Annotated in this window: 166 protein-coding genes, 2 tRNA genes, 1 pseudogene and 1 riboswitch; of the genes and pseudogenes, 132 read left to right on the forward strand and 37 right to left on the reverse strand. The window is 59.7% G+C overall.

Going from position 1 to position 172693, the window contains the following annotated elements:
- The 43 genes from AC07V0_RS16210 to flhB all read left to right on the forward strand — a co-directional run.
- A partial coding sequence (locus AC07V0_RS16210) for a calcium-binding protein (protein ID WP_305887069.1) occupies positions 1-1311 on the forward strand: 1311 nt, incomplete at its 5' end.
- Between the two features lie 311 nt (positions 1312-1622).
- Complete coding sequence (gene rfbF, locus AC07V0_RS16215) at positions 1623-2396, forward strand: glucose-1-phosphate cytidylyltransferase (protein ID WP_019579550.1); 774 nt, start codon at positions 1623-1625, stop codon at positions 2394-2396.
- Positions 2378-3460: a CDP-glucose 4,6-dehydratase gene (rfbG, locus tag AC07V0_RS16220; RefSeq protein WP_026286325.1), complete on the forward strand. Its 1083-nt coding sequence runs from the start codon at positions 2378-2380 to the stop codon at positions 3458-3460. The genes rfbF and rfbG overlap by 19 nt, the downstream gene beginning before the upstream one ends.
- Complete coding sequence (locus AC07V0_RS16225) at positions 3457-4017, forward strand: dTDP-4-dehydrorhamnose 3,5-epimerase family protein (RefSeq protein ID WP_018925020.1); 561 nt, start codon at positions 3457-3459, stop codon at positions 4015-4017. Before rfbG ends, AC07V0_RS16225 begins: the two co-directional genes overlap by 4 nt.
- The gene (locus AC07V0_RS16230; RefSeq protein ID WP_086945879.1) at positions 4014-5240 is read left to right on the forward strand and encodes a class I SAM-dependent methyltransferase; all 1227 of its coding nucleotides are present in this window, start codon (positions 4014-4016) and stop codon (positions 5238-5240) included. Before AC07V0_RS16225 ends, AC07V0_RS16230 begins: the two co-directional genes overlap by 4 nt.
- The gene (locus AC07V0_RS16235; protein ID WP_086945878.1) at positions 5237-6094 is read left to right on the forward strand and encodes an NAD-dependent epimerase/dehydratase family protein; all 858 of its coding nucleotides are present in this window, start codon (positions 5237-5239) and stop codon (positions 6092-6094) included. Before AC07V0_RS16230 ends, AC07V0_RS16235 begins: the two co-directional genes overlap by 4 nt.
- Positions 6084-7154 carry a class I SAM-dependent methyltransferase gene (locus AC07V0_RS16240; protein ID WP_086945877.1) on the forward strand — a complete coding sequence of 357 codons (1071 nt, stop codon included), beginning with the start codon at positions 6084-6086 and terminating at the stop codon, positions 7152-7154. The genes AC07V0_RS16235 and AC07V0_RS16240 overlap by 11 nt, the downstream gene beginning before the upstream one ends.
- Positions 7155-7170: 16 nt before the next feature.
- Positions 7171-7908 carry a cephalosporin hydroxylase family protein gene (locus AC07V0_RS16245; RefSeq protein WP_064619523.1) on the forward strand — a complete coding sequence of 246 codons (738 nt, stop codon included), beginning with the start codon at positions 7171-7173 and terminating at the stop codon, positions 7906-7908.
- A 51-nt stretch (positions 7909-7959) separates the two neighbouring features.
- Complete coding sequence (locus AC07V0_RS16250) at positions 7960-10896, forward strand: glycosyltransferase family 2 protein (protein ID WP_086945876.1); 2937 nt, start codon at positions 7960-7962, stop codon at positions 10894-10896.
- A 30-nt stretch (positions 10897-10926) separates the two neighbouring features.
- Complete coding sequence (gene pseB, locus AC07V0_RS16255) at positions 10927-11928, forward strand: UDP-N-acetylglucosamine 4,6-dehydratase (inverting) (RefSeq protein WP_019579558.1); 1002 nt, start codon at positions 10927-10929, stop codon at positions 11926-11928.
- Complete coding sequence (pseC, locus tag AC07V0_RS16260) at positions 11925-13088, forward strand: UDP-4-amino-4,6-dideoxy-N-acetyl-beta-L-altrosamine transaminase (protein ID WP_086945875.1); 1164 nt, start codon at positions 11925-11927, stop codon at positions 13086-13088. Before pseB ends, pseC begins: the two co-directional genes overlap by 4 nt.
- Before the next feature lie 6 nt (positions 13089-13094).
- Positions 13095-13790 carry a pseudaminic acid cytidylyltransferase gene (pseF, locus tag AC07V0_RS16265; RefSeq protein WP_064619514.1) on the forward strand — a complete coding sequence of 232 codons (696 nt, stop codon included), beginning with the start codon at positions 13095-13097 and terminating at the stop codon, positions 13788-13790.
- Positions 13787-15289 carry a UDP-2,4-diacetamido-2,4,6-trideoxy-beta-L-altropyranose hydrolase gene (gene pseG / locus AC07V0_RS16270; RefSeq protein ID WP_086945874.1) on the forward strand — a complete coding sequence of 501 codons (1503 nt, stop codon included), beginning with the start codon at positions 13787-13789 and terminating at the stop codon, positions 15287-15289. The genes pseF and pseG overlap by 4 nt, the downstream gene beginning before the upstream one ends.
- Positions 15286-16338 carry a pseudaminic acid synthase gene (gene pseI, locus AC07V0_RS16275; protein WP_086945873.1) on the forward strand — a complete coding sequence of 351 codons (1053 nt, stop codon included), beginning with the start codon at positions 15286-15288 and terminating at the stop codon, positions 16336-16338. Before pseG ends, pseI begins: the two co-directional genes overlap by 4 nt.
- A gap of 229 nt (positions 16339-16567) precedes the next feature.
- Positions 16568-17494 carry a ketoacyl-ACP synthase III gene (locus AC07V0_RS16280; protein WP_018925031.1) on the forward strand — a complete coding sequence of 309 codons (927 nt, stop codon included), beginning with the start codon at positions 16568-16570 and terminating at the stop codon, positions 17492-17494.
- A gap of 82 nt (positions 17495-17576) precedes the next feature.
- Positions 17577-18869, forward strand: coding sequence for a motility associated factor glycosyltransferase family protein (locus AC07V0_RS16285; RefSeq protein ID WP_086945872.1), 1293 nt, complete (start codon positions 17577-17579; stop codon positions 18867-18869).
- Positions 18866-19132, forward strand: a complete 267-nt coding sequence (locus AC07V0_RS16290) for a hypothetical protein (RefSeq protein WP_086945871.1) — start codon at positions 18866-18868, stop codon at positions 19130-19132. Before AC07V0_RS16285 ends, AC07V0_RS16290 begins: the two co-directional genes overlap by 4 nt.
- Before the next feature lie 249 nt (positions 19133-19381).
- A complete protein-coding gene (locus AC07V0_RS16295; RefSeq protein WP_086945870.1) occupies positions 19382-20227 on the forward strand; it encodes a flagellin domain-containing protein in 846 nt (281 codons plus the stop codon).
- Positions 20228-20298: 71 nt separating this feature from the next.
- On the forward strand, positions 20299-20664 hold the full coding sequence (locus AC07V0_RS16300) for a flagellar protein FlaG (RefSeq protein ID WP_086945869.1): 366 nt from the start codon (positions 20299-20301) through the stop codon (positions 20662-20664).
- Between the two features lie 82 nt (positions 20665-20746).
- Positions 20747-22189 carry a flagellar filament capping protein FliD gene (gene fliD / locus AC07V0_RS16305; RefSeq protein ID WP_064619490.1) on the forward strand — a complete coding sequence of 481 codons (1443 nt, stop codon included), beginning with the start codon at positions 20747-20749 and terminating at the stop codon, positions 22187-22189.
- A 126-nt stretch (positions 22190-22315) separates the two neighbouring features.
- Positions 22316-22711 (forward strand): flagellar export chaperone FliS, encoded by a 396-nt coding sequence (fliS, locus tag AC07V0_RS16310; RefSeq protein ID WP_064619487.1) that lies wholly within the window; start codon positions 22316-22318, stop codon positions 22709-22711.
- A 10-nt stretch (positions 22712-22721) separates the two neighbouring features.
- The gene (fliT, locus tag AC07V0_RS16315) at positions 22722-23018 is read left to right on the forward strand and encodes a flagellar protein FliT (protein WP_086945868.1); all 297 of its coding nucleotides are present in this window, start codon (positions 22722-22724) and stop codon (positions 23016-23018) included.
- A 172-nt stretch (positions 23019-23190) separates the two neighbouring features.
- Positions 23191-24666, forward strand: a complete 1476-nt coding sequence (locus tag AC07V0_RS16320) for a sigma-54 dependent transcriptional regulator (protein ID WP_026345697.1) — start codon at positions 23191-23193, stop codon at positions 24664-24666.
- 127 nt (positions 24667-24793) lie between these two features.
- A complete protein-coding gene (locus tag AC07V0_RS16325) occupies positions 24794-25999 on the forward strand; it encodes a sensor histidine kinase (protein WP_173861127.1) in 1206 nt (401 codons plus the stop codon).
- Positions 26000-26004: 5 nt separating this feature from the next.
- Complete coding sequence (locus AC07V0_RS16330) at positions 26005-27390, forward strand: sigma-54-dependent transcriptional regulator (RefSeq protein ID WP_086945866.1); 1386 nt, start codon at positions 26005-26007, stop codon at positions 27388-27390.
- 129 nt (positions 27391-27519) lie between these two features.
- Complete coding sequence (gene fliE / locus AC07V0_RS16335; RefSeq protein ID WP_018925042.1) at positions 27520-27849, forward strand: flagellar hook-basal body complex protein FliE; 330 nt, start codon at positions 27520-27522, stop codon at positions 27847-27849.
- Between the two features lie 15 nt (positions 27850-27864).
- Positions 27865-29652, forward strand: coding sequence for a flagellar basal-body MS-ring/collar protein FliF (fliF, locus tag AC07V0_RS16340; protein ID WP_086945865.1), 1788 nt, complete (start codon positions 27865-27867; stop codon positions 29650-29652).
- The gene (fliG, locus tag AC07V0_RS16345; protein ID WP_003184041.1) at positions 29645-30664 is read left to right on the forward strand and encodes a flagellar motor switch protein FliG; all 1020 of its coding nucleotides are present in this window, start codon (positions 29645-29647) and stop codon (positions 30662-30664) included. The genes fliF and fliG overlap by 8 nt, the downstream gene beginning before the upstream one ends.
- Before the next feature lie 7 nt (positions 30665-30671).
- Entirely contained in the window at positions 30672-31481 is an 810-nt protein-coding gene (gene fliH, locus AC07V0_RS16350; RefSeq protein WP_086945864.1) for a flagellar assembly protein FliH, read from the forward strand.
- Positions 31471-32829: a flagellar protein export ATPase FliI gene (fliI, locus tag AC07V0_RS16355; RefSeq protein ID WP_086945863.1), complete on the forward strand. Its 1359-nt coding sequence runs from the start codon at positions 31471-31473 to the stop codon at positions 32827-32829. Before fliH ends, fliI begins: the two co-directional genes overlap by 11 nt.
- A gap of 6 nt (positions 32830-32835) precedes the next feature.
- Positions 32836-33285 (forward strand): flagellar export protein FliJ, encoded by a 450-nt coding sequence (gene fliJ / locus AC07V0_RS16360; RefSeq protein ID WP_026345699.1) that lies wholly within the window; start codon positions 32836-32838, stop codon positions 33283-33285.
- 165 nt (positions 33286-33450) lie between these two features.
- Entirely contained in the window at positions 33451-33756 is a 306-nt protein-coding gene (locus AC07V0_RS16365) for an STAS domain-containing protein (protein ID WP_018925047.1), read from the forward strand.
- A 5-nt stretch (positions 33757-33761) separates the two neighbouring features.
- On the forward strand, positions 33762-35465 hold the full coding sequence (locus AC07V0_RS16370; RefSeq protein WP_064619470.1) for an ATP-binding SpoIIE family protein phosphatase: 1704 nt from the start codon (positions 33762-33764) through the stop codon (positions 35463-35465).
- 32 nt (positions 35466-35497) lie between these two features.
- Positions 35498-35845, forward strand: coding sequence for an Hpt domain-containing protein (locus AC07V0_RS16375; protein WP_018925049.1), 348 nt, complete (start codon positions 35498-35500; stop codon positions 35843-35845).
- A 105-nt stretch (positions 35846-35950) separates the two neighbouring features.
- Positions 35951-37348: a flagellar hook-length control protein FliK gene (locus AC07V0_RS16380; RefSeq protein ID WP_495019693.1), complete on the forward strand. Its 1398-nt coding sequence runs from the start codon at positions 35951-35953 to the stop codon at positions 37346-37348.
- 215 nt (positions 37349-37563) lie between these two features.
- Complete coding sequence (gene fliL, locus AC07V0_RS16385) at positions 37564-38064, forward strand: flagellar basal body-associated protein FliL (RefSeq protein ID WP_064619464.1); 501 nt, start codon at positions 37564-37566, stop codon at positions 38062-38064.
- A gap of 9 nt (positions 38065-38073) precedes the next feature.
- On the forward strand, positions 38074-39042 hold the full coding sequence (gene fliM, locus AC07V0_RS16390) for a flagellar motor switch protein FliM (RefSeq protein WP_007938639.1): 969 nt from the start codon (positions 38074-38076) through the stop codon (positions 39040-39042).
- Between the two features lie 58 nt (positions 39043-39100).
- Positions 39101-39559: a flagellar motor switch protein FliN gene (fliN, locus tag AC07V0_RS16395; RefSeq protein WP_007938642.1), complete on the forward strand. Its 459-nt coding sequence runs from the start codon at positions 39101-39103 to the stop codon at positions 39557-39559.
- Positions 39560-40009 (forward strand): flagellar biosynthetic protein FliO, encoded by a 450-nt coding sequence (fliO, locus tag AC07V0_RS16400; protein ID WP_018925053.1) that lies wholly within the window; start codon positions 39560-39562, stop codon positions 40007-40009.
- Entirely contained in the window at positions 40009-40767 is a 759-nt protein-coding gene (gene fliP / locus AC07V0_RS16405) for a flagellar type III secretion system pore protein FliP (RefSeq protein WP_007938646.1), read from the forward strand. The genes fliO and fliP overlap by 1 nt, the downstream gene beginning before the upstream one ends.
- The gene (gene fliQ, locus AC07V0_RS16410) at positions 40764-41033 is read left to right on the forward strand and encodes a flagellar biosynthesis protein FliQ (RefSeq protein ID WP_007938648.1); all 270 of its coding nucleotides are present in this window, start codon (positions 40764-40766) and stop codon (positions 41031-41033) included. The genes fliP and fliQ overlap by 4 nt, the downstream gene beginning before the upstream one ends.
- A 3-nt stretch (positions 41034-41036) precedes the next feature.
- Positions 41037-41819, forward strand: coding sequence for a flagellar biosynthetic protein FliR (gene fliR / locus AC07V0_RS16415; protein ID WP_086945861.1), 783 nt, complete (start codon positions 41037-41039; stop codon positions 41817-41819).
- A 3-nt stretch (positions 41820-41822) separates the two neighbouring features.
- Positions 41823-42962, forward strand: a complete 1140-nt coding sequence (gene flhB / locus AC07V0_RS16420) for a flagellar biosynthesis protein FlhB (protein ID WP_086945860.1) — start codon at positions 41823-41825, stop codon at positions 42960-42962.
- A gap of 48 nt (positions 42963-43010) precedes the next feature.
- Here the strand turns inward: flhB and AC07V0_RS16425 are convergent, their stop codons facing one another.
- The gene (locus tag AC07V0_RS16425; protein ID WP_019648112.1) at positions 43011-43160 is read right to left on the reverse strand and encodes a hypothetical protein; all 150 of its coding nucleotides are present in this window, start codon (positions 43158-43160) and stop codon (positions 43011-43013) included.
- 393 nt (positions 43161-43553) lie between these two features.
- On the opposite strand from AC07V0_RS16425, the gene flhA reads away from it, so the two are divergent.
- The 14 genes from flhA (at position 43554) to AC07V0_RS16495 (ending at position 57869) form a co-directional block, all read left to right on the forward strand.
- The gene (gene flhA, locus AC07V0_RS16430; RefSeq protein WP_007938653.1) at positions 43554-45683 is read left to right on the forward strand and encodes a flagellar biosynthesis protein FlhA; all 2130 of its coding nucleotides are present in this window, start codon (positions 43554-43556) and stop codon (positions 45681-45683) included.
- A gap of 11 nt (positions 45684-45694) precedes the next feature.
- Positions 45695-47020, forward strand: a complete 1326-nt coding sequence (gene flhF / locus AC07V0_RS16435; protein ID WP_064619461.1) for a flagellar biosynthesis GTPase FlhF — start codon at positions 45695-45697, stop codon at positions 47018-47020.
- Positions 47021-47136: 116 nt separating this feature from the next.
- On the forward strand, positions 47137-47967 hold the full coding sequence (fleN, locus tag AC07V0_RS16440; protein ID WP_003222917.1) for a flagellar synthesis regulator FleN: 831 nt from the start codon (positions 47137-47139) through the stop codon (positions 47965-47967).
- Positions 47964-48704, forward strand: a complete 741-nt coding sequence (fliA, locus tag AC07V0_RS16445) for an RNA polymerase sigma factor FliA (RefSeq protein ID WP_018925059.1) — start codon at positions 47964-47966, stop codon at positions 48702-48704. The genes fleN and fliA overlap by 4 nt, the downstream gene beginning before the upstream one ends.
- 167 nt (positions 48705-48871) lie before the next feature.
- Entirely contained in the window at positions 48872-49243 is a 372-nt protein-coding gene (locus tag AC07V0_RS16450; protein ID WP_167331167.1) for a chemotaxis response regulator CheY, read from the forward strand.
- Between the two features lie 21 nt (positions 49244-49264).
- A complete protein-coding gene (locus AC07V0_RS16455; RefSeq protein ID WP_018925061.1) occupies positions 49265-50053 on the forward strand; it encodes a protein phosphatase CheZ in 789 nt (262 codons plus the stop codon).
- Between the two features lie 37 nt (positions 50054-50090).
- Complete coding sequence (locus tag AC07V0_RS16460) at positions 50091-52358, forward strand: chemotaxis protein CheA (RefSeq protein WP_086945859.1); 2268 nt, start codon at positions 50091-50093, stop codon at positions 52356-52358.
- Positions 52359-52407: 49 nt separating this feature from the next.
- Positions 52408-53538 carry a protein-glutamate methylesterase/protein-glutamine glutaminase gene (locus AC07V0_RS16465; protein ID WP_018925063.1) on the forward strand — a complete coding sequence of 377 codons (1131 nt, stop codon included), beginning with the start codon at positions 52408-52410 and terminating at the stop codon, positions 53536-53538.
- Positions 53538-54278: a flagellar motor protein gene (locus AC07V0_RS16470; protein ID WP_018925064.1), complete on the forward strand. Its 741-nt coding sequence runs from the start codon at positions 53538-53540 to the stop codon at positions 54276-54278. Before AC07V0_RS16465 ends, AC07V0_RS16470 begins: the two co-directional genes overlap by 1 nt.
- Before the next feature lie 15 nt (positions 54279-54293).
- On the forward strand, positions 54294-55187 hold the full coding sequence (motD, locus tag AC07V0_RS16475; protein WP_018925065.1) for a flagellar motor protein MotD: 894 nt from the start codon (positions 54294-54296) through the stop codon (positions 55185-55187).
- Positions 55188-55230: 43 nt separating this feature from the next.
- Positions 55231-56019 (forward strand): ParA family protein, encoded by a 789-nt coding sequence (locus AC07V0_RS16480; protein WP_018925066.1) that lies wholly within the window; start codon positions 55231-55233, stop codon positions 56017-56019.
- Between the two features lie 30 nt (positions 56020-56049).
- Entirely contained in the window at positions 56050-56916 is an 867-nt protein-coding gene (locus tag AC07V0_RS16485) for a CheW domain-containing protein (protein WP_064619453.1), read from the forward strand.
- Between the two features lie 74 nt (positions 56917-56990).
- Positions 56991-57476 carry a chemotaxis protein CheW gene (locus tag AC07V0_RS16490; protein WP_007938663.1) on the forward strand — a complete coding sequence of 162 codons (486 nt, stop codon included), beginning with the start codon at positions 56991-56993 and terminating at the stop codon, positions 57474-57476.
- Positions 57477-57869 carry a DUF2802 domain-containing protein gene (locus AC07V0_RS16495; protein ID WP_018925068.1) on the forward strand — a complete coding sequence of 131 codons (393 nt, stop codon included), beginning with the start codon at positions 57477-57479 and terminating at the stop codon, positions 57867-57869.
- A 117-nt stretch (positions 57870-57986) separates the two neighbouring features.
- Here AC07V0_RS16495 and AC07V0_RS16500 read toward each other — a convergent pair whose 3' ends face one another.
- Together AC07V0_RS16500 and fliK are read right to left on the reverse strand one after the other, a co-directional pair.
- Entirely contained in the window at positions 57987-58316 is a 330-nt protein-coding gene (locus tag AC07V0_RS16500; RefSeq protein ID WP_018925069.1) for an EscU/YscU/HrcU family type III secretion system export apparatus switch protein, read from the reverse strand.
- Complete coding sequence (fliK, locus tag AC07V0_RS16505; protein WP_086945858.1) at positions 58313-59887, reverse strand: flagellar hook-length control protein FliK; 1575 nt, start codon at positions 59885-59887, stop codon at positions 58313-58315. Before fliK ends, AC07V0_RS16500 begins: the two co-directional genes overlap by 4 nt.
- A gap of 197 nt (positions 59888-60084) precedes the next feature.
- On the opposite strand from fliK, the gene ccmA reads away from it, so the two are divergent.
- From ccmA to AC07V0_RS16555, 10 genes are all read left to right on the forward strand, one after another.
- Positions 60085-60720 carry a cytochrome c biogenesis heme-transporting ATPase CcmA gene (gene ccmA, locus AC07V0_RS16510; RefSeq protein ID WP_028940002.1) on the forward strand — a complete coding sequence of 212 codons (636 nt, stop codon included), beginning with the start codon at positions 60085-60087 and terminating at the stop codon, positions 60718-60720.
- A complete protein-coding gene (ccmB, locus tag AC07V0_RS16515) occupies positions 60717-61385 on the forward strand; it encodes a heme exporter protein CcmB (protein ID WP_007939195.1) in 669 nt (222 codons plus the stop codon). Before ccmA ends, ccmB begins: the two co-directional genes overlap by 4 nt.
- An 80-nt stretch (positions 61386-61465) precedes the next feature.
- On the forward strand, positions 61466-62221 hold the full coding sequence (locus tag AC07V0_RS16520; RefSeq protein WP_007939194.1) for a heme ABC transporter permease: 756 nt from the start codon (positions 61466-61468) through the stop codon (positions 62219-62221).
- Complete coding sequence (gene ccmD, locus AC07V0_RS16525) at positions 62218-62394, forward strand: heme exporter protein CcmD (RefSeq protein ID WP_007939192.1); 177 nt, start codon at positions 62218-62220, stop codon at positions 62392-62394. The genes AC07V0_RS16520 and ccmD overlap by 4 nt, the downstream gene beginning before the upstream one ends.
- The gene (ccmE, locus tag AC07V0_RS16530) at positions 62391-62846 is read left to right on the forward strand and encodes a cytochrome c maturation protein CcmE (RefSeq protein WP_086945857.1); all 456 of its coding nucleotides are present in this window, start codon (positions 62391-62393) and stop codon (positions 62844-62846) included. The genes ccmD and ccmE overlap by 4 nt, the downstream gene beginning before the upstream one ends.
- Before the next feature lie 3 nt (positions 62847-62849).
- Entirely contained in the window at positions 62850-64853 is a 2004-nt protein-coding gene (locus AC07V0_RS16535) for a heme lyase CcmF/NrfE family subunit (RefSeq protein ID WP_018925072.1), read from the forward strand.
- Complete coding sequence (locus AC07V0_RS16540; RefSeq protein ID WP_018925073.1) at positions 64850-65386, forward strand: DsbE family thiol:disulfide interchange protein; 537 nt, start codon at positions 64850-64852, stop codon at positions 65384-65386. The genes AC07V0_RS16535 and AC07V0_RS16540 overlap by 4 nt, the downstream gene beginning before the upstream one ends.
- Positions 65383-65856, forward strand: a complete 474-nt coding sequence (locus AC07V0_RS16545) for a cytochrome c-type biogenesis protein (protein WP_018925074.1) — start codon at positions 65383-65385, stop codon at positions 65854-65856. The genes AC07V0_RS16540 and AC07V0_RS16545 overlap by 4 nt, the downstream gene beginning before the upstream one ends.
- Entirely contained in the window at positions 65849-67057 is a 1209-nt protein-coding gene (gene ccmI / locus AC07V0_RS16550) for a c-type cytochrome biogenesis protein CcmI (protein ID WP_086945856.1), read from the forward strand. The genes AC07V0_RS16545 and ccmI overlap by 8 nt, the downstream gene beginning before the upstream one ends.
- 14 nt (positions 67058-67071) lie before the next feature.
- Positions 67072-67470 carry a hypothetical protein gene (locus tag AC07V0_RS16555; RefSeq protein WP_086945855.1) on the forward strand — a complete coding sequence of 133 codons (399 nt, stop codon included), beginning with the start codon at positions 67072-67074 and terminating at the stop codon, positions 67468-67470.
- 56 nt (positions 67471-67526) lie between these two features.
- Here the strand turns inward: AC07V0_RS16555 and AC07V0_RS16560 are convergent, their stop codons facing one another.
- The 3 genes from AC07V0_RS16560 to AC07V0_RS16570 all read right to left on the reverse strand — a co-directional run bounded on the left by AC07V0_RS16560 (position 67527) and on the right by AC07V0_RS16570 (position 69954).
- Entirely contained in the window at positions 67527-68102 is a 576-nt protein-coding gene (locus AC07V0_RS16560; RefSeq protein ID WP_086945854.1) for a PIN domain-containing protein, read from the reverse strand.
- A complete protein-coding gene (locus tag AC07V0_RS16565; RefSeq protein WP_018925078.1) occupies positions 68099-68566 on the reverse strand; it encodes a helix-turn-helix domain-containing protein in 468 nt (155 codons plus the stop codon). The genes AC07V0_RS16560 and AC07V0_RS16565 overlap by 4 nt, the downstream gene beginning before the upstream one ends.
- A gap of 182 nt (positions 68567-68748) precedes the next feature.
- Positions 68749-69954 carry an MFS transporter gene (locus AC07V0_RS16570; RefSeq protein ID WP_064619428.1) on the reverse strand — a complete coding sequence of 402 codons (1206 nt, stop codon included), beginning with the start codon at positions 69952-69954 and terminating at the stop codon, positions 68749-68751.
- A gap of 235 nt (positions 69955-70189) precedes the next feature.
- Here AC07V0_RS16570 and AC07V0_RS16575 point away from each other — a divergent pair, with 235 nt between their 5' ends.
- Entirely contained in the window at positions 70190-70822 is a 633-nt protein-coding gene (locus tag AC07V0_RS16575) for a hypothetical protein (RefSeq protein ID WP_086945852.1), read from the forward strand.
- 57 nt (positions 70823-70879) lie between these two features.
- Here AC07V0_RS16575 and AC07V0_RS16580 read toward each other — a convergent pair whose 3' ends face one another.
- The 8 genes from AC07V0_RS16580 to gcl all read right to left on the reverse strand — a co-directional run bounded on the left by AC07V0_RS16580 (position 70880) and on the right by gcl (position 80624).
- Complete coding sequence (locus tag AC07V0_RS16580) at positions 70880-71878, reverse strand: sulfate ABC transporter substrate-binding protein (protein ID WP_086945851.1); 999 nt, start codon at positions 71876-71878, stop codon at positions 70880-70882.
- 106 nt (positions 71879-71984) lie between these two features.
- Positions 71985-72809 carry an ion transporter gene (locus AC07V0_RS16585; protein ID WP_064619420.1) on the reverse strand — a complete coding sequence of 275 codons (825 nt, stop codon included), beginning with the start codon at positions 72807-72809 and terminating at the stop codon, positions 71985-71987.
- Between the two features lie 21 nt (positions 72810-72830).
- On the reverse strand, positions 72831-73745 hold the full coding sequence (locus tag AC07V0_RS16590; protein ID WP_086945850.1) for an urea transporter: 915 nt from the start codon (positions 73743-73745) through the stop codon (positions 72831-72833).
- 218 nt (positions 73746-73963) lie between these two features.
- The gene (pyk, locus tag AC07V0_RS16595) at positions 73964-75379 is read right to left on the reverse strand and encodes a pyruvate kinase (protein ID WP_019648133.1); all 1416 of its coding nucleotides are present in this window, start codon (positions 75377-75379) and stop codon (positions 73964-73966) included.
- Positions 75369-76649, reverse strand: a complete 1281-nt coding sequence (locus AC07V0_RS16600; protein WP_086945849.1) for a glycerate kinase type-2 family protein — start codon at positions 76647-76649, stop codon at positions 75369-75371. The genes pyk and AC07V0_RS16600 overlap by 11 nt, the downstream gene beginning before the upstream one ends.
- 223 nt (positions 76650-76872) lie before the next feature.
- The gene (locus AC07V0_RS16605) at positions 76873-77766 is read right to left on the reverse strand and encodes a 2-hydroxy-3-oxopropionate reductase (RefSeq protein WP_018925086.1); all 894 of its coding nucleotides are present in this window, start codon (positions 77764-77766) and stop codon (positions 76873-76875) included.
- A gap of 164 nt (positions 77767-77930) precedes the next feature.
- On the reverse strand, positions 77931-78713 hold the full coding sequence (gene hyi, locus AC07V0_RS16610) for a hydroxypyruvate isomerase (protein ID WP_086945848.1): 783 nt from the start codon (positions 78711-78713) through the stop codon (positions 77931-77933).
- 135 nt (positions 78714-78848) lie between these two features.
- A complete protein-coding gene (gene gcl / locus AC07V0_RS16615; protein ID WP_018925088.1) occupies positions 78849-80624 on the reverse strand; it encodes a glyoxylate carboligase in 1776 nt (591 codons plus the stop codon).
- Positions 80625-80890: 266 nt separating this feature from the next.
- Between gcl and AC07V0_RS16620 the strand changes: the two genes are divergently transcribed.
- The 5 genes from AC07V0_RS16620 to AC07V0_RS16640 all read left to right on the forward strand — a co-directional run bounded on the left by AC07V0_RS16620 (position 80891) and on the right by AC07V0_RS16640 (position 85609).
- Positions 80891-81331, forward strand: coding sequence for a GlcG/HbpS family heme-binding protein (locus tag AC07V0_RS16620; RefSeq protein WP_007939170.1), 441 nt, complete (start codon positions 80891-80893; stop codon positions 81329-81331).
- A 223-nt stretch (positions 81332-81554) separates the two neighbouring features.
- Entirely contained in the window at positions 81555-82220 is a 666-nt protein-coding gene (kynB, locus tag AC07V0_RS16625) for an arylformamidase (protein ID WP_026286331.1), read from the forward strand.
- Positions 82217-83071 (forward strand): tryptophan 2,3-dioxygenase, encoded by an 855-nt coding sequence (gene kynA / locus AC07V0_RS16630; RefSeq protein WP_086945847.1) that lies wholly within the window; start codon positions 82217-82219, stop codon positions 83069-83071. The genes kynB and kynA overlap by 4 nt, the downstream gene beginning before the upstream one ends.
- A 98-nt stretch (positions 83072-83169) precedes the next feature.
- Positions 83170-84573 carry an amino acid permease gene (locus AC07V0_RS16635; protein ID WP_086945846.1) on the forward strand — a complete coding sequence of 468 codons (1404 nt, stop codon included), beginning with the start codon at positions 83170-83172 and terminating at the stop codon, positions 84571-84573.
- Positions 84574-84595: 22 nt separating this feature from the next.
- The gene (locus AC07V0_RS16640) at positions 84596-85609 is read left to right on the forward strand and encodes an AraC family transcriptional regulator (RefSeq protein ID WP_081625693.1); all 1014 of its coding nucleotides are present in this window, start codon (positions 84596-84598) and stop codon (positions 85607-85609) included.
- Between the two features lie 228 nt (positions 85610-85837).
- Here AC07V0_RS16640 and AC07V0_RS16645 read toward each other — a convergent pair whose 3' ends face one another.
- On the reverse strand, positions 85838-86311 hold the full coding sequence (locus AC07V0_RS16645) for an Lrp/AsnC family transcriptional regulator (RefSeq protein ID WP_007939165.1): 474 nt from the start codon (positions 86309-86311) through the stop codon (positions 85838-85840).
- A 209-nt stretch (positions 86312-86520) separates the two neighbouring features.
- Between AC07V0_RS16645 and kynU the strand changes: the two genes are divergently transcribed.
- The 3 genes from kynU (at position 86521) to AC07V0_RS16660 (ending at position 90674) form a co-directional block, all read left to right on the forward strand.
- Positions 86521-87771, forward strand: a complete 1251-nt coding sequence (gene kynU, locus AC07V0_RS16650; protein WP_086945845.1) for a kynureninase — start codon at positions 86521-86523, stop codon at positions 87769-87771.
- Between the two features lie 105 nt (positions 87772-87876).
- A complete protein-coding gene (locus AC07V0_RS16655) occupies positions 87877-89190 on the forward strand; it encodes an OprD family porin (RefSeq protein ID WP_086945844.1) in 1314 nt (437 codons plus the stop codon).
- A gap of 74 nt (positions 89191-89264) precedes the next feature.
- Positions 89265-90674, forward strand: a complete 1410-nt coding sequence (locus AC07V0_RS16660) for an amino acid permease (protein WP_019579615.1) — start codon at positions 89265-89267, stop codon at positions 90672-90674.
- A 71-nt stretch (positions 90675-90745) separates the two neighbouring features.
- Here AC07V0_RS16660 and AC07V0_RS16665 read toward each other — a convergent pair whose 3' ends face one another.
- Positions 90746-91351: a TetR/AcrR family transcriptional regulator gene (locus AC07V0_RS16665; RefSeq protein ID WP_007939160.1), complete on the reverse strand. Its 606-nt coding sequence runs from the start codon at positions 91349-91351 to the stop codon at positions 90746-90748.
- 134 nt (positions 91352-91485) lie between these two features.
- Here AC07V0_RS16665 and AC07V0_RS16670 point away from each other — a divergent pair, with 134 nt between their 5' ends.
- The gene (locus tag AC07V0_RS16670) at positions 91486-92400 is read left to right on the forward strand and encodes a DUF808 domain-containing protein (protein WP_086945843.1); all 915 of its coding nucleotides are present in this window, start codon (positions 91486-91488) and stop codon (positions 92398-92400) included.
- Positions 92401-92586: 186 nt separating this feature from the next.
- Here AC07V0_RS16670 and AC07V0_RS16675 read toward each other — a convergent pair whose 3' ends face one another.
- Positions 92587-93375 carry an MlaA family lipoprotein gene (locus tag AC07V0_RS16675; RefSeq protein WP_086945842.1) on the reverse strand — a complete coding sequence of 263 codons (789 nt, stop codon included), beginning with the start codon at positions 93373-93375 and terminating at the stop codon, positions 92587-92589.
- A complete protein-coding gene (locus tag AC07V0_RS16680) occupies positions 93368-94666 on the reverse strand; it encodes a serine protein kinase PrkA (RefSeq protein WP_018925099.1) in 1299 nt (432 codons plus the stop codon). The genes AC07V0_RS16675 and AC07V0_RS16680 overlap by 8 nt, the downstream gene beginning before the upstream one ends.
- A 221-nt stretch (positions 94667-94887) precedes the next feature.
- On the opposite strand from AC07V0_RS16680, the gene AC07V0_RS16685 reads away from it, so the two are divergent.
- On the forward strand, positions 94888-95244 hold the full coding sequence (locus AC07V0_RS16685) for a hypothetical protein (protein ID WP_018925100.1): 357 nt from the start codon (positions 94888-94890) through the stop codon (positions 95242-95244).
- A gap of 94 nt (positions 95245-95338) precedes the next feature.
- Here the strand turns inward: AC07V0_RS16685 and AC07V0_RS16690 are convergent, their stop codons facing one another.
- A complete protein-coding gene (locus tag AC07V0_RS16690; protein ID WP_495019694.1) occupies positions 95339-96934 on the reverse strand; it encodes a glycoside hydrolase family 17 protein in 1596 nt (531 codons plus the stop codon).
- Between the two features lie 285 nt (positions 96935-97219).
- Between AC07V0_RS16690 and AC07V0_RS16695 the strand changes: the two genes are divergently transcribed.
- The 3 genes from AC07V0_RS16695 (at position 97220) to AC07V0_RS16705 (ending at position 100234) form a co-directional block, all read left to right on the forward strand.
- A complete protein-coding gene (locus AC07V0_RS16695) occupies positions 97220-98071 on the forward strand; it encodes a glycine betaine ABC transporter substrate-binding protein (protein WP_018925103.1) in 852 nt (283 codons plus the stop codon).
- A gap of 196 nt (positions 98072-98267) precedes the next feature.
- Positions 98268-98579, forward strand: coding sequence for a DUF485 domain-containing protein (locus AC07V0_RS16700; RefSeq protein ID WP_007939152.1), 312 nt, complete (start codon positions 98268-98270; stop codon positions 98577-98579).
- Positions 98576-100234 carry a cation acetate symporter gene (locus tag AC07V0_RS16705; protein WP_018925104.1) on the forward strand — a complete coding sequence of 553 codons (1659 nt, stop codon included), beginning with the start codon at positions 98576-98578 and terminating at the stop codon, positions 100232-100234. Before AC07V0_RS16700 ends, AC07V0_RS16705 begins: the two co-directional genes overlap by 4 nt.
- Before the next feature lie 385 nt (positions 100235-100619).
- Here AC07V0_RS16705 and gltA read toward each other — a convergent pair whose 3' ends face one another.
- A complete protein-coding gene (gene gltA / locus AC07V0_RS16710) occupies positions 100620-101909 on the reverse strand; it encodes a citrate synthase (RefSeq protein ID WP_018925105.1) in 1290 nt (429 codons plus the stop codon).
- A gap of 363 nt (positions 101910-102272) precedes the next feature.
- Between gltA and sdhC the strand changes: the two genes are divergently transcribed.
- From sdhC to AC07V0_RS16770, 12 genes are all read left to right on the forward strand, one after another.
- Positions 102273-102647, forward strand: coding sequence for a succinate dehydrogenase, cytochrome b556 subunit (gene sdhC / locus AC07V0_RS16715; RefSeq protein WP_015096190.1), 375 nt, complete (start codon positions 102273-102275; stop codon positions 102645-102647).
- Complete coding sequence (gene sdhD / locus AC07V0_RS16720; protein ID WP_003210573.1) at positions 102641-103009, forward strand: succinate dehydrogenase, hydrophobic membrane anchor protein; 369 nt, start codon at positions 102641-102643, stop codon at positions 103007-103009. The genes sdhC and sdhD overlap by 7 nt, the downstream gene beginning before the upstream one ends.
- 3 nt (positions 103010-103012) lie before the next feature.
- Entirely contained in the window at positions 103013-104785 is a 1773-nt protein-coding gene (gene sdhA, locus AC07V0_RS16725) for a succinate dehydrogenase flavoprotein subunit (protein WP_018925106.1), read from the forward strand.
- A gap of 11 nt (positions 104786-104796) precedes the next feature.
- Positions 104797-105501: a succinate dehydrogenase iron-sulfur subunit gene (locus AC07V0_RS16730; RefSeq protein WP_018925107.1), complete on the forward strand. Its 705-nt coding sequence runs from the start codon at positions 104797-104799 to the stop codon at positions 105499-105501.
- 262 nt (positions 105502-105763) lie between these two features.
- On the forward strand, positions 105764-108595 hold the full coding sequence (locus AC07V0_RS16735; protein ID WP_018925108.1) for a 2-oxoglutarate dehydrogenase E1 component: 2832 nt from the start codon (positions 105764-105766) through the stop codon (positions 108593-108595).
- 42 nt (positions 108596-108637) lie between these two features.
- On the forward strand, positions 108638-109852 hold the full coding sequence (gene odhB / locus AC07V0_RS16740; protein ID WP_018925109.1) for a 2-oxoglutarate dehydrogenase complex dihydrolipoyllysine-residue succinyltransferase: 1215 nt from the start codon (positions 108638-108640) through the stop codon (positions 109850-109852).
- Between the two features lie 110 nt (positions 109853-109962).
- Entirely contained in the window at positions 109963-111399 is a 1437-nt protein-coding gene (gene lpdA, locus AC07V0_RS16745; protein ID WP_018925110.1) for a dihydrolipoyl dehydrogenase, read from the forward strand.
- Between the two features lie 199 nt (positions 111400-111598).
- A complete protein-coding gene (gene sucC, locus AC07V0_RS16750) occupies positions 111599-112765 on the forward strand; it encodes an ADP-forming succinate--CoA ligase subunit beta (RefSeq protein WP_007919879.1) in 1167 nt (388 codons plus the stop codon).
- Positions 112765-113646: a succinate--CoA ligase subunit alpha gene (sucD, locus tag AC07V0_RS16755; RefSeq protein ID WP_007919877.1), complete on the forward strand. Its 882-nt coding sequence runs from the start codon at positions 112765-112767 to the stop codon at positions 113644-113646. The genes sucC and sucD overlap by 1 nt, the downstream gene beginning before the upstream one ends.
- Before the next feature lie 336 nt (positions 113647-113982).
- Entirely contained in the window at positions 113983-115296 is a 1314-nt protein-coding gene (gene brnQ / locus AC07V0_RS16760; protein ID WP_086945840.1) for a branched-chain amino acid transport system II carrier protein, read from the forward strand.
- Positions 115297-115463: 167 nt separating this feature from the next.
- A complete protein-coding gene (locus AC07V0_RS16765; RefSeq protein ID WP_018925112.1) occupies positions 115464-116201 on the forward strand; it encodes a DUF599 domain-containing protein in 738 nt (245 codons plus the stop codon).
- Positions 116201-116602, forward strand: a complete 402-nt coding sequence (locus tag AC07V0_RS16770) for an MAPEG family protein (protein ID WP_018925113.1) — start codon at positions 116201-116203, stop codon at positions 116600-116602. Before AC07V0_RS16765 ends, AC07V0_RS16770 begins: the two co-directional genes overlap by 1 nt.
- A gap of 76 nt (positions 116603-116678) precedes the next feature.
- On the opposite strand, the gene AC07V0_RS16775 is transcribed toward AC07V0_RS16770, so the two are convergent.
- Positions 116679-116924: a hypothetical protein gene (locus AC07V0_RS16775; RefSeq protein WP_064619386.1), complete on the reverse strand. Its 246-nt coding sequence runs from the start codon at positions 116922-116924 to the stop codon at positions 116679-116681.
- A gap of 156 nt (positions 116925-117080) precedes the next feature.
- Here AC07V0_RS16775 and AC07V0_RS16780 point away from each other — a divergent pair, with 156 nt between their 5' ends.
- The 4 genes from AC07V0_RS16780 (at position 117081) to AC07V0_RS16795 (ending at position 120788) form a co-directional block, all read left to right on the forward strand.
- On the forward strand, positions 117081-117557 hold the full coding sequence (locus tag AC07V0_RS16780) for a PaaI family thioesterase (RefSeq protein ID WP_086945839.1): 477 nt from the start codon (positions 117081-117083) through the stop codon (positions 117555-117557).
- Positions 117554-118006 carry a PaaI family thioesterase gene (locus tag AC07V0_RS16785; protein ID WP_019579626.1) on the forward strand — a complete coding sequence of 151 codons (453 nt, stop codon included), beginning with the start codon at positions 117554-117556 and terminating at the stop codon, positions 118004-118006. The genes AC07V0_RS16780 and AC07V0_RS16785 overlap by 4 nt, the downstream gene beginning before the upstream one ends.
- Positions 118007-118087: 81 nt before the next feature.
- On the forward strand, positions 118088-119992 hold the full coding sequence (htpG, locus tag AC07V0_RS16790; RefSeq protein WP_026331729.1) for a molecular chaperone HtpG: 1905 nt from the start codon (positions 118088-118090) through the stop codon (positions 119990-119992).
- 67 nt (positions 119993-120059) lie between these two features.
- Positions 120060-120788 (forward strand): dienelactone hydrolase family protein, encoded by a 729-nt coding sequence (locus AC07V0_RS16795; RefSeq protein ID WP_086945838.1) that lies wholly within the window; start codon positions 120060-120062, stop codon positions 120786-120788.
- 93 nt (positions 120789-120881) lie between these two features.
- Here the strand turns inward: AC07V0_RS16795 and AC07V0_RS16800 are convergent, their stop codons facing one another.
- The 5 genes from AC07V0_RS16800 to purM form a co-directional block, all read right to left on the reverse strand.
- Positions 120882-121769, reverse strand: a complete 888-nt coding sequence (locus AC07V0_RS16800; RefSeq protein WP_138866099.1) for a pirin family protein — start codon at positions 121767-121769, stop codon at positions 120882-120884.
- Between the two features lie 61 nt (positions 121770-121830).
- Complete coding sequence (locus AC07V0_RS16805; protein WP_007936063.1) at positions 121831-122247, reverse strand: OsmC family protein; 417 nt, start codon at positions 122245-122247, stop codon at positions 121831-121833.
- A 195-nt stretch (positions 122248-122442) separates the two neighbouring features.
- Positions 122443-123156, reverse strand: coding sequence for a DUF3108 domain-containing protein (locus AC07V0_RS16810; RefSeq protein ID WP_064619375.1), 714 nt, complete (start codon positions 123154-123156; stop codon positions 122443-122445).
- A gap of 8 nt (positions 123157-123164) precedes the next feature.
- The gene (gene purN, locus AC07V0_RS16815; protein WP_018925121.1) at positions 123165-123815 is read right to left on the reverse strand and encodes a phosphoribosylglycinamide formyltransferase; all 651 of its coding nucleotides are present in this window, start codon (positions 123813-123815) and stop codon (positions 123165-123167) included.
- A complete protein-coding gene (gene purM, locus AC07V0_RS16820) occupies positions 123815-124873 on the reverse strand; it encodes a phosphoribosylformylglycinamidine cyclo-ligase (protein ID WP_007936066.1) in 1059 nt (352 codons plus the stop codon). Before purM ends, purN begins: the two co-directional genes overlap by 1 nt.
- Before the next feature lie 384 nt (positions 124874-125257).
- Between purM and AC07V0_RS16825 the strand changes: the two genes are divergently transcribed.
- From AC07V0_RS16825 to AC07V0_RS16845, 5 genes are all read left to right on the forward strand, one after another.
- Positions 125258-126307: a DUF2066 domain-containing protein gene (locus AC07V0_RS16825; RefSeq protein WP_086945836.1), complete on the forward strand. Its 1050-nt coding sequence runs from the start codon at positions 125258-125260 to the stop codon at positions 126305-126307.
- Between the two features lie 32 nt (positions 126308-126339).
- Positions 126340-127413: an AI-2E family transporter gene (locus AC07V0_RS16830; protein ID WP_018925123.1), complete on the forward strand. Its 1074-nt coding sequence runs from the start codon at positions 126340-126342 to the stop codon at positions 127411-127413.
- Positions 127414-127643: 230 nt separating this feature from the next.
- A complete protein-coding gene (gene hda / locus AC07V0_RS16835) occupies positions 127644-128348 on the forward strand; it encodes a DnaA regulatory inactivator Hda (RefSeq protein ID WP_007936072.1) in 705 nt (234 codons plus the stop codon).
- 214 nt (positions 128349-128562) lie between these two features.
- A complete protein-coding gene (locus tag AC07V0_RS16840; protein ID WP_064619369.1) occupies positions 128563-129198 on the forward strand; it encodes a C40 family peptidase in 636 nt (211 codons plus the stop codon).
- A gap of 166 nt (positions 129199-129364) precedes the next feature.
- Positions 129365-129901, forward strand: a complete 537-nt coding sequence (locus AC07V0_RS16845; RefSeq protein ID WP_064619367.1) for a C40 family peptidase — start codon at positions 129365-129367, stop codon at positions 129899-129901.
- Between the two features lie 128 nt (positions 129902-130029).
- Here the strand turns inward: AC07V0_RS16845 and AC07V0_RS16850 are convergent, their stop codons facing one another.
- A complete protein-coding gene (locus tag AC07V0_RS16850) occupies positions 130030-131343 on the reverse strand; it encodes a PQQ-dependent sugar dehydrogenase (RefSeq protein WP_138866096.1) in 1314 nt (437 codons plus the stop codon).
- Between the two features lie 68 nt (positions 131344-131411).
- Positions 131412-131996: a hypothetical protein gene (locus tag AC07V0_RS16855; protein ID WP_086945834.1), complete on the reverse strand. Its 585-nt coding sequence runs from the start codon at positions 131994-131996 to the stop codon at positions 131412-131414.
- Between the two features lie 154 nt (positions 131997-132150).
- A riboswitch (cobalamin riboswitch) is annotated at positions 132151-132384 on the forward strand.
- A gap of 81 nt (positions 132385-132465) precedes the next feature.
- Between AC07V0_RS16855 and cobO the strand changes: the two genes are divergently transcribed.
- The 14 genes from cobO (at position 132466) to AC07V0_RS16925 (ending at position 143968) form a co-directional block, all read left to right on the forward strand.
- Positions 132466-133077, forward strand: coding sequence for a cob(I)yrinic acid a,c-diamide adenosyltransferase (gene cobO / locus AC07V0_RS16860; RefSeq protein WP_007936078.1), 612 nt, complete (start codon positions 132466-132468; stop codon positions 133075-133077).
- Positions 133074-134399, forward strand: a complete 1326-nt coding sequence (locus AC07V0_RS16865) for a cobyrinic acid a,c-diamide synthase CobB (RefSeq protein WP_086945833.1) — start codon at positions 133074-133076, stop codon at positions 134397-134399. The genes cobO and AC07V0_RS16865 overlap by 4 nt, the downstream gene beginning before the upstream one ends.
- Positions 134396-135046 (forward strand): 5,6-dimethylbenzimidazole synthase, encoded by a 651-nt coding sequence (gene bluB, locus AC07V0_RS16870; RefSeq protein ID WP_086945832.1) that lies wholly within the window; start codon positions 134396-134398, stop codon positions 135044-135046. Before AC07V0_RS16865 ends, bluB begins: the two co-directional genes overlap by 4 nt.
- Positions 135043-135951, forward strand: coding sequence for an adenosylcobinamide-phosphate synthase CbiB (gene cbiB / locus AC07V0_RS16875; RefSeq protein WP_018925130.1), 909 nt, complete (start codon positions 135043-135045; stop codon positions 135949-135951). Before bluB ends, cbiB begins: the two co-directional genes overlap by 4 nt.
- Positions 135944-136936 (forward strand): threonine-phosphate decarboxylase CobD, encoded by a 993-nt coding sequence (cobD, locus tag AC07V0_RS16880; RefSeq protein WP_019648164.1) that lies wholly within the window; start codon positions 135944-135946, stop codon positions 136934-136936. The genes cbiB and cobD overlap by 8 nt, the downstream gene beginning before the upstream one ends.
- Positions 136933-138384: a cobyric acid synthase gene (locus AC07V0_RS16885; RefSeq protein ID WP_086945831.1), complete on the forward strand. Its 1452-nt coding sequence runs from the start codon at positions 136933-136935 to the stop codon at positions 138382-138384. The genes cobD and AC07V0_RS16885 overlap by 4 nt, the downstream gene beginning before the upstream one ends.
- A 42-nt stretch (positions 138385-138426) precedes the next feature.
- On the forward strand, positions 138427-138948 hold the full coding sequence (gene cobU / locus AC07V0_RS16890) for a bifunctional adenosylcobinamide kinase/adenosylcobinamide-phosphate guanylyltransferase (RefSeq protein ID WP_064619351.1): 522 nt from the start codon (positions 138427-138429) through the stop codon (positions 138946-138948).
- The gene (gene cobT / locus AC07V0_RS16895; RefSeq protein WP_018925134.1) at positions 138945-140000 is read left to right on the forward strand and encodes a nicotinate-nucleotide--dimethylbenzimidazole phosphoribosyltransferase; all 1056 of its coding nucleotides are present in this window, start codon (positions 138945-138947) and stop codon (positions 139998-140000) included. Before cobU ends, cobT begins: the two co-directional genes overlap by 4 nt.
- Positions 139997-140572, forward strand: coding sequence for an alpha-ribazole phosphatase family protein (gene cobC / locus AC07V0_RS16900; RefSeq protein WP_086945830.1), 576 nt, complete (start codon positions 139997-139999; stop codon positions 140570-140572). The genes cobT and cobC overlap by 4 nt, the downstream gene beginning before the upstream one ends.
- A 2-nt stretch (positions 140573-140574) precedes the next feature.
- Positions 140575-141306, forward strand: a complete 732-nt coding sequence (locus AC07V0_RS16905; protein ID WP_086945829.1) for an adenosylcobinamide-GDP ribazoletransferase — start codon at positions 140575-140577, stop codon at positions 141304-141306.
- 254 nt (positions 141307-141560) lie between these two features.
- Positions 141561-141965: a MarR family winged helix-turn-helix transcriptional regulator gene (locus AC07V0_RS16910; RefSeq protein WP_007898923.1), complete on the forward strand. Its 405-nt coding sequence runs from the start codon at positions 141561-141563 to the stop codon at positions 141963-141965.
- A gap of 52 nt (positions 141966-142017) precedes the next feature.
- Positions 142018-143226, forward strand: coding sequence for an MFS transporter (locus AC07V0_RS16915; protein WP_064619342.1), 1209 nt, complete (start codon positions 142018-142020; stop codon positions 143224-143226).
- A complete protein-coding gene (locus tag AC07V0_RS16920) occupies positions 143223-143345 on the forward strand; it encodes a hypothetical protein (protein ID WP_007936107.1) in 123 nt (40 codons plus the stop codon). The genes AC07V0_RS16915 and AC07V0_RS16920 overlap by 4 nt, the downstream gene beginning before the upstream one ends.
- Positions 143346-143416: 71 nt before the next feature.
- A complete protein-coding gene (locus AC07V0_RS16925; protein ID WP_018925139.1) occupies positions 143417-143968 on the forward strand; it encodes a glutathione peroxidase in 552 nt (183 codons plus the stop codon).
- Positions 143969-144057: 89 nt separating this feature from the next.
- Here AC07V0_RS16925 and AC07V0_RS16930 read toward each other — a convergent pair whose 3' ends face one another.
- From AC07V0_RS16930 to AC07V0_RS16940, 3 genes and pseudogenes are all read right to left on the reverse strand, one after another.
- The gene (locus AC07V0_RS16930; protein ID WP_064619339.1) at positions 144058-145326 is read right to left on the reverse strand and encodes an OmpP1/FadL family transporter; all 1269 of its coding nucleotides are present in this window, start codon (positions 145324-145326) and stop codon (positions 144058-144060) included.
- A 146-nt stretch (positions 145327-145472) separates the two neighbouring features.
- On the reverse strand, positions 145473-145955 hold the full coding sequence (locus AC07V0_RS16935; RefSeq protein ID WP_007936111.1) for a hypothetical protein: 483 nt from the start codon (positions 145953-145955) through the stop codon (positions 145473-145475).
- A 407-nt stretch (positions 145956-146362) separates the two neighbouring features.
- Positions 146363-146484 (reverse strand): annotated as a pseudogene (locus tag AC07V0_RS16940) (phosphatidylcholine/phosphatidylserine synthase); the annotation flags it as partial.
- Positions 146485-146968: 484 nt separating this feature from the next.
- Here AC07V0_RS16940 and AC07V0_RS16945 point away from each other — a divergent pair.
- The 8 genes from AC07V0_RS16945 to AC07V0_RS16980 all read left to right on the forward strand — a co-directional run bounded on the left by AC07V0_RS16945 (position 146969) and on the right by AC07V0_RS16980 (position 157098).
- Entirely contained in the window at positions 146969-148018 is a 1050-nt protein-coding gene (locus tag AC07V0_RS16945) for an SGNH/GDSL hydrolase family protein (RefSeq protein ID WP_018925142.1), read from the forward strand.
- Between the two features lie 177 nt (positions 148019-148195).
- Entirely contained in the window at positions 148196-150241 is a 2046-nt protein-coding gene (locus AC07V0_RS16950) for an iron-containing redox enzyme family protein (RefSeq protein WP_086945884.1), read from the forward strand.
- Complete coding sequence (locus AC07V0_RS16955) at positions 150238-152079, forward strand: carbamoyltransferase family protein (protein ID WP_086945827.1); 1842 nt, start codon at positions 150238-150240, stop codon at positions 152077-152079. Before AC07V0_RS16950 ends, AC07V0_RS16955 begins: the two co-directional genes overlap by 4 nt.
- A gap of 141 nt (positions 152080-152220) precedes the next feature.
- Positions 152221-153177: a TauD/TfdA family dioxygenase gene (locus AC07V0_RS16960; protein WP_064619327.1), complete on the forward strand. Its 957-nt coding sequence runs from the start codon at positions 152221-152223 to the stop codon at positions 153175-153177.
- Between the two features lie 57 nt (positions 153178-153234).
- On the forward strand, positions 153235-154491 hold the full coding sequence (locus AC07V0_RS16965) for an ATP-grasp domain-containing protein (RefSeq protein ID WP_086945826.1): 1257 nt from the start codon (positions 153235-153237) through the stop codon (positions 154489-154491).
- Positions 154488-155684 (forward strand): ATP-grasp domain-containing protein, encoded by a 1197-nt coding sequence (locus AC07V0_RS16970; protein WP_086945825.1) that lies wholly within the window; start codon positions 154488-154490, stop codon positions 155682-155684. The genes AC07V0_RS16965 and AC07V0_RS16970 overlap by 4 nt, the downstream gene beginning before the upstream one ends.
- Positions 155681-156466: an SDR family oxidoreductase gene (locus AC07V0_RS16975; RefSeq protein ID WP_018925149.1), complete on the forward strand. Its 786-nt coding sequence runs from the start codon at positions 155681-155683 to the stop codon at positions 156464-156466. Before AC07V0_RS16970 ends, AC07V0_RS16975 begins: the two co-directional genes overlap by 4 nt.
- Positions 156463-157098 (forward strand): LysE family translocator, encoded by a 636-nt coding sequence (locus AC07V0_RS16980; RefSeq protein WP_018925150.1) that lies wholly within the window; start codon positions 156463-156465, stop codon positions 157096-157098. The genes AC07V0_RS16975 and AC07V0_RS16980 overlap by 4 nt, the downstream gene beginning before the upstream one ends.
- Positions 157099-157503: 405 nt before the next feature.
- Here the strand turns inward: AC07V0_RS16980 and AC07V0_RS16985 are convergent, their stop codons facing one another.
- Positions 157504-157728 carry a hypothetical protein gene (locus AC07V0_RS16985; RefSeq protein WP_007898912.1) on the reverse strand — a complete coding sequence of 75 codons (225 nt, stop codon included), beginning with the start codon at positions 157726-157728 and terminating at the stop codon, positions 157504-157506.
- 992 nt (positions 157729-158720) lie between these two features.
- Here AC07V0_RS16985 and AC07V0_RS16990 point away from each other — a divergent pair.
- Together AC07V0_RS16990 and AC07V0_RS16995 are read left to right on the forward strand one after the other, a co-directional pair.
- The gene (locus tag AC07V0_RS16990) at positions 158721-159044 is read left to right on the forward strand and encodes an SEL1-like repeat protein (RefSeq protein WP_082920890.1); all 324 of its coding nucleotides are present in this window, start codon (positions 158721-158723) and stop codon (positions 159042-159044) included.
- Positions 159045-159219: 175 nt separating this feature from the next.
- Entirely contained in the window at positions 159220-160584 is a 1365-nt protein-coding gene (locus tag AC07V0_RS16995; protein ID WP_169342498.1) for a DNA recombination protein RmuC, read from the forward strand.
- 185 nt (positions 160585-160769) lie between these two features.
- Here AC07V0_RS16995 and AC07V0_RS17000 read toward each other — a convergent pair whose 3' ends face one another.
- Together AC07V0_RS17000 and AC07V0_RS17005 are read right to left on the reverse strand one after the other, a co-directional pair.
- Positions 160770-164240, reverse strand: coding sequence for a hybrid sensor histidine kinase/response regulator (locus AC07V0_RS17000; RefSeq protein WP_495019695.1), 3471 nt, complete (start codon positions 164238-164240; stop codon positions 160770-160772).
- 159 nt (positions 164241-164399) lie between these two features.
- Positions 164400-164939: a TetR/AcrR family transcriptional regulator gene (locus AC07V0_RS17005; RefSeq protein WP_086945823.1), complete on the reverse strand. Its 540-nt coding sequence runs from the start codon at positions 164937-164939 to the stop codon at positions 164400-164402.
- A 91-nt stretch (positions 164940-165030) separates the two neighbouring features.
- Between AC07V0_RS17005 and AC07V0_RS17010 the strand changes: the two genes are divergently transcribed.
- The 4 genes from AC07V0_RS17010 (at position 165031) to AC07V0_RS17025 (ending at position 169813) form a co-directional block, all read left to right on the forward strand.
- Positions 165031-166224: an MFS transporter gene (locus AC07V0_RS17010; protein WP_086945822.1), complete on the forward strand. Its 1194-nt coding sequence runs from the start codon at positions 165031-165033 to the stop codon at positions 166222-166224.
- Positions 166225-166266: 42 nt separating this feature from the next.
- A complete protein-coding gene (locus AC07V0_RS17015; RefSeq protein WP_007936125.1) occupies positions 166267-166578 on the forward strand; it encodes a cupin domain-containing protein in 312 nt (103 codons plus the stop codon).
- Between the two features lie 106 nt (positions 166579-166684).
- A complete protein-coding gene (locus tag AC07V0_RS17020; RefSeq protein WP_086945821.1) occupies positions 166685-167836 on the forward strand; it encodes a TDT family transporter in 1152 nt (383 codons plus the stop codon).
- A 102-nt stretch (positions 167837-167938) separates the two neighbouring features.
- Positions 167939-169813 carry an MFS transporter gene (locus AC07V0_RS17025; RefSeq protein ID WP_086945820.1) on the forward strand — a complete coding sequence of 625 codons (1875 nt, stop codon included), beginning with the start codon at positions 167939-167941 and terminating at the stop codon, positions 169811-169813.
- 52 nt (positions 169814-169865) lie between these two features.
- Here the strand turns inward: AC07V0_RS17025 and sugE are convergent, their stop codons facing one another.
- The 3 genes from sugE to rdgC all read right to left on the reverse strand — a co-directional run bounded on the left by sugE (position 169866) and on the right by rdgC (position 172363).
- Positions 169866-170180, reverse strand: coding sequence for a quaternary ammonium compound efflux SMR transporter SugE (sugE, locus tag AC07V0_RS17030; protein WP_018925158.1), 315 nt, complete (start codon positions 170178-170180; stop codon positions 169866-169868).
- A 119-nt stretch (positions 170181-170299) separates the two neighbouring features.
- Positions 170300-171265 (reverse strand): bile acid:sodium symporter family protein, encoded by a 966-nt coding sequence (locus AC07V0_RS17035; RefSeq protein ID WP_495019696.1) that lies wholly within the window; start codon positions 171263-171265, stop codon positions 170300-170302.
- A gap of 177 nt (positions 171266-171442) precedes the next feature.
- Positions 171443-172363 carry a recombination-associated protein RdgC gene (gene rdgC / locus AC07V0_RS17040; RefSeq protein WP_007936132.1) on the reverse strand — a complete coding sequence of 307 codons (921 nt, stop codon included), beginning with the start codon at positions 172361-172363 and terminating at the stop codon, positions 171443-171445.
- Positions 172364-172522: 159 nt separating this feature from the next.
- Here rdgC and AC07V0_RS17045 point away from each other — a divergent pair.
- Together AC07V0_RS17045 and AC07V0_RS17050 are read left to right on the forward strand one after the other, a co-directional pair.
- Positions 172523-172598 (forward strand) — tRNA-Val (locus AC07V0_RS17045).
- A 19-nt stretch (positions 172599-172617) separates the two neighbouring features.
- Positions 172618-172691 (forward strand) — tRNA-Asp (locus AC07V0_RS17050).
- The last annotated feature ends 2 nt before the right edge of the window (positions 172692-172693 follow it).

Raw genomic sequence — 172693 nt, forward strand, 5'->3', positions numbered from 1 at the left:
GGTTACGGCAACGCCAGCGACAACATCATCAGCGGCGGTGCCGGTAATGACGTGCTGTTTGGTGGCGGCGGTGCAGACCAGTTCTTCGGCGGCGCCGGTATGGACACTGTCGGCTACACCGACAGCACCGTGGCGGTGACCCTTAACTTGATGACAGGCATCCACTCCGGTATCGCGGCTGGCGATACTTACGTCGATATCGAAACCCTCCGTGGGACCGCGCTCAACGACATCTTCATCGGTGGCACCACTGCCATGGGGTTGGACGGCGCAGCCGGTCAGGACCTGGTCAGCTATGAACAATCCACCACTGCCGTGACAATAGATTTGAAAACCAATGTCAATGCGGGCGATGCCGCTGGCGATACCTTCACCGGGATCGAGATTTTCCAGGGCAGCAGTTTTGACGACACGCTGTCGGGATCCACTGGCAGCGACATTTTCATCGGTGGCGCCGGTGCCGACCGGATCGATGGGCGTGAAGGGCTGGACAGCGCCTGGTACATCAACAGCGCAACTGCCGTGAATATCAACCTACAGACCGGGGTCACTCAGGGTGGCGATGCGCAAGGCGACGTCTTGCTCAACATCGAACGCGTAGTGGGCAGCCACTTCGACGACACGCTGACCGGTGATGCGGTCGGGAACTACCTTGAGGGTGGTCTGGGCAATGATCTGGTTTATGGCGGCGACGGTGGCGATACCATCTACGGCGGTTTGTACTCCCAGATCGGGCCATTCTCCCTTGGCGGTGTAGCAAACGGGCCTCAGGCCGACATGCTGTATGGCGGCAATGGTGGCGATGTCATCACCAGTGCTGCCGATGATCGTGGAACCATGGCTTTTGGCGAAGCTGGCAACGATAGCCTCACGGTGGTCAGCGGCACGGCCGATGGCGGTGACGGCGACGATATTTTGAGCGGCACCGGTGACAACTTCGTGTTGCTCGGCGGCGTCGGCAATGACAAGTTGACCCTGAACGTGAAGGGTGAATTCGCCTGGAACATGAAGTCTGGAGGCTTTGCCAACGGTGGAGAGGGCGATGATACCTATACCGTTAATACCAGTAAGTTGGTGACTATCCGCGATGACGGAACAAGCATCAATGACACGCTGATATTGAACAATGTCAACTCCGCAGCCGACTTGCAGCTCATGCGAGTTGACAATGATCTCTATCTCTACGATCGCTTTGATACTCAAGGCGCTGTGCCCGACCATGGTGTGAAACTGCAGGACTGGTACGCAGGCTTCACTACCATTGAGCATTTCAAGACCGCCAATGGTGACGCGTTCGATTTGTTTGGTTGAGGTTTTGGATCTTCACTCGTAATGGAGTTGAAGGTCTTCTTTGAAGTAATTGGGGAATCTGGTTGTGATTGACCCGGTTCCCCTTTTTATTGGGTCCGCATAGCTGCTAATTACCCTCTGTCGCTGATTCAAGTGCTGTCCCCCGACCTGAAAGAGCTGGCGCGTTTCCTGCAAGTCCCCCTCAAATCGCCATAAAACGAGCGCTTGCGGCCGGTACGCCAGCGCCTGACACGGCAGAGCGTTTTAGCCAGACAGCCCGCAAAAGCTTGAAATAGCTTGGCCGAGCTCTGTGAAGAACAAGAGGGGAGACGATGAAGGCAGTAATTCTGGCGGGTGGCCTGGGCACGCGCATCAGCGAAGAGTCGCACCTCAAGCCCAAGCCGATGATCGAGATCGGCGGCAAGCCAATTCTTTGGCACATCATGAAACAGTACTCCGCCCACGGGATTCATGACTTCGTGATCTGCCTTGGCTACAAGGGCTATGCGATCAAGGACTTCTTCGCCAACTACTTCCTGCACACCTCCGACGTCACCTTCGACATGCGCAACAACCGCATGGACGTGCACCAGAACTACAGCGAGCCGTGGAGCGTCACTCTCATCGACACCGGCGAGGAAACCATGACCGGTGGCCGCTTGCTGCGTGCCGGTCGTTACCTCAAGGACGAAGAGGCGTTCTGCTTCACCTATGGCGATGGCGTCTCCGATATCAATATCCGTCAACTGGTGGACTACCACAGCGCCCACGGTCGTCTGGCGACCGTCACCGCCGTACAACCGCCGGGCCGTTACGGCGCCCTGGAGCGTCACGGCGATCAGGTGCTCGGTTTCACCGAGAAACCCCGTGGCGATGGTGGCTGGATCAATGGCGGGTTCTTCGTGCTGTCGCCGAAAGTGCTGTCGTACATCGGCGGTGACGAGACCACTTGGGAAGCCGAGCCGTTGACCCGGCTGGCCCAGGACGAACAGTTGAAGGCTTTCGAACACGAAGGCTTCTGGCACCCGATGGACACCCTGCGCGACAAGAACCACCTCGAAGCGCTGTGGCAGAGCGGGGAGGCCCCATGGAAGCAATGGGCCTGAGTCCGGAGTTCTGGCGTGGCAAACGGGTGCTGCTGACCGGCCACACCGGTTTCAAGGGCAGCTGGTTGACGTTGTGGCTGCAAAGCCTCGGGGCCGAGGTCAGCGGGTTTTCGCTCGATCCGTCCACCGAGCCGAGCCTGTTCGAACTGGCGCGGGTACACGAGGGCATCAACGATCAGCGTGGTGATCTGCGTGATCTGGGCGCCTTGCTGGAACTGATCGTCGAAACCCAGCCGCAAATCGTCCTGCACCTGGCGGCCCAACCGCTGGTGCGCGAAGGCTATCGCGATCCGCTCGGCACCTATTCCAGTAACGTCATGGGCACGCTCAATCTGCTCGAAGCGATCCGCCAGGTCGGCGGCGTGCGTGCCTGTGTGTTAGTGACCACCGACAAGGTCTACGCCAACAAGGAATGGCTGTGGCCGTACCGCGAAGACGAAGCCCTGGGCGGTCACGATCCTTACAGCAGCAGCAAGGCTTGCTGCGAATTGTTGGCGCAGTCTTATGCCGCATCGTTTTTCCCGGCCGACAAGTACGCCGAGCATGGCTTGGCGTTGGCCACCGCCCGTGCTGGCAATGTGCTGGGCGGCGGTGACTTTGCGCCGGAACGCCTGATTCCCGATGTGCTCAAGGCCTGGTCGGCCGACCAGCCAGTGACCCTGCGCTACCCGCAGGCCGTGCGCCCATGGCAGCACGCTCTTGAGCCTTTGGCAGGTTACCTGCAATTGGCTGCCGGTCTCTACGAACAAGGCCCACAGTTTGCCGGCGCGTGGAACTTCGGTCCGAGCGAAGCGGACATGTGCAGCGTCGGCGAAGTGGTCGAGTTGCTTGCCAGCCGCTGGCCGCAAGCACGCGGATTGCGCATCGAGCCGAGTGATTTGCACGAAGCCGGCCTGTTGCGCCTGGACAGCAGTCGCGCCCGTCAACGGTTGGCCTGGCAACCGCGCTGGTCGTTGCAGCAGTGCCTGACCCAGACCCTCGATTGGCATCTGGCGTGGCAGAACGGTGATGACATGCGTGAAGTCACCCTGAACCAGTTGAACCTGTACCGAGGCGCGTTGTGAGCGAGTTTCTGTTGAAAGCCTTGCCGCTGGCCGGTCTGTTCAGCGTGCAGCACAAACGCTTCGAAGATGATCGTGGGCATTTCGCCCGGCTGTTTTGCGAAGGCAGCCTGAGCGCTTTCGGCCAGCCGTTTCATATCCGCCAGATCAACCACTCCTGCACCCGTGCGCGGGGCAGTGTGCGCGGTCTGCATTATCAAAATTCCAATGCGCCGGAAGCCAAGTTGATTACCTGCCTGCGCGGCGAAGTCTGGGATGTGGCGGTGGACTTGCGCCCCGATTCCGAAACCTTTCTGCACTGGCACGCCGAGCACCTGAAGGCCGGTGACGGTCGCAGCTTGCTGATCCCGTCCGGGTTCGCCCACGGCTTCCAGACGCTGACCGATGACGCCGAATTGCTCTACCTGCACAGCGCTGATTACACGCCTGCGTACGAGGGCGGGTTGTCGGTGAACGATCCACGGCTGGCGATTGCCTGGCCGTTGCCTGTCAATAATCTGTCGGCCAGGGATTCCAGCCATCCCTTGCTCGATGAACACTTCGCTGGAGTGCGTCTATGAACTGCCGTGGTTGCGGTACTCCTCTGGCCTTGCCGCTGATCGATCTCGGCACCTCGCCGCCATCCAACGCCTATGTGCACGCCGATCGCCTGGAACAAGCCGAGCAATGGGTGCCATTGAAGGTCGCGGTGTGTCAGCAGTGCTGGCTGGTGCAGACCGAGGATTACACCAGCGCCGACAGTCTGTTCGACGCCGAGTATGCGTATTTCAGTTCGTTCTCCAGCACCTGGCTGGCCCATGCCGAGCGCTATGTCGCCGAGATGGTCGAACGCTTCGGCCTGACTGCCGACAGTCGCGTGGTGGAAATCGCCGCCAACGACGGTTACCTGTTGCAGTACGTTGCCGGGCGCGGCATCCCCTGCCTGGGCGTTGAACCAACCCGCAGCACCGCGCAAGCGGCGCGGGAAAAAGGCCTGGAGATTCGCGAACTGTTCTTCGGTCGCGACACCGCCGCGCAGCTGAAAAGCGAAGGCTGGGCCGCCGACCTGATGGCCGCCAACAACGTGTTGGCGCATGTGCCGGACATTAATGATTTTCTCGGTGGGTTCTCCACCTTGCTCAAGCCGACCGGTGTGGCGACGTTCGAATTTCCGCAACTGCTGACGCTGATGGCCGGGCAGCAATTCGACACGCTGTATCACGAGCACTATTCCTACCTGTCCCTGACCGCCGTGCAGACCTTGTGCGAGCGCAATGGCCTGGAAGTGTTCGATGTCAGCCAGTTGTCGACCCATGGCGGTTCGTTGCGGGTGTTCGTCCAGCGGGCCGACGGTGTTCGCCGTGAGGTGCAGCCAGCCGTTCAACAGCAGTTGCAGGCCGAGCTGGCAGCGGGAGTGAAAACCCCCGAGTACTACGCGACCCTGGCGCCAGCGGCCGAGGGCATCAAGCACGAACTGCTGCGTTTCCTGCTGCAAGCCAAGGCCGACGGCAAGCGCGTGGTCGGTTATGGTGCGGCAGCCAAGGGCAACACCTTGCTCAACTACGCCGGGGTCAAACCGGACCTGTTGGCCTGGGTGGCCGATGCCAACCCGCACAAGCAGGGCAAGTACTTGCCGGGCAGTCGCATTCCGATCGTTTCGCCGGCGCAGATCGATCTGGAAAAGCCGGATTACGTTCTGGTATTGCCATGGAATTTGCTGCACGAAGTCAGTCAGCAGCTGGCGCAGGTGCGTCAGTGGGACGGCCGTTTCGTGATCGCCGTGCCTGAGTTGACCGTACTGTGAAGGTGCTGGTCACCGGTGCCACCGGGTTCGTCGGCCGACATCTGGTCGCGGCTTTACTCGCCCGTGGCTGCGAGGTGCGGGCCGTGGCGCGTAACGCCGAGACCGCCGCGCAATTGCCGTGGATCAACGCCGTGGAATTCGTGGCCGCGGATGTTCATGCCACCGACCTGGACTTTGCCGCGCTGACCGATGGCGTCGATGCCTTGGCACATCTCGCCTGGCCGGGGTTGCCGAATTATCAGGCGCTGTTTCACTTCGAACACAACCTGATGGCCGATTACCGGTTCATCAAAGGTGCGGTCGAGGCGGGTGTGTCGCAGGTGCTGGTCACCGGCACCTGTTTCGAATACGGCCTGCAGAGCGGGCCGCTCAGCGAGCAGACCGAGGCGCGGCCGAGTAACCCTTACGGGCTGGCCAAGAACACCTTGCGTCTGTTCCTCGAAAACCTGCAGCGCCAACAGCCCTTCACCCTGCAATGGGCGCGGCTGTTCTACCTGCACGGGGAAGGGCAGAACCCCAACAGTTTGCTGGCGGCACTGGACCGGGCAATCGAGGCCGGGGACGACAGCTTCAACATGTCGGCCGGCGAGCAGTTGCGCGATTACCTGGCGATCGACACGGCTGCCGATTACCTCGCCGCGATCCTGCAACAGCGTGAGTTCGATGGCGTGATCAATTGCTCCAGCGGCCAGCCGGTATCGGTCAGGGCGCTGGTCGAGCAGCGGTTGTGTGAGCGTGGCGCGTCGATCCGTTTGAACCTGGGCCATTACCCATACCCGACCCATGAACCGATGGCGTTCTGGGGCGTGGCGGACCGTTTGCAACAGCTACTGGGAGCAGAGCATGAGGCATGAGTTGTATCGGGTCGCCGACCTGCCGGTGTTGCAGAACCGTACCTTTGCCGACCCGGAGTCGGCCAGGGCATCGGCCAGCGCCGACATGCTGTTGGTGCAGGACGAGACGAGCGGGTTGATCTTCAATCAGGCCTTCGACGCCGACAAGCTCAGCTACGACGCCGACTATCAGAACGAGCAGGCGCATTCCGGCCAGTTCCAGAAGCACCTGAGCGATGTCGAAGGGATCATTGCCCGCCACTTCAAGGGGCAGGAACTGATCGAAGTCGGCTGCGGCAAAGGCTACTTTCTTGAACTGCTCAAAGGCCTGGGCTACGCCATCACCGGTATCGACCCGGCCTACGAAGGCGACAACGCCGACGTGATCAAGGCGCCGTTCACTCGCGGCCTGGGGCTGTCGGCGGACGCTATCGTGCTGCGGCATGTGCTGGAACATATCCAGGACCCGGTGAGTTTTCTCGCCGAGATGGCCGAGGCCAATCAGGGCGGGCAGATCTACATCGAAGTGCCGTGCTTCGACTGGATTCTTGAGCACCGCGCCTGGTTCGACCTGTTCTACGAGCACGTCAATTATTTCCGCCTCGATGACCTGCGCCGGATGTTCGGCACCGTGCACGAGGCCGGTCACCTGTTCGGTGGCCAATACCTGTACATCGTCGCCGACCTGGCCACGCTGCGCCTGACACCGGACCAACCGGTGCCGCGCCTGGCATTGCCGGACGGTTTCACCAGCAGCCTCGAGCGCGCGGTGCAGATCATTCAAGCGGCGCCCGAGCAAGGTTCGGCGATCTGGGGTGCCTCGTCCAAAGGCGTGATTTATTCGTTGTTCCTGCAACGCGCGGGTGTGGCGGTGGATCGCGTGGTGGATATCAACCCGGCCAAACAGGGGCGTTATCTGCCCCTGAGTGGCGTGCGGGTGTCTTCGCCGCAAGAGGCCATGGATGCCTTGCCCGAAGGCGCCAACCTGTTTGTGATGAACTCCAACTACCTCGAAGAAATCAAGCGGATGACCGGTGGACGCTACGTCTATCACGCCGTCGACAGCGCTTCGTTCCAGTGACTATTGAGATTCTAAAATGACCGACAACACCATCAATAAAGCCTTCGAAGCCGAATGCCGGGAACAGATCGCCCAGCAGGGTGACGACCAGAAACTCACCGGCCTGGCCCGGGATTTCTTCAACGAATCGGCCAAGCACAAGTACAGCTACCACTTCTCGTGGATGGGCCGTCCGATCATCCAGCTGCCACAAGACATGATGGCGATGCAGGAAATCATCTGGCAGGTCAAACCGGACCTGGTGATCGAATGCGGCATCGCCCACGGCGGCTCGATCATTTACTACGCCTCCTTGCTGGAGCTGCAAGGCCACGGCGAAGTGCTGGGCATCGACCTCGATATCCGTGCACACAACCGTGAAGCCATCGAGAGTCACCCGATGAGCAAGCGCATCTCGATGATCGAAGGTTCGAGCATCGACCCGGCCATCGCCGCCCAAGTGCGTGCTGCCGCTGAAGGCAAGAAAGTCATTCTGGTGCTCGATTCCAACCACACCCACGATCACGTGCTGGAAGAACTGCGCCTGTACGCACCACTGGTGTCGGTGGACAGCTACTGCGTGGTCATGGACACCGTGGTCGAAGACATGCCAGCCGATTTCTTCCCGGATCGTCCATGGGGCCCGGGCGATAACCCGAAAACTGCGGTGTGGAAGTACCTGGAAGAGAACAAGGACTTCGAGATCGACCAGCAGATGCAAAACAAACTGCTGATCACCGTGGCGCCGGACGGCTATCTGCGTCGCGTTCGTTAATCAAAAACAGCTTCAGGTACTTGGCGATCGGCCGGTTGTGGGGATAGGAAAATGCAGGTTCAAAGCAGCACTCAAACCAACGTGACACCGCTGAACGAGCTGTTCACGGTGGTGGTTATCACCCACAACCGCAGGGCGTTCCTGCGACGCGCCTTGCAGTACTACAGCCGTTACTCCGCCAAGGTGCTGGTGCTGGATTCGTCCGTGCAGGGCGATGAGCGCATCGCAACCGACTTTCCGTCGGTCGACTATCGTCATTTGCCGCAGTTCACCTACACGGGGTTTCAGCAAAAGCTCGGGTATGGCGTCAGCCAGGTCACCACGCCGTACATGGTGTTGGCTTCCGACGATGACTTCCTGCTGCACGATGCACTGACCGAATCGGTGAACTTCCTCGAGGCCAACCCTGATTACGGCATGTGCCACGGCTACTGCCTGATGTACCTGACGCACTCCAACTATGTGCAGTACTACCGTCGCGACAAGAAGGTAAAAGAGGATTACAACGCCGAGCGCGCGCAGGATCGTGTGCTCGACTACATGGGCCAGTACATTCCGCCGTTCTATGCGGTGCACCGCACCTCGCTGTTGCAGGACTGGTATGCGGCCATGCCGGAGGGCACGATTTTCGAGTGGCAGGAAATCGGCCATGTGTATTACATGCTCGCGCGGGCCAAGGCGCGGATTCTGCCAATGCCTTATGTGGTGCGGGAGGTCAACTACGGCCGTTCGGATCACAATACCGAAATCATTCACGTCCTGAGTTTCAAAGACGCCCGTTCGGTCGCCGAGCGTGAGCGCTTTGCCGGTTTCCTCGCCACGCTGCCGACCGACATCAGTGACCTGAACCAGAAGCAGACCGCAGAGTTCGCCCTGCAAAGTTTCCAGGCGCTGGCCGACAGCCTGGCCACGCGCAATGCATTGACTATCGAGCCGATCTTCGAGTCCTACTGGAAAGATCCCACCATTGGCCCGAAACGCGCATTCGGCACCCAGCAATATGTCGAGATGCCGTTTTACAACCAGGCGTTTTTTGATCAACTGACCGAGTGCGAATTCCTGCTCCATGCGATGCCGGCCGGCCGCTTGCAGCTGGAAGAAATGGAGGGTGCATTACTTCAGCAGCATACGTTGCAGCGCACTTATTCCAACGACACGCCCGAGACCATCCAGACTCGTTTGCTGCATGCCGTGCAGTTGGGCGCCTTCAACCGTCAGGTCGTGCAAAAACTGGTGCAGCAACTGCTGGACATGGGCGAGAGCGCCGATGCGAAAATATTGACGGACTGGATTGCCCGCCTCGGCAGCCTACCGACCTACGACAGCCGTGAGTTGCTGGGCAGCATGCCCTCCGGCCGGCTGTTGAACTGGTTGCAGGCACGCCAGCCGAACGACACCGCGGTACGGAAAATCAATCAACACCTGGCGGCCAATGAGGGCGGGCCTCAGTTTGGCATTCTGTTGCTGGATCTTGAAGCCGACATGGACAAGTTGCAGGTCACCTTTGACAGTCTGATGGAAAGCGCTTTCCGCGCCTTCAAGGTGGTGGTCTTCACCACCGGTGATTTGCCTGACGTCACCACCGAACAAAATACCGTGCATTTTGTAAAGGTCAGCGCAAGCAACTACGTCGATAAACTGAACCAGATTGCCCAGCGCTCAACCTCGGACTGGCTGCTGTTGGCCGAGGCCGGCGATGAGTTCACCGCTGCCGGCTTCCTGCGCGCCAGCCTTGAGTTGCAGGACGCGGAAGGTTGCCGTGCGGTGGCGATGGATGAGATTCATCGCCGTAGTAACGGCACATTGACCGAGGTTTTCCGCCCGGCCTTCAACCTCGACCTGCTGCAAAGTCTGCCGACGTTGACCGCCCGGCATTGGCTGATCCGACGCGAAGTGCTGGTGGATGTCGGTGGTTATGCCCGCGAGTTCAGCGATGCACTGGAATTCGACCTGCTGCTGCGCCTGATCGAAGCTGGCGGGTTGGCAGGGCTGGCGCATTTGGCCGAGCCATTGCTGATCACCCCGGCGGTGGAGTTGGCGCCGAATGAGCACCAACGTCAGACCCTGGTACGCCACCTGGCAACCCGTGGTTATCAGGCGCAGGTCAGTGCCGAGGCATTTGGTGGCTTGCGGATCGACTACCGGCATGCCCAGCGTCCGAAGGTGTCGATCATCGTCCGCAGCGAAGGCGATCAGGAGCCATTGCAGCGCTGCCTGGTGAGCGTATTGCAGCGTACGCGCTATCAGAACAACGAAATTATCATCGCCGACAACCACAGCCAGTCAGCCGATCTGCTGACGTGGCTCGACAGTCTGGAGCAAAACGGTCGCGGGCGGATTCGCCTGATCAAGAACGAGCAGCGCGTGAGCCCGTCGGCACTGCTCAACCAGGCCGCCGCGCAGGCACAGGGTGAGTACTTGATACTGCTCGCGGCAGACGCCGAGGTGGTCAATGCCAATTGGATCGAAGCTTTGCTCAACCAGGCTCAGCGGCCGGAAGTGGGGGTGGTGGGGGCCAAGCTGGTTGATCGCGAGGGCAGCGTGACCGGCGCCGGTTTGATTCTGGGGCTGGGGGACGGCGTGGCCTCTGCGTTCGTCGGCGCGAAAAAAGACGCACCGGGTCCTATGCATCGACTGTTGGTCGAGCAGAATTATTCGGCAGTTTCCGACGCTTGCCTGATGGTGCGCAAAGAGGTGTTCGATGCACTGGGCGGGCTGGATGAAGAGCATTTCGAGCAAGCGTATGCCGATGTCGACTTGTGCCTGAAAGTCGCCGATGCCGGGTTGCTGACCGTATGGACGCCGCAAGTGCAAATCGCCCACCCCGGCTCATTGCCGGATCACCCGCAGGCGGTAGCCGCCCTGCGCGACAAGTGGCAATCGCGTTTCGAACAGGATCCAGCCTACAACCAGAACCTGGCCTTGACCGGCAAGGGCTTTACTCTCGGCGAACCGACCAGTGTGAACTGGGCGCAGTTGCTCGCATAAGCCTGGCTGACAGGTAAAAGGACTCAAGGCATGTTCAACGGTAAATCGATTTTCATCTCTGGCGGCACCGGTTCGTTCGGACGCAACTTCATCCGCCGCTTGCTGGAGCAATACCAGCCCAAGCGTGTGGTGGTGTTTTCCCGCGATGAGCTTAAGCAGTACGAGATGCAGCAGACGTTCAACGCGCCGTGCATGCGTTACTTCATCGGTGATGTGCGCGACGCCGACCGTTTGCGTCAGGCCATGCGCGGTATCGATTATGTGGTGCACGCCGCGGCGCTGAAGCAAGTGCCAGCGGCGGAATACAACCCCACCGAATGCATCCGCACCAACGTCAACGGCGCGGAAAACATCATTGCCGCGGCCATCGACAACGGCGTGAAAAAAGTTGTCGCGCTGTCCACCGACAAGGCTGCCAGCCCGATCAACTTGTACGGCGCGACCAAGCTGCTGTCGGATAAATTGTTCGTGGCTGCCAACAACATTGCCGGCGAGCAACAAACCCGGTTTGCCGTGGTGCGCTATGGCAACGTCGCCGGCTCGCGGGGTTCGGTGGTGCCGTTCTTCAGCAAGCTGATTGCCGAGGGCGCCAAAGAGCTGCCGATCACCGATGAGCGCATGACGCGGTTCTGGATCACCCTCGATCACGGCGTGAAGTTTGTGCTCGACAGCTTCGCCCGCATGCACGGTGGTGAAGTATTTGTGCCGAAGATCCCGTCGATTCGCATCGTCGACCTGGCGCAGGGCATGGCTGAACATTTGCCGCACAAACACGTCGGCATTCGTCCGGGGGAAAAACTCCATGAGCTGATGGTGCCGTTGGACGACGCGCGCATGACCCTGGAGTTCGACGATCACTACACCATTCAGCCGTCGATCCGTTTCACCAGCGTCGACGTGGATTTTGCCGTGGACAAACTGGGCGAGCAGGGCCGGCCGGTGGGCGAAGATTTCGAGTACCGTTCCGATACCAACCCGCACTTCCTGTCGGTCGGCCAGATCGCCGACCTGCACGCGGAACTGTCGGCATGATTCCCTACGGTCGGCAAAGCCTCGATCAGGCCGACATCGATGCGGTGGTCGCCGTGTTGCAGTCTGACTGGCTGACCCAAGGGCCGACCATCGAGCGTTTCGAACAGGCGATGGCCGAGCGGTGCCAGGCCGATTTCGCGGTGGCGGTGTGCAATGCCACGGCGGCGTTGCACATTGCCTGTCTCGCCGCGGGCCTGGGGCCGGGCGATCGGTTATGGACCACGCCGAATACCTTTCTGGCCTCGGCCAACTGCGGTCGCTACTGCGGCGCCGACGTCGATTTTGTCGACATTGACCCGCTGACCTGGAACCTCGATGCCTACGCCTTGGCGTCGAAGTTGGAAATCGCCGAGCGCGACGGCAAGCTGCCGAAAGTGCTGGTGGCGGTAGCGTTCTCCGGGCAGAGCTGCGATATGCGCATGATCGCCGAACTGGCCGAGCGTTACGGTTTCACGGTGATCGAGGATGCCTCCCACGCGGTCGGCGCGTCCTATGCCGGGCGCCCGGTGGGTTGCGGTGAATTCGCGGCAATGACCGTGTTCAGTTTCCACCCGGTGAAGATCATCACCAGTGCCGAAGGCGGCATGGTGCTGACCAATCGCCCGGAACTGGCCGAACGCTTGCAACGTCTGCGCAGCCACGGCATGACCCGTGACCCCGAGCAGATGACCGAACCCAGCCACGGCCCCTGGTACTACCAGCAAGTGGAGCTGGGCTTCAATTACCGGATCACCGATCTGCAAGCGGCACTCGGTCTGTCACAGCTGAACAAGCTCGATGGCTTTATCGAGCGTCGACGCGAACTGGCGGCGCGTTATGACCGGTTGCTGGCGTACTTGCCGCTGACCTTGCCCAGCGCGCAGCCTGAAGCCGAATCGGCGTGGCATCTGTACGTGGTGCGCTTGCAGACGGAGCGGATCAACCTCAGTCATCGACAGGTGTTCGAAGGCTTGCGAGCGGCCGGTGTCGGGGTGAATCTGCACTATATTCCCGTGCACTTGCAGCCGTACTATCGCGACCTGGGTTTTGCCGAGGGTGATTTCCCCCAGGCCGAACGTTATTACGCCGAGGCCATCAGCCTGCCGCTGTTTCCTCTGCTGAGCGATGAACAACAGGACTATGTGGTCGAGCAATTGCGACGGCTGATCCTTGAGGAGTAGTGACTCTTGAGCTGTGTTGCGATCATTCCGGCCCGTGGTGGCAGCAAGCGAATCCCGCGCAAGAACCTCAAGCCGTTCGACGGCGTGCCGATGATCGTCCGTTCGATTCGCACGGCGTTGGAGTCGCGCCTGTTCGACCAGGTGATCGTCAGTACCGACGATGAGGAAATCGCCGACGTCGCACGAGCCAATGGCGCTCAGGTGCCGTTCATGCGGCCTTCGGCACTGGCTGACGATTTCACCGGGACTGCGGCAGTGATTGTGCATGCCTTGAATCAATTGCCACCGTTCGACCATGCCTGCTGCATCTATGCGACGGCGCCGTTGTTGCAAGCGCGTTATCTGCGTCAGGGGCATGAGTTGCTGGTGCAGCACCCGGACAAGTCTTTCGCGTTTTCAGTCACCGGTTTTGGTTTTCCGGTGCAGCGGGCCTTGACCCTCGACGCGCAGGGCGCCCTGACCTCGCTCTATCCGGAGTTTCGTGACACCCGCTCCCAGGACTTGCCCGAAGCCTTTCAAGACGCCGGCCAGTTCTACTGGGGACGCAGCGAGGCCTGGTTGCGTGGTGATGCACTGTTCTCGCCAGCGAGCCTGCCGGTGATTCTGCCGCGCTACCTGGTACAGGACATCGACACCCTTGAAGACTGGAAACGCGCCGAATACCTTTACGCCGCATTGAAGGCTGGTGGTGAGTTGCAATGAGGATACTGATCCGCGCTGACGCGTCGCCAACCATTGGCAGCGGCCATATCGCCCGCTGTCTGACCCTGGCCAGGGTGTTGCGCAAGCAGGGCACGCACGTTGCCTTCGCCTGTCGCCTGCTGCCGGGGCATCGACTGGACAGCCTGGCAAGCGAGGGCTTCGAGACCTTCGCGCTGCCGGCACGCTACCCCGATGAAGATCCGCAGCAGGCCATCGAATCGATGCTGCCCTGGCAGGCGGACATCGCCGCGCTGGCGCAAGCCCTGGAACGCCATCCGGCTTTCGACTGGATCATCGTCGACCACTATGGCCTCGATCATCACTGGCAGACTGCGGCCCGTCGCTGGGCATCACGGATCGCCGCGGTGGATGACCTGGCCACTCGGCAGTACCGCGTCGATCTGCTGCTCAATCAAAATCTGTCGGGCACCCCAGAGGCTTATGCCTCGCTGCTGACGCCCGACTGCCAGACCTTGCTCGGTCCACGTTTTGCGATGTTGCGCGATGAGTTCTGCTGCCCGGCGGTCGAGATCAAGCCTCGGGCCAGGCGAGTATTGGTGAACTTCGGCGGCTTCGATGCGGCCATGCAGACCCACCACGCGATGTTGGCGCTGGCGGACCTTCATGAGCTGGAGGTCGATTTCGTGGCGGGGGCCAACAACCCGGCCTGGGAGCAGATGCAGGCGCTGGCGGCGTATCGTCCGAACTGGCGCCTGCACAGTTTTGTCAGCGATTTCTATCGGCTGATGACCGAGGCTGACCTGTTTATCGGTGCCGGTGGCGGCACCAGTTGGGAGCGGGCGGCCATGGGGCTGCCGACGATTTGCATTGCGGTCTCGAATAATCAGCAGGCCAACGGCGAGGTGATGGCGACCTCGGGCGCTCATGTGTTCCTGGGCAACCGCGAGCATGTCAGCGTCGAGCAGTTGCGCCAAGCCATCGGTTTTGTCGTAGGCAATCAAGGTTTTCGTCAAAGTATGGCCGAACGCTCACGGCAGTTGGTCGATGGCCGTGGCGCGCAGCGGGTGGCGGCAGCACTGGCGGGAGCGGTACTGCAGGTGCGTCGAGCCGATCCGGACGATGCGCAATTGTTGTTCGAGGGACGTAATGCCGAGGCAGTACGGCGCTGGTCGCTGGACACCCACGCCATCGATTGGCAGCGGCATCAGGTCTGGTTGGCCGCGAGCCTGAACAACCCTCAGCGACTGCTGTTGATTGCCGAGGCGGATGACGGCCCGGTCGGTATGCTGCGCTATGACCTTGACGGTACTCGGGCCGAGGTCTCGATCTATCTGTTCGAAGGCCGATTCGGCCTGGGCTGGGGCAGGGCGCTGCTGGCGCGGGGCGAAGCGTTCGTCACGGCGCATTGGCCACAACTTGAGGCCATCACCGCTCAGGTGCTGCCGGCCAATCAGCCATCGCTGAAGGTTTTCCGCGAGGGTGGTTTTACTCAGAGTGCTTGCGCGTTCACGCGCGTGTTGAAGGATCCAGAACAATGACCAGTTTCAAGATCGGTAATCGCTCGATCGGTGCCGATGCGCCGCCGTTCATCATTGCCGAGATGAGCGGCAACCATAACCAGTCGCTGGACATGGCGATAAAAATCGTCGAAGCCGCGGCCAAGGCCGGCGCCCATGCCTTGAAGCTGCAAACCTACACCGCCGAGACCATGACCCTGGACTTGTCCGAAGGCGAGTTCTTCATCAAGGACCCCAACAGCTTGTGGGCCGGTTCTTCGCTGTATGCGCTGTACGAAAAGGCCCACACGCCGTGGGAATGGCACGCGCCGATTTTCGCCCGGGCCAAAGAGCTGGGCATGCTGGCGTTTTCCACACCGTTCGATGACACCGCGGTGGACTTCCTCGAAAGACTCGATGTGCCGGCCTACAAGATCGCCAGCTTCGAGAACACTGATCTGCCGTTGATTCGTCGGGTTGCGGCCACCGGCAAGCCGCTGATCATTTCCACCGGCATGGCCAGCATCGCCGAGCTCGATGAAACCGTGCGTGCCGCCCGTGAGGCCGGTTGCAAGGATCTGGTGTTGCTCAAGTGCACCAGCACTTACCCGGCGACGCCCGCCAACAGCAACGTGCGCACGATTCCTCATCTGCGTGAGTTGTTTGGTTGTGAAGTCGGTTTGTCCGACCATTCGATGGGTGTCGGGGTGTCTGTCGCCGCCGTAGCGCTGGGGGCGACGGTGGTGGAAAAACACTTCACCCTCGACCGTGCCGCCGGAGGCGTGGATGCCAGTTTCTCGCTGGAACCGGCCGAACTCGCCAGCCTGGTGGTCGAAACCGAGCGCGCCTGGCAGGCCATGGGCCAGGTGCATTACGGCGTGACTGACGCCGAGCGCAAGTCCCTGGTGTACCGCCGGTCGCTGTATGTCACCCAGGACATGATCGCCGGAGAGCCATTTACCGCCGCCAATCTGCGGGCCATCCGTCCGGGCCTGGGGCTGGCCCCGAAACACGCTGAAACCCTTCTGGGCCGCCGTGCCCGCCAGGCCATCAAGCGCGGAACGCCGCTGGACTGGTCGCTGGTCGAATAACCGCTTGTGGGGCTGATTCGGCAAAATAGCGTGACCTGCGAGTCATTACGCGCATCTTCACTGTATTGTATAAATAGGGAAGAGGGCGCCTGGCCTGCTTTTGGCTCAGTGATGGCCTTTTACTCTTCCCGCTGTCACCTCGTTGAGGGCGACGTTATTCGTTGTTTGTCGGCGCCCCTCGATTCCTTGCGAGCGGTGGTATTGGGCTGTTTATTATTGGGAAGCCGTAATGATTGGCATAAAGAGCATTGCGAGCTACGTTCCTGTAGCCGGCGTGGACAATTACGCACAAGGTGCAAAATTCGAGAAGGATGAAGAGTTCATCCTGGGCAAGATCGGTTCGGCTTTCCTGCCGCGCAAAGACGCCGGGCAAGAAACCTCGGACCTGTGTGTCGAAGCAGTCAACGCGCTGTTCGCCAACAACCCTGAATTGAAGCGTGAAGCCATCGACGTGCTGATCGTCGTGACCCAGAACGGCGACGAAGAAGGCCTGCCGCACACCGCCGCCATCGTTCAGGACAAGCTGGGCCTGCCGACGACCGTGGCCGCGTTCGATATCTCCCTGGGCTGCTCCGGTTACGTCTACGGCATCTACGCCATCAAGGGCTTTATGGAAGCCGCAGGCCTGAAGAATGGCTTGCTGGTGACCGCCGATCCGTATTCGAAGATCGTCGACCCGGAAGACCGCAACACCACCATGTTGTTCGGCGATGCCGCCACCGCCACCTGGATGGGCGAAGACGCTCCATGGCAGTTGGGCAAGGCCAAGTTCGGCACCGACGGTTCCGGTGCGCCGCACCTGAAGGTCACCGACGGGGTGTTCTTCATGAATGGCCGTCAGGTCTTCAACTTCGCGCTGCTCAAAGTCCCTGCGCATTTGCACGAGCTGCTGGGCGACTCGGGTCTGACGGCCGACGATATCGATGCCTTCTGCATTCACCAGGGCAGTGCGGCGATTGTCGATGCCGTGGCGCGACGCTTCGAAGGCGAGCCCGAGAAGTTCCTCAAGGACATGGTCGAGACCGGTAACACCGTGTCGTCGAGCATTCCATTGCTGCTGGAAAAACACGTGCTCGATTCCAAGTGGAAGCGTGTGGCACTCAGCGGTTTTGGTGTTGGTTTGTCCTGGGGTTCGGCGATCATCTATCGCCCTTGATCTTCTAAAAGCCGGACACAAAAAAAGCGCTCAAGGTGTAACCTTGAGCGCTATTTTTTTGCCCGAATCACAGCGAGGCGCCATGAGCGAGTTTTTTCAACCCAACGCCGAACTCATTCAGCGTCGCTGGCCGGCCGTGGCTGAGCGTCTGCTGTCTGAAGATCCGGGCCCGTTGCAGGCCGATCTGGTGGAAGGGCTCGGCTCGACCCTGAGCATCAACGGCATTCAGTTGACCAGTCGCCATGACCGTACCCGCGAAGCGCAGCTTCAAGCCGCAAGCCTGCCGGTCGACAGTCCGGTGTTGCACGTTTACGGCACGGGGCTGGGTGATCTGCAACTGGAGCTGCTGCAGCGTTCGGGGCTGATTCGGCTGCATGTTCATATCCTTAGCGGCGCAGTGTTTGCGCTGGTGCTGCAATTGCTCGATCAGCAGCCATGGCTCAGCGATTCGCGGGTCGAGCTGCACTACGCCGGTGATTTGGCTGAGATTTGTCTGCCGTTCTTTGCCCTGCCTTCGGAGCTGGTGCTGGCCGATGACTTCAACGCGAAGATCCGCGACCGCTTGATCAGCGAAACCCATCTGACGTTCAACAACCGTGAGTTCGATCCGGACAATCCGGAAATAGCGACGCGCCTGCTGGAAAGTGTCGAACAGATCCGCGTCGATAGTGACGCCGCACAATTGTTCGCAGCACACGCTGGCCAGCCGATGTTTGTCATCGCCACCGGGCCGAGCCTGGAACAGCACTTCGTGACCTTGCGATCAATTCGCGGCCAGACCCCGCGACCACTGTTCGTTTGTGTCGATACCGCTTATAGGCCGCTGATCGAGAGCGGTATCAAGCCGGATGTGGTCGTCACGATCGATCAGCGTATCTCGCAGCGCCATCTGCCGCCCGAGGACAGCGCAAACATCACGCTGGTCTACATGCCGCTGGTGGCTCCTGCGGTCTTGCAGGCCTGGCAAGGCAAACGCTATGTCGCTTACTCGGCAAGTCCGATTTTTCGGGTTCTGCGCGAGCTGCTCCCACGGGCAGGGCTGTTTGCAGGCGGCAGCGTGATTCATCCGGCGGTGGACCTGGCGGTGAAAATGGGCGCCAGTCAGATCACGCTGTTCGGGGCTGACTTCGCGTTCCCCAACAACAAGACCCATGCCGGCTGGAATGACGGTGACCTTGGTCCGCAATTGGGCGCGGCTCGTCATTGGGTGTTGGATGGGCATGGGCAGCGGGTCAAGACCCAGCTCAATTTCCGCAGCTACCTGTGTGAGCTGGAGCGCTATATCGCTGCGAATCCACATGTCGTCTTCTACAACAGCAGTCGAGCCGGGGCCATGATTGCCGGCACGACATTTCATCCGGAGTTCAGTCGATGAGCGAAGTGCTACTCGTTGATCAGGCCCGGCAATGTTCAGCGTTGTTTCGCCTGGGAAGGGATGTCGAGGCGGCGCTGGTCATGGTCGAGGTGGCGGAGCAGGTGCAGTCGCGGGTCGGCGGGGCCGAGAGCCAGATCGCGGCCCGGTGGACGGCATTACTGACAGGTATGCTGGATAGTCAGGAACGACAGGACTGGCTGGCGCTGGCGGATTACCTTGAATACGAACTGGTCGATTTGCTGGTGGCTGTCAATTCTGCGTAATGCCGTGGCAGATCAGCGGGAGCGGGGCTGTAAGAAAGGGTTGTGGCAGTTCTCTGGCGTCATTTTTTGGTGGTTGGATCGTCGCTAAGCCTCGGTTTTACAGGGGGTGGCAGGGTGATGGCAAAAAATTTCAAAAATCCCCTCAAGCAACCTGCATTGGCGACGATAACTATTACGAAGGTTCTCTAGGCCATACCGGGCGGTTGCCAGGGCCGGAAGCCGCAGTACCCAACCAACGAGGAATTCGTCATGGCTTTAACAGTAAACACTAACACTACTTCCCTGAGTGTTCAGAAGAACCTGAACCGTGCGTCCGACGCACTGTCGACTTCGATGACCCGCCTGTCCTCCGGCCTGAAAATCAACAGCGCCAAAGACGACGCCGCCGGCCTGCAGATCGCTACCCGTATGACTTCGCAGATCCGTGGTCAGACCATGGCTATCAAAAACGCCAACGACGGTGTTTCGATCGCTCAGACCGCTGAAGGCGCTCTGCAAGAATCGACCAACATTCTGCAGCGTATGCGTGAAATCGCCGTGCAATCGCGCAACGACTCCAACGGTACTGCTGACCGTACCGCTCTGGACAAAGAATACCAACAGTCGATCGCTGAACTGACCCGTATCGCTCAGTCGACCAACCTGAACGGTAAGGCGCTGATCGACGGTACTGCTGGTGCAATGCAGTTCCAGGTAGGTTCGAACACTACTTCCGACAACCAGATCACTCTGACCCTGTCGACCAGCTTCGACGCCAGCGCCCTGGGCATGACCGGTACCACCATTTCCGGCGTTTCCAACACTGCTAACCACAGCTCTGTTGATGCTTCTATCTCGGCTATCGACGCTGCTCTGGCAAACATCAACGCCACTCGCGCTGACCTGGGTGCTGCTCAAAACCGTTTCTCGACCACCATTTCCAACCTGCAAAACATCAACGAAAACGCCAGTGCTGCACTGAGCCGCGTACAAGATACCGACTTCGCTGCTGAAACTGCACAGCTGACCAAGCAACAAACTCTGCAACAAGCTTCCACCGCAGTTCTGGCTCAAGCCAACCAACTGCCATCCGCTGTACTGAAACTGCTTCAGTAATAGCCGATGAGTTTTGGCGGGGGAGTGCGCTTGTCGCGCTCTCTCGCTTTTTAATTTAAGAGGTGGTGGACATGGATATGAGCGTCAAGCTGAACTTGTCTTATCCTGCGGCCCAGCAGGCGACGACTGTTGCCGACAAGCCTGCGGAAAAGCCTCGAGCGGAAACTGCGCCAGCGGTTGCCGTCAAGGAAGAAGGTAAAAAAGACCAGACCGAGCAGGAAAAACTGAAGATGGCCGTCCAGGAAATCGAAAAGTTCGTTCAGTCGGTCAAGCGCAACCTGGAGTTCTCGATTGATGAGCCTTCAGGCAAAGTTGTGGTCAAAGTGATTGCCAGTGACTCCGGTGAGGTGGTTCGTCAAATCCCCAACGAAGAAGTCCTTAAGCTGGCGAACAGTTTGAATGATGCAAGCAGCCTGTTGTTCAGCGCCAAAGTCTGACAACTGGCACGAATTTTGTTGCTATGTTCTTTTGGGCGTTGTAGTGGTCAAAAGGCCGGCGACACACTGAAGGGAGTTCCACATGGCAAGTCCAATTCTACCGGGCACGGGCTTAGGTTCCGGTATTAATACCGGTGATATCGTCAAGGCTCTGGTCAACGCCGACAAGGCGGCCAAGCAGAATCAGATCGATCGTCAGACGACCACCAACACTGCGCAGATTTCCGGTATTGGTACTCTCAAAAGTGTCCTGGCGAACTTCCAGGCTGCGATCAAGAAGCTGCAAGATACGCAGGCTCCGCAATTCCTCGGCTACAACGCCACTTCCGCCGACGCGAAAGTATTGACCGCTGTGGCCAGCAACACCGCCGTCAACGGCTCTTACGTGGTCAAGGTCTCTAACCTTGCGACCTCGTCCAAAGTGGCCACCGCAGCCTTTGCCGGCGGCGCCAGCAGTGCCATTGCGAGCGGCACGCTCAATATCACGCAAAACGGCGTATCCAGTTCTGTCACCATTCCGGCGGGCGCGACGTTGCAATCGGTTCGCGATGCGATCAACACCCAGCAGGGCGCGAATGGCTTCAGTGCCAACATCGTGACTGACTCGTTTGGCTCGCGTCTGGTGATGGGTTCCACGGCGACCGGTGCCGGTTCCGATATCACCCTCAGCGGTATTGCGGGTCTGGAAATCAATGCCGGCCAGCAAATGGGCGCAACACCGACAGCGACTTCGGCTGGTGCTATCGGCGATTTCGCGAAGGACGCCAATTTCACCGTGGACGGGCTCGCGCTGACCAGCAAAAGCAACAAGGTTGACTCGGCTGTTTCTGGCTTGACCCTCAATCTGGTCGCCGGTGGTGATGTAACCACGACGGTGACGGTCGGTCCGAACAGTGATGGTCTGAAAAAGTCCATTCAAGCTTTCGTCGACGCTTATAACCAGGTTGTGACCAGTGTAAATACGTTGACCAAGCCATCCCTGGATGCAGACGGCAAGCTGACCGTTGCTGCTGCACTGACCGGTGACCCATTGGCGCGCGGTATCATGGCATCGATTCGTTCACCGTTGGTGACTACCGGTGCTGGCGACAAGCTCACTGTTCTGTCGCAATTGGGTATCACCACCAATCAGAAAACCGGTGCGCTGGATTTCGATAGCGCCAAGTTCACCAATGCGATGGACACCCAGAAGCTCGGTGGTGAGGTTCAGAAGCTGTTCCTGGGCGATCCGACGGCGACTGGCGATGCCGCCAAGGGGCTGCTCACGCGCATGAACGATGCCATCACCCCTTACACGATCACTGGCAGTGAGGGGATCCTCGACACCCGTTCGAGCAACCTGTCCAAGGCCAAGAGCAATCTGGCCAACCAGCAGGCAGCCCTGGATCGTCGGGTCGAGACGCTGACGGCGGTGCTGACCAAAAAGTACAACGACATGGATACCCTTGTCGGCAAGCTGAAGGCAACGGCGAGCAATATCACTTCGATGTTCGACGCGATGAATGCGCAGAAAAACGCTTCATAGCGCATAAACGCCAAAAGCCCGGCAGCGGATTCCGCTTGTCGGGCTTTTTTAGTTTCGGGCTAAAGATTTTTGACGCTATGTCGATAGCCTGATTATACGAATCACAGAGTTTAGATGAGGTACAGCATGAACCCGATGTTAGCCCTTCGGCAGTACCAGAAGATTGGCGCGCAAGCCCAGACTTCCGAGGCCAGCCCTCATCGTCTGGTGCAAATGCTTATGGAAGGCGGTCTGGATCGCATCGCTCAGGCTAAAGGCGCCATGGAGCGCAAGGATGTCGCCAGCAAGGGTGTTCTAATCGGCAAGGCCATCGGCATTATCGGTGGTTTGCGAGAGGGATTGGACCTGGAGAAGCAGGCGGAGTCCGTTGGTGAGTTGGACAATCTCTATGCTTACATGATGAAACGCCTGGCAGAAGCCAACCTCAAGACCGATCCGAAAATCCTCGACGAAGTTGCCGATTTGCTTCGCACGGTGAAAGACGGTTGGGATGCTATTGGCGCACCTGCTCCCCAGTTTTAAGGAGATCACCATGAGTCTTGTATTGCAGCGAATCGAACAAACCCGGGACGCCCTGGTCGAGGCATTGGCCGAGCGTAACTGGGAAGCCATCGGTGAATTGGACCTGGCTTGCCGTTCCTGCATGGAAGACGTCTTGAGTGAAGCTTCGGTGGACGAGGCCGCGTTGCGCGAAAACCTGGAGGAGTTGCTGGGGGTGTATAAACAGCTCCTGGAAGCGGCGACGGGGGAGCGACAAGCGATAGTCGACGAGATGTCGCAGATCCACCAAGCACAGAACGCGGCAAAGGTTTACCATCTGTTTGGTTAATTAACCCTCAGTTAATCCAAACATAGTGCGCCATAAATTTGACTGTGCACGGTTTTTTGACTTAACTAGTGGCTGGTTCCAGATTTCAGGCGTCTACAGGCACAACGTGTCTGCAAGCGTCTAGCTTGCCCCTCATTTTGGGCATTGAGTTGACTAGGGAAGTTGCTATTGCATGTGGCGTGAAACCAAAATTCTGCTGATTGATGACGATAGCGTCCGCCGCCGCGATTTGGCGGTGATTTTAAATTTTCTCGGCGAAGAAAATTTACCCTGTGGCAGCCATGACTGGCAGCAGGCGGTCGGCTCTCTGTCATCAAGTCGTGAAGTAATCTGTGTCCTCATCGGGACGGTAAATGCTCCTGGTGCACTTTTGGGCCTGTTAAAGACACTCTCAACCTGGGATGAGTTCCTTCCAGTTTTGTTAATGGGCGATAATTCTTCCATTGACTTGCCGGAAGACCAGCGTCGCCGAGTGCTTTCGACGCTCGAAATGCCGCCCAGCTACAGCAAACTGCTCGATTCGTTGCACCGTGCCCAGGTCTATCGCGAGATGTATGACCAGGCCCGTGAGCGCGGTCGTCACCGTGAACCGAATCTTTTCCGCAGCCTTGTCGGCACCAGCCGGGCGATTCAACACGTCCGTCAGATGATGCAGCAAGTCGCCGACACCGACGCCAGCGTGCTGATCCTCGGTGAGTCCGGCACTGGCAAGGAAGTGGTCGCGCGCAATCTGCACTACCACTCCAAGCGTCGTGAAGCGCCGTTCGTTCCGGTCAACTGCGGGGCGATTCCGGCCGAGTTGCTGGAAAGCGAATTGTTCGGTCACGAGAAGGGTGCCTTCACCGGGGCGATCACCAGCCGTGCCGGGCGTTTCGAGCTGGCCAACGGCGGTACGCTGTTCCTCGACGAAATTGGCGACATGCCGTTGCCGATGCAGGTCAAGCTGTTGCGCGTCTTGCAGGAGCGCACGTTCGAGCGCGTGGGCAGCAACAAGACCCAAAGCGTCGATGTGCGGATCATCGCGGCAACCCACAAGAATCTCGAAAGCATGATCGAGATCGGCACGTTCCGCGAAGACCTCTACTATCGCCTGAACGTGTTCCCGATCGAGATGGCGCCGTTGCGTGAGCGCGTCGAAGACATCCCGTTGCTGATGAACGAGTTGATCTCGCGCATGGAGCACGAGAAGCGCGGGTCGATCCGGTTCAACTCGGCGGCGATCATGTCGCTGTGCCGTCACGGCTGGCCGGGCAACGTTCGCGAGCTGGCCAACCTGGTGGAGCGCATGGCGATCATGCACCCGTACGGGGTGATCGGCGTGGTCGAGTTGCCGAAGAAATTCCGCTACGTCGATGACGAAGACGAGCAGTTGGTCGACAGCCTGCGCAGTGATCTCGAAGAGCGGGTGGCCATCAACGGTCATACCCCGGACTTCACCGCCAATGCGCTGCTGCCGCCGGAAGGCCTGGACCTGAAAGACTACCTCGGCGGTCTGGAGCAAGGGTTGATTCAGCAGGCGCTGGATGACGCCAACGGCATTGTGGCGCGGGCGGCCGAACGGCTGCGTATTCGTCGCACGACCCTGGTGGAGAAGATGCGCAAGTACGGCATGAGTCGTCGAGATGGTGATGAACAGGCGGATGATTGACGCCTGTTTTTCAACCCCTTCATTTATAGGCAGTTTTTTTTAGGCACGGGTATTGCTACGTCCCTCGCAACGTTCCGTTTAACTGACGGTCACCACGCGAGAGAGCACAATGCCCCAAGCCGCCCAGATGTCTCCTGTCCCTGATGTTTCGGGGCAACCGTCGTCCGTAGAGCAGGCAAGCCGGCTTGGCCTTGAGCAGGCGTTTGCGCTGTTCAACCAGATGTCGAGCCAATTGACCGATTCCTACAGCATGCTCGAAGCCCGGGTCACCGAGCTCAAAGGTGAGCTGGCGGTGGTCAGCGCCCAGCGCATGCAGGAGTTGGCGGAAAAAGAGCGTCTGGCCAACCGGCTGCAAAACCTCCTCGATCTATTGCCCGGCGGCGTCATCGTCATCGACGCCCAAGGCATCGTGCGTGAAGCCAATCCCGCTGCGTGTGAGCTGCTCGGCTTACCCCTCGAAGGCGAGTTGTGGCGCCAGGTCATTGCGCGATGCTTTGCGCCGCGCGAAGACGACGGTCACGAAATCTCCCTCAAGGACGGTCGGCGCCTGTCGATCGCTACCCGCTCGCTGGATGCCGAACCCGGTCAGTTGGTGTTGCTCAACGATCTGACTGAAACCCGTCATCTGCAAGATCAACTGGCCCGCCATGAGCGCCTGTCGTCGCTCGGTCGCATGGTCGCCTCGTTGGCCCATCAGATTCGTACGCCGTTGTCCGCCGCGTTGCTCTATGCCAGTCATTTGACTGAGCAGGAACTACCGGTCGCCACGCAGCAGCGTTTTGCCGGCCGCCTGAAAGAGCGACTGCATGAGCTGGAACACCAAGTGCGCGACATGCTGGTGTTCGCTCGCGGTGAGCTGCCGTTGACCGATCGTGTTACTCCAAAAATGCTGATGCAGTCGCTGCAAGCGGCGGCGCTGACTCTTGTTCAGGATCTGCCGGTGCGCTGGCAATGCGACAGTCATGCCGGTGAGTTGCTGTGCAATCGCGATACGCTGGTCGGAGCGATCCTCAATCTGATCGAAAACGCCATTCAGGCCAGCGCCGGCGACGTCCGTTTGAAAGTTCATCTGTATACCCGCGACAACAACCTGCGCGTATCGGTCAGCGACAGCGGCAGTGGTATCGACACGAAGGTATTGGCACGTTTGGGCGAGCCGTTTTTCACCACCAAAACCACCGGCACCGGTCTGGGGCTGACCGTGGTCAAGGCAGTGGCCCGTGCTCATCAGGGAGAATTGCAGTTGCGTTCGCGGCCGGGTCGCGGCACTTGCGCGCAGGTGATCCTGCCGCTTTTCGCGGGTGAGCAGTCCAGCGCTCAGGGAGTGAAGTGAAGGATATGACCATCAAGGTTTTACTGGTCGAGGACGATCGCGCGCTACGGGAAGCACTGGCCGATACGCTGGTGCTTGCCGGACACGCTTACAAGGCGGTCGGTTCGGCGGAAGAGGCGCTGGCTGCGGTTGGCGCCGAGGCATTTAGCCTGGTGGTCAGTGACGTCAACATGCCGGGCATGGACGGTCATCAGCTGCTTGGATTGCTGCGGGCTCGTCAGCCGCAACTGCCGGTGTTGTTGATGACCGCTCACGGTGCGGTCGAACGTGCGGTCGACGCCATGCGTCAAGGCGCGGCGGATTACCTGGTCAAGCCGTTCGAGCCCAAAGCCTTGCTCGACCTGGTGGCGCGTCACGCCTTGGGCAATCTCGGGGCGACCGAGAGCGAGGGGCCTGTGGCGTTCGAGCCGGCCAGTGCGCAATTGCTGGAATTGGCCGCGCGCGTGGCGCGCAGTGATTCCACGGTGTTGATCTCCGGTGAGTCCGGGACCGGCAAGGAAGTGCTGGCGCGTTACATCCATCAGCACTCCCATCGCGCCAGTCAGCCATTCATTGCGATCAACTGCGCAGCTATCCCGGACAACATGCTTGAAGCCACTTTGTTCGGTCACGAAAAAGGTTCGTTCACCGGCGCCATCGCGGCGCAGGCCGGCAAGTTCGAGCAGGCCGATGGCGGGACGATCCTGCTCGATGAAATTTCTGAAATGCCCCTCGGCCTGCAGGCCAAGTTACTGCGCGTATTGCAGGAGCGCGAAGTCGAACGAGTCGGCGCACGCAAGCCGATCACGCTGGATATTCGAGTGGTCGCTACCACTAACCGTGACCTGGCCGGTGAAGTGGCGGCGGGGCGTTTCCGCGAAGATCTTTACTATCGCCTGTCGGTGTTCCCGTTGGCCTGGCGTCCGCTACGTGAACGCACCGCCGACATCCTGCCGCTGGCCGAGCGCCTGCTGGCCAAACACGTCAATAAAATGAAGCATGCCGCGGCAAAGCTTTCGCCCGAGGCGCAGGCCTGCCTGATCGGCTATCCGTGGCCGGGCAACGTGCGTGAACTGGATAACGCGATCCAGCGGGCCTTGATTCTGCAGCAGGGCGGTTTGATCCAGCCGCAGGATTTTTGTCTGGCCGGGCCCGTGGCGTGTGCGCCATTGCCAGCATTGGCGCCGGCGCCTGCACGAGCAGTGGAAGTCGAAGTCGAATCGGCGGGCGCCCTCGGCGATGACCTGCGGCGCCGTGAGTTCCAAATGATCATCGACACCTTGCGCGCCGAGCGCGGCCGCCGCAAAGAAGCCGCCGAGCGACTGGGCATCAGCCCGCGCACCTTGCGCTACAAGCTGGCGCAGATGCGCGATGCCGGAATGGATGTGGAAGCGTATTTGTTCGCCACGTAACGGTCGGCAAACAAAAGCACAGGAGAGCTTTTGTTTAGAGCGGCCACGGAGCTGGCACCCTTGTTGCTAACACCTCACTACTCGCCGAGTGAGTGTCAAAAAATTGCGAGTAGCCAAAGAGAGCAGACCATGAGCCAAGGTATTGAATTCAACCGGTTGATGCTGGATATGCGCGCCATGCAAATGGATGCCATGTCTGCGCCGAAATCGACTGCCGCAGTCCCTGAAGTGGGTGGCAGCAGCTTTGCCGACATGCTCGGTCAGGCCGTCAATAAAGTGAACGACACCCAGCAGGCGTCCAATCAGTTGGCCAGTGCCTTCGAGATCGGTAAAAGCGGCGTCGACCTGACGGACGTGATGATTTCCTCACAGAAGGCCAGCGTGTCTTTTCAGGCACTGACCCAAGTGCGTAACAAGCTGGTTCAGGCTTACCAAGACATCATGCAGATGCCGGTTTAAGGACGAGATTGAGTCATGGCAGAAGCAATCGCCGATAATGTTCCGGCCAAGGCCACTCCAATAGACGGCAAACCGCCGCTGTTCGGGTTGTCTTTCCTGGAAAACCTCTCCGAGATGACCATGTTGCGTCAGGTGGGCCTGTTGGTCGGCCTGGCTGCGAGCGTGGCGATTGGTTTTGCCGTGGTGTTGTGGTCCCAGCAGCCGGACTACCGGCCTCTATACGGCAGCCTTGCCGGCATGGACGCCAAACAGGTCATGGAAACCCTGGCCGCCGCCGACATTCCCTATACCGTCGAACCGAATTCCGGTGCCTTGCTGGTCAAGGCCGATGACCTGTCCCGTGCGCGGCTCAAGCTCGCGGCCGCTGGTGTCACTCCCAGCGACGGCAATATCGGTTTCGAGATTCTCGACAAGGAGCAGGGGCTGGGTACCAGTCAGTTCATGGAGGCGACCCGCTATCGTCGCGGCCTCGAAGGCGAACTGGCCCGGACCATTTCCAGCCTGAACAACGTCAAGGGTGCCCGCGTGCACCTGGCGATTCCGAAAAGTTCGGTGTTCGTGCGTGACGAGCGCAAGCCAAGCGCTTCGGTTCTGGTTGAACTGTATTCCGGTCGCTCGCTGGAGCCAGGCCAGGTCGTCGCCATCATCAATCTGGTGGCGACCAGCGTTCCCGAACTGAGCAAATCGCAGATCACCGTTGTCGACCAGAAGGGCAACCTGCTGTCGGATCAGGCGGAAAACTCTGAGCTGACCATGGCCGGCAAGCAGTTCGATTACAGCCGTCGCATGGAAAGCATGCTGACTCAGCGCGTGCATAACATCCTGCAACCGGTGCTGGGCAACGACCGCTATAAAGCCGAAGTCTCGGCCGATGTGGATTTCAGCGCCGTCGAATCGACTTCCGAGCAGTTCAACCCGGATCAACCGGCGTTGCGCAGCGAGCAGTCGGTCAACGAACAACGTACCGCCAGCAATGGCCCGCAAGGTGTGCCGGGTGCCTTGAGCAACCAGCCGCCGTCGCCTGCCTCGGCGCCGCAAACCACTGGTGGCGCCACTGCGTCGGCCGGCATGGTGCAGCCAGGCCAGCCACTGCTTGATGCCAACGGTCAGCAGATCATGGACCCGGCCACTGGTCAGCCGATGCTGGCGCCGTACCCGGCCGACAAGCGTCAACAATCCACCAAGAACTTCGAGCTCGACCGTTCCATCAGCCACACCAAACAACAGCAGGGCCGTTTGAATCGCCTGTCGGTGTCGGTGGTGGTGGACGATCAGGTCAAGGTCAACGCAGCCAATGGCGAAACCACCCGTGCGCCGTGGAGCGCCGATGAATTGGCGCGCTTCACTCGCCTGGTGCAGGACGCGGTCGGTTTCGACGCCAGCCGTGGCGACAGCGTCAGCGTGATCAACATGCCGTTCTCTGCTGAGCGCGGTGAAGTGATCGCCGAGATTCCGTTCTACTCCCAGCCGTGGTTCTGGGACATCGTCAAGCAAGTGCTGGGGGTGTTGTTCATCCTGGTGCTGGTGTTCGGTGTGTTGCGTCCGGTGCTCAAGAACATCACCGGCGGGGGCAAAGACAAGCAACTCGCGGCCTTTGGCAGCGACGTGGAACTCGGTGGCATGGGCGGCCTGGACGGCGAACTGGCCAACGACCGCGTCAGCCTCGGTGGCCCGACCAGCATCCTGCTGCCGAGCCCGAGCGAAGGCTATGACGCACAGTTGAATGCAATCAAGAGTCTGGTGGCAGAAGATCCGGGTCGCGTGGCCCAGGTCGTGAAAGAGTGGATTAACGCAGATGAGTGATAACCGAGCCGCTGTCGCCAAACTGTCCCGGGTTGATAAAGCCGCGATCCTGCTGCTGTCCCTGGGTTCTACGGATGCCGCACAAGTGCTGCGCCACATGGGGCCCAAAGAGGTCCAGCGTGTGGGCGTGGCCATGGCCCAGATGGGTAACGTGCACCGCGAGCAGGTCGAACAGGTCATGAGCGAGTTCGTCGACATCGTCGGCGACCAGACCAGCCTGGGCGTCGGCTCCGATGACTACGTGCGCAAAATGCTCACCCAGGCCTTGGGCGAAGACAAGGCCAACGGCCTGATCGACCGGATCCTGCTGGGCGGCAACACCAGTGGCCTCGACAGTCTGAAGTGGATGGAACCGCGCGCCGTCGCCGACGTGATCCGCTACGAGCACCCGCAGATCCAGGCGATCGTAGTGGCGTACCTTGATCCGGACCAGGCCGGTGAAGTGCTGGGCAACTTCGACCATAAGGTGCGGCTGGACATCATCCTGCGGGTGTCTTCGCTGAACACCGTGCAGCCGGCGGCCCTGAAAGAGCTCAACCAGATTCTCGAGAAGCAGTTCTCCGGCAACTCGAATGCCTCGCGCACCACCCTGGGTGGCATCAAGCGCGCGGCAGACATCATGAACTTCCTCGACAGCTCGATCGAAGGTCAGTTGATGGACTCGATCCGCGAAGTCGACGAAGACCTGTCCGGTCAGATCGAAGACCTCATGTTCGTGTTCAACAACCTGTCCGATGTCGACGACCGCGGTATTCAGGCGCTGTTGCGCGAGGTGTCCTCGGACGTCCTGGTGCTGGCCCTCAAAGGCTCGGACGAAGGCGTCAAGGAAAAGATCTTCAAGAACATGTCCAAACGAGCGGCCGAACTGTTGCGCGACGACCTCGAGGCCAAAGGCCCGGTGCGTGTCAGCGACGTGGAAACGGCGCAGAAAGAAATCCTCACCATTGCCCGCCGTATGGCCGAAGCCGGAGAAATCGTTCTCGGCGGGAAGGGCGGCGAAGAGATGATCTAAGGTCACTATGTCGTCCAAACATGATGAGTCCCAGACCGACCTGATCCGTGGCAAGAACGTCGCAGGTTTCGATGTCTGGGCGCTGCCCAGCTTCGACCCGTTTGTGCCGGAACCCGAGCCGGAACCGGAACCCGAACCGCCGGAAATGGAAGAAGTGCCGCTGGAGGAAGTCCAGCCACTGACCCTCGAAGAGCTCGAAAGCATTCGCCAGGAGGCCTACAACGAAGGCTTCGCGGTTGGCGAGAAAGAAGGTTTCCATAGCACCACGCTCAAGGTCCGTCAGGAAGCCGAAGTGGCCCTGACGGCCAAGATCGCGCACCTGGAACAGTTGATGGCCAACCTGTTCGAGCCCATTGCCGAGCAGGACACCCAGATCGAAAAGTCGCTGGTCGACCTTGTACAGCACATCACCAAACAGGTTATTCAGCGCGAGCTGGCCATCGACTCGACGCAGATCGAACACGTCATGCGTGAAGCGCTCAAGCTCTTGCCACTGGGCGTGGGCAATGTGCGGTTGTACGTCAACCCGCAGGATTTCGAACAGGTCAAAGCCCTGCGCGAGCGCCATGAGGAAACCTGGCGCATCGTCGAGGACGAGTCCTTGTTGCCGGGCGGTTGCCGGGTCGAGACCGAACACAGCCGTATCGATGCGACCATCGAAACCCGTGTGACCCAGGTCATGGCCAAGCTGTTCGACCAATTGCACGATCAGGCGTTGCACCCGGCCGCGCCGGACCTCAGCCTGGAATTGCCGATCGACAAGAAGCCTGCCGTCACCCCGGTCGAACCGGAACTGGACCATCCCGATGCGACTTGATCGCACCAGCTTCGCCAAGCGCCTCGGCAGCTACGCCGAGGCCACGGAGCTGGCTGGCGCGCCGATCCTCGAAGGTCGCCTGTTGCGTATGGTCGGCCTGACCCTCGAAGCCGAAGGCTTGCGCGCCGCCATGGGCAGCCGCTGCATGGTCATCAACGATGACAGCTATCACCCGGTGCAGGTCGAAGCCGAAGTCATGGGCTTCTCCGGCAGCAAAGTGTTTCTGATGCCGGTCGGCAGCGTCGCCGGCATTGCGCCAGGCGCACGGGTGGTTCCTCTGGCGGACAACGGTCGCTTGCCGATGGGCATGAGCATGCTCGGGCGGGTACTCGATGGCGCCGGTCGTGCGCTGGATGGCAAGGGCGGGATGAAGGCTGAAGACTGGGTGCCAATGGACGGCCCGACCATCAACCCGCTCAAGCGTGACCCGATCAGCCAGCCGCTTGACGTGGGCATTCGCTGCATCAACGGTTTGTTGACGGTCGGTCGCGGTCAGCGCCTCGGGCTGTTCGCCGGTACCGGCGTCGGCAAGAGTGTGTTGTTGGGCATGATGACCCGTTTCACCGAGGCCGACATTATCGTGGTCGGGCTGATCGGTGAGCGGGGTCGAGAAGTTAAAGAGTTCATCGAGCACATCCTCGGTGAAGAAGGGCTCAAGCGTTCGGTGGTGGTGGCTTCGCCGGCGGACGATGCGCCGCTGATGCGTTTGCGCGCGGCCATGTACTGCACGCGGATCGCCGAGTATTTCCGCGACAAGGGCAAGAATGTCCTGTTGCTGATGGATTCCCTGACCCGTTTCGCTCAGGCCCAGCGGGAAATCGCCCTGGCCATCGGCGAACCGCCGGCGACCAAGGGCTATCCGCCGTCGGTGTTTGCCAAGTTGCCGAAACTGGTGGAGCGGGCCGGTAACGCCGAAAAGGGCGGTGGCTCGATCACCGCGTTCTACACGGTATTGTCTGAAGGCGATGACCAACAGGACCCGATCGCCGACTCGGCGCGGGGTGTGCTCGACGGGCACATCGTGCTGTCCCGGCGTCTGGCGGAGGAAGGGCATTACCCGGCTATCGACATCGAAGCGTCTATCAGTCGGGTCATGCCATCGGTGGTCGGCATCAAGCACTTGAACCACGCACAGATGTTCAAGCAATACTGGTCGCGCTATCAGCAGAGCCGCGACCTGATCAGCGTTGGCGCGTATGTGCCCGGTGGGGACCGGGAAACCGACACCGCGATCAATCTGCAACCGGCCATGACCCTGTACCTGCGTCAGGGCTTGAACGATAACATCAGCATGGGCGCCAGCGAAAACCATCTCGCGTCGGTCTTTGCGCCAGCGCCGGGCGGTTAACCGGTCATGGCCCCGAGTCGCGCAACACGTTTGGCGCCCGTGGTGGAAATGGCTGAAAAGGCGGAGAAAACCGCCGTCCAGCGCCTGGGGCACTTCCAGGGCCAGGTTCGTTTGGCGGAAAGCAAACTCGCCGACCTCGAAGCCTTCCGTCTCGACTACCAGGAGCAATGGATCGTGCGCGGCAGCGGCGGCGTTTCGGGTCAGTGGCTGCTGGGCTATCAGGGTTTTCTCGCGCAATTGGGCACGGCCATCGACCAGCAGCGCCAGAGCCTGAACTGGCATCAAAACAACCTGAACAAGGCCCGAGAAGCCTGGCAACAGGCATTTGCCCGGGTCGAAGGCTTGCGCAAACTGGTTCAGCGCTACATGGATGAGGCACGGCAACTGGAAGACAAGCGCGAGCAGAAGTTGCTGGATGAATTGTCCCAGCGGTTGCCGCGTCAGGATTCGTATTGAGTGTTGGTTTCAAAGGATTGCAGCCTGCGGCAGCACCTGCACGGGTGCATGCAAACCTGATTCCGGAGACGCTGTCGAAGGCTGCGATCTTTTGACCTTGCCCCAGCCCCCGGCAAGTGCTAAACCTTGTACACGTACGTTCGCCAATGACAAGGAAGCCGTGAAATGTCAGTCGTTACAGAAGTATCCCCGGATGGGCAAAAGTTGACGATTTCGGTTAAGGGGCGATTCGATTTCGGTCGTCATCAGGAGTTTCGTGAGTCCTACGAGCGACTCAACCAGAAACCCGAGTCCATCGTCGTAGATCTGAAGGACGCCACGTATCTCGACAGTTCGGCGCTGGGCATGTTGCTTTTGCTGCGCGATCACGCCGGTGGCGACAACTCCGATATTCGTGTCGTCAACAGCAGTAGCGATGTGAAGAAAATCCTCGCCATCTCCAACTTCGACAAGCTGTTCGACATCAGTTGACTGTCATGCAGCCGCTCGAGCCGCTGACGATTCTGATCGCCGAAGACAGTGCGGCCGATCGTATGCTGCTGTCGACTATCGTCCGTCGTCAGGGTCATGAAGTGCTGACAGCCAGTAATGGCGCCGAGGCGGTCGAGGCGTTTCGCTCGCAGCGGCCGCACCTGGTGCTGATGGACGCCATGATGCCGGTGATGGATGGCTTCGAGGCTGCGCAGCAGATCAAGGCGCTGGCCGGCGAAACCCTGGTGCCGATCATCTTTCTGACGTCGCTGACCGAAAGCGAAGCCCTGGCTCGTTGTCTGGAGGCCGGGGGCGACGACTTTCTGGCAAAGCCTTACAACCAGGTGATCCTCGCGGCCAAGATCAAGGCAATGGACCGCCTGCGGCGTTTGCAGGCCACGGTGCTGGAGCAGCGCGACCTGATCGCCAGGCACCATGATTACCTGCTCAACGAGCAGCGAGTGGCCAAAGCCGTGTTCGACAAGGTGGCCCACTCCGGTTGCCTGAATGCGCCGAACATCCGTTATCTGCAATCGCCCTATGCGCTGTTCAACGGCGATCTGTTGCTGGCCGCGTTTACCCCGGTCGGCGACATGCATGTGTTACTCGGTGATTTCACCGGCCATGGTTTGCCGGCCGCTGTCGGTGCCATGCCGTTGGCCGAAGTTTTCTATGGCATGACCGCCAAGGGTTATGGCTTGTCCGAAACCCTGCGCGAGATGAACGCCAAACTCAAACGTATCCTGCCGGTCGACATGTTCTGCTGCGCGACCCTGCTGCGCCTGAGCTTTCAGCGAGGGTCGGTGGAGGTCTGGAACGGCGGGATGCCGGACGGCTATTTGCACAACGCCACCAGCGGCGAGCGTACAGCGCTCACGGCACGGCACTTGCCGCTGGGTGTGCTGAGCCCGCAAACCTTCGATGACCGCACCGAGGTGTTCCCGATGGCTGTCGGGGATCGGGTGTTCCTGTTGTCTGATGGAGTGATCGATACTTGCGATGCCAATGAGCAGTTATTTGGCGTAGAGCGATTGGAGCAGGTGTTTGCAGCCAATCGTCAGCCCGATGCGCTGTTCGAAGAAATCGAGCAGGCTCTGCGGGACTTTCGCGGCGAGGCTCGCGATGACGTGAGCATGGTTGAGGTCAGCCTGTTGGATGCGGCGCAACTGAGCCCGCCAGCACCGGTATATTCCGACAGCGGTCAGTCCTGCCCGCTGGACTGGTCGGTGAGTTTCGAATTTCGCGCCGCCACCCTCAAACGCTTCAACCCGCTGCCGTACCTGTTGCAATTGCTGTTTGAGGTGCACGGCCTGCGCGCTCAAAGTGGTGCGCTCTACAGTGTGCTGGCAGAGCTTTACTCCAACGCCCTGGAGCATGGCGTGCTAGGTCTGGATTCGAGTCTCAAGCGCGATGCTTCGGGTTTTGCGCGTTATTATCAGCAGCGCAGTGCGCGCCTGGACGAATTGCAGGACGGCTATGTGCGGGTACATTTGCAGGTGACGCCCAAAGGCGAAGGTGGTTGCCTGACTGTTCGAGTCGAAGACAGTGGCAAGGGCTTCGATGTGGTGCGGGTGATGGAGCGTCCCGTCGATGATGTCCGTTTGTCGGGACGTGGAGTCAGTTTGATCCGACAGTTGAGTCATCATGCGAGCTGGTCCGATAATGGGCGCAGTGCTCGCGTGGAGTTTTTCTGGGAGGCTCAGGCATAATCCCGGGCATTCTTGATCAAAGGAGTGAACAAGTGGACAACACACATCTGGATCGTGACGTGCTGAGCGCGTTGCAAGAAGTTATGGAGGATGGGTATCCAGAATTGCTCGATACCTTTCTCAGCGATTCCGAAGAGCGATTGAGCTTGCTGCGCAAGGCTGACGATGCCGATCGGTTAGGTGCCACGGCGCACAGTTTCAAGGGCAGCAGCAGCAACATGGGCGCGACTCGGTTGGCTGAGCTGTGCCATGAGCTGGAGCAGCGAGCCAAAGAGAAAAAACTCGAAGGCATAGAAGCGCTGGTTGGAGAGATCGACGGCGAATTCGCGATTGTTCGACCGCTTTTTGAGGCAGAGCGCCAACGTTCCCTGGCTGAATAAGACAACCATCCAGCGCTTTTGGCGGCCAGCGAACAAAGCTGGCTCGACCCTTGCAGTCAACTCACTCAACTGTACCTACGATCCCAGTGCAGCGGAGACCGTTCCATGCCCGTTACCCCCAACATTCTTATTCAGGCCGCTGCTGCGGCCAAGACTCAAGCCGCGTCCGCCAATACACCGGCGTCGACGGTTGAGCCCGGGGACAAGGCGTCCAGCTTCGCTGAGGTCTACGCCAATCAAGCCCAGAACAAGCCTTCGGCTACGGCGGACGGATCGGCTAAACCTGTACGTGACAAAGCCTCGGACAACACTGGCAAAAAGGACGTGGGCAACGACTCGTCTGCCGCCCAGGAACCGACGGTTGCCGATAGCGGCAAATCCTTGCCCGCCGATAAACCGGCGCAGGCCGATGACAAGACCGCCAGCGATGACGCGCCGGATACCGCTGAGCCGACGACGCCGGTAGTCGATACCGCGCCTGTCGATCCAGCCCTCGATCCAGCCCTCGATCCGGCGTTGATGCAAGTGGTGCAGCCGGTGCTGCCAGCCCCTGTACCGGAAACCCCACCGGTTGTCGCCGCTGTGCAGTCAACCGTACAAGCACCCGTCGCGGCCGCCGTTACCGCAACAGCGACGCCGGCCGCTGCGACCACCGATCCTGATTTCGATCCCGAAGCCGATCCTCTTGATGCGCTGCCGGCCGTGCGTATGGCGTTGGAGCAGAGCGGGCACGTTTCGGCCGCCAGCCAGGCTCAGCCAAAAGCGGCGCCGACTCAGGCTCACGTCGACGGCGAGCTGACCTCGGCACAGAACTTTGCTGCAGGCATGGCGAGCATGCTCGACGTGCAGGCTGATCAGGACAGCACCAGCCAGGGCGGCGAGAAGGCGTTCAGTGGCCTGATCGATGACGGCCTCAAGGATCTCAAGTCCGCCAGCAGCGACACCCGTGTCGATGACTTCGCCAATCGTCTGGCGGCTCTGACCCAAGCGGCAACACCCAAGACTGCCAATGCATTGCCGGTGAACCAACCGATCGCCATGCATCAGAGCGGTTGGACCGAAGAGGTGGTCAACCGGGTCATGTACCTGTCCAGCGCCAATCTCAAGGCGGCGGATATCCAGTTGCAACCGGCCGAACTGGGACGCCTCGATATTCGGGTGAACATGGTTCCGGATCAGCAGACCCAAGTGACCTTCATGAGCGCTCACCCAAGCGTTCGCGAAGCACTCGACGGGCAAATGCATCGCCTGCGAGACATGTTCGCGCAGCAGGGCATGGGCCAGGTCGACGTCAACGTTTCCGATCAGTCCCGTGGCTGGCAGGGCCAGGGCCAGGGGCAGGAACAGGAACAGGAACAGGCTCAACAGGGGCAGGGCGGGCGCACCAATGCCAGTGGCGGTCGCCTCGATTCGATGGATGAAGAGCTTCCTGCGACGGTCGCTGATGTGGCCGCCAACACCACCAGCGTGATCGGCACCAGCGCGGTCGATTATTACGCCTGATAAATCAGGACGCCCCCTCAAAAGATCGCAGCCTTCGGCAGCTCCTTGTATCTACGGGTGTACACCATCCAAATGCAGGAGCTGCCGAAGGCTGCGATCTTTTGATTTTCGTTGCCTGCCTGCCGCCTCCACATAGCCCCAGACACTTCTGGCATAACACTTGCTCTTGCCTTGCCGTGCGACTGTGAAAACCCGAATAGTGACGGATTATTGGCATGGCGAAGAGTGAAGCAGTAGTAAAAGACCCCGCAACCAAAGGCAAAATCAAGCTGATCATTGTGATCGTCGTGGCCCTGCTGCTCGCGATCGGCTTGTCCGTGGGGGCGACCTGGTTCTTCATGCACGGCGCCCAGAGCAAGCCTGCCGCCGCGACTGAAACCGCTGTGGTCGGCAAGCAGCCGGCGATCTTCGAGCCAATGGCTCCAGCCTTCGTGGCCAACTACACCCAGAACGGCCGTCAGCGCTACATGCAGGTGAGCATCACCATGCAGGGGCGTAATCAGGCTGATCTGGAGGCGCTCAAAGTCCACATGCCAGTGATCCGCAATAACCTGGTCATGCTGTTTTCCGGTCAGGATTTCGCCACGCTGGCGACCCCGGTCGGCCAGGAGATGTTGCGTCAGAAAGCCACGGCCAGCGTTCAGGAAGTGGCGCAGAAAGAGCTGGGCAAAGTGGTGATCGAACAGTTGCTTTTCACTAATTTCGTACTGCAGTAGGAACACGACATGGCCGTGCAGGACCTGCTGTCCCAGGATGAGATCGATGCGCTGTTGCATGGCGTCGACGATGGTCTGGTACAGACCGATAACGCTGCCGAACCCGGCAGTGTCAAAAGCTACGACCTGACCAGCCAGGATCGCATCGTCCGTGGACGCATGCCGACGCTGGAAATGATCAACGAGCGTTTCGCCCGCTACACCCGCATCAGCATGTTCAACATGCTGCGCCGCTCGGCGGACGTTGCCGTGGGTGGCGTGCAGGTGATGAAGTTCGGTGAATACGTGCACTCGCTGTACGTGCCGACCAGCCTCAACCTGGTCAAGATTAAACCGCTGCGCGGCACCGCGCTGTTCATCCTCGACGCCAAACTGGTGTTCAAGCTGGTGGACAACTTCTTCGGCGGCGACGGCCGTCACGCGAAGATCGAAGGGCGTGAATTCACTCCCACCGAACTGCGTGTGGTGCGCATGGTGCTGGAACAGGCTTTCGTCGATTTGAAGGAAGCCTGGCAGGCGATCATGGAAGTGAACTTCGAGTACATCAACTCGGAAGTGAACCCGGCCATGGCCAACATCGTCGGGCCGAGCGAAGCCATTGTGGTGTCGACGTTCCACATCGAACTCGATGGCGGTGGCGGCGACCTGCACGTGACCATGCCGTACTCGATGATCGAGCCGGTGCGCGAGATGCTCGATGCCGGCTTCCAGTCGGACCTCGACGATCAGGACGAGCGCTGGATCAACGCCTTGCGCCAGGACGTGCTGGACGTCGACGTACCGATCGGTGCCACCGTTGCCCGCCGCCAGCTGCGCCTTCGCGACATCCTGCACATGCAGCCCGGCGACGTGATCCCGGTCGAGATGCCGGAAGAAATGATCATGCGCGCCAACGGCGTGCCGGCCTTCAAGGTCAAGATGGGCTCGCACAAAGGCAACCTCGCGTTGCAAGTGATCGAGCCGATCGAGCGCCGCTGACCGGCGCTCGTACCCCCCCTACGCATTTAACTGAATTGTTGCCCGCCGAGGACAAATGATGAACGACGATATGAACGCCCAGGACGACCAGGCACTGGCCGACGAATGGGCTGCGGCCCTGGAAGAGACCGGTGACGCCGGGCAGGCTGACATTGATGCGCTGCTGGCGGCCGATGCCGGTACGTCGGGCTCCAACCGTCTGCCGATGGAAGAGTTCGGCAGCGTGCCGAAGAACAACGATCCAGTGACGCTGGACGGTCCGAACCTGGACGTGATCCTTGATATCCCGGTGTCGATTTCCATGGAAGTCGGCAGCACCGACATCAACATCCGCAACCTGCTGCAACTCAACCAGGGTTCGGTGATCGAGCTCGATCGCCTGGCCGGCGAGCCGCTGGACGTGCTGGTCAACGGCACGCTCATCGCCCACGGCGAAGTGGTAGTGGTCAACGAAAAGTTCGGCATCCGCCTGACCGACGTGATCAGCCCAAGCGAACGCATCAAGAAGCTGCGCTGAGTGAACAAGGTTCTTGCGGTTCTGTTGGCCTTGCCATCCAGCGTGCTGGCGGCCGAGTCGGTGACGACTGCTGCGACAGCGGCCGCCGCGCCAGCTGTCAGCAGTGGTGTGGCCGGGCAATTGACGCAATTGGTGTTCGGCTTGCTGCTGGTGTTGGGGTTGATCTTCTTCCTCGCCTGGCTGCTGCGCCGGGTTCAGCAGGCCGGCCCGGCGGGCAAGGGGCAAGTGATCGAGTTGATCGGTTCCCGAGCCCTCGGCCCCCGTGACCGCTTGATGCTGGTACAGGTCGGCAACGAACAGATTCTGCTCGGCCTGAGCCCCGGCACCATCACCGCGTTGCATGTGCTCAAGGAGCCGGTACAAGTGCCGGGCGCAACCGAGAAAGCGACTCCGGAGTTTGCCCAGCGTCTGTTGGAGATGCTTGGCAAGGATCAGAAGGATAAGAAGTAATGGGTGCGTTACGCATCGTCTTGACGCTGGCCCTGATGCTGGCTGCGCCACTGGCGTTCGCCGCCGATCCGTTGTCGATCCCGGCGATCACCCTGGGCACCAATGCCAATGGCGCCCAGGAATACTCGGTCAGCCTGCAAATCCTGCTGATCATGACGGCGCTGAGTTTCATCCCGGCGTTCGTCATGCTGATGACCAGTTTTACCCGGATCATCATCGTGTTCTCGATCCTGCGTCAGGCCCTGGGCTTGCAGCAGACACCGTCGAACCAGATCCTCACCGGCATGGCGCTGTTCCTCACCATGTTTATCATGGCGCCGGTGTTCGATCGGGTGAATCAGGATGCCTTGCAGCCGTATCTGGCGGAGAAACTCACCGCTCAGGATGCTGTCGCCAAGGCTCAGGTGCCGATCAAGGACTTCATGCTGGCCCAGACTCGCAGCAGCGATCTGGAGCTGTTCATGCGCCTGTCCAAGCGCACTGATATTGCTACGCCGGATCAGGCGCCGCTGACGATTCTGGTGCCGGCGTTCGTGACCTCGGAACTGAAAACCGCGTTCCAGATTGGCTTCATGATCTTCATTCCGTTCCTGATCATCGACCTGGTGGTGGCCAGTGTGCTGATGGCGATGGGTATGATGATGCTCTCGCCACTGATCATTTCCCTGCCGTTCAAAATCATGCTGTTCGTGCTGGTGGATGGCTGGGCGTTGATCATCGGCACGTTGGCCAGCAGCTTCGGCGGTGTTTCACCATGACGCCCGAAGTTGCCGTGGACATCTTTCGCGAAGCGCTGTGGCTGACCACCATGATGGTCGCCGTGCTGGTGATTCCGAGCTTGCTGGTGGGGCTGTTGGTGGCGATGTTCCAGGCGGCCACGCAGATCAACGAACAGACCCTGAGCTTCCTGCCGCGTCTGTTGGTGATGCTGGTGACGCTGATCGTTGCCGGCCCGTGGCTGGTGCAGACTTTCATGGAATACATTCTTCAGCTGTACCACAGCATTCCTCAGGTCATCGGTTAAGCCATGTCGCTGCTGCAACTGACCGATACCCAGATCAGCACCTGGGTGGCGACGTTCATGTTGCCGCTGTTTCGCATCGGCTCGTTGCTGATGGTCATGCCGATTTTCGGCACGACGCTGGTGCCCAAACGCGTGCGTTTGTACTTCGCGCTGGCGATCACTGTGGTCATCGCACCGGGTCTGCCGCCCATGCCCGCGGTCAACGCGCTGGACTTGAGTGCGATGCTGCTGATTGCCGAGCAGATCATCATCGGTGCGGTTCTCGGTTTCTCCTTGCAACTGTTCTTCCAGGCGTTCGTGGTCGCCGGGCAAATTGTCGCGATCCAGATGGGCATGGGCTTCGCTTCGATGGTCGACCCTACGAACGGCGTGTCAGTGGCGGTGATCGGGCAGTTTTTCACCATGCTGGTGACGCTGTTGTTCATGTCGATGAACGGCCACTTGGTGGTGTTCGAAGTCCTCACTGAAAGCTTCACCACGCTGCCGGTCGGTGGCGGGTTGATGGTCAATCATTTCTGGGAGCTGGCCGGCAAGCTTGGTTGGGTGCTTGGTGCGGCGCTGTTGCTGGTGCTGCCGGCGATCACCGCGTTGCTGGTGGTCAACATTGCGTTTGGCGTGATGACCCGGGCGGCGCCGCAGCTGAACATCTTCTCGATCGGTTTCCCGCTGACCCTGGTACTTGGACTGTTCATCGTCTGGGTCGGCCTGGCGGACATTCTCAATCAGTATCAACCGCTGGCCGCCGAGGCCTTGCAGTTGTTACGCGAACTGGCACAGGCGCGCTGAGTCATGGCTGAGAGCGAAAGCGGTCAGGACAAAACAGAAGACCCCACGGAGAAACGCAAAAAGGACTCCCGTGAGAAGGGTGAGATTGCGCGCTCCAAGGAGCTCAACACCCTGGCGGTCATGCTCGCCGGCGCCGGTGGGCTGCTGATTTTTGGTGGCGCCCTGGCCCAGGATTTGATGGAGCTGATGCGCATGAACTTCTCGCTCTCGCGAGAGGTGATTCTGGATCAGCGCTCCATGGCGACTTATCTGCTGCATTCGGGACAGATCGCCTTGTTCGCGATTCAGCCGGTGATGATCACCTTGCTGCTGGCCGCGCTGATCGGCCCGATTTCCCTGGGGGGCTGGCTGTTTGCGGCTGGCTCCATGGCGCCCAAGTTCAGTCGCATGAATCCCGCCGCAGGGCTGAAACGAATGTTCTCGGTCAAGGCGCTGGTGGAGCTGCTCAAGGCTCTGGCGAAGTTTTTCATCGTGTTGTTCGTGGCGTTGGCGGTCTTGTCGTCGGACATCGACGATCTGCTGCGCATCGCTCATGAGCCGTTGGACATGGCGATCATTCACAGCCTGCAAGTGGTCGGCTGGAGCACGTTGTGGATGGCTTGCGGGCTGATCATCATCGCGGCGGTCGACGTGCCGGTGCAGCTCTGGGAAAGCCACAATAAGCTGCTGATGACCAAGCAGGAAGTGCGTGACGAGCACAAGGATCAGGAGGGGCGGCCGGAGGTCAAACAGCGCATTCGCCAGTTGCAGCGCGAGATGTCGCAGCGGCGAATGATGGCCGCGATCCCCGACGCCGATGTGGTCATCACCAACCCGACCCACTACGCCGTGGCGCTCAAGTACGATCCGGAGAAGGGTGGTGCGCCGATGCTGATCGCCAAGGGTAGCGACTTCCTGGCCTTGAAGATCCGCGAAATCGCCGTGGCCAACCAAGTGCAGTTACTCGAATCGCCCGCCCTGGCGCGTTCGATTTACTACTCCACGGAACTGGATCAGGAAATTCCAGGCGGGCTGTATCTGGCGGTGGCTCAGGTATTGGCGTACGTCTATCAGATCCGCCAGTACCGCGCGGGCAAGGGCAAACGTCCGGATCCGTTGAAGGATGATTTGCCGATTCCGCCGGATCTGCGGCGCGATTCCTGACTGGGTCTACGGTTCTGAAATCAAAAAGATCGCCGCCTTCGACAGCGCCTACGGGCGCTGATGCCGCCTATTGGCTTTTTCATTGCCGGGCTCTTTCGCGATACTGTTTTCCTGTTTCTTCCTGTCGTCCTGTTGCTTGGGCGCAACCAGATCGAAGCCTTTGGCGTCGTTGAATGACTTGACCGCTTTCTTGGGCATGATCGCTGCTCCGGCGCTTGGTATTACCAACGCTGATGATCACCATCCAATACCCATAAGGCCGTTTTGGCTACTATCAAAACTTACGGCTGTGCAGGTCTTTGGACGAATGGTGGGGCAGTGAACTTGAGCGATGTCATGTCCCGCCTCTGATCCACCTTGTTCGTAGCAGCTGCCGAGCTTGCGAGGCTGCGTTCGAGGACGCAGTCCTCGCACAGGATTTGCGACTGCTGCGCAGCCGAACGCAGCCTCGCGCAGCTCGGCAGCTGCTACCCCGGGCTCAACAAATCTATCTATTTCCCTCCTTGGCAAAAGTTGGAAGGCTTCTTGCAATAGCCGCCCTGCGCCTGCTTCAGGCGTCAAAAGTTTGCTTTAAAGGAACGGGGAAAACCGGTGGATCGCTCTCAGTTAATCAACAGTGCCCGCACAAACGTCGCCGACCTCAGTCGGGGCAATCTGGGCGTGCCGCTGTTGCTGCTGGTCATGCTGGCCATGATGATGTTGCCGGTGCCGCCGTTCCTGCTGGACGTGTTTTTCACCTTCAACATTGCCTTGTCCATCGTCGTGTTGCTGGTCTGCGTGTACGCCTTGCGGCCGCTGGATTTTGCGGTGTTCCCGACCATTCTGCTGGTGGCGACATTGCTGCGACTGGCGCTGAACGTGGCCTCCACGCGGGTGGTGATGCTCCACGGTCAGGACGGCCATGCCGCCGCCGGTAAGGTGATCCAGGCCTTCGGTGAAGTGGTGATCGGCGGTAACTACGTGGTCGGTATCGTGGTCTTCGCGATTTTGATGATCATCAACTTCGTCGTGGTAACCAAGGGCGCCGGGCGGATTTCCGAGGTGAGCGCGCGTTTCACCCTCGACGCGATGCCCGGTAAACAGATGGCGATCGACGCCGACTTGAACGCCGGCCTGATCGATCAGAACCAGGCGAAACTGCGCCGGATGGAAGTCGCCCAGGAGGCCGAGTTCTACGGTTCCATGGACGGTGCCAGCAAATTCGTGCGCGGTGATGCCATCGCCGGTCTGCTGATTCTGTTCATCAACCTGATCGGCGGCATGGCGGTGGGTATCTTCCAGCACGGCATGAGCTTTGGTGATGCCGGCAAGGTTTATGCGCTGTTGACCATCGGTGACGGTTTGGTGGCGCAATTGCCATCACTGCTGTTGTCGACCGCCGCCGCGATCATGGTGACCCGTGCTTCCGGCTCGGAAGACATGGGTAAACAAATCAATCGTCAGATGTTCGCCTCGCCGAAAGCCTTGGCGGTGGCCGCAGGCTTGATGGCGGTGATGGGCCTGGTGCCCGGCATGCCACACGTCTCCTTTCTGTCCATGGCAGCCCTGGCGGCCGGTGGCGCTTACCTGTTCTGGAAGAAGCAGAACGCGGTCAAGGTTCAGGCCCTGCAAGAGGTCAAGCGTCAGCAGGAGTTGCTGCCGTCACCGGCCCGGGCTCAGGAAACCAAGGAGCTTGGCTGGGATGACGTGACGCCGATCGACATGATTGGCCTGGAAGTGGGCTACCGCCTGATTCCGCTGGTGGATCGCAACCAGGGTGGGCAGTTGCTGGCGCGGATCAAGGGTGTGCGTAAAAAGCTCTCCCAGGACCTGGGCTTCCTGATGCCGACTGTGCATATCCGTGACAACCTCGACCTGGCGCCTAGCGCCTATCGCCTGACCCTGATGGGCGTGATCCTGGCTGAAGCGGAGATTTACCCGGAGCGCGAACTGGCGATCAACCCGGGTCAGGTCTACGGCACGCTCAATGGCATCACCGCCAAAGATCCGGCTTTTGGCCTGGAAGCGGTGTGGATCGAAATCAGCCAGCGTGCCCAGGCGCAATCCCTCGGTTACACCGTGGTCGATGCCAGTACGGTGGTGGCGACCCACTTGAACCAGATTCTGTACAAGCACTCCAGCGAACTGATCGGCCACGAAGAAGTCCAGCAACTCATGCAATTGCTGGCCAAAAGCTCACCGAAACTGGCCGAAGAGTTGGTGCCGGGGGTGGTTTCGCTGTCGCAACTGCTCAAAGTCTTGCAGGCGTTGCTGGCCGAACAGGTGCCGGTGCGGGACATCCGCAGCATCGCCGAAGCCATCGCGAACAACGCCGCCAAGAGTCAAGATACCGCCGCTTTGGTGGCCGCAGTGCGCGTCGGCGTATCCCGTGCAATCGTGCAAAGCATTGTAGGCACTGAGTCGGAGCTGCCTGTGATCACCTTGGAACCAAGGTTGGAACAAATATTGCTCAATAGTCTTCAGAAGGCAGGACAAGGCTCGGAAGAGGGCGTTCTGCTGGAGCCAAGCATGGCGGAAAAACTGCAACGCTCGTTGATCGATGCGGCGCAGCGTCAGGAAATGCAAGGTCAGCCGGTGATTCTGCTGGTGGCCGGTCCGGTTCGCGCGATGCTCTCGCGATTCGGTCGGCTGGCAGTGCCGGGTTTGCACGTGTTGGCTTACCAGGAAATTCCTGACAACAAGCAAGTGACCATCGTTGCGACAGTAGGGCCCAACGGCTGAGGTAGTGGTTTATGCAAGTTAAGCGTTTTTTCGCCGCCGATATGCGTCAGGCCATGAAACTGGTTCGTGATGAGCTGGGCGCTGATGCCGCCATCATTGGCAATCGCCGGATCGCCGGCGGTGTCGAGCTGACGGCTGCCCTGGATTACAAATTGTCGGCGCTGGCCCCGCGTGTTCCGAACATGGAACTCGAGGATGAGCTGCGCAAGACCCAGTCGCGGATCGTCACCGCCCAGGCCGAACTGAGCCTGCGCGGCGATGGCGAGAGCGACAAGACCACCAATCGCCAGTTGTTCGCCGGCCTGCCGTTGACCGCTGCCGAACCGCTGATCGAACCGGCGCTCGCCGAACCTCGGCGTCCGGCCCCCGCGCCTGCTGCGGCGACCGGTGTCGATCCGCGCGCATTCGATTCGATGCGTTTCGAGCTCAACAGCCTGCGTGAACTGATGGAAGTGCAGCTTGGCTCGCTGGCCTGGAATCAGCTGCAAGGCAGCCGTCCGGCCCAGGCCAACCTCTGGCGTCGCCTGCAACGCATCGGCCTGTCCGGCCCGTTGTCGCGCGATCTGCTGGCACTGATTACCGACATTGAAGAGCCTCGTCAGGCCTGGCGCATGCTGCTCGCGCACCTGGCGCGGATGATCGCTACCCCGGAAATCGAGCCGCTGGAAGAGGGTGGGGTGATTGCCATGGTCGGACCCGCCGGCATGGGCAAGACCACCACACTGGCCAAGCTCGCGGCCCGTTACGTGCTCAAGTACGGCGCGCAGAACATCGCGCTGGTGAGCATGGACAGCTATCGCATTGGTGCCCAGGAACAGCTCAAGACGCTGGGCCGGATCCTTAACGTGTCGGTGACCCACGTCGATCCAGGTCAATCCCTGGTGCAGGCGCTGGAGCCCTTGCTGCGCAAACGCGTGGTGCTGATCGATACCGCCGGCCTTCAGGCCAGCGATCCGGCACTGCGGATGCAGCTCGAAAGCCTGGCCGGGCGCGGCATCAAATCAAAAAATTATCTGGTCCTGGCAACCACCAGCCAGAAACAGGTTCTAACTGCCGCTTATCACAGTTACAAACGCTGCGGCCTCGCCGGCTGCATCCTGACTAAACTGGATGAAACGGCAAGTCTGGGCGAGGTGTTGAGCCTGGCGATCAGTCATGAGTTGCCGGTGGCTTACCTGACCGATGGTCCACGGATTCCGGATGATTTGCATCTGCCACGTCGTCATCAGTTGGTCAGCCGCGCCGTTAGCGTACAAATGCAGGAAGAACCCAGCGAAGAAGCCATGGCTGACATGTTCGCTGATATTTACCACAGCCCGACCAAGCAGGTTGGCTGAGGTGTTAATGAACATTTTTTGTACCTACATCGATGGTCTGCCATGCATTGTTCCGATGGTGAACGCGCAGCCAGTAATGTGGCCTCCGTCTAAGTAAGACAAGGTAAAGAAATAACATGGGCAGCATGCATCCCGTACAGGTGATCGCGGTGACCGGCGGCAAAGGTGGCGTCGGGAAGACTAACGTGTCAGTGAACTTGTCCCTGGCTCTAGCTGAGCTCGGCCGGCGCGTCATGCTGCTGGATGCCGATCTGGGGCTGGCGAACGTCGACGTTCTGTTGGGACTGACACCCAAACGCACGCTGGCCGACGTGATCGAAGGCCGCTGTGAGCTGCGCGACGTGCTGTTGCAAGGGCCTGGCGGTATCCGCATCGTCCCGGCCGCCTCCGGCACCCAGAGCATGGTTCATCTGAGCCCGGCCCAGCATGCCGGCCTGATCCAGGCGTTCAGTGATATCGGCGACAACCTCGACGTATTGGTGATCGACACCGCTGCGGGCATTGGTGACTCGGTAGTCAGCTTCGTGCGCGCCGCGCAGGAAGTCTTGCTGGTGGTGTGCGACGAACCGACCTCGATCACCGACGCCTACGCGCTGATCAAACTGCTTAACCGCGACTACGGCATGAACCGCTTCCGCGTCCTGGCCAACATGGCGCAGAGCCCGCAGGAAGGCCGCAACCTGTTCGCCAAGTTGACCAAGGTCACGGATCGCTTCCTCGACGTCGCCTTACAATACGTCGGCGCAGTGCCTTACGACGAAAGCGTACGCAAGGCCGTGCAGAAGCAACGCGCGGTGTATGAAGCCTTTCCGCGTTCCAAGTGCGCCCTGGCGTTCAAGGCCATTGCGCAGAAAGTCGATACCTGGCCACTGCCGGCCAACCCTCGTGGACATCTGGAGTTTTTCGTCGAGCGCCTCGTGCAACAAACTGCAGGACCCGTGCTATGACAGCCAGCGGTTACAACCTCTACAAGCAGTCGGCACGTGACGCGCAGTACGAGCTGATCGAGCGTTACGCGCCACTGGTCAAACGCATTGCCTACCACTTGCTGGCGCGTCTGCCGGCCAGTGTCCAGGTCGAAGACCTGATCCAGGCCGGGATGATCGGCCTGCTTGAAGTATCAACCAAATACGACGCCAGCAAAGGCGCGAGTTTCGAGACGTACGCGGGCATTCGAATCCGCGGCGCGATGCTCGATGAAGTGCGCAAGGGGGACTGGGCGCCACGTTCGGTCCACCGCAATACCCGCATGGTCAGCGACGCGATTCGCTCGATTGAAGCTAAAACCGGCCGTGACGCTAAAGATCACGAAGTTGCGGCCGAACTCCAATTGAGTCTCGACGATTATTACGGGATTTTGAACGACACCCTGGGCAGCCGGTTATTCAGTTTCGACGATCTGTTGCAGGACGGCGAACACGAAGGGCTGCATGAGGATGGCGCGAGTGCTCATCTCGAGCCGTCACGCGATCTGGAAGATGAACGCTTCCAGGCGGCGCTGGCGGACGCGATTGCCAATTTGCCGGAGCGTGAGCGACTGGTGTTGGCGCTGTACTACGACGAAGAGTTGAATCTCAAGGAAATCGGTGAGGTCCTGGGGGTCAGCGAGTCGCGGGTCAGCCAGTTACACAGCCAGTGCGCGGCCCGTTTGCGGGGGCGTTTGGGGGAGTGGCGAGCGCGCTGAAGGCAGTGTGGGGACACTGCGAATGGAGCTGGTGTGGTGTTGAACCGTACCGGTCTCGATCTGTTGTGCTCCAGACAGTCATTGAGTGCTTTGCCGGATTGATTGAAATGGCGCGTCCAGGTGCTGGGCGCGTTTAAGACTGCTTGGAGGTCGAATTGGACAAGAACATGAAAATCCTCATCGTTGATGACTTCTCAACGATGCGGCGGATCATAAAAAACCTGTTGCGTGACCTTGGGTTCACCAACACCGCCGAAGCCGATGACGGGCTGACCGGGTTGCCGATGCTGCAAAGCGGTAACTTCGATTTTCTGGTTACCGACTGGAACATGCCCGGTATGACCGGCATCGACCTGCTTCGTGCGGTGCGCGCCGATGAAAGGCTCAAGCACCTGCCGGTGCTGATGGTGACCGCCGAAGCCAAGCGCGAGCAAATCATCGAAGCGGCCCAGGCCGGTGTTAACGGCTATGTGGTCAAACCCTTCACAGCCCAGGCGTTGAAAGAAAAAATCGAGAAGATTTTCGAACGCATCGGCTGATGTACTGCGCACGGGGGAGCTATGGAGCATAACGAATCTTCACAGGGCGATTTTGAGTCGACCCTGAAAAAACACGCGGTCGAACTGGTCGACAGCCTTGAAAAAGGCAAGTTTGGCGACGCTGTGCAACTGATCCATGAGCTCAACCAGACCCGTGACCGCGGCCTGTATCAGGAAGTGGGCAAGCTCACCCGCGAGCTGCATAGCGCGATCGTCAATTTCCAGATTGACCCGCACATGCCGCAAGCCGAGGAAGTGTCTCAGATCACGGATGCCACCGAGCGCCTGTCCTATGTGGTCAAGCTGACCGAGGCCGCGGCCAACCGCACCATGGACCTGGTGGAAAACGCCACGCCGCTGATCAACAGCCTGAGCGATGAAGCCCAGGCGCTGAGCACGGATTGGGGACGGTTCATGCGTCGCGAAGTCGGGGCTGAAGAGTTCCGCGAACTGGCCCGGCGGGTCGATGGTTTCCTGACACGCAGCAGTGAAGACAACCGCGTCGTGTCGAGCAACCTCAACGACATTCTGCTGGCCCAGGATTACCAGGACCTCACCGGTCAGGTGATCAAGCGTGTGACCCAATTGGTCACCGAAGTTGAAAGCAATCTGCTCAAGCTCGTGCTCATGGCCAGTCACGTAGACCGCTTTGCGGGTATCGAACACGACCGTGAGGCGATGCTTGCTGAAAAAGATCCACAAAAACATCTCTCTCAGGGTGAAGGTCCGCAGATTCATGCCGATAAAAGAGAAGACGTTGTGTCCGGTCAGGACGATGTGGACGATTTGTTATCCAGTCTTGGATTTTAGTTTTCTGGGTTTTTAGACCTGTAGGAGCACCCCCTTAATGAGCTTCGGCGCCGATGAAGAGATCCTTCAGGATTTCCTGGTTGAGGCCGGCGAGATTCTAGAGCAACTGTCCGAGCAGCTGGTCGAGCTGGAAAGCCGACCTGATGATGCGGACTTGCTCAATGCAATTTTTCGCGGTTTTCACACTGTAAAAGGGGGCGCCGGCTTCCTCCAGCTCAACGAGCTGGTGGAGTGCTGTCACATCGCCGAGAACGTGTTCGACATCCTGCGCAAGGGTGAGCGTCGCGTCGACTCGGAACTGATGGACGTGGTTCTCGAAGCGCTGGACGCGGTGAACAGCATGTTCAGCGAAGTCCGCGAACGCAGCCCGATCACGGCTGCCACGCCTGAATTACTCGCGGCGCTGGCCCGTCTGGCCGAGCCGCAAATGGAAGCTGCACCGGCGCCGGTCGCTGAAGTGGTTGAAGCACCGGTCGCCGAAAGCGAATCGGGCGACATTACCGATAACGAATTCGAACAACTGCTGGACTCGCTGAACGCCGTCAAGGCCCAGGCCGAGGCGCCCGTAGCGGCTGCGCAGCCTGTTTCGCAGCCTGCCGCCGATGCAGCCGCCAGTGACGAAATCACCGATGCCGAGTTCGAGTCGTTGCTCGATCAATTGCACGGCAAAGGCCAGTTCGCCGCCGATGCAGTAGCCGCTGCGCCTGCTGCTCCGGCTGCTCCGAAAGCCGCCGGCGACAGCTCCGACATCACCGACGACGAGTTCGAAGCACTGCTCGACCAGTTGCACGGCAAAGGCAACTTTGCGGTCGATGCGCTGGAATCGGCAATCGCTTCGGCGCCAGCCCCGGCTGCGCCAACCGCCGCTGCGGCCGGTAGCGATCTGATCTCCGATCATGAATTCGAATCGCTGCTCGACGAATTGCATGGCAAGGGCAAGTTCACTGAAGTGGGCACTGCGTCTGCTGTTGCTTCGGTAGCGACTCCGGTTGCCAAGGCACCAGCACCTGTGGCCAAGGCACCCGAGCCAAAAGCCCCCGAGCCCAAAGCAGAAGCACCGAAGCCTGCTGCCGCCGCAGCGCCGGCTCCTGCTCGTGCCCCGGCCGCGCCGCCCGCGGAAAAGCCAACCAGCGAAGCCGAGACCACCGTGCGGGTCGACACCGCGCGTCTCGACGAAATCATGAACATGGTCGGCGAGCTGGTACTGGTTCGTAACCGCCTGGTTCGTCTGGGCCTCAACAGCGGCGACGAAGCCATGTCCAAGGCCGTGTCGAACCTCGACGTGGTCACGGCCGACCTGCAAACCGCGGTCATGAAGACCCGGATGCAACCAATCAAGAAAGTCTTCGGGCGCTTCCCGCGTCTGGTTCGCGACCTGGCTCGCCAGCTCAAGAAAGAGATCAACCTGGAACTGGTCGGCGAAGAAACCGACCTCGACAAGAACCTCGTCGAGGCCCTGGCCGACCCGTTGGTCCACTTGGTGCGCAACTCGGTCGACCACGGTATCGAAGAGCCGGCTGATCGCGAAGCGATGGGCAAGCCTCGCAGCGGCAAAGTGATTCTGTCCGCTGAACAGGAAGGCGACCACATCCTGCTGTCCATCTCCGATGACGGCAAGGGCATGGACGCTGACGTTTTGCGCGGTATCGCCGTGAAAAAAGGTTTGATGGACAAGGATGCGGCGGACCGTCTCAGCGAGTCCGATTGCTTCAACCTGATCTTCGCGCCGGGCTTCTCGACCAAGACCGAGATCTCCGACGTGTCCGGTCGTGGCGTGGGCATGGACGTGGTGAAAACCAAGATCGCCCAGCTCAACGGCACCATCAATATCTACTCGACCAAGGGCAAAGGCTCGAAGATCGTCATCAAGGTCCCGTTGACCCTGGCGATCATGCCGACGCTGATGGTCATGCTCGGCAACCAGGCGTTCGCGTTCCCGCTGGTGAACGTCAACGAGATCTTCCACCTCGACCTGTCGCGCACCAACGTGGTGGACGGCCAGGAAGTGGTGATCGTGCGGGACAAGGCGCTGCCCTTGTTCTACCTCAAGCGCTGGCTGGTCAGCTCCGCCGCTCACGAAGAGCAGCGCGAGGGCCATGTGGTGATCCTTTCGGTGGGCACTCAACGGATCGGCTTCGTCGTCGATCAGTTGGTGGGCCAGGAAGAAGTGGTCATCAAGCCATTGGGCAAAATGCTCCAGGGAACCCCGGGCATGTCCGGTGCCACCATCACCGGTGACGGCCGCATTGCTCTGATTCTCGATGTTCCGAGCATGCTCAAGCGTTACGCCGCACGGCGTATTTGATTCTGGGGGAGCGGGGCGCCAGAGCCTCGCCCCGTCTAACGGAGTGTTTATGGTAGTCAAAGTCCTGGTGGTGGACGATTCGGGGTTTTTCCGCCGCCGCGTCTCGGAAATTCTTGCAGCGGATTCAAACATCCAGGTCGTCGGTACGGCGACCAACGGAAAAGAGGCGATCGATCAGGCCCTGGCCCTCAAGCCAGACGTGATCACCATGGACTACGAGATGCCAATGATGGATGGCATCACGGCGGTGCGGCACATCATGCAGCGCTGCCCAACCCCGGTGTTGATGTTCTCCTCGCTGACCCACGAAGGCGCCCGGGTCACCCTCGATGCGCTGGACGCCGGCGCGGTGGACTTCCTGCCGAAGAATTTCGAAGACATCTCCCGTAACCCGGAGAAGGTCAAGCAACTGCTGTGCGAGAAGATTCTCAGCATCTCGCGCAGTAACCGTCGTGTCAGCGCCTACACCCCTCCGGCACCGGTCGCTGCGCCAGCCCCGACGCCTGCGCCTTCGAGCGTCGGCAGCTACGGCAGCAGCGCGCCTGCGCGTCCGGCACCGGCACCGATTGCGGCGCGCCCCCATGCAGCGGCTCCGTCATCTCCCGCGCCGAAACGCAAAGCCTACAAATTGGTCGCCATCGGTACCTCCACCGGTGGCCCGGTTGCGCTGCAACGGGTTCTGACACAGTTGCCGGCCAACTTCCCGGCACCCATCGTGTTGATCCAGCACATGCCGGCAGCCTTCACCAAGGCCTTCGCCGAGCGCCTGGACAAGCTGTGCCGCATCAGTGTCAAGGAAGCCGAGGATGGCGACATCCTGCGTCCGGGCCTGGCGCTGCTCGCACCCGGTGGCAAGCAGATGATGATCGATGGCCGTGGCGCGGTGAAAATCCTGCCGGGCGACGAGCGTCTGAACTACAAGCCGTGCGTGGACATTACCTTCGGTTCCGCGGCCAAGTCCTACGGCGACAAAGTTCTGGCGGTGGTACTGACCGGCATGGGCGCCGACGGTCGCGAAGGCGCGCGTCTGCTCAAGCAGGGTGGCAGTGCGATCTGGGCCCAGGATGAAGCCAGTTGTGTGATCTACGGCATGCCAATGGCCATCGTCAAAGCCGAACTCGCGGACGCGGTGTACAGCCTCGACGACATCGGTCGGCACCTGGTTGAGGCTTGCATCTGATGGATGTGCTCAGCCTTATCGGGATCATCATGGCGTTCGTCGCCATCATCGGCGGCAACTACCTTGAAGGCGGTCACCTCGGCGCACTGGCCAACGGCCCGGCGGCGTTGATCGTACTCGGTGGCACCATCGGTGCCGCGCTGCTGCAATCGCCGATGAGTGCCTTCAAGCGTGCCATCCAGATTCTCGCCTGGATTCTGTTTCCGCCTCGCGTGGACCTGGCCGGCGGCATTGATCGCGTGGTGAACTGGAGTCTGACCGCTCGCAAGGAAGGTTTGCTCGGGCTGGAAGGGGTGGCCGACGCCGAACCTGACAGCTACTCGCGTAAAGGCCTGCAATTGCTGGTCGACGGTGCCGAGCCGGAAGCGATCCGCAGCATTCTGGAAGTGGATTTCTACACCCAGGAAAGCCGCGACATCGAAGCCGCCAAAGTCTTTGAAAGCATGGGCGGCTACGCGCCGACCATCGGTATCATCGGTGCGGTGATGGGCCTGATTCACGTCATGGGCAACCTGGGCGACCCATCGCAACTGGGCAGTGGCATCGCCGTCGCCTTCGTCGCTACCATCTACGGCGTGGCCAGTGCCAACCTGGTGCTGTTGCCGATTGCCGCCAAGCTCAAGTCCATCGCGTTACGGCAGTCGCGCTATCGCGAAATGTTGCTGGAAGGGATCCTGTCGATCGCCGAAGGTGAAAACCCTCGCTCTATTGAGTTGAAGCTTCAGGGCTTCATGGATTGATGGGGGAAATGGATCATGGCTCGTCGCAGGCAACATGAAGAACATGTGAACCATGAACGTTGGCTGGTTTCCTACGCCGACTTCATCACCTTGCTGTTCGCGTTCTTCGTGGTGATGTACTCGATCTCGTCGATCAACGAAGGCAAGTACAAGATCATTTCCGAGGCGTTGATCGGGGTGTTTACCGACTCTGACCGCGCCCTCAAGCCGATACCCATCGGCGAAGAGCGACCGAAGACCGTGACCCCGGCCAAGCCATTGGTCAAGGACAGCGAGCAGATCGACGCCGGCATCGCCCAGGCCGCCAACGATCCACTCAAAAGCATCGCCGATGACATCAGCGCGGCGTTCGGCGACTTGATCAGTTCCAACCAGATGACCGTGCGCGGCAACGAGTTGTGGGTCGAGATCGAACTCAATTCCAGCCTGTTGTTCGGCAGCGGCGACGCCATGCCCAGCGACATTGCGTTCAACATCATCGACAAGGTCGCTGCGATCCTCCGGCCGTTCGACAACCCGATCCACGTCGAAGGTTTCACCGACGATCAACCGATCCGCACCGCGCAATACCCAACCAACTGGGAACTGTCCTCGGCCCGTTCGGCGAGCATCGTGCGGATGCTGGCGATGCAGGGCGTGAACCCTGGTCGCCTGGCATCGGTGGGTTATGGCGAATTCCAGCCAGTGGCCAACAACGCCACCGCCGAAGGCCGTGCGCGCAACCGTCGGGTGGTGCTGGTGGTGTCACGCAATCTTGATGTACGCCGTAGCCTCACCGGTACCGGAACGGCTCATGCACAACCGGATGCCGCATTGAAGCGGGCTGGCACACAAACTGCACCGACCCCGGTCAAGTCGCCGGGACGCGAGAGTGCCGTCAATTCTCCGTCACCCGCATTAATACGTTGAGCTATTTCTCGGTCGACGTTTTCGACCGGGAGGAACAATCCGAATGAGAGTCTGGGCAGTTGCCAATCAAAAGGGTGGTGTCGGTAAAACCACTTCCTCCATTGCTTTAGCCGGTTTACTGGCGGAGGCGGGCAAGCGCGTGGTTGTGGTCGATCTCGACCCCCACGGCTCCATGACCAGCTACTTCGGTTACGACCCCGACAGCCTGGAGCACAGCAGCTACGACCTGTTTCTGCACAAGGGCAACGTGCCGCAAGGCTTGCCCGGTCAGTTGTTGATGCCCACCAGCGACGAACGCATTTCCCTGTTGCCATCGAGCACCGCGCTGGCCACCCTTGAGCGCCAGTCGCCGGGCCAGAGCGGTTTGGGCCTGGTGATCGCCAAGAGTCTGGCGCAGTTGTGGCAAGACTTCGATTACGCCGTGATCGACAGCCCGCCGTTGCTCGGCGTGCTGATGGTCAATGCCTTGGCGGCCAGCCAGCAGTTGGTGATTCCGGTGCAGACCGAGCACCTGGCGGTCAAAGGCCTGGAACGCATGGTCAACACGCTGGCGATGATCAACCGCTCGCGCAAACTGGCGTTGCCGTTCAACATCGTGCCGACCCTGTTCGACCGCCGCACCCAGGCTTCGCTTGGCACTCTGCGCGTGCTGCGCGACAAGTACCCGGAAGAAATCTGGCAAGGCTACATCCCGATCGACACCCGCTTGCGTGACGCGAGCCGGGCAGGACTGACGCCGTCGCAATTCGATGGCAAGAGTCGCGGCGTTCTCGCCTACCGCGCACTGCTCAAGCATCTGTTGGCCCAGCAACTTGTTCCGCAGGTGGCTTGAGATGAGCCTGATTCCTACGATGGTATTCGCATGACCCGGCCGGTGAAGATCACCTCGCGCCCGCAATTGGCCCTTCAGTCTTATCTGGATGGCTTGCTGCAGGACGCGACCGAAGAGCTGTTGCCTGAAGTCGAGGCGCTGCCCGAGGTTGTCGAGGCTGAAGCTGCGCTGGACGAGTTCCAGGCGGCGGTGCTCGAAGAGCAGGCGCGCGATGCGCAGAAGCCGGCAGTGGTCGCGGCCCCCGTTGTTGCGCCAGTGGCGAAGGCACCGGTGGCCGTGATCGAAGCGCCGGCACCGATTCTGGCGTCCGTGTCGACGATTGCGCCGTTGCTGCAAGCGTTGGTGCCGCCGGTGGTGGAAGTTCATCTGCCGCCGAGCAACACGCCGCCTCCGGTGGAAAATGACGATCGTCCGGCCTGGGCGGCCGAGCCGTTCGAATGCCTGTTGTTCGATGTCGCCGGGTTGACCCTCGCGGTGCCGCTGGTGTGCCTGGGTTCGATTTATTCCCTGGCCGGCCACGAGCTGACGCCGTTGTTCGGTCAGCCGGAATGGTTCCTCGGGATCCTGCCAAGCCAGGCCGGCAACCTGAAGGTGCTGGATACCGCACGCTGGGTCATGCCGGACCGCTACCGCGACGATTTCCGCCAGGGCCTGCAATACGTTATTTCAGTTCAGGGCTATGAGTGGGGGCTGGCGGTGCATCAGGTCAGCCGCTCGTTGCGCCTGGACCCGAATGAAATCAAATGGAGAAGTCACCGGGGGCAGCGGCCATGGCTCGCCGGCACGGTGATTGAACACATGTGCGCTTTGCTCGATGTCGCCGCACTGGCCGAATTGATCGCCAGCGGCGGGGCGAAGCACATGGGCGGCAGTAAGCCGAACCACAAACCGACATAAAAAACACGCATCGGCATTCAAGTGCCGGTGCACTGAATACACACCGCTAGGGCGGTTTTTCGAGGGGTCAGGGTATGAATGACAAGGCGACGGCGGCAAAAGGTTCCGAAGATCCGATCCTGCAATGGGTCACCTTCAAGCTGGACAATGAAACCTACGGCATTAACGTGATGCGCGTTCAGGAAGTCCTGCGCTACACCGAAATCGCTCCGGTACCGGGTGCCCCGAGCTACGTGCTGGGTATCATCAACCTGCGCGGCAACGTGGTCACCGTGATCGACACCCGTCAGCGTTTCGGCCTGGGCACGGTCGACGTCAGTGACAACACCCGCATCGTCATCATCGAAGCCGACAAGCAAGTGGTCGGGATCATGGTCGACAGCGTGGCTGAAGTGGTTTATCTGCGTCAGTCGGAAATCGAGACCGCACCGAACGTCGGTAACGAAGAGTCCGCCAAGTTCATTCAAGGCGTGTGCAACAAGAACAATGAACTGCTGATCCTGGTCGAGCTGGACAAGATGATGAGCGAAGAAGAATGGTCGGAACTGGAGAGTATCTGATTGATTCTTGAGGTGGCTGTGATTGTCCTGTTCCTTTTGTGGGCGGGCACGCTGGCGATGTTCCTGGCGTACATCCGCGCTCAAAGGCAGGTCGCCGCACAACAGGCTCAGGGCGATGCGCTGCGCGATCAGCGCATCAAGGACCTGGCCAAGCGCGTCGACGACTACCAGAACGGCAACGTGCGCATGGGTGAAGACCTGCACGAACTGCGCGCGGTGGTCGGGCCGTTGCCGGACAAGCTGGCGCAGTTGGAGCAGCGTGATCCGTCGAGCCTTTCATTCGCCCAGGCCGCGCGCCTGGTGGGGATGGGGGCCAGCGTCGATGAGCTGACTCAGTCTTGCGGCTTGACCCAGGCTGAGGCGGAGTTGATGAGCAAGTTGCATAGAAACTGAGAAGAGCAAAAGATCGCAGCCTCGTTTCACTCGACAGCTCCTACATTGGGATGGTGTACGCCCTGTAGGAGCTGTCGAGTGAAACGGGGCTGCGATCTTTTTACATTCAACAAAGATTCAATAATCATCCCCGCGCTCGGTGACGTCCTTCTCCACCGTCACCGCATGCGGATCATGCCCCGCCGGAAACTTGCCTTTCAGATTCCAGGCAAACGCAATGATCTCGGCAATCGTGCGGTACAACTCCTCGGGAATACTCTCGCCCAATTCCATCCGCGCCAGCAGTTTCACCAGTTCGGCGTTCTCGTAAATCGGCACTTCGTAGTCACGGGCAATCCGTAGAATTTCTTCAGCCAGTTCTTCGTCACCTTTGGCCGTAAGGGTAGGGGCGTGGCTGCCGTCGTATTTGAGGGCGATGGCCTGGCGCGGTGCGGTGGATTCGTTCATGCGGTTTCGTCGACCCAGCGTTGTTCGAGACGGGTTTGAGGGCCTTGTGGCGGTGTGCCGAGGTGGCAATCCAGATCGCCGACGTTCAGCCCCGAATCCAGCAGGCGCTGGCGCAGCGCGGCCAGATTGCTTTCGATCAGGCTCGCAGTGTACGGCCGTTCGGCCCACAGCTGACTGGAGAGGCTGCCTTTGATCAGTTGGGCCTGAATCTGCAACGGCCCCAACGGTTCCATGTCGAATGCCAGCTCGACGCGCCATAGCGGTTGCTTGGGTTCGCGTTCGTCGCGGCGTTCGCGCGGTTGTTCTTTTTCGGGGGCTTCTTCGCGCTGGAATTTGACCTGCAACGGCACGATGTCCTGCAGGTTGCGCATGGGGATTTCCAGTTGCCAGGTGCTCATCAACCGCCCGTCACTGGTGACGCCAGTCTGCTCAAGGCTCGACAGCTGATGACTTTGCAAACGTGAAACCGCCGCCGCAGCCAGGCGCAGCAGGTGCTCGAGATCATCTTCGCCTTCCGCGCTTTGCAACAGGCGCTCGGGCAGTGGGAAGCTGGTCGGCGACGGTTTGGCACTGACTTGCCCGAGCATGCCGAGGGCATTGCGCACAAAACTCGGCATGGCCTGGGCCAGGGTGTTGGCGGCGATGATTGCGTTGAGATTGGTGTTGGCCGGCAGGCCCGGCGTCAGTTGGGCGATCAGCTTGAGCAGGTCGCCTTTCATGTCTGGCACCAGCGTCGGGTTTTGTCCGGTCAGCAATTTGGCTTCGAGGAACAGGCCACTGTTGGCCAGCGCCTGGGCCAGGCCTTTGGGCGTACTCAATTGTTGGACGTCCGGCAGGCCGGCGAGCAATTTGTCCACGGCAGCGCGCAGGTCGCTGGAGGTTTGATCCGACGGCGGCAGGTTTTGCAGGACCTTGATCAAGCCATCCAGAGAACCCTGGCGACTTTGCTGGCTGACCAATTGTTGCGTCACCGCCAACTGTTCCTGACGGCTGCTCAGCGGCACGAATTTGAGTGTCTGGGTGTCCTGCACCAAGGCGCTCAGCAAGCTGCCGATGCGCAGCGGCGTCGGGCTGTCGATGCTCAGCGTGCTGCCGCTCAGCGCGGTGTTGAGCAGGCTCACCATCGAGCGAAACACCGTCGGCTGGCCCGGCACCTGCGGCATCACCTGAGAGGTCAGCACTTTGCCTTGCAGCAGGGTGCCGACCGGCAGTTGCGCCGTGTCGATACGGGTAAGGGTGGCGACGCTGGAGGCGATGGCCTGTTGCACCGTGACTGCCAGATTGCCCGCCGACGGTTGGGTAACCGTCAGGCTGGCGCCCTGGGGCAAAGGCTGAGTGCTGGTGGCCTGGACAGTGGTCTGGCGGCCGCTGTCGAGAGTGACCTTGAGCAACAGTTGAAAGGTCTGATCCGCCTGCTTGAGTGACAGCACTTCAGCCTTGGCGGTCTGACCGGCCGTGATCAGGCCCTCCATCGGCGTCAGCAGATTGAGCAACTCGCTGCTGATCACCAATGGACGCGAAGTCGCCGGGTTGGTTGGCGGGAGCGGGAGGATGTTCATTTCGCCTGTCATACGCGGACACAACCTGAGGAAATTGCACTCTTGAGAGTAGGGAACGCCATGTATAATGCCGCCCGTCTTTCGCTGAGTGGCGAAAACTTTGCAATTGATTGACGCAGCTCTCTAGAACAAGCCGTCATAGCATCTATGCTGCATCTCTTTAACGGCCGCGCCAGAGCCGACTTGAACCGCATAAGGCCCGTGAACCCTTGACCAGTCCTGTCCTGCAAACCGTTGCCCTTGCCTGTGAGCGAGACCTTCGGCTGCTTTTCGAAAATCTCGAATTGCGACTGGCCAGTGGCGAAATGTTACAGATCAGCGGCCCCAACGGCAGTGGCAAGACCAGCCTGTTACGTCTGCTTTGTGGCTTGATGCACCCGACCGCCGGTCAAGTGTTGCTCAACGGCCAGCCACTGAGCGAACAACGCAGCGAACTGGCGCGCAACCTGCTGTGGATCGGCCATGCCGCTGGCATCAAGGACCTGCTGACCCCCGAAGAAAACCTCAGCTGGCTCTGCGCCTTGCATCAACCGGCCTCCCATGAGGCGATCTGGCAAGCACTGGCGGCGGTGGGGCTGCGCGGTTTCGAGGATGTTCCCTGTCACACCCTGTCTGCCGGCCAGCAACGTCGTGTGGCGTTGGCGCGGTTGTACCTGGACAGCCCGCCGCTGTGGATCCTCGACGAGCCATTCACCGCGCTCGACAAACAAGGCGTGGCGCAACTCGAAGAACACCTGGCCGCGCACTGCGAGCGCGGCGGCATGGTGGTGCTGACCACTCACCACACGCTGAGCCGGATGCCGGCCGGTTATCGCGACATTGATTTGGGGAATTGGGCCGTATGAGTGTTTTCGGCCTGTTGGTCGCCCGTGAGGCTCGTTTGCTGTTCCGCCGTCCCGCCGAATTGGCGAACCCGTTGGTATTTTTCGCCATCGTCGTCTCCTTGTTCCCGCTGGCGGTTGGTCCCGAGACTCAATTGTTGCAAACCTTGTCTCCGGGGCTGGTCTGGGTGGCGGCGCTTTTATCGGTTTTACTCTCGCTGGACGGGCTCTTCCGCAGTGATTTCGAAGATGGATCCCTTGAACAGTGGGTCCTTTCGTCGCACCCCCTGCCTCTTCTGGTGCTGGCCAAGGTGCTGGCACACTGGGCCTTTTCCGGCCTGGCACTGGTTTTGCTCGCGCCATTGCTGGCGCTGATGCTCGGTTTGCCTGCCGCTTGTCTGCCGGTGTTGCTGCTTTCTTTATTGCTCGGTACACCGGTGTTGAGCCTGCTCGGTGCGGTGGGCGCGGCGCTGACGGTAGGATTGAAGCGTGGTGGCCTGTTGCTGGCGCTGCTGATTCTGCCGCTGTATATCCCGGTGTTGATTCTCGGCAGTGGCGCCTTGCAGGCGGCATTGCAGGGCATGCCGGCGACCGGTTATCTCTTGTGGCTTGGTAGCCTGACCGCCCTGGCGATAACCCTGGCACCTTTTGCAATAGCTGCTGGCCTGAAGATCAGTGTCGGCGAATAATGAGGTCTGGTTAAAATTTAACCAGTAAAGACCCTTTGGCTGTTTCGTGATAACGAACAGCAACCGTGATGGAAACAGCAATGAACTGGACCTGGTTTCATAAGCTCGGCTCGCCCAAATGGTTTTACGGCATCAGTGGCAAATTGCTGCCCTGGCTGAGCGTCGCGGCGTTGCTGCTGATTAGCGTCGGCGTGGTCTGGGGCCTGGCCTTCGCACCGCCGGACTACCAGCAAGGCAACAGCTTTCGAATCATCTATATCCACGTTCCCGCCGCCATGCTGGCGCAGTCGATCTACGTGATGCTGGCCGTGTGCGGCGTTGTCGGGCTGGTGTGGAAAATGAAACTGGCCGATGTCGCCCTGCAATGCGCCGCCCCGATCGGTGCCTGGATGACCGCCGTGGCGCTGGTTACCGGAGCGATCTGGGGCAAACCGACCTGGGGTTCGTGGTGGGTCTGGGATGCGCGACTTACGTCCATGTTGATTCTGCTGTTTCTGTACTTCGGTCTTATTGCGCTGGGCAACGCCATCAGCAATCGTGACAGCGCGGCCAAGGCCTGCGCGGTGCTGGCGATTGTCGGCGTGATCAACATCCCGATCATCAAATACTCGGTGGAGTGGTGGAACACCCTGCACCAGGGCGCGACGTTCACCCTCACCGAAAAACCGGCGATGCCTGCCGAGATGTGGCTGCCACTGCTGCTGACGGTGCTGGGTTTCTACTGTTTCTTCGGCGCGGTGCTGTTGCTGCGCATGCGCCTTGAAGTGCTCAAGCGCGAAGCCCGGGCGAGCTGGGTGAAATCCGAAGTGCAGAACAGTCTGGAGGCCGCTCGATGAGTTTCGCTTCATTCGGCGACTTTCTCGCCATGGGCCATCACGGCCTGTATGTCTGGTCAGCCTATGGCATTTGCCTGGCGGTGCTGGCCCTCAACGTGGCGGCGCCGATCCTGGCCCGCAAGCGGTATCTGCAACAAGAGGCGCGTCGTTTGCGCCGGGAGAACGGCCAGTGAATCCGCTGCGTAAAAAGCGTCTTGTCATCATTCTCGCGATCCTGGTCGGTGTCGGCGCTGCCGTCGGCTTGGCCCTGAGCGCCCTGCGGCAGAACATCAATCTGTTTTACACCCCGACCCAGATCGCCAATGGCGAAGCGCCGCAAGACACGCGCATCCGTGCGGGCGGCATGGTCGAAAAAGGCTCGCTGCAACGTTCCGGCGATTCCCTGGACGTGAAATTCATCGTCACCGACTTCAACAAATCCGTGACCATCAGCTATCGCGGCATCCTCCCGGACCTGTTCCGCGAAGGGCAGGGCATCGTTGCCCTCGGCAAGCTCAACGCTGATGGCGTGGTGGTGGCCGACGAAGTGCTGGCCAAGCACGACGAGAAGTACATGCCGCCGGAAGTGACCAAGGCGTTGAAAGACAGTGGTCAGTCGGCACCTACGCCAGCCAAGGAGGGCTAACGGATGACTTCCGCACTTTACAGCTCGGGGCTGTTCATCCCCGAACTCGGCCATCTGGCCATGATCCTGGCGTTGTGTTTTGCGTTGGTGCAGGCCGTGGTGCCGTTGCTCGGTGCCTGGCGCGGCGACCGTTTGTGGATGAGCCTGGCCCAGCCGGCCGCGTGGGGGCAGTTCGCGTTTTTGCTGTTCGCCTTCGGTTGCCTGACCTATGCGTTCATGACGGACGACTTCTCCGTCGCCTACGTGGCCAGCAACTCCAACAGCGCGCTGCCGTGGTACTACAAGTTCAGCGCCGTGTGGGGCGCTCACGAAGGGTCGTTGCTGCTGTGGGCGTTGATTCTCGGCGGCTGGACCTTCGCGGTGTCGGTGTTCTCCCGACAGTTGCCGCAAGTGATGCTGGCCCGGGTGCTGGCGGTGATGGGCATGATCAGCACGGGTTTCCTGCTGTTCCTGATCCTGACGTCCAACCCGTTCGCCCGGATCCTGCCGCAGATGCCGGCGGACGGGCGCGATCTTAATCCTCTGCTGCAAGACATCGGCCTGATCGTTCATCCGCCGATGCTGTACATGGGTTACGTCGGCTTCTCCGTGGCCTTCGCCTTCGCCATCGCCGCGCTGTTGGGCGGTCGTCTCGATGCGGCGTGGGCGCGCTGGTCCCGTCCGTGGACCATCGTCGCCTGGGCCTTCCTTGGCATCGGTATCACGTTGGGTTCCTGGTGGGCCTACTACGAACTCGGCTGGGGCGGCTGGTGGTTCTGGGACCCGGTGGAAAACGCGTCCTTCATGCCTTGGCTGGTGGGCACGGCGCTGATTCACTCGTTGGCGGTCACGGAAAAACGTGGCGTGTTCAAGAGCTGGACCGTGCTGTTGGCCATCGCCGCATTCTCGTTGAGCCTGCTCGGGACCTTCCTGGTGCGTTCCGGCGTGCTGACCTCGGTTCACGCCTTTGCCTCCGACCCTGAGCGTGGTGTGTTCATTCTGGTCTTCCTGCTGTTTGTGGTCGGTGGTTCATTGACGCTGTTCGCCCTGCGCGCGCCGGTGGTCAAGAGCCATGTCGGCTTCAACCTCTGGTCCCGGGAAACCCTGCTTCTGGGCAACAACCTGGTGCTGGTGGTGGCTGCTTCGATGATTCTGCTGGGCACCCTGTATCCGCTGATCCTTGACGCGATGACTGGTGCCAAGCTGTCGGTCGGCCCGCCGTACTTCAACGCGCTGTTCATTCCGTTGATGGCGATCCTGATGATAGTGATGGCGGTCGGTGTGGTGGTGCGCTGGAAAGACACCCCGGTCAAATGGCTGGTGAGCATGCTGACCCCGGTATTACTCGGCAGCGCCGCGCTGGCCGTCGTGGCGGGTGTTGCTTACGGCGATTTCAACTGGGCGGTGCTGGCAACCTTCATGTTGGCTGCCTGGGTGTTGCTGGCCGGTGTGCGGGACATTTTCGACAAGACTCGCCACAAAGGCTTGATCAAAGGACTGCCGACCCTGACCCGCAGTTATTGGGGCATGCAACTCGCGCATTTGGGCATTGCCGTGTGCGCGCTGGGTGTCGTGTTGTCGAGCCAGAACAGTGCCGAGCGTGATCTGCGCCTGGCACCGGGTGAGTCCATGAGCCTGGCCGGTTACCAGTTTGTGTTCGAAGGCGCCAAGCACTTCGAAGGCCCGAACTTCACGTCCGACAAGGGCACCGTACGGGTGATCCGCGACGGTAAGGAAGTCAGCGTGCTGCACCCGGAAAAACGCCTGTACACGGTGCAGAACTCGATGATGACCGAGGCCGGGATCGACGCCGGTTTCACCCGTGACCTGTACGTCGCACTGGGCGAGCCGTTGGGCGAGGGCGCCTGGGCGGTTCGCGTGCACGTCAAACCGTTCGTGCGCTGGATCTGGTTCGGTGGGCTGCTCACAGGTGTAGGCGGGTTGCTGGCGGCGCTGGATCGCCGTTATCGGGTCAAGGTAAAAAGTCGTGTGCGTGAAGCGCTCGGCATGACGGGAGCCACCGCATGAGACGTTGGTTGATGCTGTTGCCGCTGGCGATTTTTCTGGTGGTTGCTGTTTTTCTGTATCGGGGGCTGTACCTGAACCCGGCCGAGTTGCCCTCGGCGATGATCGGCAAGCCGTTCCCGGAGTTTTCCCTGCTCTCGGTGCAGGGCGACAAAACCCTGACCAAAGCGGACATTCTGGGTAAACCGGCGCTGGTCAACGTCTGGGGCACCTGGTGCATTTCCTGCCGGGTCGAGCACCCGGTGTTGAACAAACTGGCCGAGAAGGGCGTGGTGATCTACGGCATCAACTACAAGGACACCAATGCAGACGCCTTGAAGTGGCTGGCCGAGTTCCACAACCCGTATCAACTGGACGTCCGTGACGATGAAGGCACCCTGGGCCTGAACCTCGGCGTGTATGGCGCACCGGAAACCTTCTTCATCGACGCCAAGGGCATCATCCGCGACAAATTCGTCGGGGTGATCGACGAACAGGTCTGGCGCGAAAAACTGGCGGCCAAGTATCAGGCGCTGGTCGACGAGGCCAAGCCATGAAGCGCTGGATTGCCGCCGCCGTTCTGGGGTTGAGCATGGCTGGCGTGGCCCACGCCGCCATCGATACCTATGAGTTCGCCAAAGAGGGCGATCGCGAGCGTTTTCGCGAGCTGACCAAAGAGCTGCGTTGCCCAAAGTGCCAGAATCAGGACATTGCCGATTCCAACGCACCGATCGCCGCCGACCTGCGCAAAGAGATTTTCCGCATGCTCGGCGAGGGCAAGGACAACCAGCAGATCATCGACTTCATGGTCGACCGCTACGGTGATTTCGTCCGCTATAAACCTGCTCTGAATGCCAAGACCGCATTGCTCTGGTTCGGCCCGGCCGGCCTGCTGCTGGGCGGTTTTGTGATCATCGCCGTGATCGTCCGCCGTCGTCGCGTGCAACGCGCTGACAGCCCGGACACGCTTTCTTTTGATGAGCGCGAGCGCCTCGACCACCTGTTGGATAAAACCAAGCATGATTGATTTCTGGCTCGCTGCAGGCCTGCTGCTTCTGGTAGCCCTGAGTTTTTTGCTGATCCCCGTTCTGCGCGGTCGTCGCGCCCAGCTTGAAGAGGATCGTACGGCGCTTAACGTCGCGCTGTATCAGGAGCGCGTGGCTGAGTTGCAGACTCAGCAGGAAGAAGGCGTACTCAACGCCGAGCAAATGAATGCCGGCCGAGCCGAAGCCGCCCGTGAACTGCTTGCCGACACCGAAGGCGTCGAGGCACCGCGAGTGTCGCGCCTGGGCAAGCCATTGCCATTGCTGGCGGCAATTCTGGTGCCTGTGCTGGGCCTTGGGCTGTACCTGCATTTCGGTGCCAGCGACAAAGTCGAGCTGACCCGCGAGTTCGCCCAGGCGCCGCAGTCGATGGAAGACATGACCCGTCGCCTGGAGCGTGCGGTTGCGGCCCAACCGGATTCGGCCGAAGGCCTGTATTTCCTTGGCCGCACTTACATGGCTCAGGACCGCCCTGGCGATGCGGCGAAGATCTTCGAACGCACCGTGAACCTGGCCGGTCGCCAGCCGGAACTGCTCGGGCAGTGGGCTCAGGCCCAATACTTCGCCGATGGCAAGAAGTGGTCGGGCAAGGTCCAGGCCCTGACTGACGAAGCACTGAAAGCCGATCCGAAGGAGGTCACCAGCCTCGGTCTGCTGGGCATCGCGGCCTTCGAAGGCGAGCGTTACCAGGAAGCTATCGACTACTGGAATCGTCTGTTGGTGCAACTGCCGCCGGATGACCAATCCCGTGTCGCACTGCAAGGCGGTATCGCCAAGGCCGCCGAGAAGCTTGAAGCCAGCGGTGGCAAGGTGGCTCAGGTTCAGGCGCCGGCAGTAAAGGTTGCAGCACTGCTCAAGGTGCGTGTCGATCTTGCACCGGACTTGAAAGCCAAGGTCCAGCCCGGCGACAGCGTGTTCATCTTCGCCCGCGCCACCGCAGGCCCGCCCGCACCATTGGCGGCCAAGCGTCTGACCGTTGCCGACCTGCCAGCGACCGTCGAGCTGGGCGATGCGGATGCAATGATGCCCCAGTTGAAACTGTCGAACTTCCCCGAAGTCCAACTGGTTGCGCGCATCTCCCGCGCCGGCCAACCGACTGCCGGCGAATGGATCGGTCGTAGCCAACCTTTGGCCACCAGCACCAGCGCGCCACAAAAACTGACCATCGACAGCCCGGATAAATAACAGGAAACGCCACCATGACCGCCTTCGCTCGTATCACTCTCCTCAGCATGATGGTTTTGGGGCTAAGCGCTTGTGCGGTCCAGGAGCACGAGCCCGAACGGCTGCCGCCGATTCCGCCCTCGCAGCCGAGCACCAAACCGACCACACCGAGCAAACCGGTCACGCCGAGCAAACCATCGAAGCCGGTGCAACGCACCTCCGCCAGCTTCGCCCCGCCACCGGGGGGCAACAGCCATTGGGATGCGAAACTCGGTGTTTACGTCCTCGACAATCAAACCAACACCTTCTATCGCCAGCGCACCTACTACCGCTGGGACAACGGCTGGAGCCGCTCGATCAGCCCTAACGGGCCGTGGGAAGAGACGGATATCCATGGAGTGCCGGGTGGGTTGGGCAGACAGTTCGGGCAGTAAATGGAAACGGCGATCTGAGGATCGCCGTTTTGCTTTCTGGCATTTATGAAAGGCGATTAAAGAATGGCCTGATAGTGGGTCAACGCCTTGCTCGACCGAGTCAGGCCCAGGCGTAACAGCAGTTCGAGATAAGTGCTGACATCCATCGGCGGCGTCTTTAGCTGTTTGCGTTGTCGTTGTGCTGCCGCAACAACTGCTGCCGGGTCCAGATCGAAGAGGTTATCGACGAACTCGTCAGGATGCTGGGCCTCGATGCCAAAAGGTCCCAGTGTTTCGTCAGGAAAACCTTTCTGATTAAAGGTCACAATGACACTGGCATTGCAGCGTATAGCGGCAGCCAGAACATGTCGGTCATCGACGTCAGGCAGTGTTAGCCCTTCGATCAGCCTTTCGTAACCGTAGACGCAAGCATCAGGTATGGCCTGATCCATCAAGTCGGACGTGCGATCCAACTGCTCTGTTGTCAGGTCCGGGCGGTTCTTCAGTAGATTGCGCTTCCATTCGTTATGTATCTCCAGTGACCATCGCGCCCTGAAACGCCCGGAGAGCGCGAGCCACATCAAAAAATCTCTCAAGGGGGCGGGGTACAAAACACATGCGTCATATACAGCGGTAAAAGGGGAGTGCCTCACTCGTATCCTGTCCTTAACGCTTGTGCCTGCTCGGCGAGAAGCGTCATTGCTTGCTCGCTGGCTATGTCGCGCTGGGTTTTATAGTCCATCAAATCGGTAAAGCGCACACGTCGGTGCTTGCCGGTTTTGTGGTAGGACAACTCACCGGACTCCAGCAGTTTGATCAGGTGCGGGCGTGAGACATTGAGCAAGTCCGCCGCTTCCTGGGTGGTCAGTTCAGCGTGTACCGGGACCACTTTGACGGCGTTGCCTGCAGCGAGCTCTGCCAGGATGTCGACAAGCAACCGAAGCGCTGAGGTGGGAAGTTCGACGCTGTGTGCTTCATTCTGCTCATCGAAAATCTGGATATGCTGAGTTTCGAATTGGGTGGCGAGGTAGGCAGCCAAGGCGCGCTGACCTTCGATAGCGGCCTGGACCTCACGCTCCATGGGCAGGTTAAGGGGGGGATGGATAACTGGTGACATGATGCTTTCCAATATTCTGAATAATCGATATTGGAAGGCTATTCGAATCAAACGAAAATCGCAATAAACGAAACGACCGGCTTTTCAGCTCCTTATGCAGTCGCGTTAGTGCTTCCTGACGCTTTCGCGGACAAGCCCGCTCACACAGGGACTTACGTTTGTTCACGATGTTTCTAACGTTGTTACGCCGTCGCCAGTGCCGGCTTCTCCGAAGCACTCAAAAACCGCAACAACGCCAGCAGCGGAAACACGCTGCCGACAATCACGATCCACAACCAGCCACCGTGTTCGTACACCGCACTGGCCACTGATGAGCCGAACGCGCCGCCGATGAAGATGCTGGTCATGTACAGCGCATTCAGACGGCCGCGGCTCTTGGCGTCGAGGGTGTAGACCGCACGCTGGCCGAGGACCATGTTCATTTGCACGCAGAAATCCAGTACCACGCCGGTCACGGCCAGGCCGATGACGCTGTAGGCCGGGTGGATGAAGGCCGGCAGGAAGCTCAGGCTGGCGAACAGCATCGCCAGCAGCGAGGCGAGGCGGGTGTGGCCGGCATCGGCCAGTCGACCAGCGATGGGTGCGGCAATCGCGCCGATGGCTCCGACCAGGGCGAAGATCGCGATCTGGGTTTGCGACAAGCCATGATTGCGCGCCAGTTCCAGCGGCACGGCGGTCCAGAACAGGCTGAACGTAGCGAACATGCAACCCTGATAAAACGCCCGTTGACGCAACACCGGTTGCTGGCGCAGCAGCGTCCAGAGCGAGCCCAGTAACTGGCCATAAGAGGCGCTGTGATCAGGCTGGCGCTTGGGCACCGTCAGGGCCAGTACGATGCTGATTGCAGCCATCAAAACTGCGGCAATGACGAACATAGCGCGCCAGCCGAAGTGGTCGGCCACTACGCTGGACACCGGCCGGGCCAGCAGAATCCCCAGCAGCAGACCGCCCATGATCCCGCCAACCACGCGGCCGCGCGACGCTTCCGGCGTCAGGTGGGCGGCCAGCGGAATCAGGATCTGTACCGACACCGAGCTGAAACCCACCAGCAACGAAATCAGCAGAAACACGTTCGGCTGATCGGTGAACGCCGCGCCCAGCAAACTGGCAATCGCCACCACGGTGGTGATGATCATCAAGCGACGGTTCTCCAGCAGATCACCCAGCGGTACCAGGAAGAACAGGCCCAGCGCATAACCAATCTGCGTCAGCGAAACGATCAGGCTGGCCATGGTGTCGGTCAGGCCGATGTCCGGCGCGATCAGGCCGATGATCGGCTGGGCGTAGTAGATGTTGGCGACGATCGCGCCGCAGCAGAAGGCGAAAAGCAGCACCATGCCCCGGGTCATTGTCGCGGCACCGTGGGGCGCCTGAGTCGCTGGATTCATAACATGGCTCGCTGAACAAGAAGGAATGCGCAGAGGCTAATCGGCTGGCTAGAGCGGCGGAAGAGGGTTTGGATTGATAGTAATCATTCTTTTGCGGAATGAGTAACGCCGGTATGCGCTGTCTGGCGATGAACCATGCGTCCAAACAGTGGGATCCGATGATACATTCACTGACATCCTCTTCGATAGCGTGCTTATGTTCTCCTGCGCTCCATAAACCGGAAGGTACTTCGATATGAATGCGATGTTCCGTCACCTGATTCGCGGCGCTTGCGTTGTTACCTTGATCAGTTTGTTCACGGCAGGTCTTGCCCAGGCCGCCGATGTGCCGCCGGGAATGCGCATTGGCGTGCGCGGCGAGATCACCGGCATCAGCGCCGACGTCATGAAGGTCCATGTCAACAGCGGCGAAAACGTGCTGATCCACCTGACCAAGGACACCAAAATCCGCGCTGTCACCCTGGCCAATATCGAAGACATCAAGCCCGGCAGCTACATCGGCTCGGCTGCCGTGCCGCAGGAGGATGGCACGCTCAAGGCGCTGGAAGTCCACGTCTTCCCGCCGGAACTGGCCGGCAGCGGCGACGGCCATCGGCCTTTTGATCTGGTCAAGGGCAGCAGCATGACCAATGGCAGCGTAGGCGATCTGGTGGTCAGCAACGGCCGGGTTCTGACCGTCAATTACAAGGGCGGCCAACAGACGATTCTGGTGCCGGAGGATGTGCCGATCGTCAATCTGGTGCCGGGGGATCGCAGCTTGTTGAAGGTGGGGGTGAAGATCGTGACGTTTGTGACCCAGAGTGCCGACGGGACATTGACCGCTCAATCCATCTCGGCCGGCAAGGACGGTGTGACGCCGCCGATGTAACGGTATCCCACAAAAAAGGCGACCTTCACAGGTCGCCTCTTTCATTGAACTCAGTGATTACTGGCCGTTGTAAATCTGGTCGAAAACCCCACCATCATTGAAGTGAGTCTTCTGCACGGTGCGCCAGTCACCAAAGGTCTTCTCCACCGACAGGAAATCCACTTTCGGGAAGCGATCGGTGTATTTCGCCAGCACCGCCGGGTCACGCGGACGCAGGTAGTTGGCAGCCGCAATTTCCTGACCTTCCGGCGACCACAGGTATTTCAGATACTCCTCGGCCGCCGCGCGAGTGCCTTTCTTGTCGACGGTTTTGTCGACCACCGACACCGGCGGCTCGGCTTCGGCGGAAACACTTGGGTAAATCACTTCGAACTGATCACGACCAAACTCGCGAGCAATCATTTCCGCTTCGTTTTCGAAGGTCACCAGCACGTCGCCGATCTGGTTGGTCATGAACGTAGTCGTGGCGGCGCGGCCACCGGTATCCAGCACCGGCGCTTGTTTGAACAGTTTGCCGACGAAGGCTTTTGCCTTGTTTTCGTCACCGCCATTTTTCAGCACATAGCCCCAGGCCGAGAGGTAGGTGTAGCGGCCGTTGCCCGAGGTTTTCGGGTTGGGGACGATCACCTGCACGCCGTCCTTGAGCAGGTCCGGCCAGTCTTTCAGGGCTTTCGGGTTACCTTTGCGCACGATGAATACGGTGGCCGAAGTGAACGGCGCGCTGTTGTTCGGCAGGCGTGTGACCCAGTTGTCCGGGACCAGTTTGCCGTTGTCCGCCAGGGCGTTGATGTCGGTGGCCATGTTCATGGTGATGACGTCAGCCGGCAGGCCATCGATCACCGAGCGCGCCTGTTTGCTGGAGCCGCCGAAGGACATCTGCAGCGTGATGTTTTCGTTGTGCTCGGCTTGCCAGTGTTTCTGGAAGGCAGCGTTGTAGTCCTTGTAGAAATCTCGCATCACGTCGTAGGAAACGTTAAGCAGGGTCGGTGCGGCCTGAGCCAGGCTGCTCAAGGCCAGGCCAGCGGCCAGAAGTGAGGCGCCAAAGAGTTTTTTCACTGCGCATTCCTTGTTTTATCAAACGTGTTCGATGGAGATTATTGGCAATTTGCCAGCGACTATAGCCGGACTCGCATAGTCGCTTAAAGATTAAAAAACACTTTGCTTATTCCATTTTCTTGAACAACGCATTGCCACAACGAGAGCAGAACGCCGCGCTGTGCTCGTGGCTGTTTTTCTTGCAGACCGGGCAATCGTGTTGCAGTTGATCACCGCGCATGGCGTTGGCCAGTTCCGCGGTAAAGATCCCCGTCGGCACAGCGATGATCGAGTAACCGGTGATCATCACCAGGGATGAAATCACCTGGCCCAGCGGCGTCTTGGGCACGATGTCGCCAAAACCCACGGTGGTCAGCGTCACGATAGCCCAATAGATCCCTTTGGGGATGCTGGTGAAGCCGTGCTCCGGGCCTTCGATCACGTACATCAAGGTGCCGAACACCGTCACCAGGGTGCTGACGCTGAGCAGAAATACGACGATTTTCTGCTTGCTGCCGCGCAACGCCGACATCAAATAGTTGGCTTGTTTCAGATACGGGCTGAGCTTGAGGACGCGGAAAATCCGCAGCATTCGTATGATCCGGATGATCAGCAGGTACTGCGCATCGCTGTAATACAGCGCGAGGATACCCGGCACGATCGCGAGCAAATCCACCAGTCCATAGAAGCTGAACGCGTAGCGCAGCGGCTTGGGCGAGCAATACAGGCGCAGGCCGTATTCGATGACGAAAATGACGGTGAAGCCCCATTCGATGTACGCCAGCACGTCGGCGTAGTTCTGGTGAACGCTGTCGATACTGTCCAGAACCACGATCACCAGGCTGGCGAGGATGATCAACAACAAGATGCTGTCGAAGCGCCGACCGGCCCGGGTGTCGGTCTGGAAGATCATGACGTAAAGCTCTTCACGCCAGTTTTTGCTGCTGTCCATGGATAACGCCTGAATCGAGAATCAGCGCAGCCTAGGGTGATTCTCCCCGCTAGCGCAAGGTGCGCTGTCCATGGCGGACTGACGCAACACCCGAATGCCAGCGCGAATCAGCCAGCAGGCAAGAATGAACGGCGCGGTCAGCGTTGCCAGGCCCAGTGCGGCGAACCCCGGCGTGAGCAATACCGCGAGCAGAATGCCGAGCAGCGGCAGCCAGGGTTGGCGGCGTTGCGGGCTGAAGGCGAGGGCGGCGAGTACCGCGTTGTAACCGCTCAAACCCTGCAAGGCATTTGAAGTTTCGCCATGCAGAAGGGCAAATCCGAGGCCGGCAGCGGAGCCCAGCAGCGCCCAGACAAAGGCGTGGCGATCGGCGATCAGTAATCCGGCGGCAATCAGCGCGCCGGCCAGGGGATGGCCGAGAAACATGACTTGCCCCAGGCCTTTCAATTCGGCAGCGAGCAGGTTGAGGGTGTTCAGTTCGATCAGCGGCGCGGGTTGCTGTGGTGCGGCAAAGCCGAGCAATAACCAGCTCAACCCAACGAAGGGTGCGGTGTACGCCGGTAGACATCGATGATCGCGAGCACCTTTGAGCCATTGCTGAGTGAACATCGCACTCAGGCCGCCGCAGGCGATGATCAGCGGTGGCAACAGTGCTGACCATGGGAAATACAGGCTCAGCAGCAGGCCGAGCAAAATACCGTTGTAACTGAACAGCCCGGCCTGACGATCCGCCTTGGCATACCCGCGACGTTGCGCGGTAAGCAACCCGGCGACACCGCCCAGCAGCGCACCGCCGAGCAGAGCGGGCGCGGTGAAAAGAATCGCTAACAGACACAACAGCCCGCTCAGCGGATGGCGCTGGAGAAAGATCTGGCTGAAGCCGTTAAGCAGGGCGGTCGCCCAGTCGGGGCAGTGGGTGTTGAAGTGGTTGGCAGGCATGGGTGGGGTCTAGGGCAGAGGAAAATCCAGGGTCTTGCACAAACCTGTGGCGAGGGAGCTTGCTCCCGCTGGGCTGCGGAGCAGCCCTGAAATCAGCAATGCGGTCTTTCTGTTGAAACCGTCATGCCAAAGCGACGACTGCTTCGCAGCCGAGCGGGAGCGAGCTCCCTCGCCACAGGGGTAGTTCTTACCGGGGTAGCTCTTACAGGGGGAGTTCTTTAGAGCAATGTCTCGATGCGCAACGAATTGGTTGACCCCGGCTGCCCAAAGGGCACGCCCGCGGTAATCAGCAGCGTATCCCCGCGCTGAGCCATCCCCTGAGCCTGGGCGATTTCCAGCGCCGTCGAGCACACTTCATCCACCTGTCGCAGTCGATCGTTGACCACCGAGTGCACGCCCCACGCCACCGTCAATCGCCGGGCGGTTTGCAGGTTTGGCGTCAGGTTGAGGATCGGCACCGTCGGCCGCTCCCGTGCGGCCCGCAGGCTCGAAGTGCCGGACTCGCTGTAGTTCACCAGCACCGCCACCGGCAGCACGTTGCTGATGCGGCGGATCGCGCAACTGATCGCGTCCGACACCGTGGCCTCGGCTTTTGGCCGGCTCACGTCCAGTTGGGTCTGATAATCCGGGCCGTTTTCCACCTGGCGGATGATCTTGCTCATCATCTGCACGGCTTCCAGCGGGTACTCGCCAGACGCGGTTTCCGCCGACAGCATCACCGCATCCGCGCCTTCGGCCACCGCGTTGGCGACGTCGGTGACTTCGGCGCGGGTCGGGGCCGGGGAGAAGCGCATCGACTCCAGCATCTGCGTCGCCACCACCACCGGTTTGCCGAGTTGGCGGCAGGTGCCGATGATGTTTTTCTGAATCTGCGGCACGCTTTCGGCCGGCACTTCCACGCCCAGATCACCGCGAGCGACCATGATCGCATCGCTCAATTCAGCGATTTCCCGCAGCTGAGTCACGGCCGATGGCTTCTCGATCTTGGCCATCAAGAACGCTTTGTCGCCGATCAGCGCGCGGGCTTCGCGGATGTCTTCCGGGCGTTGCACGAACGACAGCGCGACCCAGTCCACCCCCAGCTCCAGACCGAAGCTCAAATCACGGCGGTCCTTGGCGGTCAGCGGGCTCAGGTCGAGCACCGCTTGCGGCACGTTGACGCCTTTGCGGTCCGACAGCTCGCCGCCGTTGAGCACCGTGGTGTCGATGGCGTCGGCGTACTTGGTCACCACTCGCAGACGCAACTTACCGTCATCCAGCAGCAGGTCCATGCCGGGCTCCAGCGCGGCGATGATTTCCGGGTGGGGCAGGTTGACCCGGCGCTCGTCCCCCGGCGTTGCATCCAGATCCAGGCGCAGCGCCTGGCCGCGATACAGCTGCACTTTGCCCTGGGCGAATTTGCCGACCCGCAGTTTCGGACCTTGCAGGTCCATCAGAATCCCCAGCGGATAATTCAGCTGGCGCTCGACTTCACGAATCCACTGATAGCGCTGCGCATGGTCGGCGTGATCGCCGTGGCTGAAGTTCAGGCGAAAGATATTGACCCCGGCGCGCACCAGTTCACGGATATCGTCGATCCCGTCGGTGGCCGGGCCGAGGGTGGCGAGGATTTTGACCTTCTTGTCAGGCGTCATGTTTAGGGCTCTCGAGAATCAGAATGGCGCGGAAGTCGTTGACGTTGGTACGGGTCGGCTCGGTGACGATCAGTGCATCGAGCGCCGCGAAGTAGCCATAGCCATTGTTATTGTCCAGCTCATCGCAGGCAGTGAGGCCGAGGGCGGCGGCACGGGCATAGCTGTCCGGAGTCATGATGGCGCCGGCGTTGTCTTCGGAGCCGTCGATGCCGTCGGTGTCACCGGCCAGGGCGTAGACGCCGGGCAGGCCTTTGAGGCTGTCGGTCAGGCTCAACAGGAATTCGGCGTTGCGCCCGCCACGGCCATTGCCGCGCACGGTGACGGTGGTTTCGCCGCCGGACAGAATCACGCACGGCGCCGCCAGCGGCTGGCCGTGCTGGACGATCTGCCGCGCAATGCCGGCGTGGACCTTCGCCACTTCCCGGGATTCACCTTCCAGGTCGCCGAGAATCAACGGGCTGAAACCCGCCTGACGGGCTTTCACCGCCGCCGCTTCCAGTGACTGCTGTGGGCGGGCGATCAATTGGAAATGACTGCGGGCCAGGCTCGGATCGCCAGGTTTGACCGTCTCCGACTCGGGACTTTGCAGCCAGGTGCGCACCGAGGCCGGGACTTCGATGGCATAACGCTTGAGGATCGCCAACGCTTCAGCCGAGGTGCTCGGGTCGGCCACGGTGGGGCCGGAGGCGATGACGGTGGCGAGGTCGCCCGGCACATCGGAAATCGCATAGGTGTAAACCGTGGCGGGCCAGCAGGCTTTGCCCAGACGCCCACCCTTGATCGCCGAGAGGTGCTTGCGCACGCAGTTCATCTCGCCAATGGTCGCGCCGGATTTGAGCAGCGCTTTGTTGATCGATTGCTTGTCGGCGAGGGTGATGCCGGCGGCGGGCAAGGCGAGCAGGGCAGAGCCACCGCCCGAGAGCAGGAAGATCACGCGGTCGTCTTCGCTCAGGTCGCTGACCAGTTCCAGAACCCGTTTCGCGACGGCCAGACCGGCAGCATCCGGCACCGGGTGCGCGGCTTCGACCACTTCGATTTTTTCGCACGGGGCACCGTGGCCGTAGCGGGTCACCACCAGGCCAGACACTTCACCCTGCCAGCAGCGTTCGACCACCTGGGCCATGGCTGCGGCGGCTTTACCGGCGCCGATGACGATCACCCGACCGCTGCGGTCGGTTGGCAAATGGGCTTCAAGGACATGCTGCGGATGGGCCGCGTCGACGGCTGTGGCAAACAGCTCGCGCAGCAATTGTTGCGGATTGACCGACATGGCGGGCTCCCGGAATTCTTGTTATTGGGTTTGTCGCGGACCCTGTGGGAGCGACTCTGTGGCGAGGGGGCTTGTCGGAACGCCGCACCGCCCCGTTGGGTTGCGAAGCAGCCCCAAAATCTGTGATGCACTGAAGATCTTGTGAGTGCTACGCACTCAAACGGGGGCAAGCCCCCTCGCCACAGGCTCGCTCCTGCAGGTTTGATGCGGTTTGGGGCAGGGCTTACTTCTTGTCGCGAATCGAGAAATTCGCCATGTGTTCCAGGCCCTTGATCAGCGCCGAGTGATCCCAGTTGCTGCCACCGATGGCCGCACAGGTGCTGAACACCTGTTGGGTATTGGCGGTGTTCGGCAGGTTGATGTTCAGCTCGCGCGCACCGGCCAGGGCCAGGTTCAGGTCCTTCTGGTGCAGGCTGATGCGGAAGCCCGGGTCGAAGGTGCCCTTGATCATGCGCTCGCCGTGAACTTCCAGGATCTTCGACGAGGCGAAACCACCCATCAGCGCTTCACGCACTTTCGCTGGGTCGGCACCGTTTTTCGAGGCGAACAGCAGCGCTTCGGCCACGGCCTGGATGTTCAGCGCGACGATGATCTGGTTCGCCACTTTCGCGGTTTGCCCGTCGCCGTTGCCACCGACCAGGGTGATGTTCTTGCCCATGGCCTGGAACAGCGGCAGGGCGCGTTCGAAGGCATCGGCCTCACCACCGACCATGATGCTCAGGGTCGCAGCCTTGGCGCCGACTTCACCGCCGGAAACCGGTGCGTCGAGGTATTGCGCGCCTTTCTCGTTGATTTTGGCGGCGAAGGTTTTGGTGGCGGTCGGCGAGATCGAGCTCATGTCGATCACGACTTTGCCCTTGCTGACACCCGCCGCAACACCGTCGGCGCGGAACAGCACGTCATCGACCTGCGGGGTATCCGGCACCATGACGATGATGAATTCGGCTTCCTGGGCGACTTCTTTCGGGTTGGCCAGCGCAACGGCGCCAGCAGCCAGCAGATCGGCAGGGGCGGCGTCGTGGTGCGCCGACAGGAACAGGCTGTGACCGGCTTTCTGCAGGTTCAACGCCATTGGGTGGCCCATGATGCCGGTGCCGATAAATCCGATTTTAGCCATGAGAAAATCCTCTTGTTTTTATTGCTCTATTCGCAAAATTCGTGGGGTGGCAGCGAGGACGCCTTCGCGGGCAAGCCTCGCTCCTACAGACAACCCAGGCCCCTGTAGGAGCGAGCGGTGCGGCGATCCGACTTGCCCGCGAAGAACGATGACACGGTGCCGGATCAAACAGCGTTATGGGTTTTCAACCAGCCCAGGCCCGCTTCAGTCGTGGTCAGCGGCTTGTATTCACAGCCGACCCAACCCTGATAACCGATGCGGTCCAGATGTTCGAACAGGAAGCGGTAGTTGATTTCACCTGTGCCCGGTTCGTTGCGCCCTGGGTTGTCTGCCAATTGCACGTGGTTGATCTCGTCCAGGTGCGCGGCCATGGTGCGGGCCAGGTCGCCCTCCATGATTTGCATGTGATAGATGTCGTATTGCAGGAACAGGTTGGCGCTGCCGACCTGTTCGCGAATCGACAGGGCTTGCGCCGTGTTGTTCAGGTAGAAGCCCGGAGTGTCGCGGGTGTTGATCGCTTCCATCACCAGTTTGATGCCCGCCGCTTGCAGCTTGTCGGCCGCGTACTTGAGGTTGGCGACGAAGGTTTTTTCCACGGTGGCCTCGTCGACGCCTTGTGGACGAATACCGGCCAGGCAGTTGACCTGGGTGTTGCCCAGCACTTGGGCGTAGGCAATGGCCAGATCGACACCGGCGCGGAACTCTTCGACCCGATCCGGCAGGCACGCGATACCGCGTTCGCCCTTGGCCCAGTCACCGGCCGGCAGGTTGAACAGCACCTGGGTCAGACCGTTGGCATCGAGCCTGGCCTTGATTTCGGCAGAGCTGAAGTCATAGGGGAACAGGTATTCGACACCACTGAAGCCGGCCTTGGCGGCAGCGTCGAAACGGGCAAGAAAATCCTGCTCGGTGAACAGCATGGACAGGTTGGCTGCGAAACGCGGCATGGTGGTCTCCCGTATATGTGTGAGGCCTCCTGTGGGAGCCGGCTTGCTGGCGATGGAGGTGTATCAATCGACATTGATGTGATTGACACATCGCCATCGCCAGCAAGCCGGCTCCCACAGGGGAACGATCAGCAGTTAATCGAGCAGCGAAATCGCCGTTGGCGCATCGTTGCCGACCAGCGCCAGGTCTTCGAATTCGTTGACGGCGTTGATTTCGGTGCCCATGGAAATGTTGGTCACGCGCTCCAGAATGATCTCGACGATTACCGGCACCTTGAACTCTTCGATCATCTCCTGAGCCTTGCGCAGGGCAGGCTGGATCTGGCCCGGTTCGAATACCCGCAGGGCCTTGCAACCCAGGCCTTCGGCGACCGCGACATGGTCGACACCGTAGCCGTTGAGCTCTGGAGCGTTGAGGTTGTCGAAGGACAGCTGCACGCAGTAGTCCATGTCGAAACCGCGCTGCGCCTGACGGATCAGCCCCAGGTACGAGTTGTTCACCACGACGTGGATGTACGGCAGCTTGAACTGCGCGCCCACCGCCAGTTCTTCGATCATGAACTGGAAGTCGTAGTCGCCCGAGAGCGCCACCACCTTGCGGGTCGGATCGGCCTTGACCACGCCGAGCGCGGCCGGAATGGTCCAGCCCAACGGGCCGGCCTGGCCGCAGTTGATCCAGTGACGCGGTTTGTAGACGTGCAGGAACTGCGCGCCGGCAATCTGCGACAGACCGATGGTGCTGACGTAGCAGGTGTCCTTGCCGAACACCTGGTTCATCTCTTCGTAAACGCGCTGCGGCTTGACCGGCACGTTGTCGAAGTGAGTCTTGCGCTGCAGGCTGGCTTTGCGCTGCTGACAGTCTTGCAGCCAGGCGCTGCGGTTTTTCAGTTTGCCGGCGGCTTGCCACTCGCGAGCGACTTCGATGAACACGGTCAACGCGGCAGCGGCGTCGGACACGATGCCCAGGTCCGGGGTGAACACGCGGCCGATCTGGGTCGGTTCGATGTCGACGTGAATGAATTTGCGGCCTTCGGTGTAAACGTCGACCGAACCGGTGTGACGGTTGGCCCAGCGGTTACCGACACCCAGCACCACGTCGGACTTCAGCATCGTGGCGTTGCCATAACGGTGCGAGGTTTGCAGGCCGACCATGCCGACCATCAGCGGGTGATCGTCCGGGATGGTGCCCCAGCCCATCAGGGTCGGGATGACCGGAATACCGGTCAGCTCGGCGAACTCCACCAGCAACTCGCTGGCGTCGGCATTGATGATGCCGCCACCGGCCACCAGCAATGGGCGTTCAGCCTGGTCGAGCATGGCCAGGGCTTTTTCCACCTGCACGCGGGTCGCGCTCGGCTTGGCCAATGGCAGCGGCTGGTAGGCGTCGATGTCGAATTCGATTTCGGCCATCTGCACGTCGAACGGCAGGTCGATCAGCACCGGGCCCGGACGGCCGGAACGCATCTCATAGAAGGCTTTCTGGAACGCGTAAGGCACCTGGCCCGGCTCCAGAACCGTGGTCGCCCACTTGGTGACCGGCTTGACTATGCTGGTGATGTCGACGGCCTGGAAGTCTTCCTTGTGCATACGGGCCCGCGGTGCTTGCCCGGTGATGCACAGGATCGGGATCGAGTCGGCCGAAGCGCTGTAGAGCCCGGTGACCATGTCAGTACCGGCAGGTCCCGATGTGCCGATGCACACGCCGATGTTGCCGGCCTTGGTGCGGGTGTAACCCTCGGCCATGTGCGAGGCGCCTTCAACGTGGCGAGCGAGGACGTGATCGATGCCACCGACCTTCTGCAAGGCGGAGTACAGCGGGTTGATCGCGGCGCCCGGGATGCCAAAAGCGGTATCGACCCCTTCGCGGCGCATCACCAGAACGGCGGCTTCGATTGCTCTCATTTTGCTCATGGTTTTGTGCCTCTTACGTTTTGTAATTGTATACAAGTGGCTTTGCGCAGAGTGTATTCACGGCGGACGGCGCAGGTCAATCCATTTTCTCAAGCGGCTGTTTCATTCGTCGGAAGCCCAAATAACTGTGGCTTTTCGTCGCATGTCGCGCTTTTCGAAAATTATTGTATACAAAAAAATAATTCATTGTGTTCTATTTGTTGCATCGGATTGCGCAACACAAAGCAATCCAACGGCTTTCCCTATAACAAAATGAGGACGGCACCATGAGCGCTTTAACCTTGAAAGTCGCAGTCAACCTGGCCGATCAGGCCATCACCGCGGGGCGGGCGATCTCTGCCGCGCCATTGACCGTTGCAGTACTGGATGCCGGCGGGCACCTGATAACGCTGCAACGGGAAGACGGCGCCAGCCTGCTGCGTCCGCAGATCGCCATCGGCAAGGCCTGGGGCGCGATTGCCCTGGGCAAGGGCTCACGCCTGCTGGCACAGGACGCCCAACAACGCCCGGCCTTCTTCGCCGCGCTGAATAGTCTGGGGCAGGGCAGCGTCGTCCCGGTACCCGGCGGCGTGTTGGTTCGGGATCAGGACGGGACTGTGTTGGGAGCGGTGGGCATCAGCGGTGATCTGTCAGATGTCGATGAGCAATGTGCGATCCGCGCGATCGAGGGGCAGGGGTTGAAGGCGGATGCGGGGGTGGCTGGTTGATCTTCGGCGCCTGATTTACCGCTTTCGCGAGCTTGCTCGCGAAAGTGCCTTGCGGACGAAAACAGCTTTTTAGCTGCCTGCTTTCTCCGTTGAAATTTCCATCCGGTAAATTCCGGATTTTTAGAATTTTGTGCGAAACATTTGGCTGTTGCCGAATATTTTCGCAAGAAAATTCATAGGTATCACTCGTATCATTCTCTCGGAACAGGCCGAGAGCTTTACAATGAAAACAACACTGTCGTGGTGGGATATCAGCCCGCCTCTGAGCACCGCTACACCTACCTGGCCGGGTGACACACCTTTCCAGGAAGAGCGCGTTTGGACGTTCGGACCCGAGTGTCCGGTGAATGTCGGGCGTATCACCCTGTCGCCTCACACGGGGGCCCATGTCGACGCGCCGCTGCATTACAGCGCTGATGGAGTGGCCATTGGCGATGTGTCGCTCGATGTCTATATGGGGCCTTGCCGTGTGCTGCATTGCCTGAATAGCGGCCGGCTGGTACACCCCGAGCAGCTTGAAGGTCGCTTGCAAGACCTGCCTGAACGGGTGCTGCTGCGCACCTGGCAACAAGCGCCATTGAGCGCCTGGGATCCGGATTTCACCGCCGTCGCCAAAGAAACCGTCGACCTGCTGGCGAACCTCGGTGTGCGCTTGATCGGTATCGATACGCCGTCGCTGGACCCTCAGCAATCCAAAACCATGGATTCGCACAATGCCGTAGCCCGACATGGCATGGCCATCCTCGAGGGCATCGTGCTCGATGACGTCCCGGAAGGGGACTATGAATTGATCGCGCTGCCGCTGCGTTTTGCCCATCTGGACGCCAGTCCGGTCAGGGCAATTTTGCGTCCACTGAATAAACCGCAACTTGAGGAGCCGACTCAATGAGCCAATGCCCCTATTCACCTGCAAACCAGACGGAAGAATGGCATAACGCCGAGCTGAATTTTTCCGACTCCATGAGCTACGGCGACTACCTGGATCTGGGGCGCATTCTCAGCGCACAGCACCCGTTATCTCCGGACCATAACGAGATGCTGTTCATCATCCAGCATCAGACGTCAGAGCTGTGGATGAAGCTGATGCTGCACGAGCTCAAAGCCGCTCGTGAACACATTCGACAGGGAGAGTTGCCGCCCGCGTTCAAGATGCTGGCGCGGGTCTCGCGGATTTTTGATCAACTGGTGCATGCCTGGACGGTGCTGGCCACCATGACACCCACCGAGTACCACGCGATACGGCCGTTTCTGGGGCAGTCATCGGGCTTTCAGTCGTTCCAGTACCGCGAGATCGAATTCATTCTGGGCAACAAAAGCGCGACCCTGTTGCGCCCCCACGCGCATCGGCCGGAACTGTTGCAGGCGCTTGAAAAGGCGATCGCCACACCGTCGCTGTATGACGAGGCGATTCGCTTGATGGCCAGCGCAGGCTTGACCATCGACCCACAGCGTTTCGAGCGCGATCCGAGCAGTCCGACGGCGCATGACGCGTCGGTCGAAGCCGCCTGGCGCGAGGTCTACACTGACCCTTCGCGTTATTGGGATCTCTATCAGCTGGCGGAGAAACTCATCGACCTTGAGGACTCGTTCCGTCAATGGCGCTTCCGGCATGTGACCACGGTCGAGCGGATCATCGGCTTTCAACCAGGGACCGGTGGCACAGAAGGTGTCGGTTATCTGCGCAAGATGCTCGATACCGTGTTGTTCCCGGAGTTGTGGCGAGTGCGCTCAACTCTTTAATTTACCGAGAATGATGTTTGAACGCTTAAACCGAGCGGCAATTGAGTAAATTGACGCATTCAAACCATGCCTGACCATAACAATTAAAAGGTAACCAGATGGCGGATGAAATCTTGAGGCAAGGCGAGCTCAAGCGAGGGCTGAAAAATCGTCATATTCAGCTGATCGCATTGGGCGGAGCGATAGGGACCGGGTTGTTTCTCGGCTCTGCCGGAGTACTCAAATCGGCCGGGCCGTCGATGATCCTCGGCTATGCGATTGCCGGCTTCATCGCCTTTCTGATCATGCGCCAGCTGGGCGAGATGATTGTCGAGGAACCGGTGGCCGGCTCCTTCAGTCATTTTGCCCACAAGTACTGGGGCGGCTATGCCGGCTTTCTGTCCGGCTGGAACTACTGGGTGCTGTATGTGCTGGTGGGCATGGCCGAGTTGACGGCTGTCGGCAAGTACGTGCAGTTCTGGTGGCCGGAAGTCCCCTCCTGGGTCAGCGCGGCAGTGTTCTTCGTCCTGGTCAATTTGATCAATATGATGAACGTCAAAGTCTTCGGCGAAATGGAGTTCTGGTTCGCAATCATCAAGGTCGTCGCGATCATTGGCATGATCGTCCTGGGCTGCTACATGTTGTTCAGCGGAACGGGCGGCCCGCAGGCCTCGGTCAGCAATCTGTGGAGTCACGGCGGCTTCTTTCCCAACGGCACCACTGGGTTGCTGATGTCCATGGCGTTCATCATGTTCTCCTTCGGCGGCCTGGAACTGGTCGGCATCACCGCCGCTGAAGCCAGCGAGCCGGGTAAGGTGATTCCCAAGGCGATCAACCAGGTGGTTTATCGCGTGCTGATCTTCTACGTCGGCGCACTCACCGTGTTGTTGTCGCTGTATCCGTGGGATCAACTGCTACAGACACTGGGCGCTTCGGGCGATGCCTATAGCGGCAGCCCGTTCGTGCAGATCTTCTCCTTGATCGGCAGCGACACCGCAGCGCACATCCTCAATTTCGTGGTGCTCACCGCAGCGCTCTCTGTCTATAACAGTGGCGTCTACTGCAACAGCCGCATGCTCTATGGCCTGGCCGAACAGGGCGACGCACCCAAGGCGCTGATGAAACTGAACAAGCAGGGCGTGCCTCTACTGGCGCTGGGCGTATCTGCGTTGATCACCATGCTGTCCGTGCTGGTTAACTACCTCGCCCCGCATCAAGCGCTTGAGTTGCTCTTTGCACTGGTGGTCGCATCGCTGATGATCAACTGGGCGATGATCAGCCTGACGCACCTGAAATTTCGCAAAATCATGGGCCAGCGAGGTATCGTGCCGGGCTTCAAGGCGTTCTGGTTCCCTTACAGTAATTACCTGTGCCTGGCCTTCATGGCCATGATCGTCTGCGTCATGCTGATGATTCCAGGGATACGCGCTTCAGTCTTCGCCATACCGGTGTGGGTGTTGATCATCTTCGGTTTTTACCGGATGCGTATGGCCAAGGATCGGGCCTTGCCGATAGTTCAATAGCCTTTGCCGTGGGTGCGCCGTGATGAGTAGCAACGCTGATCCGCAGTTTCGCGACATTCGTATCGATCACTATGACCTCGAGGGTGCAAGGAGCTGGATGTCTGGTATCTGCGGGCCGCACCGCCTCCAGACTTCGACGCCCGAGCGGATCCGCTTTCATCACAGCGCCAATGTGTTCAAGTCGATGGCCACGACCCTGGGCACGCTCTCGTACGGCACCGATGTCACCATCGATATCGAAGACGCCGAGCACTTCAGCAGTTACAGCCTGAGTTTGCCTTTGGTGGGCGAGCAGGAGCTGAGCAAGAATGGCAGCGTGTCGAAATCCAACCGCGATCAAGGGGTGATCATTTCCCCGAACGAGAACCAGATGCTGGCGATCTCCGGCGACTGCCGCAAAGTTCAGGTGGTGATCACCCGCGTCGCCATGAGCGAGTCGCTGGAGGGCATGCTGCAGCGACCGTTGGATACGCCGCTGCGTTTCGAGCCGGTGATGGATGCGGTGGACGGCGCGTCGGCCTCGTGGTGGCGCATGGCGCGTTATTTCATCGCGGAGCTGGAACGCAGCAATGAACTGTACGAACAGGTGGTCTTCACTCGGGACATCGAAAGCTCATTGATCAAAGGCTTGATCCTCGCCCAGCCGAACAACTACTCCGAAGAATTGCGCAACGTGCTCGGCGTGAAACTGCCGCACTACCTGATCAGGGCCAAGCAATACATTCACGACAATGCTCGCGAAGCCTTGCACCTGGAGGATATCGAGGTCGCGGCCGGGGTCTCGCGTTTCAAGCTGTGCGAGGCGTTCAAGAAGTACTTCGCCCTGTCGCCGATGGTCTACCTGAAAAAGTACCGGTTGAACGCTGTGCGCCAGGAAATCCTCGAACACGGCTCGGCGCGCAATATTTCTGCGATTGCCATGGGCTGGGGCTTTACGCATTTGGGACGTTTTTCCGCCGAATACCGCAAGTTGTTCGACGAGTCCCCCAGCACGACCTTGCAGCGTAACGAAGCCCGGCGCATGCGCGGGGGCTGAATATCCCGGTGTCCAGAATTGAATCAGATCTGCGACAGCAGCCTGATGAAGCTCTATTTGTGGCGAGGGAGCTTGCTCCCGCTGGGCTGCGAAGCAGCCCTAAAGCCTGCGGATGGGGGATCTCTGACAAACCTCGGTTGCGAATTTCAGGACCGCTTCGCGCTCCAGCGGGAGCAAGCTCCCTCGCCACAATTGATCACCTGATCATCGATATCCATTAACTGGCGCTCACTTACGCACCACCAAATCAAGCAACGTCTCCCGCTCCTTGATTTTCTGCAACACGATTTCCGAGCGGATATCAGTCACCCCCGCCGTGCGGTTCAGTTGGTTGACGATGAAGTCGGAGAAGTGTTTGACGTTGCGCGCCTGGACCCGCAGCACATAGTTGCTCGCCCCGGTAATCACGTAGGCGGTGACCACTTCCGGCCACAACTGGACCTTCTTGATGAAGGTCTCGTGCCAGTCCTCGACGTCCTGTCGCAATGACACATGGACGATGGCTTCCAGTTCGACTCCCAGCTTCTCTGCGTTCAGCATCGCGCGATAGCCAGTGATGATTCCTTCACTTTCCAGCAAGCGTAAACGGCGCAAACAGGCCGACGGCGACAGTGCGACCTTCTCTGCCATTTCGTGGTTGCTGATACGGCCATCTCGTTGCAAGAGATGCAGGATCCGCAGGTCTGTCGGGTCGAGAGTCATGGCTAGAATAAATCCTCGATATTTGGCGTTGGATTCGAATTTTCTACGAGATAAATACTAGATGGCTGCTTACTTTGCACGAAAATTCTCTAAAGCTTCGTTCATTATTTCCTCATCGTGAAGGCGCAAATAACGCCTGAAACACGACACCCACACCCGACTATTGCGATCTGCCCGGACGGCACTTCTTTCAAAAAGCAGGACACCCAATGACTACAAGAAACGATTGTCTGACGCTTGATGCGCAGGACGCTCTGGCCCCTCTGCGTCAGCAGTTTGCGCTCCCCGAAGGGGTGATCTATCTCGACGGCAACTCCCTCGGCGCGCGCCCGGTCGCAGCGCTGGCGCGTGCTCAGGCAGTGATCGCCGATGAATGGGGCAATGGCCTGATCCGCAGTTGGAACAGCGCTGGCTGGCGCGATTTGCCTGAGCGTCTGGGCAATCGACTGGCGGGGCTGATTGGCGCCGGTGACGGCGAAGTGGTGGTGACCGACACCACCTCGATCAACCTGTTCAAGGTACTCAGCGCCGCCCTGCGCGTGCAGGCCACGCGGGCACCGACGCGGCGGGTGATCGTCAGCGAGACCAGCAACTTTCCGACTGACCTGTATATCGCCGAAGGTCTGGCGGACATGCTGCAGCAGGGCTACAGCCTGCGTCTGGTCGACAGCCCGCAAGAGCTGGCGCAAGCGATTGACCAGGACACCGCGGTGGTCATGCTCACCCACGTCAACTACAAGACCGGCTACATGCACGACATGCAGGCCCTGACCGCGCTGACCCATGAATGCGGCGCGCTGGCCATCTGGGACCTGGCGCATTCCGCCGGGGCGGTGCCGGTCGACCTGCATCAGGCGCGCGCCGACTACGCCATCGGTTGCACCTACAAGTACCTCAATGGCGGTCCGGGCTCGCAAGCTTTCGTCTGGGTTTCCCCTGAGTTGTGCGATCTGGTGGCGCAACCGCTGTCCGGCTGGTTCGGTCATTCGCGGCAGTTCGCCATGGAGTCGCATTACCAGCCGAGCAGCGGAATCGCCCGCTATTTGTGCGGCACCCAGCCCATCACTTCATTGGCGATGATCGAGTGTGGTCTGGATGTCTTCGCCCAGACCGACATGGCCAGCCTGCGCAGCAAGTCCCTGGCGCTGACGGACCTGTTCATCCAGTTGGTCGAGCAGCGCTGCGCCGCTCACGAGCTGACCCTGGTCACTCCACGCGAACACGCCAAGCGTGGCAGCCATGTCAGTTTCGAACATCCCCAAGGTTATGCGGTGATCCAGGCCTTGATCGCCCGTGGCGTGATCGGCGACTACCGCGAGCCGCGGATCATGCGGTTCGGCTTCACCCCGCTGTACACCCGCTTCACCGAGGTCTGGGATGCGGTGCAGATCCTCGGCGAAATACTTGATCAGAAAACCTGGTCGCAAGAACAATTCCAGATCCGCCACAGCGTCACCTGATACCCCCCGAGCCTTTGTCCTGCTGCCGCGAATTTCCCGGCAGCAGGGCTTCGGTCGCCTCCGATAAGCACTTCTGTGAAAACACAATAATAAGGAACACGCAGAATGAAATTGTCCCTTTGGCCCGCCTTGCCGCTCGCCATTACCAGCTGTCTCGGCCAAGTGGCCCATGCCGCACCCGACAATGGATTCGTTGAAGACAGCAGCCTGACCCTGACCCATCGCAATTTCTATTTCTACCGCAACAACCTCAACAACCCGGGCGGCCAGAACTATCGGGAGGAGTGGGCCCACGGACTTATGCTCGATTATCGTTCCGGCTATACCCAGGGCACAGTGGGTTTCGGAGTCGACGCCTACGCGCAGTTGGGTCTCAAGCTCGACAGCGGCAGGGGGCGTACCGGCACCGGTTTGTTGCCGGTCGGTTCCGATGGACGCGCCGAGGATGAGTATTCCGAAGCGGGTGGCGCGCTCAAGGCGCGGATCTCGAAGACCGAACTCAAATACGGCAATCTGACACCGCTCAACCCGGTGTTCGGCACCGGCTCGGCGCGCCTGTTCACCACCTACGCCAATGGTTTCCAGCTGACCAGCAACGAGTTGAAAGGACTGCAACTCGATGCCGGGCACTTCACCTCGGGCAATGACAGTGCGTCGACCAACGACGATGGCGCCCTCAAGGCGCTGTATGCCGGGGTGGAAACCCGTAGCGTCGATTATCTGGGCGGCAGTTATGCCCTGAGCGATCAATTGAGCGTCAGCCTGTACGGTTCGCAGTTCGCTGATATCTGGCGGCAGCACTACGCCAACGCCAACTACAGCTATGCCCTGAGCGGAAACCAGTCGCTGAACCTGGATTTCAACCTCTATCGCACCAACGACTATGGCCAACGCCTGGCCGGCAAGATCGACAACACTACCTGGTCGCTGGCCGCCGCGTACAAGGTGGGCGCGCACCGCTTGACCCTGGCCTACCAACGGGTCGATGGCGATGAACCGTTCGATTATCTCGGCTTCGATCAGCAGCCGGGCACCTCGGTATTCCTTGCCAACTCGGTACAGATCCTCGACTTCAACGCGCCCAATGAGCGTTCCTGGCAGCTGCGTTATGACCTGGACATGGCGCCCTTTGGCGTGCCGGGCCTGAGCTTCATGTCGCGCTATGTGAGCGGTGACCATATCGACGACAGCCACTACGACGGCGGCCCCAATGGTGCCTATGGACGTTACGGCAGTGACGGCAAGCGCTGGGAACGCGACCTTGAAGCGCGCTACGTGGTGCAGGAGGGCAAGGCCAAGGACCTGTCGATACGTGTGCGTCAGGCCAGTGTGCGTTCCACCGCCCAGGTGGCCCGGGCGGACACCACCGACAACAACGAAGTCCGGGTGATCGTCGAGTATCCGCTGAATATTTTCTGATCCGTGGATGATCCCCACCGGCAACCCAAACGATTTGCTCTCTTCAAGAAAGACAATATTCAGAGGAAAGAAAAATGACCGATAACGCCGGTTTTGAAAACATCTCCAAGCGTGAGCAGGGCCTCAGGCGCCAGCTCACCTCGGGTCAGATGAGCATGATCGCCATTGGCGGTGCGATTGGCACCGGGCTGTTCATGGGCAGTGCCTACGCCATTGGTTATGCCGGGCCGAGCGTGCTGCTCAGCTATGCGATTGGCGCGATCATCACCCTGCTGTTGATGGGCTGTCTGGCGGAAATGACGGTGGCCCATTCGACCTCCGGCTCGTTCGGCGCCTATGCCGAATTCTATGTCAGCCCATTGGCCGGGTTCCTGGTGCGCTATGCCTATTGGGCGGCGATTGTGCTGGCAGTGGGCACGGAAGTGACGGCGGTGGCGATGTACATGAAGTACTGGTTCGCCAACGTACCGGAATGGATCTGGATTGTTTCGTTCTCGAGCATGCTGATCGTGCTCAACGCCATCAGCGTGAAAACCTTCGGCACCTTCGAGTACTGGTTCTCGACCATCAAGATCGGTGCGATTGTCGGCTTCATCATCCTCGCGGTGTATGTGGTGTTCGGTTCCGGCAACGCGGATTACGGCGTGCACAATTACACCGCCCACGGCGGCTTCTTTCCCAATGGTCTGCAAGGCATGTGGATTGCGGTGATCGTCTCGATCTTCAGCTATCTGAGCGTGGAAATGATCGCAGTGGCCGCCGGCGAGGCGCAGGACCCGGAGCGGGCGGTGAAGAAGGCTTTTCGTGCGACCATCGTGCGGCTGGTGGTGTTCTACCTGCTGACCCTGGCCCTGATGCTGGCGATTGTGCCGTGGGTCCAGGCCGGTCAAGCGCAGAGCCCGTTCGTCACCGTCATGCAGACCATCGGCATTCCCGGCGCAACCGGCGTGATGAATTTCGTGATCCTGATTGCGGCGTTGTCGGCGATGAACAGTCAGCTCTACATCACCACCCGCATGATGTTCAGCCTGTCCCGCGGCGGTTATGCACCCAAGTCCATGGGGGTGTTGAGCAAGACCGGAATCCCGCTGAATGCCTTGTTGCTGTCGAGTTCCGGCATTGCCCTGGCAACGTTGCTCAATGTGCTGTACCCGGAAAGCTCCTTCACCTTGATGATGGCGATCTCGATGTTCGGCGCGATCTTCACCTGGTTCATGATCTTCCTGACCCACTACTGTTTCCGTCGCTACCACGAGCGCAACGGTGAACGGAAACTGTCCTTTCGCATGCGCCTGTTCCCGTACACCACGCTGTTGGGGCTGCTGCTGATGGGCGCGGTGATGATCACCACCTACTTCACCGATGCCTTCAAAATGACCTTGGTATTCGGTGTGCCTTTCCTGCTGATCCTCACGATTGTCTACTGGATCTTCTTCAGAAAACCCAGGGCAGCCGTGGCGTTGAATCCGCTGCCGAAGGTTTAGAGGGCGCAAACATGCAATCCCGACCGGCAGTTTTCATGGACTGCCGAGTCGGCATTGATCCTGGGCCGCTATCAGTCCGGCTCACATCCCTTGAGCACCAACCGGATAATTGTCTGCGCCGCCGCTTCATAGTCGGCCTCATCCAGCTTGGCCTTGCCGGTCACTGCAGAAATCTGCCAGTCGAAATCGGCGTAGGTCTGGGTCGCGGCCCAGATGCTGAACATCAGGTGGTTGGGGTCGATCGGGGCGATCTGGCCGCGGTCGATCCAGGTCTGGATGCAGTCGATGTTGTGCCTGGCCTGGCCGTTGAGCTGCTCGACCAGGTCGGGGCTCAAATGCGGGGCGCCGTGCATGATTTCGCTGGCAAACACCTTGGAAGCGAAGGGCAGGTCGCGGGAGATGCGGATTTTCGAGCGGATGTAGCCACTGAGCACTTCGCTGGGCACGCCGTCGGCGTTGAACGGCGTCGAGGCTTGCAGGATAGGCTCGATGATGCTTTCCAGGACCTCGCGGTAGAGGTTTTCCTTGGATTTGAAGTAGTAGTAGACGTTAGGCTTGGGCAGCCCGGCCTTGGCCGCGATGTCACTGGTTTTGGTCGCAGCGAAGCCCTTGTCGGCAAATTCTTCACTGGCGGCACGCAGGATCAGTTCTTTGTTGCGCTCGCGGATAGTGCTCATAAACCAAGGGGTTCCTTGCCTGTTCTGGCGGTTGCGCATGGTAGCACCGGCCTCGCGCGGCGCTCAAGAATGCCCCGTGTGGCCTCGGGTCGCGTTATGCTGCGCACCATTCATTCAAGAAGGAAACCCGATTCATGGCAGGAAGCAGTTTGCTGGTGCTGATCGACGACATCGCCACCGTACTGGACGATGTAGCGTTGATGACCAAAATGGCCGCGAAGAAGACCGCCGGTGTACTGGGCGACGATCTGGCGCTCAACGCCCAGCAGGTTTCCGGCGTGCGTGCGGAACGGGAAATCCCGGTGGTATGGGCAGTCGCCAAGGGCTCGTTTCTCAACAAGCTGATCCTGGTGCCGTCGGCGTTGGCCATCAGTGCGTTCATTCCGTGGCTGGTCACACCGTTGCTGATGGTCGGTGGCGCTTACCTGTGCTTCGAAGGCTTCGAAAAACTCGCCCACAAATTCCTGCACAGCAAAGCCGAAGATCAGGCTGAACACGCAGAGCTGGTCGAGGCCGTGGCCAACCCGGCAGTCGATCTGGTGGCGTTCGAGAAGGACAAGATCAAAGGGGCGATTCGTACCGATTTCATTTTGTCAGCGGAAATCATCGCCATCACGTTAGGCACGGTGGCTGACGCTTCACTGACCCAGCAAGTGATCGTGCTCTCGGGCATCGCCATCGTCATGACTATCGGCGTCTATGGCCTGGTGGCCGGCATCGTCAAGCTCGACGACCTTGGCCTGTGGCTGACCCAGAAGCCGGGCCAGATGGCTAAAAGCATCGGCGACGGGATTCTGCGCGCGGCGCCGTACATGATGAAAAGTCTGTCGGTGATCGGCACGGCGGCGATGTTTCTGGTCGGCGGCGGGATTCTGACCCATGGCGTGCCGGTGGTGCATCACTGGATCGAAAGTGTCACCGCAGCGTCTGGTGGGGCCGGGTTTATCGTGCCGACGTTGCTCAATGCAGTGGCCGGGATTGTGGCAGGGGCGGCGGTGCTGATTGGGGTAATGGCTGTCAGCAGGGTTTGGAAGACAGTGAAAGCCTGAAACCTGGTCAGTCCCGTAGGAGCGAGGCTTGCCCGCGAATGGAGCGCGTCGGTTGAACTGAATGACCGCGTTATCGTTCTTCGCGGGCAAGCCTCGCTCCTACAGTGATTGGTGGTGTTTGATACGCCGCGCATGAAAAAGGCCATTCGACGCAAATCGAATGGCCTTTTTTTGTTGTCGACGAAGTTACTCGGCGATCTGCAGCTTGCGCGCCTCGGTATACACGTAACGCACTTTTTCATACTCGAACGGTGTGTTCATCTGCCCGTAGCGGAAGCCGTTCTGATAGCGCTTGTCGATGCCGCGCAGTACCCAGATTTCCGGGTGGTTGGAACTGACTTCGGACACGTTCAGGAAATTGATCGCCGATTCGCCGGTGTAGTCGACCGCCAGGCCTGCGGTGTCACGCAGGTTCGACGGGCCGAGGATTGGCAGCACCAGGTAGGCGCCGCCCGGTACGCCGTAGAAGCCCAGGGTCTGGCCGAAGTCTTCATTGCGGCGCGGCAGGCCCATGGCGGTGGCCGGATCCCACAGGCCGGCGACACCGATGGTGGTGTTGAGCAGCAGGCGAGCGGTGGTGTCCAGCGAGCGCTGCCCCTTGAATTGCAGCAGGCTGTTCAAAAGGTTCGGCACATCACCGAGGTTGTTGAAGAAGTTGCTGACGCCGGTGCGCAGGAAACTTGGGGTGACGTAGCGATAGCCGTTGACCACGGGCAGGAACACCCATTCGTCGAACCGGTAGTTGAAGTGGTAGACGCGGCGGTTCCACTCTTCCAGCGGGTCATAGACGTTCAGTGCGTTGAGCGATGAGCGTTCGAACTCGCGCTGGTCCAGCCCCGGGTTGAATTTGAGTTTGCTCAGCGGTTCCTTGAAGCCGTCTTTATCGATCACCACTGGGGCGTTGGCTTTGCTGTTGTCGGCATTGGCGACGCCTGCACAGAGTAACGCTGCGATCAGCAGGAAGTATTTAGCCACGGAAAAACTCCAGCATGGCGTCGCTGTTGACGCGATAGTTGAGGTTGCCGCAATGGCCGCCCAATGGATAAACAGTCAAACGGTCGCCAAAGGTGCGGCGCAGAAAGCCCAGGTCGCCAGGGCCGAGGATCACGTCGTCGGCGTTGTGCATGACGGCGATTTTCGGGCTGTCGTGCAGGTAGTCCTTCAGTGCATACAGGCTGACCTGATCGATCAGTTGCAGCAGGCTGCCACCATCGGTGCGGGCGCGCCACATCGGGATGACCTGCTCGGTGATGTAGCAGTCGAAGTCGCACTGCAGCGCGCGCTTAAGGAACGGCGTGAGGGTTGTGCCTTCGGTGATCGGGAATTTCGGTGGCGTGATCAGGCCGCGACGGTTGATCAGGTCCGAGGTAAAGGCGATGTCCGCCGCCGAGAAACGGAACGAAGTGCCGATCAGCATCGCCATCTGCTCGTTGCTCAGGTGTTGCTTGGACTGCTGGAAGTCGTAGAGCAGGGCGTCGTTGAGGTCGATGTAGCCCTTTTGCTGGAAGTAGCGGGTCAGTTTCCCCAGTACCAGCTCATAGAAAGTGGTGGTGTTGTTGATGCCCTTGACCTCGGTCTGTACCAGCTTGTCCAGGTTGGTGACCGAGGTGTAAAGGTTGACCGGCGGGTTGAGCAGCAAGACTTTTTTGAAGTTGAAGCTGCGACGGGTTTCATCCAGGTGTGCAACAAAAGCCGCATCCAGGGCGCCGAGGCTATAACCGGTCAGGAAATAATCGGTGACCGGCAGCTTCGGGTTTTGCGCCCGCACGGCCTGCATCACCCGGTACATGTCTTCGGCATCTTCCTTGGTTACGCCCGGGGTGGCGAAGCGCGAGGCGGCGCTCATGAAGTCGAAGCTGGTGGGCGACGACAGCTGCACCACGTGATAGCCGGCCTTGTAATAGAGCTTTTTCAGGTATTCGTTGAGGGTGCTGTCATAGCGTGCACCGGTGCCGGAGATCAGGAAGATCAACGGTGCGGCATGATCCTGCGTGGCGATGCGATAGGTGAGTTTTTTCACCGGCCAGAAGTTGTCCGGCAGATTGAACTCACGCTCCGGGCGCATCGTGACACTGCGGTCCGACTGATTGATGTCTTCATCCAGCGGCAATTCCGGGCGCAAGTCGGGCGGTGTCGTGGCGATGGTCGCCTCGAACGGGTTGGTCAGGGGGTAGCCATAACTGGCGGCGTCAATATCGGCCGCCAGTACGGACGCACTTAAAAGCAAGCCGCCAAACAGGGCGACGAAGCGCAAGGAACGGAGCATGACTAGATCCCTTAGAGGAAGGTGCCAAATGAAGTTCGCAGGCTATGACCATCGGATTTGGGCCAAAGTGCCATGCATCGGCCGCAAACAGGCCTGATTTCGGAGCAACGGTAGCGGGACGATACACTTTGCCGTTATTTCATGAACAGTTAATTGATGTTATTTGCTTACCACGGGCGGGGGATTAAGCTGGCGGCCGATTTCGTTTATTGGAGTGCTTCATGTCCCGCCGTCTGCCCGTGATTCTGCTGCTCGTTCTTCTGCCATTGTGGCTGGCCGCCAGTTATGGCGCGCGTTATGGCTTCATGGAGGATGCTCAATGGGTCGGCATCTGCGTTGACGAGGCCAGTCGCTGGGAATGCCTGGTGCGCTCGAACCTGGGTTTGATGATTCATTTCAAGGTGTTGGGCTGGGCGGCAGTGGCGGCAGCCGTGACCGGTTTTGTGCTGCCGGGGCGGGCAGGGTGGTGGCTGGCGGTACTGGCGCTGGTGCTCGGGTTTCCGGCGCTGGCGTTGTACACCACCACGTTGGCGGTGTTTGCGGTGGTGATTGCTGCTTTGCGTCTGGTTCGGGCATAAAAAAGATCGCAGCCTGCGGCAGCTCCTACACGGGGATATGCGTTTCCCTGTAGGAGCTGCCGCAGGCTGCGATCTTTTGATCTTGCTGTGTTGATTACCCTTTGCGAACCCGCAAGCTGCGCCACAACGCCGCGACCATCAACACACTCACCAGCGCCCAGCCCCAAGCCTGCTGATTCTGCAGACCTTCACGAAACAGCTGCGGCGCAATGCCGGCGCCGATGATGAAGGTCAGCACGGCGATTTCCCGACGAGGCACGCTCACCGGCCGGCACAGGTACACCAGCGCCGGCAGGATGAAGGCGACACTCGGGAAGCTGCGATAACGCGGGTCAAACACCAGTTCCAGCATCATCACCGCCGCGGCAAAACCTGTCGCTGCCAGCCACCAGCCGGCTCGACGTTCGAGTGCATTGAAGGCGCGTCCACGCCAACCGGTGCGGGCGCTCAAGGTCAGCGCGGCATGGGCCAGCACCAACAGGTTCAACCCCGTCAGCAACGCTACCCACAACCATTCACTGGCAAAGCGGGTGGTGACGCGAGCCAGGTCGCCCCAGGCGCCAATCGAACAGGCCGCAAGGGCACCGAGCAGTGGCAGCACCAACGCTGCGCGGGTGCTGCGAACCCGACCGCCGAGGATCAGCGTGCCGATGAAGATCAAGCCACCCACCGCCAGCCATTGCGACCAGTACGGCACGTTCGAGACCGTCCCGGCGAGCACGCCCTTGTCCTGGCGATCGGCATCGAACAGTCCCCAATAACCGCCCACCGCACCTTCGCTGGCGCGTTTCCAGGGCTGGTCGAACGCCTCGATCAGGTTGTAATGCCAGCCTTGCTGCTCGGCCATGATCACAAAGCTGCGGATGAACTTGGCTTCATTGACCCGGCTCGGCAGCGCCGTTTCGCGCTGACGACCTTCGCTCGGCCAGCCGGTTTCGCCAATCATCACGTCCTTGGGCGCGAACTTGTTGCCGAACACCTGGCGCACTTCTGCCACATGTTGCAGCGCAGCATCGATGTTCGACGGATCGTCTTCCCAGTACGGCAATAAATGGATGGTCAGGAAATCCACTGCCGGGGCGACTTCCGGGTGTTTGAGCCAGAACTCCCAGACGTCGGCGTAGGTCACTGGTTGCTTGATCCGGCTTTTGACTTTATTGATCAGCGTTGCCAGTTGCGCGCCGGTGACTTCCTTGCGCAGCAGGGCTTCGTTGCCGACGATGACCGAGGTCACCACATCCGGGTTGGCATTGGCCGAGGCGATCAGCAAGTCGACTTCCTTGGCGGTGTCCACCGGGTTGCTGTTGACCCAGGCGCCGATCATCAGCTTCAAGCCGTGCTTGCGCGCCAGGTCGGGCAGATCCTGGAGGCCGGTCATGGAATAGGTGCGGATGCATTCGAAACGGGTCGCCAGCAGCGCGAGGTCGGCGTCCATGCGCTCGGGGCGCAGTTTGAACGGCACGTCGAATGGCGATTGGTCCTTGTCGAACGGGGTGTAGGAGGCGCATTGCAGCTTGTGCGTTGCGCTGACCACGTCCGGCAGGATCACCGGTTTGCCGAGGCCGTACCAGAAGCCGCCGAGGGCAAACAGCCCCAGCAGGCAAGCGAAAAGATAAGCCAAAAAAGGAAAGCGTGATGTCGCGGGCATGTTCAGGCCGTCTGGGAGCAAAGCCGGGCATGTTACCTGCATTTGGCCTACGCTTGGTGGGCTGCTTGGTTTTGACATGCAAAGTTCAGGCGGGATGGCCTATGCATTTTTAGCGGTCGCGATTAATGGCCTTCTGATGTCGTTTCTCGATGCCTTGAGGTCGCTGGCAGAGCAGGTCACTGTTGGCGTCAGGTTGATGATCGACACGTCAGTACTCCACTGATAATCGAGCGAGTTTGCGGTCGGCGTGATGGGGGCGCTGTGCACCATAAAAATACGTTGAGCGACTCGGCATCCGTCGAGTGCAGCACTTTCGGGGAAGTAACGATGAAGATGCGACGACTCTTGGGCGCAGGTGCCGCTTTGGTGCTGGCAATCAGTTCTACCGTAGCCAGCGCTGAAGGCAAGGCAGTAACGATCGGTTATGTGGACGGCTGGTCGGACAGCGTCGCCACGACCAACGTGGCTGCTGAAGTGATCAAACAGAAACTCGGTTATGACGTGAAACTGCAAGCGGTTGCCACCGGGATCATGTGGCAAGGTGTGGCCACCGGCAAACTCGACGCCATGCTGTCGGCGTGGCTGCCTGTGACTCACGGCGAATACTGGGCGAAGAACAAGGATCAGGTCGTCGACTACGGCCCGAACTTCAAGGATGCGAAAATCGGTCTGATCGTGCCGGAGTACGTCAAGGCCAAGTCGATTGCGGACCTGAAAACCGACGAGAGCTTCAAGGGCCGTATCGTCGGCATCGACGCCGGTTCAGGCGTGATGCTCAAGACCGATCAGGCCATCAAGGATTACGGTCTGGACAATTACACCCTCAAGGCCAGTTCCGGCGCCGGCATGATTGCCGAGCTGACCCGTGCCGAGAAGAAAAACGAATCCATTGCCGTCACCGGTTGGGTGCCGCACTGGATGTTCGCCAAGTGGAAACTGCGCTTCCTGGAAGACCCGAAAGGCGTTTACGGCGCAGCTGAAACCGTGAACAGCATCGGCAGTAAAGAACTGGCAACCAAAGCGCCTGAAGTCGCGAAGTTCCTGAAGAACTTCCAGTGGGCGTCGAAAGACGAAATCGGCCAGGTCATGTTGGCGATTCAGGACGGTGCCAAGCCTGAAGCCGCAGCGAAAGACTGGGTGGCTAAACACCCGGATCGCGTTGCCGAATGGACCAAATGATTTGAGCTGAAGCGTCTGGTCAGCACCTCTCAAGGCCCCTTGGCTTAAATGCCAAGGGGCTTTTTGCTTTCTGTGGGAATTCGGCGGGGGAGAAACCGTCATGTCGTTCTAATACTAAGGTCGTCTGGAACCTCTCCGGCAGCCGCATAGAGTGGATAACGTTCCAACTAAAATCTGTGCTGCGAGGATAAAAACAATGAACGACAGCATTTACCTCTCGATTCAAAACAGCCCGCGCTTCAAGGAGCTGGTTAGCAAGAGAGAACGATTCGCCTGGATTCTTTCAGCGATCATGCTTGGGCTGTACTCAGGATTCATCCTTTTGATTGCTTACGGGCCGCATATTCTGGGCGCAAAAATCAGCCCCGAGTCTTCGATTACCTGGGGCATTCCGATCGGTGTCGGGCTGATTGTTTCGGCCTTTGTCCTGACTGGCATCTACGTACGACGCGCCAACGGCGAATTCGACGACTTGAACAATGCGATTCTCAAGGAGGCTCAGCAATGATCCGGCGTCTAATCGCTCTCTTGAGCATCGCAGCCTTTGCACCGGGCGCCTGGGCGGCTGAGGCCCTGACAGGTGCAGTGCAGAAACAACCGCTCAACGTATCCGCGATCATGATGTTCGTGGTGTTCGTCGGGGCAACCTTGTGCATCACCTATTGGGCGTCCAAGCGCAACAAATCGGCCGCCGACTACTATGCGGCGGGTGGCAAGATCACCGGTTTCCAGAACGGTCTGGCGATTGCCGGTGACTACATGTCCGCGGCGTCCTTCCTGGGTATCTCCGCCCTGGTGTTCACCTCCGGCTACGACGGCCTGATCTACTCGATCGGCTTCCTGGTGGGCTGGCCGATCATTCTGTTCCTGATCGCCGAACGCCTGCGTAACCTGGGCAAGTACACCTTTGCCGACGTGGCGTCCTATCGCCTGGGGCAAACCCAGATCCGCTCGCTGTCGGCGTGCGGTTCGCTGGTGGTGGTGGCGTTCTACCTGATCGCGCAAATGGTCGGTGCCGGCAAGCTGATTCAGCTGCTGTTCGGCCTGGACTACCACGTTGCGGTGATCCTGGTCGGTATCCTGATGTGCCTGTACGTGCTGTTCGGCGGCATGCTGGCGACCACTTGGGTGCAGATCATCAAGGCAGTGCTGTTGCTGTCCGGTGCCTCGTTCATGGCGCTGATGGTGATGAAACACGTCAACTTCGACTTCAACACGCTGTTCTCCGAGGCGATCAAGGTTCACGCTAAAGGTGAAGCAATCATGAGCCCGGGCGGCCTGGTGAAAGACCCGATCTCGGCGTTCTCCCTCGGCCTGGCACTGATGTTCGGTACCGCTGGCCTGCCGCACATCCTGATGCGCTTCTTCACCGTGAGTGACGCGAAAGAAGCGCGTAAAAGCGTGCTGTATGCGACCGGCTTCATTGGTTACTTCTACATCCTGACCTTTATCATCGGCTTCGGCGCGATCCTGCTGGTCAGCACCAACCCGGCCTTTAAAGATGCGGCAGGCGCGCTGTTGGGCGGCAACAACATGGCGGCGGTGCATTTGGCCAACGCGGTGGGTGGCAGTGTGTTCCTGGGCTTCATCTCGGCGGTGGCGTTCGCGACCATTCTGGCGGTGGTGGCCGGCCTGACCCTGGCCGGTGCCTCGGCAGTGTCCCATGACCTGTATGCCAGCGTGATCAAGAAGGGCAAGGCCAACGAGAAGGACGAAATCCGCGTCTCGAAAATCACCACCATCGCCCTGGCGGTGCTGGCGATCGGCCTGGGCATTCTGTTCGAGAAGCAGAACATCGCGTTCATGGTGGGCCTGGCGTTCTCCATTGCGGCGAGCTGCAACTTCCCGGTGCTGCTGCTTTCCATGTACTGGAAGAAACTGACGACTCGCGGTGCGATGATCGGCGGTTGGTTGGGGCTGGTCAGTGCGGTTGGCTTGATGGTGCTGGGGCCAACCATCTGGGTGCAGATCATGGGTCACGAGAAGGCGATCTTCCCGTATGAATACCCGGCGCTGTTCTCGATGATCATTGCCTTTATCGGGATCTGGTTCTTCTCGATCACTGACAAATCTGCTGCGGCTGACAATGAGCGGGCGCTGTTCTTCCCGCAGTTTGTCCGTTCGCAGACGGGGTTGGGGGCGAGTGGGGCGGTTTCGCACTAAGGCTTCTTATATATAAGCTGCGCTGACACGAATGCCCCGGTCGAGAGATCGGGGCATTTTTATTGGGCTTTTATGGGCGGTTATCGCCCTTTGTAGGGGCGAGGCTTGCCCGCGAAGGCTATATGCAAAAGCCAAAGCGAGGCGGCCGACCGGCCGGCCTGATCGGACGTGGGGATATATTCCTCCCGTAGGAACTGCCGAAAGCTGCGATCTTTTGATCTTGCCGTTGCTTTGGCTTTTGATCTGTCTGCACGTTTCCCGGAGGCCGAGCCGCCGTTACCGAAGAAACGGATATATACACAACCAAAGAGCACAAACAAAAACGGCCTCTATCTACATAGAGGCCGTTCCCGGTACAGCTTAAGACGTTATCGCAAGACAGGTCTTATTTGCGGTCTTCAAGCGGGGTGATGTCACGCGACTCGTAGCCGGTGTACAGCTGGCGCGGACGGCCGATCTTGTACGGGCTGGAGAGCATTTCTTTCCAGTGGGAGATCCAGCCGACAGTCCGCGCCAGGGCGAAGATCACGGTGAACATACTGGTTGGAATGCCGATCGCCTTGAGGATGATCCCCGAGTAGAAGTCGACGTTCGGGTACAGCGAGCGTTCGATGAAGTACGGGTCGGTCAGGGCGATCTCTTCCAGGCGCATGGCCAGTTCGAGTTGCGGATCGTTGGTGATGCCCAGTTCCTTCAATACTTCGTCGCAGGTCTGCTTCATGACGGTAGCGCGTGGGTCGCGGTTTTTGTAAACCCGGTGACCGAAGCCCATCAGTTTGAACGGATCGTTCTTATCTTTGGCCTTGGCGATGTACTTGTCGATGTTCGAGACATCGCCAATTTCATCGAGCATGGTCAACACGGCTTCGTTCGCACCGCCGTGGGCAGGGCCCCACAGTGCAGCGATACCGGCGGCGATACAGGCGAACGGGTTGGCACCCGAGGAACCTGCCAGACGTACGGTGGAGGTCGATGCGTTCTGTTCGTGGTCGGCATGGAGGATGAAGATCCGGTCCATGGCCTTGGCGAGTACCGGGCTGATCGGTTTGATCTCGCACGGGGTGTTGAACATCATGTGCAGGAAGTTTTCCGCGTACGACAGGTCGTTGCGCGGGTACATCATGGGTTGGCCCATGGAGTACTTGTAAACCATTGCAGCCAGGGTCGGCATCTTGGCAACCAGGCGGATCGCGGAAATTTCGCGATGCTGCGGGTTATTGATGTCGAGGGAGTCGTGGTAGAACGCCGAGAGGGCGCCAACTACACCGCACATGACGGCCATCGGGTGGGCGTCGCGACGGAAGCCGTTGAAGAAGGTCTTCAACTGCTCGTGGACCATGGTGTGGTTCTTCACGGTGCCGACGAACTGGGCCTTCTGTTCTGCGGTCGGCAGTTCGCCGTTGAGCAGCAGGTAGCAGGTTTCCAGATAGTCCGACTTTTCAGCCAGCTGTTCGATCGGGTAGCCGCGGTGCAGCAGAATACCGTTGTCGCCGTCGATGTAGGTGATCTTCGACTCGCAAGAGGCGGTCGACATGAAACCAGGGTCAAAGGTGAAACGGCCCGTGGCCGTCAGGCCCCGAACGTCGATAACATCGGGACCAACGGTGCCGGTTAAAATGGGCAGCTCGACGGGGGCTGCGCCCTCGATGATCAACTGCGCTTTTTTGTCAGCCATGTGGCCTCCTATTTATGCTTGAAATCATCAGACAGACCCCCCACGCAGGGCCCGCACCACTATAGTGAGATAAATTCGAATGTCAATTTGCCTAAAGTCTTGCTCCAGAAGGCTTTAACCGCACTTTTTTCTCGAAATTGTCTGCCGTTTACGCCTTTTATGTCACTTGTGCAATCCGCTATTAGGGGAAGGTGAACGCGTTGTCATTAGTAGCCTAACTGTCTATACTCGGCCACCGACCGCCAGGGGCTTTTGGGCCTGCTTTATTGGGGGTCGCATCCCTGGGTGGTGGTTACCTGACCAGTGCACTCCCCAACAACTTTGCCCTGATTGTTAGGGGCTCTTCAGTGTGAAAAAAAAGCCGTGAAAAGCCAACGACCTGTAAACCTAGACCTAAGGACCATCAAACTCCCCATCACCGGCGTTACGTCGTTTCTTCACCGTGTTTCCGGCATCATCCTCTTCCTGGGCCTTGGCTTCATGCTTTATGCATTGGGCAAGTCTCTGGGTTCCGAGGAAGGTTTTGCCGAGGTGAAGGCATGCTTGACCAGCCCGCTGGCCAAGTTCGTAGCATGGGGCCTCCTGTCCGCTCTTCTGTATCACCTGGTAGCCGGTGTGCGCCACTTGATCATGGACATGGGCATCGGTGAGACGCTGGAAGGCGGCCGCCTGGGCTCGAAAATTATCATCGCCGTTTCCGTGGTGTTGATCGTTCTGGCAGGAGTTTGGATATGGTAACCAGCGTTACGAACCTTTCGCGTTCGGGCCTCTATGACTGGATGGCGCAACGTGTGTCTGCGGTTGTTCTCGCGGCTTATTTCATTTTCCTGATCGGATACCTCGCTGCGAATCCTGGCATTGGCTACGCCCAATGGCATGGCCTGTTCGCCCACAACGGGATGCGTATCTTCAGTCTGCTGGCCCTTGTGGCCCTGGGCGCTCACGCCTGGGTCGGCATGTGGACCATCGCGACCGACTACCTGACGCCGATGGCGCTGGGCAAGTCCGCGACTGCAGTACGTTTCCTTTTCCAGGCGGTATGCGGCGTTGCGATGTTCGCTTACTTCGTCTGGGGTGTGCAGATTCTCTGGGGTATCTGATCCATGGCTAACATTCCAACGATTTCTTTCGACGCCATCATTATTGGTGGCGGCGGTGCCGGCATGCGCGCAGCGCTGCAACTGGCACAAGGCGGTCACAAGACTGCCGTGATCACCAAGGTTTTCCCGACTCGTTCGCACACCGTATCGGCCCAGGGCGGCATCACTTGCGCCATTGCATCTGCGGATCCGAACGATGACTGGCGCTGGCACATGTACGATACCGTCAAGGGTTCCGACTACATCGGTGACCAGGACGCTATCGAATACATGTGTCAGGAAGGTCCGGCCGCAGTTTTTGAACTGGACCACATGGGCCTGCCGTTCTCCCGTACCGAAACCGGTCGCATCTACCAGCGTCCGTTCGGCGGTCAGTCCAAGGACTACGGCAAGGGCGGCCAGGCTGCACGTACCTGCGCGGCGTCCGACCGTACCGGTCACGCGCTGCTGCACACCCTTTATCAGGGCAACCTGAAAGCCGGCACCACGTTCCTGAACGAATACTACGCTGTCGATCTGGTAAAGAACGGTCAAGGCGAGTTCGTCGGTGTGATCGCGATCTGCATCGAAACCGGTGAAACCACCTACATCCGTGCCAAGGCCACCGTACTGGCCACCGGCGGTGCAGGTCGTATCTACGCTTCGACCACCAACGCCCTGATCAACACCGGTGACGGCGTTGGCATGGCGCTGCGTGCCGGCGTACCGGTACAAGACATCGAAATGTGGCAGTTCCACCCGACCGGCATCGCCGGCGCCGGTGTACTGGTAACCGAAGGTTGCCGTGGTGAAGGTGGTTACCTGATCAACAAGCACGGCGAGCGTTTCATGGAGCGTTATGCTCCGAACGCCAAAGACCTTGCCGGTCGTGACGTGGTTGCCCGTTCGATGGTTAAGGAAATCATCGCCGGCAACGGTTGCGGTCCGAATGGCGACCACGTAATGCTCAAGCTCGACCACCTGGGCGAGGAAGTGCTGCACAGCCGTCTGCCAGGCATCTGCGAACTGTCCAAGACTTTCGCGCACGTTGACCCGGTCGTCGCTCCGGTTCCGGTTGTTCCGACTTGCCACTATATGATGGGCGGCGTTGCCACCAACATTCATGGCCAGGCGATCACTCAGGACGCCGAAGGCAAAGACACCATCATTCCTGGCCTGTTCGCGGTTGGTGAAGTGGCTTGCGTATCGGTTCACGGTGCCAACCGTCTGGGCGGCAACTCGTTGCTCGACCTGGTGGTTTTCGGTCGTGCGGCCGGTCTGCACCTGGAAAAAGCGCTGACCGACGGTATCGAATACGACGACGCCACCGACGCCGACATCAATGCGGCCCTGTCGCGTCTGTCCGCTCTGAACGAGCGTACCGATGGTGAAGACGTGGCAACCCTGCGTCGCGAGCTGCAAAGCTGCATGCAGAACTACTTCGGTGTATTCCGTACTGGCGAATACATGCAGAAGGGTATTGCTCAACTGGCTGATCTGCGTGGCCGTATCGCCAACGTCAAGATCAACGACAAGAGCCAGGCGTTCAACACCGCGCGTATCGAAGCGCTGGAGCTGCAGAACCTGCTGGAAGTGGCCGAAGCTACCGCCATTGCTGCAGAAGTACGTAAAGAGTCCCGCGGTGCTCACGCCCGTGAAGACTTTGAAGATCGTGACGACGAAAACTGGCTGTGCCACACCCTGTACTTCCCGGGTGAGAAGCGCGTTGCCAAGCGTGCAGTGAACTTCTCGCCGAAGACTGTTCCGACTTTTGAACCTAAGATTCGGACTTATTAAGGGTGGCCGCCATGTTGCAAGTCAGTGTTTATCGTTACAACCCTGATCAGGACGCTGCGCCGTTCATGCAGGAATTCCAGGTTGATACCGGTGGTAAAGACCTGATGGTGCTGGACGTGCTGGCCCTGATCAAAGAGCAGGACGAGGGTTTCTCCTATCGTCGCTCTTGCCGTGAAGGTGTTTGCGGTTCCGACGGCATGAACATCAACGGCAAAAACGGTCTGGCGTGCATCACGCCGCTGTCTGCCGTCGTAAAAGGTAACAAGCTGATCGTTCGTCCTCTGCCAGGTTTGCCGGTTATCCGTGACTTGGTCGTCGATATGAGCATCTTCTACAAGCAATACGAAAAGGTTAAGCCATACCTGCAGAACGACACGCCGGCTCCGGCCATCGAGCGTCTGCAGTCCCCTGAAGAGCGTGAAAAACTCGACGGTCTGTACGAGTGCATCCTGTGCGCTTGCTGCTCGACTTCGTGCCCGTCCTTCTGGTGGAACCCGGACAAGTTCCTGGGCCCGGCTGCCCTGCTGCAAGCGTACCGCTTCCTGGCAGACAGCCGCGACACCAAGACGTCCGAGCGTCTGGCTTCGCTGGATGACCCGTTCAGCGTATTCCGCTGCCGGGGCATCATGAACTGCGTCAACGTTTGTCCGAAAGGCCTGAACCCGACTAAGGCCATCGGTCACATCCGTAACATGCTGCTGCAAAGCGGCGTGTGATTCAGCTGCTGTACCCGTAGAACCGCTGTACCCGTAGATGCTACGGCGCAGGCTTCAACCGGCGCCGTAGTTTTAACCTGAGCAGCAGCCCATAAGGCTGCGGCTCTTATTTTGAAGAAATGAGACAAGCAGGGGCATCCGGGCTGGTACCCGGACTATCAGCGTGATCCTAAGTGGCTTGTTTTAGTCGCTGCATTCGGACTTCTGCAAGTTTGCTCGGTGTCGACGCCGGTGGTGTTCCCCTAACCGAGGGTGACCAAGCATGCAAGAAAGCGTGATGCAGCGCATGTGGAACAGCGCCTACCTTTCCGGTAGTAACGCTGCCTATGTGGAAGAGCTCTACGAGCTCTACCTGCACGACCCTAACGCTGTGCCAGAAGAGTGGCGCACCTACTTCCAGAAGTTGCCTGCTGATGGCAACACTGCCACCGATGTTTCGCACTCCACAATTCGCGATCATTTCGTCTTGCTGGCAAAGAACCAGCGCCGCGCCCAACCGGTTTCCGCCGGCAGCGTGAGCAGTGAGCACGAGAAGAAGCAAGTTGAAGTGCTGCGATTGATCCAGGCCTACCGTATGCGTGGCCACCAGGCAGCCCAGCTTGACCCGCTGGGGCTGTGGCAGCGTCCTGCACCTGCAGACCTGTCAATCAATCATTACGGCTTGACCAATGCCGATCTTGATACGACCTTCCGTGCCGGCGACCTGTTCATCGGCAAAGAGGAGGCGAGCCTACGCGAAATTCACGAAGCGTTGCAGCAGACATATTGCCGCACCATCGGCGCTGAATTTACGCACATCACCGATTCCGAGCAGCGCCAGTGGTTCCAGCAGCGTCTGGAAAGCGTGCGCGGCCGTCCGACGTACTCCGCCGACATCAAGAGTCACCTGCTCGAGCGCGTCACTGCCGGCGAAGGTCTTGAAAAATACCTTGGGACCAAGTATCCGGGTACCAAGCGTTTCGGTCTGGAAGGCGGCGAGAGCCTGATTCCGATGCTCGATGAACTGATCCAGCGTTCCGGCTCCTACGGCACCAAGGAAATCGTCATCGGCATGGCCCACCGTGGTCGTCTGAACGTGCTGGTCAACACCTTTGGCAAGAACCCGCGCGAGTTGTTCGACGAGTTCGAAGGCAAGAAGAAGGTCGAGCTGGGTTCCGGTGACGTTAAATATCACCAGGGCTTCTCGTCCAACGTCATGACCACCGGCGGTGAAGTTCACCTGGCCATGGCTTTCAACCCGTCTCACCTGGAAATCGTTTCTCCAGTGGTCGAAGGTTCGGTCCGTGCCCGTCAGGATCGTCGTAACGATCCTACCGGTGAAAAGGTTCTGCCGATCTCCATCCACGGTGACGCGGCATTCGCCGGTCAAGGCGTGGTCATGGAAACCTTCCAGATGTCGCAGACCCGCGGTTTCAAGACCGGCGGCACCGTGCACATCGTGATCAACAACCAGGTCGGCTTCACCATCAGCAACCCGCTGGACTCGCGCTCCACCGAGTACGCGACCGACGTTGCGAAGATGATCCAGGCGCCGATCCTCCATGTGAATGGTGATGATCCGGAAGCCGTGTTGTTCGTGACCCAGTTGGCCATCGACTACCGCATGCAGTTCAAGCGTGACGTGGTGATCGATCTGGTCTGCTACCGTCGTCGCGGCCACAACGAGGCTGACGAGCCAAGCGGTACCCAGCCTCTGATGTATCAGCAGATCACCAAGCAGCGCACCACCCGTGAGCTGTATGCCGATCGTCTGACCCAGAGTGGGGTGCTGGACGCTGAGCGTGTTCAGGCGAAAGTCGACGAATACCGCAACGCGCTGGACAACGGTCTGCACGTAGTAAAAAGCCTGGTCAAAGAGCCGAACAAAGAGTTGTTCGTGGACTGGCGTCCGTATCTGGGCCACGCCTGGACCGCGCGTCACGATACTCGCTTCGATCTGAAAACCTTGCAGGAACTGTCCGCCAAGCTGCTGGAGATTCCGGAAGGCTTCGTGGTTCAGCGCCAGGTCTCGAAAATCTACGAAGACCGTCAGAAGATGCAAGCCGGCGGCCTGCCGATCAACTGGGGTTACGCCGAAACCATGGCGTACGCGACCCTGGCGTTCGAAGGTCACCCGATTCGCATGACGGGTCAGGACATCGGTCGCGGTACGTTCTCGCACCGTCACGCTGTCTTGCACAACCAGAAAGACGCGGGTACCTATATCCCGCTGCAAAACCTGTACAAGGGTCAGCCACGTTTCGACCTGTACGATTCGTTCCTGTCCGAAGAAGCGGTTCTGGCGTTCGAATACGGTTATTCGACCACCGAGCCAAACGCTCTGGTTATCTGGGAAGCCCAGTTCGGCGACTTCGCCAACGGTGCCCAGGTGGTTATCGACCAGTTCATCACCAGTGGCGAGCACAAGTGGGGCCGTCTCTGCGGTCTGACCATGCTGTTGCCGCACGGTTATGAAGGTCAGGGTCCGGAGCACTCCTCGGCTCGTCTGGAGCGTTACCTGCAGCTGTGCGCCGAGCACAACATTCAGGTAGCCGTGCCGACTACGCCGGCCCAGATCTACCACTTGCTGCGTCGTCAGGTGATTCGCCCGCTGCGCAAACCATTGGTAGTCCTGACTCCGAAGTCGTTGCTGCGTCACAAGCTGGCCATCTCGACCCTGGAAGATCTGGCCGAAGGTTCGTTCCAGACCGTGATCCCGGAAATCGATGCGCTTGACCCGAAAAAGGTCACTCGCATGATCCTGTGCAGCGGCAAGGTCTACTATGACCTGCTGGAAAAACGCCGTGCCGAAGGTCGTGAAGACATCGCCATCGTGCGTATCGAGCAGCTGTATCCGTTCCCTGAGGACGACCTGATGGAGGCGCTCGCCCCTTACACCAACCTCGAAAACGTGGTTTGGTGCCAGGAAGAGCCGATGAACCAGGGCGCCTGGTACAGCAGCCAGCATCACATGCGTCGCAGCCTGACCAACCATAAACAAGGCCTGGTCCTGGAATACGCTGGTCGTGAGGCGTCTGCCGCACCTGCTTGCGGTTACGCTTCGATGCACGCCGAGCAGCAGGAACAACTGCTGCAAGATGCTTTCACTGTTTAACGCCTTCGCGCACCTGAAACCGAATTTAAGGACCCACAGATAATGGCTATCGAAATCAAAGCCCCCACTTTCCCGGAATCGGTTGCCGATGGCACCGTTGCCACCTGGCACAAAAAACCGGGCGACGCCGTCAAGCGTGACGAACTGATCGTCGACATCGAAACCGACAAAGTCGTACTGGAAGTTCTGGCCACTGCTGATGGCGTGCTGGGCGCGATCGTCAAGAACGAAGGCGACACCGTTCTGTCCGACGAAGTTCTGGGCTCCATCGGTGAGGGCGGTGCTGCCGCCGCTCCAGCCGCTGCTGCACCTGCCGCTGCTGCCGCTGCTCCTGCCGAAGCGGGCGAAGACGATCCTGTTGCTGCACCGGCTGCTCGCAAGCTGGCTGAAGAAAACGGCATCAACATCGCTTCCGTTGCCGGTACTGGCAAAGGCGGTCGTGTGACCAAGGAAGACGTGGTAGCAGCTGTTGCCGCCAAGAAAGCCGCTCCGGCTGCTGCACCTGCCAAGGCTGCTGCACCGGCTGCTTCGGCTCCGGTATTCGCTGCTGGCGACCGCGTAGAAAAACGCGTTCCGATGACCCGTCTGCGTGCCAAGGTTGCCGAGCGTCTGGTTGAAGCTCAATCGAACATGGCCATGCTGACCACTTTCAACGAAGTCGACATGACCGAAGTCATGGCCCTGCGTTCGAAGTACAAGGACCTGTTCGAGAAGTCCCACAACGGCGTACGCCTGGGCTTCATGTCGTTCTTCGTGAAAGCGGCTACCGAAGCGCTGAAACGCTTCCCGGCTGTCAACGCGTCGATCGACGGTGCCGACATCGTTTACCACGGCTACGCCGACGTTGGTGTGGCTGTTTCCAGCGACCGCGGTCTGGTTGTACCGGTTCTGCGTAACGCCGAACTGATGAGCCTGGCTGAAATCGAAGGCGGCATCGCTACCTTCGGCAAGAAAGCCCGTGACGGCAAACTGTCGATGGAAGAAATGACCGGCGGCACGTTCACCATCACCAACGGCGGTACTTTCGGTTCGATGATGTCGACTCCGATCGTCAACCCGCCGCAGGCTGCGATTCTGGGTATGCACAACATCATCCAGCGCCCTATGGCGATCAACGGTCAAGTCGTTATCCGTCCGATGATGTACCTGGCGCTGTCCTACGATCACCGTCTGATCGATGGCAAAGAAGCTGTGACCTTCCTGGTGACCATCAAGAACCTGCTGGAAGACCCGGCTCGTTTGCTGCTGGATATCTGATTTCGTTGCACGGGCCGTTCAATGATGGACGGCCCTTCTGTAATGACCAGCTTCGTCCCACGACGGTCCTCAAAAGGGGCCGTCCGGTTTGATTCGAGAAGGAATGACACATGACTCAGAAATTCGACGTGGTAGTGATTGGCGCGGGTCCTGGCGGCTACGTGGCTGCCATTAAAGCAGCGCAACTGGGCCTCACCACTGCCTGCATCGAGAAATACACCGACAAGGAAGGCAAACTGGCCCTCGGCGGTACTTGCCTGAACGTCGGCTGCATTCCATCCAAGGCGCTGCTGGACAGCTCCTGGAAGTTTCACGAAGCGCAAGACGGCTTCGCGATCCACGGTATCAACCACGCTGGCGTGACCATGGACGTGCCAGCAATGGTCGGCCGTAAAGCCAACATCGTCAAAGGCCTGACCTCCGGCGTTGCAACGCTGTTCAAGGCTAACGGCGTCACTTCGATCCAGGGCCACGGCAAACTGCTGGCTGGCAAGAAAGTCGAAGTCACCAAGCCTGACGGTTCGGTTGAAGTCATCGAAGCCGAAAACGTCATCCTGGCTCCGGGCTCGCGTCCGATCGACATTCCACCGGCTCCGGTCGACCAGAATGTGATCGTCGATTCGACTGGCGCTCTGGAATTCCAATCCGTACCAAAACGCCTGGGTGTAATCGGCGCTGGTGTTATCGGTCTGGAACTGGGTTCGGTATGGTCCCGTCTGGGCGCTGAAGTCACCGTTCTCGAAGCACTGGATACCTTCCTGATGGCAGCGGACACCGCTGTTTCCAAGGAAGCGCTGAAAACCCTGACCAAACAGGGTCTGGACATCAAGCTGGGCGCTCGCGTGACCGGTTCCAAAGTGAACGGCGACGAAGTCGTTGTGAACTACACCGATGCCAACGGCGAACAGAACATCACTTTCGACAAGCTGATCGTAGCCGTTGGTCGCCGTCCGGTGACCACTGATCTGCTGGCTGCCGATTGCGGCGTGACCCTGGACGAGCGCGGTTTCGTGCACGTTGACGATCACTGCGCCACCACCGTACCGGGCGTTTACGCCATCGGTGACGTGGTTCGCGGCATGATGCTGGCTCACAAAGCCTCGGAAGAGGGCATCATGGTTGTCGAGCGCATCAAGGGCCATAAAGCCCAGATGAACTATGACCTGATCCCTTCGGTTATTTATACTCACCCGGAAATCGCGTGGGTCGGTAAAACCGAGCAGGCCTTGAAAGCTGAAGGCGTAGAAGTTAACGTCGGCACCTTCCCGTTCGCAGCCTCTGGCCGTGCCATGGCCGCCAACGATACCGGTGGTTTCGTCAAGGTCATCGCTGATGCCAAGACTGACCGCGTATTGGGCGTCCACGTGATTGGCCCGAGCGCCGCAGAACTGGTTCAGCAGGGCGCGATCGGCATGGAATTCGGCACCAGCGCTGAAGACCTGGGCATGATGGTTTTCTCCCATCCGACCCTGTCTGAAGCCTTGCACGAAGCAGCGTTGGCAGTGAATGGCGGCGCCATCCACATCGCCAACCGCAAGAAACGCTAAGCGGATAATAAGAAACCACGGCGGTACGGCCCGTCGTGAGCCTTGCGAGCAAGACTCACCGCGGAATGTCCGCTGGACGCAGTCTTGCGTAGCTGCACCGGGTACCCGGAAAGGTTACGCAAGCAGCAGTCACAGGTGGTGCGGCACTTGAATGAGTGCAGCACCGAATGCGCAGTACCTAACGAAGACGGTAATAAGCATGAATCTTCACGAGTATCAGGGTAAGCAGCTGTTCGCTGAGTACGGCCTGCCAGTATCCACCGGTTACGCGGTAGACACCCCGGAAGCAGCAGCAGAAGCTTGCGACAAAATCGGCGGCAGCGAATGGGTTGTCAAAGCCCAGGTTCACGCCGGTGGTCGCGGTAAAGCGGGCGGCGTAAAGCTGGTTCGCAGCAAAGAAGACGCTAAAGCATTCGCACAGCAGTGGCTGGGCAAGCGTCTGGTGACTTACCAGACTGACGCCAATGGTCAGCCAGTCACCAAAATCCTGGTTGAATCGTGCACTGATATCGCTAAAGAGCTGTACCTGGGCGCTGTCGTTGACCGTTCGAGCCGTCGCATCGTGTTCATGGCTTCCACCGAAGGTGGCGTGGACATCGAGAAAATTGCTCACGACACTCCAGAAAAAATTCTGAAAGCCACTATCGATCCACTGGTTGGCGCTCAGCCATTCCAGGGTCGCGAGCTGGCATTCCAGCTGGGTCTGGAAGGCAAGCAAGTTGCTCAGTTCGCCAAGATCTTCGTAGGTCTGGCCAAGCTGTTCAAGGATCACGACCTGGCTCTGCTGGAAGTGAACCCGCTGGTGATCAAGGCTGACGGCGATCTGCACTGCCTCGATGCCAAGATCAACATCGACGCCAACGCCATGTACCGTCAGCCTAAGCTGAAGACTTTCCACGATCCGTCGCAAGACGATCCGCGCGAAGCGCACGCTGCCAAGTTCGAACTGAACTACGTAGCACTGGAAGGCAACATCGGTTGCATGGTCAACGGTGCTGGCCTGGCCATGGGTACCATGGACATCGTCAACCTGCATGGCGGCAAACCAGCCAACTTCCTCGACGTGGGCGGCGGTGCTACCAAAGAACGCGTAACCGAAGCGTTCAAGATCATCCTGTCCGACACTAACGTCGCTGCAGTACTGGTCAACATCTTCGGCGGCATCGTTCGTTGCGACATGATTGCCGAAGGCATCATCGGCGCTGTGAAAGAAGTCGGCGTGAAAATCCCGGTTGTTGTTCGCCTTGAAGGCAACAACGCTGAGCTGGGCGCTAAAGTACTGGCAGAAAGCGGTTTGAACATCATCGCTGCTACCAGCCTGACCGACGCTGCTCAACAAGTTGTCAAAGCTGCGGAGGGCAAATAATGAGCGTCCTGATCAATAAAGACACCAAAGTTATCTGCCAGGGTATTACCGGTTCGCAAGGTAGTTTCCACACCCAGCAAGCCATCGAGTACGGCACCAAGATGGTTGGCGGCGTAACTCCAGGCAAAGGCGGCACCGAGCACCTGGGCCTGCCAGTGTTCAACACCGTGAAAGACGCTGTAGCTGCTACTGGCGCCACCGCCAGCGTGATCTACGTTCCAGCTCCTTTCTGCAAGGACTCCATCCTGGAAGCAGCCTTCGGCGGCATCAAGCTGATCGTTTGCATCACTGAAGGCATTCCTACCCTGGACATGCTGGATGCCAAGGTCAAGTGCGACGAGCTGGGCGTAGTCCTGATCGGTCCTAACTGCCCAGGCGTGATCACTCCAGGCGAATGCAAGATCGGCATCATGCCAGGTCACATTCACTTGCCAGGCAAGGTCGGTATCGTTTCCCGTTCCGGCACCCTGACCTACGAAGCTGTGAAGCAGACTACTGACGCCGGTTTCGGTCAGTCGACTTGCGTCGGCATCGGTGGTGACCCGATCCCGGGTTCGAACTTCATCGACATCCTGAAGCTGTTCCAGGAAGACCCGAAGACCGAAGCGATCGTGATGATCGGCGAGATCGGCGGTTCGGCTGAAGAAGAAGCGGCTGCCTACATCAAGGCACACGTGACCAAGCCGGTTGTTTCCTACATCGCTGGTGTGACTGCTCCTCCGGGCAAGCGCATGGGCCATGCTGGCGCAATCATCTCTGGCGGCAAAGGCACTGCAGACGAGAAATTCGCTGCTCTGCAAGACGCAGGCGTTAAAACCGTGCGTTCGCTGGCAGACATCGGCAAGGCCCTGGCCGAGCTGACCGGTTGGGCCGTCAAGTAAGCCTCGCGCTTAACTGACGCTCCACCAAACAAAGGCCACCTTCGGGTGGCCTTTGTCATTTCCGGGGTTTGAGATATTCGCAGCGCTTTTTGTAGCGAGGGAGGTTGTGAAAATTAGATATGTAAACACGACACTGAAATGTCGCGTATCGGATAGTTCGCCCCGTAATAGTGCGTTTGGCGGGCAAATTCGGTAGGCTAGCCGCCATTTTGCGTTTGCGGCCCACAAGGCTGCGGCGCGCTAAACGGGTCAGTCCTATACGGATCGACAGCATTTCCCTCACCCATAAGGGAAATCCCTCTCTAAATTCCGATTCAGTAGTGTGGTATTTCCTTAATGAAAGTGTTGAAAGGCCAGGACATCCTGGCACTGGGCTTCATGACATTTGCCCTGTTCGTCGGGGCTGGCAACATCATCTTCCCGCCTATCGTCGGTTTGCAGTCCGGGCCTAATGTCTGGATGGCGGCGCTGGGTTTTCTGATCACCGCAGTCGGTCTGCCGGTGATCACCGTGGTCGCCTTGGCCAAGGTCGGCGGTGCAATGGATGCCTTGAGCAGCCCGATCGGTAAAATCGCGGGTGGCCTGCTGGCAGCCGCGTGCTACCTCGCTGTCGGCCCGTTGTTCGCGACACCGCGCACCGCGACCGTGTCGTTCGAAGTAGGTCTGGCGCCGCTGACCGGCGAGAGCCCGCTGGCGCTGTTTCTCTATAGCTCGGTGTACTTCCTGCTGGTGTTCTTCATCTCGCTCTATCCGGGCCGTCTGCTGGACACCGTAGGACGATTCCTCGCACCGCTGAAGATCATCGCCCTGGCCGTTCTCGGTATAGCAGCGTTCGCGTTGCCGGCCGGTAACATTGGCGTGGCTACCCCTGAATATGTGGCGGCACCGTTCTCCCAGGGCTTCATCAATGGTTACCTGACCATGGATACCCTGGGTGCGCTGGTATTCGGCATTGTCATCGTCAATGCGATCCGCTCCCGTGGCGTGGAATCGCCGGTGTTGATCACCCGTTACGCGATCATCGCCGGGCTGATTGCTGGTGTAGGTCTGGCGCTGGTTTACGTCAGCCTGTTCCGTCTCGGCTCGGGCAGCCATGAAGTGGCCGCCGGTGCCACCAACGGCGCGGCGGTATTGCACGCCTACGTGCAGCACACCTTCGGTTCGCTCGGTAGCGGTTTCCTCGCGGTGCTGATCTCCCTGGCCTGCCTGGTGACTGCGGTCGGTCTGACCTGCGCCTGTGCCGAATACTTCAGCCGTGTGCTGCCACTGTCCTACAAGACGCTGGTGATCATCCTGGCCGCGTTCTCCCTGCTGGTGTCCAACCTGGGCCTCACCAAGCTGATTGCGTTCTCGATTCCGGTACTGACCGCCATCTACCCGCCGTGCATCGCCCTGGTGGCCCTGAGCTTCTGCAAGGACTTCTGGCATGAGCAGGGTCGCATCGTCGGTCCGGTGATGCTGGTGTCGTTCATTTTCGGCATGATCGACGCTCTCAAGGGCGCCGGTCTGGCCGACTGGATGCCGGCTCAACTGGCTCACCTGCCGCTGAGCGAGCAGGGCCTGGCGTGGCTGGTGCCCTCGGTCATGACCCTGGTGGTTGCCGTGGTTTGCGACCGTCTGCTGGGCAAGCGCGAAGAAGCGCTGGCTTAAGCCGCTTCATGACCCGCCACAAGCGGGCTTGATCTACAAATGGAAATGCCCCGTATCAATCGATACGGGGCATTTTTTATGCGTGTGATGCAGTGTCTTTTTCCTTGGGTTAACGTCGAAGCACTATCCGCAGGTTTCATCATCGTCTACACATCACAAGGAACTGCATGTCGTTCATCCACGCCAATCTGATCCACATCCTCGCCGCGCTCTGGTTTGTCGTCTGCTGGGGTGGCTACACCCGTTACGCGACATGGAAGGGCCGTGACACCGCATGCCTGGCCAGTGTGCTGCACCTGTACCGCGAAGACTGGATGCGCCGCATGCTGTTGCGCGACAACCGCATCGCCGATGCCAGCGTGATCGGTAACCTGGAGCGCAACGCCTCGTTCTTCGCTTCCAGCACGTTGATTATCCTGGCCGGTATTCTCACGGTGTTGGGGGCATCCGAAAGAGCCGTGTCGTTGCTTGCTGATATCCCGATGGTGCAACAGGCTTCCCAAGGCATGTCGGAGATCAAGTTGTTGTGCCTGGCGCTGGTGTTTGTCTATGCGTTCTTTACGTTCAGCTGGTGCATGCGTCAGTACAACTTTGCGGCCATTCTCGTGGGTTCGGCACCGATGATCGGTGAGCGGCATGTGTCCGAGCAAGAGCGTAACGCCTTTGCTTCCCGAGCCGCCCGTGTCATCTCCATGGCGGCCAACCAGTTCAACTTCGGTCTGCGTTCCTATTACTTCGGCATGAGCATGCTGGCGTGGTTTGTCAGCCCCTGGTTGTTCATGTTGATGAGCGCCGGTGTCGTGTTGGTATTGTATCGCCGCGAGTTTCACTCCGACGTTCTTGACGTGATGGTCTATACACCTACAGAGGCGCCATTGCCTGAGCTGAACAAAGAGGCGGCTTGATGAGTATTCCATTCTGGTGTGTGTTTATCAGCGCCTTGTTGATTTTCGTGGCGCGCATGCCGGTGGCCAAGGCGATGAAAGAGCAGGGCGGTTACAACAATCACCTGCCGCGTCAACAACAGGCGCAACTCACAGGTTTCGGCGCCCGGGCGTTGGCGGCCCACCAGAACAGTTTCGAGGCGTTCATTTTGTTTGCGGTCGGGGTGTTGATGGCGCACACCACGCAAACGGCGGGATGGCTGATCGATGCACTGGCGATCGCCTTCGTGATCGCGCGCGTTATCTACTTACTGTGTTATTGGGCTGATCTGGCCTGGCAGCGAAGTCTGGTGTGGTTCGTCGGATTAGTGTGTTCGTTGTTGCTGATGATTAGTCCGACTTTTAGGACTGTTTTGCTCTAAGGACGCGTTTCGAGCAAAATTTCAGATAAAAGAAAACCCGCACTTGGCGGGTTTTCTTTTATCACTAAAAACGCTTTTAGTTTTTAGGTGCTTCTGGAGCGGCTTCTTTTGCCGCTGCTTCGTTCGATTCAGTCTGAGCTTTGGCAGCTTCAGCGTTTTCTTTTGCCGCCTCGTTCACTTTATCCTGAGCTTCGCTCATTTTTTCCTGAGCTTGCTCTGTATGTTGGGTGGCTTCTTGAGCTTTGTCCTCGGATTTTTTACCGCAAGCGGCGAGACCGAGGGAAGCGGTCAACATCAAGGCAATAGCTAAAGTCTTACGCATGGGGTGTTTCTCCTGATGGAAAATATTTACTGGCCTTTCGAGCACAGCGACCAGGGTTAAGTTCCTTAAATCATTCAGATATATAAGTTTGTTTTGCTACGGAACTTTTACTTAAGAGCCGGCTACTTCGCCCGGACACTAAGGAGCGTTTACCAAATGGCCGAAAACCCCGTTTTTGAGCGTGCGATGCGATTCCTGTCGGCGTTGCGCCATTGTCAGGTACTCGGCATGCGCCTTCACAGCGCCAGCAGCGAAGGACTGACGGTGATTCTGCCGTATAGCCCGCAGATCGTCGGCAACCCGCAAACCGGGGTGATTCATGGCGGTGCGCTGACCTCGCTGATGGATACCGCCTGTGGCATGGCCACCCTCTGCGTGCTGCCTGAGTTCGAAGTCTGCCCGACGCTCGACCTGCGCATCGACTACATGCATGCCGCCGAGCCACACAAAGACGTTTACGGCTTCGCCCAATGCTACCGAGTGACTACCGATGTGATTTTTGCGCGCGGTTTTGCCTATCAGGACGACCCCGAACAGCCCATCGCTCATGTAGTGGGCACTTTCATGCGCATGGGCAAGGGCATCAAAGGTACTAAAAACTTTGGCGGCGCCATTTCCGGAGGTACGAAATGACCGACACGTTCAAGGAGCAGCTTCAACAGGCCCATGCTCAGGGGGACTACGCCGCGCTGCTGCAGCTGATTCCTTACGCCGAGCTGATCGGCGTCGAATGTTCGCGGGTAGGAGATGAGCTGCTGTTTCGTCTGCCGGCCAACAAGGACAACATTGGTAACCCTTTACTGCCAGCGATTCATGGTGGGGTGATTGCCGGGTTCATGGAGCTCTCGGCGGCGCTGCACCTGTTGATTTTCACCGGCTCGCCCGGTGTGCCGAAGATTATCGACTTCTCCCTCGACTACCTGCGCGCGGGGCAGTTTCGCGATACCTGGGCCCGATGCCAGGTTTGTCGCCAGGGGCGGCGGGTGGCGAACGTGGCGATTACCGCCTGGCAAAGCACTGAAGCCGAGCCCATTGCCACGGCCCGGGCCCACTTCAAAATCGAAGAGCCCTTGAAATCCTGATCTCAGCCCCCAACTCTGAGGACAACCCGCCGCCGACCCTCAAGGTCGCGGCCACTGCCATCTGATTGGAGTTTGATGACCATGAGTGTGGAAACTCAAAAGGAAACCCTGGGCTTCCAGACCGAGGTGAAGCAGCTGCTGCACCTCATGATCCATTCGCTGTATTCCAACAAGGAAATCTTCCTTCGCGAATTGATCTCGAACGCCTCTGACGCTGTCGATAAATTACGTTTTGAAGCGCTGGCCAAGCCTGAATTGCTGGAAGGCGGCGCTGAGCTGAAAATCCGTGTGAGCTTCGACAAGGACGCTAAAACCGTCACCCTCGAAGACAACGGCATCGGCATGAGCCGTGAAGATGCGGTCACTCACTTGGGCACCATCGCCAAGTCCGGTACCGCCGATTTCATGAAGCACCTGTCTGGTGATCAGAAAAAAGACTCGCACCTGATCGGTCAGTTCGGTGTCGGTTTCTACTCGGCGTTCATCGTCGCCGATAAAGTTGACGTATTCAGCCGCCGTGCCGGCCTCGCTGCCAGCGAAGGTGTGCACTGGTCGTCCAAGGGCGAAGGCGAATTTGAAATCGCCACCGTCGAAAAAGCTGATCGCGGCACCCGTATCGTTCTGCACCTGAAATCCGGCGAAGACGAGTTCGCCGATGGCTGGCGCCTGCGCAACATCATCAAGAAGTATTCCGACCACATCGCCTTGCCGATCGAGTTGCCGAAAGAAGTTGCAGCCGCCGAAGGCGAAGAGAAGCCTGCCGTTGAGTGGGAAACCGTCAACCGCGCCAGCGCCCTGTGGACTCGCCCTCGCACTGAAGTGAAGGACGAGGAATACCAGGAGTTCTACAAGCACGTCGCTCACGATTTCGAAAACCCGCTGAGCTGGAGCCACAACAAAGTCGAGGGCAAGCTCGAGTACACCTCGCTGCTTTATGTGCCGACCCGTGCTCCGTTCGATCTGTACCAGCGTGAAGCGCCGAAAGGCCTGAAGCTGTACGTGCAGCGCGTGTTCGTCATGGATCAGGCTGAGTCGTTCCTGCCGCTGTACCTGCGCTTCATCAAAGGCGTGGTCGATTCCAACGACCTGTCGCTGAACGTGTCGCGGGAAATCCTGCAGAAAGACCCGATCATCGACTCCATGAAATCGGCGCTGACCAAGCGCGTTCTGGACATGCTGGAAAAACTGGCGAAGAACGAGCCTGAGCAATACAAAGGCTTCTGGAAGAACTTCGGTCAGGTCATGAAAGAAGGCCCGGCAGAAGACTTCGCCAACAAAGAAAAAATTGCCGGTCTGCTGCGTTTCGCGTCCACTCAGGGCGATGACGGCGAGCAGGTTGTAGGTCTGGCCGACTACCTGGCCCGTGCCAAGGAAGGTCAGGACAAGATCTACTACCTGACCGGTGAAACCTACGCGCAAGTCAAAAACAGCCCGCACCTGGAAGTTTTCCGCAAGAAAGGCATCGAAGTGCTGCTGCTGACCGACCGTATCGACGAGTGGCTGATGAGCTACCTCAGCGACTTCGACGGCAAGAGCTTTGTCGACGTGGCACGCGGTGACCTGGACCTCGGCAACCTGGATTCGGAAGAAGACAAGAAAGCCGCGGAAGAAGTCGCCAAGTCCAAAGAAGGCCTGGTTGAGCGTCTCAAGACCGCTTTGGGTGAGTCCGTTGCTGAAGTGCGGGTTTCCCATCGCCTGACCGATTCCCCGGCGATTCTGGCCATCGGCGAGCAGGACCTGGGCCTGCAAATGCGTCAGATCCTGGAAGCCAGCGGTCAGAAGGTTCCGGATTCGAAGCCGATCTTCGAATTCAACCCGGCTCACCCGCTGATCGAGAAGCTCGACAACGAGCAGAGCGACGAGCGCTTCGGCGACCTGTCGCACATTCTGTTCGATCAGGCGGCCCTGGCGGCCGGCGACAGCTTGAAAGACCCGGCCGCTTATGTGCGTCGTCTGAACAAGCTGCTGGTTGAACTGTCGGTTTAACCACGTTGTATAAAAACCCGCTTCGGCGGGTTTTTTCATTCTGGTGCTTTTTTACTGGGAGTCAGTCATGAGCCAAATCACTGTTCGATCCGTCGCCTATCAGATCGACGGCCAATCGTATGAAAGCCGTCTGGCCTTCGATGCCGACCATAAAGGCCCGCGTCCGGGTCTGTTGATGGCGCCGAACTGGATGGGCGTCAGCGTCGGCGCCGAGGAGATTGCCAAATCGGTGGCATCCAAGGGTTATGTGGTGCTGATCGCGGATCTGTACGGGCAATCGGTTCGTCCGCAGAACGGCGACGAGGCAGGCGCGGCGATGATGCCGCTGAAGAATGATCGCGCCTTACTGCGCAAACGCATGCAGGCAGCCTTCGAACAACTGCAAGGGCAGGGCGAGGCGGCGGTCGATACCTCGAAACTGGCGACTTTTGGTTTCTGCTTCGGTGGTTGCTGCGCGCTGGAGCTGGCGCGTAGCGGTGCGCCGGTGAAGGCTGCGGTGTCGTTCCACGGTACGCTGGATACGCCGAACGTGAACGATGCGAAAAACATCAAGGGTTCGGTGCTGGTGCTGCATGGCGCTGCCGATCCGCTGGTGCCGAAAGAGCAGCTGCCAGCGTTTGAAGCTGAGATGAATGCCGCCGGTGTGGATTGGCAATTGCTGAGCTATGGCGGCGCGGTGCATTCGTTCACCGACCCGCATGCCAACGTGCCGGGCATGATGATGTATGACGCGAAAACCGCGGCTCGCGCGTTCACGTCGATGCATAACTTGCTGGATGAAGTGTTCAAGGGTTGATTGCTGCTCTCGGTCCGGACGATGATCGTTCCCACGCTCTGCGTGGGAATGCCTCTAGGGGCGCTCGCGGCGTGGGAACGATCAGCCGATCAGTTACAGGGGCGTTGGCGGGCTTCGGTGTTTCGGCAACTCAATCCGCTCACTTTCCCCCGGCACCGTCGGCCAATCCCCGGCCGCCCAGCGCCGACGTGCTTCATCAATCAACGCCGGATCACTGGCCACGAAGTTCCAGTTGATCCGTCGTGGCCCGTCCAGTGGCGCTCCGCCAAACAGCACGGCATGGCAGTCACTCTCGGCGAACAGCGTCATCTCTTCCCCGGCCGGCAGCACTACTAGCGTGTAGGGCTCCAGCAGCTCGCCATCAAGCTGCGCCTCGCCGCTCAACACATACAGCGCCCGTTCTTCATGCTCGGTGGGAATCAGCAGCGTGGTCGCCGTTTGCAGGTTCAATTCGGCATACAGCGTAGGCGAAAGCACCGGGACCGGTGATTCAAGGCAAAAGCCCTTCCCGGCGATCATTCGTATCTTCACGCCAAGGTTTTCGCTGACGGGCAGCGTGGCTGCTGGATGGTGGCTGTAGTGTCCTGGGCCGTGCTCACGGTCCTTGGGCGAAGCCAGCCAGATCTGTAAGCCGTGCATCGTACCGCCACTGTTCTTCAAGGCTTCGGGCGTGCGTTCGACGTGGGCAATCGCACTGCCGGCGGTCATCCAGCTGACATCGCCGGCATTCACCACCTGATCGGATCCGAGGCTGTCCTTGTGCTGGATTTGCCCTTCGAACAGGTAGGTGAGGGTGGACAGCCCGATGTGCGGATGCTGACGGATGTCCATGCCTTTGCCCGGTGGATAACGGGTTTCGAGCATGTGGTCGAAAAACACGAAGGGCCCGACGTTGCGGCATTTGGCTGACGGCAAAGGGCGAAGGATCGGCTGGCCTTCGACATCTTCGGCGCGGGGGCGGATCACGAGCGGAGTGTTCATGGTGCGTTCCAGGCTGAGCGGGTGACGCAGGGAGCATAACCCGCTTGCGCAGCCGTTGCCGCTATTGGCTGAAGGCGCCTTCGGACAGATGAGTCTCGATGCTGACTTCAGAGGTGGTCATCAGCTTGTGTACCGGGCAGCGGTCGGCCACGCGGTGCAGCTCGTCGCGCTGGGCGTCGGTGAGTACGCCCTTGAGCGTGAGTTTGACGTGCAGGGCATATTTGCCTTTCTGCTCTTCACTGTTGTCGCGCTTGACCTCGACCCCGACGCCGGTCAGTGGGATGCCCTTCTTCTTCGCATACAGTTTCAGGGTCAGGGCCTTGCAGGCGCCGAGGGCCGCGTCGAAATAGTCATGGGGCTCTGGCGCGGTGCCTTCGCCACCGGACGACTTGGGAACATCGGCAAACAGTTCATGGTCATCGATCTGGACGCTGTGACGAAAACCTTCGGCGGAGACAGTATTGACGGTAACAGTCATGGGAAACCTCGCAGGGATCAGGAAAAGTCATTCGATCAAAAAAGACCCTGAATTTATAGAGTATTCCTTCACGTTCGCGTTCCTATTTCTTGCCGGACGATTTGGCCACAGCTCAAAGTTGTCATTGTCCTGTCCCCCGCTTAACGCCAGACGAAAAAAAGCCCCGCGTTTGCGGGGCTTTCATGTCGGTCCGGATCAGCTGCCTTTGACCGTCTTGCCGTTGACCGTACCGTCGAGGAGCATGATGTTGTACTCCTTGCCGTCGGTTTCGACCTGTTGCAGACGGACCAGCAGGTAATCCCAATCCTTGGCGAACCACAGCACGGTGATGCGCTTGCTTTGTGTCGGATCGCGCACGCGCTCGACCTTGACCGCATCGATCTGGCCTGCCTTGGTGTCGACTTTCTCCGAGCCCAGCACGCGGAAGTCATAGGTATCGACTTCGCCGGCATCGACGACCTGATAGCTCATGCTTTTCTTGCCGGAGGCCACGTCATGCTGCAGCGCCAGTTGATAGGTGGACTTGTCGACCATGCCGCGGTTGAGCGGGAGCTTGACGGCGTCACCGCGATCGGTGCCGGTGACCATCTTGTTGGTCCAATCGAAATCCAGATCAGCCTTCTTGGCTTTGCCCAGGCCACCGCGTTCGAAGTGGTAGGACTGCGGCAGCAGCGTGTCCTTGTCCAGGGTCAGGGTGCTTTCTTCGGTCAGGCTGGCGATCATCATCGATGCCTTGAAGCTGAGTTTCCAGACGCCGTTGGCTTCCTTGGTCAGGCTGCGTTCGGCGGTGCCGCTCATGGGCAGTTGCTTCCAGTCGGCGGTGTAGCTGGCGGAGAAGGGATGAAGGTCCGCGGCCTGCGCAAACGGCAGGGCGAGCAGGGCGCAAGCGAAGAGCAGGGCACGACGCATAAAATCTCCTAGGTTCGAATCAAGTGGCCGCTGGCCGCGAGTAACTGTCCGTCCAGTAAAGCACCTTGTTCGCCGAGTGATAAACGGCCTTCGGCAAACCAGCGTACGGCCATCGGGTAGATCAGGTGTTCCTGGGTGTGGACTCGCTGCGCCAGACTCTGCGGCGAATCGTGCAACTCTACCGGTATTACTGCCTGTACGACCAGTGGTCCGCCATCGAGTTCCTCGGTGACGAAGTGCACGGAGCAGCCGTGTTCCGTATCGCCGGCCTCCAGCGCGCGCTGATGAGTGTGTAACCCTTTGTATTTGGGCAGCAGCGAGGGATGGATATTGAGCAGGCGACCCTGGTAATGGCGCACGAAGTCAGCGCTGAGAATGCGCATGAAACCGGCCAGTACCACGAGTTTGGGGTTGAAGGCGTCGATCAGTTCGATCAGCGCGGCATCGAAGGCCTCGCGGCCCTCGAAAGCCTTGTGATCCAGGGTGCGGGTGTCGATACCCGCGTCCCTGGCGCGTTGCAGGCCGTAGGCGTCGGCGCGGTTGGAAATCACCGCAGCAATGCGGGCCGGGCTGTCGCCGGTCCGCGTGCTGTCGATCAAGGCCTGCAAGTTACTGCCGGTGCCGGACAGCAGCACCACCACATCACAGGTCTGGGACATTAATGAGCCTTGAGGTTCTTCAGTTCGACCTGAGCCGCGCCTTCGGCAGCGGTGGCGATCTGACCGATGACCCATGGCTGCTCGCCAGCTTCACGCAGGACGTTCAGCGCGGTTTCAACGTGCTCTTGAGCCACGCAGATGACCATGCCGACGCCGCAGTTCAGCACGCGGTGCATTTCGGTTTCGTCGACGTTGCCTTTCTCTTGCAGCCAGTCGAACACCGCAGGGCGGGTCCAGCTCGCGACGTCAACCACCGCTTGAGCGCCTTTTGGCAGTACGCGCGGGATGTTGTCCAGCAGGCCGCCACCGGTGATGTGGGCCATGGCTTTGACGGCGCCGGTGTCCTTGATCAGCTTGAGCAGCGGCTTCACGTAGATACGGGTCGGAGCCATCAGCAGGTCGGTCAGCGGTTTGCCGTCGAGCTGGATATTCTCGATGTCGGAACCCGACACTTCGATGATCTTGCGGATCAGCGAGTAGCCGTTGGAGTGCGGGCCGGAAGACGGCAGGGCGAGCAGGGCATCGCCGGCAGCGACTTTTGAACCGTCGATGATTTCGGATTTTTCCACGACGCCGACGCAGAAGCCGGCCAGGTCGTAGTCTTCACCTTCATACATGCCAGGCATTTCAGCGGTTTCGCCGCCGACCAGGGAGCAGCCGGACAGTTCACAGCCGGCGCCGATGCCGGTTACAACCTGAGCAGCGGTGTCGACGTTCAGTTTGCCGGTAGCGTAGTAGTCGAGGAAGAACAGCGGCTCAGCGCCGCAGACCACCAGGTCGTTCACGCACATGGCCACCAGGTCGATGCCGATGCTGTCGTGCTTGTTCAGGTTCAGCGCCAGGCGCAGCTTGGTGCCGACGCCGTCAGTGCCCGATACCAGCACCGGTTGTTTGTAACCGGCCGGGATTTCGCAGAGGGCGCCGAAACCGCCCAGGCCGCCCATGACTTCCGGGCGCGCAGTGCGCTTGGCGACGCTCTTGATGCGTTCGACCAATGCTTCACCGGCGTCGATGTCTACACCGGCGTCCTTGTAGCTCAGGGAGGGTTGCTTGCTCATGATCCAGGCCTTTAGGGGGGATTCAGGGGTAACGACCGAGTTCAGCGGGCCTGTCGAAATTGATGAGGCAATTGCCTCACGCGCTATTTCGACACTACCCGGCTGTAGCCGGTCTGCGAAGGCGCGCGATTTTATCAGGCTTGAGGGGCAGCGGCCATCCTCGTGCCGACGGGCAGGGGCATATCGCGTTAAAAAAACTGATATTGCCCGTGTTGGCGACGTCCCACATGGCTGTATAAGGTACGACGTTAACCGTCTATCGTTATGACAGTGCGAAAACTTACCGCGATCGTGTGAATGTTTTGCTTGGGCCTGCGGTCACAGCCCTGGCTCAATCGTCTTCATGCGGTCTGTTCCAGCCGCTCTTGTCGTCAGGAATCTTCCATGCGTTTTCTTAAATTCTTGTTCGTGGGCTGTTTATCCGTGGTCAGCCTGGCCAGCCATGCCGAAACCGTCAAAGGCCTCTATCAAGTGCGCCAACCGGTCAGCGGCCAGACACCGGAGGAGCGCGACCAGGCGACTCAGCAGGCGCTGGAAACGCTGGTGTTGCGCTTGACCGGCGATCCCAAGGCGGCGCAAAGCCCTGGCCTTGCGGCCGTGCGCAAAGACCCTCAGCAGATCATCAGTCAGTTCGGCTACGACGCCGGGCCACCGCAAGTGCTGAAAGTCGATTTCGACCCGGCCACCACCGAGCAGGCCTTGCGTCGTGCCGGGCTGGCCGTGTGGGGGGCCAATCGGCCGTCGATCCTCGGCTGGTGGTTGAACGATTCCACCGAAGGTTCGAGCCTGGTCGGCGATGGTCAGGCCAGTGCTGCGCCCTTGCGTCGGGCGGCTCAGCACCGAGGCCTGCCGCTGCGTTTGCCGCTGGCTGACCTGAATGAACAGATCGTCGCCACGGCACCGAATCTGGAAGGTGCCGACCCTGCGCCACTGCGCAGTGCCTCCGATCGTTACAATGCCGATGCCTTGCTGGCGGTGCATGCCCGTGAAGAAGGGGGGCAATGGCAAGCCAAGTGGCGACTGTGGCTGGGCGATCAGAAAGAGGCCGGCAGCGTGCAGGGCGCCGATACCGCCGCCGTGGCCGATGCGGTGATGCTGGCGGTCAGCGAGCGTCTGGCGTCGCGTTTCGTTGCCAAGCCAGGTGTGTCGGGCGAGCAGTTGTTGGAAGTGCAGGGCATGAATCTGGAGCGTTATGCGACGCTTGGGCGTTTGTTGGAGCCTTTTGGCGCGCGTCTGCAAAGTGTCGATGGTGACCGCGTGCTTTATCGCGTCAACGGCAGTGCCGATCAGCTGCGAGCTCAGTTGTCCCTGGCGCAATTGCAGGAGGTTCCGGCCAGTCAGGTGCCGGCACCTGTTCAGCCGGTGACTGTGGGTTCTGCGCCGGCCGCAGCGCCAGCGCCTGCCCCGACGCCGCAGTTGCATTTCCGTTGGTGAGTTTTTTCTTTATATAGAAGCAGGAGTGGTACATGGCCGATACGCGGCGTTGGTTCTGGCTCGGTGGGGTGGCCCTGCTTTGCGCGTTTGTTTACCTGTTGCATCCGATCCTGACGCCGTTCCTGGTGGCGCTGTTGCTGGCCTATCTGTTCGACCCGCTGGTGGATCGGCTGGAGAAGCTCGGCTTGTCCCGGACATGGGGCGTGGTGGCGGTGTTCGCGTTGTTCACGATGGTCCTCACCACGCTGTTGTTGGTGTTGGTGCCGATGCTCGCCAAGCAGCTGTTTCGCTTGTATGAACTGGCGCCGCAGATGCTCGACTGGTTGCAGCACACCGCGTTGCCGTGGGCGCAATCGAAGTTGGGTTTGTCGGAGGGCTTCTGGAAGTTCGACAAGCTCAAGGCGGCGATCAGCGAGCACATGGGCCAGACCACCGACATTGTCGGCGTGGTGCTGAGTCAGGCGACGGCTTCAGGCCTTGCGCTGATCGGCTGGCTGGCCAATCTGGTGCTGATCCCGGTGGTGAGTTTTTATCTGCTGCGCGACTGGGACCTGATGATGGCCAAGATCCGCAGCTTGCTGCCGCGTGATCGTGAAGAGCGTGTCATGACCCTGGCTGGGGAATGCCATGAAGTGCTTGGGGCGTTCGTGCGCGGACAGTTGCTGGTGATGCTGGCGCTGGGTGTGATCTACGCCGCTGGCTTGATGATCGTCGGGCTGGAACTGGGGTTGTTGATCGGTCTGATTGCCGGCCTGGCGGCGATCGTGCCGTACATGGGGTTTGTCATCGGGATTGGCGCGGCGTTGATTGCCGGCCTGTTCCAGTTCGGTGGCGATCTGTATCCCATGATCGGTATCGTCGCGGTGTTCATGGTCGGCCAGGCGCTGGAAGGCATGGTTCTGACGCCGTTGCTGGTGGGTGACCGGATCGGCCTGCACCCGGTGGCGGTGATCTTTGCGATTCTGGCCGGCGGCGAGCTGTTTGGTTTTACCGGGGTGCTGCTGGCATTGCCGGTGGCGGCGGTGATCATGGTTCTGGTGCGCCATGTGCATGATTTGTATAAAGATTCGGATATCTACGGCGGTGTCGACGAGTCTGAGAAGTAAGGCCTTTTGATCGCTCGTCGCGGGCAGCCTGGTTTCACGCCGGGTTTGCCCGTATCCCTCGCGCGGCTGTCACATGCACCGCCAAAGAAACTGTCATAAAACCAGCACGTTAACGCAAACCTTTGATTTTGCTTGTGGTCTGTCGCATTGTGCCGTCAGCTTCACGGGTATAAACTTCGCAAACTTTACACAGAGGCCACTAACGGTTCCTTTGGAACTGTTCAGTCAGCATGAAACCGATTCAGCTGCCCCTAGGTGTGCGTCTGCGTGATGACGCCACCTTTATCAATTACTACCCAGGCGCCAATGCCGCTGCACTCGGCTATGTCGAGCGGCTGTGCGAAGCCGACGCCGGCTGGACGGAAAGCCTGATTTACCTCTGGGGCAAGCACGGGGTAGGGCGCACGCATTTGTTGCAGGCGGCTTGCCTGCGTTTCGAGCAGATGGGTGAACCGGCGGTGTATCTGCCGCTGGCCGAGTTGATGGACCGCGGCATCGAAATCCTCGACAACCTCGAACAATACGAACTGGTTTGCCTGGACGATTTGCAGGCGGTCGCCGGCAAGGCGGATTGGGAAGAGGCGTTGTTCCATCTGTTCAATCGTCTGCGTGACAGCGGTCGGCGTCTGCTGATCGCCGCCTCGACATCCCCGCGCGAACTACCGGTGAAGCTGGCGGACCTCAAGTCTCGGCTGACACTGGCGCTCATCTTCCAGATGCGTCCGCTCTCTGACGAAGACAAGTTGCGTGCCTTGCAGTTGCGCGCCTCCCGTCGTGGCCTGCACCTGACTGACGAAGTCGGTCATTTTATTTTGACTCGCGGTACTCGCAGCATGAGTGCGCTTTTCGAGCTGCTTGAGCGCCTCGATCAGGCCTCCCTTCAAGCTCAGCGCAAGCTGACAATCCCGTTCCTGAAAGAGACGTTGGGCTGGTAAAGGCCAGGTTTTTCGCGGGTTCCGGCATATTCCAGGCGTCAACAAATCCGCTTTCCTGCAAGGGAGCAGGCTGCGCAAAGGTTTAAAATGGGCTTAAGCGCTTAGATGGAAACGAGAAACCGATAAGTCACATAAAGATCGATTGAATTTGCAAATGAGATCGATAGCGGGCATAGTCTCGGCTTCTTTACAACTATCAGCCACGGTCGTGCCCATGCTAAATCGCTTCGCACCCCTCGTGCCTCTCGCACTCGTCACCCTGTTGTTCGGTTGCGCTGCTCACTCTCCAGTGTCCCAGCAAGAGCCACAGCATCAGGTTTCAAATTCAGTTACCGCGCAGTCTTCTTCCGTTCTTTTCCAGGAAGAGCTAGCAACCAATAAAGAACTGGCAGACTTCGCCGGGGGCAAGTCGTATCAGCTTCCGGTTCTGGCTGACAGCATCCTCGAACGTGGCATGTCCCTGATCGGTACCCGTTACCGTTTCGGCGGCACCTCCGAGGCAGGCTTCGACTGCAGCGGCTTCATCGGTTATCTGTTTCGTGAAGAGGCTGGCATGAACCTGCCGCGCTCCACTCGCGAAATGATCAACGTTGACGCTCCGCTGGTGGCTCGCAGCGCCCTCAAGCCGGGTGACCTGCTGTTCTTCGCCACCAATGGCCGTCGCGGTCGTGTCAGTCACGCCGGGATCTACGTGGGTGACAACCAGTTCATCCACTCCAGCAGCCGCAAAAGCGGTGGTGTCCGGGTCGATAGCCTGGGCGACAGCTACTGGAGCAAGACCTTCATCGAAGCCAAGCGTGCGCTCGCAATGGCACCGGCTGCAGCGCCTATCGTCACTGCGCGCCAATAAGCGGACAGTTTACAAGGCGAACTTAAAGTCTTACTTGAAGTTTGCCGCGTAGCCGCTAGAATCCTGATCTATTATTGATGGCAAACCGCCTGCGTTCTGCGCAGGCGGTTTTCTTTTCTGTCTTTGTGGCAGAAAAAAGCCGCAGCCAGATCAGGATGTTCTGTTTATGACGATGTCGGCCCGCCTCGCACTCATGTTCTTCGCAGCGCTGCTCAGCGCCTGCGCCAGCCGCACACCGCCACCTGCGCCGGTGGTTCGCGCACCGATTGTTTTCGGTTCTCCCCAAGCCTTTTCCCCTGCGGCAGAAGACGTGCTGTTTCGCGCGCTCGGTCTGGTGGGGACGCCTTATCGTTGGGGCGGCAACACGCCGGATTCCGGGTTCGATTGCAGCGGTTTGATCGGTTACGTCTATCGCGATGTCGCAGGCATTTCCTTGCCGCGGTCCACACGCGAGATGATCGGCATGCAGGCTCCCGACGTCGGCAAGGAAGGCCTGCAAACCGGCGACCTGATCTTCTTCGCCACCAATGGCGGCTCCCAGGTCAGCCATGCCGGGATCTATGTCGGCGAAGGGCGCTTCGTCCATGCTCCAGCCACGGGCGGCACGGTCAAGCTGGACAGCTTGTCCAAGGCTTACTGGCAGAAAGCCTACCTGAGCGCCAAGCGCGTCCTGCAGCCCGAGCACTTGGCACATAATCCCTAGGGGTTTGTCATGATCGCTCTGGCGGAGTTGTAGGAGCGAGGCTTGCCCGCGAAGGCGGCAGCACAGTCAACATTGATATCGACTGACACACCGCTTTCGCGGGCAAGCCTCGCTCCTACGGACAGACTTTACTTGGCCGCGGAAACGCGCCACACCTTGTTCCCCACATCATCTGCCACCAACAAGCCGCCCTGCTGATCGATCACCACGCCCACCGGCCGCCCCATGGCTTTTCCCTCGTCGTTGAGGAAGCCGGTAAGCACATCCAGCGGCTGTCCGCTCGGTTTGCCGGCGCTGAACGGCACGAAAATTACTTTGTAGCCGCTGTGCGGTTTACGGTTCCACGAGCCATGCTGGCCGATGAAGGCGCCTTGGGTGAACGGCGCGGGCAACTTGCTGCCTTCGGCGAACGTCAGGCCCAGCGACGCGGTATGGGGCCCCACTGCGTAGTCCGGTGCAATGGCCTTGGCGACCAGATCAGGGTTTTGTGGCTCGACGCGAACATCGACATGTTGCCCGTAATAGCTGTAAGGCCAGCCATAGAACCCGCCGTCCTTCACTGACGTGATGTAGTCCGGCACCAGGTCGCTGCCGATTTCGTCACGCTCGTTGACTGCGGTCCACAGAGCACCGCTTTGCGGCTCCCAGGCCAGGCCGTTCGGGTTACGAATCCCCGAGGCGAAGATTCGATGGTTGCCGGTGGCGCGATCGACTTCCCAGATCGCCGCGCGACCTTCCTCCTGATCCATGCCGTTTTCACCAACGTTGCTGTTCGAGCCCACGGTGACGTACAGCTTGCTGCCGTCCTTGCTGGCGATGACATTTTTGGTCCAGTGGTGATTTCGCGTGCCGCCCGGCAAATCGACCACTTTGATTGGCTGTGACTTGATCGCTGTCTCGCCGTTTTCATAGTGAAAACGCAGCAAACGGTCGGTGTCGGCGACATACAGGTCTTTGCCAACCAGGGTCATGCCGAAAGGCGAGTTGAGGTTTTCCAGGAACACCGTGCGGGTTTCGGCGACGCCGTCGTGGTCCTTGTCCCGCAGCAGAGTGATGCGGTTCGGGCTGGGGACGCCAGCCCCGGCGCGGCCCATGACTTTGCCCATGATCCAGCCGCGAATGCCATTGCTGTCATCGGATTTGGACGGCGCGTTGGTTTCGGCCACCAGTACGTCGCCGTTGGGCAGCACATAGAGCCAGCGCGGGTGTTCGAGGTTTTCGGCAAACGCTGCTACTTGAGTGCCTGCGGCGGCGACGGGTTTTTTACCCTGAGGCCAGCCGATCGCCGGGGCGATGTTCACCGTCGGGATCAGGGTTTTGTTCGGTTCCGGCAGCTTGGGCGACGGTCCGGTGCCGTCCGAGACTTGCAGGCTGGAGGTTTCACCACAGGCGGCGAGCCCTCCGGCGAGCGCGATGATGAGAATGAGCTGGGGTTTGCGCATTACTGATCTTCCCTATGAATGCATTGACGTAATCATAGAGAAGCGTAAACACCCGATGGTTCAACCGGTCAGCCGCGGGCCTCCTTGAACAGCACGGCGATCCCCGGATGGTAGTTGCCGGTTTCATTGCGCAACTTGCGGTAGGCGTAAGGGAAATACCAGGCCACGGCGCAGGTGTGCTCCTTTTGCAGGTCGTCGAGCATGTCCTGGAGTTCTTCCGGGGTGGCGCTGTGCTGGGCTTTTTGTGGGGCGACAAACAGGCAGCCGAGTTTCAGGTCGCTGGTGTAGCTGATGCGCTTCGCGTCGCTGGTGATGTCCGCCAGTGCCTGGGTCAGGTTCAGGTTGTTGACCCGCGGCCAGCGCTGGGTGGCCTGCAGGTACGCGCGTTCTTCGCTGGTGGCGATAAACAGATCGGCGCGGGCGTTGCGTTCGCCTTCTTCGGTCTGTTTGCGCGACGGTGTTTGCTGCAGCGTGACCATTTCCGCCATCCAGGCTGCGGCAGAGAGCAGGCCGAGGTTGGCGTTTTCGTCGTACCAGTAAGGCGTATCGTTATCGCCGCGCACGGCGTTGTAGCGGTCGATACAGTCAAACCAGCGTTCCAGCACCGGGCGCAGGAATTCCAGCTTCGGATTGCTGATGATCATGCCTTGCATGTGGCTCACCCTTGTTATTGTGTTGTGAGGTTGTGGCTCTTTGATATCACTGCTGGCAGTGTGGCACAAGATTGGCGTCAGATAATTGATCAGCGGCAGTTATTCGCCGGAAGGCGTCCCGTCTTTAATTGACGCTCCACCCCCAACCCTCTAACCTTCGCGGCTTGTTTCAGGTGCTCTGTGGCCTTGGTCGACAGAGTGAAACAGGGAAGCCGGTGAGTGGATTTCTTCCAGCGAAGAATGATCACGATCCCGGCGCTGCCCCCGCAACGGTAAATGAGTGAAGACTGCGCCTGATGCCACTGTGTCGATGAACGATGCGGGAAGGCGCGCAGTTGGCCCCGAGCCGCTCATGAGCCCGGAGACCGGCCTGATCCATTCAGCGGCATCACGGTGGGCGATGCCAGGCTTCTTGCCGTCTATTCTTGTGCCTGCCCGCCGTTATCCAGCCTCAACGGAGAGCTCCCCCATGACTGATACCCCCGATCGTGACGAACGCCATCTGGCGCGCATGCTGCGCAAAAAAGCCGTGATCGACGAACGCATCGCCAATTCGCCGAATGAATGCGGCCTGCTGCTGGTGCTGAGCGGCAACGGTAAAGGCAAAAGCAGTTCGGCGTTCGGCATGCTGGCGCGCTCCATGGGCCACGGCATGCAATGCGGTGTGGTGCAGTTCATCAAGGGGCGCAGCAGCACTGGCGAGGAGCTGTTCTTCCGGCGTTTCCCGGAGCAGGTGCGTTTTCATGTGATGGGCGAGGGCTTCACCTGGGAAACCCAGGACCGCCAGCGTGACATCGCCGCCGCCGAAGCTGCGTGGGCGGTGTCCCGCGAACTGCTGAGCGATCCGTCGATTGGCCTGGTGGTACTCGATGAATTGAACATCGCCCTCAAGCACGGTTACCTCGATCTCGATCAGGTGCTCAGCGACTTGCAGGCCCGTCCGCCGATGCAGCATGTGGTGGTCACTGGCCGTGGCGCCAAACCGGAGATGATCGAACTGGCTGACACCGTCACCGAAATGGGCATGATCAAGCACGCCTTCCAGGCCGGGATCAAGGCGCAAAAAGGCGTCGAGTTGTGAATCAACCACGTCAATGCCCGGCGGTACTGATTGCCGCGCCGGCCTCCGGTCAGGGCAAGACCACCGTCACCGCCGCGCTCGCCCGCTTGCACCGCAATCAGGGGCGCAAGGTGCGTGTGTTTAAATGCGGCCCGGACTTTCTCGACCCGATGATTCTCGAGCGCGCCAGCGGTGCACCGGTCTATCAGCTGGACATGTGGATGGTCGGCGAGCAGGAAAGTCGTCGTCTGTTGTGGGAAGCTGCTGGCGAAGCTGACCTGATTCTCATCGAAGGCGTCATGGGGTTGTTCGACGGTACGCCGTCCAGTGCCGACCTGGCGCGGCATTTCGGTGTGCCGGTGCTCGGCGTGATTGACGGCACCGCGATGGCGCAGACGTTTGGCGCACTGGCCCTGGGGCTTGCGCGCTATCAGCCGGATTTGCCGTTTGCCGGTGTGTTGGCCAACCGGGTTGGCACCCTGCGTCATGCGCAATTGCTCGAAGGCAGTCTGACAGAAGGCTTGCGCTGGTACGGCGCGTTGTCCCGGGAGACCGGCATCGAATTGCCGAGTCGGCACCTCGGCCTGGTACAGGCCAGCGAATTGAATGATCTCGATCTGCGCCTCGATGCAGCCGCCGCCTCGCTGGCCAGCAGTTGCGACGTGGCTTTACCGCCGGCCGTGGAATTCGCCGCGCCTGAAGTGATCGCCGCCGAACCATTGCTGGCCGGTGTGCGGATTGCCGTGGCCCGGGACGAAGCCTTTGCGTTTACCTACGGCGCGAGCCTGGATCTGCTGCGGGCGATGGGCGCCGAGTTGTCTTTCTTCTCGCCGATCCGCGACCGCGAGTTGCCGGAGGCAGACAGCCTTTATCTGCCGGGTGGTTACCCTGAATTGCACCATGTGGCGTTGTCACAAAACACGCCAATGCTGACCGCCATCCGCGCTCATCACGCAGCGGGCAAACCGTTGCTGGCCGAGTGTGGCGGCATGCTGTATTTGTTGGATTCGTTGACCGATGTCGAGGGTACTCGCGCTGAATTGGTTGGCTTGCTGACCGGTGATGCGGTGATGCAGAAGCGTTTGGCGGCGTTGGCCTTGCAGGCGGTGGAATTGCCCGAAGGTTTGCTGCGCGGGCACACCTATCACCACTCGCTGACCAGCACCGAGCTTGAGCCGATTGCGCGTGGCCTGAGCCCCAATGGCGGGCGAGGGGCGGAGGCGGTTTATCGTGAGGGGCGGATGACGGCCTCTTATGTGCACTTTTATTTTCCGTCCAATCCGGCGGCGATTGCTGCGTTGTTGGCGCCCGATCGTGAAGCCGTCATCGCGAGCAGGCCATGACAGAAAACGCCTTTTCCGAAGTCGAACGCGATGCGGTCTACCGGGCCATCGGCGAACGCCGTGACATGCGCCACTTCAGCGGCGGCACGGTCGAGCCCGAGTTACTGAGGCGCCTGCTCGAAGCCGCGCACCAGGCGCCGAGCGTCGGCCTGATGCAGCCCTGGCGGTTCATCCGCATCAGCGACCGGGCGCTGCGCGGACAGATCCAGCAACTGGTGGAGGAAGAACGCGTCCGCACCGCCGAAGCCCTCGGCGAGCGCTCCGACGAATTCATGAAGCTCAAGGTCGAAGGCATCCAAGACTGCGCCGAAGTGCTGGTCGCTGCGCTGATGGACGATCGCGAACGGCATATTTTCGGCCGTCGTACGTTGCCGGAAATGGACATGGCCTCGCTGTCCTGTGCCATCCAGAACCTTTGGCTGGCGTCCCGCGCCGAAGGCCTGGGCATGGGCTGGGTGTCGCTGTTCGAACCGCAAGCCTTGGCGAACCTGTTGGGTTTACCGGTCGGGGCCAAGCCTTTGGCCGTTCTTTGCCTGGGGCCGGTCAAGGAATTCTATCCAGCGCCGATGCTGGTACTCGAAGGCTGGGCGCAAGCGCGTCCGCTCAACGAGTTGCTGTATGAAAATTATTGGGGAGTGAGTCAATGAGTGTGGCGTTGTTGAGTGTCGCCGCGGTCGCGCTGGATGCGCTGCTGGGTGAACCCAAACGCTGGCATCCGCTGGTGGCGTTCGGTCGTTTTGCCGATCGCATCGAACAACGTTTCAACTCCGCTGGCCGCGGTTGGCGCAGTCACGGGGTGACGGCCTGGGTGATGGCGGTCGTGCCGCTGACCTTGCTGGTCACCGCGCTGTCCTGGGCACCTTATGTTGGCTGGATCGTCGAGATTCTCGCGCTCTATTGCGCGCTTGGCATGCGCAGCCTCGGCGAGCATGTCGAGCCGGTGGCCAAGGCCCTGCGCAGCGATGATCTGGTTGAGGCGCGCACACGCGTCGGTTATCTGGTCAGCCGTCAGACCAGCGAACTGGACAAAACCGAAGTCGCCCGCGCCGCCACCGAATCGGTGTTGGAGAACGGCAGCGATGCAGTGTTCGCCGCGCTGTTCTGGTTTGCCGTGGCGGGTGCGCCCGGTGTGGTGCTCTATCGTCTGAGCAACACCCTGGATGCGATGTGGGGTTATCGCAACGAACGCTTCGAGCGTTTCGGCTGGGCTGCCGCAAAGATCGACGATGTCCTCAACTACATTCCTGCACGCCTGGTGGCGTTGACCTACGCACTGTTGGGCAAAACCCGACTGGCGCTGAAATGCTGGCGCACCCAGGGGCCGACCTGGGACAGCCCGAATGCCGGGCCGGTGATGGCGGCTGGTGCCGGTGCGTTGGGTGTCGAGTTGGGCGGGGCGGCGATTTATCACGGCGAACTGCATCAGCGTCCGCAGTTGGGCGAAGGCGTGCCGGCGGATGCCGATTCCATCGACCGTGGCTGGCAATTGGTCCAGCGCGGGGTATGGTTATGGCTGCTGATTCTCTGCGTGGGGGCTGAATTCTATGCTTGAACACGGTGGCCGGTTGCGCAAGGCAGCACTTGAATACGGTATCGCCGAAGCCGATTGGCTCGACCTGTCCAGTGGTCTTGCGCCCTGGCCATTCCCGGTTCCGGATATCCCGCTGCGGGCCTGGGCACGTTTGCCGGAAACCGATGACGGTCTGGAGCAAGCTGCCTGCGACTATTACGGTGCGGCCCAGGTGTTGCCCGTGGCCGGTTCGCAAATGGCGATTCAGTTGCTGCCGCGTTTGCGCAGGGCCGGCAAGGTCGGTGTGCTGTCGCCGTGTTACGCCGAGCACGCCGAAGCCTGGCGTCGCAACGGTTATGTCGTGCGTGAAGTCCTGGAGTCGGAAGTCGATTTCTTTCTCGACAACCTGGACGTGCTGGTGGTGGTCAATCCGAACAATCCCACGGGTCTGAGCCTGACCCCGGCCCGCCTGCTGGATTGGCATGCGCGGCTGGCCCAGCGCGGTGGCTGGTTGGTGGTGGACGAGGCGTTCATGGACAACACACCGCATTTGAGTCTGGCACCGTTCACCAACCAGATCGGCTTGATCGTGCTGCGTTCCTTCGGCAAGTTTTTCGGCCTGGCCGGTGTGCGGCTCGGGTTTGTGCTGGCCGAGCGCAAGTTGCTCAAACTGTTGGCCGAGCAGGTCGGGCCTTGGGCGGTCAGTGGGCCGACCCGCGTCTTGGGCCAGGCGTGCCTGACGGATACGGACGGGCACACCCGACAGCGCATTCGCACTGACGAAGCTGGCGAGCGTCTGGCGTTGCTGCTTGAGCAGTATGGTTTCAAACCTCAGGGCGGTTGCGCGTTGTTCCAGTGGCTGATCACCGAGCGCGCCCAAGCGCTGCATGAATTCATGGCCCGGCGTGGCATTCTGCTGCGGTTGTTCACCCACAACAGCAGCCTGCGTTTTGGTTTACCTGCGGATGAAGCGGACTGGTCGCGCCTCGAACAAGCCCTGCAAATCCATGCCAAGGAAAACCCATGACAACGTTGATGGTGCAAGGCACCACATCCGATGCCGGTAAAAGCACACTGGTGACGGCACTGTGTCGCTGGGTCACGCGCCAAGGCGTGAGCGTGGTGCCGTTCAAGCCGCAGAACATGGCCCTCAACAGTGCGGTGACCGCCGACGGTGGCGAGATAGGTCGCGCTCAGGCGGTGCAGGCCCAGGCTTCAAACCTTGAACCGCACACCGACATGAACCCGGTGCTGCTTAAACCCAACAGTGATACCGGCGCCCAAGTGATCATCCATGGCCGCGCCGTCACCACCATGAATGCGGTCGCCTATCACGACTACAAAGCCATCGCCATGCAGGCGGTGCTGGCCTCCCATGAACGGCTGAGCGCGGCGTATCCGCTGGTGTTGGTTGAAGGGGCGGGCTCGCCGGCCGAGATCAACCTGCGCGCCGGCGACATCGCCAACATGGGGTTTGCCGAGGCGGTGGACTGCCCGGTGGTGCTGATTGCCGACATCAATCGCGGCGGAGTTTTCGCGCATTTGGTCGGTACGCTGGAGCTGCTGTCGCCGAGCGAACAGGCGCGGGTCAAAGGCTTCATCATCAACCGTTTTCGCGGCGACATCGCCTTGCTGCAACCGGGGCTGGACTGGCTGGAAGCGCGCACCGGCAAACCGGTGATCGGCGTGTTGCCTTATGTGATGGACCTGCATCTTGAGGCCGAGGACGGCCTCGATCAGCGTCAGGCCGACAAGGCCGATCAAGTGCTCAACGTGGTGGTGCCGGTGCTGCCGCGCATCAGCAACCACACCGATTTCGATCCACTGCGCCTGCATCCGCAAGTGGACCTGCAATTCATCGGCCCCGGCCAGGCGATTCCACCGGCCGACCTGATGATTCTCCCGGGTTCGAAAAGCGTACGCAGCGACCTCGCGTACCTGCGGAGCAACGGCTGGGACTCGGCGATCGCGCGGCACTTGCGCTACGGCGGCAAAGTGCTGGGAATCTGCGGCGGCCTGCAAATGCTCGGTGAGCAGGTGCATGACCCGCTGGGCCTCGAAGGCGCGCCGGGTTCCAGTGCCGGTTTGGGTTTGCTGGCGTTCGAAACGCAGCTCGAAGAAGAGAAGCAGTTGCGCAACGTACGTGGGCGTCTGGCGCTGGAAGATGCGCAGGTCAGCGGCTATGAAATTCATGCCGGCGTGACCACCGGGCCGGCGCTGGAAAACGCCGCCGTGCAGCTGGACGATGGTCGCAGCGATGGTGCGCAAAGTGCCGATGGGCAGATTTTCGGTACGTACCTGCATGGCCTGTTCGAATCACCGGCGGCGTGCAGTGCACTGTTGCGTTGGGCTGGTTTGCAGGAGGTGCAGGAGGTGGATTACCACGGGTTGCGCGAGCGCGATATCGAGCGGTTGGCGGATCTGGTGGAGAAGCATCTGGATACCTCGCTGTTGCGTGAACTCTGCGGTTTTTGAGGTGGCTGCACTGGCCTCATCGAAGATTTTAAGGAATGAACCATGCTGCAACTGATCCTCGGCGGCGCCCGCTCCGGCAAAAGTCGTCTGGCTGAAAAGCTGGCGACTGACAGTCAGCTCCACGTCACTTACATCGCCACCAGCCAACCCCTGGACGGTGAAATGAACGAGCGGGTGGCCCATCACCGTGCCCGTCGTCCGGCCGAATGGGCGTTGATCGAGGAACCGCTGGAGCTGGCCCGCGTACTGCGCGAAAGCGCCGGCGTCGACCGTTGCGTGCTGGTGGATTGCCTGACGCTGTGGCTGACCAATCTGCTGATGCTCGACGACGCCGAGCGCCTGTCGGCCGAGCGCGAGGCCCTGCTGGACTGCCTGGCATCGTTGCCGGGTGAAATCATTTTTGTCAGCAACGAGACCGGAATGGGTGTCGTGCCGCTGGGCGAATTGACTCGCCGCTATGTCGATGAAGCCGGTTGGCTGCATCAAGCCTTGGCCGAGCGCTGCCAACGTGTCGTCCTGACCGTCGCCGGCCTGCCCCTGACTTTGAAAGGAACTGCATTATGACTCACACCTGGTGGCTGAACCCGTGCAAGCCAATCGATGCACAAGTGGTCGAACAGGCGCAGGCGCGTCAACAGCAACTGACCAAGCCTGCCGGTTCCCTCGGCCAGCTCGAAGCGGTGGCGGTGCAACTGGCCGGGTTGCAGGGGCAGGTCAAGCCGACCCTCGATCAGCTGTGGATCGCGATTTTTGCCGGTGACCATGGCGTGGTCGCCGAAGGGGTGTCGGCGTTTCCGCAGGAAGTCACCGGACAGATGCTGCACAACTTCGTCAGCGGCGGCGCGGCGATCAGCGTGTTGGCGCGGCAGTTGGGCGCGTCCCTTGAAGTAGTCGACCTCGGCACCGTTACGCCGTCATTGAATCTGCCGGGTGTGCGTCACCTGAACGTCGGCCCGGGCACGGCGAATTTCGTCCAGGGCCCGGCGATGACTCAGGCCCAGGGCGAACTCGCCTTGCAGGCTGGTCGCGACAGTGTGCAGCGCGCCATCGCGGCAGGCGCGCAGTTGTTCATCGGCGGCGAAATGGGCATCGGCAATACCACGGCGGCCAGCGCCTTGGCCTGTGCTTTGCTCGATTGCCCGGTGGTGCACCTGGCCGGACCGGGCACTGGCCTGAACGCGGCGGGTGTCAGCCATAAAGCCCAGGTCATCGAGCGCGCCTTGGCGTTGCATGGTGCTCAGCGTGGCGATGCGCTGCAAACCTTGTTCAACCTCGGCGGTTTCGAAATCGCTGCGCTGGTTGGCGCGTACCTGGCTTGTGCTCAGGAAGGCGTCGCGGTGTTGGTCGACGGGTTTATTTGCAGCGTCGCCGCGCTGGTGGCGGTGCGTCTGAATCCGGCCTGTCGTGAGTGGTTGCTGTTCGGTCATCGTGGTGCCGAGCCAGGTCATCGCCATGTGCTGGAAACCCTGAACGCCGAACCGTTGCTGGACCTCGGCCTGCGGTTGGGCGAGGGCAGTGGTGCGGCGTTGGCCGTGCCATTGCTGCGCCTGGCCTGCGACCTGCACGGACAGATGGCAACATTCGCCGAAGCCGCAGTGGCGGATCGCCCGGCATGACCTTGCGCCTGGACCTGTTGCGTCATGGCGAAACCGAACTCGGTGGCGGCCTGCGCGGCAGCCTCGATGACGCGCTGACCGGCAAGGGCTGGGAGCAGATGCGCGCTGCGGTGGTTGAGCAGGGCCCTTGGGATCGCTTGGTCAGCTCGCCGTTGCAGCGTTGTGCACGCTTTGCTGAAGAGCTTGGGACGCAACTGGGGTTGCCGGTGCAGCTGGAAAAGGATCTGCAAGAGCTGCACTTCGGCGCTTGGGAAGGGCAGAGCGCCGCGGCGCTGATGGAAACCAGTGCCGAGGCATTGGGCTTGTTCTGGGCCGATCCCTATTCGTTTACGCCGCCTGATGGTGAGCCGGTTGCCGACTTTTCGACGCGGGTGTTGGCGGCCATTGAGCGGTTGCACGCGGCCTATGCGGGTGAGCGGGTCCTGCTAATCAGTCATGGCGGCGTCATGCGATTGTTGCTGGCGCAAGCGCGCGGATTGCCGCGTGAGCAGTTGCTCAACGTTGAGGTCGGCCATGGCGCGTTGTTCTCGTTGACGGTTGAATCTGGCGCCTTGTTAAGGGAAGCGATCTGATCATGTTGCCGTTCTGGATCGCCCTGCAATTTCTCAGCAGCCTGCCGATTCGCCTGCCGGGCATGCCGACGCCCGAGGAGTTGGGCCGGTCGCTGCTGTTTTATCCGCTGGTCGGCGTGCTGTTCGGCGCCATTCTGTGGGCGTTGAACGGGCTGTTGCAGGGCGCGCCGTTGTTGCTTCATGCCGCACTGTTATTGACTGTGTGGGTGTTGCTCAGCGGAGCGTTGCACCTGGATGGCCTGGCCGATAGCGCCGATGCGTGGCTCGGTGGTTATGGCGACCGTGAGCGCACTCTCACGATCATGAAAGACCCGCGTAGCGGGCCGATCGCGGTGGTAACGCTGGTGCTGGTGCTGCTGCTCAAGTTCGCCGCGTTGCTGGCGTTGATTGAGCAGCAGCACAGCGTGGTGTTGATCATCGTTCCACTGATTGCTCGCAGCGCGCTGTTGGGATTATTCCTGACTACACCTTACGTGCGTCCTGGTGGATTGGGGCAGGCGCTGGCCGATCATCTGCCGCGTTTGGCCGGGAAACAGGTGTTGGTGATCAGTGCGGTGGCGTGTGTGTTGATCGCGGGCCTCAGCGGTGTGTGGGCGCTTGCGCTGGCAGCTGTGGTGTTTGTCTGGTTGCGGAAAGTCATGATGCGGCGATTGGGCGGGACGACTGGCGACACTGCCGGGGCGTTGCTGGAATTGCTGGAAGTGGCGCTGCTGGTGGGGTTGGCGCTGCTCTGAGTCCCCGTAGAAGCGAGGCTTGTCAGCCAGTTAAGCCGTTTCAGGTGCAGCACACTCTTTGTAGCAGCTGCCGAGCTCGCGAGGCTGCGTTCGGCTGCGAAGCAGTCGCGAGTTCGGCTGAGGCGGTCTGCCTGATGCACCGCAAGTTCTGATTTTACGACTGCTGCGCAGCCGAACGCAGGCTTCGCCAGCTGCTACAGGTAAAATGTGTCGAAATATTTGCTTTCATTTAACCGCGGGTATATACACGCACCATGCTTCCTTCTCAATGTTTGTGCACTAACCTGCGTCGCGCCGCTCGTGGCGTCAGCAGGCATTACGACGGCGCGCTCGACGGCTTCGGGATCAACGTTGCCCAGTATTCTCTGCTGTGCAACCTGCAGCGTCTGGATCAGCCGAGCATCTCGACACTGGCCGAGGCCATGGGCCTGGATCGCAGCACCCTGGGGCGCAATCTTCGGGTGCTGGAAGGTGAAGGTCTGGTGACGCTGGTCGAGGGCGAAGACATGCGCAATCGCATCGTCCTGCTCACCGAGACGGGGCGCGAACGTCTGGCAGCGGCCTTGCCAGCCTGGGAAGCGGCGCAGCAGCGGTTGATCGACCGTCTGGGTGCCGAGAAGCGTGAAACCTTGCTGAAACTGCTGGACGAACTGGCTTGAGGCCAGTTTTTTCGATCTTAAGCGGGTATATACCCGCTACCGGAGAACAATAATGACATCGATGTGGCGTACGTGCGGTTGGGTGCTGTTGGGCAGTGCGCTGATTCTGGCGTTGTCCCTGGGGGTGCGACACGGCTTCGGGTTGTTTCTGGCGCCGATGAGTGCCGAATTCGGCTGGGGTCGCGAAGTGTTTGCCTTCGCCATTGCCCTGCAGAACCTGATCTGGGGCCTGGCGCAGCCATTCACCGGCGCATTGGCCGACCGCTTTGGCGCCGCAAAGGTGGTGTTGATCGGTGGTGTTCTGTACGCCCTGGGCCTGATGTTCATGGGGTTGTCCGATTCGGCGGTGACCTTGTCCTTGAGCGCCGGGTTGTTGATCGGTATCGGTCTGTCCGGCACCTCGTTCTCGGTGATCCTTGGCGTGGTCGGCCGTGCCGTACCACCGGAAAAACGCAGTATGGGCATGGGGATCGCCAGTGCTGCCGGTTCCTTCGGTCAATTCGCCATGTTGCCCGGCACGCTGGGGCTGATCGGCTGGCTGGGCTGGTCTGCGGCATTGCTGGTGCTGGGCCTGCTGGTGGCGTTGATCGTGCCGCTGGTGAGCATGCTTAAAGACAAACCGTTGCCGGTGCTTGGGCATGAGCAAACCCTCTCTGAAGCGCTACACGAAGCCTGCTCCCATTCAGGGTTCTGGTTGTTGGCGTTCGGCTTTTTTGTCTGCGGTTTTCAAGTGGTGTTCATCGGTGTGCACCTGCCGGCGTATCTGGTGGATCAACACCTGCCAGCCTCCGTCGGCACCACGGTGCTGGCGCTGATCGGGCTGTTCAATATCTTCGGTACCTATACCGCAGGCTGGCTTGGCGGACGGATGTCCAAACCGCGCTTGCTCACCGCTCTGTATCTGTTGCGGGCGGTGGTGATTGCACTGTTCCTCTGGGCACCCGTCACTCAGGTCACGGCCTATTTGTTCGGCATGGCCATGGGTTTCCTCTGGCTGTCGACGGTGCCCTTGACCAACGGCACGGTGGCAACCTTGTTTGGTGTCCGAAATCTGTCCATGCTCGGCGGGATTGTTTTCCTGTTCCACCAGTTGGGCTCGTTCCTCGGCGGCTGGTTGGGCGGGGTGGTGTATGACCGAACCGGGAGCTACGACTTGATCTGGCAGGTGGCGATTCTCTTGAGTCTGATGGCCGCAGCCCTGAACTGGCCAGTACGGGAGCAGCCGGTGGCGCGCCTGCAAACCCAGGTGAGTGCCGCATGAACAGTCTTTGGCCGCGGATGGCAGCCATCGCCGTCGGCGTATTGCTGCTGGCCCTGGTTTGGTGGGGCTGGCATCAGGGTGGGCTGGCATTGATGCAGCTGGGCATGGGTGCTTGCTAGCGAGCTGCTTGCTAGCGAGCGGCGAAGGCGAGTAGTTTCGCGTTCTGACGATTGCTCAAGGATGCACCGACATGCCGATGCGCTGGCTTGCAGTTCCTGCGTTGCTGATGTTTTTTTCCGGGCTGGCTCAGGCAGCAGAATGCCCGGAGCTGTTGCAAGGCTCATTGCCGAAGCTGCGCGCCAAGGAATCCATCGATTTGTGCCAGCGCTTCGCCGGCAAACCGTTGGTGGTGGTCAATACCGCAAGCTTCTGTGGCTTCGCCCCGCAGTTCAAAGGTCTTGAGGCGCTGTATCAGCGCTACAAGGATCAAGGGCTTGAGGTGGTCGGTGTTCCATCCAATGACTTCAGGCAAGAGTCCAAGGATGGTGCAGAGACTGCCAAGGTCTGTTATGTGAATTACGGCGTGACCTTCACCATGACCGAACCGCAGAAAGTCCGCGGCGATGACGCCACGCATTTGTTCAAGGTCCTTGCCGAGCAAAGCAGTTCGCCGAAGTGGAATTTCTACAAATACGTGGTCGATCGCCAAGGCAACGTGATCGCCAATTTCTCCAGCCTGACCAAGCCCGACAATCCCGAGTTCATCGAGGCGGTGGAGAAAGCCCTGGCCTCGAAGCCCTGATCGACGCGCACTAAAAAGCCCCGCCTCTGTACAAGAGTGCGGGGCTTTTTCAATTCAGGCGGCGAGGGGTTCAGGTTCGCCGTGAATGATCAGAAACGGTAGGTCGCGCCTACACCGAAACCGTTTGCCCAGTTTTCATACTTGGCGTTGTAGCTCTGGCGGCCGTTGCTGTTGTTGACCTTGACCGACTCTTCGCGCAGGTACGAGTACGCTACGTCGATGGTCAGGTCGTCGGTCGGACTCCAGCCCGCGCCCAGGCTGAAAATCTTGCGATCGCCAGTCGGAATGCGCGGGGAGCGGTTTTCGTTGTTGGTTGGTGCCTGGTCGACGGACAGACCGGTACGCAGAACCCATTGTTTGTTCAACTGGTACGAAGCACCGATGGCGTGAGCCCAGGTGTCATGCCAGTTCTGTTCTTCGGTGATGGTACCAAACCGGCTGTTCAGGGCTGCAGGGACGCCGCTGTTTTCGACGCTGATTTCTTTCAGGCGGCTCCAGCGAGTCCAGGTGCTGCCCGCGTAGAGGGTCCACTTGTCATCCAGTTGGTGAGTGAGCGAGATATCAACCGACTCAGGAGTCGTTATGTCCAGGGATGCATCGTACTTCTGGTTAGGGTTCTGACCCAGAGCCCCGAGGAGGCTGTAGTTGACCTTGGTGTCACCTTCGAGCTTGTACTTCACTTTCGAGTGGTAGGTCAGGCCAACGCGAGTGCTGTCGGTCGCTTGTACCAAGATGCCGATGTTGTACCCCAGCGCGGTGTCGTCACCTTTGATCTTGACGTTACCGTCCGCTGCGCGCGGGTTTAGTGACAGGTTCGATTCCAGGGTGCCGTCAATGCGGTTGATGGTCGGACCGAAACCGATCGACACCTTGTCGTTGAAGGCATAGCTGATGGTTGGCTGGAGAGTCACGATTTTGACTTCGCTTTTACTGCCGAAGTAACGGCCGGCGAAGCCGTTCTCGTAGTCGGTCACCAGACCGAATGGAGCATAGACGCCGAAACCGACTGCCCACTGGTCATCGAGTGGCTTTACGTAGTAGCCCATGGGCACGCCCATGAAAGGGACCATGTCACCTTTGTTGGTACCACCATTCGGGCTGGAGCTGGCATCACTGATGTCAGCGTGCGCGTCGATAAATGCAACACCGCCGGTCACTTGTTCGCGCTTGAGGCGAGACATGCCGGCAGGGTTACCAAAAACAGTGGATGCGTCGTCGGCAGAAGAAGATCGCCCGGCAAAACCTGTCCCCATCCCGCTGATGCTTTGTTCGTTGAGGGCAAAGCCACTGGCGAAGATCTGGGTGGATGCCAAGGCAACGGCGAGGCTAAGGGTGGTTTTGAGCATTACTTTTTTCATTATTAGAACTCCTGGTGATCACCGGAGCGAAAATTACCAACATTTTCGTCCGGGCGCCATAGCCTGTATTGCTTGATTTAGAGCGGTTTTGTAGGACAATCCGACCAAAATCGCGACCTGTTGGGCGATCTTCTGAAATGGGTGAATCAGCAGGCGACCTGATTCAACGATGAAACACAGGTTTGCCAGGCGTAGGTGAAGTCTCGCAAACGACCTTGGGGCTGGAAGGTCTGGCGCCAGATTCGGGCCATTCCCAGCAAGTCATCGGAGGCGGGGAGGGGAGTGTTCTGTTCTTCTACCAGCAGCCAGGCGATGGCTGTGGCATAACGCAGGTTGACGGTCAATTCCAGGTGCGGCCCGCTGAGAAAAGCATGCTGGCTGGCCAGGCCGCGAACCAGGCTCGCCCGCTCCGGGTCCAGGGCCAGGTAGTGATCCCAGAGGGCCTGGTGGCGGGGCTCGGCGATCCGGTACAAGCCGTGTCCACGGCGGTCATGCAGGGCTGAACCAAGGGCTGACTGACTGGCGGCGATGCCCAGCAGCAGGGATTCGGCAGTCGCGCTATGGCGCCCGAGGTAGATCAATGTCGGACGGATCACATAACGGCACAGTTCGCTGGCAGCGATACCCATAAAGCCCTCGAAACATCAAGTGGTCGGCGATACCTGAAGAGGCCTTGGCAGCTGTGGATCGAATCAGGCTCGCCGTAAGCGGATCAAGCCGCTTGAGTTGAAGTGTAGTGTCATTATTTTGCTGTAAAGGACTGTTTTTAAAATATTTCCGGCTTCGAGTTATAACCGTTATATCGGTTGGTGCTTAGGCAATGGCGGCTAAAAGAGAAATATCGGGCGATAAAAACCCCGCTTTTCAGGGTGATGCTGTTCACCTAAGCGGAGCCGCCTTACCGTCCTTGGCCTGGAAGGCCTTGGACGGTGCAGACGCGACTCACTCTATGGGGGGGTGGAGGAAGGTGCTCAGGAGCCGGCGTACGCGACGGCGACGGGTCGATGATGTAAAGGCACAGTGCAACCACGTTCTACGTGGCGGCGAAGCCCTGGAAGGAGTTGTCCTAGCTCTTCATGTTGACATTGCAAAAGCAAACAGCGACGACACCAGAATCAGCGACACGGTCAGCAGCAGGGTGTCGTCAGGCAACTTGATCGGGCATTCATAGGGTTTGTTGATTTACGCGCCTTTTCATGAATATTTTTTTTCTTGGATAAAATGCAGGTGCTTCATTTGACATTTGGGATCCAATGTCTAGAATCGATCGCATGAGCCCCTCGGATGGGCCAAAAAGAATAAAAGTAAGAAGGAAGATACAATGCATGGAAGCTATCCGTATCAGCGTATTGCAGTCTGCAATACCTTCAAATTGCACCTCGCAAAAATCATCACTGAATTTCCCGCCTCGTCGCATTGTGCTGTGAATTATTTTGCTCGCGCACGGTTTTAATTAATCTCGACCTTCATGCATCTAACAGTTTGGATTGTTGATATCCCAAACTTATGGTGCCTGGCTTGCTGTGGGCCGTTATTGGCAGGTTCGCACTTTCGATATTGAATAATCGAAATAGACGTTCGTCCCAAAAAAAGTTGGCTGATCAAATGGAATTCCGATTCTCGCTAAAGGAGTGGCTTGGCCATGTTTAAAAGACGCAAGCGCATTGCGCTGGATGATCCCAGTCTGGAACGTGTGAAGTTAACACCCCAGATGCTCACCTACGATCAATTCGCCAGTCGCAGTCGTTCCCAGTACTTGCCTTATGTGATGGGTTTCAATGCCGCCGATTACCGTTCGGAAGCGATCAATACCGATCGGCTCGGATTTCGCCTGGCCTATGATGCGCAAGGTCGGCCGGTCAGTGTCGGCACCCTCGAGGCCAGCACGCTATCAGAGGTGAATTTACTGGTCGGGGCATCGTCAGCCTTGGGTTACGGGGCTTCCAGTGATGCCGCCTCGGTAGCGAGCCGCCTGTCCACGCATGATCCCGATGCTACGCCATGGCTGAATTTCGCGGGGCATACCTTTAATGCGACCCAGGAATTGATGCTGTTCGTGCTGCATGCTCATCGACTGCCCAAAGTGCGACGCATCGTGATCATGGGCGGCTTCAATACTCTGGTCATGGCGCGTCTTCCTGAGTTCATTCGAGGTGATCTGCCACCGTTCTACTTCTGCGGTGACTATTACGAAAAGTTTGATGAAATTGCTGAGGAAAATGGTGCAGAACTGCCGCCTGGAAAACTTCCAAAATGGCCGGCCGAAACGACTGAGGTTCCGCCTGTTTCGCAAACTCTGGTACGCGCTCTGCAAGACACCATGAATTGTCTGACTACCTGGAAACGCCTCGCGGATTCTTTGGGTGCAGAACTTACGTTTGTTCTCCAGCCCTTGGCGACTTGGGTAAGAACGCCGTGTGCCGAAGAACAGAAGCTGTTCAATGAGCTTGATCAGATTTCCCGGTTTGGTACCTGGCAGCATTTATATGGCGATATATCCGCCCCCACGGTCGCGGAATATTACGCCGATAGTCTGGCCAACAGTTGTCATGACTTGGGTATTCGATTTGCCAGTTTGATCGATGATTTTAGAGAGCGTCCGGATGATGAATGGTTATACGTTGATCGCGCGCACTTTACCGACCTTGGCAGTGATGTCGTAGCACGCGCCATTCATCGATACCTGCAATGAAAATTTAGGGGGCTCTATGTTAAAGCGAATTCGCAAGGCACTTGGTTCTTTGTTCAAGAAAAAGAAAAAAGCCAAGAAGAAAAACAATTCCTCCATATATCCAATGCACTGATGAAGACTAATAGGCAAATCTTTTCCAGCTTCCTCGGGGCAGAGACCGGGGGAGAGGCCAGGCGCATGTTCACGCCGGTCAGCCTGCGCACTTGCCTGGGTGAGGTGCATGGGACGGACTTGGTAGACGTCGACTTCACCAGCCCGGCGGCTTTGGCGGGGCTGGCGAGTGTTGCATGCGAGCGGCTTGGGCCGTTGCGCGACGGATTCCGAAGGTTGGTACAGACAATCGAGGGGAACGAAGCGGATGCCCAGGCGTTGCGTGCCAAGGCGGCGTTGGAGTCGGCTCCCTTTCTGATCGGCAGTCAGCACCTGATTCATGGGGTGTGCGGCAGCTGGAATAATGAAGCACGCCATGCCATGGCAGCGCTTAGTATCCATGCGGCGGATGTGGGTGCCGGTCAGCCAGGGGCCAGTCGTATCCAGCGCTACCTGGAATTGCTGCGTCAGCACGCGCTGGCAGATGCTGGCGAAGATCTCTTGCGAGCAGTGGCCGACCCAAGGATCTCGGACGGAGCCTTCAACTTTGCCTCGACCCTGCTCGTATTGGGGCATTTTCCGGAGTCGCTGACGGCCCAGATCCTGGGGATCAACCTTTACCTGCGTCATTGTGGGCTGTTGCCCTCGTTTGAGTTCATCGCCCATAACGAGCCGTCCGCTCGACAGTTTCTCGATCTGCGTCGCGACCCCGCTGGTAGTGCCGACGATCTTGCCGTGCTCGCCGAAACGGCAGTCCGGGAATTTCTCGTGCAAATGGGCGCTGCCGGAAACGATGGGGTACGCCAAGGCTACCTGTGGGCGCGCCGACAGGCCGAGGAGATGAACGAAGCGCTGCTCGATGTGCTTGAGCGTTGGCTCGATCCGAGAGAGGCGGCGCGCCACCTGATCAGCCGACGTCGGCTGGATGCTTGTCAATACCATGACAAGACTCAGTTGAATAAGGTGCCGATGAAGCCCTTGCTCGCAGTCGACGACTCCTTGAAGTTTCTCGACCATCTTGCCGCCAGCGCTTACGTGCGGGCGGGCAGGCCGGAATCGAGTCCACTGCTCACCAGCCTGATTTCGCCGCGGGGCAAGATGTTCCGAATCTTCAGTCGCGACGATATTGCCATTCTTCACCGCTGGATCTGCGGCTTGCCTTATTCCGATGCGCCCAGGCAGACCCCGGCTTTCCAGGCATGGAAAGACGACGGCAAACTCGCCGGGGCTCTTCGCGAGGTTGCTGAAACCCAAGCGTTGGTCGCCAGATTCAGCCCGCGACAGGCCTACCCGCGCCTGTTGCGAATAGAGCTCACGCCGTCGGAGGAATCCTATGCCGGTCACTACGTGAAGAGCTGGCTGGCCAGGGCCGCCCGTGGCGTCACCAAGGGGTATTGCTCGTTGCCGGAGCGTTGGGCTCCCGGTGTCTTGCAGCAGTGGTTGCAGGGCCAGCATGAAGCTTCCAACCAGGCACTGGAGCAGGACGAAGAGCTGCCGTCTCGCGATGAGGTGGTCGCCGATATCCTGTCCCTGGCGCCGCTGACAATGATCGACGGGGCCTGGCTGGCCGGGTTCGCCCACCCGGCGGTAGCCTCCACGGCGTACGGCAGCAGACTGTTCGAAACGCTTTTCGATGAGTTGGGCAACGGAATCGAGGCGCAGAACCATCCCGTCATCTACCGCCATCTGCTCAAGGCAGTACATGGCGAGTTGCCGGCCACCGCCGACCCTGGATACGCCAACGCCGCTTGCTTCAACGACGAGAACTTCGAGCTGCCCGTGTTCTGGTTGTCTATCGGGCGATATCCCCAAACCTACTGCCCGGAGATTCTCGGGCTGAACCTGGCGATGGAGCTATCCGGAGTAGGGGGCGGTTATCGGCGTACCCACAAGGCGTTGGTTGCCTATGGCTATCCGACGATGTTCGTCGATCTGCACAACTCCATCGACAACATCTCCACCGGGCATACGGCATGGGCTGCCGCGAGTCTGGATACCTACCTTTGTGCTTTTTCTCGTAGTGACCGTGATGAACTCTGGGCGCGCGTCCGTAATGGATTCGTCGCGCTCAATCCACCCAGGGAGCAAACAATGCTGGATAAGTTTCGCGAAAAAGTGAGGTCGCTGCTATGACGATTACGCTTGGCATCTCTGCCTTTTATCACGACAGCGCGGCCACTCTGGTAGTGGACGGCAAGATCGTTGCCGCGGCCCAGGAAGAGCGTTTCAGCCGGATACGGCATGACCCGGGTTTCCCACGCAAGGCCATCGAGTACGTCCTGAGGAACGCAGGTATAAACCTGGCCGATGTCGACCATGTCGCCTATTACGAAGACCCGGCACTGAAGTTCCGTCGGGTACTCTCGACGGCCGCCGTGGCCGGGCTTTCGGCAGCGCGCACCTACGCACCGGTGCTTGGCGAATGGCTATCAACCAAGCGCCGGATGGACCGTGAGGTCGTGCGTCATCTCAGAGCGATGGGAGACCGGGACGGTCGCCGAATCGAAGTGCATGGTCACCACGAGTCCCACGCTGCATCGGCATTTTTCCCCAGTCCTTTCGAGAGCGCCGCGATCCTGTGTATCGACAGTGTCGGCGAGTGGGCGACGACCACCATCTGGCACGGCAGGCCAGAAGGTATAAAGCTGGTTGCCGAGTTGTCCTTTCCCCATTCGCTGGGCCTGCTTTATTCGGCCTTCACCTATTTCTGCGGCTTCAAGGTGGACTCCGGCGAATACAAACTCATGGGACTTGCGCCATATGGCAAGCCCCATTACGTCGACACGATCCTCTCGCATCTGATCGATGTGAAGCCCGATGGCAGCTTCAGGCTCGACTGGACCAAGTTTGAGTTCATCAAAGGCCAGGTTATGACGGGCGATGCCTTTGAGCAGCTGTTCGGTGGCCCCCGGCGCTTGCCCGAGGCCCCCCTTACCGATCGCGAGTTCGATTTGGCCGCATCGGTGCAGAAAGTCACGGAGATCGTCGTTTCGCGCCTGGCCAAGACCGCCCGTGAGCTCACTGGCGAGACCGCACTGTGCATGGCCGGGGGCGTTGCCCTCAACTGCGTAGCCAACGGCGTGATCTCGCGTGAGCGGATATTCGACCGTCTGTGGGTGCAACCGGCGGCTGGCGATGCGGGTGGCTCGCTGGGCGCCGCGCTGCTGACTGACCGCAAGTATCGCGGCGTAGCAAGCCGCGAACTGCCTGCTGGCGTGCGTGATGGCATGAGCGGAGCATTGCTTGGGCCGGAGTACAGCGAAGAGCAGATCAGGGACGAACTGGAAGCCTGCGGCGCTGTTTTTCACAGGCTTTCGCCGGAAGAGCTCGACCAGCGGGTGAGCACCAGCATCGAGGACGGCGGGGTCATCGGCTGGTTCCAGGGGCGAATGGAGTTCGGTCCGCGATCGCTTGGCAGCCGTTCGATCCTGGGTGATCCGCGCCGCTCGGACACCCAGTCAAACATGAACCTGCGCATCAAGTTCCGCGAGTCCTTCCGCCCCTTCGCTCCCGTGGTGCTTGAGGAAAAAGCGGCAGACTACTTCGACATCGTCGAGGAAAGCCCCTACATGCTGGTGGTCTCGCCCATTGCAACGGGCATTCGCAAGGCGATCCCACAGGAGAGTGCGCGGCTTACCGGGATCGACTTGCTCAAGTTGGTGCGTAGCGATCTGCCGGCAATCACCCACGTGGACTTCTCGGCAAGGGTGCAGACCGTTGACCGGGAGCGCAACCCGCGGTTCCGGGCGCTGCTTGAACACTTCTATCAGCGTTCAGGGTGTCCTGTATTGGTCAACACCTCGTTCAACGTGCGCGGTGAGCCGATTGTGAACACGCCGTTCGAAGCCTATCGCTGCTTCATGCGTACCAACATGGATGTGCTGGCGATTGGCGACTTCTACCTCGATAAATCGGAGCAGCCTCAGTTCGAGGAGGCGGTCGACTGGCGCGAGACAGTACCGCTGGATTAACTCTTTCATACACTAGGGAAGGTGCACTATGGATTATGTTCTGCTCTACCTGATCCTGCCGTTGGGGATGTTTATCCGACGAACCAAGGCGTTCGCCCATCAGCCGGACCCCAAGGTCACCTCATACCTGAACCGCAAATCATGAGCGTCATGGCCATGGATGTTCAGGAGGCTTCATTGGTACAGGTGGTGGTCGTCAATGATCCCGACCTGACCGGGCTGGAGGGCTGTCGCGTGAGGCTGGCCGAAACGCCGCACTGCGCTGAGAGTGTGGGAGCAGTCGGCGGGGACTGGCTCGGCACAGTGTTGGGCCGGGACATCGTCGAGGCAATTCGCGCATTTCCTGACAGCCCGCACAAAGCGCTGCTCATCAGAGGCATTTCGCTCTCTACGGACGTCGCGACGCCGCGCAATGGTTTCCTGCCCAACGCCGAGTGTGTTCTTGACTTCGATCTGCTGCACTTTGGCATGTTGCGGCTGCTGGGTGTCAGGCCGCATGCAGTCGAGTATGAGAACTTCGGCAAGCTGGTCAGAAACGTCGTTCCGGTTCCGGAGGCCGCGGGCACCACCAGCTCTTGGGGCGCGGATGTGGAGTTTTTCTGGCACACCGACAATCCCAACTGGCCCTTCGCCGATCAAAGCCGAAATGTCGCGACCGCCGTGCCGAACTTTTTGGCCTTTACCGCCGTGCGCAACTTTGAAGGCGCCTCCACCGACATTGTTTGTGTGGATCATGTCCTTTCAAAGCTGCCCGGCTGGGCGATCGCCCAGTTGCAGAAGTCTGCCTACACCTTTGGTGCCCCTGCCTCCAACGAGGGCTTCGATGGCCAGCCGAGGGTGCTGCCGGTGCTGGAGCACGACGAGGGCGGTTATCGCCTGCGCTTTGACGATGGCATCGTGGCCGCCCTCGACCTGGACAGCGAAAAGGCACTTGGGCTCCTGCGCCAGTGCCTGCGCGATGCCCAGGGTATAGAGGTGGTGTTGCAACCAGGCGACTTCTTCATTTTCAAAAATGCCCGCGTGCTGCACCGGCGCAAGGCGTTCCAGCCTCTGCTCAACGGCAAGGCGCGCTGGCTGCGCCGGGTGTACGGCAGTTGAGCCTTTGCTTCAAGAACCATCACACAACAAACATCACAGTAGACAGGGAGTTCATGCATGAATAAGCGTATCGCAGTAGTCGGTGGTCGTCCCTCGCCCATTCACGGTGCCAAGGAGCTGGGCATCGACGTAGTGCTGGTGCATCAGGAGGGTGACTACGAGCAGGAAATCCTCGCCCATTGCGAACAGGTGGTGCATGCCAGGATTGACGACGCCGAGGCCATCATCAAGGTCCTCGAGCCCCTGCACCGCGACCGTCCGTTCGATCGCATCATGACCACTACCGAAGTGGCAGGCGAGTCAACGGGCAAAGTGGTCGATCACTTCGGTCTCACCGGGGTTTCCTATAAGACTGCGCGCCTGCTCAAGGACAAAGTGGCCATGCGCGAGTTGCTGGTCGAGCACAACCTGAGCCCGGTTGCCTATCGCCATGTCACCAGTGCGCAGGATGCCGTCGCGTTCGTCAAAGAGCATGGCAAGTCGGTTCTCAAGCCCGCCGAAGGCGTGGCCAGCCTGCATATCCATCCCTGCGATGACGCAGCCTCTGCTTCCAAGGCCTGGCAGGCGCTTCAGGATGCCGACGTCAAGCACATTATCATCGAGGAGTACCTGGAGGGGCCGGTCGTCAGCGTCGACTCCTTCTCGTTCAAGAGGCGCCACCTTCCCATTGGTTACTCCCAGTACCGCATGAACGACAAATACGTTGAGTGGGAAGTCAGCACGCCGAGCACCGAGGCCAGGAAATGGCTGAGCGAGCTGAAGGAAATGACCTGCCGCCTGCTCGACGCGGTAGAACTGGAAGAGGGGCCCTCCCATAGCGAGTTCGTGCTGACCCCCAAGGGGCCTCGTGTACTCGAATCCCATGCTCGCCTGGCGGGCTCGGGTGCCCCTGAACTGGTGCGGCGTGCGTTCGGCCTGGACCTGAACCGCATGTTCCTGACTGTGCCGCTGGGTATCGACACTCTGCCGCAAGTGTCGCCCGAGCCGAAAGCGGGTGCCGCGATCCAGTTCTTCGTACCGACACCTGGCAAGGTCAGAAAGGTCGAGCTCGATCTCAAGCCTGACGTCGATGTGCGCCATACCAAGTCAGGCGAGACTCCACGGGTGTTCTTGCCGTTCCTGTTCGAACTGGGCGCAGCCGAGCGTGCCGTAGTCATCCAGAAGCATGAGGGCGATACGATTCCACCGCTCGACACCGTTGCCGACTGCGTTTCAGGGTATGTCCTGGCAACAGGCACCTCGCGCGAGGATGCCGTGCGTATCGGTGACGAACTGGTAGCGGCGGTCAACTTCATCGTGGATCCCACGGCATGAAATATGTCCTCTGCTTGCACCGTTGGGTCGGTAGCCAAGCGCTATACGACCGATACGAACTGCCGGCAGGAATGCAGATTCGGGCGATCTGTACGCCCGAATCCTGCGCGTCCCTGCCGAGCGAGCGCCTGGCGTCAAGCTCGGTGCTCGTCTCACTGGACGATGCTGAGGCGGTCATGGCTGAGGCCGAGCGTCTGGTCGAGCAACATGGGGTTCCAGCGCTGGTGGTTGCCCTCAATGAGGGCGACCTGCTCAATGCGGCTTCTATCCGTGAGCGATGGCAGGTACCGGGAGATCTTGTCGCGTGGACCGAGCGGTTCCGCGACAAGCTCACCATGCTGGAGGTCGCAGGCCGGCAATCGTCGATCGGCGTGTTGCCTGCTTCGCCTGCCGATTCCCGCGAAGCGGTGGAGCGACTGGCTGCTGAACACGGCTATCCGCTGGTGCTCAAGCCGCGCTACGGCACGGCGAGTCGCGGCGTAAAGTTTCTTCGCGGCCCAAGGGATCTTGATCAGATCGGGCAGGCCAAGGAGCCGATGATGGTCCAGGCTTGCTGCGCGGCCCCCATCCTGCACGTTGACGGCTGGTGGGATGGGCAACGGATTGTGGTAGTCACGGCGTCGCGTTATGTGAACAGCTGTGCCGATTTCGGTCCGGATAGCCCGCTGGGCAGTATCGAACTCGAGGAGGGCGACAACGAACGGCGGATTGCGGGGCGCGTCGAACAACTGCTGGCGGTCTTCGCGCCTGAGCGAGAAATCGTCTTCCACCTCGAACTGTTCGACCTGGATGACAAATTGCTGTTCCTGGAAATCGGTGCCCGGGTCGGTGGCGCCGAAATCCCGTTCCTCTGGCGAGAGGTGAGGGATATCGACCTGCTGGGGATCGCTTGGGAAATCCAGACCGGGGCGTCTACCCGCTACCGGGACCTTGCGCGCAGCCTTAGCAAGGAGGGCAGGCCATTGCACCGCGAGCGGGGGGCATGGGTGATCGCCCGCCGCAACAGCTCGCCGCGTGAAGGCTTGGGTACCCTGTACTGGGCTCAGCCGCAGAACCTGGATCGCTTCGCCAGCGGTGTTTATGAGGGCGCTGGCACGCGCCTTCGGCTGCGCAGCTTCGATCGTCCCGCGCTGGTACGTGACGTGGGGAAGATCTTCGAACAGTTATCCGAAGCATGGGGAGCTCAATCTTGAAAACAGCAGTTGTTACCGGTGCAAGCAGTGGCATTGGCGAGGCATGCGCTCGTACCTTGGCCAGTCGTGGTTGGCGGGTATTCCTTGTGGCGCGCAGGGGGGATCGGCTCGAGCAGATTGCCGGCGAAACCGGCGGACGCGCCATTGTGCTGGATGTGACACAGGCGCGAGAGGAGGACTTGGTGCAGGTTTTCGAGTGCGATCTTCTGGTGAACTGTGCGGGCGGGGCGATCGGCCTGGATGGGGTAGACGCGGCCAGTGCCGAGGACTGGACGAACATGTTCAACAGTAACGTCCTTGGGACTTTGCGGATGACCCAACTGCTATTGCCTCGGCTCATCGCGTCCCAAGGGTGCATCATCAATATCACCTCAACGGCTGCGCTAGCCGGATATGAGGGGGGAGGCGGCTATTGCGCGGCCAAGAGTGCCCAGCGCGCACTGACCCATTCCTTGCGACTGGAGATGAAGGGTATACCGGTGCGCATCACCGAAGTGCTCCCCGGCATGGTGCATACGCCAGAGTTTTCCTTGAATCGTTTTCGCGGCGACGCCGAACGGGTCAGTGCCCTCTACAAGGATGTCGACCGGCCTTTGAGCGCGGACGATGTCGCCCAGGTTGTGGCTTGGGTTGCCGATCAGCCTGCACATGTTAATGTCGATGAAATCGTGGTTCGGCCAGTGGCACAGCGTGCTCAGCATGCGCTGTTCCGCGGCAGCCTCGGCTGGTTCGAGCCGCAGCGGGCCGATACATCCCCTTTGAACGATGGAGCACGCCAATGATGGCGCTGGAAAGCCTGGCCGGTGTGGCCATCATCTCCTTGGGCATGGTGCTGACACCGGGTCCCAACATGGTCTACCTGACCTCGCGGGCGATTTCCCAGGGGCGGCTGGCCGGGATGATTTCGCTGGCGGGTGTGGCGCTAGGCTTCGTGTGCTACTTGTTGGCGGCGGGACTGGGACTGGCCGCTTTGTTCAAGGCAGTGCCAGTCGCCTACGATGTCGTCAGGATCGCAGGCGCATTTTATCTGGGCTATCTGGCCTGGAACATGCTGAAGCCCAGGGGGAGTTCCCCCTTCGAGGCGCGGGAGCTGCCACCTCACTCGCGGAGACGGCTGTTCACCATGGGGCTTGTGACGAACCTGCTGAATCCGAAGATTGCGCTGATGTATTCCGCGCTGATCCCGCAGTTCATCGACCCTTCCGCAGGATCTACCTTCCAGCAATTCATCCAGATGGGGTTGGTACAGATCACCATTGCCGTCACCGTGAACGGCATGATCGTTCTCGCCGCCTCCCGGGTCAGTGGATTCCTGGCCAAGCGACCTTCTGCCATGCGCACCCAACGCTGGGTGTCCGGGACTGTCCTGGGCGTCTTCGCGGTCGATATCCTGCTGCGCAAACCGCTCACCTGATAGGGAGCGAGTGTTTCGCCTGACCGTAATGCTGTTCACTTGAGTATTTGAGCCTCAGCCGGACTTCCTCGAAAATCCGATGCCAGACCTCTGGCATCGGATTTTTATGGTGCGCCCAGCATGGGCGTAATCTTGTGCGTAGATCCGGCGGTTGTGCGGGGACATTGCCGTGCAACTGATCGTGATGGCCGCGGACAACCCGATTTCAGGTACAGACGGATGATTGGCAGGGTTAAGAACCGGTATCGGAGGGGTGTTTCTGAATCACCGTCCAAGGCCTTCAAGGCCAGGGACGGTGAAAATATCAAAGCCCCGGTTTCCAGTGGACCGTAAGGCTGCTCCGCTTAAGTGAGCAGCATTACGCTTTTCAGCAGGGCTTTTGAGGTTTTCAGCCTTTCTGGCGTCTCAGGCAACCAGTGCCTGGCGAGTACGCTCGATCACAGCCTGCAGCGGCTCGGCGCTGGAGTATTGATCGGGGTACAGGCGTTCGCTGTGACGAGCGATGCCGTGTTCGTTGACCAGAGTGAAGCTGAAGCAGCCTTTGCGAGCGGCCATGATCAGGCAGTTCATTGGAGCAAAAGCGTTGGTTAGGGTGCGAATGGCATCCTGAGTGTGGATTTGAGTAGACATAATCGGGTGTTCCTACAAGCGACACGGATAAGAACCGTGCAAAATTAAAACGTTCCAGTGACGACGACCACCATTGGTCGAACGAAGAACCCGACTGGAACAAAGCAGCCAGTTTGAAGCGCTGATAAGTTGGCGCGCTTGGGCTGGCAGGTAGGTACTTAGGAGGGCAGGCAACACATCAGGGGCAAAGGTTCTGGGCCCGGGGTGAAGATCCTGATCAATTTGCAGGTTGGTTCGGTCAGAGTAAGTGAACTTCGCAACACCCTTTGCTTTCGATTCAAAGGCTGTGTTGACGCAAGATTTACCTGGAAACCATCGAGGTGGTCGATCCCGCTTTGTCGGTGAAGGCTTCTCTCAGGGAAGGCTGACCGGGGGGATTTGTTCGACCAGAATTGACTTTCAGCTTGGTACTAACGCCGCGGATACTAACGGATTGAATGGCCGAAGGGAAGCCTGCTCGCAAAAAAACACTGAAGTGCCGGCCGACCACATCCGCAAGTGCTGTCGGAAAATGTCATCGGCCGACACGTGCCCCGCAATTGCCCAAAAAACGGCCGTTGATCCGAGAGGGCGATCGAGCCAGGATCAATCTGCGGCGCGGGTTGCCGGGTTTATCCCCAGGCGTCACCGTAAAAACGCGCCGAAAAAGCGCACCGATATAACCGCCTCGCAGGTACTTGTGCACATTAGTTGCGCGGACTGTCATCCCACTGTCATCCTCGCTTCACCGAGGGTGGGTGCCTGTAACGAAAATTTAAGTCAATGAAAAACATCGCTTTTTTTTACTGGTGAAAAAATCGTCAGTTTGACTGCGAGCCCCATTCCACACGGCTTTGCGCGACTTCAAGGGCGGTTGTCCACTGAGTTATCCACAGCTTCTGTGGATTGTCCCGAGCGCTTGCTCTAGGACGGGCGTGCAGGCTTTTCTCGACTTTACCTGTGCGAAAAAAAGAGTAGAGTGGCGCGCCTTCCGATCTGCCCCACAGTGCTTTATGAAGTTTCGCTCAGTACCAGTCTCTCCTGCCTCAGCACCCTCCAGCATTAACCCACCCAAGCGCTTTTCGATGCGTGTGGCCGAGTGGCTACTGGACAGCCCGCGCCTGGGCGAAAACCCCAACGTCAAACACTTCGCCGGACGTTTACTCAAGCAACCTGCCCGTGAAGGCGTAGTGGCCGCGCAAAGCCGCCTCGGCCAATTGATGTGCCGCGAATGCGGGAATGCCCGGGATCGCCGTATTGGCCAGGACCTGTTGCGCCAGGCTGCGCGCGCAGGGGACCGACGCGCCCAGCAGGAACTCGGCCTGATCGAAGACTGAGCTGTCCAAGACCTGACGCCTTGGTTAACCTTCACGCTTTATCTAATCGGCAGGAGTGGCTATGGCGATGGACTTGACCAGCGCATTGCTGGGGCTGGCGGGCGCTGCACTGCCGTTGCTGGTACTGGCCTGGCAACTTCAGCGTCGGGCGAGTACGGGGCAGGCCGAACTGGCATTGCTGGAAGAGCGCCTGGCCATGGCCCAGCTGACGCAGGATGGCTTGAACGCCCAGCTCGACACCTGCCGTGATGAAGTCGCTGACCTGAGCCAGGCCAACGCCGCCAAACAAGCCGATCTGGCAGCCCTGCGCCGTGAAGTCGAATTGCTGCAGATCGAACGCGACGATGCCCGCGACGCAGCCCACGCCTGGAACATCGAACGTGCCGGCAAAGAAGCTGAGTTGCGTCGCCTGGACGCTCAGGCTGCCTCCCTCAACGCCGAGTTGCGTGAGCAGCAGGAAAGCCATCAGCAGCGCCTCAACGACCTGCAAGGCTCGCGAGACGAACTGCGAGCGCAATTCGCCGAGCTGGCGGGCAAGATCTTCGACGAGCGCGAACAGCGTTTTGCCGAAACCAGTCAGCAGCGTCTGGGGCAATTGCTCGATCCGTTGAAGGAGCGCATCCAGTCGTTCGAAAAGCGCGTCGAGGAAAGTTATCAGGCCGAAGCCCGCGAACGCTTTTCCCTGGCCAAGGAACTGGAGCGTCTGCAACAACTGAACCTGCGCCTGAGCGACGAAGCCACCAACCTCACCCGCGCCTTGAAAGGGCAGAAAACCCAAGGCAACTGGGGTGAACTGATTCTTGAGCGGGTGCTTGAACACGCGGGCCTGGAGAAGGGGCGCGAGTACCAGACCCAGGTCAATCTGAAGGGGCCGGACGGTGAGCGATTCCAGCCGGATGTGATTATTTACCTGCCTGGCGACAAGCAGGTCGTGGTCGATTCCAAGGTCAGCCTCACGGCTTATCAGCAATATGTGGCCGCCGAAGACGACGGCATCGGCCAGATCGCCATCAAGCAGCACGTGCTGTCCCTGCGCAATCATGTCAAAGGCCTGGCCGGCAAGGACTACAAGCGGCTCGACGGGTTGCACAGCCTGGATTTCGTCCTGCTTTTCGTCCCGATCGAAGCGGCGTTTTCCGCGGCGTTACAGGCAGAGCCGACGTTGTTTCAGGAGGCCTTCGACCGCAACATCGTGATCGTCAGCCCGACCACGTTGCTGGCCACTTTGCGGGTCATCGACAGCCTGTGGAAGCAGGAGCGCCAGAGCCAGAACGCTCGGGAAATCGCCGAGCGCGCCGGGTGGCTGTACGACAAGTTCGTGTTGTTCATTCAGGATCTGGATGAGGTTGGCAATCGCTTGCAGCAACTGGACAAAGCCTACAGCTCTGCCCGCAATAAGCTGACAGAAGGCCGTGGCAACCTGGTCAGTCGCAGCGAACAGCTCAAATTGCTTGGCGCGCGGGCCAGCAAGAGCTTGCCGGCGGACCTGCTGGAGCGGGCCATGACGGATGTCGATGGCTTGGCCGAGTTGCCCGAATAAGCCATCTTTTTCGATGGCATCTGTGGCGAGGGGGCTTGCTGTGGCGAGGGAGCTTGCTCCCGTTGGGCTGCGCAGCAGCCCCCGTTTCCCGTAAAGCAATCCGCGTTGCGTGTTTTGCGACTGCTGCGCAGTCTAGCGGGAGCAAGCTCCCTCGCCACGGGTTCTGGGCTAGCCAGACGCATTTATTACAACGGCAAATGCCGACTCAACAACGCCCGCAACGCCGCCGGCTTCACCGGTTTGGCCAGGTAATCCAGGCCCGCTGCATGCACCTGGGCCACGGTCTCCGGCCGTCCATCGGCGCTGATCACCACCCCCGGCACCGGCTCGCCCAATTGCGTGCGCAACCACGCCATCAAGTCGGTTCCGGTCTCGCCATCGTCCAGGTGGTAATCCACCAGCGCCAACTGCGGGCGCATCCCGTCGTTGAGCAGCGTCGCGCATTCATCACGGTTGCGCGCGGTCCAGACCTGGCAACCCCAGCGCGTGAGCAGGCTGTTCATGCCGATCAGGATGCTGTCCTCGTTATCAATGCACAGCACCTGTGCGCCGCCGAGCAAATGGCCATTGAGTTCGGCAACCTTGGCCGGCACCGCGGCTTGTGCCCGAGCCAACGGCACGCTGACACTGAATACACTGCCGCGCCCCGGCCAGGAGCGTACGCGCAAAGTGTGACCGAGCACGCGGCACAGTCCATCGGCAATCGCCAGCCCCAGGCCCAGGCCTTTCTCGGCCCGGGTCTGGTGGCTGTCGAGGCGTTTGAACTCTTCGAAAATCACCTGTTGTTTGTCTTTCGGAATACCCGGTCCACGGTCCCAGACCTCCAGGCACAGCTCGCCGTTGCGCCGCCGAACGCCGAGCAGCACGGGGCCTCTGGCGTAGCGGAAGGCATTGGTCAGGAAGTTCTGCAAGATCCGTCGCAGCAGTTTTATGTCGCTGTCGACCCGTAGCGTGCTGCCCCGGACGCGGAATTTCAGCCCCTGTTCCTGAGCAAGTGCCTTGAACTCGGCTCCCAGCGTGTCAAACAACTCATTGAGCACGAAGGGCCTGCGATCAGGGTTGATCTTGCCGCTTTCCAGACGGGAAATATCCAGCAGATCACTGATCAGGTCTTCGGCCGAACGCAGTGAGCTGTCCAGGTGATGAACCAGCTTCTGCGCTTCGCTGGACAAACCCTCTTCCTGATGGGAGAGGGCGGCGGAGAACAGCCGCGCGGCGTTCAGCGGTTGCATCAAGTCATGGCTGACGGCGGCCAGGAAACGCGTTTTCGACTGGTTGGCCGATTCGGCGGTGCCCTTGGCTTCGGTCAGGGCAAGGTTGAGTTGCGACAGTTCGTGGGTCCGTTCGGCGACCCGCCGCTCAAGGCCTTCATTGGCTTCGGTCAGCGCCTGCTCGGCTTCGCGGAACGCGGTAATGTCGGTGAAACTCATGACGAAACCGCCGCCGGGCATCGGGTTGCCGATCAGTTCGATCACTCGGCCGTTGGGGAACAGTCGCTCGGAGGTATGGGCGCGGCCCTGACGCATCCAGTGCAAGCGACGGGCGACATGCACTTCCGCTTCGCCGGGGCCACACAGGCCGCGTTCGGCGTTGTAGCGAATGATGTCGGCAATCGGTCGGCCGACGCTGATCAAACCGTCGGGGTAGTTGAACAGCTCCAGGTAGCGCCGGTTCCAGGCCACCAGTTTCAGCGACTGGTCGATCACGCTGATGCCCTGGGTGATGTTCTCGATGGCGCCTTGCAGCAGGGCGCGGTTGAATTGCAGCACTTCCGAGGTTTCGTCGGCGATCCGTACGACGTCCTCCAGTTGCATTTCCCGACCTTCGATGGCGGCTTTTACCACCGCCCGAGTCGAAGAGGCGCCGAGTACACCCGCCAGCAAGCGTTCGGTATGGGCGATCCATTCACCGTCGGCGTTCTGGTTCGGGTTGAAGCCTTTGCCCTGGCGGTAGGCGAAACGGATGAAGCTCTGACGGGCCCGTTCTTCGCCGACAAACCGGGCAGCCAGTTGCAGCAAATCGTCGATCTGTACCGCCAGCATCGAGCGGGCGCTGGGGCGGGGGCTGATTTCCTGGCCGATGAAACGACCGGCCTGCCAGTGCTCCGAAACCCGTGTGCGTGACAGCACCGAGACCCAGGCGAACAAGGTGAAGTTACCCGCCAGGGACAACACCACGCCCTGAGTCAGCGGCGTGATCGGCAGGTTCAGCGGATTGCTTTGCAGCCAGGCCAGGCCCGGAAAACTGCTCAAGGGCAAGCCGAGGCTGTTGGCGGCAACCGGCAACACCAGGGTGTAGAACCAGAGGAATGTCCCGGTGGCCAGACCGGCGAACACGCCACGGCGGTTAGCCTGTTTCCAGTACAGCGCGCCGAGCATGGCCGGGGCCAGTTGGGTCACGGCGGCGAAGGCAATCTGGCCGATGGTCGCCAGGCTCGCGGTCGAGCCCAGCAGGCGATAGCTGACGTAGGCCAGCAGCAGAATGACCACAATGCTCACCCGGCGCACCGAAAGCATCCACTGGCGGAACACTTCGAATGGCCGTTCGGCGTTGTTGCGCCGCAGCAACCATGGCAGCAGCATGTCGTTGGAGAGCATGGTCGACAGCGCCACGCTGGCGACAATCACCATGCTGGTCGCCGCCGAAGCGCCGCCGATAAACGCCAGCATTGCCAGGGCAGGGTGAGATTGGGCCAGAGGCAGGCTGATAACGAATGAGTCCGGCAGCACCGAACTGGGTAGCAACATCTGACCGGCCAGTGCAATCGGCACCACAAAAAGCGCGGCCAGCGCCAGATACGTCGGGAACACCCACTTGGCCAGGCGTAAATCCTGGGGGTCGATGTTTTCCACCACGGTCACGTGGAACTGCCGGGGCAGGCAGATGATCGCCATCATCGCCACACCGGTCTGCACTACCATGGACGGCCAGTTGATGGTTTCCTTCCAGTACTCTTCCAGGCGCGGGGCGAGCATGGCCTGGTCGAACAGGTCGTCGAAACCGTCGTACAGGCCGTAGGTCACGAACGCGCCGACCGCGAGAAAAGCGAACAGCTTGACCAGCGATTCAAAGGCAATCGCCAGCACCATGCCGCGGTGGTGTTCCGTGGCGTCGAGGTTGCGGGTACCGAAAACGATGGTGAACAGCGCCAGTACCAGGGAGACGATCAGCGCCGTGTCCTGCGCGCGCGTGCCCATGGCGTCGGCGCCGGCGCCGATCAACAGGTTTACACCCAGCACGATGCCCTTGAGTTGCAAGGCAATGTAGGGCAGCACGCCGACCAGGCAGATCAGCGCGACGACTACCGCCAGGGACTGGGATTTACCGTAACGGGCGGCGATGAAGTCGGCGATGGAGGTGATGTTCTCCTGCTTGCTGATCATCACCATTTTTTGCAGGACCCACGGCGCGCACACCAGCAGCAGGATCGGCCCGAGGTAGATCGGCAGGAAGGCCCAGAGTTGTTCGGCTGCCTGGCCCACGGCGCCAAAGAACGTCCAGCTGGTGCAATAAACCGCCAGCGACAGGCTGTACACCCAGGCACGCACCCGTGGCGGCAGCGGCGTGCTGCGACGGTCGCCGTAAAAGGCGATGGCGAACAGGATGGCCATATAGGCCAGGGCGACAATGGCGATCAGCCCGGTGGACAGCGACATGGGAACTCCAGACAAAAGACATCCGGGACTGCGCCCGATCCAGACAGTCTCGCATGACCGCCTGAGTTAGTCAGTGTCGACCAAGGTCGTGGCGTGGCGGGGTGTCGCAGGTTGGGAGTCAGTTGGATCTTTGGTGTCTTTTCGGGTCTCTTCGCGGCGTTACTGACTCAACGCAATATCGATCAGCCGATGCAACTCTTCAACCTCCAGCGCCTGCGCCGCAAACAGGATGCGAAACACCGTCGGTGCCACCACCATATTGATCAGCCGGTCGACACTTGGCCGCGATTGATCGGGATAGCGATCCAGAATCGTCTGCAACTGCCCGCCAATGATCGTCACGCAATAGCCCGGCGTGGCGCTGGATTGCACGTCGCGCATCATGTTGCGCCCGGGTTCGGAACTCATTTCATCCAGATACTGCTCGGCCCAAGCCCGCACGTCCCCGCGTAAGCTGCCGGTATTGGCCGGCTCACTGTCGGGGCGCATGCGGGCGAGGGCGACATCAGCGAGCAGTGCTGACAAATCCCCCCAGCGCCGATAAATGGTCGACGGCGTCACCCCGGCCCGGGCAGCAATCTGCGGCACAGTCACGCAGGCGCGGTCCTGCTCTTCGAGGAGCGCGCGGACAGCCGAATGAATCGACTCTTGAACCCTGGCACTTCTGCCACCAGGGCGTAAACCTTCTTTAATAGCCATGCGGCGGACCTTAACACAAAGAATTTGCTTTAAGCGCTGACCAGTAGCACACTCCGCAAAAGCAAAAAATTAGCTTTTGCGGAGTGTGCTCATGTCTCTTCCAGCGACAAATCGTTCCAGCCTGTGGTTTCTGGCGATCACCTTACTCAGTTTTCTCGCCGCTTCCACCGCGCCGACCCCGTTGTATCACCTCTATCAGGAGCACCTGCAGTTCTCAGCCGCGACCCTGACCCTGATTTTCGGTGTCTACGCCCTCAGCTTGCTGGCGGCGCTGCTCACGGTCGGTTCGCTGTCGGATTATCTGGGGCGCAAACCGGTGATTTTTACCGCTGTGTTGCTGAATATGCTGGCGATGTTGCTGTTCATCAACGCCGACAGCGTCGCCTGGTTGATCGGTGCGCGAGTACTTCAGGGGTTTGCGACGGGAATGGCCACCGCCGTCTTGAGTGCGGCGTTGCTGGACACCGATCGCCAGCAAGGGCCGATGGTCAACAGTGTTGCGCCGTTGCTGGGCATGGCGCTGGGGGCCATGGGTTGCGGATTATTGGCCGAGTTTGCGCCCCTGCCGCTGCAATTGACCTATTGGGTGTTGTTCGCGCTGTTTGCGATGCAAGCGCTGTACGTCTGGCGTCTGCCGGAAAGCGTCAGTCGACAACCGGGTGCCTGGGCCTCGCTGCGCCCGACCCTGCATGTGCCGATTCAGGCGCGGCGAATGTTGTGGCGGGTGCTGCCGATTGACCTCGCGGTGTGGGCGCTTGGCGGCTTTTTCGCCTCCCTGGCGCCGTCTCTGGTGCGGACAGCCACCGGGTCGACGTCGAATCTGATTGGCGGTGCGACGGTGGCCGTGTTGACGGTGACCGGTGCCTCGATGATCTACACCTTGCGCAATCGGCCGGCCGACAAGGTCTTGCTGCTGGGCGCGAGCTTGCTGCCCGCAGGCGTTGCGCTGATTCTGCTGGCGGTCCACAGCGCCAGCCTGCCATTGTTTTTCTTCGGCACGCTGGTGGCGGGCAGCGGATTCGGTACGGGTTTCCTTGGCGCCTTGCGCAGCATCGTGCCGCTGGCCTTGCCTCATGAGCGGGCCGGGTTGATGTCGGCGTTTTATGTGCTCAGTTATCTGGCGTTCTGCTTGCCGTCGTTGCTGGCCGGTAATCTGACCCGCAGCTTTGGGCTGGTGGCGACCACCGACGGTTACGGCGCGGTACTGATCATCCTGTCGCTCGGTGCGCTGATCGGCTTGCTTCGTGAGCGGTCTGTCAAAGTCTGTGGCGTCGATGTCAGATGACCGTTAGCCTTGGCACCGCCATTCATTTCGACGGACCGACCCATGAAGATCATCCGCAGCAAATCCTTCACCGGTGACCGCGCCTGGGCGGCGCTGGACATCGCCAACATGAACGGTATCACCACCCGTTTGCACTGGACCGATCAGCCGTATAAATGGCACGTCAACGATGGCCAGGAAGTGTTCGTGGTGCTCGACGGTCAGGTGCAGATGCGTTATCGCGAAGCAGGCCTCGAAAAGGAAACCCTGCTGGAGGTCGGCGATATTTTTTATGCCTCGGTGGGCACCGAACATGTGGCTCATCCGCAGGGCGTGGCGAGGATATTGGTGATCGAGACTGAAGGCAGCGTCTGATGCTATATCTGCAAAACAGATAACAGTTAGAGATATTACCCGTTATATCGATATTCTATTCGGATCTATCATGAGCGCCTACCTCATTAGAGGACAGGAGTTCGCCATGACCTGCACCCGTAGCGTTAAACCCGGTATCAAGCCGTTCAGTCATCTGCAGCACCCAAGAGAAGCCATCCGCCAATTCACCCCGAACTGGTTCGCGGCGACCATGGGCACTGGTGTATTGGCGCTTGCGCTTGCGCAACTGCCGGTGTCGACTCCCGGTCTGCATGCGTTGGCCGAAGGCTTGTGGCTATTAAATATTGGCCTGTTTGTGTTGTTCACGGCCATGTATGCCGCGCGTTGGGTCATGTTCTTCGACGAAGCGCGGCGGATTTTCGGCCACTCCACGGTTTCGATGTTTTTCGGCACCATTCCCATGGGCCTGGCGACCATCATCAATGGCTTTCTGCTGTTCGGCCTGCCGCGTTGGGGCGACGGTGTGATTCATGTCGCCGAAGTGCTGTGGTGGCTGGACGTGGCGATGTCGCTGGCCTGCGGCGTACTGATTCCCTACATGATGTTCACCCGTCAGGAGCACAGCATCGACCAGATGACCGCTGTCTGGCTGTTGCCGGTGGTGGCGGCGGAAGTGGCGGCTGCCAGTGGTGGCTTGCTGGCGCCGCACCTCGCCGATGCTCATTCGCAGTTAGTGGTGCTGGTGACCAGCTACGTGCTTTGGGCTTTTTCCCTGCCAGTGGCGTTCAGCATTCTGACCATCCTGTTGCTGCGCATGGCGTTGCATAAATTGCCCCACGAAAACATGGCCGCCTCGAGCTGGCTGGCGCTTGGGCCGATTGGCACGGGTGCGCTGGGCATGTTGTTGATGGGCGCCGACGCACCGGCGATCTTTGCCGCCAACAGTCTGCCGGGGATCGGTGAAATAGCTGAGGGCCTTGGGCTGGTGGCCGGGATCACGCTGTGGGGCTTCGGGCTTTGGTGGATGCTGATAGCACTGCTGATCACCGTGCGTTACTTGCGCGCCGGTATCCCGTTCAATCTCGGCTGGTGGGGTTTCACGTTCCCGCTGGGTGTCTATTCCCTGACTACGCTGAAACTGGCCAGCACCTTGAACCTGACGTTTTTCAGTGTCTTTGGTTGCGTGTTGGTGGCCATGCTGGCGGTGATGTGGCTGATTGTCGCCAAACGCACGGTGCAGGGCGCGTGGAAGGGCGAACTGTTTGTCTCACCGTGCATCGCAGGATTAAAGAAATAACCGGCAAAGATTAGGTAATGTGTGTGGCCTGGATCGACGTTCGACATTCCAATAACAGTATCCACGCCACCCTCTACCAAAAAAATCAGGGACACATGGAAGATGAGTCACCCCTCGCAGTTCACCTTGCTTCGCACTCGGCGCTTCCTGCCTTTTTTTGTCACGCAGTCCCTTGGGGCCTTTAACGACAACATCTTCAAGCAGTCGCTGATCCTCGCCATTCTGTACAAGCTGACCATCGAGGGTGACCGTTCGATCTGGGTCAACCTGTGTGCGCTGCTGTTTATCCTGCCGTTCTTCCTGTTCTCGGCGCTGGCCGGGCAGTTCGGGGAGAAGTTCGCCAAGGACGCGCTGATCCGTCTGATCAAGCTCGGGGAAATCGTCATCATGACGGTGGGCGCGGTCGGTTTCATGTTCGATCACCTGTCGCTGATGCTGTTGGCGCTGTTTGCCATGGGCACCCACTCGGCGCTGTTCGGGCCGGTGAAGTACTCGATCCTGCCGCAGGCCTTGCGCGAAGAAGAGCTGGTGGGTGGCAACGGGTTGGTGGAAATGGGCACCTTCCTGGCAATTCTCGCCGGGACGATTGGCGCCGGCATCATGATGTCCGCCAGCAACTACGCGCCGGTGGTGTCCACGGCAATCATCGGCATTGCGGTGCTCGGTTATCTGGCCAGCCGCAGCATTCCCCGAGCTGCGGCGGCATCGCCGCAAATGCGCCTGAACTGGAATATCTTCAGCCAGTCCTGGGCCACGTTGAAGCTGGGCCTGGGGCAAACCCCTGCGGTCTCGCGTTCGATCGTCGGCAACTCATGGTTCTGGTTTGTCGGGGCGATTTATCTGACGCAAATCCCGGCGTATGCCAAGGAATGGATGCACGGCGACGAGACCGTGGTGACGCTGATTCTTACCGTGTTCTCGGTCGGTATTGCACTGGGTTCGATGCTTTGCGAGAAACTCTCCGGGCGCAAAGTCGAGATCGGTCTGGTGCCGTTCGGCTCATTCGGCCTGACCGTATTTGGCCTGTTGCTGTGGTGGCATTCCGGTGGAATTCCGGACAGCGTTACCGGCCATGGCTGGATCGAAATCCTTGGCTTCGGTCACACCTGGCTGGTGTTGATCGACATCCTCGGGCTGGGAGTCTTCGGCGGTTTCTACATCGTGCCGCTGTATGCGCTGATCCAGTCCCGCACCGTCGAGAACGAACGGGCCCGAGTGATTGCCGCCAACAACATTCTCAACGCCCTGTTCATGGTGGTGTCGGCGATTGTGTCGATCGTCTTGCTGAGCATCGCCAAGCTGTCGATCCCGCAGCTGTTCCTGGTGGTGTCGCTGCTGAACATCGGCGTCAACGCGTACATCTTCAAAATTGTCCCCGAGTTCAGCATGCGTTTCATGATCTGGCTGCTCGGCCATTCCATGTACCGCGTCGAGCATCGCAACCTCGAGCTGATTCCCGATGAGGGTGCTGCGCTGCTGGTTTGCAACCATGTGTCGTTCGTCGATGCGTTGCTGATCGGTGGGGCCGTGCGTCGGCCGATTCGCTTTGTGATGTATTACAAAATCTACAACCTGCCGGTGCTGAACTTCATCTTCCGCACGGCCGGGGCAATTCCGATTGCCGGGCGCCAGGAAGACATTCAAATCTACGAAAAAGCCTTCACCCGCATTGCCCAGTATCTGAAGGATGGCGAGCTGGTGTGTATTTTCCCTGAAGGCAAGTTGACCGCTGATGGCGAGATCAACGAGTTCAAGGGCGGGCTGACGCGGATTCTCGAAGAAACGCCGGTGCCGGTGATTCCGCTGGCGTTGCAAGGGTTGTGGGGGAGTTTCTTCAGCCGCGATCCGAACAAGGGCTTGTTCCGTCGGTTGTGGTCGCGGGTGACCTTGGTGGCAGGGCCGGCGGTGGCGGTTGAAGTGGCGGAGCCAGCTAAGTTGCAGGCGTTGGTGGGGGATTTGCGTGGGGCCGTCAGATAGTTGGTGACTTTGCGGGCGTCATCGCGGGCTTGCCCGCGATGACGTCAGTGGCCTAAGCGCTGACCTTGAGCCCAACCAACCCGGTAATGATCAGTGCCACACTGGCCAGCCGAAACAGTGCCATGGATTCACCAAACAGAATGATCCCGGCGATCACCGTGCCCACTGCACCCACGCCGGTCCAGATCGCATAGGCCGTGCCCAGCGGCAATTCCTTCATGGCAAGGCCCAGCAGGCCAAGGCTGATCGCCATGGCGGCAACGGTCAATGCGGTGGGAAGAGGGCGGCTGAAGCCGTCGGTGTATTTCAGGCCAACGGCCCAGCCGACTTCGAACAGACCGGCAAAAAACAGAATGATCCAGGACATGGAAGACCTCCATCGATGGATGGGGTCGTCCCCGGATTAAGCACTCGATCGAGCCGCGAGGTCGTCCCCGCGTTGCGCGATAGAGTGCCCATCATTAACCCGAGGATCAAGTTTTCGGATCAGTCAGCCACTTGCTGAGCAGCGATTTTCCGATCCTCTTTTTCGCTCATGCGACGGAAATACGTCGAGAGCAGGGCCCCGGAAATGTTGTGCCAGACGCTGAACAGCGCGCTCGGCACCGCCGCCAGCGGCGAGAAGTGCGCACTGGCCAGTGCCGCACCCAGACCGGAGTTCTGCATGCCGACTTCCAGTGCCAGGGATTTGCGCTGGGCCAGCGGCAGGTTGAACAGGCGCCCGGTGAAGTAACCCAGCAAGTAGCCGAAGCTGTTGTGCAGCATCACCACGGCCATGATCAGCAGACCGGATTCGGCAATCTTCGCCTGGCTGGCGGCCACCACGGCCGTGACGATGATCACGATGTTCACCACCGATACCAGCGGCAACACTTCTACCGCGTGACGAACCCGATCACCGAGTACGCGTTGGGCAACCACGCCAAGTACGATCGGCAACAGCACGACTTGCAGGATCGACCAGAACAGCTCCATGAACGACACCGGCAACCAGGCCGAGGCCAGCAGCCAGATCAGCGCCGGTGTCAGCAATGGCGCGAGGAGGGTGGTGACGGCGGCAATGGCCACCGACAACGCCAGGTCGCCGCGAGCCAGCCAGGTCATCACGTTCGACGAGGTGCCGCTCGGGCAACAGCCGACCAGAATCACCCCGACGGCGATCTCTGGCGGCAGGTGGAATACCTGGCAGAGTAACCATGCCATGCCGGGCATGATCACGAAGTGGGCGACCACGCCCAGGGCCACGCGCCACGGATGGCGAGCGACTTCGGCGAAGTCTTCGAGCTTGAGGGTCAGGCCCATGCCGAACATCACCAGCCCCAGCAGCGGCACAATGGCGCCTTTCAAACCGATGAACCAGGCCGGCTGCAGAAACGCCACGATGGCGAAAATCAGTACCCAGTAAGCGAAGGTGTTGCCGACAAAACGACTCAATGCAGCGAGTGCGCGCATGGCCTGATCCTTGTTATGTGTTTAAAAGCGGGTAGGGCTTGGAACTTGGGTTGCCTGCAAAAAGATCGCAGCCTTCGGCAGCTCCTACATTTGAAATGCGATCCTCTGTAGGAGCTGCTGAAGGCTGCGATCTTTTCTTACCAGGCGCCGCCGATCAAGGCCGGCGCCCTAAGGCAATCAGATACCCTGTGGGGTCTCTTCACCGCCCAACGCTTCAACCAGTGCCGGCAGGAAGTCGCCGAAGGTCAGCATCATCAGGGTGAAGCTGGCGTCCAGTTGGCCCAGTGCTTCGTCGCCACCGTCCTGCTCCGCCTGATCTTGCAGCAGGTCTTCGAACTTCAGGCGCTTGACCACCATTTTGTCGTCGAGCACGAACGACAGTTTGTCCTGCCAGGCCAGCGACAGCTGAGTGACCACTTTGCCGGTGCTCAGGTGCAGCTGGATTTCTTCGCTGGTCAGGTCCTGACGCTTGCAACGCACGATGCCGCCGTCTTCGTGGGTGTCGCGCAGTTCGCACTCGTCCAGCACAAAGAAATCGTCTGCGGCTTTCTGAGTGGTAACCCACTCGGTCATGGTTGCGGTCGGCGACATCTTCACCGTCAGCGGACGTACCGGCAGCGAGCCGATCACTTCACGCAGGGTGGACAGCAGGTCTTCGGCACGTTTCGGGCTGGCCGAGTTCACCAGGATCAGGCCCTGTTTCGGCGCAATGGCGGCGAAGGTCGACGAGCGACGGATAAAGGCGCGGGGCAGGAAGGCCTGGATGATTTCATCCTTGATCTGATCGCGTTCCTTTTTATAGACCTTGCGCATTTGTTCGGCTTCGATCTCTTCGACCTTTTCCTTCACTGCGTCACGCACGACGCTGCCCGGCAGAATGCGTTCTTCTTTACGGGCGGCGATCAGCAGGAAGTCTCCGCTGACGTGTACCAGCGGTGCATCTTCGCCTTTGCCGAAGGGCGCGACGAAACCGTAGGTGGTCAACTCCTGGCTTGCACATGGACGCGCCAGTTTGGTGGCCAGTGCAGTTTCCAACGCCTCGGCATCAAAAGGCAGATCTTGGGTCAGGCGATAGATAAGCAGGTTTTTGAACCACATGGGGTGAGTCTCTCCTTTATACAAAGGGGGGCATTATTGTCTTCGCCGGGTCATAGGCCAACCCTTCTCTAAGCCTTTGGAAGGCCTGAGAAAATTATTTAAAAAAGTGCTTGCCAGAGGTTGGGTCGCTCCGTAGAATGCGCGCCACACCGAAGCGAAGGGTGATTAGCTCAGCTGGGAGAGCGTCTGCCTTACAAGCAGAATGTCGGCGGTTCGATCCCGTCATCACCCACCATTCGTTTCAAGTGTTTAGCGCAGCGGTAGTTCAGTCGGTTAGAATACCGGCCTGTCACGCCGGGGGTCGCGGGTTCGAGTCCCGTCCGCTGCGCC

Source organism: Pseudomonas sp. GW821-FHT01E10 (assembly GCF_059422365.1).

Excerpts from the sequence above, each read along its gene's own strand:
- AC07V0_RS16285 (WP_086945872.1), top strand. The coding sequence starts at position 17,577 with ATGAGCGAGTTTTTTCAACCCAACGCCGAACTCATTCAGCGTCGCTGG.
- fliT (WP_086945868.1), top strand. The coding sequence starts at position 22,722 with ATGAGTCTTGTATTGCAGCGAATCGAACAAACCCGGGACGCCCTGGTC.
- AC07V0_RS16765 (WP_018925112.1), top strand. The coding sequence starts at position 115,464 with ATGTCGTTCATCCACGCCAATCTGATCCACATCCTCGCCGCGCTCTGG.
- flhF (WP_064619461.1), top strand. The coding sequence starts at position 45,695 with ATGCAAGTTAAGCGTTTTTTCGCCGCCGATATGCGTCAGGCCATGAAA.
- rdgC (WP_007936132.1), bottom strand. The coding sequence starts at position 172,363 with ATGTGGTTCAAAAACCTGCTTATCTATCGCCTGACCCAAGATCTGCCT.
- AC07V0_RS16845 (WP_064619367.1), top strand. The coding sequence starts at position 129,365 with ATGACGATGTCGGCCCGCCTCGCACTCATGTTCTTCGCAGCGCTGCTC.
- AC07V0_RS16960 (WP_064619327.1), top strand. The coding sequence starts at position 152,221 with ATGAGCGTCATGGCCATGGATGTTCAGGAGGCTTCATTGGTACAGGTG.
- AC07V0_RS16370 (WP_064619470.1), top strand. The coding sequence starts at position 33,762 with ATGCAGCCGCTCGAGCCGCTGACGATTCTGATCGCCGAAGACAGTGCG.
- AC07V0_RS17015 (WP_007936125.1), top strand. The coding sequence starts at position 166,267 with ATGAAGATCATCCGCAGCAAATCCTTCACCGGTGACCGCGCCTGGGCG.
- AC07V0_RS16965 (WP_086945826.1), top strand. The coding sequence starts at position 153,235 with ATGAATAAGCGTATCGCAGTAGTCGGTGGTCGTCCCTCGCCCATTCAC.
- AC07V0_RS16690 (WP_495019694.1), bottom strand. The coding sequence starts at position 96,934 with ATGCAGGTAACATGCCCGGCTTTGCTCCCAGACGGCCTGAACATGCCC.
- AC07V0_RS16540 (WP_018925073.1), top strand. The coding sequence starts at position 64,850 with ATGAGACGTTGGTTGATGCTGTTGCCGCTGGCGATTTTTCTGGTGGTT.
- AC07V0_RS16425 (WP_019648112.1), bottom strand. The coding sequence starts at position 43,160 with ATGCCCAAGAAAGCGGTCAAGTCATTCAACGACGCCAAAGGCTTCGAT.
- fliG (WP_003184041.1), top strand. The coding sequence starts at position 29,645 with ATGAGTGATAACCGAGCCGCTGTCGCCAAACTGTCCCGGGTTGATAAA.
- bluB (WP_086945832.1), top strand. The coding sequence starts at position 134,396 with ATGACAGAAAACGCCTTTTCCGAAGTCGAACGCGATGCGGTCTACCGG.
- AC07V0_RS16575 (WP_086945852.1), top strand. The coding sequence starts at position 70,190 with ATGAATGCGATGTTCCGTCACCTGATTCGCGGCGCTTGCGTTGTTACC.
- fliJ (WP_026345699.1), top strand. The coding sequence starts at position 32,836 with ATGGCCCCGAGTCGCGCAACACGTTTGGCGCCCGTGGTGGAAATGGCT.
- AC07V0_RS16935 (WP_007936111.1), bottom strand. The coding sequence starts at position 145,955 with ATGGGTATCGCTGCCAGCGAACTGTGCCGTTATGTGATCCGTCCGACA.
- lpdA (WP_018925110.1), top strand. The coding sequence starts at position 109,963 with ATGACTCAGAAATTCGACGTGGTAGTGATTGGCGCGGGTCCTGGCGGC.
- fliM (WP_007938639.1), top strand. The coding sequence starts at position 38,074 with ATGGCCGTGCAGGACCTGCTGTCCCAGGATGAGATCGATGCGCTGTTG.
- AC07V0_RS16600 (WP_086945849.1), bottom strand. The coding sequence starts at position 76,649 with ATGTCGGTCAATCCGCAACAATTGCTGCGCGAGCTGTTTGCCACAGCC.
- purN (WP_018925121.1), bottom strand. The coding sequence starts at position 123,815 with ATGTCCCAGACCTGTGATGTGGTGGTGCTGCTGTCCGGCACCGGCAGT.
- rfbF (WP_019579550.1), top strand. The coding sequence starts at position 1,623 with ATGAAGGCAGTAATTCTGGCGGGTGGCCTGGGCACGCGCATCAGCGAA.
- cobT (WP_018925134.1), top strand. The coding sequence starts at position 138,945 with ATGACTCACACCTGGTGGCTGAACCCGTGCAAGCCAATCGATGCACAA.
- AC07V0_RS16290 (WP_086945871.1), top strand. The coding sequence starts at position 18,866 with ATGAGCGAAGTGCTACTCGTTGATCAGGCCCGGCAATGTTCAGCGTTG.
- AC07V0_RS16915 (WP_064619342.1), top strand. The coding sequence starts at position 142,018 with ATGACATCGATGTGGCGTACGTGCGGTTGGGTGCTGTTGGGCAGTGCG.
- AC07V0_RS16480 (WP_018925066.1), top strand. The coding sequence starts at position 55,231 with ATGAGAGTCTGGGCAGTTGCCAATCAAAAGGGTGGTGTCGGTAAAACC.
- AC07V0_RS16245 (WP_064619523.1), top strand. The coding sequence starts at position 7,171 with ATGACCGACAACACCATCAATAAAGCCTTCGAAGCCGAATGCCGGGAA.
- AC07V0_RS16970 (WP_086945825.1), top strand. The coding sequence starts at position 154,488 with ATGAAATATGTCCTCTGCTTGCACCGTTGGGTCGGTAGCCAAGCGCTA.
- AC07V0_RS16545 (WP_018925074.1), top strand. The coding sequence starts at position 65,383 with ATGAAGCGCTGGATTGCCGCCGCCGTTCTGGGGTTGAGCATGGCTGGC.
- AC07V0_RS17010 (WP_086945822.1), top strand. The coding sequence starts at position 165,031 with ATGTCTCTTCCAGCGACAAATCGTTCCAGCCTGTGGTTTCTGGCGATC.
- ccmB (WP_007939195.1), top strand. The coding sequence starts at position 60,717 with ATGAGTGTTTTCGGCCTGTTGGTCGCCCGTGAGGCTCGTTTGCTGTTC.
- AC07V0_RS16455 (WP_018925061.1), top strand. The coding sequence starts at position 49,265 with ATGGAGCATAACGAATCTTCACAGGGCGATTTTGAGTCGACCCTGAAA.
- AC07V0_RS16810 (WP_064619375.1), bottom strand. The coding sequence starts at position 123,156 with ATGCGTCGTGCCCTGCTCTTCGCTTGCGCCCTGCTCGCCCTGCCGTTT.
- fliK (WP_086945858.1), bottom strand. The coding sequence starts at position 59,887 with ATGACAGGCGAAATGAACATCCTCCCGCTCCCGCCAACCAACCCGGCG.
- pseB (WP_019579558.1), top strand. The coding sequence starts at position 10,927 with ATGTTCAACGGTAAATCGATTTTCATCTCTGGCGGCACCGGTTCGTTC.
- AC07V0_RS16825 (WP_086945836.1), top strand. The coding sequence starts at position 125,258 with ATGCGTTTTCTTAAATTCTTGTTCGTGGGCTGTTTATCCGTGGTCAGC.
- rfbG (WP_026286325.1), top strand. The coding sequence starts at position 2,378 with ATGGAAGCAATGGGCCTGAGTCCGGAGTTCTGGCGTGGCAAACGGGTG.
- AC07V0_RS16380 (WP_495019693.1), top strand. The coding sequence starts at position 35,951 with ATGCCCGTTACCCCCAACATTCTTATTCAGGCCGCTGCTGCGGCCAAG.
- AC07V0_RS16535 (WP_018925072.1), top strand. The coding sequence starts at position 62,850 with ATGACTTCCGCACTTTACAGCTCGGGGCTGTTCATCCCCGAACTCGGC.
- cobC (WP_086945830.1), top strand. The coding sequence starts at position 139,997 with ATGACCTTGCGCCTGGACCTGTTGCGTCATGGCGAAACCGAACTCGGT.
- AC07V0_RS16955 (WP_086945827.1), top strand. The coding sequence starts at position 150,238 with ATGACGATTACGCTTGGCATCTCTGCCTTTTATCACGACAGCGCGGCC.
- AC07V0_RS17005 (WP_086945823.1), bottom strand. The coding sequence starts at position 164,939 with ATGGCTATTAAAGAAGGTTTACGCCCTGGTGGCAGAAGTGCCAGGGTT.
- AC07V0_RS17020 (WP_086945821.1), top strand. The coding sequence starts at position 166,685 with ATGACCTGCACCCGTAGCGTTAAACCCGGTATCAAGCCGTTCAGTCAT.
- AC07V0_RS16665 (WP_007939160.1), bottom strand. The coding sequence starts at position 91,351 with ATGAGCACTATCCGCGAGCGCAACAAAGAACTGATCCTGCGTGCCGCC.
- AC07V0_RS16805 (WP_007936063.1), bottom strand. The coding sequence starts at position 122,247 with ATGACTGTTACCGTCAATACTGTCTCCGCCGAAGGTTTTCGTCACAGC.
- AC07V0_RS16660 (WP_019579615.1), top strand. The coding sequence starts at position 89,265 with ATGACCGATAACGCCGGTTTTGAAAACATCTCCAAGCGTGAGCAGGGC.
- AC07V0_RS16490 (WP_007938663.1), top strand. The coding sequence starts at position 56,991 with ATGAATGACAAGGCGACGGCGGCAAAAGGTTCCGAAGATCCGATCCTG.
- AC07V0_RS16230 (WP_086945879.1), top strand. The coding sequence starts at position 4,014 with ATGAACTGCCGTGGTTGCGGTACTCCTCTGGCCTTGCCGCTGATCGAT.
- AC07V0_RS16465 (WP_018925063.1), top strand. The coding sequence starts at position 52,408 with ATGGTAGTCAAAGTCCTGGTGGTGGACGATTCGGGGTTTTTCCGCCGC.
- fliI (WP_086945863.1), top strand. The coding sequence starts at position 31,471 with ATGCGACTTGATCGCACCAGCTTCGCCAAGCGCCTCGGCAGCTACGCC.
- fliS (WP_064619487.1), top strand. The coding sequence starts at position 22,316 with ATGAACCCGATGTTAGCCCTTCGGCAGTACCAGAAGATTGGCGCGCAA.
- AC07V0_RS16980 (WP_018925150.1), top strand. The coding sequence starts at position 156,463 with ATGATGGCGCTGGAAAGCCTGGCCGGTGTGGCCATCATCTCCTTGGGC.
- fliN (WP_007938642.1), top strand. The coding sequence starts at position 39,101 with ATGAACGACGATATGAACGCCCAGGACGACCAGGCACTGGCCGACGAA.
- AC07V0_RS16250 (WP_086945876.1), top strand. The coding sequence starts at position 7,960 with ATGCAGGTTCAAAGCAGCACTCAAACCAACGTGACACCGCTGAACGAG.
- AC07V0_RS16325 (WP_173861127.1), top strand. The coding sequence starts at position 24,794 with ATGTCTCCTGTCCCTGATGTTTCGGGGCAACCGTCGTCCGTAGAGCAG.
- AC07V0_RS16910 (WP_007898923.1), top strand. The coding sequence starts at position 141,561 with ATGCTTCCTTCTCAATGTTTGTGCACTAACCTGCGTCGCGCCGCTCGT.
- AC07V0_RS16280 (WP_018925031.1), top strand. The coding sequence starts at position 16,568 with ATGATTGGCATAAAGAGCATTGCGAGCTACGTTCCTGTAGCCGGCGTG.
- AC07V0_RS16730 (WP_018925107.1), top strand. The coding sequence starts at position 104,797 with ATGTTGCAAGTCAGTGTTTATCGTTACAACCCTGATCAGGACGCTGCG.
- sucC (WP_007919879.1), top strand. The coding sequence starts at position 111,599 with ATGAATCTTCACGAGTATCAGGGTAAGCAGCTGTTCGCTGAGTACGGC.
- AC07V0_RS16695 (WP_018925103.1), top strand. The coding sequence starts at position 97,220 with ATGAAGATGCGACGACTCTTGGGCGCAGGTGCCGCTTTGGTGCTGGCA.
- AC07V0_RS16905 (WP_086945829.1), top strand. The coding sequence starts at position 140,575 with ATGTTGCCGTTCTGGATCGCCCTGCAATTTCTCAGCAGCCTGCCGATT.
- sdhD (WP_003210573.1), top strand. The coding sequence starts at position 102,641 with ATGGTAACCAGCGTTACGAACCTTTCGCGTTCGGGCCTCTATGACTGG.
- AC07V0_RS16570 (WP_064619428.1), bottom strand. The coding sequence starts at position 69,954 with ATGAATCCAGCGACTCAGGCGCCCCACGGTGCCGCGACAATGACCCGG.
- kynB (WP_026286331.1), top strand. The coding sequence starts at position 81,555 with ATGAAAACAACACTGTCGTGGTGGGATATCAGCCCGCCTCTGAGCACC.
- AC07V0_RS16795 (WP_086945838.1), top strand. The coding sequence starts at position 120,060 with ATGAGCCAAATCACTGTTCGATCCGTCGCCTATCAGATCGACGGCCAA.
- AC07V0_RS16680 (WP_018925099.1), bottom strand. The coding sequence starts at position 94,666 with ATGCTCCGTTCCTTGCGCTTCGTCGCCCTGTTTGGCGGCTTGCTTTTA.
- AC07V0_RS16830 (WP_018925123.1), top strand. The coding sequence starts at position 126,340 with ATGGCCGATACGCGGCGTTGGTTCTGGCTCGGTGGGGTGGCCCTGCTT.
- AC07V0_RS16950 (WP_086945884.1), top strand. The coding sequence starts at position 148,196 with ATGTTCACGCCGGTCAGCCTGCGCACTTGCCTGGGTGAGGTGCATGGG.
- sugE (WP_018925158.1), bottom strand. The coding sequence starts at position 170,180 with ATGTCCTGGATCATTCTGTTTTTTGCCGGTCTGTTCGAAGTCGGCTGG.
- cobD (WP_019648164.1), top strand. The coding sequence starts at position 135,944 with ATGCTTGAACACGGTGGCCGGTTGCGCAAGGCAGCACTTGAATACGGT.
- fliR (WP_086945861.1), top strand. The coding sequence starts at position 41,037 with ATGTCGCTGCTGCAACTGACCGATACCCAGATCAGCACCTGGGTGGCG.
- AC07V0_RS16945 (WP_018925142.1), top strand. The coding sequence starts at position 146,969 with ATGTTTAAAAGACGCAAGCGCATTGCGCTGGATGATCCCAGTCTGGAA.
- fliQ (WP_007938648.1), top strand. The coding sequence starts at position 40,764 with ATGACGCCCGAAGTTGCCGTGGACATCTTTCGCGAAGCGCTGTGGCTG.
- purM (WP_007936066.1), bottom strand. The coding sequence starts at position 124,873 with ATGAGCAAGCAACCCTCCCTGAGCTACAAGGACGCCGGTGTAGACATC.
- brnQ (WP_086945840.1), top strand. The coding sequence starts at position 113,983 with ATGAAAGTGTTGAAAGGCCAGGACATCCTGGCACTGGGCTTCATGACA.
- motD (WP_018925065.1), top strand. The coding sequence starts at position 54,294 with ATGGCTCGTCGCAGGCAACATGAAGAACATGTGAACCATGAACGTTGG.
- AC07V0_RS16840 (WP_064619369.1), top strand. The coding sequence starts at position 128,563 with ATGCTAAATCGCTTCGCACCCCTCGTGCCTCTCGCACTCGTCACCCTG.
- AC07V0_RS16655 (WP_086945844.1), top strand. The coding sequence starts at position 87,877 with ATGAAATTGTCCCTTTGGCCCGCCTTGCCGCTCGCCATTACCAGCTGT.
- AC07V0_RS16985 (WP_007898912.1), bottom strand. The coding sequence starts at position 157,728 with ATGTCTACTCAAATCCACACTCAGGATGCCATTCGCACCCTAACCAAC.
- gltA (WP_018925105.1), bottom strand. The coding sequence starts at position 101,909 with ATGGCTGACAAAAAAGCGCAGTTGATCATCGAGGGCGCAGCCCCCGTC.
- flhB (WP_086945860.1), top strand. The coding sequence starts at position 41,823 with ATGGCTGAGAGCGAAAGCGGTCAGGACAAAACAGAAGACCCCACGGAG.
- AC07V0_RS16635 (WP_086945846.1), top strand. The coding sequence starts at position 83,170 with ATGGCGGATGAAATCTTGAGGCAAGGCGAGCTCAAGCGAGGGCTGAAA.
- AC07V0_RS16520 (WP_007939194.1), top strand. The coding sequence starts at position 61,466 with ATGAACTGGACCTGGTTTCATAAGCTCGGCTCGCCCAAATGGTTTTAC.
- gcl (WP_018925088.1), bottom strand. The coding sequence starts at position 80,624 with ATGAGCAAAATGAGAGCAATCGAAGCCGCCGTTCTGGTGATGCGCCGC.
- pseI (WP_086945873.1), top strand. The coding sequence starts at position 15,286 with ATGACCAGTTTCAAGATCGGTAATCGCTCGATCGGTGCCGATGCGCCG.
- AC07V0_RS16330 (WP_086945866.1), top strand. The coding sequence starts at position 26,005 with ATGACCATCAAGGTTTTACTGGTCGAGGACGATCGCGCGCTACGGGAA.
- ccmI (WP_086945856.1), top strand. The coding sequence starts at position 65,849 with ATGATTGATTTCTGGCTCGCTGCAGGCCTGCTGCTTCTGGTAGCCCTG.
- AC07V0_RS16645 (WP_007939165.1), bottom strand. The coding sequence starts at position 86,311 with ATGACTCTCGACCCGACAGACCTGCGGATCCTGCATCTCTTGCAACGA.
- AC07V0_RS16785 (WP_019579626.1), top strand. The coding sequence starts at position 117,554 with ATGACCGACACGTTCAAGGAGCAGCTTCAACAGGCCCATGCTCAGGGG.
- AC07V0_RS16640 (WP_081625693.1), top strand. The coding sequence starts at position 84,596 with ATGAGTAGCAACGCTGATCCGCAGTTTCGCGACATTCGTATCGATCAC.
- AC07V0_RS16885 (WP_086945831.1), top strand. The coding sequence starts at position 136,933 with ATGACAACGTTGATGGTGCAAGGCACCACATCCGATGCCGGTAAAAGC.
- AC07V0_RS16770 (WP_018925113.1), top strand. The coding sequence starts at position 116,201 with ATGAGTATTCCATTCTGGTGTGTGTTTATCAGCGCCTTGTTGATTTTC.
- AC07V0_RS16500 (WP_018925069.1), bottom strand. The coding sequence starts at position 58,316 with ATGAACGAATCCACCGCACCGCGCCAGGCCATCGCCCTCAAATACGAC.
- AC07V0_RS16855 (WP_086945834.1), bottom strand. The coding sequence starts at position 131,996 with ATGCAAGGCATGATCATCAGCAATCCGAAGCTGGAATTCCTGCGCCCG.
- sucD (WP_007919877.1), top strand. The coding sequence starts at position 112,765 with ATGAGCGTCCTGATCAATAAAGACACCAAAGTTATCTGCCAGGGTATT.
- AC07V0_RS16590 (WP_086945850.1), bottom strand. The coding sequence starts at position 73,745 with ATGCCTGCCAACCACTTCAACACCCACTGCCCCGACTGGGCGACCGCC.
- htpG (WP_026331729.1), top strand. The coding sequence starts at position 118,088 with ATGAGTGTGGAAACTCAAAAGGAAACCCTGGGCTTCCAGACCGAGGTG.
- fleN (WP_003222917.1), top strand. The coding sequence starts at position 47,137 with ATGGGCAGCATGCATCCCGTACAGGTGATCGCGGTGACCGGCGGCAAA.
- AC07V0_RS17035 (WP_495019696.1), bottom strand. The coding sequence starts at position 171,265 with ATGCGCGCACTCGCTGCATTGAGTCGTTTTGTCGGCAACACCTTCGCT.
- hyi (WP_086945848.1), bottom strand. The coding sequence starts at position 78,713 with ATGCCGCGTTTCGCAGCCAACCTGTCCATGCTGTTCACCGAGCAGGAT.
- fliF (WP_086945865.1), top strand. The coding sequence starts at position 27,865 with ATGGCAGAAGCAATCGCCGATAATGTTCCGGCCAAGGCCACTCCAATA.
- cbiB (WP_018925130.1), top strand. The coding sequence starts at position 135,043 with ATGAGTGTGGCGTTGTTGAGTGTCGCCGCGGTCGCGCTGGATGCGCTG.
- AC07V0_RS17000 (WP_495019695.1), bottom strand. The coding sequence starts at position 164,240 with ATGTCGCTGTCCACCGGGCTGATCGCCATTGTCGCCCTGGCCTATATG.
- AC07V0_RS16850 (WP_138866096.1), bottom strand. The coding sequence starts at position 131,343 with ATGCGCAAACCCCAGCTCATTCTCATCATCGCGCTCGCCGGAGGGCTC.
- AC07V0_RS16585 (WP_064619420.1), bottom strand. The coding sequence starts at position 72,809 with ATGGACAGCAGCAAAAACTGGCGTGAAGAGCTTTACGTCATGATCTTC.
- AC07V0_RS16685 (WP_018925100.1), top strand. The coding sequence starts at position 94,888 with ATGTCCCGCCGTCTGCCCGTGATTCTGCTGCTCGTTCTTCTGCCATTG.
- AC07V0_RS16925 (WP_018925139.1), top strand. The coding sequence starts at position 143,417 with ATGCCGATGCGCTGGCTTGCAGTTCCTGCGTTGCTGATGTTTTTTTCC.
- cobO (WP_007936078.1), top strand. The coding sequence starts at position 132,466 with ATGACTGATACCCCCGATCGTGACGAACGCCATCTGGCGCGCATGCTG.
- odhB (WP_018925109.1), top strand. The coding sequence starts at position 108,638 with ATGGCTATCGAAATCAAAGCCCCCACTTTCCCGGAATCGGTTGCCGAT.
- AC07V0_RS17025 (WP_086945820.1), top strand. The coding sequence starts at position 167,939 with ATGAGTCACCCCTCGCAGTTCACCTTGCTTCGCACTCGGCGCTTCCTG.
- sdhA (WP_018925106.1), top strand. The coding sequence starts at position 103,013 with ATGGCTAACATTCCAACGATTTCTTTCGACGCCATCATTATTGGTGGC.
- fliA (WP_018925059.1), top strand. The coding sequence starts at position 47,964 with ATGACAGCCAGCGGTTACAACCTCTACAAGCAGTCGGCACGTGACGCG.
- pyk (WP_019648133.1), bottom strand. The coding sequence starts at position 75,379 with ATGACGCCTGACAAGAAGGTCAAAATCCTCGCCACCCTCGGCCCGGCC.
- AC07V0_RS16620 (WP_007939170.1), top strand. The coding sequence starts at position 80,891 with ATGAGCGCTTTAACCTTGAAAGTCGCAGTCAACCTGGCCGATCAGGCC.
- AC07V0_RS16775 (WP_064619386.1), bottom strand. The coding sequence starts at position 116,924 with ATGCGTAAGACTTTAGCTATTGCCTTGATGTTGACCGCTTCCCTCGGT.
- hda (WP_007936072.1), top strand. The coding sequence starts at position 127,644 with ATGAAACCGATTCAGCTGCCCCTAGGTGTGCGTCTGCGTGATGACGCC.
- AC07V0_RS16300 (WP_086945869.1), top strand. The coding sequence starts at position 20,299 with ATGGATATGAGCGTCAAGCTGAACTTGTCTTATCCTGCGGCCCAGCAG.
- kynU (WP_086945845.1), top strand. The coding sequence starts at position 86,521 with ATGACTACAAGAAACGATTGTCTGACGCTTGATGCGCAGGACGCTCTG.
- AC07V0_RS16780 (WP_086945839.1), top strand. The coding sequence starts at position 117,081 with ATGGCCGAAAACCCCGTTTTTGAGCGTGCGATGCGATTCCTGTCGGCG.
- AC07V0_RS16365 (WP_018925047.1), top strand. The coding sequence starts at position 33,451 with ATGTCAGTCGTTACAGAAGTATCCCCGGATGGGCAAAAGTTGACGATT.
- AC07V0_RS16485 (WP_064619453.1), top strand. The coding sequence starts at position 56,050 with ATGACCCGGCCGGTGAAGATCACCTCGCGCCCGCAATTGGCCCTTCAG.
- fliP (WP_007938646.1), top strand. The coding sequence starts at position 40,009 with ATGGGTGCGTTACGCATCGTCTTGACGCTGGCCCTGATGCTGGCTGCG.
- cobU (WP_064619351.1), top strand. The coding sequence starts at position 138,427 with ATGCTGCAACTGATCCTCGGCGGCGCCCGCTCCGGCAAAAGTCGTCTG.
- AC07V0_RS16705 (WP_018925104.1), top strand. The coding sequence starts at position 98,576 with ATGATCCGGCGTCTAATCGCTCTCTTGAGCATCGCAGCCTTTGCACCG.
- pseC (WP_086945875.1), top strand. The coding sequence starts at position 11,925 with ATGATTCCCTACGGTCGGCAAAGCCTCGATCAGGCCGACATCGATGCG.
- fliE (WP_018925042.1), top strand. The coding sequence starts at position 27,520 with ATGAGCCAAGGTATTGAATTCAACCGGTTGATGCTGGATATGCGCGCC.
- AC07V0_RS16460 (WP_086945859.1), top strand. The coding sequence starts at position 50,091 with ATGAGCTTCGGCGCCGATGAAGAGATCCTTCAGGATTTCCTGGTTGAG.
- AC07V0_RS16670 (WP_086945843.1), top strand. The coding sequence starts at position 91,486 with ATGGCAGGAAGCAGTTTGCTGGTGCTGATCGACGACATCGCCACCGTA.
- AC07V0_RS16470 (WP_018925064.1), top strand. The coding sequence starts at position 53,538 with ATGGATGTGCTCAGCCTTATCGGGATCATCATGGCGTTCGTCGCCATC.
- AC07V0_RS16800 (WP_138866099.1), bottom strand. The coding sequence starts at position 121,769 with ATGAACACTCCGCTCGTGATCCGCCCCCGCGCCGAAGATGTCGAAGGC.
- AC07V0_RS16930 (WP_064619339.1), bottom strand. The coding sequence starts at position 145,326 with ATGAAAAAAGTAATGCTCAAAACCACCCTTAGCCTCGCCGTTGCCTTG.
- AC07V0_RS16700 (WP_007939152.1), top strand. The coding sequence starts at position 98,268 with ATGAACGACAGCATTTACCTCTCGATTCAAAACAGCCCGCGCTTCAAG.
- AC07V0_RS16555 (WP_086945855.1), top strand. The coding sequence starts at position 67,072 with ATGACCGCCTTCGCTCGTATCACTCTCCTCAGCATGATGGTTTTGGGG.
- AC07V0_RS16565 (WP_018925078.1), bottom strand. The coding sequence starts at position 68,566 with ATGTCACCAGTTATCCATCCCCCCCTTAACCTGCCCATGGAGCGTGAG.
- AC07V0_RS16320 (WP_026345697.1), top strand. The coding sequence starts at position 23,191 with ATGTGGCGTGAAACCAAAATTCTGCTGATTGATGACGATAGCGTCCGC.
- AC07V0_RS16240 (WP_086945877.1), top strand. The coding sequence starts at position 6,084 with ATGAGGCATGAGTTGTATCGGGTCGCCGACCTGCCGGTGTTGCAGAAC.
- pseG (WP_086945874.1), top strand. The coding sequence starts at position 13,787 with ATGAGGATACTGATCCGCGCTGACGCGTCGCCAACCATTGGCAGCGGC.
- fliL (WP_064619464.1), top strand. The coding sequence starts at position 37,564 with ATGGCGAAGAGTGAAGCAGTAGTAAAAGACCCCGCAACCAAAGGCAAA.
- AC07V0_RS16450 (WP_167331167.1), top strand. The coding sequence starts at position 48,872 with ATGAAAATCCTCATCGTTGATGACTTCTCAACGATGCGGCGGATCATA.
- AC07V0_RS16735 (WP_018925108.1), top strand. The coding sequence starts at position 105,764 with ATGCAAGAAAGCGTGATGCAGCGCATGTGGAACAGCGCCTACCTTTCC.
- AC07V0_RS16920 (WP_007936107.1), top strand. The coding sequence starts at position 143,223 with ATGAACAGTCTTTGGCCGCGGATGGCAGCCATCGCCGTCGGCGTATTG.
- fliD (WP_064619490.1), top strand. The coding sequence starts at position 20,747 with ATGGCAAGTCCAATTCTACCGGGCACGGGCTTAGGTTCCGGTATTAAT.
- ccmD (WP_007939192.1), top strand. The coding sequence starts at position 62,218 with ATGAGTTTCGCTTCATTCGGCGACTTTCTCGCCATGGGCCATCACGGC.
- kynA (WP_086945847.1), top strand. The coding sequence starts at position 82,217 with ATGAGCCAATGCCCCTATTCACCTGCAAACCAGACGGAAGAATGGCAT.
- AC07V0_RS16605 (WP_018925086.1), bottom strand. The coding sequence starts at position 77,766 with ATGGCTAAAATCGGATTTATCGGCACCGGCATCATGGGCCACCCAATG.
- AC07V0_RS16295 (WP_086945870.1), top strand. The coding sequence starts at position 19,382 with ATGGCTTTAACAGTAAACACTAACACTACTTCCCTGAGTGTTCAGAAG.
- fliH (WP_086945864.1), top strand. The coding sequence starts at position 30,672 with ATGTCGTCCAAACATGATGAGTCCCAGACCGACCTGATCCGTGGCAAG.
- AC07V0_RS16990 (WP_082920890.1), top strand. The coding sequence starts at position 158,721 with ATGAAGTTTCGCTCAGTACCAGTCTCTCCTGCCTCAGCACCCTCCAGC.